Annotated in this window: 208 protein-coding genes and 2 pseudogenes (2 of these 210 only partly in view); 109 read left to right on the top strand and 101 right to left on the bottom strand. The window is 70.6% G+C overall.

Annotated elements, in window-relative coordinates:
• A protein-coding gene (locus ACGFY9_RS22190) for a hypothetical protein (RefSeq protein ID WP_393756712.1) crosses the window boundary here: on the top strand, positions 1-80 show its 3' end. The gene continues 262 nt to the left of window position 1, outside the view; only the last 80 of its 342 coding nucleotides appear in the window; its start codon lies off the left edge, out of view; its stop codon occupies positions 78-80.
• Positions 81-143: 63 nt separating this feature from the next.
• On the opposite strand, the gene ACGFY9_RS22185 is transcribed toward ACGFY9_RS22190, so the two are convergent.
• Positions 144-2,102, bottom strand: coding sequence for a ricin-type beta-trefoil lectin domain protein (locus tag ACGFY9_RS22185; RefSeq protein WP_393756526.1), 1,959 nt, complete (start codon positions 2,100-2,102; stop codon positions 144-146).
• A 169-nt stretch (positions 2,103-2,271) separates the two neighbouring features.
• Here ACGFY9_RS22185 and ACGFY9_RS22180 point away from each other — a divergent pair, with 169 nt between their 5' ends.
• Positions 2,272-3,498, top strand: a complete 1,227-nt coding sequence (locus ACGFY9_RS22180; protein ID WP_393756525.1) for a glycosyltransferase — start codon at positions 2,272-2,274, stop codon at positions 3,496-3,498.
• Here ACGFY9_RS22180 and ACGFY9_RS22175 read toward each other — a convergent pair.
• Positions 3,495-3,893 (bottom strand): VOC family protein, encoded by a 399-nt coding sequence (locus ACGFY9_RS22175; RefSeq protein ID WP_393756524.1) that lies wholly within the window; start codon positions 3,891-3,893, stop codon positions 3,495-3,497. The two genes, ACGFY9_RS22180 and ACGFY9_RS22175, sit on opposite strands and share 4 nt — an antisense overlap.
• A gap of 107 nt (positions 3,894-4,000) precedes the next feature.
• Here ACGFY9_RS22175 and ACGFY9_RS22170 point away from each other — a divergent pair, with 107 nt between their 5' ends.
• Positions 4,001-4,996 (top strand): helix-turn-helix transcriptional regulator, encoded by a 996-nt coding sequence (locus ACGFY9_RS22170; protein ID WP_393756522.1) that lies wholly within the window; start codon positions 4,001-4,003, stop codon positions 4,994-4,996.
• A 218-nt stretch (positions 4,997-5,214) separates the two neighbouring features.
• On the opposite strand, the gene ACGFY9_RS22165 is transcribed toward ACGFY9_RS22170, so the two are convergent.
• A complete protein-coding gene (locus ACGFY9_RS22165) occupies positions 5,215-5,868 on the bottom strand; it encodes a TetR/AcrR family transcriptional regulator (RefSeq protein ID WP_393756710.1) in 654 nt (217 codons plus the stop codon).
• A 165-nt stretch (positions 5,869-6,033) separates the two neighbouring features.
• Here ACGFY9_RS22165 and ACGFY9_RS22160 point away from each other — a divergent pair, with 165 nt between their 5' ends.
• Entirely contained in the window at positions 6,034-7,281 is a 1,248-nt protein-coding gene (locus ACGFY9_RS22160; protein ID WP_393756520.1) for a YncE family protein, read from the top strand.
• Positions 7,282-7,337: 56 nt separating this feature from the next.
• Here ACGFY9_RS22160 and ACGFY9_RS22155 read toward each other — a convergent pair whose 3' ends face one another.
• Together ACGFY9_RS22155 and ACGFY9_RS22150 are read right to left on the bottom strand one after the other, a co-directional pair.
• Positions 7,338-9,194, bottom strand: a complete 1,857-nt coding sequence (locus ACGFY9_RS22155) for a cellulase family glycosylhydrolase (protein ID WP_393756518.1) — start codon at positions 9,192-9,194, stop codon at positions 7,338-7,340.
• An 87-nt stretch (positions 9,195-9,281) separates the two neighbouring features.
• Positions 9,282-11,249: a GTP-binding protein gene (locus ACGFY9_RS22150; RefSeq protein WP_393756516.1), complete on the bottom strand. Its 1,968-nt coding sequence runs from the start codon at positions 11,247-11,249 to the stop codon at positions 9,282-9,284.
• A 236-nt stretch (positions 11,250-11,485) separates the two neighbouring features.
• Here ACGFY9_RS22150 and ACGFY9_RS22145 point away from each other — a divergent pair, with 236 nt between their 5' ends.
• On the top strand, positions 11,486-12,592 hold the full coding sequence (locus ACGFY9_RS22145) for an XdhC family protein (RefSeq protein ID WP_393756514.1): 1,107 nt from the start codon (positions 11,486-11,488) through the stop codon (positions 12,590-12,592).
• 71 nt (positions 12,593-12,663) lie between these two features.
• Here ACGFY9_RS22145 and ACGFY9_RS22140 read toward each other — a convergent pair whose 3' ends face one another.
• Entirely contained in the window at positions 12,664-13,167 is a 504-nt protein-coding gene (locus tag ACGFY9_RS22140) for a metallophosphoesterase family protein (protein ID WP_393756512.1), read from the bottom strand.
• Between the two features lie 121 nt (positions 13,168-13,288).
• Between ACGFY9_RS22140 and ACGFY9_RS22135 the strand changes: the two genes are divergently transcribed.
• From ACGFY9_RS22135 to rfbC, 5 genes are all read left to right on the top strand, one after another.
• The gene (locus ACGFY9_RS22135; protein ID WP_393756510.1) at positions 13,289-13,750 is read left to right on the top strand and encodes a MarR family transcriptional regulator; all 462 of its coding nucleotides are present in this window, start codon (positions 13,289-13,291) and stop codon (positions 13,748-13,750) included.
• Positions 13,747-15,150: an MFS transporter gene (locus ACGFY9_RS22130; RefSeq protein ID WP_393756508.1), complete on the top strand. Its 1,404-nt coding sequence runs from the start codon at positions 13,747-13,749 to the stop codon at positions 15,148-15,150. The genes ACGFY9_RS22135 and ACGFY9_RS22130 overlap by 4 nt, the downstream gene beginning before the upstream one ends.
• Before the next feature lie 29 nt (positions 15,151-15,179).
• Positions 15,180-15,773, top strand: coding sequence for a hydrolase (locus ACGFY9_RS22125; protein ID WP_393756506.1), 594 nt, complete (start codon positions 15,180-15,182; stop codon positions 15,771-15,773).
• Between the two features lie 136 nt (positions 15,774-15,909).
• Entirely contained in the window at positions 15,910-17,877 is a 1,968-nt protein-coding gene (locus ACGFY9_RS22120; protein WP_393756505.1) for a glycosyltransferase family 2 protein, read from the top strand.
• Positions 17,878-17,916: 39 nt separating this feature from the next.
• Positions 17,917-18,525 carry a dTDP-4-dehydrorhamnose 3,5-epimerase gene (gene rfbC / locus ACGFY9_RS22115; RefSeq protein ID WP_393756503.1) on the top strand — a complete coding sequence of 203 codons (609 nt, stop codon included), beginning with the start codon at positions 17,917-17,919 and terminating at the stop codon, positions 18,523-18,525.
• Here the strand turns inward: rfbC and ACGFY9_RS22110 are convergent.
• The 6 genes from ACGFY9_RS22110 to ACGFY9_RS22085 all read right to left on the bottom strand — a co-directional run bounded on the left by ACGFY9_RS22110 (position 18,515) and on the right by ACGFY9_RS22085 (position 25,133).
• Positions 18,515-19,318: a class I SAM-dependent methyltransferase gene (locus ACGFY9_RS22110; protein ID WP_393756502.1), complete on the bottom strand. Its 804-nt coding sequence runs from the start codon at positions 19,316-19,318 to the stop codon at positions 18,515-18,517. The two genes, rfbC and ACGFY9_RS22110, sit on opposite strands and share 11 nt — an antisense overlap.
• Positions 19,315-20,196, bottom strand: coding sequence for a dTDP-4-dehydrorhamnose reductase (gene rfbD, locus ACGFY9_RS22105; RefSeq protein ID WP_393756500.1), 882 nt, complete (start codon positions 20,194-20,196; stop codon positions 19,315-19,317). Before rfbD ends, ACGFY9_RS22110 begins: the two co-directional genes overlap by 4 nt.
• A complete protein-coding gene (gene rfbB / locus ACGFY9_RS22100; protein WP_393756498.1) occupies positions 20,196-21,167 on the bottom strand; it encodes a dTDP-glucose 4,6-dehydratase in 972 nt (323 codons plus the stop codon). Before rfbB ends, rfbD begins: the two co-directional genes overlap by 1 nt.
• Positions 21,164-22,231: a glucose-1-phosphate thymidylyltransferase gene (locus ACGFY9_RS22095; protein ID WP_393756496.1), complete on the bottom strand. Its 1,068-nt coding sequence runs from the start codon at positions 22,229-22,231 to the stop codon at positions 21,164-21,166. Before ACGFY9_RS22095 ends, rfbB begins: the two co-directional genes overlap by 4 nt.
• Positions 22,232-22,322: 91 nt before the next feature.
• Positions 22,323-22,607, bottom strand: coding sequence for a hypothetical protein (locus ACGFY9_RS22090; RefSeq protein ID WP_393756495.1), 285 nt, complete (start codon positions 22,605-22,607; stop codon positions 22,323-22,325).
• A gap of 81 nt (positions 22,608-22,688) precedes the next feature.
• Positions 22,689-25,133, bottom strand: a complete 2,445-nt coding sequence (locus tag ACGFY9_RS22085; protein WP_393756493.1) for a SpoIIE family protein phosphatase — start codon at positions 25,131-25,133, stop codon at positions 22,689-22,691.
• Positions 25,134-25,341: 208 nt separating this feature from the next.
• On the opposite strand from ACGFY9_RS22085, the pseudogene ACGFY9_RS22080 reads away from it, so the two are divergent.
• The 3 genes and pseudogenes from ACGFY9_RS22080 to ACGFY9_RS22070 all read left to right on the top strand — a co-directional run.
• A pseudogene (locus tag ACGFY9_RS22080) lies at positions 25,342-25,639 on the top strand (lantipeptide synthetase); the annotation flags it as partial.
• Positions 25,640-25,664: 25 nt separating this feature from the next.
• Positions 25,665-25,976: a hypothetical protein gene (locus tag ACGFY9_RS22075; protein ID WP_393756491.1), complete on the top strand. Its 312-nt coding sequence runs from the start codon at positions 25,665-25,667 to the stop codon at positions 25,974-25,976.
• A gap of 117 nt (positions 25,977-26,093) precedes the next feature.
• Positions 26,094-28,295, top strand: a complete 2,202-nt coding sequence (locus ACGFY9_RS22070) for a SpoIIE family protein phosphatase (RefSeq protein WP_393756489.1) — start codon at positions 26,094-26,096, stop codon at positions 28,293-28,295.
• Between the two features lie 14 nt (positions 28,296-28,309).
• Here the strand turns inward: ACGFY9_RS22070 and ACGFY9_RS22065 are convergent, their stop codons facing one another.
• Positions 28,310-29,692 (bottom strand): S1 family peptidase, encoded by a 1,383-nt coding sequence (locus ACGFY9_RS22065; RefSeq protein ID WP_393756487.1) that lies wholly within the window; start codon positions 29,690-29,692, stop codon positions 28,310-28,312.
• Positions 29,693-30,473: 781 nt separating this feature from the next.
• On the opposite strand from ACGFY9_RS22065, the gene ACGFY9_RS22060 reads away from it, so the two are divergent.
• The 4 genes from ACGFY9_RS22060 to ACGFY9_RS22045 all read left to right on the top strand — a co-directional run bounded on the left by ACGFY9_RS22060 (position 30,474) and on the right by ACGFY9_RS22045 (position 36,626).
• Entirely contained in the window at positions 30,474-30,689 is a 216-nt protein-coding gene (locus ACGFY9_RS22060) for a type A2 lantipeptide (protein WP_393756485.1), read from the top strand.
• A 93-nt stretch (positions 30,690-30,782) separates the two neighbouring features.
• Positions 30,783-31,589, top strand: a complete 807-nt coding sequence (locus ACGFY9_RS22055; RefSeq protein WP_393756483.1) for an HlyD family efflux transporter periplasmic adaptor subunit — start codon at positions 30,783-30,785, stop codon at positions 31,587-31,589.
• Positions 31,586-33,808 carry an NHLP family bacteriocin export ABC transporter peptidase/permease/ATPase subunit gene (locus tag ACGFY9_RS22050; protein WP_393756481.1) on the top strand — a complete coding sequence of 741 codons (2,223 nt, stop codon included), beginning with the start codon at positions 31,586-31,588 and terminating at the stop codon, positions 33,806-33,808. The genes ACGFY9_RS22055 and ACGFY9_RS22050 overlap by 4 nt, the downstream gene beginning before the upstream one ends.
• 1 nt (position 33,809) lies before the next feature.
• Positions 33,810-36,626: an NHLP bacteriocin export ABC transporter permease/ATPase subunit gene (locus tag ACGFY9_RS22045; protein WP_393756479.1), complete on the top strand. Its 2,817-nt coding sequence runs from the start codon at positions 33,810-33,812 to the stop codon at positions 36,624-36,626.
• A 34-nt stretch (positions 36,627-36,660) separates the two neighbouring features.
• On the opposite strand, the gene ACGFY9_RS22040 is transcribed toward ACGFY9_RS22045, so the two are convergent.
• Positions 36,661-37,188 (bottom strand): SRPBCC family protein, encoded by a 528-nt coding sequence (locus ACGFY9_RS22040; RefSeq protein WP_393756477.1) that lies wholly within the window; start codon positions 37,186-37,188, stop codon positions 36,661-36,663.
• 6 nt (positions 37,189-37,194) lie between these two features.
• Positions 37,195-37,539, bottom strand: a complete 345-nt coding sequence (locus ACGFY9_RS22035; protein WP_393756475.1) for an ArsR/SmtB family transcription factor — start codon at positions 37,537-37,539, stop codon at positions 37,195-37,197.
• Positions 37,540-37,958: 419 nt separating this feature from the next.
• On the opposite strand from ACGFY9_RS22035, the gene ACGFY9_RS22030 reads away from it, so the two are divergent.
• Positions 37,959-39,461, top strand: a complete 1,503-nt coding sequence (locus tag ACGFY9_RS22030; protein WP_393756473.1) for an MFS transporter — start codon at positions 37,959-37,961, stop codon at positions 39,459-39,461.
• A 220-nt stretch (positions 39,462-39,681) separates the two neighbouring features.
• Positions 39,682-40,062, top strand: coding sequence for an STAS domain-containing protein (locus tag ACGFY9_RS22025; protein WP_393756471.1), 381 nt, complete (start codon positions 39,682-39,684; stop codon positions 40,060-40,062).
• 136 nt (positions 40,063-40,198) lie between these two features.
• Here the strand turns inward: ACGFY9_RS22025 and ACGFY9_RS22020 are convergent, their stop codons facing one another.
• On the bottom strand, positions 40,199-40,636 hold the full coding sequence (locus tag ACGFY9_RS22020) for a protease inhibitor (RefSeq protein ID WP_393756470.1): 438 nt from the start codon (positions 40,634-40,636) through the stop codon (positions 40,199-40,201).
• Positions 40,637-40,995: 359 nt separating this feature from the next.
• Here ACGFY9_RS22020 and ACGFY9_RS22015 point away from each other — a divergent pair, with 359 nt between their 5' ends.
• The 5 genes from ACGFY9_RS22015 to ACGFY9_RS21995 all read left to right on the top strand — a co-directional run bounded on the left by ACGFY9_RS22015 (position 40,996) and on the right by ACGFY9_RS21995 (position 45,781).
• Positions 40,996-41,547 carry a hypothetical protein gene (locus tag ACGFY9_RS22015; protein WP_393756468.1) on the top strand — a complete coding sequence of 184 codons (552 nt, stop codon included), beginning with the start codon at positions 40,996-40,998 and terminating at the stop codon, positions 41,545-41,547.
• A gap of 203 nt (positions 41,548-41,750) precedes the next feature.
• Positions 41,751-43,346 carry a purine-cytosine permease family protein gene (locus ACGFY9_RS22010; protein WP_393756466.1) on the top strand — a complete coding sequence of 532 codons (1,596 nt, stop codon included), beginning with the start codon at positions 41,751-41,753 and terminating at the stop codon, positions 43,344-43,346.
• Entirely contained in the window at positions 43,346-44,011 is a 666-nt protein-coding gene (locus ACGFY9_RS22005; protein WP_393756464.1) for a cyclase family protein, read from the top strand. Before ACGFY9_RS22010 ends, ACGFY9_RS22005 begins: the two co-directional genes overlap by 1 nt.
• 46 nt (positions 44,012-44,057) lie before the next feature.
• Positions 44,058-44,753 (top strand): alpha/beta fold hydrolase, encoded by a 696-nt coding sequence (locus ACGFY9_RS22000; protein WP_393756462.1) that lies wholly within the window; start codon positions 44,058-44,060, stop codon positions 44,751-44,753.
• 50 nt (positions 44,754-44,803) lie between these two features.
• Positions 44,804-45,781, top strand: coding sequence for a 2-hydroxyacid dehydrogenase (locus tag ACGFY9_RS21995; protein ID WP_393756460.1), 978 nt, complete (start codon positions 44,804-44,806; stop codon positions 45,779-45,781).
• Here ACGFY9_RS21995 and ACGFY9_RS21990 read toward each other — a convergent pair.
• Complete coding sequence (locus ACGFY9_RS21990; RefSeq protein ID WP_393756458.1) at positions 45,774-47,417, bottom strand: RICIN domain-containing protein; 1,644 nt, start codon at positions 47,415-47,417, stop codon at positions 45,774-45,776. The two genes, ACGFY9_RS21995 and ACGFY9_RS21990, sit on opposite strands and share 8 nt — an antisense overlap.
• Positions 47,418-47,808: 391 nt before the next feature.
• Positions 47,809-48,684, bottom strand: a complete 876-nt coding sequence (locus ACGFY9_RS21985) for an oxidoreductase (protein WP_393756456.1) — start codon at positions 48,682-48,684, stop codon at positions 47,809-47,811.
• A gap of 142 nt (positions 48,685-48,826) precedes the next feature.
• On the opposite strand from ACGFY9_RS21985, the gene ACGFY9_RS21980 reads away from it, so the two are divergent.
• A complete protein-coding gene (locus ACGFY9_RS21980) occupies positions 48,827-49,720 on the top strand; it encodes a helix-turn-helix domain-containing protein (protein ID WP_393756454.1) in 894 nt (297 codons plus the stop codon).
• An 87-nt stretch (positions 49,721-49,807) separates the two neighbouring features.
• Here ACGFY9_RS21980 and ACGFY9_RS21975 read toward each other — a convergent pair whose 3' ends face one another.
• Together ACGFY9_RS21975 and ACGFY9_RS21970 are read right to left on the bottom strand one after the other, a co-directional pair.
• Positions 49,808-50,191, bottom strand: a complete 384-nt coding sequence (locus ACGFY9_RS21975) for a toxin Doc (RefSeq protein ID WP_393756452.1) — start codon at positions 50,189-50,191, stop codon at positions 49,808-49,810.
• A gap of 3 nt (positions 50,192-50,194) precedes the next feature.
• Positions 50,195-50,440: a hypothetical protein gene (locus ACGFY9_RS21970; protein WP_318020629.1), complete on the bottom strand. Its 246-nt coding sequence runs from the start codon at positions 50,438-50,440 to the stop codon at positions 50,195-50,197.
• 137 nt (positions 50,441-50,577) lie between these two features.
• Between ACGFY9_RS21970 and ACGFY9_RS21965 the strand changes: the two genes are divergently transcribed.
• The gene (locus tag ACGFY9_RS21965) at positions 50,578-51,075 is read left to right on the top strand and encodes a methylated-DNA--[protein]-cysteine S-methyltransferase (RefSeq protein WP_393756450.1); all 498 of its coding nucleotides are present in this window, start codon (positions 50,578-50,580) and stop codon (positions 51,073-51,075) included.
• A 15-nt stretch (positions 51,076-51,090) separates the two neighbouring features.
• Entirely contained in the window at positions 51,091-51,807 is a 717-nt protein-coding gene (locus ACGFY9_RS21960) for a 2OG-Fe(II) oxygenase (RefSeq protein WP_393756448.1), read from the top strand.
• Positions 51,808-51,940: 133 nt separating this feature from the next.
• On the opposite strand, the gene ACGFY9_RS21955 is transcribed toward ACGFY9_RS21960, so the two are convergent.
• Together ACGFY9_RS21955 and ACGFY9_RS21950 are read right to left on the bottom strand one after the other, a co-directional pair.
• Complete coding sequence (locus ACGFY9_RS21955) at positions 51,941-52,549, bottom strand: hemerythrin domain-containing protein (RefSeq protein WP_393756446.1); 609 nt, start codon at positions 52,547-52,549, stop codon at positions 51,941-51,943.
• Positions 52,546-54,159 (bottom strand): DHA2 family efflux MFS transporter permease subunit, encoded by a 1,614-nt coding sequence (locus tag ACGFY9_RS21950; protein ID WP_393756444.1) that lies wholly within the window; start codon positions 54,157-54,159, stop codon positions 52,546-52,548. Before ACGFY9_RS21950 ends, ACGFY9_RS21955 begins: the two co-directional genes overlap by 4 nt.
• 191 nt (positions 54,160-54,350) lie before the next feature.
• On the opposite strand from ACGFY9_RS21950, the gene sigJ (ACGFY9_RS21945) reads away from it, so the two are divergent.
• Together sigJ (ACGFY9_RS21945) and ACGFY9_RS21940 are read left to right on the top strand one after the other, a co-directional pair.
• Positions 54,351-55,292, top strand: a complete 942-nt coding sequence (gene sigJ, locus ACGFY9_RS21945; protein WP_393756443.1) for an RNA polymerase sigma factor SigJ — start codon at positions 54,351-54,353, stop codon at positions 55,290-55,292.
• A complete protein-coding gene (locus tag ACGFY9_RS21940; RefSeq protein WP_393756441.1) occupies positions 55,289-56,755 on the top strand; it encodes a cytochrome bc complex cytochrome b subunit in 1,467 nt (488 codons plus the stop codon). Before sigJ (ACGFY9_RS21945) ends, ACGFY9_RS21940 begins: the two co-directional genes overlap by 4 nt.
• 47 nt (positions 56,756-56,802) lie before the next feature.
• Here ACGFY9_RS21940 and ACGFY9_RS21935 read toward each other — a convergent pair whose 3' ends face one another.
• The gene (locus tag ACGFY9_RS21935) at positions 56,803-59,046 is read right to left on the bottom strand and encodes a glycoside hydrolase family 9 protein (protein ID WP_393756439.1); all 2,244 of its coding nucleotides are present in this window, start codon (positions 59,044-59,046) and stop codon (positions 56,803-56,805) included.
• Positions 59,047-59,203: 157 nt separating this feature from the next.
• On the bottom strand, positions 59,204-62,296 hold the full coding sequence (locus ACGFY9_RS21930; protein WP_393756437.1) for a glycoside hydrolase family 2 TIM barrel-domain containing protein: 3,093 nt from the start codon (positions 62,294-62,296) through the stop codon (positions 59,204-59,206).
• A gap of 256 nt (positions 62,297-62,552) precedes the next feature.
• Between ACGFY9_RS21930 and ACGFY9_RS21925 the strand changes: the two genes are divergently transcribed.
• Complete coding sequence (locus ACGFY9_RS21925) at positions 62,553-64,928, top strand: SpoIIE family protein phosphatase (RefSeq protein ID WP_393756435.1); 2,376 nt, start codon at positions 62,553-62,555, stop codon at positions 64,926-64,928.
• Positions 64,929-64,934: 6 nt separating this feature from the next.
• On the opposite strand, the gene ACGFY9_RS21920 is transcribed toward ACGFY9_RS21925, so the two are convergent.
• Positions 64,935-65,486, bottom strand: a complete 552-nt coding sequence (locus ACGFY9_RS21920; protein ID WP_393756433.1) for an RNA polymerase sigma factor — start codon at positions 65,484-65,486, stop codon at positions 64,935-64,937.
• A 46-nt stretch (positions 65,487-65,532) separates the two neighbouring features.
• On the opposite strand from ACGFY9_RS21920, the gene ACGFY9_RS21915 reads away from it, so the two are divergent.
• The 4 genes from ACGFY9_RS21915 to ACGFY9_RS21900 all read left to right on the top strand — a co-directional run bounded on the left by ACGFY9_RS21915 (position 65,533) and on the right by ACGFY9_RS21900 (position 69,590).
• A complete protein-coding gene (locus ACGFY9_RS21915; RefSeq protein WP_393756431.1) occupies positions 65,533-66,915 on the top strand; it encodes a serine/threonine-protein kinase in 1,383 nt (460 codons plus the stop codon).
• A gap of 123 nt (positions 66,916-67,038) precedes the next feature.
• Positions 67,039-67,761, top strand: a complete 723-nt coding sequence (locus ACGFY9_RS21910; RefSeq protein WP_393756429.1) for a DUF4232 domain-containing protein — start codon at positions 67,039-67,041, stop codon at positions 67,759-67,761.
• A gap of 7 nt (positions 67,762-67,768) precedes the next feature.
• Complete coding sequence (locus tag ACGFY9_RS21905) at positions 67,769-69,082, top strand: arsenic transporter (RefSeq protein WP_393756427.1); 1,314 nt, start codon at positions 67,769-67,771, stop codon at positions 69,080-69,082.
• Positions 69,083-69,098: 16 nt separating this feature from the next.
• On the top strand, positions 69,099-69,590 hold the full coding sequence (locus tag ACGFY9_RS21900; RefSeq protein WP_393756425.1) for a universal stress protein: 492 nt from the start codon (positions 69,099-69,101) through the stop codon (positions 69,588-69,590).
• A 3-nt stretch (positions 69,591-69,593) separates the two neighbouring features.
• Here ACGFY9_RS21900 and ACGFY9_RS21895 read toward each other — a convergent pair whose 3' ends face one another.
• Positions 69,594-71,405, bottom strand: coding sequence for a ricin-type beta-trefoil lectin domain protein (locus ACGFY9_RS21895; protein WP_393756423.1), 1,812 nt, complete (start codon positions 71,403-71,405; stop codon positions 69,594-69,596).
• Between the two features lie 576 nt (positions 71,406-71,981).
• On the opposite strand from ACGFY9_RS21895, the gene ACGFY9_RS21890 reads away from it, so the two are divergent.
• Positions 71,982-72,761, top strand: a complete 780-nt coding sequence (locus ACGFY9_RS21890; protein WP_393756421.1) for a phytanoyl-CoA dioxygenase family protein — start codon at positions 71,982-71,984, stop codon at positions 72,759-72,761.
• Between the two features lie 42 nt (positions 72,762-72,803).
• On the opposite strand, the gene ACGFY9_RS21885 is transcribed toward ACGFY9_RS21890, so the two are convergent.
• Entirely contained in the window at positions 72,804-73,775 is a 972-nt protein-coding gene (locus tag ACGFY9_RS21885; protein WP_393756419.1) for an aldo/keto reductase, read from the bottom strand.
• Positions 73,776-74,033: 258 nt separating this feature from the next.
• Here ACGFY9_RS21885 and ACGFY9_RS21880 point away from each other — a divergent pair, with 258 nt between their 5' ends.
• The 6 genes from ACGFY9_RS21880 to ACGFY9_RS21855 all read left to right on the top strand — a co-directional run bounded on the left by ACGFY9_RS21880 (position 74,034) and on the right by ACGFY9_RS21855 (position 80,571).
• On the top strand, positions 74,034-74,996 hold the full coding sequence (locus tag ACGFY9_RS21880; protein WP_393756417.1) for an endo alpha-1,4 polygalactosaminidase: 963 nt from the start codon (positions 74,034-74,036) through the stop codon (positions 74,994-74,996).
• 10 nt (positions 74,997-75,006) lie between these two features.
• Entirely contained in the window at positions 75,007-76,302 is a 1,296-nt protein-coding gene (locus tag ACGFY9_RS21875; RefSeq protein WP_393756415.1) for an ABC transporter substrate-binding protein, read from the top strand.
• 23 nt (positions 76,303-76,325) lie between these two features.
• Positions 76,326-77,288, top strand: coding sequence for a carbohydrate ABC transporter permease (locus ACGFY9_RS21870; RefSeq protein WP_393756413.1), 963 nt, complete (start codon positions 76,326-76,328; stop codon positions 77,286-77,288).
• Positions 77,285-78,103, top strand: a complete 819-nt coding sequence (locus ACGFY9_RS21865) for a carbohydrate ABC transporter permease (RefSeq protein ID WP_393756411.1) — start codon at positions 77,285-77,287, stop codon at positions 78,101-78,103. Before ACGFY9_RS21870 ends, ACGFY9_RS21865 begins: the two co-directional genes overlap by 4 nt.
• Positions 78,104-78,141: 38 nt before the next feature.
• Positions 78,142-79,452, top strand: coding sequence for an alpha-glucosidase/alpha-galactosidase (locus ACGFY9_RS21860; RefSeq protein ID WP_393756409.1), 1,311 nt, complete (start codon positions 78,142-78,144; stop codon positions 79,450-79,452).
• A 264-nt stretch (positions 79,453-79,716) separates the two neighbouring features.
• Positions 79,717-80,571: a hypothetical protein gene (locus ACGFY9_RS21855; protein WP_393756407.1), complete on the top strand. Its 855-nt coding sequence runs from the start codon at positions 79,717-79,719 to the stop codon at positions 80,569-80,571.
• Between the two features lie 5 nt (positions 80,572-80,576).
• Here ACGFY9_RS21855 and ACGFY9_RS21850 read toward each other — a convergent pair whose 3' ends face one another.
• Together ACGFY9_RS21850 and ACGFY9_RS21845 are read right to left on the bottom strand one after the other, a co-directional pair.
• Positions 80,577-81,101, bottom strand: coding sequence for a flavoprotein (locus ACGFY9_RS21850; protein ID WP_393756405.1), 525 nt, complete (start codon positions 81,099-81,101; stop codon positions 80,577-80,579).
• A gap of 30 nt (positions 81,102-81,131) precedes the next feature.
• Positions 81,132-81,590, bottom strand: a complete 459-nt coding sequence (locus tag ACGFY9_RS21845) for a nuclear transport factor 2 family protein (protein WP_393756403.1) — start codon at positions 81,588-81,590, stop codon at positions 81,132-81,134.
• 111 nt (positions 81,591-81,701) lie between these two features.
• Here ACGFY9_RS21845 and ACGFY9_RS21840 point away from each other — a divergent pair, with 111 nt between their 5' ends.
• Positions 81,702-82,253, top strand: a complete 552-nt coding sequence (locus tag ACGFY9_RS21840; protein WP_393756401.1) for a TetR/AcrR family transcriptional regulator — start codon at positions 81,702-81,704, stop codon at positions 82,251-82,253.
• Between the two features lie 2 nt (positions 82,254-82,255).
• Here ACGFY9_RS21840 and ACGFY9_RS21835 read toward each other — a convergent pair whose 3' ends face one another.
• Entirely contained in the window at positions 82,256-82,933 is a 678-nt protein-coding gene (locus ACGFY9_RS21835; protein WP_393756399.1) for an FMN-dependent NADH-azoreductase, read from the bottom strand.
• 68 nt (positions 82,934-83,001) lie between these two features.
• Between ACGFY9_RS21835 and ACGFY9_RS21830 the strand changes: the two genes are divergently transcribed.
• Positions 83,002-83,880, top strand: coding sequence for a sigma-70 family RNA polymerase sigma factor (locus ACGFY9_RS21830; protein WP_393756397.1), 879 nt, complete (start codon positions 83,002-83,004; stop codon positions 83,878-83,880).
• Between the two features lie 154 nt (positions 83,881-84,034).
• On the opposite strand, the gene ACGFY9_RS21825 is transcribed toward ACGFY9_RS21830, so the two are convergent.
• The 3 genes from ACGFY9_RS21825 to ACGFY9_RS21815 form a co-directional block, all read right to left on the bottom strand.
• Positions 84,035-84,241 (bottom strand): ferredoxin, encoded by a 207-nt coding sequence (locus ACGFY9_RS21825; protein WP_393756396.1) that lies wholly within the window; start codon positions 84,239-84,241, stop codon positions 84,035-84,037.
• A gap of 13 nt (positions 84,242-84,254) precedes the next feature.
• A complete protein-coding gene (locus ACGFY9_RS21820; RefSeq protein ID WP_393756394.1) occupies positions 84,255-85,478 on the bottom strand; it encodes a cytochrome P450 in 1,224 nt (407 codons plus the stop codon).
• Between the two features lie 163 nt (positions 85,479-85,641).
• Positions 85,642-86,100, bottom strand: a complete 459-nt coding sequence (locus ACGFY9_RS21815) for a nuclear transport factor 2 family protein (protein ID WP_393756392.1) — start codon at positions 86,098-86,100, stop codon at positions 85,642-85,644.
• A 197-nt stretch (positions 86,101-86,297) separates the two neighbouring features.
• Between ACGFY9_RS21815 and ACGFY9_RS21810 the strand changes: the two genes are divergently transcribed.
• Positions 86,298-86,747, top strand: a complete 450-nt coding sequence (locus ACGFY9_RS21810) for a nitroreductase family deazaflavin-dependent oxidoreductase (protein WP_393756390.1) — start codon at positions 86,298-86,300, stop codon at positions 86,745-86,747.
• 78 nt (positions 86,748-86,825) lie between these two features.
• On the opposite strand, the gene ACGFY9_RS21805 is transcribed toward ACGFY9_RS21810, so the two are convergent.
• Positions 86,826-87,869: a cation diffusion facilitator family transporter gene (locus ACGFY9_RS21805; protein ID WP_393756389.1), complete on the bottom strand. Its 1,044-nt coding sequence runs from the start codon at positions 87,867-87,869 to the stop codon at positions 86,826-86,828.
• Positions 87,870-87,987: 118 nt separating this feature from the next.
• On the opposite strand from ACGFY9_RS21805, the gene ACGFY9_RS21800 reads away from it, so the two are divergent.
• Entirely contained in the window at positions 87,988-88,290 is a 303-nt protein-coding gene (locus tag ACGFY9_RS21800; protein WP_393756387.1) for a DUF4235 domain-containing protein, read from the top strand.
• A gap of 36 nt (positions 88,291-88,326) precedes the next feature.
• Here ACGFY9_RS21800 and ACGFY9_RS21795 read toward each other — a convergent pair whose 3' ends face one another.
• A complete protein-coding gene (locus ACGFY9_RS21795; RefSeq protein WP_393756385.1) occupies positions 88,327-88,719 on the bottom strand; it encodes a VOC family protein in 393 nt (130 codons plus the stop codon).
• A 168-nt stretch (positions 88,720-88,887) separates the two neighbouring features.
• Between ACGFY9_RS21795 and ACGFY9_RS21790 the strand changes: the two genes are divergently transcribed.
• Positions 88,888-90,345, top strand: a complete 1,458-nt coding sequence (locus ACGFY9_RS21790) for an FG-GAP repeat domain-containing protein (RefSeq protein ID WP_393756383.1) — start codon at positions 88,888-88,890, stop codon at positions 90,343-90,345.
• 9 nt (positions 90,346-90,354) lie between these two features.
• On the opposite strand, the gene ACGFY9_RS21785 is transcribed toward ACGFY9_RS21790, so the two are convergent.
• Positions 90,355-90,819 (bottom strand): pyridoxamine 5'-phosphate oxidase family protein, encoded by a 465-nt coding sequence (locus tag ACGFY9_RS21785; protein ID WP_393756381.1) that lies wholly within the window; start codon positions 90,817-90,819, stop codon positions 90,355-90,357.
• A 16-nt stretch (positions 90,820-90,835) separates the two neighbouring features.
• The gene (locus ACGFY9_RS21780; RefSeq protein WP_393756379.1) at positions 90,836-91,555 is read right to left on the bottom strand and encodes a TetR/AcrR family transcriptional regulator; all 720 of its coding nucleotides are present in this window, start codon (positions 91,553-91,555) and stop codon (positions 90,836-90,838) included.
• Between the two features lie 134 nt (positions 91,556-91,689).
• Between ACGFY9_RS21780 and ACGFY9_RS21775 the strand changes: the two genes are divergently transcribed.
• From ACGFY9_RS21775 to ACGFY9_RS21765, 3 genes are all read left to right on the top strand, one after another.
• The gene (locus ACGFY9_RS21775) at positions 91,690-93,180 is read left to right on the top strand and encodes an APC family permease (RefSeq protein ID WP_393756377.1); all 1,491 of its coding nucleotides are present in this window, start codon (positions 91,690-91,692) and stop codon (positions 93,178-93,180) included.
• Between the two features lie 19 nt (positions 93,181-93,199).
• Positions 93,200-94,831, top strand: coding sequence for an amidohydrolase (locus ACGFY9_RS21770; RefSeq protein ID WP_393756375.1), 1,632 nt, complete (start codon positions 93,200-93,202; stop codon positions 94,829-94,831).
• A gap of 178 nt (positions 94,832-95,009) precedes the next feature.
• On the top strand, positions 95,010-96,041 hold the full coding sequence (locus ACGFY9_RS21765) for a 7-epi-alpha-eudesmol synthase (RefSeq protein WP_393756373.1): 1,032 nt from the start codon (positions 95,010-95,012) through the stop codon (positions 96,039-96,041).
• Between the two features lie 100 nt (positions 96,042-96,141).
• Here ACGFY9_RS21765 and ACGFY9_RS21760 read toward each other — a convergent pair whose 3' ends face one another.
• From ACGFY9_RS21760 to ACGFY9_RS21740, 5 genes are read right to left on the bottom strand one after another with little or no spacing between them, the layout of a single operon-like run.
• The gene (locus tag ACGFY9_RS21760; RefSeq protein WP_393756371.1) at positions 96,142-97,395 is read right to left on the bottom strand and encodes a cytochrome P450; all 1,254 of its coding nucleotides are present in this window, start codon (positions 97,393-97,395) and stop codon (positions 96,142-96,144) included.
• Positions 97,392-97,997: an ATP/GTP-binding protein gene (locus ACGFY9_RS21755; protein ID WP_393756369.1), complete on the bottom strand. Its 606-nt coding sequence runs from the start codon at positions 97,995-97,997 to the stop codon at positions 97,392-97,394. Before ACGFY9_RS21755 ends, ACGFY9_RS21760 begins: the two co-directional genes overlap by 4 nt.
• Entirely contained in the window at positions 97,978-98,349 is a 372-nt protein-coding gene (locus ACGFY9_RS21750; protein WP_393756367.1) for a DUF742 domain-containing protein, read from the bottom strand. The genes ACGFY9_RS21755 and ACGFY9_RS21750 overlap by 20 nt, the downstream gene beginning before the upstream one ends.
• On the bottom strand, positions 98,346-98,756 hold the full coding sequence (locus ACGFY9_RS21745) for a roadblock/LC7 domain-containing protein (RefSeq protein ID WP_019057749.1): 411 nt from the start codon (positions 98,754-98,756) through the stop codon (positions 98,346-98,348). The genes ACGFY9_RS21750 and ACGFY9_RS21745 overlap by 4 nt, the downstream gene beginning before the upstream one ends.
• A complete protein-coding gene (locus ACGFY9_RS21740) occupies positions 98,753-100,471 on the bottom strand; it encodes an ATP-binding protein (protein ID WP_393756365.1) in 1,719 nt (572 codons plus the stop codon). The genes ACGFY9_RS21745 and ACGFY9_RS21740 overlap by 4 nt, the downstream gene beginning before the upstream one ends.
• Before the next feature lie 259 nt (positions 100,472-100,730).
• Here ACGFY9_RS21740 and ACGFY9_RS21735 point away from each other — a divergent pair, with 259 nt between their 5' ends.
• Together ACGFY9_RS21735 and ACGFY9_RS21730 are read left to right on the top strand one after the other, a co-directional pair.
• A complete protein-coding gene (locus tag ACGFY9_RS21735; protein ID WP_329263330.1) occupies positions 100,731-101,093 on the top strand; it encodes a DUF1304 domain-containing protein in 363 nt (120 codons plus the stop codon).
• Positions 101,090-101,653, top strand: a complete 564-nt coding sequence (locus ACGFY9_RS21730) for a TetR/AcrR family transcriptional regulator (protein ID WP_393756363.1) — start codon at positions 101,090-101,092, stop codon at positions 101,651-101,653. The genes ACGFY9_RS21735 and ACGFY9_RS21730 overlap by 4 nt, the downstream gene beginning before the upstream one ends.
• Positions 101,654-101,660: 7 nt before the next feature.
• Here ACGFY9_RS21730 and ACGFY9_RS21725 read toward each other — a convergent pair whose 3' ends face one another.
• Entirely contained in the window at positions 101,661-102,488 is an 828-nt protein-coding gene (locus ACGFY9_RS21725; protein WP_393756361.1) for a hypothetical protein, read from the bottom strand.
• A 57-nt stretch (positions 102,489-102,545) separates the two neighbouring features.
• The gene (locus tag ACGFY9_RS21720; RefSeq protein ID WP_393756359.1) at positions 102,546-103,493 is read right to left on the bottom strand and encodes a GlxA family transcriptional regulator; all 948 of its coding nucleotides are present in this window, start codon (positions 103,491-103,493) and stop codon (positions 102,546-102,548) included.
• A 71-nt stretch (positions 103,494-103,564) separates the two neighbouring features.
• On the opposite strand from ACGFY9_RS21720, the gene ACGFY9_RS21715 reads away from it, so the two are divergent.
• On the top strand, positions 103,565-104,515 hold the full coding sequence (locus tag ACGFY9_RS21715) for an NADP-dependent oxidoreductase (protein WP_393756357.1): 951 nt from the start codon (positions 103,565-103,567) through the stop codon (positions 104,513-104,515).
• A 27-nt stretch (positions 104,516-104,542) separates the two neighbouring features.
• Here the strand turns inward: ACGFY9_RS21715 and ACGFY9_RS21710 are convergent, their stop codons facing one another.
• Both ACGFY9_RS21710 and ACGFY9_RS21705 read right to left on the bottom strand, forming a co-directional pair.
• Complete coding sequence (locus ACGFY9_RS21710; RefSeq protein WP_393756355.1) at positions 104,543-105,649, bottom strand: NAD(P)-dependent alcohol dehydrogenase; 1,107 nt, start codon at positions 105,647-105,649, stop codon at positions 104,543-104,545.
• 47 nt (positions 105,650-105,696) lie between these two features.
• On the bottom strand, positions 105,697-107,151 hold the full coding sequence (locus ACGFY9_RS21705; protein WP_393756353.1) for an aldehyde dehydrogenase family protein: 1,455 nt from the start codon (positions 107,149-107,151) through the stop codon (positions 105,697-105,699).
• 127 nt (positions 107,152-107,278) lie between these two features.
• On the opposite strand from ACGFY9_RS21705, the gene ACGFY9_RS21700 reads away from it, so the two are divergent.
• Both ACGFY9_RS21700 and ACGFY9_RS21695 read left to right on the top strand, forming a co-directional pair.
• A complete protein-coding gene (locus ACGFY9_RS21700; RefSeq protein WP_393756708.1) occupies positions 107,279-107,716 on the top strand; it encodes a MarR family winged helix-turn-helix transcriptional regulator in 438 nt (145 codons plus the stop codon).
• 178 nt (positions 107,717-107,894) lie between these two features.
• On the top strand, positions 107,895-108,275 hold the full coding sequence (locus tag ACGFY9_RS21695) for an anti-sigma factor antagonist (protein WP_393756351.1): 381 nt from the start codon (positions 107,895-107,897) through the stop codon (positions 108,273-108,275).
• A gap of 9 nt (positions 108,276-108,284) precedes the next feature.
• On the opposite strand, the gene tuf is transcribed toward ACGFY9_RS21695, so the two are convergent.
• Entirely contained in the window at positions 108,285-109,478 is a 1,194-nt protein-coding gene (gene tuf / locus ACGFY9_RS21690) for an elongation factor Tu (protein WP_393756349.1), read from the bottom strand.
• Positions 109,479-109,533: 55 nt separating this feature from the next.
• On the bottom strand, positions 109,534-110,487 hold the full coding sequence (locus ACGFY9_RS21685) for a ribose-phosphate diphosphokinase (protein ID WP_393756347.1): 954 nt from the start codon (positions 110,485-110,487) through the stop codon (positions 109,534-109,536).
• Positions 110,488-110,682: 195 nt separating this feature from the next.
• On the opposite strand from ACGFY9_RS21685, the gene otr(A) reads away from it, so the two are divergent.
• The 4 genes from otr(A) (at position 110,683) to ACGFY9_RS21665 (ending at position 115,491) form a co-directional block, all read left to right on the top strand.
• Positions 110,683-112,542, top strand: coding sequence for a tetracycline resistance ribosomal protection protein Otr(A) (gene otr(A), locus ACGFY9_RS21680; RefSeq protein WP_393756345.1), 1,860 nt, complete (start codon positions 110,683-110,685; stop codon positions 112,540-112,542).
• Between the two features lie 245 nt (positions 112,543-112,787).
• Complete coding sequence (locus ACGFY9_RS21675) at positions 112,788-113,450, top strand: DUF4230 domain-containing protein (RefSeq protein ID WP_393756343.1); 663 nt, start codon at positions 112,788-112,790, stop codon at positions 113,448-113,450.
• A gap of 40 nt (positions 113,451-113,490) precedes the next feature.
• Positions 113,491-114,096, top strand: a complete 606-nt coding sequence (locus tag ACGFY9_RS21670) for a VanZ family protein (protein ID WP_393756341.1) — start codon at positions 113,491-113,493, stop codon at positions 114,094-114,096.
• Between the two features lie 153 nt (positions 114,097-114,249).
• Positions 114,250-115,491, top strand: a complete 1,242-nt coding sequence (locus tag ACGFY9_RS21665; RefSeq protein ID WP_393756339.1) for a ricin-type beta-trefoil lectin domain protein — start codon at positions 114,250-114,252, stop codon at positions 115,489-115,491.
• Positions 115,492-115,689: 198 nt separating this feature from the next.
• Here the strand turns inward: ACGFY9_RS21665 and ACGFY9_RS21660 are convergent, their stop codons facing one another.
• Positions 115,690-115,926, bottom strand: a complete 237-nt coding sequence (locus ACGFY9_RS21660) for a hypothetical protein (RefSeq protein WP_393756337.1) — start codon at positions 115,924-115,926, stop codon at positions 115,690-115,692.
• Positions 115,927-116,006: 80 nt separating this feature from the next.
• Here ACGFY9_RS21660 and ACGFY9_RS21655 point away from each other — a divergent pair, with 80 nt between their 5' ends.
• Both ACGFY9_RS21655 and ACGFY9_RS21650 read left to right on the top strand, forming a co-directional pair.
• A complete protein-coding gene (locus ACGFY9_RS21655) occupies positions 116,007-117,029 on the top strand; it encodes a PHP domain-containing protein (protein WP_393756335.1) in 1,023 nt (340 codons plus the stop codon).
• Between the two features lie 298 nt (positions 117,030-117,327).
• Positions 117,328-118,293, top strand: coding sequence for an SDR family NAD(P)-dependent oxidoreductase (locus ACGFY9_RS21650; RefSeq protein ID WP_393756333.1), 966 nt, complete (start codon positions 117,328-117,330; stop codon positions 118,291-118,293).
• Positions 118,294-118,307: 14 nt separating this feature from the next.
• Here the strand turns inward: ACGFY9_RS21650 and ACGFY9_RS21645 are convergent, their stop codons facing one another.
• The 4 genes from ACGFY9_RS21645 to ACGFY9_RS21630 form a co-directional block, all read right to left on the bottom strand.
• On the bottom strand, positions 118,308-118,958 hold the full coding sequence (locus ACGFY9_RS21645) for a M15 family metallopeptidase (RefSeq protein ID WP_393756331.1): 651 nt from the start codon (positions 118,956-118,958) through the stop codon (positions 118,308-118,310).
• Between the two features lie 30 nt (positions 118,959-118,988).
• Positions 118,989-120,278 (bottom strand): ROK family protein, encoded by a 1,290-nt coding sequence (locus ACGFY9_RS21640; RefSeq protein WP_393756329.1) that lies wholly within the window; start codon positions 120,276-120,278, stop codon positions 118,989-118,991.
• A 66-nt stretch (positions 120,279-120,344) separates the two neighbouring features.
• Positions 120,345-121,310, bottom strand: a complete 966-nt coding sequence (locus ACGFY9_RS21635; protein ID WP_393756328.1) for a phosphotransferase family protein — start codon at positions 121,308-121,310, stop codon at positions 120,345-120,347.
• A gap of 24 nt (positions 121,311-121,334) precedes the next feature.
• Positions 121,335-124,511, bottom strand: coding sequence for a cytochrome P450 (locus ACGFY9_RS21630; protein ID WP_393756326.1), 3,177 nt, complete (start codon positions 124,509-124,511; stop codon positions 121,335-121,337).
• A gap of 194 nt (positions 124,512-124,705) precedes the next feature.
• On the opposite strand from ACGFY9_RS21630, the gene ACGFY9_RS21625 reads away from it, so the two are divergent.
• Together ACGFY9_RS21625 and ACGFY9_RS21620 are read left to right on the top strand one after the other, a co-directional pair.
• On the top strand, positions 124,706-125,137 hold the full coding sequence (locus tag ACGFY9_RS21625; protein WP_393756324.1) for a DUF6234 family protein: 432 nt from the start codon (positions 124,706-124,708) through the stop codon (positions 125,135-125,137).
• Positions 125,138-125,229: 92 nt separating this feature from the next.
• The gene (locus tag ACGFY9_RS21620) at positions 125,230-125,841 is read left to right on the top strand and encodes a PAS domain S-box protein (protein WP_393756706.1); all 612 of its coding nucleotides are present in this window, start codon (positions 125,230-125,232) and stop codon (positions 125,839-125,841) included.
• On the opposite strand, the gene ACGFY9_RS21615 is transcribed toward ACGFY9_RS21620, so the two are convergent.
• Positions 125,772-126,704 carry a DUF3626 domain-containing protein gene (locus tag ACGFY9_RS21615; RefSeq protein ID WP_393756704.1) on the bottom strand — a complete coding sequence of 311 codons (933 nt, stop codon included), beginning with the start codon at positions 126,702-126,704 and terminating at the stop codon, positions 125,772-125,774. The two genes, ACGFY9_RS21620 and ACGFY9_RS21615, sit on opposite strands and share 70 nt — an antisense overlap.
• Before the next feature lie 119 nt (positions 126,705-126,823).
• Here ACGFY9_RS21615 and ACGFY9_RS21610 point away from each other — a divergent pair, with 119 nt between their 5' ends.
• Positions 126,824-127,318 carry an FBP domain-containing protein gene (locus ACGFY9_RS21610; RefSeq protein ID WP_393756322.1) on the top strand — a complete coding sequence of 165 codons (495 nt, stop codon included), beginning with the start codon at positions 126,824-126,826 and terminating at the stop codon, positions 127,316-127,318.
• Positions 127,319-127,343: 25 nt separating this feature from the next.
• Here ACGFY9_RS21610 and ACGFY9_RS21605 read toward each other — a convergent pair whose 3' ends face one another.
• Positions 127,344-128,345, bottom strand: a complete 1,002-nt coding sequence (locus ACGFY9_RS21605; protein ID WP_393756320.1) for a zinc-binding alcohol dehydrogenase family protein — start codon at positions 128,343-128,345, stop codon at positions 127,344-127,346.
• 183 nt (positions 128,346-128,528) lie between these two features.
• Between ACGFY9_RS21605 and ACGFY9_RS21600 the strand changes: the two genes are divergently transcribed.
• Complete coding sequence (locus ACGFY9_RS21600) at positions 128,529-129,095, top strand: CGNR zinc finger domain-containing protein (RefSeq protein ID WP_393756318.1); 567 nt, start codon at positions 128,529-128,531, stop codon at positions 129,093-129,095.
• Between the two features lie 43 nt (positions 129,096-129,138).
• Here the strand turns inward: ACGFY9_RS21600 and ACGFY9_RS21595 are convergent, their stop codons facing one another.
• Complete coding sequence (locus tag ACGFY9_RS21595) at positions 129,139-129,732, bottom strand: TIGR03086 family metal-binding protein (protein ID WP_393756316.1); 594 nt, start codon at positions 129,730-129,732, stop codon at positions 129,139-129,141.
• Between the two features lie 115 nt (positions 129,733-129,847).
• Between ACGFY9_RS21595 and ACGFY9_RS21590 the strand changes: the two genes are divergently transcribed.
• The 3 genes from ACGFY9_RS21590 (at position 129,848) to ACGFY9_RS21580 (ending at position 133,557) form a co-directional block, all read left to right on the top strand.
• Complete coding sequence (locus ACGFY9_RS21590) at positions 129,848-131,101, top strand: aromatic acid exporter family protein (protein WP_393756314.1); 1,254 nt, start codon at positions 129,848-129,850, stop codon at positions 131,099-131,101.
• 43 nt (positions 131,102-131,144) lie between these two features.
• Positions 131,145-132,185 carry a hypothetical protein gene (locus ACGFY9_RS21585; protein ID WP_393756312.1) on the top strand — a complete coding sequence of 347 codons (1,041 nt, stop codon included), beginning with the start codon at positions 131,145-131,147 and terminating at the stop codon, positions 132,183-132,185.
• A gap of 148 nt (positions 132,186-132,333) precedes the next feature.
• Positions 132,334-133,557 (top strand): lactonase family protein, encoded by a 1,224-nt coding sequence (locus ACGFY9_RS21580; RefSeq protein ID WP_393756310.1) that lies wholly within the window; start codon positions 132,334-132,336, stop codon positions 133,555-133,557.
• Here ACGFY9_RS21580 and ACGFY9_RS21575 read toward each other — a convergent pair.
• Positions 133,525-134,250 (bottom strand): DUF2470 domain-containing protein, encoded by a 726-nt coding sequence (locus tag ACGFY9_RS21575; protein ID WP_393756309.1) that lies wholly within the window; start codon positions 134,248-134,250, stop codon positions 133,525-133,527. The genes ACGFY9_RS21580 and ACGFY9_RS21575 overlap by 33 nt on opposite strands.
• 121 nt (positions 134,251-134,371) lie before the next feature.
• Positions 134,372-134,980 carry a TetR/AcrR family transcriptional regulator gene (locus ACGFY9_RS21570; RefSeq protein WP_393756307.1) on the bottom strand — a complete coding sequence of 203 codons (609 nt, stop codon included), beginning with the start codon at positions 134,978-134,980 and terminating at the stop codon, positions 134,372-134,374.
• 108 nt (positions 134,981-135,088) lie between these two features.
• Between ACGFY9_RS21570 and ACGFY9_RS21565 the strand changes: the two genes are divergently transcribed.
• On the top strand, positions 135,089-136,621 hold the full coding sequence (locus tag ACGFY9_RS21565) for a cytochrome P450 (protein ID WP_393756305.1): 1,533 nt from the start codon (positions 135,089-135,091) through the stop codon (positions 136,619-136,621).
• Here the strand turns inward: ACGFY9_RS21565 and ACGFY9_RS21560 are convergent.
• Positions 136,583-137,413: a pentapeptide repeat-containing protein gene (locus ACGFY9_RS21560; protein ID WP_393756303.1), complete on the bottom strand. Its 831-nt coding sequence runs from the start codon at positions 137,411-137,413 to the stop codon at positions 136,583-136,585. The two genes, ACGFY9_RS21565 and ACGFY9_RS21560, sit on opposite strands and share 39 nt — an antisense overlap.
• Before the next feature lie 5 nt (positions 137,414-137,418).
• Positions 137,419-138,324 carry an RNA polymerase sigma factor SigJ gene (gene sigJ / locus ACGFY9_RS21555; RefSeq protein WP_393756301.1) on the bottom strand — a complete coding sequence of 302 codons (906 nt, stop codon included), beginning with the start codon at positions 138,322-138,324 and terminating at the stop codon, positions 137,419-137,421.
• Positions 138,325-138,576: 252 nt separating this feature from the next.
• On the opposite strand from sigJ (ACGFY9_RS21555), the gene ACGFY9_RS21550 reads away from it, so the two are divergent.
• Positions 138,577-139,590, top strand: coding sequence for a carbon-nitrogen hydrolase family protein (locus ACGFY9_RS21550; protein ID WP_393756299.1), 1,014 nt, complete (start codon positions 138,577-138,579; stop codon positions 139,588-139,590).
• A 49-nt stretch (positions 139,591-139,639) separates the two neighbouring features.
• Here the strand turns inward: ACGFY9_RS21550 and ACGFY9_RS21545 are convergent, their stop codons facing one another.
• The 10 genes from ACGFY9_RS21545 to ACGFY9_RS21500 form a co-directional block, all read right to left on the bottom strand.
• Positions 139,640-140,266 (bottom strand): FxLYD domain-containing protein, encoded by a 627-nt coding sequence (locus ACGFY9_RS21545; protein WP_393756297.1) that lies wholly within the window; start codon positions 140,264-140,266, stop codon positions 139,640-139,642.
• Between the two features lie 87 nt (positions 140,267-140,353).
• Positions 140,354-140,779: a hypothetical protein gene (locus ACGFY9_RS21540; protein WP_393756295.1), complete on the bottom strand. Its 426-nt coding sequence runs from the start codon at positions 140,777-140,779 to the stop codon at positions 140,354-140,356.
• Positions 140,780-140,808: 29 nt separating this feature from the next.
• Positions 140,809-142,113 (bottom strand): alpha/beta fold hydrolase, encoded by a 1,305-nt coding sequence (locus ACGFY9_RS21535; RefSeq protein ID WP_393756293.1) that lies wholly within the window; start codon positions 142,111-142,113, stop codon positions 140,809-140,811.
• A 110-nt stretch (positions 142,114-142,223) separates the two neighbouring features.
• Positions 142,224-143,249 (bottom strand): LacI family DNA-binding transcriptional regulator, encoded by a 1,026-nt coding sequence (locus tag ACGFY9_RS21530; RefSeq protein ID WP_393756291.1) that lies wholly within the window; start codon positions 143,247-143,249, stop codon positions 142,224-142,226.
• A gap of 88 nt (positions 143,250-143,337) precedes the next feature.
• Positions 143,338-144,750 (bottom strand): BNR repeat-containing protein, encoded by a 1,413-nt coding sequence (locus tag ACGFY9_RS21525; RefSeq protein ID WP_393756290.1) that lies wholly within the window; start codon positions 144,748-144,750, stop codon positions 143,338-143,340.
• 19 nt (positions 144,751-144,769) lie between these two features.
• Positions 144,770-145,090 carry an L-rhamnose mutarotase gene (locus tag ACGFY9_RS21520; protein ID WP_033278944.1) on the bottom strand — a complete coding sequence of 107 codons (321 nt, stop codon included), beginning with the start codon at positions 145,088-145,090 and terminating at the stop codon, positions 144,770-144,772.
• Between the two features lie 17 nt (positions 145,091-145,107).
• Positions 145,108-146,190, bottom strand: a complete 1,083-nt coding sequence (gene rhaS, locus ACGFY9_RS21515; protein WP_393756288.1) for a rhamnose ABC transporter substrate-binding protein — start codon at positions 146,188-146,190, stop codon at positions 145,108-145,110.
• Between the two features lie 102 nt (positions 146,191-146,292).
• A complete protein-coding gene (locus ACGFY9_RS21510) occupies positions 146,293-147,276 on the bottom strand; it encodes an ABC transporter permease (protein WP_393756286.1) in 984 nt (327 codons plus the stop codon).
• Complete coding sequence (locus ACGFY9_RS21505; RefSeq protein WP_393756284.1) at positions 147,269-148,309, bottom strand: ABC transporter permease; 1,041 nt, start codon at positions 148,307-148,309, stop codon at positions 147,269-147,271. The genes ACGFY9_RS21510 and ACGFY9_RS21505 overlap by 8 nt, the downstream gene beginning before the upstream one ends.
• A complete protein-coding gene (locus ACGFY9_RS21500) occupies positions 148,306-149,823 on the bottom strand; it encodes a sugar ABC transporter ATP-binding protein (protein ID WP_393756282.1) in 1,518 nt (505 codons plus the stop codon). Before ACGFY9_RS21500 ends, ACGFY9_RS21505 begins: the two co-directional genes overlap by 4 nt.
• A gap of 262 nt (positions 149,824-150,085) precedes the next feature.
• On the opposite strand from ACGFY9_RS21500, the gene rhaI reads away from it, so the two are divergent.
• From rhaI to ACGFY9_RS21470, 6 genes are all read left to right on the top strand, one after another.
• Positions 150,086-151,246 (top strand): L-rhamnose isomerase, encoded by a 1,161-nt coding sequence (gene rhaI / locus ACGFY9_RS21495; RefSeq protein ID WP_393756280.1) that lies wholly within the window; start codon positions 150,086-150,088, stop codon positions 151,244-151,246.
• Positions 151,247-151,358: 112 nt separating this feature from the next.
• Positions 151,359-153,398: a bifunctional aldolase/short-chain dehydrogenase gene (locus ACGFY9_RS21490; RefSeq protein ID WP_393756278.1), complete on the top strand. Its 2,040-nt coding sequence runs from the start codon at positions 151,359-151,361 to the stop codon at positions 153,396-153,398.
• Positions 153,399-153,406: 8 nt separating this feature from the next.
• Positions 153,407-154,858: a rhamnulokinase family protein gene (locus ACGFY9_RS21485; protein WP_393756702.1), complete on the top strand. Its 1,452-nt coding sequence runs from the start codon at positions 153,407-153,409 to the stop codon at positions 154,856-154,858.
• Between the two features lie 73 nt (positions 154,859-154,931).
• Positions 154,932-155,723, top strand: coding sequence for a (Fe-S)-binding protein (locus ACGFY9_RS21480; RefSeq protein ID WP_393756277.1), 792 nt, complete (start codon positions 154,932-154,934; stop codon positions 155,721-155,723).
• Positions 155,720-157,207, top strand: a complete 1,488-nt coding sequence (locus ACGFY9_RS21475) for a LutB/LldF family L-lactate oxidation iron-sulfur protein (RefSeq protein WP_393756275.1) — start codon at positions 155,720-155,722, stop codon at positions 157,205-157,207. Before ACGFY9_RS21480 ends, ACGFY9_RS21475 begins: the two co-directional genes overlap by 4 nt.
• Complete coding sequence (locus ACGFY9_RS21470) at positions 157,204-157,872, top strand: lactate utilization protein C (RefSeq protein ID WP_393756273.1); 669 nt, start codon at positions 157,204-157,206, stop codon at positions 157,870-157,872. The genes ACGFY9_RS21475 and ACGFY9_RS21470 overlap by 4 nt, the downstream gene beginning before the upstream one ends.
• On the opposite strand, the gene ACGFY9_RS21465 is transcribed toward ACGFY9_RS21470, so the two are convergent.
• Positions 157,845-160,922, bottom strand: a complete 3,078-nt coding sequence (locus tag ACGFY9_RS21465) for a family 78 glycoside hydrolase catalytic domain (RefSeq protein ID WP_393756271.1) — start codon at positions 160,920-160,922, stop codon at positions 157,845-157,847. The genes ACGFY9_RS21470 and ACGFY9_RS21465 overlap by 28 nt on opposite strands.
• A 129-nt stretch (positions 160,923-161,051) precedes the next feature.
• Here ACGFY9_RS21465 and ACGFY9_RS21460 point away from each other — a divergent pair, with 129 nt between their 5' ends.
• Positions 161,052-162,206, top strand: a complete 1,155-nt coding sequence (locus ACGFY9_RS21460; protein ID WP_393756269.1) for a betaine/proline/choline family ABC transporter ATP-binding protein — start codon at positions 161,052-161,054, stop codon at positions 162,204-162,206.
• Between the two features lie 17 nt (positions 162,207-162,223).
• On the opposite strand, the gene ACGFY9_RS21455 is transcribed toward ACGFY9_RS21460, so the two are convergent.
• The 6 genes from ACGFY9_RS21455 to ACGFY9_RS21430 all read right to left on the bottom strand — a co-directional run bounded on the left by ACGFY9_RS21455 (position 162,224) and on the right by ACGFY9_RS21430 (position 166,147).
• Entirely contained in the window at positions 162,224-162,808 is a 585-nt protein-coding gene (locus tag ACGFY9_RS21455) for a hypothetical protein (protein WP_393756267.1), read from the bottom strand.
• Between the two features lie 57 nt (positions 162,809-162,865).
• Positions 162,866-163,816: an ABC transporter substrate-binding protein gene (locus ACGFY9_RS21450; protein WP_393756265.1), complete on the bottom strand. Its 951-nt coding sequence runs from the start codon at positions 163,814-163,816 to the stop codon at positions 162,866-162,868.
• Positions 163,813-164,484, bottom strand: coding sequence for an ABC transporter permease (locus ACGFY9_RS21445; RefSeq protein WP_393756263.1), 672 nt, complete (start codon positions 164,482-164,484; stop codon positions 163,813-163,815). The genes ACGFY9_RS21450 and ACGFY9_RS21445 overlap by 4 nt, the downstream gene beginning before the upstream one ends.
• On the bottom strand, positions 164,481-165,161 hold the full coding sequence (locus tag ACGFY9_RS21440) for an ABC transporter permease (protein ID WP_393756261.1): 681 nt from the start codon (positions 165,159-165,161) through the stop codon (positions 164,481-164,483). Before ACGFY9_RS21440 ends, ACGFY9_RS21445 begins: the two co-directional genes overlap by 4 nt.
• A 63-nt stretch (positions 165,162-165,224) precedes the next feature.
• A complete protein-coding gene (locus ACGFY9_RS21435) occupies positions 165,225-165,593 on the bottom strand; it encodes a hypothetical protein (RefSeq protein ID WP_393756259.1) in 369 nt (122 codons plus the stop codon).
• Positions 165,590-166,147 carry a DUF4232 domain-containing protein gene (locus tag ACGFY9_RS21430; protein WP_393756257.1) on the bottom strand — a complete coding sequence of 186 codons (558 nt, stop codon included), beginning with the start codon at positions 166,145-166,147 and terminating at the stop codon, positions 165,590-165,592. Before ACGFY9_RS21430 ends, ACGFY9_RS21435 begins: the two co-directional genes overlap by 4 nt.
• A gap of 235 nt (positions 166,148-166,382) precedes the next feature.
• Between ACGFY9_RS21430 and ACGFY9_RS21425 the strand changes: the two genes are divergently transcribed.
• The 4 genes from ACGFY9_RS21425 (at position 166,383) to ACGFY9_RS21410 (ending at position 171,134) form a co-directional block, all read left to right on the top strand.
• Entirely contained in the window at positions 166,383-167,165 is a 783-nt protein-coding gene (locus ACGFY9_RS21425; RefSeq protein ID WP_393756255.1) for an ABC transporter ATP-binding protein, read from the top strand.
• Positions 167,166-167,168: 3 nt separating this feature from the next.
• A complete protein-coding gene (locus ACGFY9_RS21420) occupies positions 167,169-168,479 on the top strand; it encodes an FtsX-like permease family protein (protein ID WP_393756253.1) in 1,311 nt (436 codons plus the stop codon).
• 445 nt (positions 168,480-168,924) lie between these two features.
• On the top strand, positions 168,925-169,782 hold the full coding sequence (locus ACGFY9_RS21415) for an AAA family ATPase (protein ID WP_393756251.1): 858 nt from the start codon (positions 168,925-168,927) through the stop codon (positions 169,780-169,782).
• Positions 169,779-171,134: a VWA domain-containing protein gene (locus ACGFY9_RS21410; RefSeq protein WP_393756249.1), complete on the top strand. Its 1,356-nt coding sequence runs from the start codon at positions 169,779-169,781 to the stop codon at positions 171,132-171,134. Before ACGFY9_RS21415 ends, ACGFY9_RS21410 begins: the two co-directional genes overlap by 4 nt.
• Positions 171,135-171,185: 51 nt before the next feature.
• On the opposite strand, the pseudogene ACGFY9_RS21405 reads toward ACGFY9_RS21410, so the two are convergent.
• A pseudogene (locus ACGFY9_RS21405) lies at positions 171,186-171,367 on the bottom strand (SDR family NAD(P)-dependent oxidoreductase); the annotation flags it as partial.
• A 97-nt stretch (positions 171,368-171,464) separates the two neighbouring features.
• On the opposite strand from ACGFY9_RS21405, the gene ACGFY9_RS21400 reads away from it, so the two are divergent.
• On the top strand, positions 171,465-172,448 hold the full coding sequence (locus ACGFY9_RS21400) for a pyridoxal-phosphate dependent enzyme (RefSeq protein WP_393756247.1): 984 nt from the start codon (positions 171,465-171,467) through the stop codon (positions 172,446-172,448).
• A 46-nt stretch (positions 172,449-172,494) separates the two neighbouring features.
• On the opposite strand, the gene ACGFY9_RS21395 is transcribed toward ACGFY9_RS21400, so the two are convergent.
• The 4 genes from ACGFY9_RS21395 to ACGFY9_RS21380 form a co-directional block, all read right to left on the bottom strand.
• Positions 172,495-172,854: a cupin domain-containing protein gene (locus tag ACGFY9_RS21395; RefSeq protein WP_393756245.1), complete on the bottom strand. Its 360-nt coding sequence runs from the start codon at positions 172,852-172,854 to the stop codon at positions 172,495-172,497.
• Between the two features lie 168 nt (positions 172,855-173,022).
• On the bottom strand, positions 173,023-174,000 hold the full coding sequence (locus tag ACGFY9_RS21390) for a pyridoxal-phosphate dependent enzyme (RefSeq protein ID WP_393756243.1): 978 nt from the start codon (positions 173,998-174,000) through the stop codon (positions 173,023-173,025).
• Entirely contained in the window at positions 173,997-174,704 is a 708-nt protein-coding gene (locus tag ACGFY9_RS21385) for a transcriptional regulator (RefSeq protein ID WP_393756241.1), read from the bottom strand. The genes ACGFY9_RS21390 and ACGFY9_RS21385 overlap by 4 nt, the downstream gene beginning before the upstream one ends.
• Positions 174,705-174,933: 229 nt before the next feature.
• Positions 174,934-175,584: a type III effector protein gene (locus tag ACGFY9_RS21380; RefSeq protein ID WP_393756700.1), complete on the bottom strand. Its 651-nt coding sequence runs from the start codon at positions 175,582-175,584 to the stop codon at positions 174,934-174,936.
• Between the two features lie 125 nt (positions 175,585-175,709).
• Here ACGFY9_RS21380 and ACGFY9_RS21375 point away from each other — a divergent pair, with 125 nt between their 5' ends.
• The 3 genes from ACGFY9_RS21375 to ACGFY9_RS21365 all read left to right on the top strand — a co-directional run bounded on the left by ACGFY9_RS21375 (position 175,710) and on the right by ACGFY9_RS21365 (position 177,195).
• Complete coding sequence (locus ACGFY9_RS21375; RefSeq protein WP_393756239.1) at positions 175,710-176,144, top strand: Hsp20/alpha crystallin family protein; 435 nt, start codon at positions 175,710-175,712, stop codon at positions 176,142-176,144.
• Between the two features lie 114 nt (positions 176,145-176,258).
• Positions 176,259-176,648, top strand: a complete 390-nt coding sequence (locus tag ACGFY9_RS21370) for a DUF2267 domain-containing protein (protein ID WP_393756237.1) — start codon at positions 176,259-176,261, stop codon at positions 176,646-176,648.
• A 112-nt stretch (positions 176,649-176,760) separates the two neighbouring features.
• On the top strand, positions 176,761-177,195 hold the full coding sequence (locus ACGFY9_RS21365) for a DUF2267 domain-containing protein (RefSeq protein ID WP_393756235.1): 435 nt from the start codon (positions 176,761-176,763) through the stop codon (positions 177,193-177,195).
• Positions 177,196-177,316: 121 nt separating this feature from the next.
• On the opposite strand, the gene ACGFY9_RS21360 is transcribed toward ACGFY9_RS21365, so the two are convergent.
• Together ACGFY9_RS21360 and ACGFY9_RS21355 are read right to left on the bottom strand one after the other, a co-directional pair.
• Positions 177,317-177,652: a MerR family transcriptional regulator gene (locus ACGFY9_RS21360; RefSeq protein ID WP_393756233.1), complete on the bottom strand. Its 336-nt coding sequence runs from the start codon at positions 177,650-177,652 to the stop codon at positions 177,317-177,319.
• 829 nt (positions 177,653-178,481) lie between these two features.
• Positions 178,482-179,447: a pirin family protein gene (locus tag ACGFY9_RS21355; protein ID WP_393756231.1), complete on the bottom strand. Its 966-nt coding sequence runs from the start codon at positions 179,445-179,447 to the stop codon at positions 178,482-178,484.
• 159 nt (positions 179,448-179,606) lie between these two features.
• Here ACGFY9_RS21355 and ACGFY9_RS21350 point away from each other — a divergent pair, with 159 nt between their 5' ends.
• Genes ACGFY9_RS21350 through ACGFY9_RS21340 form a run of 3 tightly spaced genes read left to right on the top strand, consistent with a single transcriptional unit; the run spans position 179,607 to position 180,932 of the window.
• Entirely contained in the window at positions 179,607-180,095 is a 489-nt protein-coding gene (locus tag ACGFY9_RS21350; RefSeq protein ID WP_393756229.1) for a MarR family winged helix-turn-helix transcriptional regulator, read from the top strand.
• On the top strand, positions 180,092-180,535 hold the full coding sequence (locus ACGFY9_RS21345; RefSeq protein ID WP_393756227.1) for a MarR family winged helix-turn-helix transcriptional regulator: 444 nt from the start codon (positions 180,092-180,094) through the stop codon (positions 180,533-180,535). The genes ACGFY9_RS21350 and ACGFY9_RS21345 overlap by 4 nt, the downstream gene beginning before the upstream one ends.
• A gap of 49 nt (positions 180,536-180,584) precedes the next feature.
• Positions 180,585-180,932, top strand: a complete 348-nt coding sequence (locus tag ACGFY9_RS21340) for a tetratricopeptide repeat protein (RefSeq protein ID WP_365606923.1) — start codon at positions 180,585-180,587, stop codon at positions 180,930-180,932.
• A gap of 64 nt (positions 180,933-180,996) precedes the next feature.
• Here ACGFY9_RS21340 and ACGFY9_RS21335 read toward each other — a convergent pair whose 3' ends face one another.
• A complete protein-coding gene (locus ACGFY9_RS21335; RefSeq protein ID WP_393756225.1) occupies positions 180,997-182,388 on the bottom strand; it encodes a PepSY-associated TM helix domain-containing protein in 1,392 nt (463 codons plus the stop codon).
• A gap of 170 nt (positions 182,389-182,558) precedes the next feature.
• Between ACGFY9_RS21335 and ACGFY9_RS21330 the strand changes: the two genes are divergently transcribed.
• Positions 182,559-183,203 carry a peptide deformylase gene (locus ACGFY9_RS21330; protein ID WP_393756223.1) on the top strand — a complete coding sequence of 215 codons (645 nt, stop codon included), beginning with the start codon at positions 182,559-182,561 and terminating at the stop codon, positions 183,201-183,203.
• 38 nt (positions 183,204-183,241) lie between these two features.
• Here ACGFY9_RS21330 and ACGFY9_RS21325 read toward each other — a convergent pair whose 3' ends face one another.
• Positions 183,242-184,672 carry a dihydrolipoyl dehydrogenase family protein gene (locus tag ACGFY9_RS21325; RefSeq protein ID WP_393756221.1) on the bottom strand — a complete coding sequence of 477 codons (1,431 nt, stop codon included), beginning with the start codon at positions 184,670-184,672 and terminating at the stop codon, positions 183,242-183,244.
• A gap of 122 nt (positions 184,673-184,794) precedes the next feature.
• Here ACGFY9_RS21325 and trxA point away from each other — a divergent pair, with 122 nt between their 5' ends.
• A complete protein-coding gene (trxA, locus tag ACGFY9_RS21320; protein WP_033278987.1) occupies positions 184,795-185,181 on the top strand; it encodes a thioredoxin in 387 nt (128 codons plus the stop codon).
• A 21-nt stretch (positions 185,182-185,202) separates the two neighbouring features.
• Here the strand turns inward: trxA and ACGFY9_RS21315 are convergent, their stop codons facing one another.
• Both ACGFY9_RS21315 and ACGFY9_RS21310 read right to left on the bottom strand, forming a co-directional pair.
• A complete protein-coding gene (locus tag ACGFY9_RS21315) occupies positions 185,203-186,639 on the bottom strand; it encodes a benzaldehyde dehydrogenase (protein WP_393756219.1) in 1,437 nt (478 codons plus the stop codon).
• Between the two features lie 502 nt (positions 186,640-187,141).
• Positions 187,142-188,176, bottom strand: coding sequence for a LacI family DNA-binding transcriptional regulator (locus ACGFY9_RS21310; protein ID WP_393756698.1), 1,035 nt, complete (start codon positions 188,174-188,176; stop codon positions 187,142-187,144).
• Between the two features lie 155 nt (positions 188,177-188,331).
• Here ACGFY9_RS21310 and ACGFY9_RS21305 point away from each other — a divergent pair, with 155 nt between their 5' ends.
• Both ACGFY9_RS21305 and ACGFY9_RS21300 read left to right on the top strand, forming a co-directional pair.
• Positions 188,332-189,006 (top strand): TetR/AcrR family transcriptional regulator, encoded by a 675-nt coding sequence (locus ACGFY9_RS21305; RefSeq protein ID WP_393756217.1) that lies wholly within the window; start codon positions 188,332-188,334, stop codon positions 189,004-189,006.
• 39 nt (positions 189,007-189,045) lie between these two features.
• Positions 189,046-190,185 carry an FAD-dependent oxidoreductase gene (locus ACGFY9_RS21300; RefSeq protein WP_393756215.1) on the top strand — a complete coding sequence of 380 codons (1,140 nt, stop codon included), beginning with the start codon at positions 189,046-189,048 and terminating at the stop codon, positions 190,183-190,185.
• 21 nt (positions 190,186-190,206) lie between these two features.
• On the opposite strand, the gene ACGFY9_RS21295 is transcribed toward ACGFY9_RS21300, so the two are convergent.
• On the bottom strand, positions 190,207-190,887 hold the full coding sequence (locus ACGFY9_RS21295; protein ID WP_393756213.1) for a TetR/AcrR family transcriptional regulator: 681 nt from the start codon (positions 190,885-190,887) through the stop codon (positions 190,207-190,209).
• Between the two features lie 104 nt (positions 190,888-190,991).
• Here ACGFY9_RS21295 and ACGFY9_RS21290 point away from each other — a divergent pair, with 104 nt between their 5' ends.
• Positions 190,992-191,555 (top strand): NADPH-dependent FMN reductase, encoded by a 564-nt coding sequence (locus ACGFY9_RS21290; protein WP_393756211.1) that lies wholly within the window; start codon positions 190,992-190,994, stop codon positions 191,553-191,555.
• A gap of 80 nt (positions 191,556-191,635) precedes the next feature.
• Here ACGFY9_RS21290 and ACGFY9_RS21285 read toward each other — a convergent pair whose 3' ends face one another.
• Both ACGFY9_RS21285 and ACGFY9_RS21280 read right to left on the bottom strand, forming a co-directional pair.
• Positions 191,636-192,517, bottom strand: a complete 882-nt coding sequence (locus ACGFY9_RS21285; RefSeq protein ID WP_393756209.1) for an LLM class F420-dependent oxidoreductase — start codon at positions 192,515-192,517, stop codon at positions 191,636-191,638.
• 86 nt (positions 192,518-192,603) lie between these two features.
• The gene (locus tag ACGFY9_RS21280; RefSeq protein WP_393756207.1) at positions 192,604-193,551 is read right to left on the bottom strand and encodes a TerC family protein; all 948 of its coding nucleotides are present in this window, start codon (positions 193,549-193,551) and stop codon (positions 192,604-192,606) included.
• A gap of 242 nt (positions 193,552-193,793) precedes the next feature.
• On the opposite strand from ACGFY9_RS21280, the gene ACGFY9_RS21275 reads away from it, so the two are divergent.
• The 3 genes from ACGFY9_RS21275 to ACGFY9_RS21265 all read left to right on the top strand — a co-directional run bounded on the left by ACGFY9_RS21275 (position 193,794) and on the right by ACGFY9_RS21265 (position 198,232).
• The gene (locus tag ACGFY9_RS21275; RefSeq protein ID WP_393756205.1) at positions 193,794-194,777 is read left to right on the top strand and encodes an alpha/beta hydrolase; all 984 of its coding nucleotides are present in this window, start codon (positions 193,794-193,796) and stop codon (positions 194,775-194,777) included.
• Positions 194,778-195,354: 577 nt separating this feature from the next.
• Positions 195,355-196,446 (top strand): helix-turn-helix domain-containing protein, encoded by a 1,092-nt coding sequence (locus ACGFY9_RS21270; RefSeq protein ID WP_393756201.1) that lies wholly within the window; start codon positions 195,355-195,357, stop codon positions 196,444-196,446.
• 445 nt (positions 196,447-196,891) lie between these two features.
• Complete coding sequence (locus tag ACGFY9_RS21265; RefSeq protein ID WP_393756199.1) at positions 196,892-198,232, top strand: jacalin-like lectin; 1,341 nt, start codon at positions 196,892-196,894, stop codon at positions 198,230-198,232.
• A gap of 111 nt (positions 198,233-198,343) precedes the next feature.
• Here the strand turns inward: ACGFY9_RS21265 and ACGFY9_RS21260 are convergent, their stop codons facing one another.
• Positions 198,344-199,339: an Lrp/AsnC family transcriptional regulator gene (locus ACGFY9_RS21260; RefSeq protein ID WP_393756197.1), complete on the bottom strand. Its 996-nt coding sequence runs from the start codon at positions 199,337-199,339 to the stop codon at positions 198,344-198,346.
• Positions 199,340-199,486: 147 nt separating this feature from the next.
• On the opposite strand from ACGFY9_RS21260, the gene ACGFY9_RS21255 reads away from it, so the two are divergent.
• Complete coding sequence (locus tag ACGFY9_RS21255; protein ID WP_393756195.1) at positions 199,487-201,118, top strand: MFS transporter; 1,632 nt, start codon at positions 199,487-199,489, stop codon at positions 201,116-201,118.
• A 62-nt stretch (positions 201,119-201,180) separates the two neighbouring features.
• Here ACGFY9_RS21255 and ACGFY9_RS21250 read toward each other — a convergent pair whose 3' ends face one another.
• The 3 genes from ACGFY9_RS21250 to ACGFY9_RS21240 all read right to left on the bottom strand — a co-directional run bounded on the left by ACGFY9_RS21250 (position 201,181) and on the right by ACGFY9_RS21240 (position 205,382).
• Positions 201,181-202,137 (bottom strand): SMP-30/gluconolactonase/LRE family protein, encoded by a 957-nt coding sequence (locus ACGFY9_RS21250; RefSeq protein ID WP_393756194.1) that lies wholly within the window; start codon positions 202,135-202,137, stop codon positions 201,181-201,183.
• A gap of 104 nt (positions 202,138-202,241) precedes the next feature.
• Positions 202,242-204,482, bottom strand: a complete 2,241-nt coding sequence (locus tag ACGFY9_RS21245; RefSeq protein WP_393756192.1) for an MMPL family transporter — start codon at positions 204,480-204,482, stop codon at positions 202,242-202,244.
• Positions 204,483-204,758: 276 nt separating this feature from the next.
• Positions 204,759-205,382 (bottom strand): TetR/AcrR family transcriptional regulator, encoded by a 624-nt coding sequence (locus ACGFY9_RS21240; RefSeq protein WP_393756190.1) that lies wholly within the window; start codon positions 205,380-205,382, stop codon positions 204,759-204,761.
• Positions 205,383-205,604: 222 nt separating this feature from the next.
• Between ACGFY9_RS21240 and ACGFY9_RS21235 the strand changes: the two genes are divergently transcribed.
• From ACGFY9_RS21235 to ACGFY9_RS21225, 3 genes are read left to right on the top strand one after another with little or no spacing between them, the layout of a single operon-like run.
• Positions 205,605-206,927 (top strand): flavin-containing monooxygenase, encoded by a 1,323-nt coding sequence (locus ACGFY9_RS21235; RefSeq protein WP_393756696.1) that lies wholly within the window; start codon positions 205,605-205,607, stop codon positions 206,925-206,927.
• Positions 206,924-207,805: an SDR family NAD(P)-dependent oxidoreductase gene (locus ACGFY9_RS21230; protein WP_393756188.1), complete on the top strand. Its 882-nt coding sequence runs from the start codon at positions 206,924-206,926 to the stop codon at positions 207,803-207,805. The genes ACGFY9_RS21235 and ACGFY9_RS21230 overlap by 4 nt, the downstream gene beginning before the upstream one ends.
• Entirely contained in the window at positions 207,802-209,214 is a 1,413-nt protein-coding gene (locus tag ACGFY9_RS21225; RefSeq protein ID WP_393756186.1) for an aldehyde dehydrogenase family protein, read from the top strand. Before ACGFY9_RS21230 ends, ACGFY9_RS21225 begins: the two co-directional genes overlap by 4 nt.
• Before the next feature lie 57 nt (positions 209,215-209,271).
• On the opposite strand, the gene ACGFY9_RS21220 is transcribed toward ACGFY9_RS21225, so the two are convergent.
• Entirely contained in the window at positions 209,272-210,351 is a 1,080-nt protein-coding gene (locus ACGFY9_RS21220; protein ID WP_393756184.1) for an AraC family transcriptional regulator, read from the bottom strand.
• 132 nt (positions 210,352-210,483) lie between these two features.
• Between ACGFY9_RS21220 and ACGFY9_RS21215 the strand changes: the two genes are divergently transcribed.
• The gene (locus tag ACGFY9_RS21215) at positions 210,484-211,674 is read left to right on the top strand and encodes an MFS transporter (protein ID WP_393756182.1); all 1,191 of its coding nucleotides are present in this window, start codon (positions 210,484-210,486) and stop codon (positions 211,672-211,674) included.
• Between the two features lie 41 nt (positions 211,675-211,715).
• Here ACGFY9_RS21215 and ACGFY9_RS21210 read toward each other — a convergent pair whose 3' ends face one another.
• Together ACGFY9_RS21210 and ACGFY9_RS21205 are read right to left on the bottom strand one after the other, a co-directional pair.
• Entirely contained in the window at positions 211,716-212,012 is a 297-nt protein-coding gene (locus ACGFY9_RS21210; protein WP_393756180.1) for a hypothetical protein, read from the bottom strand.
• Positions 212,009-212,251: a hypothetical protein gene (locus tag ACGFY9_RS21205; RefSeq protein WP_393756179.1), complete on the bottom strand. Its 243-nt coding sequence runs from the start codon at positions 212,249-212,251 to the stop codon at positions 212,009-212,011. Before ACGFY9_RS21205 ends, ACGFY9_RS21210 begins: the two co-directional genes overlap by 4 nt.
• Between ACGFY9_RS21205 and ACGFY9_RS21200 the strand changes: the two genes are divergently transcribed.
• The 4 genes from ACGFY9_RS21200 to ACGFY9_RS21185 all read left to right on the top strand — a co-directional run bounded on the left by ACGFY9_RS21200 (position 212,214) and on the right by ACGFY9_RS21185 (position 216,485).
• Positions 212,214-212,735, top strand: coding sequence for a carbohydrate ABC transporter permease (locus ACGFY9_RS21200; RefSeq protein ID WP_393756177.1), 522 nt, complete (start codon positions 212,214-212,216; stop codon positions 212,733-212,735). The two genes, ACGFY9_RS21205 and ACGFY9_RS21200, sit on opposite strands and share 38 nt — an antisense overlap.
• Positions 212,736-212,805: 70 nt before the next feature.
• Positions 212,806-213,453 carry a carbohydrate ABC transporter permease gene (locus ACGFY9_RS21195; RefSeq protein ID WP_393756175.1) on the top strand — a complete coding sequence of 216 codons (648 nt, stop codon included), beginning with the start codon at positions 212,806-212,808 and terminating at the stop codon, positions 213,451-213,453.
• A gap of 280 nt (positions 213,454-213,733) precedes the next feature.
• Positions 213,734-215,047 carry an MFS transporter gene (locus ACGFY9_RS21190; protein ID WP_393756173.1) on the top strand — a complete coding sequence of 438 codons (1,314 nt, stop codon included), beginning with the start codon at positions 213,734-213,736 and terminating at the stop codon, positions 215,045-215,047.
• Positions 215,048-215,108: 61 nt separating this feature from the next.
• Positions 215,109-216,485: a Fic family protein gene (locus ACGFY9_RS21185; protein ID WP_393756171.1), complete on the top strand. Its 1,377-nt coding sequence runs from the start codon at positions 215,109-215,111 to the stop codon at positions 216,483-216,485.
• Here ACGFY9_RS21185 and ACGFY9_RS21180 read toward each other — a convergent pair.
• Positions 216,471-217,664 carry a glucarate dehydratase family protein gene (locus tag ACGFY9_RS21180; protein ID WP_393756169.1) on the bottom strand — a complete coding sequence of 398 codons (1,194 nt, stop codon included), beginning with the start codon at positions 217,662-217,664 and terminating at the stop codon, positions 216,471-216,473. The genes ACGFY9_RS21185 and ACGFY9_RS21180 overlap by 15 nt on opposite strands.
• Before the next feature lie 78 nt (positions 217,665-217,742).
• Positions 217,743-219,131, bottom strand: coding sequence for a glycoside hydrolase family 43 protein (locus ACGFY9_RS21175; protein WP_393756167.1), 1,389 nt, complete (start codon positions 219,129-219,131; stop codon positions 217,743-217,745).
• A 237-nt stretch (positions 219,132-219,368) separates the two neighbouring features.
• Here ACGFY9_RS21175 and ACGFY9_RS21170 point away from each other — a divergent pair, with 237 nt between their 5' ends.
• The 4 genes from ACGFY9_RS21170 to ACGFY9_RS21155 all read left to right on the top strand — a co-directional run bounded on the left by ACGFY9_RS21170 (position 219,369) and on the right by ACGFY9_RS21155 (position 223,169).
• Positions 219,369-220,790 carry an amidase gene (locus ACGFY9_RS21170; protein WP_393756165.1) on the top strand — a complete coding sequence of 474 codons (1,422 nt, stop codon included), beginning with the start codon at positions 219,369-219,371 and terminating at the stop codon, positions 220,788-220,790.
• 26 nt (positions 220,791-220,816) lie between these two features.
• Complete coding sequence (locus tag ACGFY9_RS21165) at positions 220,817-221,035, top strand: hypothetical protein (RefSeq protein WP_393756163.1); 219 nt, start codon at positions 220,817-220,819, stop codon at positions 221,033-221,035.
• A 143-nt stretch (positions 221,036-221,178) separates the two neighbouring features.
• The gene (locus tag ACGFY9_RS21160) at positions 221,179-222,660 is read left to right on the top strand and encodes a flotillin family protein (protein WP_393756161.1); all 1,482 of its coding nucleotides are present in this window, start codon (positions 221,179-221,181) and stop codon (positions 222,658-222,660) included.
• 62 nt (positions 222,661-222,722) lie between these two features.
• Entirely contained in the window at positions 222,723-223,169 is a 447-nt protein-coding gene (locus ACGFY9_RS21155) for a type II toxin-antitoxin system PemK/MazF family toxin (RefSeq protein ID WP_362977667.1), read from the top strand.
• A gap of 27 nt (positions 223,170-223,196) precedes the next feature.
• Here ACGFY9_RS21155 and ACGFY9_RS21150 read toward each other — a convergent pair whose 3' ends face one another.
• Positions 223,197-224,021, bottom strand: coding sequence for a TIGR02452 family protein (locus ACGFY9_RS21150; protein WP_393756159.1), 825 nt, complete (start codon positions 224,019-224,021; stop codon positions 223,197-223,199).
• 281 nt (positions 224,022-224,302) lie between these two features.
• On the opposite strand from ACGFY9_RS21150, the gene egtA reads away from it, so the two are divergent.
• Positions 224,303-225,359, top strand: partial view of an ergothioneine biosynthesis glutamate--cysteine ligase EgtA gene (gene egtA / locus ACGFY9_RS21145; protein WP_393756157.1) — the 5' portion only. 254 nt of this gene lie beyond the right edge of the window; 1,057 of the gene's 1,311 nt are visible here — the first part of the coding sequence; its start codon is at positions 224,303-224,305; the stop codon falls past the right edge of the window.

The raw sequence follows: 225,359 nt of genomic DNA, 5'->3' as shown, positions 1-225,359 counted from the left end.
GGCAACGCGCCCTCGCCTGCTGCCTGTTGGCGTGCGCCCTGCTCGCGGCGACGGGTCTGGTCACCGTCGCGCTCGCCTAGGGACGCGGGTCCCGCCGGTCCTGACGACCGGCGGGACGATGTGCCGCGCAGAGGCCGGTACGGCTAGGTCAGCGTCCACTTCTGGTTGGTCGCCGTGCCGCAGGTGTACAGGATCAGCAGGGTGCCGTTGGCCGTGGCGGCGCCGGACGCGTCCAGGCACAGGCCCGCGTTGACGTTGGTCAGGGTGCCGTCGGAGTTGGCGGTCCACTTCTGGTTGTTCTGGCCGTTGCAGTCCCAGATGACGACCTTCGTGCCGTTGGTGGTGCCGTTGTTGTAGGCGTCCAGGCACTTGTTGCCGTAGACCACGAGTTCCTTGCGGGAGGTGTACGTCCAGGCCTGGTTCTGGCCGCCGTTGCAGTCCCAGATCTCGGCCTGGGTGCCGTTGGTGATGGTGTTGTTGTAGACGTCGGCGCAGCGGCCGGACTGGGTGCCGACGACCAGGTTGCCGTTGGTGCCCGGGATGGGCTGGACGTTGATCGCTCCCAGGGTCGGCAGAGAACTGCCAGTGAGGGTGAGGGAGTTGGCGGAGCCCTTCGACAGATCGACCTGGACCGAGACCGTGCCCTGGCTGGATCCGGTCGGCGGGAAGGAGACCGTCGTCGCGGTCTGGCTGTTGACCTGGAGGGTGCCGGTGACGGCGGTGGAGCCGGTGTTGGTGTAGGGGATGTCGACGACGTCCAGGCCGGTGCTCGCCGCGCTGACTGAGGTGTACTTGCCGGTGGAGGTGGCGGCGTAGTTCGTGCTCGCCGCCTCGGTGCCGCCGCTCACCTTCAGCATCACCGAGCCGCCCGCCGAGACGCTGGTGGTGTAACTCGTGCCGTACGAGCCGAGGTTCGACTGGGCCCAGAGGTCGCGGACCGTGGCGGAGGCGCTGGTCAGGCCGAGGTCGGACCAGCGGACGGTGATGTTCTGGGCGGAGGATGTGCGGTTGAGCAGCACGACAGCGCGGTTGCCAGTGCCGGAGAGGACCTTGCCGTAGACCTGGAGGCCGGTGGTGTTCTCGGCGACCTTGACGCCCTGGAGTCCGCGTCCGTCCTGGTCGACGGCGACGACGTCCGAGTTCTTGAGGATCGCGGCGGTCTCACTCGTCATCGTGGTGAGGTCGTTGCCGGCGAGCAGCGGGGCGCCGGAGATCGCCCACAGGGCCATGTGGGTGCGGTTCTGGGCCGCTGTGAGGCCTGACATGCCGACGGTGAGCATGTCGGGGTCGTTGTAGTAGCCGGTGTGCTGGGCGGCCGGGTGCAGGGTCTGGTCGAAGTTGGAGAGTACGCTCGCCTGGGACGCCGTGCCGCCGTAGTAGTAGATGTCCGTGCTGGTCCGCCACATGGGAGCGAGGCCCGTGGCCCAGTTCCAGGTGTTCTGGTAGCCCCAGTTGCAGATCGAGAGGGTCAGCGCGCGGCCCGTACTGGCGGTGGCCTTGGTGACCGAGGCGCTGATCGCCTTGTACGCCGTCGCCGCGTCGAGGCCCTCGGCGTCGCCGCCGCACCAGTCGACCTTCACGAAGTCGAAGCCCCACTGCGAGAACTGCAGCATGTCCTGGTCGTAGTGGCCCTCGCTGCCGGTGTTCGCGGCGGCGGGGCGGCCCGTCGGGTAGTAGTAGCCGCAACCGTTCGCGCCGGCGTCGGTGTAGATGCCAGCCTTGAGGCCCTTGCTGTGGATGTAGGCGGCGATGGCGCTCATCCCGCCGGGCCACTCGCTGGTGTCGACGGTGATGTTGCCCGCGCTGTCGCGGGTGCCCTGCCACCAGCCCTCGTCGATGTTGATGTAGTTGTAGCCGGCCGCCGGGAGGCCCGCGGCGACGAACGCGTCGACCTGCGCCTTGATGACGCTGTAGTCGATCTTCGCGGCGAAGCTGTTCCAGGAGGCCCAGCCCATCGGGGCGGTGGGCACGGCGATCTGACGGGTCGTCGAGGCGACCGGGGCCGCTTGAAGGGGGTCCGCGGGGGCGGGTCTGGTGACGAGAAGCAGGGTGAGCACTGCTGCGGCCATCGCGAGGGCGCGCAGGACGGGGGTGCGGAACATGCGGCTCCTTTGCCGATATTTCGAACCGGGATCGGGTCGCCGAACGAAACGGCGCGCTGAAAGTAGAACCGCCCGGGGCCGAAGTCAACGGCTGTGACACGAGGGGCAGTTGACATCCCCCACCCGTCGGCCACCGGACGCGATACTGACTGTCGTGCGCGTAGCGATCATGACAGCGGGATCCCGGGGCGACGTAGCCCCCTACACCGGACTCGGGCACGCCCTGGTCCGTGCGGGCCACGAGGTCACCCTCGTCACCCACGAGAGCTTCGCGCCCCTGGTGGCGGGTTCGGGCGTCGGCTTCCACCCTCTTCCGCTGGACCCCCGGGCCGAGTTGGAGTCCTCGCGGGGGCGCGGGCTGCACCGCAGCGCCTCGGGCGGGGGCAAGTTGCTGCGGGTCGTCACGATGGCACGGGCACTGGTCGGTCGGATGACCGACGACCTCCTGACGGCCGCCCGCGCGAGTGAAGTCCTGTTGCTGTCCAGCTCGTTGGGGCCACTGGGGCATGCCGTCGCCGAGGGGCTGTCGTTGCCGAGCATGGGCGTGTACCTCCAACCCCTCGCGCCGACAAGGGAGTTCGCGCCGCCGGTGCTCGGGGGCGGCTCCTGGGGCGCGGTCGGCAACCGGATCGCCGGGCGCGGGGTGAACCGGGCGGTGGAGCACGTCTTCACCACCGCCGTACCGGAGGTCCGCTCCCGACTGGGCCTGCCCCGCACCCACCCCGGCGCCGCGCTCCGGTCCCGGGAACGCCACGACTGGCCCGTCCACCACGGCTTCAGCCCGCTGATCGTGCCCCGCCCGGCCGACTGGCGCCCCGGACTGACGGTGGCGGGCTACTGGTGGCCGTACGACGGCGACGCCCAACTCCCGCCGGAACTACGGGACTTCCTCGACTCCGGTCCGGCTCCGGTCTTCGTGGGGCTGGGCAGTGCCACCGTGCCCGATCCGCAGCGGCTGAGCGCCGAGATCGTGCGGGCGCTGCGCCGGGCGGGGTTGCGCGGAGTGATCCAGCGCGGCTGGGGCGGCCTCGAAGCGGCCGGTGACGACGTCCTGACCGTCGGGGAGGTCCCGCACTCGGCGCTGTTCCCGCGCATGGCGGCCGTGGTCCACCACTGTGGTGCGGGGACGACCGCGGCCAGGCTGCGCGCCGGGGTGCCTGCCGTGCCGGTGCCGATCCAGTTCGACGAGGGCTTCTGGGCCGCGCGCCTGGTCACCCTGGGCGTGGCTCCCGCTGCCGTACCGCTGCGCGGCCTGACCGCCGACTCCCTGTCCGCCGCGCTCGTACGGGCCACCCGTGAACCTGCCTTCGCCGAGCGCGCGCGAACTCTCGGCGCCCGGGTGCGCGCCGAGGACGGCATCACGCCCGTGCTGGCCGCACTGGGCGCCCTGCGCTAGCGCTCCTGCCGCGCCACGGCCTCGGGGGTGACCGGCGTGAAGAAGTTGATCAGGTTGCCGTCGGGGTCCCGGAAGAGGAGCGAGCGGTTGCCCCAGGGCATCGTCGTCGGCTTCTGGACGATCTCGCAGTCGAGGGGCGCCAGGCGCTCGCACTCGGCGTCTACGTCCGCCACGCGGAACTCGGTGATCACCGAGCGGTTGGCGGCGGGTTGCGCGGAACCGGTGCCGAACAGGGCCACGGTGCGGGTGCTCGCGATCGCCAACGTGCAGGCGGGCATGACCAGTTCGGCGAAGTCGGGGGTCGACCACATGGCCGGGACGCCGGTGACCTGTTCGTAGAACCCGGCGAGACGGGCGACGTCGTCGGTGATGACGCGGATCGAGACGAAGTTCATGGCAGCTTCCTGTCAGAGGTCGTGAGCGGTGCCGGATGAAGAGCCGTCTCCCACGCTAGGACCGGTACCGGACAGCTTCCGCCCGGTATCCGAGGCAGACTTTCGGGGTGACCACATCGACCGCCCGCGTGCTCGCCCTGCTGGAGATCCTCCAGGGCGGCGGCCTCCGCACCGTCCCCGACCTGGCCACCCGCCTCGGCGTCGACGAACGCACGGTCCGCCGCTACGTCGGCCATCTGCTGGAACTGGGTGTGCCGGTCGACTCGGTGCGCGGCCGCTACGGGGGCTACCGACTCGCCCCCGGCTATCGCATGCCCCCGCTGATGCTCACGGACGAGGAGGCCCTGGCCGTGGTGCTCGGTCTGCTGGCCGGCCGTAAGGCGGGGCTCGTCACGACGTCCGCCGCCGCGAGCGAGAGTGCCACGGCGAAACTGCTGCGGGTCCTGCCCGCCGCCCTGCGCCGACGGCTCGACGCCCTGCTGGACACGGCCGACTTCACCACGCGGCCCCGTACCGCCACCGCCCCGGAGACGGGGGTGCTGCTCGAACTCGCCGAGGCCGCGCTCCATCGGCGGCCGGTGGCGATCGGCTACACCGACCGCGCGGGCCGCGGCAGCGACCGTACCGTCCTGCCGTACGGTCTCGTGGCGCATGCCGGGCGGTGGTATCTGACCGGCGCCGATCCTGCCGACGGCGAGGTCCGCACCTTCCGCCTGGACCGGATCACCGCCATGAGCGTGCGGCCGGGCTCGTTCACCGTCCCGGACGAGTTCGACCCTGCGGCCACGGTGCTGGACAGTCTCGCGCGCACGCCGTGGACCCACGATGTGTCGCTGCGCGTCCGGGGCAGCGTGCGACACATTCGCACACAGCTCCCGGCCGAGATCGCGACTCTGTCCACGGTCCCGACCGACGATGCAGAGACCGGCGAAGGCGACGGCTGGGTTCACGTCCGGATCCGGGCCGAGCGGCTGGAGTGGATCCCGCCGGTCCTCGCCGCCCTCGACCGCCCGTTCGTCATCGAACGTCCCGCCACCCTGCGTGATCTCGTACGCGCGCTCGCTCGCCGCCTGGACGAGCACGCCACGGACGAATCGGTCTAGGGCCTGTCCGGCGGATCATGCCGCAGACGCGGGGCCTGGTGCGCACATCTGCCGCGTTGTCGTCGGTTGCCAACTCCCCCACGCTCGAACGACCTCGCGCGGGGGACCCCCATCGCGTTGCCGCCCTCCTCCGCCTTGCAGCTGCACGCACCAGGCCCCGCTCACCGGCGCCGATCAGATACCGTCGGTCTCCTGCGACCTGATCCGCCGGACAGGCCCTAGGGCTTCCAGCCGGGCGGCTGCATGATCCCGAGGAGTTGTCGGACCAGTTCCTCGACGACCTCGTCCAGCGTGGCGTCCACCCAGCCCGCGCTCCAGTCGTGGAGCAGGCCGTTGACGCTGCCGATGAAGGCCGCGGCCGCGATCCGGTAGTCGCGCCGCGCCGCCTCCCCGCGTTGGGCGGCGGCCCGAGCCTCGGCGCAGATGAGGTTGATCCAGCGGGCGCGGCGGGCCAGCCGCTGTTCCTCCAGGCGGGCGCTGACGCCGATGATCTCGACGAAGGTGATGCGGATACGACGTGGGTCGCCGGTGACGTTCGCGGCGTAGGCGTGGAAGATCGCGGTGGAGCGCTCGGCGAGCGGCAGGCCCTCCGCGGATCTCAGCGCGGCCAGGACGGCTTCCTCGGCCCAGTCGTTGACCTGGAGGTGGAGGGCGGCCAGGACGTCCTCAAGGCTGCGGAACTCCTCGTAGAACTGCCGGGTGGACAGTCCTGCGGCCTCGCTGAGGGCGGCGACGGTCGTGGCGCGGTAGCCGGGGGTGTCGCCGAACAGCTGGAGTGCGGCATCCAGGAAGCGTCCGCGCCGCTCGGCCTGCCGTTCCTCGGCGGACTTCCCGCCGTAACGACCGGTCGGCGCCTTGAGCCTGCCCACCACTGTCACACCCCTGTCCTGTCGACCATCGGCCAATCTTGTCGTGTCCACAGTCTTGCGGAGAAGAGGGCCCTTCCTTACTTTTCAGTAAGTTCACTCTGAATTCGCGCGTGTTCAGATTCCTTCACCCCACCCCGGCACCCGCTCACCTCACAGAAGAGAGCAGTCATGCCTGCCTTCAGACCCAGGCACCTTTGCTCCATGGCCGCCGCCCTCGTCCTGACCGCAGCCGCTCCCGCGACGGCCGCCACAGCCGACTCCTCCGCCGCTCTGCGCGAGGTGCTGTTCGTCGGCAACAACTGGGACGGCACCGCGGACGTCATCAAGTCCACCGGCGACTTCTCGAAGATCGGGGAGATCAACATCGTCCCCGACAAGGCGGCGCGACTGGCGGAGATCAACGCCGATCCGATCAAGTGGATCTACTACACGTCCATCCACAACGAGGTCGGACAGGGACACGACCAGTACGTGGACGACATGTACTCCACGCCGGACGGCAAGTCCCTCGTCGTCTCCCGGCCCAGCTTCGCCGACGTCGTGTCGATCAACCTCGCCACCGACACCATCAACTGGCGTTTCCCGGTGGCCGGTTACCGCGCCGACCACATGGCGGTCTCCCCCGACGGCACCCGCGTCGCGGTGTCGGCCTCGACCGCCAACAAGGTGCAGGTGCTGGACATCAACACCGGTGTCGAACAGGGCGAGTTCGACACCGGCGACAAGCCGCACGAGAACTTCTTCACCAACGGCGGCAAGTACATCTGGAACATGGCGATCGGCGAGGTCACCACCTCCCTCGACGATCCGGCCTGGGACTGGACCAAGGGCGACCGGCACATCACCGTCGTCGACGCCACCACGTTCAAGCAGGTCAAGATCATCGACATGCGGGACCGGCTGGACGCGATCGGTCTCACGAACTTCTCCGACGCCGTCCGCCCGGCCGCCTTCACGCCGGACTGGTCCAAGCTGTACTTCCAGGTGTCGTTCTTCAACGGCTTCCTGGAGTACGACGTCGCCACCGACAAGATCACCCGTGTGAAGACGCTTCCGGCCAACCCCGCGACCAGCACCGACCGCACCACCTGGCTGCTCGACTCGCGTCACCACGGCATCTCGATGAACCCCGACGGCACCAAGCTGTGCGTCGCCGGGACGATGGACAACTACGCGACGGTCGTGGACCGGGCCACCCTCCAGGAGGGTCCACTCGTCACGGCGTCCACTCCGTACTGGGCGACCGTGAGCGGCGACGGCAAGGACTGCGTCATCTCGGAGGCCGGCGCCGACCAGGTGACGGCCATCGACTTCGCCACCGGGCAGAAGGTGCTCTCCGTTCCGGTGGGCGACCATCCGCAGCGCGTACGGCTGGGTCAGGTGCAGGCCGACTGGACGAGCCCGTCCGCGAGTTGAGCGACCGTCAACGGCACCGGTCCCCGGGGGGATCGGTGCCGTTGACGTTGCCTTTGTCAGCTGTGCGATGCCGCCCACGTGGCCAGTTCGGACTTGGCCGCGCTCAGCAGCGTCGAGGAGGGGCTCGACGCGCCGTTGGTGATCAGGGCGTAGTGCAGGGTTCCCGAGCCGGTGGCCGAGAGCAGGAGGCAGTGACTGCCGGTGCCGCCCGGTTCGTTGGCGTAGCCGATCGGGGTGGACGACGTGTACGCCGGCACCCCGGAGATCGCGCCCAGGTCGGAGACCACGGTGGTGGACGCGGCCGGGAAGGACGCCGGGAGGTGGAGTTCGGTCGGCGCGGTGGAGCTGTTGGAGCGCCACATCAGCAGGCCGTACTGGCCGGAGCCGACCAGCGAGGACACGTTCGGGAGGGAGCTGGGGACCGGGTTCCAGGTCAGGGTCGTCGAGCCGTCGCGGGAGCGGTCCTCGTAGGTGAAGGCGACCGTGGTGCCAGCGGTCGCGCTCGGGTAGATCCGGTCGAGCAGCCGGGCGTCCTGACGGAGCGTCACCGTTCCGGAGTCGGTCATGTTGACGGCGGAGAGGTCCTCGTCGTTCCAGGCGTCGCCGGAGGTGAGCACCTTGTCGGGGTTGTCGTTCATCAGCTCGCTGTGACGGCCGTTGTAGATGTCCCACTGCCACTGCGTGCCGGACAGGACCGGCCCTGAGCCAGCCGGGTTGGACCACCAACTCGCCCCCGGCAGGCGGGAGTCGAGGGCCTGGTACATCGCCTTGAGCACGGTGGGCGCCTTGCCGGAGACCGTCCCGGACAGGGGATGCCCGAACTCGCTGACGATGGCCGCGGTGCCGGCCGCGGTGGCCCGGTCCCGGACGGTGCCGAAGTCGGTCGCGTACTGACCGTCGGCCGCGTTGCCCCACATCAGGATGCCGGAGATCGCCTTCTGGTCGTAGAAGTGGGTGTTGAAGACGTACCGCGAACCGAGCGTGCCCGCGTCGAGGAGTCCGCCCTCCTGCACCTGACTTGAGATGTTGGAGTTCCAGAAGAGGTTCGGCTCGACGAGGGCGGGCTTGGCGCTCCAGCCGGCCGCGTCCATCCGCGCCCGGAACTTCACATAGAACGGCCAGAGCAGGTTCTGCTCCCAAGTGCGGCTGGTCTGGCCGGAGTCGTAGGTCCCCGCGAAGGGCTCGTTGTACGGGTCGAAGCCGACGACACCCGCGAACTCCTCGGTGCTGAGGTGCTGCTGGAGGTACGTCATGGTCGACTGGGCGGTGGCGAGGAAGGAGTCCTGGAGGCCGTAGTTGTTGTGCCAGAAGTCGTACTGCGCCTTGGTCACAGCCGCGTTCTGGGTGATGTTCTGACCCCAGAAAAGGCAGATGCCGCAGGACTCCTGAGGGTAACTCCCCAGCGTGACGGCCCACTTGGGGGCGCCGTCGCCGGTGTACCAGCTGCCGCTGTTGAACAGGTACTTGGAGTAGAGGTCCTGATGGAAGTCGGGGTAGACGCGGATGCCGGCGTCGAGGAACGCCTGCATCTGGGCGGTGGCGGCGGCCAGGTACGTGGTGTCGACCTGGCCGCGTACGGGTTCGGCGTAGGCCCAGGAGAGCAGGAAGCGGACCGAGTTGCCGCCGCCGAGGGCGCGCAGCGCGGTCGCGGACTTCTTCGCGTCGGCGACCGAGGCGAAGGGGAGACCGTCGTTCTCCGCCAGTTTGGTCTCACCGGAGACGTTGTAGCCGCGCAGCACGACCTGGCGGCCGTAACTGTCCACGAAGCCGCCGTTCTGCACGGTCAGCGCCGAGCCGTCGAACCAGAGGGAGTCGGTTGGGGTGGCGGCGGTTGCCGGTCCAGCGCCCAGCACCGACAGGAATCCGCAGAGGACAACCAGGACAACGATCAAACGCGCCCGGATATTCGTCATGTCCACTACAGTCCGGTGATTTCCGGACACTGTCAACACTTCTGACTCGCGAGTAAGTCTGCGCGCCGCAAGCCCTGTTGACACTTTTCAGGCCACTCGACGTGTCACGTTCAACAGATACTCCTTCCTGTTCAACGGGTTGTGGTCGGTGCGTGCCCGTTCCGGAACGATCCCGTGCGCGACGGGCGCGTAGTGGTCGAAGGCGCTCTCCCACTCGCCCTCCCCACGCGTCAGCCCCGGCAACTGCCGCTCCAGCCCGTGCACTTGAGCCGCCGGCACCTCCCCCTCCAGCACGCAGAGCGACCCCTGCGTCTCGGTGGTCTGCGGTACGGCGCGCAGCGCGGCCAGCACCGGCAGCAGGGCGGCGAGGGTGTCGGCCGGGGCCTCGACGCGGAACCGGTGCATCGGCTCGTGCACCTGGCTGCCCGCCCGCCGCAGCGCCTCGACGAGGACGAGCGGGGTCAGCCCGCGGAAGTCGGCGCCGGTGCTCGACATGCTCTTGTCGAAGCCCTGGTGGGCGTGGCTCTGCCGGGGCGAGTAGCCGGAGTGCGTCATGGTGACCACGCAGTCGGTGACCCGCCAGCCGTGCAGACCCTGCCCGAGGGTCTCGCGCACGGTGTCCTCGACGGCCTTGAAGAAGGCGTACGGCATCGCGCCCAGCTCGACCTCCAGGCCGAACCGGACGCCCGAGCCGACCGGGCCCGGGGCGACGCGTAAACCGACCGTGGCGAGGAAGGGGTTCGGGTCCTTCTTGTTGAACTCGACCGCCGAGCCGGTGCCGATGGGCCTCTCGATGCACAGCGGTGTCGTCTCGCGGAACGTGACGTGCACCCCGAACTCGTCGGCGAGCGTGGCCTGGACGACCTCCTTCTGGACCTCGCCGTAGAGGGAGAGGGCGGTCTCCTGGCGCACTTCGTCGTGGCGCAGGCCGATCAGCGGGTCCTGTTCGGCGAGTTGGGTGAGTGCGAGGTGCAGGGTGCGGCGGTCGGCGTCCGGACCCGGGACGACGACGGTTTCGAGGGTCGGCGGCGCGAAGAAGTGCTCAACCGCCTTCCTGGGTACGCCGATCGAGTCCCCGATCCTGATCTCGCCGAGGCCCCGCAGCCTGCCGATCCGGCCCGCCGGGACGGAGTCGCGCGAGACGTCCGTACCGTGGTCGAAGACGCTGATCGCGGTGACCTTGCCCTCCTCCCCCGCCTCGCCGAAGGTGATCCGGTCGCGGGTGCGGAGGGTGCCGGAGAACAGCCGCGCGTAGGCGACCTTCTCGCCCGCCGGGCCGCGCTCGACCTTGAAGACCGTGCCGGAGAGCGGGCCTTGGGGATCGCCTTCGGCCGGGGGCAGCAGTTCCTTGATGCCGGTGATCAGCGCGTCGATGCCGGCGCCGGTGATGGCGGAGCCGAAGTAGACGGGGTGCACGAGGACTTGGCGGGTCTGGGTGGCGAGGGCCGTGCGCAGAAGGTCGTAGGGCACGGTGTTCTCGACGTACGCGGTGAGGAGTTCGTCGTCGTGCTCGGCGAGGACGGCGGGTGCGCGCGGGTCGAGGCCTGGCACGAAATCCGCTTCCCGGGTCCCGAGTCCCTCGACCGAACCCATGGGCACGACGGCCGACTTGAGCCGTTCGGAGATCGCCGCGAGGAGGTCGTCGTAACGTGCCCCGCGTCGGTCGATCTTGTTGACGAAGAGGAGCGTGGGGATGCGCAGCCGCTGGAGTGTGCGCATCAGGATGCGGGTCTGCGGCTGGACGCCCTCGACGGCGGAGACGACGAGGACCGCCCCGTCGAGCACGCCGAGCACCCGCTCCACCTCGGCGATGAAGTCCGGGTGACCAGGGGTGTCGATCAGGTTGACGGTCACGTCGTCGACCGGGAACGAGACGACGGCCGACTTGATGGTGATGCCGCGCCGGCGCTCCAGCGCGAGGGTGTCGGTACGGGTGTTCCCGGCGTCGACGCTGCCGATCTCGTCGATCACTCCGGCCGAGTGCAGGAGGCGCTCGGTCAGGCTGGTCTTACCTGCGTCTACGTGCGCGAGGATCCCGAGGTTGAGCAGGTGCACCTGGTGTCATGTCCTTTGATGAGGGGGGCCTTCCTTCCTGGGTGGACATGAACGGTGCGCGCATCTCAGTGCTCCTCGGTCGTCGCTGACTGGTCTCCGGTAGTTCAGCAGGGGCGGGGGTACGGTGGCAACGGATTAACGTCGGCCGGGGGCGCGTGGCGCTCCGGCGCAGGCCAGGGCCCGGATGCGACGCTTGCGCCGTCCGGCGGCGGCAGTGGCGGTGACAGGAGCCGAGCATGCGTGACCTTCTCCCGGTGCTGAGCGGCTGGTACGCCGCACACTCCCCCTTCGGTCTGGCCACGGTGGTCGCGGTCAGCCGCAGCGCGCCGCGTGATCCCGGCGCGGCGATGGCGGTGGGGCCGGGTGACGAGGTCGTGGGGAGTGTGTCGGGCGGCTGCGTGGAGGGGGCGGTCTTCGAGCTGGCGCGAGAGGTCGTGGCGAGCGGCGAGGCCCGCCTGGAGACCTTCGGCTACAGCGACGAGGACGCCTTCGCGGTCGGGCTGACCTGCGGCGGCGAGATCACCGTGCTGGTACGGCCGGTCACTCCTGAGATCGATCCCGCGTTCGGGGCGGTGGCTCGGTCGGTCGCCGCGGGTGAGCCGGTGACGGTGGCGACGGTGATCGACGGGCCGGCGCCACGGGGGGCCACGCTCGCCGTATGGCCCGACAGGGTGGACGGCACCCTCGGCTCGACCGGACTCGACGTGGCGGTCACCGCCGACGCCCGCGGTGAACTCGCCCTCGGGGCAACGGGGTTGCGGCACTACGGCCCGCGCGGTGAACGACGCGAGGACTCCGTCACCGTGTTTCTGCACTCGTTCGCGCCGCCGCCCCGGATGCTGGTCTTCGGTGCGATCGACTACGCGGCGGCGGTGGCCCGGATCGGTGACTTCCTCGGCTACCGGGTGACCGTGTGCGACGCCCGCCCGGTGTTCGCCACGCCGAAGCGGTTCCCGGCGGGCGTGGAGGTGGTCGTGGACTGGCCGCACCGCTATCTGCACGGCACGGACACCGACGAACGCACGGTGATCTGCGTCCTCACCCACGACCCGAAGTTCGACGTACCGCTGCTGGAGGAGGCGTTGCGCCGGCCGGCCGCGTACATCGGGGCGATGGGCAGCCGCCGTACGCATGACGACCGCATGCGACGACTGCTCGAATCCAGCCTGAACGAGGGCGAGTTGGCCCGCCTGCGCTCACCCGTCGGCCTCGACCTCGGCGCGCGTACGCCGGAGGAGGTGGCCCTGTCCGTGGCCGCGGAGATCGTCGCGCTGCGGTGGGGTGGGACGGGGTCTCCGTTGACGGGGGCGGCGGGAGCGATTCATCGCGGACCGGCGGGGTGACCTGGCCACCTTGCCCCACCATGTACCGGCCACGCCGTCCTGCGAACCCCACAGGCCACCGGTGATCCCGCTCAACTTCTCGGCGGCAACCGGTGCAGTGCGAGATCCGTCAGCGTGCCGCCATTCACCGTCACCGTCATGTACGTGCAGTACGGCTGGCGGCGGTGGTCCGTAGGCGACCCCGGGTTCAGCAGGCGCAGCCCACCCGCAGCCGTCGTGTCCCAGGGAATGTGGCTGTGCCCGAAGACCAGCACGTCCAGGTCGGGGAATCGGGCCGCGCAGCGCGCCTCGCGGCCCTGGGCGGGGCCCGTCTCGTGGATGGCGCCGAAGCGCAGGCCGTCCAGCACGGCGTAGGCCGTCTCCGGGAGCCGGGAGCGCAGTTCGGGGCCGTCGTTGTTGCCGTGGACGCCGATGAGCCGGCGGCTGCGGCTCTCCAGCAGGTCGAGGGTAGCTGTGTCGACCCAGTCGCCGGCGTGGAACACGACGTCGGCGCGCGGGAGTTCGGCGAGGAGTTGCGCGGGGAGTTCCTTGGCGCGCTTGGGAAGGTGGGTGTCGGACATCAGGAGCAGGCGCACGGTCTCAGCCTAGGGGTGTGGCGCTGTTGCGGCTTCCCGTCACCGCCTCCGAGAGGATCTACAGGCAAGGCTGTTCAGTTGTGACTGGACAGTTTGCTCTGCCGGTTTTACGGTGGGGTTCATGGATCACCGGCTCACCGAGACTCCCGCGGGCATCTCCGACTCCGCGGCCCGCTCCGCGCGCGATCTGCGTGTGGTGCTCAGTCGGCTGCGCCGCAGAATCCGCGAGGTCGCGACGGACGAGGACCTCACCCCGTCGCAGGAGTCGGCGCTCACCCTGGTCGGCAAGCACGGCGCGGCCACCGCCAGCGCCCTCGCGTCGGCCGAGGGGGTCAGGCCGCAGTCGATGGCCGCCACCCTCGCCGCCCTCGACCAGCACGGGCTCATCCGGCGCAGCCCCGACCCCGAGGACGGCCGTAGACAGCTCGTCACCCTCACCGAGGCCGGACGCGAGCGGATCGAGGGGAATCGACAGGTCCGCGGGGAGTGGCTCGCACGCGCCTTCGAGGACCGGTACACCGAGCAGGAGCGAGGGACGATTCTCGACGCGCTGGCGTTGATGGAACGGCTGTCGGAGCAGTGATACCGAAGGTCACCCAGACAGCACTTACCACACGTCCCGCACCGGCCGGCTTCGACCGGCGCCTCGTCGCGCCGATGGTCCTCGGCTCCGTACTGAACCCGATCAACTCCTCGATGATCGCCGTGGCCCTCGTGCCCATCGGCATCGCCTTCGGGGCGCCGCCCTCGGAGACCGTCTGGCTGGTCTCGGCGCTCTATCTCGCCACGGCCGTGGGGCAGCCGGTCATCGGGCGGCTCGTCGACATGTACGGGCCGCGCCGTCTCTACCCCATCGGTACGGCCCTGGTCGGCATCGCCGGGCTCATGGGCGCCCTCGCCCCGTCGCTCGGCGTCCTGATCGCCGCCCGTGTCCTGCTCGGGTTCGGCACCTCGGCCGCGTATCCGGCCGCGATGCAGCTGACCCGCAGCGAGGCCGAACGCACCGGCAAGGACAGCCCCGCCGGTGTCCTCACCGCGCTCGCCGTCTCCGCCCAGACGGTGTCGGTGATCGGACCCGCGCTCGGCGGCTTCCTCATCGGCGTCGGCGGCTGGCGCGCCATCTTCACCGTCAACGTGCCGCTGTCCATCGCCTGTCTCGTCCTCGGCGCGCTGCGACTCCCGAAGACGAGCAAGGACAAGGACACGGCCGGCACCCGGCGCGATGTCGACCCGCCCGGCATGCTCCTGTTCGCGGTCATGCTGGTCTCGCTGATGATGTTCCTGACCGCCCCCAAGCTCTCCGAGTGGTACCTCCCGGTCCTCAGCGCCGCCGCGGCCGCCGCCTTCGCGCAACGCGAACTCCGCGTCCCGGAACCCTTCGTCGACCTGCGCGTCCTCGGCGGAAACCTTCCCCTGGTGACGACGTACGTCCGCCAGTTCCTCGGCTACACCACCTCGTACGCCTTCCTCTACGGCTACACGCAGTGGCTGGAGGAGGGGCGCGGCCTGCGCGCCTCCGCCGCCGGGCTCATCCTGCTGCCCCTGTCGGCCACCGCTCTCGGTGTCTCCACCCTCACCGGGCGCCGTGAGGCGATCCGCGTCAAGCTGCTCGTCGGCAGCGCCATCCAGATCGTCGGCTGCGCCGCGCTGTTCCTGGTCGGCTCCGACAGTCCGGTCTGGGCGCTGCTCGCCGTCGGCGCCGTGCTCGGCATACCGCAGGGACTGCTCGGTCTGGCCGGGCAGAACGCCCTGTACCGGCAGGCCGAGCCCGCGCGCATCGCGTCCGCCGCCGGGCTGCTGCGCACCTTCATGTACCTCGGCGCACTGGCCGCCTCCGCGGCCACCGCGGCCTTCTTCCCGCACCGCGCCGACACCCCGGGACTGCACGACCTGGCCCTGTTCATGGCGATCGGGTCGGCGCTGCTCCTGGCGATCACCCTGCCCGACCGTTCCCTGCGCACCCTCACCCCCAAGACCGTCTGAGCCCCCGTACCTCCTGAAAGGCCTCCCCCATGGCACTCAGCACCCTCGACCCGCGCACCGCCCTCGTCGTGATCGACCTCCAGGGCGGCATCGTCGGCGCCCCGACCCAGCCGTTCAGCGGGCCCGAGGTCGTCGCCCGTACCGTCGAACTCGCCGACGCCTTCCGGGCCGCCGGCCTTCCCGTGGTCCTGGTCCGGGTCACCTTCGCCGCCGACGGCGCGGACGCGGTCCCCGGCCGCAACGAGCAGCAGCGGTCCGGCGGCGGGACCCGGCCGGAGGGCTGGGACGTCATCGTCGACGAGCTGGCCGGGCACCCCGGCGACATCCACGTCGTCAAGCGGAACTGGGGCGCCTTCCACGGCACCGACCTCGACGTACAGCTGCGCCGCCGCGGGATCACGCAGATCGTGCTGACCGGCATCGCCACCAGCATCGGTGTGGAGTCCACCGCCCGCGCCGCCCACGAGCACGGCTATCACGTGACCCTGGCCACGGACGCGATGAGCGACCTGGACGCCGTCTCGCACGCCCACAGCATCGAGCGGATCTTCCCGCGTCTGGGCGAAACGGGCACGTCCGCCGAAATCCTGGAACTTCTGGCCAAGACCCACGACGTGAGGTGACTTCCGTCCACGTCGGGTTAACCGTTGCCCAACACCAGCCCAATGGGCGGCATCGAGACAGACCGGGTTAGCATCACCCCACCGCGCCGTTCCACAACAGGGGACGGGCGGCGCCAACAAGGGGGCTAGAAGCCGGATGTCGGTCAAGGTCAGTGTCGTCGTCCCTGTGTACAACCCGGGGCCTTATATCGAGGATTGCATCTCCTCTCTCCTCAGGCAGTCGCTGCCCAACGATGAGTACGAGGCGATCTTCGTCGACGACGGCTCGACAGACGGCACGCCCGCGCGGCTCGACGAGATCGCCGCCGAGCACCCCCACATGCACGTGATCCACCAGGAGGCGTCGGGCTGGTCGGGCAAGCCCCGCAACGTCGGGATCGCCGCCTCCAAGGGCGAGTTCGTCATGTTCGTCGACAACGACGACTACCTCGGCGACGAGGCCCTGGAGCGGATGTACGAGTACGGCGTGGCCAACGGCGCCGACGTGATCGTCGGCAAGATGGCCGGCAAGGGCCGCGCCGTCCCCGTGGAGCTGTTCCGCAAGAACTACCCGCACGCGTCGGTCGCGACCGCGCCGCTGATGGACAGCCTCACCCCGCACAAGATGCTCCGCCGCGCGTTCCTCGACCGCATCAACCTGCGGTTCCCCGAGGGGCGCCGCCGCCTGGAGGACCACGTCTTCGTGACGGAGGCCTACCTCGCCGCGGACAACGTCGCCGTGCTCAGCGACTACGTCTGCTACTACCACATCAAGCGCGAGGACGCCTCGAACGCCGGCTTCCAGCGCTTCGACCCGGTCGGCTACTTCAAGAACCTGCGCGAGGCCCTCGACGTCGTCGAGAAGTACACCGAGCCCGGTGCGGCCCGCGACAAGATCTTCCGCCGCTGGCTGCGCGTGGAGATGATGGAGCGCCTCGGCGGCGGCCGGCTGCTGAAGGCCCCCGACGAGTACCGCCGTGAACTCCTCAAGGAGATCCGCGGGGTCATGACCGAGCGCTTCGGCCCCGGTGTCGCGGCCGGTCTCGGCCCGCGGCTGCGCGTCGTCGCGGCCCTCGCCGCCGCCGACCGCTACGACGACCTCGTCGAGCTCGCCGAGTGGGAGGCCTCCCTCAAACCGCAGGCGGTCCCGGGCGAGATCGAGTGGCGGGACGGCAAGCTGCTGGTCCACTACCAGGCCGAGTTCGTCATCGACGGCAAGCCGGCGGTCTTCGAGGCCAAGGGCGCGGCCGCTCCCAAGCACCCGGAGCCGAAGACCCTCGCCGAGGCGACGGCCATGCTGACGGCCGACGCCACCGCCAACTTCAAGAAGGCGACGGCCGACCTCGTCGTCCGCGAACGCACCAGCGCCGCCTCGCACTTCCAGCCCGTGCAGATCTCGCACGAGACGGTCGCCGACGGCGACGGAGTACGGCTGGTCCTGCACGCCACGGCCACCGTCGACCCCGCGACCGCAGGCGGCGGCTCCCCGCTCGGCGGCGGCCTCTGGGACACCTACGTCCGCGTCGTCATCGGCTCCTGGAACAAGGAGTGCCGCCTCGGCCCGGTCCCGCAGCACGGCGAGAACGCCGGGCACGCCGGTGTCGTCGCCGGTCAGGTGGTGCTGCCGTACTACACGGAGCCGCACGGCAACTTCTCCCTGGACGTCGACAAGGCGAGCAAGCGCCTCGGCCTCGCCGACCTCAAGCCCGGCGACTTCACGGTCACCGGCGCCCGCGTCGGCGTCCTGCTCCCCTTCTACGTCCCCGCCACCACCGACGTACTGCTGCGGCTGACCCACAAGTCGTCCGGTACGACGCTGGACGTGCCCGGTGTGGTCTCCCCCGAGTCCTCCGGCGCACGGCTGGCCGCCGAGGTGCCGGCCGCGGATCTGAAGGACGCGGCGTGGAACGCGTCGGTGTGCCTGACCCCGGCCGCGACCGGGCAGCGTTTCCTGGCGCTGCCGGTGCGGCTGGCCGGTGACGCCGGGGGTATCCGGGTGGAGGCGGCGCCGAAGGCCGCGAAGCCCGCCGAGCCCAAGCCGGCGCCGAAGCCGGTGCCCGCCAAGCCCAAGCCGGGGCTGGCCTACCGGGTGGCGCGCAAGCTGAAGCGCGCCCTGAACAAGTAGCACCGCACCTCACGAGCAAGCCATGGAGGACGGAAGAACGTGCGATCACTGGGGATTGAAGGCGCCTGGGTCCTGGAACCCAAGGTCTTCCCTGACGACCGGGGCAGTTTCCACGAGTGGTACCGCGGTGAGGAGTTCCGCGAGGCCACCGGGTACGACCTGGCTCTGTCCCAGGCCAACTGCTCGGTCTCGCGGCGCGGTGTGGTGCGCGGAGTGCACTTCTCCGACGTGCCGCCGAGCCAGGCCAAGTACGTCAAGTGCGTGCGCGGCGCCGTCCTCGACGTGATCGTGGACATCCGTGTCGGCTCTCCCACGTTCGGTCAGTGGGAGGCCGTCCGGCTGGACGACGAGACCAAGCACGCCGTGTTCCTCGCGGAGGGTCTCGGGCACGCGTTCATGGCCCTGACCGACGACGCGACGGTCGTGTACCTGTGCTCGACGGGTTACTCGCCCGGCCGGGAGCACGGGATCAACCCGCTCGACCCGGCGCTCGGCATCGCCTGGCCCGAGGGCTTCGAGCCGGTGCTGTCCGACAAGGACGCCGAGGCGCCGACACTGGCAGAGGCGGAGCAGTCAGGACTTCTTCCGTCCTACGCGGACTGCTCCGCCTACTACGAGCGACTGCGGAGTGGCCGGCTCAGCGACTGACGCTGAGCTGCTCCACCGAGCGGCGCAGGGGCTCCCAGCCGCGGGACCGCTTGGTCCCGCGGTCCCGCGCTTTGGCGAGGGGGCCCCAGAAACCGGCGTCGAGCAGCGCCTCGGGCTTCACCGCGGTGGTGCGCTCCAGGATCGCCTCGGGCACCTTCTGCGGGTCGGGGACCTCGAACTCGGCGACGATCTCGTCGTACTTGTCCTTGAGGACCGTGCTGGTGGGGTCCGCGCCGAAGACGACAAGCTGCCCGGTGGGCTGGGTGTCGACCAGGACCGTCACCAGGTCGGGACGGTAGCGGGCGAGGATCTCGACCAGCTTGTAGACGTCACCGGTCCAGGCGTCGGTGTGCCGGTCCCGGGCGGCCTCGTCGATGCTGCGCGGCAGCATGTCGTCGAAGACGATGACGCTGGCCCAGTCCGAGTGCTTCTCCACGTTGATGAAGTCGCGCAGCGCGTACTCGAACAGGTGCATGCCGTCGATGAACGACAGGTCCAGCGTGGTGGTCTTCCACCAGCCCAACGGGCTGCGGTTGCGGGCCAGTTGACGCAGCGGGTGGCGACCGCCCCGCAGGTGCACCAGCGGGTTGTCCCGGGCGAAGAAGTCGTCGCTGGTCGCCTTGGCCAGGTGGACGTCACAGCGGATCTCCGTGACCACCTTGAACGCGGGATCGATCGCGACGCTGGGCACCCGGGAGAGCGTCAGGCTGCGGCCGTCGTTGACGCCGATCTCCAGGTAGTTGCGGTTCGCGGTTGACTTGTGGAGCCCCCGCAGGAACTCATGACGTTTCACGAAGAAATCTCCTTGCGGATGTGAGGAAGTGCTTCGTGCAGGGCGGACCGCCAGTCCCTGGGCGGTTCCAGGCCGACCTCCCGCCACCGCTCGTGCCCGAGGGCGCTGTAGGCGGGGCGGGGCGCGGGACGGACGAAGGCCGCGCTCGTGGTGGGGTGGACGCGCTCCGGGTCGGCGTCGATGAGCCGGAACACCTCCTGTGCGAGGCCGTGCCAGCTGGTCTCGCCGGAGCTGGTCGCGTGGAACACCCCGTGCGCGCCTTCGACCTGGCCGATACGGGCGCCGAGATCGGCGATGCGTACGGCGACGTCGGCGGTCCAGGTCGGCTGTCCGTGCTGGTCGTCGACGACGTCGAGAGTGTCGCGACGTGCTTCCAGCTCGATCATCGTGCGGACGAAGTTACCCCCACAGGCTCCGTACAACCAAGCCGTGCGCACGACCGCGCTCGCACCGGGCAGTTCCTCCAACACGGCCTGCTCGCCCGCGAGTTTGGTACGGCCGTAGGCGGTGCGCGGGGCGGTGGCGTGATTCTCCGGGTACGGCGTGCTGCGGGCCTCGCCGTTGAAGACGTAGTCGGTGGAGACGTGCACCAGTCGCGCGCCCGAGGCGGCACAGGCGCGGGCGAGGAGCCGGGGCCCCTCGCCGTTGATGCGAAGGGCCCGCTCCTCGTCGGTCTCGGCGTCGTCGACGGCGGTGTACGCCGCGCAGTTCACCACCACGTCGGGGTGGTGTTCCGCGAACGCCCGGTCCACCGACGCGGGGTCGGTGATGTCCAGGGCGACGCGGTCGAGACCGACGAACTGTTCACCGCGCCGGGCGAGTTCGTCGAGCACGTCGTGGCCGAGCATCCCGCCGGCACCGGTGACCAGCCACTTCATCAGCCGCGCTCCACCCGTGCCTTGAGGGGCTCCCACCAAGCGCGGTTGTCGCGGTACCAGGCGACGGTGTCGGCCAGGCCGCTCGCGAAGTCGTGCTTCGGGGTGTAGCCGAGCTCGTCGTGGATCTTGGACCAGTCGACGGAGTAGCGCAGGTCGTGGCCCTTGCGGTCCTCGACGCGCTCGACCCGGTCCCAGTCCGCGCCACAGGCTTCGAGCAGCAGACCGGTGAGCTCCTTGTTGCTGAGCTCGGTGCCGCCGCCGATGTTGTAGACCTCGCCGGCCCGGCCCTTGGTGCGGACGAGCTCGATGCCCTGGCAGTGGTCCTCGACGTGCAGCCAGTCGCGGACGTTGAGGCCCTCGCCGTAGAGCGGGACCTTCTTGCCGTCGAGGAGGTTGCTGACGAACAGCGGGATGACCTTCTCGGGGAACTGGTGCGGCCCGTAGTTGTTCGAGCAGCGGGTGACGCGCACGTCAAGGCCGTGGGTGCGGTGGTAGGCCAGGGCGAGCAGGTCCGAGGAGGCCTTCGACGCGGAGTACGGCGAGTTCGGCGCGAGCGGGTGGGTCTCGGGCCAGGAGCCGGTCTCGATGGAGCCGTAGACCTCGTCGGTGGAGATGTGCACGAACGGGGTGCGGTAGCGCAGGGCCGCGTCGAGCAGGACCTGGGTGCCCACCACGTTGGTGCGGACGAAGTCGGCGGCTCCGTTGATCGAGCGGTCCACGTGGGACTCGGCGGCGAAGTGGACGACCTGGTCCGCCTCGGCCATCAGCTTGTCGACCAGTTCGGCGTCGCAGATGTCGCCCTGGACGAACTCCAGGCGCGGGTGGCCTATGTCCAGGTTGTCGAGCGTGCCGGCGTACGTGAGCTTGTCCAGCACCGTGATGCGGGGCGCGTCAGGCGCGTCCGAGGCGAGGAGCGTGCGGACGTACGTGGAACCGATGAAGCCGGCGGCGCCGGTGACGAGGAGATTCATGAACGGATCTGCACCTTGCTGTGGTCTCCGAGAACGAGGCGGTGGGCGCTGGGTACCCCCGGAGCGGGGGTCACTTCGACGTGCTTGCCGATGAGCGAGGACTCGATCCGGCCCACCCCGGCGATGGACGAGTCCTGCAGCACTATGGAGAACTCCAGCTCACTGTCGGTGATCCGGCAGTTCTCCGCGACCGAGGTGAACGGTCCGACGTAGGAGTCGCTCACCACGGTTCCGGAACCGATGACGACGGGTCCGACGATGCGCGAACGCTCGATGCGCGCGCCTTCCTCGATCACCACGCGGCCGATGGTCTCGGAGGCGTCGTCGACCTCGCCGTCGATGCGGCGGTCCATGCTCTCCAGGACGGTCCGGTTGACCTCAAGCATGTCGACGACGTTGCCCGTGTCCTTCCAGTAGCCGTGGATGACGGAGGAGCGCACGTCGGCGCCGTCGTCGATCAGCTGCTGGATGGCGTGGGTGATCTCCAGCTCGCCGCGCCAGGACGGCTTGATGGCGCGCACGGCGTCGTGGATGGCGGGCGTGAACAGGTAGACACCGACCAGAGCGAGGTCGCTCTTGGGGTGCTCCGGCTTCTCCTCCAGGCCGATGACCTGGCCGGATTCGCTGAGTTCGGCGACGCCGAAGGAGCGGGGGTCGGGCACGTGGGTGAGCAGGATCTGCGCGTCGGGCTTGTTGGCCTGGAAGCCCTCGACGAGACCGGTGATGCCGCCGACGATGAAGTTGTCACCGAGGTACATCACGAAGTCGTCGTCGCCGAGGTACTCGCGCGCGATCAGGACGGCGTGGGCCAGTCCGAGGGGACGGTCCTGCGGGATGTAGGTGATCTGCAGGCCGAACTTCGACCCGTCGCCCACCGCCTCCTCGATCTCCGCCGCGGTGTCACCGACGATGATGCCGACCTCGGTGATTCCCGCGTCGGCGAGTGATTCGAGCCCGTAGAAAAGGACGGCCTTGTTGGCCACCGGGACGAGCTGTTTTGCCGATGTGTGTGTGATCGGCCTCAGGCGGGATCCAGTGCCGCCGGAGAGAACGAGAGCCTTCATCGCTTCACCTTAGCGTCATCTTTGGACGTGCATCGTTCCTCCCTATGTTCGTTTATTACGACCGGCCAACGATGAGGAGGCCGTGAGGTGTCTAACCGGCCGACGGACCGGACAAATCACCCGCGGCCCGTGCCACGTCCGCCTCGACCTCGGCCCGGTCGAGGCCCTCGTCCCTCGCATACTCGTCCGCCGCTGCCTGCATGTCACGGGCGAGATCTCGCCAGGCCCGCCAGGCGGTCTCGTAGATGTCGGTCTCCGCCTCGGTCCAGGATGCGTGCGCGGGGGCTCCCAGGGAGTCCCGCATCTCCTGGACCCGGGCGCGTGCCGCCTGGGCCACGCGGTGCTTCTCGACCAGTTCTTCGAAGGTGTGTGCCACAAGCACGCACCCCATCACGGCACGGGCGCGCGACCATCCCGACCTGCCGCTGGGCGCCCGTACAGGCACCCGTGCGGCCGTCTACTGGTCGAGTGCGATCTCGGCCCACACCTGCTTGCCGCCGCTCACCGGCACCGTGCCCCAGGCCGCCGACACGGCCTCGACGAGGAGGATGCCGCGCCCTCCGGTGGCCTCCCAACCGATGCTGGTCGGTTTCACCGGGGTGCGCGGCGAGGAGTCCGCTACGGCGACACGGAACCGCCGGTTGACGAGGGTGAGGTCGAGGCGGACCGGGCCGTCGGTGTGCACCAGGGCGTTGGTGACCAGCTCGGAGACGACGAGCAGGATGGTGTCGGTCTCCTCGCTGACGCCCCAGGTGCGCAGGGTGCGCTTGGTGAAGCGGCGGGCGTGCCGGGCCGCCTCGGGGACGCGCCACACCGTCCAGTTCTCGCGCCGGGGGCGGGTGGCCAGGCCGTCGTAGCGCATGAGGAGGAGGGCCACGTCGTCCTCGCGGCGGGCGTTGCCGAGCAGGGCGTCGGCGACGAGGCCGAGGTGGGCGGGGTCGGAGACGGCGAGGCCGTGGGCGAGCCGGTCGAGGCCCTCGTCGATGTCGGCCTCCTTGGACTCCACGAGGCCGTCGGTGGTGAGGGCGACGACGGTGCCGGGCTGGAGCCGCAGCGGGCTCATGGGGAAGTCGGCCTGGGTCACCACGCCGAGCGGCGGTCCGCCGTCCGCGTAGGGGATCTCGGTGCCGCCGTCCGGGTGGCGCAGGACGGGCGGGAGATGGCCGGCCCGCACGTACCAGGCGGAACCTTCCTCCAGGTTCACGTCGACGTAGCAGCAGGTCGCGAAGAGGTCGTTCTCCAGGTCGATGAGCAGGCGGTTGGCGTGCGAGACGACGACGTCGGGCGGGTGTCCCTCGACGGCGTAGGCGCGCAGCGCGGTGCGCATCTGGCCCATGAGGGTGGCGGCGCCCGCGTTGTGGCCCTGGACGTCGCCGATGACGAGGGCGACGTGGTTGTCGGGCAGCGGGATCACGTCGTACCAGTCGCCGCCGACCTCAAGACCGGCCGTGGTCGGCAGATAGCGGGCTACGGCGACCGCGCCGGGCAGGGTGGGCAGGCGGCGCGGCAGCAGCTGGCGCTGGAGCATGCCGACGAGTTCGTGCTCGGCGTCGAAGGCGTGGGCGCGCATCAGGGCCTGACCCGCGAGGCCGGCGGAGGCGGTGAGCAGGGCGCGTTCGTCGGGGCCGAAGACGTGCGGGGCGTCCCAGCCGATCAGGCAGGCACCGGACACCCGGCCGCCCGCGGAGAGCGGCAGGACGGCGAGGCCGCCCGGGCCGACCTCGGCGAGGGCGGGTTCCAGGTCGGTGCCCGCGGGCCAGATCGCGGCGCGGCCCTCACGCAGGGCGGCGGCGAGGGTGGGCATCGTGCGCACGGGCGCGTCGGGCCATTCGCTGCGCCACTCCAGGCGCCACACCTCGGGCCAGGACTCAGGTTCGGGCGGGTCCAGGACGGTGACGACGAGCCGGTCGCCCTCCAGTTCGGCGAGCGCGATCCGGTCGGCGCGCAGCGGCTTGCGCAGGGCGGCGACCACGGCCTGGCTGACGTCACGGACCGTGCCGGCCATGGCGAGGGCGGCGGCGAGGCGCTGGACACGGGCCACGTCGTTGACGCCGGAGCGCAGCTGGGAGGCGGCGCCGACGGTGCCGACGAGGCGGGCCGGGCGGCCGTCGCCGCCGGGCAGGAGCCGGCCGCGCAGCCGGAGCCACTTCGGCGTCCCCGAGGGCTGCAGCACCCGGAACTCCAGCTCGCGGTCGCCGATGGCCATGTGGTCGGCCTCGACGACGGACATCAGCGAGGGCAGGTCCTCCGGCACGGTCAGCCCGAGCAGGGTCTCGACCCTGCCGTCGAAGTCGTCCGGGCCGAGCCCGAACAGTTCCAGGACGTCGCCGCCGACCTCGACCCGCCCGGTGTCCATGGCCAGATCGAACGCGCCCGCGGCCACGTCCTCACCCGCCACCGACTCGGCCGGTACCGGGATCGCGACGGCCTCGGCGATCAGCGCGAGGCACTCGCGGTCCTCGGTGCCGAAGCCGTCCGGGCGCTCGCCGACCGCGAGCAGACAGCCGCCGCCCCGGTCGCCGCGCACGGGCAGCGCCGCCAGATGGAACTCCCCCGACGGCAGCCGTCGCGCGTCACCGCCCGCGGCCAGCTCCTCGGGGCCGAGCCACACGGCGTGTCCGCCCCGCCGCACCTCGGCGACCGGTGATCCCCCGGCCGCCGGATAGCCGTCCCGCAGCCCGTACAGGGTCCGCGGCACCCCGACCGACTCGACGAGGCAGAGCAGATCGGCGTCGTCACCGGGTGTGTACACCCCGGCGAAGGTCGCACCGCCGAAGACGAGGGCCTGTTCGAGGACGCGGCGCAGCCGTTCGCGGGAGCCGAGATCGGTCGTGAGCGTTTTGACGGCAAGTTCGGCACGCAGCGTTCGCGTTCCGCGTCCCTCAGCGCCCTCACTGACCACGTCCGCAATTACAGCGCTTATGCGCCAGCTGCGCAGCCCCTGTGACCGTTCCGTGGAGATGAGGGGCCGGATGGACCTGCTTCCGGCTCGAAAGGCGCCGAACAAATCTTTACGCGTGCGTTCCGCACAGGGTTCTCGTGACAGGCGTGACTGTCGGCGTCCGTGGCCCGGCTGGGAGATTCGAGCCGGGCCACGGAGGGGGACGACCATGGGCAAGCGCTACGAGGTGTACGCGCTCGCCGACAGACACTTCTACGAGACACCGGACAGCCTGTCCGCGCCCGGCACGGACACCGCCACGCCCCTGTTCGACTTTTCGACACAGCGCGCCGGGCCCGCTCCCCGGACCGGCCCAGGGCTGGAAGATCCGCGCCTCGGCCACCCGGGCGAACGCGGACCGCATCGCCACCATCGTGTGGGACTACCGCATCCCGCGCCGCATCCCGTTCAAGTTCGTGCCCGGCCCCCACTTACTCCACTTGCGCAACACGAAGTACGCGGGCCGGTGCTGCTGATCGGAGTGCTGGACGCGTGCGGGACGGTGCCCGGCTGGTGGGGAACGCCGCGCAGGCCGGAACGGCGCCGGGTGCGGTGTCCGCGCTGCTCGCGGCACTGGCGGGGCCGGTCGGAGGCGTGGTCGCGCCGGCGCTGATCGACCCGTGGCTGGCCACCGTGTTCCTCGGCGCACGCGAGGCGCCCGTACGCCGCCGCGCGCTTCGATTCGGGGGTATACGACCAGGGCCTTCGGGGTACGGGCACACGCTTCTCCTCCGGGAAACGAGCTCGCTCACCGTGCGCGCCGGGCCCCCAGGGTGGAGCCTGATCCCTGAGACCGCGCTGTGACACTGATGGCCTCCGGGGCGCCGAAGCCTGTGTCGAGAGCCCGACCGTGCTCAGCCCTTCGGGCCTCCGCGCGGTCGGGCTCTCGACACAGACGCGCCCCTTTGGCCGTACGAGGAGGTGGTCGGCGTGTCGGACGGGCAGGTTCCGGTGGTCGCCGGGGCGCCGGTCGGGCGGCCGATGCTGTCTCTCGCGCTGGCCGCGATGATGGACGGGGTCCACGCGCACTCGGGCGCGGTGTATCTGCTGACGCCCGACGAGCCGGTGCTGGAGATGGCGGTGATGGCCGGGCTGCCCCGCGCCTTCGCGGCGCCCTGGGAGCGGGTCGGGCTGAGCGCGCCGATCCCGGTCGCCGAGGCGGTGCGCGAGCGGCGGCTGATCTGGGTCGGCGGCGAGGAGGACATGGCCCGCCGCTATCCGCGCATCGCGGTCGTGCTGCCGTACCCCTTCGCCCTGGCCGCCGTGCCGATCGCCACGGAGTCGAGGGTTTACGGCTCGGTCTTCGTGACCTGGCCCGGTTCGCATCCGCCGGTGCTCTCCGACCGGGACCGCGACCAGCTCACCTCCGCCTGCGACCGGCTCGCGGTGCGGCTGGAGCGTGCCGTCGAGGAGCGCCACCCGGTGCGGGCGGAGCCCGATCTCCTCGCGACCGGGCCCGCAGCGAGCGTGGCCGGGACGCTGGGCACGGTCGAGGCGGCGCGGATGGTGGCCCGGCTGCCGTACGGGCTGTGTTCGCTGGATCTGCACGGGCGGGTCGGCTTCGCGAACGCGGCGGCCGGGGAGCTGCTCGGCATGTCGGTGAGCAGTCTGCTCGGCACCCAGTTGTGGGCGGCGGTGCCCTGGCTCAACGACCCGGTGTACGAGGACCGTTACCGGGCCGCGCTGCTCAGCCAACAGGCCACGTCGTTCGTGGCGCTGCGGCCGCCGGGCGAGTGGCTGTCGTTCCGGCTGTATCCGAGCACGACCGGGCTGAGCGTAAGGATCAGCCGGGCGCGGGCGGTGACGGAGCTGAGCCGCGCGGCGCCGCAGCCGGGCGAGGGGCCGTCGCGCCTTGTGACCATCTCGCAGGTGCTGAGCCTGGCCGGGGCGCTCACCGAGGCGGTCGGGGTGGAGGACGTGGTGCAGCTGATCGCGGACGAGGTCGCGCCGGCCGTGGGCAGCCAGGCGCTGGTCGTCCTCGGTTCGCAGGGCGGCCGGCTGCATGTGCTGGGGCACCGCGGCTATCCGGACCCGCAGATCGTGGAGCGCTTCGACGGGATGGCGCTGAACGGGTCGACACCGGGGACGGCCGCCCTGAACAGCGGTGTGCCCGCGTTCTTCGACTCCCGGCAGGCACTGGAAAGGCTGTATCCGAGCCGGCACGCCACACCGGACGGGTTCGAGGCCTGGGCGTATCTCCCGCTGATCGCGTCCGGACGCCCGGTCGGCACCTGTGTGCTGGCCTACGGCGAGCCGCATGTCTTCCCCGCGGACGAACGGGCCGTGCTGACGAGTCTGGGCGGGCTGATCGCGCAGGCGCTGGAGCGTGCGCTGCTCTACGACGCGAAGAACCAGCTGGCTCACGGGCTGCAGGCGGCGCTGCTGCCGCACTCGTTGCCGCCGCTGCCGGGCATCGAGGCCGCCGCCCGCTATCTGCCGGCCACTCAGGGCATGGAGATCGGCGGCGACTTCTACGACCTGGTGACCTCCGAGGGCCTCGCTGCCGTGATCGGTGACGTACAGGGGCACAACGTGACCGCGGCCGGCCTGATGGGGCAGATCCGGACCGCCGTCCGCGCGTACACGACCGTCGGCCAGGCCCCGGAGGAGGTCATGCGCAGCACCAACCGGCTGCTGATCGACCTCGGGTCGGAACTCTTCGCGAGCTGTCTGTATCTACGGCTCGATCCCGCGCGCGGTAGGGCCGTGATGGCGAGGGCCGGGCATCCGCCGCCGTTGTTGCGCCGGCCGGACGGGCGGGTGCGGGTGCTGGACCTGGCGGGCGGTCCGCTGCTGGGCATCGACGCCGACGCCGTCTATCCGACGACGGAGGTCGATCTCGCGCCCGGTTCCGTCCTCGCCCTCTACACCGACGGGCTCATCGAGTCACCCGGCGTCGACATCGAGGACGCCCTGGCCGAACTGGGCCGACGCCTCGCAGCGGCAGGGGACTTGCCGCTGGAGGAGATCGCCGACGAACTGGTGCGGCACAGTGCGGCCGCGCAGGAGCGGATCGACGACGTGGCGCTGCTTCTGCTGCGGGCCCGGGAGCCGGGACCGACGTACACGCAGGGCGGTCCGGCCCTCCCGCCGGAGGGCCGGACCGATCCACCGCCGACCTGATGGAAGGGGTCGGATCAGTGGTTCGAGGTGAGCGACGAACCGTCGTCGGCCCCGTTGCCGGTGTCCTGGCCGGTGCCGGTGGCGTCGGTCGCGGACGGGTCGACCGCTCCGGACTGGTCGCCCGTGCCGTCGGTCGCGGACGGGTCCACGGCTCCGGACTGGTCGCCCGTGCCGTCGGTGGCCGACGGGTCGGCGGCGGTCGCCGACGGGTCCGCCGTGGCGGTGTCGTCGCCCGCGCCGGCACCCGCGCCCGCGTCGCCGAGGGTGGCCCCGGTCGCCGTCAGCGCGGCGGTGACCGGCTGGAAGAAGGTCTCGCCTCCGCTGGTGCAGTCGCCGCTGCCGCCGGAGGTGAGGCCGACCGCGCCGCCGTCCTGGGTGAAGAGCGAGCCGCCGCTGTCACCCGCCTCGGCGCAGACGTCCGTCTGGATGAGGCCGTTGACGGTGTCGACACCGTTGGGGTCGGTCTCGCTCTGGAAGTTGACCGTCGCGTCGAGCCCGGTGACCGTGCCGTCGTGCAGACCGGTGGTGGAGCCCATCCGGAAGACCTGGGTGCCGACCGTGGCGTCCTCGGCCTGGGTGATCTGGACGGTCTGGCCGTTGCCGACGTTGACGTCGCTCGTGGTCTGCGTCGCCGGGTCGTCGTACTTCACGAGGGAGAAGTCGCTGACGGGGAACGTGGCCTGGTCGACCGTGGCGATCGGCTGGCCGTCCTGGGTGTCGGACCACTGCTTGGCCGCGACGCCGCAGTGTCCGGCGGTCAGGAAGGCGGGGGTGCCGTCGCTCGCGGTGACGTTGAAGCCGAGGGAGCAGCGCACGCCGCCCTGGTCGGTCTGGGCGAAGATGGCGTCGCCGCCCGAGACCAGCGTCTTGAAGGAGCCGGCGGTCTTCTTGACGGTGGCCATGTCGGTGCCGAGGCTCTTGACCGTCGAGAGCACGGTGTCCCAGTCGGAGCCGGTGACGGTGCTGTCGGCGAGGACCTGGATCTTGTTGGTCTTCGGGTCGACCGACCAGGCGGTACCGGGGACGGTCGCCTTGGTCTTCAACACCTGGGCGGCGGCGGTGAGTTCGGCGGTGCTGTTCTGCACCTCGCGCACCTTGGCGCCGGCCTTCTCGGCCTGCACGACCACGTTGTTGTTGTCGCCCGAGATCACGTTGACGACGAGCTGCTGCGTGGCGCTGTCGTAGTAGGACCCGGCGAAGGCGTCACCCAGCAGTCCGGCGATCTGCGAGGAGAGGTCGGAGGCGCCCGTCGCCTTGAGGGTCTTGGGGGTGGCGGCGCCTGCCGAGTTGTCCTGGGACGCGTTGGCGTTCGGCAGCAGGATCGCCGCGGCTCCGAGAGCGGCGACACCTCCGACGGCTATAACGGCCTTGCGCTTCGGAATTCGCTTGTGACTCAAACTGCTCGACCTCCTGGGGACCGGGGTCTGTGCCGCCGGGGCGGCGGCTTATTGGGGGGCGCCTGGATGCCCGTTGATACGCACGTGTCACGTGGCGCGTTCAATTCCGTTTCCCAACTTCCTTTACAAAACCGGGAATCGGCCATGTCCAGGCCCTGACCTGGCAGGGGTACGAAGGGGCTGCGGGCCGGTGTCTGCGGCGCAGCGGCCCCTGTCCGTCAGGTGCGCGGCGAGCGGCCGGATGTCTTGATCGAATCGGTGCCGCCCAAACCTGCCCGCGCGGGTGGGCGGTTCACACGCTTCCGGTCCACTCCCGATCCACACCCGGACAGACACGGACCGCGACCGGTCGGCAACGGTCCGTCGAGGACAGTCGCCGGAATCCTCACTTCAGGGAATCTGCACAGCGCGTACCCAACGAAGTCACCGGTCTCCACGGATCTGCACATGCACACGCCCCCAGCAACGCCTTTGGTGGGGAGTGCCCGATTCCGCTTCGGTGCCGCAAGCCCTTCCGCGGAACGATGCCGTGCAGCGTGTGAAGAAGTCGCCGACACCTCGTGCCCACGCCTGCACGGTTCGGAACTCCTGGGGCTCAAGTGCCCTGGTGGGACGGGAGTTTGATTGGCTGCGTCCACCCGCACCGTGCTTTGATCCATCGCACCGCAGGAGCCACGAGGGCTCCGGAAACGGCGCCCGGCGCCTGCGGTCGCGGCCGTCGTCTGTCCCCAGAGGGGGCCGCTCCCCCCTTGTGAATATCCATATGAAGGGAAGTTCCCCCATGAACTCCACCCCCCAGGTCGAGACCGTCGAGATCTCCGACGCCGAGCTCGACAACGTCTCCGGCGGTCTGTCCGTGAACGCGCTCGGCACCGTCACCGGCCTGGTCGACGGCGTTGTCCCGGTCTCCGGCCTGGTCGACTCGGTCATCGGCACGGTCGAGGGCACCACCGGCCTGAACGTGGCCCCGGTCACGGGCCTGGTCGCCGGTCTCTGACCGCACCTTGTCACACCGAGTCCCGGAGCCGTTTCCCGGCTCCGGGACTCTCGGTTGCCGTAAAAGATCTCTCCCCTAGGTGAGGGAAGTCCCGTGCAGTTCCGCCAACAGGCCCTCGCCAAGCTCCAGTCGCCCGAAGAGCTCGATCTTCCGGTGCGCTTCGCGCGTCCGCAGGGCTGGCTAGTGCTCTCCGTGACGGTGGTCGTGGTGGCCGCCGCGTCCGTGTGGGCGGTGACCGGATCGGTCGCGTCGACCGTCAACGCGTCCGCCATCCTCACGCACGGGGAGGGCAGTTACATCCTGCAGAGCCCGGTGGCGGGGCAGGTGACCGCCGTACTGGCCCAGGAGGGTGAGCGGCTGCCCGCCGACTCCCCTGTCCTGAAGGTCCGTACGAGCGACGGCGACTCCGTCGTGCGCACGGTCGCCGCGGGCCGGATCACCGCGCTCGCCGCCACCATCGGCCAGATCATCCAGACCGGCGCGAACGTCGCCGCCGTGGAGAAGGTCGCGCACGCCACCGACCCGCTGTACGCGACGGTGTACGTGCCCGCCGAGAACGCGGCCTCCATCCCCGCGAACGCCTCCGTCGACCTGACCGTCTCGTCGGCTCCGACGCAGACGTACGGCGTGCTGCGCGGCCAGGTGAAGGCGGTGGACCGGTCCGCCCAGTCGGCGCAGCAGATCTCCGCGTTCCTCGGGGACAGCCAACTCGGCGAGCAGTTCACCAAGAAGGGCCGGCCGGTGGCCGTGCTGGTGAAGCTCGACAAGTCGGCGCGGACGAAGAGCGGTTACAAGTGGTCGTCCGAGGACGGACCCCCCTTCGCCCTCACCTCCATGACCATGGCCTCGGCCTCGATCCGGCTGGCCGATCAGCGCCCCCTCGATTGGCTGCTGCCATGAGCCCCGCACAGGACACCCGCTCGCGGCGCCGGTCCGCCCCGCCGAAACGTCCGGTCCCCAAGGGCCGTGCGAAGACGGTCCGTTCACCCACGGTCCTCCAGATGGAGGCCGTCGAGTGCGGCGCCGCCTCCCTCGCGATGGTCCTCGGCTACTACGGCCGCCACATCCCGCTGGAGGAACTGCGCATCGCCTGCGGTGTCTCCCGCGACGGCTCCCGCGCCAGCAACTTGCTGAAGGCGGCGCGCAGTTACGGCCTCACAGCCAAGGGCATGCAGATGGACACGGCCGCCCTCGCCGAAGTGCGGTCCCCCGCCGTCCTGTTCTGGGAGTTCAACCACTACGTCGTCTACGACGGCATGGGGCGCCGCTTCGGCCGGCGCGGGGTGTACATCAACGACCCCGGAAAGGGCCGCCGGTTCGTGCCCATGGAGGACTTCGACGCCGGCTTCACCGGTGTCGTCCTCGTCATGGAGCCGGGCGACGGTTTCGAGAAGGGCGGCCGCAAGCCGGGCGTGCTCGGCGCGATGCCGGCCCGGCTGCGCGGCACCGCGGGCACGATGCCCGCCGCCGTTCTCGCGAGTCTGCTGCTCGTGCTGGTCGGTGCGGCGATGCCCGCGCTCAGCCGGACCTACATCGACATGTTCCTGATAGGCGGTCAGACGTCCCTGCTGGGCGTCCTGTTCGCGTCGATGGGCACCTGCGTGCTGCTCACGCTGGCGCTGACCTGGCTGCAACAGGCGAACCTGCTGCACGGCCGCATCATCTCCTCCACGCTCTCCAGCGCCCGCTTCCTGCGCCATCTGCTGCGGCTGCCGGTGACGTTCTTCTCCCAGCGCAGCCCGGCCGACCTGGTGCAGCGCCTCCAGTCGAACGACGCCGTCGCCGAGACCCTGGCCCGCGACCTCTCGGCGGCGGGCGTGGACGCGGTGGTCGTGGTGCTCTACGCGTTCCTCCTCTATACCTACGACCCCCAACTCACGTACGTGGGCATCGGTGTTGCCCTGCTGAACGTGGTGGCGATGCGGGTCGTCATCCGGCTGCGCGCGACCCGCACCGCGAAGCTGCGCGCCGACAGCGCCCGGCTCACCAACACGGCATACACCGGGCTCCAGTTGATCGAGACGATGAAGGCGACCGGCGGCGAGGACGGCTACTTCCGCAAGTGGGCCGGACAGCACGCCACCACACTGGAGGAACAGCAGCGGCTCGGCTTGCCGAGCGCCTGGCTGGGCGTGGTCGCGCCGACGCTCGCCTCGCTCAACAGCGCGCTGATCCTGTGGATCGGCGGCATGCGGGCCGTGGAGGGCGGCATCTCGGTCGGTCTCCTGGTCGCCTTCCAGGCGCTGGTCACCCGCTTCACCGCGCCGATCACCCGGCTCAACGGTGTCGCGGGCCGCATCCAGGACTTCGCGGCCGACGTGGCCCGCCTCAAGGACGTCGAGAACTTCCAGGCCGACCCCCTCTACTCCCGTGCGGGCGGCGGCGATTCGACCCGCCGGCTGCAGGGACACGTCGAGCTGGAGAACATCACCTTCGGCTACAGCCCGCTCGACAAACCGCTGCTCACCGGTTTCCACCTGACGGTCGGCCCCGGTCAGCAGGTGGCACTGGTCGGCGGCTCCGGCAGCGGCAAGTCCACGGTCTCCAGGCTGATTTCGGGCCTCTACACGCCCTGGGAGGGCGTGATCCGCATCGACAACCACCGGCTGGAGGACATCCCGCGCGGCGCGCTCGCCGCCTCCGTGTCCTTCGTCGACCAGGACGTGTTCCTCTTCGAGGGCTCGGTCCGCGACAACGTGGCGCTGTGGGACCCGTCGATCCCGGACGAGGCCGTCGAGGACGCGCTGCGCGACGCGGCCCTGTACGACGTGGTGATGCGGCGCCCCGGCGGCATCCACAGCCGGGTCGAGCAGGACGGGCGCAACTTCTCCGGGGGCCAGCGTCAACGCCTGGAGATCGCACGGGCGTTGGTGCGCAGGCCCAGCATCCTCGTCCTCGACGAGGTGACCAGCGCCCTGGACGCGGAGACCGAGCTGGTCGTGATGGACAACCTGCGCAAGCGCGGCTGCGCCTGCGTGGTGATCGCCCACCGGCTCAGCACAGTGCGCGACAGCGACGAGATCGTCGTCCTCGAACACGGGACGATCGTGGAACGCGGGCGGCACGACGCCCTGGTGGCGGCCGGCGGCGCGTACGCCACGCTGGTCAAGGAGCGCTGAGATGACGTCCGTTCACGAGGGCGACCTGGTCCTCGGCGCGCTGGGAAACCTGGGCACACCGATCGACTGCGCCGGGTTCAACCGCCTCGACCTCGAAGGCCCGCAGGTGCTGTGGCTGGTCGCGTCAGGCGCCATCGACCTGTTCGCGGTGGACGCCGTACAGCAGGGGCACTGGCACCACCTCGGCCGGCTGGAGGCGGGCTCGCTGCTGCTCGGTCCGGTCACCGGGCCCCAACACACCCTGGTGGCCCGCCCGTTGCGGGACTGCGTGGTGCGCCGCATCAACCTGCGCGAGCTGTATCAGCCCGCGAACACCCAGACCTGGTCGTACGACGAGTACGGCAACCCCCAGTACGTGCCCCCGACTTCGAGCCCGCTCGAATACGCCCTCGCCCTCGGCGTCGGCCGCGGGCTCTCCATCCTCTTCCAGGCCCCGATGGCCACCGAGCGGGCCGCCGCGCCCACCGACGACGACGTCTTCTGGATGCAGGTCCCGCCGGGCAGCGTGCAGTACGGGTCGATGTACGGCGCGGACGCGGCGGCCGATCTGCTGATGGATCCGGCCGTCTGGCAGGACATGGTCAACCAGCAGTACCGGCTGCTGTCCACGCTGGACAAGTGGATCGAGCAGCTGGAGCGCACCCACGAGACGCGAACCGCCGCCGGGATCAAGGCTGGTGAGGCGGTGCGCGCACAGGCCGACCGGACTCTGCTGGCGTCGATCGGCAAGTCCTCGGCCCGGCGCGCGACGGCCGCCGATGCCGACGCGTCGTACGCGGCCTGCAAGTTGGTCGCCGAGGCGGCCGGCCTCACCCTCGCCGAGCCCGCGCAGAGCGGCAGCGAGAGCGACCGCCTCGACCCGGTCGAGCGCATCGCCCTCGCCTCCCGGGTCCGGGTGCGGGCCGTACGGCTCGACGGGCGCTGGTGGCGTGACAACGTCGGCCCGCTGGTGGGTCATCGGGCGTTGTCGGGGGCGCCGGTCGCGCTGCTGTGGCGGCGCGGTGGCTATGTCGCCGTCCATCCGGCGACCGGGCGCGAGACGCCGATCGAGAAGGCGAACGCGGAGGAGTTCGAGCCGCGCGCGGTGATGTTCTACCGTCCGCTGCCGGAGCGGCGGCTCAGCCCGTTCGGGTTGCTGCGCTTCTCCATGCAGGGTACCGGCAGCGACCTGACGAACCTGCTGATCAGCGGGCTGGTGACGGTCGCCATCGGCGCGCTGGTGCCGATCGCGACGGGCAAGGTGCTCGGCGAGTTCGTGCCGAAGGCGCAGACGAACCTGATCGTCCAGGTCTGTCTGGCCGTGATGATCACGAGTGTGGTGGCGGCGGCCTTCATGCTGCTGGAGAACCTCACGATCCTCCGCCTGGAGGGCCGTATCGAGGCGACGCTCCAACCGGCGGTCTGGGACCGCCTGTTGAGGTTGCCGACGAAGTTCTTCACCGAACGCTCGACGGGCGAGCTGGCCAGCGCGGCGATGGGCATCAGCTCGATCCGCCGTCTGCTGGCGGGAGTTGGACCGGTGGTCGCCCAGTCGGTGACGGTCGGCGTGATGAACCTCGGGCTGCTGTTCTGGTACAACCCCGCGATGGCGCTCGCCGCGATCGGCATGCTCGTCGTGATCGCGGCCATTTTTCTGAGCCTCGGACTGTGGCAGGTGCGCTGGCAGCGCAAGCTGGTCGTCCTCAGCAACAAGCTGAACAACCAGGCGTTCCAGACCCTGCGCGGCCTGCCGAAACTCCGCGTCGCGGCGGCCGAGAACTACGCCTACGCCGCCTGGGCCTCGGAGTTCGCCCGCAGCCGCGAACTCCAGCAGAAGGTCGGCCGGATCAAGAACCTCACCACGGTGATGGGCGCGGTGTATCTGCCGGTCTGCACCCTGCTGATGTTCATGATCCTCGCGGGTCCGGCACGCGGCTCGATGTCGGCGGCCTCCTTCCTCAGCTTCAACACCTCGGTGACGATGCTGCTGACCTCCGTCACCAGCCTCACCGGCGCCTTCGTCTCGGCGGTGTCCGCCCTCCCCCTCTTCGAGGAGATCAGGCCGGTCCTGGACGCGGCCCCGGAGGTCCGCACCGCGAGCACCCGCCCCGGTCGGCTGTCCGGCGCGATCGAGGCCCGCCGGGTCTCCTTCCGCTACGCCGACGACGGCCCCCTGGTCCTCGACGACGTGTCCTTCACTGTCCGCGCGGGTGAGTTCGTGGCGATCGTCGGTCCCAGCGGCTGCGGCAAGTCCACCCTGCTGCGCCTCCTCATCGGCTTCGACAAACCGGTCTCCGGCAGCGTGCTCTACGACGGCCAGGACCTGGGCGCCCTCGACCAGTCGGCGGTGCGTCGGCAGTGCGGGGTGGTGCTCCAGCACGCGCAGCCGTTCACCGGTTCCATCCTGGACGTCATCTGCGGCACCGAGCCGTTCACGCCGGAGGAGGCGATGGCGGCGGCGGAGATGGCGGGGCTCGCCGAGGACATCAAGCGCATGCCGATGGGCCTGCACACCATCGTCTCCGGCAGCGGCGCGGTGTCGGGCGGTCAGCGTCAACGCCTCATGATCGCCCAGGCTTTGATCCGCCGACCGCGCATCCTCTTCTTCGACGAGGCGACCAGCGCGCTGGACAACGAGACCCAGCGCACGGTGATCGAGAGCACGAAGGCCCTCAACGCGACCCGGATCGTCATCGCGCACCGCCTGTCGACCGTGCTCGACGCCGACCGCGTGATCGTCATGGAGGACGGTAAGGTCGCCCAACAGGGGCCGCCCGCACAGCTGTTGGCGGACACGGGCGGGCGACTGCACGAGCTGGTGCGGCGGCAGATGGCGTGACGGGTCAATCCAGGCGCTCCAGGCCCGGCACGGATCAGTCCAGGCCCGGCACGACCGCGCCGGAGGGCACCCCGGCCGCCAAGTAGCCCTCGTAGAACGCCTTCCACGGCGCACCGGCACCGGTGTGCGGCCCCTCGACGCGCTCGCCGCGGGCCTTCGCGTCCAGTGCGGCCAGGCAGACCTCCCAGCCGGCGCCGTTCCGGGACGCGGTGTCCGCCGCGCTCAGAACGTTGGTGAGCGTGAAGCGGGTGCGCTTCTCCTCGGTCTCTTCCAGGTCGAAGTGCAGCTCGTCGCCGCTCCATTCGAAGGACAGGTGCCGGGGCGCGTCGACGGCGATGACCCGGCCGGTCGACTCGGGCATGTTGGGGTCGCCGCTGAAGGTGACCGTCCCGCCGGGGCGCAGGTCGAACTCGGCGCGTGAGGGGAACCACTGGGCGAGTTCGTCGGGGTCGGTCACGAACTGCCAGACCCGGTCGAGGGGTTGGTCGTAGGTGCGGCTGAAACGGACGGCGGGGCGGCCGTCGTCCAGGGTCAGATACGTGCCGGTGAGGTCGACGGACATGGCGGATCAGTCCTTGGGGGTGGGTTGTGAGGTGTCGTCGTCCGAGGTCTCGTCGAGGCGTTGGCCCAACCTGTCCAGGCTGCGGTTCCACAGCTCGCGGTAGGGGGCGAGCCACGCGTCGAGTTCGGCGATCGGAGCCGGATCGAGGGCGTAGACACGGCGTTGCGCGTCCTGCCGTACCCGGACCAGGCCCGCGTCCCGCAGCACCCGCAGGTGCTTCGACGTGCTGGGCTGGCTCAGACCGCATGCCTCCACGATCTCGCCGACGGGCCGGGGCCGCTCCAGGAGCAGGCCGACGATGGCTCGCCGGTGGGGATCGGCGAGGGCGGTCCAGAGCGAGGCGTCGGACATGACCCCAATATGCCTCGCCAGTTATATTCCAGTCAAGGAATACAGCACCAGGAACCCGGAACGCGTCGACCGCCCGCACGGCGAGTTCCATCGGCGCCCGCGACCTGCCGGTACTCCGCGAGTTGCCGCGTCGGTCGTACGAGATCACCATGAATGCGTCGGAAAGGATCTCGGCGATGCCGTCGTAGTAGCCGGGTCTCCCCCCGGCCCCGCCGATCATCGACAGCGCCGGGCCGGTGCCGCGTACCTCGCAGTACAGGCCGGCTCCATCGACCTCGAACACGCCACTGCGTGTGACCGCTCCCCACCCTCTGCGAAACGTTGCCGTTTCGCAGAAAGTGGTCTAGTCTCCGATGTGTACGAAACCGTTTCGTTTACGTTTTGGTAAACCCCGAACGACTTCCCTGGAGTGGTTCCCGATGTCCCAGAAGACATTGACCGAAGACACCCGGTCGGGTGCCGGGGAGGCGCAGTCCGCGCCCTCCTCCAAGCGGTGGTGGATCCTCGCGATCGTCGCCGTCGCGCAGTTGATGGTGGTCCTCGACGCCACCATCGTGAACATCGCCCTGCCGTCGGCCCAGAAGGACCTCGGCTTCTCCGACGGCAACCGGCAGTGGATCGTCACCGCGTACGCCCTGGCGTTCGCCTCCCTGCTGCTGCTCGGCGGCCGCATCGCCGACCTGTTCGGCCGCAAGACCGCCTTCCTCGCCGGTGTCGTCGGATTCGCCGCCGCCTCCGCGCTCGGCGGCGCCGCCACCAGCTTCGAGATGCTGGTCACCGCACGCGCCCTCCAGGGCGTCGCGGGCGCGCTGCTCGCACCGGCCGCGCTCTCCCTGCTCAACACGACGTTCACGGACGCCCGTGAACGCGCCCGGGCCTTCAGCGTCTACGGCGCCATCGCCGGCGCCGGCGGTGCGGTGGGCCTGCTGCTCGGCGGTGTGCTGACCGACGCCTTCGACTGGCGCTGGACGCTCTACGTGAACGTCGCCATCGCCTTCGTCGCCTTCGCGGGGGGCTGGGTCCTGCTCAGCAACCACCGTGACGCCGCGGGCTCCAAGCTGGACGTGCCGGGCACGGTGCTGGTCGCCGGTGGCCTGTTCTCCGTCGTCTACGGCTTCTCCAACGCCGAGACTCACGACTGGAGTTCGCCGCAGACCTGGGGCTTCCTGATCGCGGGCGGTCTGCTGCTCGCCGCCTTCGCCTGGTGGCAGACCCGTGCCGCGCACCCGCTGCTGCCGCTGCGCATCCTGCTCGACCGCAACCGGGGCGCCTCGTTCCTCGCCGTGCTGATCACCGGGGCGGGCATGTTCGGCGTGTTCCTCTTCCTCACCTACTACCTGCAGCTGAACCTCGGCTTCAGCCCGACCAAGACCGGTGTCGCGTTCCTGCCGATGATCGGCGCCCTGATGGTCATGGCGCAGATCGGCACCACGATGCTCGTGCCGCGGCTCGGCCCGAAGGTCATCATTCCGCTGGGCTTCGCCATCGCCATGGTCGGCATGGCCTGGCTGACCGACATCGGGACCAGCTCCTCCTACGTGACCCATGTCCTGCCGCAGCTGATCGTGATCGGCGCTGGTCTCGGCATGGTGATGCCGCCGGCGATGCAGCTCGCCACCGGCGGTGTGGCCGCCGAGGACGCCGGTGTCGCCTCGGCGACGGTCAACGCCATGCAGCAGGTGGGCGGTTCGATCGGTACGGCGCTGCTGAACACGCTGGCCGCGAGCGCCGCGACCGACTACCTGGCCGGGAAGGACGCGCGCAGCAAGCTGGTCCAGGCGCAGGCGACGATCGAGAGCTACACCACCGCGTTCTGGTGGTCGGCGGGCTTCTTCGCCGCGGGCACGCTGATCGCGTTGGCGCTCTACCGTCGCGGGGTTCCACAGCAGGAGGCGGACGCCGCACCGGTCGTCCACATGTGACCGGCTCCGCCCGAGCCTGAGCCGCACAGACCGAGGGGCCGCCGTCCGCAGGGAGACGGCGGCCCCTCTTCACTCCCCTGTTGACAGAAAGTCAACCTTTCCGACCGAAGTTCACCATGTCGAGTGAACCAGATCTTGCGGACGGCGTGTCGGGGATGCCCGGGGCTCCTCCGGGGTAACTACCGAGACCCAATGCGTCCCGTGCCGAGGTGGAGCGGCCATGACAGCGCAAGCGGACGAACGCGACAGTCCCGCGGCCAACTCCTGTGCCCGTACGCGGTCCAGGGGTCCCTTCACGGTGGTCGAGGTCTCGGGCGAGATCGACATGGCGACAGCCGGCTTCGTCGTGGAACATCTGGACGCCGCGACCTCGGTCGACGAGCCCGACGTACTGGTGGATCTCCGGCCGGTCGAGTTCTTCGACTGCTCGGGGCTGCGGGCGCTGTGCCGGGCCGAGCGGCGGGCCAGGGAACGCGGCGGGCGGCTGCGCGTGGTGTCCGACGGGCCGCGCATCGACCGGCTGTTGCGCGCCTCGGGACTGCTCGGCCGCTTTCCGCCGCTACGCGTGCTGCCCGCGCAGGCCGAGCGCCGGGAACGATGACAGGGGCCGGCACGGGCGACCCCACACCGCCCGGCCGGCCCCTGGTTGCGGGACCGCAGTGCTCCGCGACAGGGGCACGCACTCCCCAGCTACGGACCCTCCCTGGTGCTCACGGAGACCGTGCGGTCCCGGTCTCTCAGAACGTGAAGACGCCTCCGTATCCGTAGGAGTCCTTCACGCACTCGTTGGAGAAGACGCGCTCGTAGGAGACGCGTCTGCCCTGCCAGACTCCGTCGACCGTGACGACGACGGGACGGTAGAGCTTGTTGCAGAGCACGTCGTCCCGGGCCGTGAGGGCGTCGAAGTCGCCCCCGATGCCGCGCAGTTCGGCGCAGGCCTCGGCGGCGGCCGGGTGGGTGCCGGAGGCGGTGGGCGCGCAGGTGAGGGTCACCGCGCGTTCCGGTGTGGCGAGGGCGGAGCCATTGCCGTGGCCCATGGTGAGCACCAGGGCCGAGGGGGCGTAGAGCGCGGCCGGGCCGGCTCCGTGGGCGGCGAGGGCGGACCCGGTCAGGGGTCCGCAGACGGCGGTGGCCGTCAGACCCAGGGTCGCTGCCCAGCGCGCGGTGTTCCGCATGGTGTGCATCCTTCCGCTCGATACGAACCGTTCGGGAAGCGATCGGTTCGAGGAGGTGCCGGTCCCGCTCGGTCGGTGCCGGACCGGCGGGCGCCACTCTGCCGAGTCCGTCGCGGAAACTCACATCCCACCCACAGGTTTCAGTAACCTTGCGTGTTGAATCAGTGGCGTGAAGTCACAGAATTCGAACGCGCGAACCCCGTAACCATGGGCTTCTTGATCGTCGGATCAGGTCGGATGGCCGGTTTACCCGTGCTCGCCAATCGTCCTGAAACAGTCCCGAAACATTCCGCTTCAGCTCTCGGCGCACTCCGCCGCAGTCCCTTGCGTTCTCTCCGCTCGCGAGTAATGGTCATTACATGATTACGACAGAACAGCAGGAGAAGCTTCGCGGCTGGTTCACCGGCCGTCTGCCCGACGACCTGTTCGAGGAGCTGGTCGAGGTCACGGTCGATCGCGAGGAGGTCACCGTGATCGGCCGCATCCCCGCGCCCAAGCTCGCCGAGGGCGTCTCGGACGCCGAGAAGGAGGCGGCCGTGCAGGGCCGGGTGCAGGAGTTCCGCGAGCGCACCCGGGAGACCCGGATCGCCCTCGCCCGCGAGGCCGAGCACCGGTTCCGCAGGAAGGTCTCGTGGGGTGTGGAGTGCGACGGGGAACGCTCCCTGTTCACGCACATCGCCGCGCCCGTCATGACCCGGCTTCGCCAGCCCGAGCGCCAGGTCCTCGACACCCTCATCGCCGCCGGCGTGGCCCGCAGCCGCAGCGACGCGCTGGCCTGGTGCGTCCGCCTCGTCCAGCGCCACACCGACGACTGGCTCAGCGAACTGCGCGACTCCCTCGAACACGTCCAGCGGGTCCGCGCCCAGGGCCCAGACGCCGAACCGGAGGACGCCCCGGGCGACAGCGCATAGGAACAGCGGTGGATGATTCCTCCACCCACGGCACGGAAGATGGATGAACCGTCCTCTGGTGCGGGTGTCACGGCCGGCCATAACGTCGGCAGACCCCCTGAGGACGGCATCCGTTCACCCCGCCCACCCCGCGCGCGTGAACGGCCGTCCACTCCGCCACCGCGCCACAACGCGCTCCACCGCCGTCCCCCGCTGGAGCCCCCTTGTCCCCCTCGTCTTCGCAGCCCGACCCCTCCCCCGCCACGCCGAGCCAGTCACTGACCGAGGTCGAGACCTACGGCGTCGAGCGCATCCCCGACGCGGACCGCACCGCCACCCCGCTCGACCTGTTCCGGGTCGCGTTCGGCGGTGCCAACACCTTCTCCACCTGCGTGCTGGGTGCCTTCCCGATCCTGTTCGGCCTCTCCTTCTGGCAGGGCCTCGCGGCCACGCTCCTGGGAGTCGTCGTCGGCGCGCTGATCCTGTGCCCGATGGCGGTGTTCGGCCCGGTCAACGGCACCAACAACGCGGTCGCCTCCTCCGCGCACCTGGGCGTGCACGGCCGGGTCGTCGGCTCGTTCCTGTCCCTGCTCACGGCCGTCGCGTTCTTCTCCATCTCGGTGTGGAGCTCCGGCGACGCTCTGGTCGGCGGCGCGCACCGGCTGTTCGGCCTGGAGCAGAGCACGCTCTCCTACGTCGTCGCGTACGCGCTGTTCGCGGTCCTGGTCCTCGCGGTCTGCGTCTACGGCTTCCGGTTCATGCTGTTCATCAACAAGATCGCCGTACTGTCCGCGACGGTCCTGTTCCTGCTCGGCGCGATCGCCTTCGCCGGTGACTTCGACCCGTCGTACGCCGGTGTCTTCACGTCCTCGGCGGACGCGGCGACCCAGTCGCTGTTCTGGCCGTCGTTCATCGGCGCGGCCCTGATCGTGCTGTCCAACCCGGTGTCCTTCGGCGCGTTCCTCGGCGACTGGTCGCGCTACATCCCGGCGGACACCCCGCGCCGCAAGGTGGTCGGTGCCGCGTTCCTGTCCCAGATCGCGACCCTGCTGCCGTTCGTCTTCGGTCTGGCGACCGCGAGCATCATCGCCACGAAGGCACCCAAGTACGTCGACCCGGCCGCCCCCGACTTCGTGGGCGGACTCCTCGCGATCTCGCCGAGCTGGTTCTTCCTGCCGGTCTGTCTGCTGGCCCTGATCGGCGGCATGTCGACGGGCACGACCTCGCTCTACGGCACCGGGCTCGACTTCTCGTCGGTGTTCCCGCGTCTGTCGCGGGTGCAGGCGACGTTTCTGGTCGGTGTCCTGTCGATCGCGTTCATCTTCATCGGGCGCTTCGGCCTCGACCTGGTGCAGTCGATCTCCACCTTCGCCACGATGATCATCACCTGTACGACACCGTGGATGGTCGTGATGATGCTCGGCTTCTACACCCGGCGCGGCTGGTACGACCCGGACGCGCTCCAGGTCTTCAACCGCCGTCAGCGCGGCGGGCGTTACTGGTTCGCGCACGGCTGGAACTGGCGCGGCATGACCGCCTGGTGGGTGGCCGCCGTCGTCGGTGTGCTGTTCACCGACATCCCGGGGCAGTTCGTCGGACCGCTCGGCGACCTGGCGAACGGCGTCGACATCAGCCTCCCGCTGTCGCTGGCGGTGGCCGCCGTACTGTTCCTGGGCCTGCTCCGGCTGTTCCCCGAACCCCGTGCCGCGTACGGGCCGGAGGGCGCGCGGCTGGCCCGTACCGTCGAGGTGCCGGTGCCGCCGATCACCGGCCCCGGTGCGGAGTCCAAGGCGCCCGCGCTGGCTGCCGAGGCCGGCTGATGTCGGCCTGGATCGACCTGTCGGTGCCCGTGGTCACCGGGATGCCCGTGTATCCCGGTGACCCGGCCGTCGAGGTCTCCCCCGCCCTGTGCGCACCCCGGGACGGCGTCAACGTCCTTCAGCTGCACATGGGTTCGCAGTCGGGCACGCATGTCGACGCCCCGTACCACGTGGACGACGCGTGGCCCCGCCTCGACGAACTGCCGTTGGACCGCTTCGCCGGGCACGCGGTGCCGGCCGACGTACGGGGGCTGCCGGACCGTGCGCCGATCACGCCCGACCTGCTGGCTCCCGCGCTGGGGCAGTTGAGGCCCGGGTCCCTCCTTCTGCTGGCCACGGGCTGGTCGGCGTACTGGGGCACCGACCGCTACCTCGCCCACCCGTGGCTCACCCCGGAGGCGGCCGAGGCCCTCGTCGCGGCAGGGGTCCGTACGGTCGCCGTCGACGCGCTGAGTGTCGATCCGACGCCCGAACCCGGCGATGTGACGGCCGGCTTCAGCCTGCCCGCGCACCGTGTGCTGTGCGGCGCGGGCGGGGTGATCGCCGAGAACCTCACAGGCCTGGACCCGCTGGTGGGCATCCCGGACGTGGAACTCTTCCTGTTCCCGCTGCGGCTGCCGGGGGCGGACGGTGCGCCGGTACGGGCGGTGGCGCGGGCGGTCTGATCGTTCCGGGAAGGTCGTTGTCAGACCCGGCGGTTACGTTGGGACCATGACTCGATTCGTGGTGGTGGCAGGCGCGTGGCTCGGTGCGTGGGCGTGGGACGAGGTGGTGCCCGAGCTGCGCGGGGCCGGGCACGAGGTGCATGCGCTGACCTTGTCCGGGCTCGCGGAGAAGCGGGGGATTCCAGCCGGGCAGCAGACCCATGTTCAGGACATCGTCGACGAGGTCGAGCGCCTCGATCTCCGGGACGTCGTCCTGGTCGGGCACAGTTACGCCGGCGTTCCGGTGGGCCAGGCAGCCGAGCGGATCGGCGACAGACTGGCCCGGGTGGTGTTCGTCGACGCGAACGTGCCGGTCGACGGCGAGTCGTTCCTGGACAGCTTCCCGAGCGACTTCATCAGGAAGTCGCTCGACGAGAACGGCGGCTACTGGCCGCCCCTGGACCCGGCGGACTACGCGGGCCAGGGCCTCACGGACGAGCAGATCACCCGCATAGTCACCGAGGGGACCCCGCACCCGGGTGCCGCGCTCACCGAACCGGCGGTCCTCACCCGCCCGTTGGCCGATCTCACGGCCACCTACATCAAGTGCCTGCTCGACGGCGACGAGTTGCCGGCCCCGGCGGACGAACTGGTCGCGAGCGGGCGCTGGGAGCTGGTCCGGATGGACACGGGCCACTGGCCGATGTTCTCCCAGCCCCGCGAACTGGCCCGGATACTCGTCGAGTCGGCCACCCGGTCCTGACGCACGCACGGACGCCCGCCTCTCTCCCCCCACGCCGACGAGGATTTCGCATGCCCTCCACGAAGAACGTCCTGGCGGTCGTCCCACCCCACATGGGCGGCCGCACCGCGGGAGCCGGACTCGCGACACTGCTGCCCGAGGGGGTGGACGTCATCGTCGTCGAGACGCTCGACGAGGACCCGCAGGCTCTGCGCGCGGCGCACGTCGTCATCACCGCGCTCTCCCCGGTGACCGCCGAACACCTCGCCGCCGCACCGGAGTTGGAGCTGGTGCAGTGCGCGAGTCACGGCTTCGACTACGTCGACCTGGACGCCGCGCGCACCCAAGGGGTCGTCGTCTGCACCATCGGTTCCAGCGGTGCCGAGGCGCAGAACGTGGCCGAGCAGACCTTCGCCCTGATGCTGGCGCTGGCCAAACAACTCGTCCCCGCGCACACCGCACTCGTCGAGGGCGACTGGGCGCTGCCCCGGTTGCAGCGATCCCTGACCGAGCTGTCCGGCAAGACGCTCGGCATCGTGGGACTGGGCGCCATCGGGCAGCAAGTCGCCCGCCGCGCGGCCGCGTTCGACATGACCGTCGTCTACGCCGGCCGACGCCCCGTCCCCGAGGAGACGGCAGCCCGGCTCGGCGGCGCCCGGCACGTCCCGCTCGACGAACTGCTGTGCCTCTCCGACTACGTCAGCCTGCACGCGCCGCTCACCGACGGGACCCGGCACCTCCTCAACGCGGAGCGACTCGCGCTGCTCAAGCCGAGCGCGTTCGTGATCAACACCGCGCGGGGCGCCCTGATCGACCAGGACGCCCTGGCGGACGCCCTCGAAGCCGGGGCCCTCGCGGGTGCCGGTCTGGACGTCTTCGACCCCGAACCCCCCACCCCGGCCCTGCGGTTGCTCAAGGCCCCGAACGTGGTGCTCTCACCGCACGTCGGAGGTGTGACCCGGGAGACGGTGCTTCGGATCGCGCTGGCCGCCGTGCAGAACGCCGCCGGTTACCTGACCGGCAAGTCGCCCTCCGATGTGGTCAGTTGAGCCGGTCCGCGATCTTCGCGGGGCGCGGTGCCGGGGCTCCCGTGCCGGCGATCGACAGGGAACCGGGGCTGGCCGTCACCGAGTCGGTCAGCCAGCGCTGCGCGGTGGAGCCGTCGCGGACCTTGAGGACGATGTCGGCGCCGGGGTCCTCGGTGGTGGAGGTGAGCGCGAGTTCCGCGTTCCAGCGGGGCAGCAACTCGCCCTGCACGGTGAGGTCGTAGCGGACATCGTTGCCGCGCTTCGACTTCGCGTCGGCGCAGGTGCCGAGGACGACGACACCGGCGTCCGCGTGCGAGTCCAGGCACAGCCCGGGGCTCGCCACACTGCGCAGCAGCCCGTCGGTGTCGTACGACCACTCCTGGGTCTCGGCCGACGAACAGACCGCCAGGACGACGCCGGCGCCGGCCTTCGCGGTGCCCCGGATGTCGAGGCACAGGTCGGCGGCGGCGTTGTGCAGTCTCGTCCGCTGGGGTGTGCCGGGGAGCCGGGCGGTGCCGGGTGCCGAGGTCGACACGTGTCCGGAGCCGGTGTTCGTGGTGCTGGAGGCGACGGGACCGGCGGTGCCGCCGTTGTTGTCCGGCCACAGGACGACGGCGAACACCGTCGCGAGGACCCCGGCACTGATCAGGCCGGCGCCGACGAACAGCGTTCGGGGCGACCGTTCCGACCGGGCCGACCTGGCCGCGTCCACGAGACGGCGGCCTGGTGCGGGGATCCGGGACAGCAGCCGGTGCCGTCCCGTGCTGCCGCCGGCGTGTCCGCCGTGCCGGGAGGCGGTCCTCGTCCCTGTCTCGCGGCCGGCGCGGCCGGGCCGTGATGCGAGGTAGGGGCGGGCGCCCCAGCCGAGCACGGCCTCGGCGAGGAGGACACCCAACCCGCCTTCGAAATAGCTGAGTTGTTCGGCGGCGAAACGGCAGTGGCGGCACTGGGCGAGATGCTGCTGGACATCCGGAAGCAGTCCGCCGCCGCGCCGAATCGGGACGTCGAGGAGGCGGTTGTAGAAGCGGCAATCCTGGGTCGGCGCGAGTTCCCGGTGGGCGCGTACACAGCCTTCGCGGAATTTTTCGTGCGCCTGCTGGAGAGCGGCCGACGCGTTGTCGGTATCCATGCCGAGCAGGGCCGCCGGCACGGTTATCGACTCGGCCTCGACCTCGGTGTGCCACAGCAGACACTGGGCGAACGGCGGAAGCGTCTGGAAAGACCGCTCGGCGAGCTTGCGATTTTCCGCCGTCATCGACTTCGCGGCACGCAGGGCGCGGCCCCCGGAGGGATTCCCCAGGTCGGGAACAACACTGGATATTCGTTCTTCCGTCGACCACTCCCGGATCGTGTCGCGCACGGTCAGCAGCAGCCGGGGCCGCAGCGCGACGCCGTGTTCGCCGAACGTCAGCCGGTCGAACACCCGGTGGAAAGCGGCCGCGGCGGCCATGGCGGGCACGGACCCCTCGGCGGCGAGACAGATGCCCGCGTAATCCTCGACCGGCCGCCAGTGCCGTGCCATGAGCAGCGCGACGGAATGAGCGGCCTCGCCCTCCGGACGGCCCCGCAGCCGGGCGGCCAGGGTCTCGTCGGATTCCTCGGGGGCCCCGCCGTCCGGCGGCGGGTAAGGAGGACGAGGGGGATGCGGGATGGACACGGAGTGGATTCCTCGGATTCGGTTCATCAACAGGTCAATGAGCCCCGGGCATTACCCCCGCGCGGGTGTTTCACCCTTGCACAACCCACCCTGCCCAACAAGGCACTTGGGTAACTTCCATACCATTGAAAGAAAGTCAGATGCGGCGACAACTCGGTTCACCAGCACGGGCTTTCGACTTTCCATGCGCCCCGTGTGAACCATGCGCACACGCCGGTGCGCCACGCACGCTCCCGGCACACGGCTCACCGCGGTCCACTGGGTTCGGCCCTTCTCGGAGGCCACGCGCTGGACGGCGGCTCTCCCGCGCCAAACGGCCGCCGACCCTGCTCCTCCCGCCCTCGGTCGGCGGCCCCGAGGGCGGGGGCGGCCCACCCCCGCCCTCCCACCATCAGGCCCCGGTCCCACCGATGGTGTCGAGCTCCGCGATCGCGTCGGCGGGCAGCACCAGGTCCGCGGCGGCGATGTTGTCCCGCAGATGGGCACGGGACGAGGTGCCGGGGATCAGGACGGTGGTGGCCGACCGCTGCAACAGCCAGGCCAGGGCGACCTGTTGGGCCGAGACGTCCAGCCGCGCGGCCACCTCGGACAGGGTCCGCGACTGCAGCGGGGTGAAGCCGCCGAGCGGGAAGTAGGCCGCGAACGCGATGTTCTCGGCGGCACACCGCTCGACGAGGGCGTCGTCCTCCCGGTTGGCCAGGTTGTACAGGTTCTGCACGGTGACGACCGGCGCGATGGCCTGGGCCTCGGACAGCTGGGCGGCGGAGACCGTGCTCACCCCGAGATGCCGGATCAGCCCGGCCTTCCGCAGCTCGGCCAGGGCGCCGAACTCCTCCCCGATCGACTCCTCGTAGACGCCGTGACCGGTGCCGACCCGCAGGTTCACCACGTCGAGCGCGTCGAGCCCGAGGTTGCGGAGGTTGTCGTACACCTGCGCCTTGAGGTCCTCGGGGTGCCGGGACATGATCCAGCCGCCGTCGGGGCCGCGCCGGGCGCCGACCTTGGTCACGATGCGCAGGTCGTCCGGGTAGGGGTGGAGGGCCTCCCGGATGATCTCGTTGACGACGACGGGGCCGTAGAAATCGCTCGTGTCGATGTGAGTGATGCCCCGCTCGACGGCCTCGCGGAGGACGGCCACCGCCTCGGTGCGGTCCTTCGGCGGGCCGAAGACGTGGGGGCCGGCGAGCTGCATGGCGCCGTATCCCATGCGGGTGAGGGTGAGGCCCTCGGCGAGGGTGAGGGTGCCGCCGGAGACGGTGTCGGCCATGTTGGCGCGCCTTTCGGTAGGTGATACGTGCTGCTTCCTGTCACCGACTCTGCGCCCGTCCCGGCTGAGCAGGCAGTACCCGGATGTTCCTGGTAGTGACAGGGACACGCACCTCCGAAGATTCGGACCTACGGTGGTGGGTGTGGACAGCATGAACGCGCTCGGGGAGTTTCTGCGGGCCCGCCGGGAGCGGGTCCGGCCCGAGGACGTGGGTCTGAGCGGTGGCGGGCTGCGCCGGGTGCCGGGGTTGCGCCGGGAGGAGGTCGCCCTGCTGGCCGGCATCAGCTCCGACTACTACCTGCGGCTGGAGCAGGGCCGCGACCGCAACCCGTCCGCGCAGGTGCTGGAGGCGCTGGCCCGGGTGCTGCGCCTGGACGCCTCCGCGACCGCCCATCTGCTGAGCCTCGCGCAGCCGGAGCGGCCGGCCGTGTCCCGCAGACGGGTCAGACGGCCCGAGGCGGTACCGACGAGCGTCCGCGAACTGCTCGACACCTGGTCCGGGCAACCGGCGTATGTGCAGAACCGGTTCACGGACTGCCTCGCGGCCAACGCGCTGTGCCGGGCGCTGTCCCCGAACTACACGCCGGGTGTGAACCTGCTGCGGGCGGTGTTCCTCGACCCCACCGAGCGTGAACTGCGCCGCGACTGGGAGGAGTTGACCGCCGAGGGCGTGGCGACCCTGCGCGGCCACATCGGCCCCGACGTCGACGAACCCCGGCTGGTGGAGCTGGTGGGCGAACTGTCCGTGCGCAGCGACCGCTTCCGGCTGCTGTGGAGCCGCCACGAGGTACGGCCCATGCTCGGCCGGACCAGCCTCCTCACCCACCCGCTCGTCGGCGACTTCGAACTCCGGTCGAACAAGTTCGAGATCCCGGGCACGAACGCGCTGAGCATGGTCGTCTTCCACGCCGAGCCGGGGAGCCGGAGCGCGGAACTGCTGGGGTTGCTGGGCAGCCTCGCCGCGTCCGACGGCGTCGCGCGCGAGGAGAGCCCGCGGTCGCACGAGGAAAACGCACGCCTCGACGAGGACCGCTGACACAGGACCGCTGACTGGCACTTCCGAGCTGCGGCTCAGGCCCGCTGCTCAGAACCGCGGCTCGGACCCGCTGCTCGGTACCGTCGCTCAGATCTGCCAGGAACGCAGCCGGTCCGCCGCGCCGTAGACATCCGTCTTCCCGGAGATCAGATCGCGGGCGAGGTCGACGAGGGCGCCGTAGGGCGGATCGATGCCTACGCCACTGACGAACATGTAGGCGACGGCCGTGGCGCAGGCGAAGCGGGCGTTGGCCGAGGGCAGCGGCTTGAGCAGGGCGAGGGTGTGCAGCAGGGCGGTGGCCCGCCAGGCCGGGTCGGAGTCGATGCCGAGGCGGGGCGGGTCGACGCGGTGTCGGGCGACGGCGGCCACTAACGCCGAGAAGTCGTTGATGGTGGGCTGATCCGGCAGGACTTCCTCATGGCGCTGGAGCAGCCAGGGCACGTCGATATGGATGACGGGGATGACCGGCATGCGTCAGGCGACCCGCCCCTCGCCCTTGGCCGCCGGTTCGTCGTCGGGGAACGCGGCGGCGAACTCGTCGGCGTGCGTGGCGAAGAACCGGCGGAAGGCCTCGGCGCCCTCCTGCAGCGCCCGGTGCCGGGCTATGTCGGCCGCGGCCGCCTCACGCACCAGAGCCTTCATCGACGTACCGCGCTCCTTGGCGATCTGCCGCAGGTCCTCTAGCTCGCGGTCGCTGAACTCCACGTTGAGAGCTGGCATGCCAACACGGTACCGCTCAGGTACTTAACCGTAAATACCCCCAGGTCAAGAGCTACGCCCGACGGTACCGAGCGGGCCTCAACTCCATGTCCGAATCCCGCCGGTCCCGACCCCGATTCCGGAGCAGACTCATTCCCATGACCACGATCTACACACTCACCGACAGCCCCCTGGGCGAGCTGCTCCTGACCGGCGAGAGGTCGGCCGACGGCACCCTCCTCACCTCCCTGACCATGCCGGACCACCCGACCATCGATGCCGAGTGGGAGCGCGACGACCAGGCCTTCACCGAGGCCAACCGCCAACTGTCCGCGTACTTCGCCGGACACCTCACCCACTTCGAACTCCCCCTCGCCGCCGAGGGAACGGAGTTCCAGCAGCGGGTCTGGCAGGCCCTCGACGAGATCCCGTACGGCACCACGACGACATACGGCGCACTCGCCGAACGCCTGGGCGTACCGCGCGCCGAAGTCCGGGCGCTGGGCGCGGCCCTCGGCGCCAACCCGCTGCTGCTGGTGCGCCCGTGCCACCGCGTGATCGGCGCGGACGGCTCGATGCGGGGTTATGCCGCCGGCGTCGAACGCAAGGTCCAACTGCTCACCCACGAGGGCGCGTTGCAGCCGATGCTCGGCTGACGAACGGAGAACGTCATGCGTATCACCGAGGCGCGGCAGCGCACGCAGAACACCAACTGGTCCGCTCTGGCAGAGGAGTTGGACCTGTACGGCAGCGCGCCGACCGCACAGTTGCTGACGCCGGCCGAGTGCCACGACCTGGCAGCCCTCTACGAGAAGCCGGAACGGTTCCGCACCACGGTCGACATGGCCCGACACCGCTTCGGCTCCGGCGAGTACCGCTACTTCACCCACGACCTCCCCGCACCGGTAGCCGCCCTGCGCGCCGCGCTCTACCCGCGCTTGCTCCCGATCGCCCGCGACTGGGCGGCCCGACTCGACCGCCCGTCCCCCTGGCCCGACGATCTCGACGAGTGGCTCGCCCGCTGCCACGACGCGGGCCAGGACCGTTCGGCCCAGATCCTGCTCCGCTACGGCGAGGGCGACTGGAACGCCCTCCACCGCGACGTCTTCGGCGAGTTGGTCTTCCCGCTCCAGGTGGTGATCGGCCTGGACGAGTACGGCACCGACTACACGGGCGGCGAGTTCCTGATGGTCGAGCAGCGGGCCCGAGCCCAGTCCCGGGGTACCGCGACCCCGCTCCAACAGGGCCACGGCCTGGTGTTCACGACCCGCGACCGCCCGGTGCAATCGAAACGCGGCTGGTCGGCGGGGGCCATGCGACACGGGGTGAGCACCGTACGCTCCGGCCAACGGCACGCGCTGGGGCTGGTGTTCCACGACGCGACTTGAGGGAACTGATGAACTCCGTCGCAGCCCAACGCCCCTGAAAGACCGGCGAAGCCAGGTCTCTCAGGCGCGCGGGGCTGTATCAACATGCGGCTCCGCCGCGCGGGCGCGCCCAGCCCCCGCTCACCCGCACCCACTAGCCGCCCCAGAGCCCCCGCCGCCGATAACTCCCCTCCCAGAACAGCCGGTTGAGCACCCGCACCGGCGCAGGAAAAGCCCCCAGGAACCGCTCACGGTCCACCGCCGACACCCCGTCCACAAGCCACGGCACGAACACCGCAGCCCCACGCAACCCCTGCGTCTCCCGCATCCGCCCGGTAAAAGCCCCCCAGTCCGCCCCGGTCAGCACCTCCCCCATCAACGGCAACGCCCCGTCCTCCTCATGCTTGAGGTGATCGTCAAGCGTGGCCCGCAACGCCCTTACAAGATCAGGGAGTTCGAACGCCCGCTCAGCCAGCGCAGCGTCCACCGCGTCCAACAGCGGGTCGATACGCCCATGCTCCGCCTCCATGTCATCGAGCAGCGCAAGGTCCCGCACCCGCCCCGCGACCCGTTCCCGAACCCGCGGCCACAGATCACTGTCCTCCGCGGTGTGATGGACATGCAGTTGGTGCTTGAAGTTCTCCCACCCGGCGAGAACAGGACCGGTATGCGCCCGCCCTCCCGCGACCGCCGCGGCGAGCCGCTCCAGATCGCGCCGGAACGCGTCGTGGGAGGCGTACATGGGCGTGAAGTCGATAGTCATCGTGCGGCTTCCTCCAGCTCGGGCTCGGACATGGGCAGGGCGTGCGGATTGGCGGACGGCCCGTGGTGTCGTCGTACGGCGAGACACGCGAGCGCGCCGGTCAGCAGGACGGCGACGGCGACATAGACGGCGGGGCCCATCGCATCGACGAAGCCGTGCCCGAACACCTGGCTCCCGAGGGCACGCATCCGCTCGGCGATGTCATGCGGAACCCCGGCAGGCGCACCCCCTTGCTGCCCGGCACCGACGTCGGACTCCGCCTTGGAGATCGCGGCGACGAACGACTCCCGGTAGGCGACGGGGAGTTGACCGGCCCGCGCCCGTGCCTGCTCGGTCAGGGAAGAGGCGAGCTGCGCCTGGAGCACCGCCCCGATCACAGCACCGGCAAGCACCGAACCGACCTGCCGCAGCGCGTTGGTGACACCGGACGCGGCGCCCGCGAGCCGGGGCGGGACGTTGCGCATGACCTCCGTGGCCATGGGCGCGAAGGTGCACCCGACACCCAACCCCGTGAGGAACAACGGGAACGCGATGGTCAGCCAGCCCGTGCCGACGTCCGCGACACCCACGACCCACACCAGTCCACCCGCCCAGGCGAGCAGCCCGCCCATCAGGATGAACTTGCCGCCGACCTTGTCCGCGAGCGCCCCGGCGGGCCCGGCCATGACGAACGAGCCGAGCGCCACCGGCAACAGCACGAGCCCGGCCTTCTGCGCGCTGAAGCCGAGCACGGACTGGAGGTAGATCGTCAGGGTCAGGAACATCCCGACCACGCCGAACGACACGGTGACGCCGACGAAGTTGATGAGGCTGAAGTCGCGGTCCTTGAACAGCGAGAAGGGGACCAGGGGTTCGCCGTTCTGCTGTCCGCGCTCGTGCAGCAGGAAGCCGGCGAAGAGGACGACGGCCGCGCCGAACAGGCTCCAGATCCAGGCGTTCCAGTCGTACCGCTGCCCTTCCGTCAGCCCGAACGCCAGGCAGAACAGGGCAGTTGAGGCAAGGGTGACGCCGAGGGTGTCGAAGCGGCGCCGTACCGTCCGCCGGGCGCCCGGGATGATCGCCATGGTGAGGACGAGCACCAGCGCGCCGATCGGCAGGTTGACGAAGAAGATCCAGCGCCAGGACAGATGGGTGATCAGCACCCCGCCCAGGATCGGACCCAGCGCGCCGGAGACGCCCGCCACCGCGCCCCAGATGCCCATTGCGACACCGCGCCGGTCGGCCGGGAACACCTCGGCGATGATCGACAGGGTCTGCGGCATGAGCAGCGCCGCGCCCGCGCCCTGCACCGCGCGGAACCCGATGAGTTGGGCGGGGTCCTGCGCGAGGCCGCAGGCGAGGCTGGCCAGGGTGAAGACGGTGACTCCGGCGGCGAACAGGTTCCGTTTGCCGCGCAGGTCGCCGAGGCGTCCGCCGGTGATCAACAGGACGGCCAGCGCCAGGGTGTAGGCGTTGACGATCCACAGGATCTCGTCCAGGGACGCGTCGAGGTCCTCTCCGAGCTGGGGGATCGCGATGTTCACGATCGTCAGGTCGAGGAGGGTCATGAAGAACCCGAGCGAGAGCGTGATGAGGATCGCCCAGGGGTTGCCGTGCCACTTCTTGAACACGATGTCGACTCCTTACGTCCGACTGCGCGTCCGACCGCACGTCGGACTCGCGTTCAAGAGGGCCGACCGGCCGACTGGTGTGACACGGCGCGAATTTCCCGAGACGTACGTCACATTCAGGCCGTCGGCTGTCACATTCCGACCCCCGCCGCCCCTCGCAGTTGTGAGCACGCCACTGGGGAGGCGCATACATGTCCGAGATTTCCGGGATCGCTGTCACCGATGAGGCAACCGCTGTCTTCATGGACCATCGGGAGCTGCTGTTCGGCCTCGTCTACAACATGCTGGGCAGCGTCGCCGACACCGACGACGTCCTCCAGGAGAGCTGGCTCTCCTGGACGTCGCGCGCCCGGCGCTCCCCGCTCGACACCATCACCAACCAGCGCGCCTATCTCGTCCGCATCGCCGTCAACCACGCGCTGCAGCGCCGCGCCACGATCACCCGCCGCCGCGAGACGTACGTAGGCCCGTGGCTCCCGGAGCCGTTGGTCGACCAGCCCGCCGACGACGATCCCGTGGACCCCGCCCTGCGCGCCGAGTCCGTGTCGATGGCCATGCTGGTCGTCCTGGAGTCGCTGACCCCGCTGGAGCGCGCGGTCTTCGTCCTCAACGAGGTGTTCGGTTACGCCCACACCGAGATCGCGGACATCATCGAGCGCACCCCGGCCGCCGTGCGGCAGCTCGCGCACCGGGCGCGGGCCCATGTGCACGCGCGGCGGCCGCTGTACGAGGCGCATCCCCGGGTGCGACGGGAGGCGACCGAGCGGTTCGTGCGGGCCGCGATCGGCGGGGACATCGCCTCGCTGATGGAGATCCTCGCGCCGGACGTCACGGTGTGGACCGACAGCGGGGGCAACCGGAAGCCGGCGGGACTGCGCCCGGTGCACGGGCGGGACAAGGCCGTCCGCCTCATCAACTCGTTCGCGGCCCGGCGCCGCGGCCCCCAGAACCTGGAGCTGCGCTACCGCCGCGTCAACGGCGACGACGCGGCCGTGCTGTTCGAGGGCGACTCGCCGTACGCGGTGATGGTCATGGACCTCACGCCCGAGGGCGACCAGGTGTCCGGCGTCTACATCGTGACCAACCCCGAGAAACTCACGCACGTGCACAAGAACGAGGAGGAGGACCAGTGACCGGCACTTCCACCCCCTCGCGGGGCGAACGCGTCGCCAACTGGTTCGACGGCCGCCTCGGCATCCACACCCTCGGCAAGCAGTATCTGCGGAAGGTGTTCCCGGACCACTGGTCGTTCCTGCTCGGCGAGATCTGCCTGTACAGCTTCGTGGTGCTGATCCTGACGGGCGTGTACCTCACCCTGTTCTTCCACCCGTCGATGAACGAGGTGACGTACCACGGGAGTTACGTCCCTCTCAACGGCATCCGCATGTCCGACGCCTACGCCTCGACCCTGCACCTCAGCTTCGACGTGCGGGGCGGGCTGCTGGTCCGGCAGTTGCACCACTGGGCGGCGCTGGTGTTCATCGCCGCGATGCTCACGCACATGATGCGGCACTTCTTCACGGGCTCGTTCCGCAAGCCGCGCGAGCTCAACTGGCTGTTCGGTTGGACCCTGTTGTTCCTCGGCCTGTTCGAGGGCCTCTTCGGCTACTCGCTCCCGGACGATCTGCTGTCGGGCACGGGCATGCGCTTCGTGGACGGCGCGCTGCTGTCGGTGCCGATCGTGGGGACGTACCTCTCGATGTTCCTGTTCGGCGGCGAGTACCCCGGCCACGACATCGTGTCCCGCTTCTACTCGCTCCACGTCCTGCTGATCCCCGGCGTCATGGCGGCACTTGTGGTCGTCCACATCCTCCTGGTCGTCTACCACAAGCACACCCAGTTCGCGGGCCCCGGCCGCACCGAACGCAACGTGGTGGGGGCCCCGTTCATGCCGGTCTACCTCGCGAAGGCGGGCGGCTTCTTCTTCCTGGTCTTCGGCGCCCTCACCCTCCTCGCGGCGGTGGTCTCGATCAACCCGGTCTGGTCGTACGGCCCTTACCGCGCCGACCAGGTCTCGACGGGCGCCCAGCCCGACTGGTACCTGGGGTTCGCGGAGGGTCTGGTGCGGGTGATGCCCGGGTGGGAGGTCACGGTGTGGGGGCACACGCTGGTCCTCGGGGTGCTGATCCCCATCATCGTCTTCCCGCTCCTCCTGGTCCTCATCGGCGTGTACCCGTTCCTGGAGTCCTGGCGGACCGGCGACAAACGCGAACACCACCTCCTGGACCGCCCCCGCAACCGCCCCACCCGCACCGGCATCGGCGTGGCCTGGATCAGCCTCTACCTGATCCTCCTGGCCGGCGGCGGCAACGACATCGTGGCGACCCGCCTCCACCTGTCGATCAACACGGTGACGTGGGCGGTGCGGGTCGCGGTGTTCGTCGTACCGACGGTCGCCTTCGTCGTGACCCGCCGCATCTGCCTGGGGCTCCAACTCCGGGACGCGGAACTGGTGTTGCACGGCCGTGAGACGGGCGTGATCAAGCGTCTGCCGCACGGCGAGTACGTGGAACTGCACCGGCCGCTCGACCAGGCGGAACTGCACACGTTGACCGCGCACAAGCGCCCGAGGGAACTCGTGGAACGCGAGCCCTGACGCCGCCACCAGGCCGGCCGCGGATCCCTCGCGAGCAGTCCCGCTGATCATCCCTGATCCGCCGCGAACGACGCCATCCACGCCAACGCCGCGTTCCAGTTCACCGCCGTCTCGTTGGTCGACCAGGACTGGATGTCGTCGATGTAGCAGAACTGGCCGACGCAGCCGAGGAGTTTGCTCTGTGCGTAGGGGTCCTGGATGGAGGAGTTCGCGCCCCCCGCCAGCGTGCCCCGCGGCGGGTTCGGGAGGTTCGGGTCGAGTTCGTGGGCGTACCAACGGCTGTGCTCGTTGTGGGAGTTGGCCTCGCCGTAGCCGGTGACGTACGACATGTTGAGGGCGTTGCGGCCGAAGATGTAGTCCATGCTCTGGAGCGCGCCGTCACGGTATTTCGCGGCGCCGGTGAGGTCGTACGCGGTGGCGATGACGTGCGCGTTGTTGAGGATCTGGCTGTTGGAACCCCAGTCGTAGAGGTTGCCGGGCGGCGCGTACGGCATGCCGTACGGCTGGGTTCGCAGCGTGGTCAAGTAGGTGTTCGCGCCCTCGATCACCGAGCGGCGCACCGTGTCCCGGCCGGGCAGACGGCTGGGGACCGTCGCGAGGTCGAGTCGGCCCAGTGCCGCCGTGCGCGCCCAGTCGAAGCCGAGGCTGCCGAAGATGTCGGCCGTGTTGAGAGGGGAGTTGACGATGTAGTCCGCGAACTGCCGTTCCCCCGTGGTGAGATACAGCTCGGCGGCCGCCCAGTAGAACTCGTCGGTCGCGTTGTCGTCGGGGTAGGCGCCACCGCCGATGCCGTCGTTCGGGTCCGGGTACACCGAGGGGTGCGCGACCGCCGCCGCCCACGCCTTCCTCGCCGCGGCCAGGGACTTCGCCGCGAACTCCCGGTCGTAGGGCCGGTACAGGCGTGCCGCCTGTGCCGCGGCCGCCGCGAGGTTGAGCGTCGCCTGGGTGGTCGGCGCGTGCAGTTCACGTTTCTGGGGGTCCTGGCTCGGGAGCAGCGGGAGCCCCGTCCACTGTTCGTCGTGGACCTTGTCGTGGGCCATACCGGCCAGCGGCTGCCCGTCCGGTACCTGCATCTTCAGTAGGAACTCCAGTTCCCAGCGGGCCTCGTCGAGCACGTCCGGCACCTTGTTGCCGCTCTCCGGGATGGCGAGCGTCCCGTCGCGCAGTTTGGCCGGCTGACCGGTGCGGGCCAGGTGTGAGCGCTCGTAGGTGCTGAGCAACTCCCAGGTGGAGATACCGCCGTTGACGACGTACTTGCCGTGGTCCCCCGCGTCGTACCAACCGCCGGTGACGTCAAGTGTGTAGTCGCACAGGCCGGGTTGGCAGGGCACATCGGCATCGCCCTGGTTGGGGGCGACGTTCAGGTGACCGGCCGGTCGGGCGTAGGCGGGGCGCAGGTCGTCGCGTATCCCGATGCCGCTGCGCTGGGTGTAGTAGTACTTCAGCGAGTCGAGGCGCAACTGTTCATACGCGGCCGTCCCGATGTCGAACGGGCGGCTCGTCTCCCCGTCGGCCGCCAGCGTGAAGCCCTCGCCGCGCCCCCGATACGAGCCGAAGTCGATCGACTGGACGTTCTGTCCGGAGGCCACGTCGGTGCCGCGCGGCACGGTCCGCCCGTGTGCGACGACGGCGCCCGTCGCGTTCTTCAACTCCCAGGGCAGCACGGACGTCGACGCGGTCACCAGGGTCGCGTTCTTCGGCCCACCGGGCAGATAGGCGAGCTGGTTCACCCGCACACGCGGCCCGGTGTCCGGCTCGTACACCTCCGGCGGCACCCCGCCCAACAGCGACACGTCGTCCATGCAGAAGTGCCAGGCGTCCGTGCCGCCGCCGAGCTGGAAGGCGACCTGCCCCTGCGTGGTGTCGACGGGCGAAGTGAACGTGTACGCATAGGAGTTGCCCGACCCGCTCAGCTCGGGACTGACCTCGTAGTAGGTGTCGTACGGCGCCACCGACAGCCCGACGATCGCCCGCGCCACCTGCCCCTCTGGCGAACCGGACGCCGTGAAGGCGAACTTGTACGACTCGCCCTTTACCAGCGTGATGTCGTTCTGGCCGACGGCGGCGTCCCAGCGGTTCGTCGTGCAGCCCGGCACATCCGCGCAGAGCTGTCCGTCGGACAGACCGGCGGTGACGTTGCTCGTCGTCCACCAGGGTTCGGTGGTGGTGTCGAAGGTGCCGTTCCTGACCTGCTCGACCTCGTCGGCCCCGGCCGGGCCGGCCGGCAGGGCGGTGAGCGCCGCCGCGAGGAGTGCCGTGGCGGCGAGCAGGGTCGTTCTGCGTCGTTTCACGTCTGAGCCCCTTACGGACGCGGGAGCGCTCCCACCGACTGCGGACGCAGGCCATGCTGTTCGAGACATGACACCCCGTCAACGGTCCGGACAGGCCAGATTCCCGCCCGGACCGCTGACACGTTCCCGTCCGGATCGTCGACGGGTTACGGGTCCCCTATCCGGCCGGTGCCTCCAACTTGCTGATCCGGAACGCCCCTTGAGCCGTCCCGGGGTGAGCGCTCCTCAGCGTCAGCCGCACCCGCGTTCCACGCACGGCGCCGAAGGTGACGACGGTCGGGGCATCCGAAACGGTGGCCCAGGCGACGGCGGTCCCCTCGACCGGCACCCACCTGTGCCCGTCCCACACCGCGACCGCGACGGCCGCGGGCAGACTGTGCGTCGCATCCACGGTGAACGACACCTCCACCCGGTCGAAGGACCGCCCCCTCCCCCAGTCCACCGACACCCAGTCCTCCTCGCGCGCACCACTGAACGCCGGCAGCAGAGCCGTGGCCGACTTCGAGAAGGCGTTGGACCAGCCGGTGGCCGTGTCACCGTCGAGCATGGCGGCGGGGAGCGTGTCGGGCCGACCCGAGTAACTCGCGTCGGCGTAGGGATAGTTGGGCGGCGCAGGATAGTCGGCCTCGAATCGCGGCGCCGACGTCGTGGCCGCATCCCGACCCGGTGCCGTCCGCACCGTCACCGCGCCGCCCCGCAGCCCTTCCGCCCGCGCCGTCACCTTCAGCGAGCCCGCCCGCGTGCCGGACCGCACGATCGCAAGTGCCTTGCCGTGGAAGGCGGTTCGGGTGCTCGCCTGATAGCGCTCGACGCTCTCCTCCCGGCCGTTGTCGAGCCCGGCAAGTGACCCGCCCTTCACCTCGAAGGCGATCAGATCCTCCGCGTCGGGCAGGACGACACCGTGGGCGTCGACGACCTCCGCGGTCACGAAGACCAGTGAACGGCCGTCGGCGGCGAGGGACTTGCGGTCGGCCGTGACGCGCACGGCGTGTGCGGCACCGGCCGTACGCAGCACATCGGAAGCGACCACCTTCCCGTCGCGGCTCGCCACGGCCTTCAACTCGCCCGGCTCGTACGGGACTTTCCAGGTCAGGTGGAGTTTGCCCGCGCTGCCGTTCGGACTGGTGTAACTGCCCGGGTAGGGGCCGCTGGTGAAGGTCTTGTCGTCGCCGGTGGCCTCGGTGGTCTCCAGGTAGGTGCGTCCGTCGGTGGTCTTCTTGGTATCGAACTCCCTTGTCCCCAGGGACTTTCCGTTGAGGAACAGCTCGACGGTGTCGACGTTGGCGTACGCCCACACCTCGACCGTGTCCCCGGGCTCGTGGTTCCAGGTCATCGGCACCAGATGGACCATGGGCTCATCGACCCACTGGCTGCGGAAGAGGTGGTACATGTCCTTCGGGAAGCCGGCCGTGTCGACCGCGCCGAAGAAGGACGCCTTGACCGGGAAGACGTCGTACGGCGTCGGCTCCCCGATGTAGTCGATGCCCGACCACAGGAACTGGCCCGCGAACCACTTCCGGTCACGGTCCTTCTTGTGCCCGTACTCGCCGCTCATCGTCCAGGAGGCGAGGTTGTTGTCGTACGACGAGGTGTCGCGTCGGCCCGGGGTGTGGTTCTCGCCGGTGTTCAGGTGCTCCGGCTCCTGGTAGGCGCCGCGGGTCGAGGTCTCCGAGGAGGACTCCGACTCGAAGAGGAACAGGTCCGGATAGGCCGCGTGCAGGCCGTCGACCGACTTGGCGGTGTTGTAGTTGAGGCCGAGTCCGTCGAGCTTGGCGAGCATGAGGTCGGCCGCGGAACCCTTGGCGGGCACCCCGTGGTACTTGTTCGAGCCGATGACCACGGGCCGGGTGTCGTCCGCCGCCTTGATCGCGCCGATGATGCGGTCGGCCATCGCGAGGCCCGCTGTGGAGGTCGAGTCGGGGATCTCGTTGCCGATGGACCACAGCACCACGGCGGGCGAGTTGCGGGCGGCGAGGACCATCTCGGTGGCGTCCCGCTCGCACCAGTCGTCGAAGAACCGGTGGTAGTCGTAGGTCGTCTTGCCGGTGTGCCAGCAGTCGAAGGCCTCGACCATCATCACGATGCCCAACTCCTCGCAGGCCTCGATGATTTGCGGCGAAGGCGGGTTGTGCGAGGTGCGGAAGGCGTTGACGCCCATCGACTTCATGATGCTCAACTGCCTGCGTACGGCGTCGATGCTGATCGCGGAGCCGAGGGCGCCCTGGTCGTGGTGGAGGTCGACGCCCTTGATCTTGGTGTGGGTGCCGTTGAGGGAGAAACCCTCGTCCGGGTCGAAGCGGTAGGTGCGGATGCCGAAGGGGGTGCTGTACGTGTCGACCGTCCTGCCGGCCACCCGCAGTTCGGTCTCCAGGGTGTAGCGGTGGTCCGGGGTCCCGATGTCCCACAACTCGGGCTTGGGGACGGCGAGTTCATGAGGTTCGGTTGCGCGGTCGGTGACAGCGACCGTGGAGGAGGCGCGGGCCACGGTCCGGCCGCCGGGGTCCACGACTCTCGATCCGACCTCGACCTCGCTCGCGGTGCCCGACTCGTTCACCACGGTCGTCCGCACCCGTACGACGGCTCGCTCGGTGGTGACGTCCGGGGTCGTGACGTACGTGCCCCAGCGTTCGACGTGCACCGGTTCGGTGATGACGAGGCGGGCCTCGCGGTAGATGCCGCTGCCCGAGTACCAGCGGCTGCTGGGGAGTTGGTTCCGCACCTGCACCGCGACGACGTTCTCCGTGGTGCCGTCGGTGTGCAGCAGGTCGGTGAGGTCGAGGGCGAACCCCGTGTATCCGTAGGGGTGTTGGCCGACCTGCGTGCCGTTGCAGTGGACGTACGAGTCCATGTAGACGCCGTCGAACTCGACCGAGATCCGCTTGCCCGCGAAGGCCGGCGGCAGGGTGAAGGCGATCCGGTACCAGCCGAGGCCGCCGGGGAAGAACCCGGTGCCGCTGGTCGTGCCGTATGCCGTGGTGGGGGTCTGTTCGATGCTCCAGTCGTGGGGGACCGCGACCTGGCGCCAGGCCGAGTCGTCGTAGTCGGGTGCGGCGGCCTCGGCGTAGGCGCCGGTCGAGTCGGTGATCCCGCCCGGGTTGACCAGCGCGAAGCGCCAGCCGTCCCGGAGGGGGACCGTGTGGCGGCCGGACACCCCCGCCACGGCGGCGCGTGCGTCCGGGGCGGACAGGAGTGACGCGGCCGTCGGCGCGGCCGTGGAAGCGATCAAAACCGATCTGCGAGTGACCGTCATGGCGGCTCTCCCTCATCAGGGCCCAGAAGTACTCACAACTGATCGTGACCGAACAGATTCTGACGGGGTGCCACGCGGGGCCGTCAAGGGTGCGGAGGCGGACAGCTGTCCTGTGGGCCACTTCGACCGGTTTTCCCCCTTGACCTTCGCGACCGTCGGCCCTGGGGGTTCTCGTCCGCGCGAGACTGTGACGCACTAGGCTGGAACACAAGTGACGCGCCTGTTCACTGTGAGTGTGCGCAATGGAGTGGCGACGATGAGACCGGTCTACCCGTTCGACGATGCCGCGACGGCGCGGGTTGTCATCGACGACGCGGGCACTCTGGTGGAGTGGAACGACGGGGCCAGGCGGCTCCTCGGCCACACCGCGGACGAGGTCGTGGGCCGCCCGGCCGTGCGGTTGCTGGCCGGCGGTGCCGAGGCGCTGCCCGGGATCACGGGTGCCCGCTGGGACGGCACGGTCTCGTTGCGCCACCGCGACGGGCGCGCCGTGCCCGTGTGGCTGCTGGCCCACCACCGGCGACCCCGGGACGGCGGGCCTGGCGACTGGCTCGTCGTGACCCCGTTGGAGGGAGGCGGTCCGCCCGCCTCCGAGGACCCCCTCGCGACCGCCGCGCTGACCCAGTCGCCGTGTGCCATCGCGGTCTACGACGAGCGGCTGCGGCTGAGCCGGGTCAACGACGCGATGGCCGACGTGATCGGGCTGCCCGAGGAGCGCATCCAGGGGCTGCGGATCACCGAGATCGGCGGGAAGACGCAGAGCGCGGAGCTGGAGCAGTACATGCTGCGCGTGCTCACCTCCGGCACCGCCGAGGACTTCCAGATCTACATGCGCACCGGCGGCGAGGACACCGCGCACGCGTGGCTGGCCCGGATGGCGCCCATCACCGACGCCGAGGGACGGGTGCGGGGCGTGTGTCTGGCCGCGCACGACTTCACCGAGAACTACCTGTCGCGCGAGCGGCTGCAACTCGTCAACGAGGCGAGCGTCCGCATCGGCACCACCCTCGACGTCACCCGTACGGCCCAAGAGCTCGCGGACGTCTGCGTGCCGGCGCTCGCCGACTTCGTCAGCATCGACCTGCTGGACCCGCAGGAGCACGGCGGCGAGCTCCCGACGGCGATCACCGCGCCGATCCGGCTGCGCCGGACCGCCCACCAGTCGGTGCAGCAGGGCAGCCCCGAGGCCGTCGCCAAACCGGGCCAGCTGAACCTGTACCCGGAGCAGTCCCCGCAGGCCGACGCGCTGGTCGCGGGCCGCACGCTCGTCGCCTCGGGCCAGGCCCTCGAACTCTGGCTCGCCTGGGACCGCACCCGCACCAGGCGCGTCGAGGAGTACGGCATCCACTCCTCGATGGCCGTACCGATCCAGGCCCGCGGCGTGACCCTCGGCGTGGCGGTCCTCACCCGGTACCGGCGCATCGACCCGTTCGCCGACGACGACGTCCTGCTGGCCGAGGAGGTCACGGCCCGCGCCGCCGTCTGCATCGACAACGCCCGCCGCTTCTCCCGCGAACGCGAGACCGCACTCGCTCTCCAACGCAGCCTGCTCCCCCGCAAACTCCCGCGCACGGCCGCCCTGGAAGCCGCCTCGCGCTATCTGCCGGCGGCGCGCGCCGGGGTCGGGGGCGACTGGTTCGACGTGATCCCGCTGTCCGGGATGCGGGTCGCCATGGTCGTCGGGGACGTCGTCGGCCACGGCATCCAGGCCTCCGCCACGATGGGCCGGCTGCGCACGGCCGTCCGCACCCTCGCCGACATCGACCTGGCCCCCGACGAGCTGCTGACCCACCTCGACGACCTCGTCGTACGGCTGTCCGCGGAGGCCGGCGGCGAGGGCAGCCCGGGTGAGGTCGGCGCGACCTGCCTGTACGCCGTGTACGACCCGGTGTCCCGCCGCTGCACGCTGGCCCGCGCCGGACATCCGCCGCCGGTCATGATCCGGCCGGGCGGTCCGCCCGAGCCCGTCGACCTGCCCGCGGGGCCCCCGCTCGGCCTGGGCGGGCTGCCCTTCGAGTCGGCCGAGTTCGAGCTGCCCGAGGGCACCGTGCTCGCCCTGTACACCGACGGGCTGATCGAGAACCGCGAGCGGGACCTCGACGACAGTCAACGGCTGCTGTTCGACGCCCTGTACGCCCCCTCGGACTCCCTGGACGAGACCTGCGACCGGATCCTGCACGCCGTGCTCCCGCCGGGCGGGGCGGCCGACGACGTGGCGCTGCTGCTGGCCCGCACGCAGGGACTGCCCGCCGAGCAGGTCTCGACCTGGGACATCCCGGCCGACCCGTCACTCGTCGCCCCGATCCGCAAGCAGGTCGTGGAACAGCTCGACGCCTGGAACCTGAGCGAGGCCGGGTTCACGGCCGAGCTGGTGGTGAGCGAGCTGGTCACCAACGCGATCCGCTACGGCGCGCACCCCATCCGGCTCCGGCTGATCCATGACGCGACCACGCTGATCTGCGAGGTCTCCGACACCAACCACACGGCCCCGCACCTGCGCCGCGCCAAGACCTGGGACGAGGGCGGCCGCGGGCTGCTGCTGGTCGCGCAGCTCACCCAGCGCTGGGGCAGCCGGCACACGACGGACGGCAAGACGATCTGGGCGGAGCTTTCCCTCTTCGACGAGATCTGAGCCGTGTCAGGAGAGGTCGGTCAGCCAGGGCCTGACCTGGCGGCGGGCCTCGTGCAGCCGGGACTTGAGGGTGCCGAGCGGGATGCCGAGGCGCTCGGCGATGTCGGCGTACTCCAGGTTGCAGATGTCCCGGTAGACCAGCGGCGCGACCAGATGCGGCTGCTCCCGCTCCAGGCGCTCCAGCGCCTCCAGGAGGTCGATCTTCGAGCCGGCGATCACGCTCGTGGTGCGCGGGTCGACGTGCTGTGTCACGTCGATCACAGCCGGCTGCTCGGCGGCCCGCCGCTTCAGCTCGCGGTACTTCTGCCGCGAGCCGTTGGCGACCACCGTGTAGAGCCAGGTACTGAAGAGGCTCCGGCCCTCGAACGTGCCGATCTTCCGGGCGACTTGCATCAGTACGTCCTGCGCCGCTTCCTCGGCGTCCTCGCGGCACGGCAGGAAGCGCCCGCACCGCCTCAGGACCTCGGGGCCGATCGACCGCAGCAGCTCGTCCAGGGCACCCGTGTCACCGGCCGCGGCCCGCCGCGCCAGCTCCTCGGTCCGTCCCGCGTCCCGCACTGGATCCACTCCTCCGCCTCGGTCTACGAGCAGGCATGATAGTCGCATGCACTTCGTCGAACAGATCGGCCGCTACAGACTCGAACGCCGCCTGGGCACCGGCGCGTTCGGCACGGTCTGGCTCGCGCACGACGACGTGCTCGAAGCGCCGGTGGCCGTGAAGGTCCTCGCCGACAACTGGGCGCACCGCCTCGACATCGTCGACCGTTTCCTGTCCGAGGCCCGGCTGCTGCGCCGGGCCGACTCGAACCGGGTGGTGCAGGTCTACGACATCGGTGAGCTGCCCGACGGACGGCCGTACTTCGTCATGGAGTACGCCGACGCCGGCACCCTCGCCGATCTGCTCACCGCTGGTCCGCTGCCCGTCTCCGAGGCGCTGCGGCTGACCGCGCTGGCCGCCCGGGGCGCCGCCGCGCTGCACAAGGCGGGGATCGTCCACCGCGACATCAAGCCGACCAACGTGCTGCTGCGCACCGCCCCGGACGGCAGCTACCGCGTCCTGCTCGCCGACCTGGGTCTGGCCAAGAGCCTGGCGCAGGGGTCGGGCCTCACCCTGGCCGCCGGTTCAGCGGGCTACCAGCCGCCGGAGCAGGCACAGCCCGGGTACGGCATCGACGAGCGCGCCGACGTGTACAGCCTGGGCGCGGTCGGCTACGAGCTGGTCACCGGCACGGTCCCCGGAGCGCCCGGACAGGTCGTACGGCCGGACCGGCTGCGGCCGGACGTGTCCCCCGACGTCCAGCGGGCCCTGCTCCGCGCGCTGGACCCGGACCGGGAGAAGCGTTGGCCGACGGCGCGGGAGTTCGCGGAGGAGCTGGAGCGGCTGGCCGCCGAGGCTGCCCCGACGCGCAAGCAGCGCAGGCCGCACAGCCGGCACCGGAGTGTCGCGCTGATGACGGGGCTGTTCGTCGTGGTGGCCGCCGGAGCGGCCACCGCGGTCCTGAACCTGCCCTCGTCGTCCGGGAGTTCCCAGCTGCGGGTCAAGGACAGCACCGGCCGGATCGTGGCCGAGGTGCCCAACGCGTGGGGCCGTCAGCTGCGTGACTCGGGCTGGAATCCGCAGGCGCTCGGTCTGCAGTCCGGGAACGAGCCGGGACTGGCCGTCGCCGACGACCTGTCGAAGTGGCCGGACCTGTCGGCGGACGTGAACGGCGTGTTCATCGGCCTGAGCGAACACGGCAGCGTGACGACCGAGGTGGACGGCATCGCCCACTCCGGCTGTCACTACGACGGCAGCCACGCCTATTCCAGCGCCACCTGGCGCGGCACGATCCGCACCTGGAGCGACTGCTCGGGCAGCACGGGCACCCTCTCGGAGACCGCGCTCCGCATGGTCGGCGGCGCCGCGCAGCCCCAGGTGTACGTCCAGATCCGGCAGCACAGCGGTGACGCGACCGCGCGCATACTCCGGTCGCTGCGGGTCACCTGATCACTGTCGACATCACTGTCGGAAAAAATCCGGTGATCCCGCGAACCTTTCGACGCGCACCCGCATCGGACCCTTGTGACAGCGCGCGAGGCGCTGTGCGGTGAACCTCCAGGAGTGTTGAAGATGGCGAACACGTCTCAGTCCCGGCGCCGGGCGGCCCTGCTCGTGAGCGCCGTGGCCGTACTGGGCCTGACGACGGCCTGTGGCGACGGCAGCGGCACGGTGAGCAGCCCGCAGACCCAGTCGGGTACGGCCGCTCCCGCGGGCGGCGACCCCACGACCAACGGGTCCGGCACGCCGGCCTCCACGTCGAGCGGCACCAGCACCGCCACCGGCTCGGACTCGACCTCGTCGGGTTCCTCCACGTCGACCTCCACGTCCTCGGGCTCCGGCGGCACGAGCACCGGCACCGGCACCGCGAGCAGCAGCCGGTGCCACACCTCCGAGCTGAAGGCGAAGGTCGGCGGCAACGACCCGGGCGCCGGGCAGGAGAACTTCCCGATCGTCCTCACCAACACGTCGGGCCGTACGTGTACGGTCCGCGGCTATCCCGGCGCCGCGTTCGCGAACGCGTCCGGCACCCAGCTGGGCCCGGACCCCCAGCGCGAGACGGGCACCACGGCCGCCACGGTCACGCTGAAGCCGGGGCAGAGCGCCTGGGCCGGCCTGACCTTCTCCAACCCGGAGATCAGCGGCGCGAAGACGGCGACCCCCGCCACCCTGGTGGTCACCCCGCCGGACGAGAAGGACCCGCTGAAGGTGACGTGGACGAACGGCGCGGTGCCCGTGTCGGGCAACTCGTCCTCGGTGCGTCTGACGGTGTTCAGCGCGGGTACGGGTTCCTGATCACGGGTTGCCCGCAGCGGCCTGGTTACATGGGGCGGGCACCACGTCCCGCGTCCCGGAGGACCGTCCCCTGAACACCCCGCTCGCCGAAACCCTCTCCGTCGTCCTGCTCGTCGCCGTCCTCGTGTGGGCCGTCGTCCGTCCCCTCGGGTGGCCGGAGGCGGTGATGGCGGTCCCGGCCGCCGGGATCGCCGTGGCCACCGGGGCGATCTCGCTCGACCACGCGCGGGCGGAGGCCGAGCAGCTCGGGCCGGTGGTCGGGTTCCTCGCCGCAGTCCTCGTGCTGGCCCACTTCTGCGATGTCGAGGGCCTGTTCCGGGCCTGCGGGGCCTGGATGGCGGAGTGGGCGAAGGGCAGCCCGAGCCGGCTGCTGACGGCGGTGTTCGCGCTGGCCTCGCTGATCACGGCCGTCCTGAGTCTGGACGCCACCATCGTGCTGCTGACGCCGGTCGTGTTCGCGACGGCGTCCCGGATGGGGGTCCGTCCCAAGCCGCACGTCTACGCCTGCACGCACCTCTCGAACACCGCCTCGCTGCTGCTGCCGGTCTCCAACCTGACGAACCTCCTCGCCTTCGCGGCGAGCGGCCTGAGCTTCACCCGCTTCGCCGGGCTGATGGTGCTGCCCTGGCTGGTCTCGATCGGCGCCGAGTACCTGGTGTTCCGGCGCTTCTTCGGCCGCGACCTCGCGGCGGCCGCGCCCTCCCCGGCCTCCGGCGACAAGCCCGAGCTGCCGGTGTTCGCGCTGGCGACCGTCGCCTGCACCCTCGCCGGGTTCGTGCTGACCTCCGCGATCGGCGTCGATCCGGCGTGGGCCGCGCTGGCGGGCGCCCTCGTCCTCGCCGGCCGGGCGCTGCTACGGCGCCAGGCGACCCCGCTCACGGTCGTGCGGGCCACCGCGCCGTCCTTCCTCGCGTTCGTGCTGGCGCTCGGGATCGTGGTGCGGGCCGTGGTCGACAACGGGCTCTCCGACGCGCTCGGGCACCTCCTGCCCGGCGGGACCGGCATCGCGGCCCTGCTCGGGATCGCCGCGCTGGCCGCCGTACTGGCGAATCTCATCAACAACCTGCCGGCGGTGCTGGTCCTGCTGCCGCTCACCGCGCAGTCCGGGCCCGGGGCCGTGCTCGCCGTGCTGCTCGGGGTGAACATCGGGCCGAACCTGACCTACGCCGGGTCGCTCGCGACGCTGCTGTGGCGGCGGATCGTCCATCAGCACGAACACGGCGTGGATCTCAGGGAGTTCACGAAGCTGGGGCTGCTCGCCGTGCCGTCCGCGCTCGTCCCGGCGGTGCTGGCACTGTGGGTGTCGCTCCAGGTTCTCTGACACCGAGGGAGGCCGAATGCGTGTGATCGCCTGGCTGGTCGAGGGCACATGGCCCGCCTGTGTGGACGCCGTACGGACGCACGCGCCGGAGGCGGACGAGGTGGTGCTGCTGCATGTGAGCGGGCCGGATGTGCCCGGTGTCGCGCACGGGGCGTTCGCCGGGCTGCTCGGCCGGGGTGCTCCCCAGCGTGATCCCGGGACCCGGCTGGAGGATCTCGGCAGTACGTCGGCGGCGGAGCTGCTGGACGCGGCGGCCGAGCGGCTCGGGCGGCCGTGCACCCGGATGGAACGGTCCGGGCGCGTGGAGCGCGAGGTGGTGGCCGCCGCCGGGGACGCCGATCTGCTGGTGCTGGCCCGCGACGGCGACCGGGCCCGGCTCGGCCCGCACAGTCTCGGGCCCGCCGTCCGGTTCGCCGTCGATCACGCGCCCTGTCCGGTGCTGCTGGTGTGGCCGGAGGCGGCGCCGGGCATCGCGACCCTGCCGCCTCCGCCACCGCCGCACCACTGAGGTTCAGCGACCGCCGTGGTACCCGCCGCCGTACCCGCCACCGCCGTAACCGCCGCCTCCGGACCAGCCGCCGCCCTGACCGTTGCCCTGGCAGTACGACGGGTAGTAGTCGCAGTAGTCCATGGTCGGGGCCGAGGTCGTCGGCGTGGACTGCGGGGTCGACGCGCTCGGCGTCGGGGTGGGCGTGGCTTTCGGCGTCTTCGAGGGCGTCGGGGCGGCCTTCTTCGTCGTGGGGGTCGGCGAGCCGGTGCTGTCGGTGTCCCAGTTGACGACCTGCATCTGCGGGTCGGCCTTCGACGTGTCGAAGACCCAGCGCTGGGCCGAGCCGTCCGCCCGGTTCTTCAGGACGAGGGCGCCGCCGCCGTCGGTGGAGGCGGGGGTGAGGGCCAGGTCCTGGTTCCAGCGCGGTACGAGGATGCCCTGGAGGGTGAAGTCGTAGCGGATGTTCTTCGCGGTCGCCGAGGACGTGCCGGTGCAGGGGGCGAGCTGTACCTCGAAGGCGAGGTGCGAGTCGAGGCAGAGGCCGGGGTCGGCGGTGCTGCGCAGCCGGCCGTCCGTCTCGTACGACCACTGCTGGCCGGCCGCCGAGGAACAGGTCTGCAGTTCGGCCTCGTTGCCCTTGAGGGGCTTGTTGCCGGCGACGCCGATGCACAGGCCGGACTCGACGTTGTGCAGCCGGCCGCTGAGCGTGCCCTGGGTGGTGTCGTTCTTGCTGGCCCAGGAGGGGTCGGCGGATTCCTTGCCCGTGCCGGCGGCGCCGGCGGCCTGGTTCTCCGTGGTGGTCTTGTCGCCGCCGGAGCCGCCGACGGACCACAGGACGAGCGGGAGGACGACCAGTCCGCTCACGGTCAGCACGGCCACGGCGAGGTTGCGGCGGCGGACGCGCCGGGCCGCCTTGTGAGCCGATCTGAGTTCGCCGCGCCGCGGGCCCGGCTGCACCGCGAGTTCGGTCGAGGCGGACGACACCTCGGCGGGCAGCGCGCGGCTGCCGGCCCTGACCTCCAGATAGGCCCGCGCGCCCCAGCCGAGCACCGCTTCGGCGAGTGCGATGCCGAGCCCCGCGTTGAACTGGTTCAACTGGTCGGCGGTGTACCGGCAGTGCTTGCAGACGCTGAGGTGCATGGCGAGGTCCGGGTCGACCTCCGCGCCGCCGCGCCGGAAGGTGACGTCCAGCAGCCGGATGTAGCGCATGCACTCGTCGTCCTGGGCGAGTTCGCGGTGGACCTGGAGGCACTCCTCGCGCAACCGGCCCCGGGCGCGCCCGAGTTCGATGTCGGCGCCCTCTTCGTCGAGGCCCAGCAGTCCGGCGGGTATCGAGAAGGGTTCGGACTCGACCTCGATGTGCCACAGCAGCGTGCGGGCCGACTGGGGCAGTCGCTGGAACGCCCGGGAGAGCAGGCGCCGTTCGGGCACGGGCAGCATCCGGGCCGCGCCGCGATCGCCGTCGCCGCTCGCCCAGCGCAGATCGGGGTGGAGCATGTCCTGCCGGTGGTCGGCGACCCATTCCGCGGCGATACGGCGGACGGTGACGAGCACCTGGGGACGCCAGGCCGCGGTCGGTCCCGACTGCCGCAGGGATTCCCCGAAGAGCCGGGTGAAAGCGGCCGTGGTGAGCATTCCGGCGTGGTGCGGTCCGTCGGTGCACAGCCGCGCATAGGCGAAGGCCGCTTCCCAGTGCCGGTCCAGCAGTTCGCCGACGGGTTGCAGCGCGGGCGTCGTCCCCGTCCACTTCTTCAGCTCGGCGCTGAGCTGCTCGTCGGTCACTTCGAAGTGGTGAGCGGAAGTCGGGGAATTCGAGGGACCTGCGTCCTTCACGGCTGCATTCCTCCAGGTGAAACGTGGAATTCGGCCCATACCGGCGGGTATGCGACCGCGTCGACAGGTCGACAAAGTCCACCCGTCCGATTGATGGCATCCCGAACGTCCGCCTGGGGCAGCTCTTTTGAAGCAAAGGGGGTGACGTACAGGAGCGGCCTCGAACGCGCGGAGGGGAATCATCTATGTGCCCGCGCGCCGACAGGCACACCTTTGCACAGGTCAGCGAGGCGGAACAAGGTCTTCCTGTGTTTTGTGCATTGCGGTCCGGTCCCCACATTTTGACGATTCGTCAATCGGGACCGTTATGGGATTGCCACCGTATCCACACGGGAAATCCCGAAACCATTGACCGGAGGCCGCCCGGCGCACCCCGCGCGCCGGACACGGGGACGGCCCTTCTTCCGGTTTTCCCAGGTCATCTTCCGGCTGCCCGGCCCCTTGCCGGACGAGCCACTGGAGTCACGGGAGTTGCCGACTTCCACGGCCTCACCGATGACGGAGTTCACGACCAACCAATAGGCACACGCCCGGCCTCCTGACACTGTGGTGTGACATGACACCGAGGAGGTCTGTATGACGGCCACGGACATCGGCGCGTTCGAGGAGGACGGGTTCACGGTCGCGCGCGGATTGTTCAGGTACGACGAAATCGACCGGCTCTGTGCGGAGTTCACGACGCTGCACGCCGGCGGTCCGGTGCCCGGACACTTCGAACCGCGCGTCTCCGACGATCCCCTCCGGACCCACCCGAGGGTGATGCACCCCCACGAGATCAGCCGACTCGCCCTGCGTTTCCTCCTGGAGCCCCGCCTGCGGAGCGTCCTGGAGACGCTGTTCGGCGAGGAAGTGCTGGCCGCGCAGAGCATGTTCTACTTCAAGCCGCCGGGAGCGCGCGGCCAGGCGCTGCACCAGGACAACTTCTATCTGCGGGCCGAGCCGGGCACGTGTGTGGCCGCGTGGATCGCCTGCGACGAGATCGACCGGGACAACGGCGGCCTGGAGGTCGTGCCCGGCACCCACCGCATGGACGTGTTCTGTCCGGAGGAGGCGGACGCCGGGGTGTCCTTCGCGCGCGAGTACGTGCCACCGCCGCCGGGGCTCACGCCCGTGCCGGTCGACATGGCGCCCGGGGACGTCCTGTTCTTCAACGGCAGCCTGGTGCACGGCTCCCAGCCCAATCGGAGCGCGGACCGCTTCCGCCGTTCGTTCATCGGGCACTACGTGGGCCGCTCGGCCGACCGTATCGGGAGTTTCTACCGCACGATCTCGATGAGCGGTGAGCGGGTGCCGCTGGCGGAGAGCGCCGGAGCGGGGCCGTGCGGCACGGAGTTCGCACCGCACGGCCCGCACTGACGGTTCATCAAGATGGCCTGGAGCAAGGCCTGTTGAGATATGTCAGGAGTGGCCGCTGATCGCGTGCGGAGTGTAGGGCTGCTCCAGCTCCTCCAACTCCTTGTCGCTCAGCTCCAGTTCGACGGCCGCCACGGCGTCCTCGATGTGCTGCGGCTTGGCCGCGCCGACGATCGGCGCGGCCACCGTGCTCTGGTGCAGCAGCCAGGCGAGGGCGACCTGGGCGCGCGGGACGCCACGGTCGCCGGCGATGCGGGTGACCGCCTCGACGATGGCGCGGTCGCCGTCCTGGTAGAGGCGGTTGCCGAAGTTGTCGGTGCTGCTGCGCTCGGTGACGGTGCCCCAGTCCCGGGTGAGACGGCCGCGCGCCAGCGGGCTCCAGGGCAGTACACCCACGCCCTGGTCCGCGCAGAGCGGCAGCATCTCGCGCTCCTCCTCGCGGTAGAGGAGGTTGTAGTGGTTCTGCATGGAGACGAACTTGGTCCAGCCGTGCCGCTCGGCGATGTGCTGGTGCTTGGCGAACTGCCACGCGTACATCGAACTCGCCCCGATGTAGCGGACCTTGCCCGCCTTCACCAGGTCGTGCAGCGCCTCCATCGTCTCCTCGATGGGGGTGTGCGGGTCGGCGCGGTGGATCTGGTAGAGGTCGACGTAGTCGGTGCCGAGCCGTTCGAGACTGTGGTCGATCTCCGTCATGATCGCCTTGCGGGAGAGTCCGGCGCCGTTGGGTCCGGGGCGCGTCCTGCCGTGCACCTTCGTGGCGAGGACGACCTCGTCGCGGCGGGCGAAATCGCGCAGCGCCCTGCCGGTGATCTCCTCGCTGGTGCCGTCGGAGTAGACGTTCGCCGTGTCGAGGAAGTTGATCCCGGCCTCCAGCGCCTGCCGGATCAGCGGGCGCGAGGCCTCCTCGTCGAGGGTCCACTCGTGGGTGCCGCGGTCCGGGAGGCCGTAGGTCATGCAGCCCAGAGAGATCCGCGAGACGTCCAGGCCGGTCGAACCGAGCTTCACGTACTGCATCGTTGCTGCTCCTGCCTTCGAGTTCGGTACCGCTTCGGAGCGTACGACTTCGTGAGTACTCGAAGTCGCGGATATGCGCGCGCCCTTGACGGCCGGCCCGGCCGGGCGCTTTGATCCTGGACGTGCCCGCGCGTGCGGCGCGGTACGCAGAGGTGCGCCCAGCCGGTAGCGGACACGTTCCAAGCCCGGCCACAGTCGCCAGGACCGCGGCTCCATCCGGTCCGAGGCGGGGTCGTACCCGCGATTGATGGAGCGGACATGCCCGTCAAGGGTGTCTCCCGCGTCGGAGGTCTCGGGACGGCCGCGGTCCTGAGCGGCGCCGTCGCGGCCGCGGCGGTCCTGACCTCGTGCGGAACCTCGAACAGCTCGGCGCCGGAACAGCCGTCGCGCGCGGCGCCGTCGGAGAGTCCGTCCCGCGCGGCACCGTCGAGAAGCTCCACCCCGTCGACGAGCCCTACGCCGTCGAAACGCCCCGCCCCGTCGGCGAGCGCTTCGCTTCCGGCGCCCGGCACGGTCCAACTCCCGCCGCCGCACGCCGACTTCGACTACCAGATCGGCGGCGCCTATCCCCCGCCGGCCGGTGTCCGGATCGTCAGCCGCGACCGTACGGCCTCGCCCGCGCCCGGCCTCTACAACATCTGCTACGTCAACGCCTTCCAGGCCCAGCCGGACGAGCGCGCCTCCTGGCCCGCCGACCTGCTGCTGCGGGACGCGGACGGCGAGGTGGTCGTGGACGAGGACTGGGGCGAGGCGCTGCTCGACATCGGTACGGCGGCGAAGCGGGCACGGGTGGCCGCACGGGTGAACCGGTGGATCGACGGCTGCGCGGCCAAGGGGTTCGACGCGGTCGAGCCGGACAACTACGACAGCTACACCCGCTCCCACGGCCTCCTGACGGCGAACGACGCGACCGCCTTCATCACCCTGCTCTCCCGGCACGCGCACGCCCGGTACCTGGCCATCGCCCAGAAGAACACCGTGGAGTTGGCGGGGTTCAGGAAGAAGCTCGGTCTCGACTTCGCGATCGCGGAGGAGTGCGCCGAGTACGACGAGTGCGGGGAGTACGCGAAGGCCTTCGACGACCGGGTCATCGTCATCGAGTACTCCGACTCCGGTCTGCGCACAGCCCGTTCGGGCTTCGCCGGGCGACTCAGCATCGTGCGCCGGGACGTGGACGTGTCGACGCCCGGCAGCGCCGACTACGTCCGCAAGGTGCGGTGAGGAGGCCGTCATGACGAAGGGAATGTCACGCCGTGGGCTGCTGCTCGGGACGGCCGCGATCGGGGCCGCGAGTGGTTGTGCGGGCGGTTCCTCGGACGGGGTCGGTGCGGACGGGCGGGTGACCGTGGAACTGTGGCACGGGCAGGTCGACACGGGCCGCAAGGCGGTGAAGGCGCTGGTCGCCGAGTTCAACCGGACCCACCCCACGATCCGCGTGGACCCGGGCGGCGGTGGGGTGTTGGCCGACGCGATGCTCCAGAAGGTGACCGCCGCGCTGGCCGCCGGCTCGTACCCGGACATCGCCTACATCTTCGGCTCGGACCTGGCGAGCGTGGCGCGCAGCCCCCGGGTCGTCGACCTGACGTCCGCGATGCGCAACGGGCCGACGCCGTGGGACACGTTCTGGAAGCCGGTACGGGACGCGGTCACCGTCAACGGCCGGGTGCGGGCCGCGCCCGCGGTGCTGGACTCGCTGGCCGTCGTCTACAACAAGAAACTGTTCCGGCAGGCCGGGCTCGACTACCCGGAGCCGGGTTGGAGTTGGGAGCAATTCACCGACACGGCACGGCAGTTGACCGACCACGACCGGGGCGTCTTCGGCACCGGCTGGCCGGCTGTCGGCGACGAGGACACGGTGTGGCGGCTGTGGCCGATGCTGTGGGATCTCGGCGGCGAGGTCGTGGCCCCGGACGGCAAGCACATCGGCTTCGCCGACCAGGGCGTACGAGCACTCCGGACGCTCGCCCAACTCGGCCACGACAAAAGCGCGTACCTCGACACCAAGCCCGGCAGCGAACAGCTCTACCAGGTGTTCCTGAACAGCCGGATGGCCATGGTCGCCACCGGTCCCTGGCAGTTGCCCGACATCATCACCGCGAAGATCGACTACGGGGTCGTGCCGCTGCCGACGTACAGCGGTCACGCGGTCACCATCTCCGGGCCCGACACGTGGACGGTCTTCGACAACGGTTCGGCCCGTTCCCGGGCGGCCGTGGAGTTCGTGCAGTGGATGAACTCGCCCGTCCACGACGTCCGTTGGGACATCTCGGCGGGCGGGCTGCCGCTGAGCACGGGCACCGCGGCACGGCCGGAGTGGCGGGAGCACAGCGCCCGTACGGTCGGCCTCGACGTCTTCACCGACACCCTGCGCTCGGCCCGCGTGCGGCCCGTGCACGCCGCGTATCCGCAGATCTCGCAGGCGTTGGGCGAGGCGATCGTCTCCGTGCTGCTCGGCCGGGACTCCCCCGAGAAGGCACTCCGTTCCTGTGCCGACAAGGCCGACGCGGCCCTGCTGATCCCCAGGTGACTTCCCCCTTCCGGGAGACCCCGATGTCCACACTGCCCCGCGCCCTCACCCTTCCCGCACAGCCAGCGTCCACCAGCGAGGCCGCGCGCCGCGCCGCTCGCCGTCGCGCCCGTCAAGAGCGGTCCACCGCCTGGGCGTTCATCGGTCCGTCGGTCGTGGTGATCCTCGGGCTGAGTGTCGTACCCGTCGTCTGGTCGCTGCTCCTGTCGTTCCGCGCCGACGACCTGGTCACGCCCGGCCGCTGGGTCGGCCTCGACAACTACCGCGCTCTCGCCCAGGACCCCGACTTCCGTACTGCGGTGGGCAATACGCTGCTGTACGCGGCCCTGTACGTGCCGCTCAGCCTGGTCGGCGGACTCGCGCTGGCGTTGGCCCTCAACCGCCGGATCCGGCTCATCGGCCTGTACCGCACGCTGGTGTTCATCCCGTTCGTGGTGTCGGCGACCGCGCAGGGCGTGCTGTTCTCGTTCATCCTGGACCCGGAGTTCGGCGTCGCCAACGCGCTGCTGCACCACCTCGGCATCTCCGCCCAGGGGTTCCTCGCCGACCCGGACCAGGCGCTGTACCTGCTGGTGCTGATCTCGCTGTGGAGCGGGGTGGGCTTCTGTGTGGTGGTGTACCTGGCCGCGCTCCAGGACGTGCCGCCCGAACTCGTCGAGGCGGCCCGCATCGACGGCGCCGACCGTGCGCAGGTGCTGCGCCATGTGACGCTGCCCGCGCTCACACCGGTCACGGTGTTCCTGCTGCTGTGGCAGTTCATCACCTCGCTCCAGGTCTTCGACCTGATCTACGTGACGACGAAGGGCGGCCCGCTCGGTTCGACCACGGTGATCGTGTACTTCGTCTGGCAGCAGGCCTTCCAGATGTTCACCGCGGGCTACGGCGCCGCGTCGGCGTACGTCCTCGCGGTGGCACTGCTGGTGGCGGGCGGCGCGCTGCGGGTCGTACGGCGGCGGCAGGGCCGTACGGACGGGGGTGTGCGATGAGTGCGCGGCGGGTGAGTGCGTGGCATCTGGTGCTGGCGCCGCTGGCGTTGTGCTTCGCGCTGCCGTTCGTATGGCTGCTGCTCAGCTCGGTGATGACGAACGCGGAGATCAACCGCTTCCCACCCGCCTTGTGGCCCAAGGGAGTTGACCTCGGCGGCTACCGCTATGTGCTGGGCAACGCGTTGTTCCCGCGCTGGTTCGCCAACTCGCTCATCGTGGCGTCGGTGGCGGTGGTGTCGAATCTGCTGCTGGGGTCGCTCGGCGGGTACGCGTTCGCGCGGATGCGGTTCGCCGGGTCGCGGGTGCTGCTGGGGCTGATGCTGGCGACGATGGTCGTGCCGTTCCAGCTGACGATGATCCCGACGTTCCTGGTGATGAAGTGGTTCGGGCTGATCGACACGTTGGGCGCGCTGATCCTGCCGTCGCTGGTGACGCCGTTCGCGGTGTTCCTGTTCCGGCAGTTCTTCCTCGCGTTGCCGAGGGAGATGGAGGAGGCCGCCTGGATCGACGGGTGTTCGCGGCTGCGGGTGCTGTTCTCGATCGTCATGCCGCTGGCCCGGCCGGCGCTCGCCACGGTCGCCGTCCTCACCTTCCTGTCCACCTGGAACGACCTGTCGTGGCCGCTGATCGCGATCAACCACGACACCCAGTACACGCTCCAGTTGGGCCTGACGACCTTTCAGGGACAGCACCACACCAAGTGGTCGGCGGTGATGGCGGGCAACGTCATCACGGTGGTGCCGGTGCTGGTGGCGTTCCTGCTGGCGCAGAAGACGTTCATCCAGTCGCTGACGTCGAGCGGCCTCAAGAGATGAGCCACGCAAGGTACTTGACCCATCCTCAGAGGAGCCAGATGACCGACGTCAGGATCGCCTTCGTGGGCGCCGGCAGTGTGGTGTTCACGCAGGGCCTGCTCGCCGACCTGTTCGCGTTCCCCGAACTCGCCCGCGCCCGGATCGCGTTGCATGACATCGACCCGGAACGGCTCGCGACGGCGGAGGGCGCGGCCCGCCACATCGCCCGGGTACGCGGCGCCACACCGGAGATCACCGCGCACCTCGACCGCCGACCGGCCCTCGCGGACGCCGACTTCGTCGTCAACATCGTCCAGGTCGGCATGAACGAGGCCACCCGAACCGACTTCGCGGTCCCGGCCCGCTACGGCCTGCGCCAGACGATCGCCGACACCCTCGGCATCGGCGGCATCTTCCGCGCGCTGCGCACCTTCCCGGTGCTCAAGTCACTCGCCGAGGACATGGCCGAACTCTGCCCGGACGCCCACCTGTTGAACTACACCAACCCGATGGCGATGAACCTCCTCTACCTGAGCCGCATCGCCCCCGCCCTCAGGGCTACCGGCCTGTGCCACTCGGTGTACTGGACGATGCACGACCTGTCCCAGCTGATCGGCGTCCCCTTCGAGGAGATCTCCTACCTGGCCGCCGGGGTCAACCACCAGGCCTGGGTCCTGCGTTTCGAGCAGGCCGGGCAGAGCCTCTACCCGCTCCTCGACGAGACGATCGCGAAGGACCCCGAACTCCTGCGCCGGGTCCGCGTCGACATGTACCGCCGCCTCGGCCACTACCCCACCGAGACCAGCGAGCACTCCGCCGAGTACGTGCCCTGGTATCTGCACCACCCCGAGGAGATCGAGCGGCTACGGCTGCCGGTCGGCGCGTACCTGGAGATCGTCGAGGAGAACACCCTGAGCTACGAACGCACCCGCGACGCCCTCGCCTCCGGCATCCCGCTCCCCGTCGAGGGCACGCTGGAGTACGCCCCGCAGATCATCCACAGCATCGTCACCGGCACGCCCCGCACGGTCTACGGCAACGTCCCCAACCGCGGCCTCATCGACAACCTCCCCGCGGACTCGGTCGTCGAAGTCCCGTGCCTGGTCGACGCGTCGGGCGTCCAGCCGACCCGGGTCGGCGCCCTGCCCCCGCAGTGCGCGGCCCTCAACAGCGCCTACGTCTCCGTCACCGACCTGGTGGTCCGGGCGGCCACGGACGGCGACCCGCGCCACATCCGGCACGCGGCGATGGCCGACCCGGCGACGGCGGCGGCCCTGCCGGTCGAGCGGATCTGGGACCTGTGCGACGACCTCGTCGAGGCGCACGGAGAGCTGCTGCAGCCGGAGCTGCGCGCGCCGCTGGGGCACTGACGGGCGACCGGGCGAGGCGTGACCGCCCTTGGCCGCCGGCCGTGGTACCGGAGCCAGACACAACGCGGCGTCGCGCGGCCGTCCCCGGCCGACCGACGAGGGCCCCGCAGCTGCGAGCGACGCTGCGCCGCTCGCGGACGTCCGGCGTTGGTGTGACCCGCCCTCGCCCGCCCGGCGTGGGGCGACCGGGCGGCGGCCGGGGTCCCGCATCCTCGGCGCAGGCGACCGGCACCCGGCCGGTCGTGGCCGTACGGGAGGAACGCGGTGCCGAGACGTTCGACCAGACTGAGGACTCTGCTGGGGGCGGCCGTGCTGCCGCTGGCCCTGGTGTCGCCCGCGTGGGGCGGCACGGACCCGGCGCCGTCCCCGCCCGAGCCGCCGTCGACCCTGTGCGCGCCCGCGGGCACCCTGCACGGCGCGCACGGCCAGCACGCCGTCGTCAGCCTCTGCGCGGGCAGCGGCACCCCGACCATGGCGGTCTCGGCTCCCGCGACCTGCGGACAGCTCAGGTCGGCCGTCCGGTACACGTGCCGCACCTCGGGCACCTGGACCGCCGAGCGTGACGGCGGGACGGCCGCGTCCGGCACGCTGCCGGGGTCGGGCCAGTATCCGGGCCCGGGGACGTACGACTTCACGGCCGGCGTGCGCGTCCGCTCCGCGCCCGAGGGCGTGGACCTGCAGGGCACCGTCCACGCCACGCTGACCCTGACCGCGCCGAGGCCGAAGGTCACGCACGGCATCGAGGTCGACCGGAGCACACTGCGGCCCGACTCGGTGACCACGCTGACGTACACGGTCCACCGGTACAGCGACGAGGGCGACGGCAGCGCGCGCTTCGGGCTCATCGCGGAAGAGGGCACGGGCACGGAGCTGACCACGTCCGACCCTCGCTGCGTCAACCCGCTGGTCGGCCGCCACCCGTCGAAGGACCGGCTCCCGCACGCCCTGGACTGCGCGCTCACCGATCTCCAGCCGGGCCACCCGGACACGGTGGTGGTCCGGGTCGCCCTCAAGTCCCGTTGTTCCACGGTGGTTTCGAAGCTGGGCTACTGGATGCCGCAGGGCCAGGCCCTGTACACCGGGGGCATGCTCGCGGGACCGACCGTGACCTGCGGCTAGAGCAGCTAGAGCAGGTCCAGCGCCCGCTCCCAGCCGAACTCCGGCCGCCCGCCGTCCAGTTGGACCTCGCCGGAGTACGGGTCCCCCAACCGGACGCCCATCCCGCGCAGCCGTACCAGGCTCTCCTGGTAGGCGGGGTGGGCCGCCAACGCGTCGGCCACACAAGGGAGTACGACGGTCGGGACACCCAGCCCGTACGCCTCGCACAGGGTGCCGAGGGCGAGGGTGTCCGCCGTGCCGGCCGCCCATTTGTTGATGGTGTTGAAGGTGGCGGGCGCGACGACCACGGCGACCGGGGCCGGGAAGGGGCGCGGGTCGCCCGGCACCCGCCAGGCCGACCGGACGGGGCGGCCGGTCTGTGCCTCGACGGCAGCGATGTCGAAGAAGCCGGACGCGGCGACCGGGGTCGCGATCACCCCGACCTCCCAGTCCAACTGCTGTGCGGCGGCGATCAGTTGGCCGACGTCGGCAGCGATCCCGGCGGCGCAGACGACGACGTAGAGGAAGGGTTTCCCGTCGGGTTCGGTCATCCGGGAACCCTACTGTCCGGCCTCGCGGGCCTACTGGAGCGGGAACGAGTCGCCGCGCTCGGTCTCCGGTCGGGTGCCGAAGACGCGGCGGTCCTTCTCCTTGATGAGCAGGTCGTTGATGCTGGCCTCGCGCCGGGTCATGAGGCCGTGCTCGTCGAACTCCCACAGCTCGTTGCCGTACGACCGCCACCACTGCCCGTCGGCGTCCCTGCACTCGTACTGGAAGCGGACGGCGATGCGGTTGCTGTCGAAGGCCCACAGGTCCTTGCGCAGCGCGTACTCGTGCTCGCGGGCCCACTTGGCGGTGAGGAACTCGACGATCTCGGCGCGGCCGGTGACGAAGGTGTCGCGGTTGCGCCAGACGGAGTCCTCGGAGTAGGCGAGCGCCACCCGCTGCGGGTCGCGGGTGTTCCAGGCGCCCTCGGCGGCCTGCACCTTCTGGGCCGCGGTCTCCCGGGTGAAGGGCGGGAGGGGAGGGCGGTCGGCCATGGTCGTCTCCAGAGCGGAAGAGGGCGGAGAACGCACGTTCTCCAGGGCGACTGCTAACGTAGAGAACGCTCGTTCTCACGTCAAGGAGCAGTCGAGGAGTGGGGTCGTTCCATGGACAGCGCAGTCGCCCGGGAGCAGGCGCTCGACGCCGCCGAGAAGCTGTTCTACGGGCGGGGAGTTCAGGCTGTCGGCATGGACGCCGTCCGGTCCGCATCCGGGCTCTCCCTCAAGCGGCTCTATCAACTCTTCCCCGCCAAGGAGGAGTTGGTGGAGGCGTACCTCGAACGGCGTGACCTGCGCTGGCGCGGACGCCTCGCCGAGCACGTCGCGCGGCACGATGATCCGCGGGAGCGGATTCCGGCCGTCTTCGACTGGCTGGAGGAGTGGTTCGGCGAGGCCGATTTCCGCGGGTGCGCGTGGATCAACTCGTACGGCGAACTGGGCGCGACCTCGGAGCGCGTGGTGGCCCAAGTGCGGGCGCACAAGCGGGCGTTCCGCGAGTATCTCGCCGGTCTCGTGGCGGACGCGGGACTGCCCGACGCGCTCGCCGGACAGGTGTTCCTGCTGGCCGAGGGGGCCATGGTCACGGCGGGCATCACCGGGAGCGCAGAGCCTGCGGCAGAGGCGCGCGAGGCGGCCCTGGCGTTGTCGAGCGCCAACTGAGGTCAGGCGGCGGCGAGTTCCTTGAGCGCGGAACGGGCCCGGGCGAGGGAAGCCGCCGCCAGGTCCTCCAGGCCTGCCAGTTGGGGCAGGACGTCGACCCGGGTCAGTTCGGCGGCGACGAGGTGGAGGTTCTCCGGCGGTACGCCCAGGTTGCCGAAGTAGGCCTTCAGGTACGGCATTTGGAAGTCGAGGTGTTCGCGCGGGGTGCCGGGGCCGTATCCGCCGCCGCGTGCCATGACCGCGACCACGCGGGTGTGCCGCAGGAGGCTCTCGCCGGTGTCCGGGTCGGTGAGCGCGCCGGGGAAGGTGACGCGGTCGATCCATGCCTTGAGGGTCGCGGGCACCGAGTAGTTGTACATCGGGACACCGAGCAACAGCGTGTCGGCGCCCAGCAGTTCGGTGATCAGCGGCAGGGTCAGCTCCCACTCGTGCCGCTCGGCGGCGCTCTCGATCAGTGCGGGGACCTTGGCGGGCGGGACGAATCCCTCGCGTTCCACGCGGCGGCCGAGGGTGGTGTAGGCGGAGGTGATCGGCGGCACCGGGGCGGCGGACAGGTCGCGGTGACGGCGGTCCGCCGTGCTGCCGTGCTCGGTGTGCCAGGTCCGCGCGAAGGTATCGGTGAGTTGCCTGGTCACGGAGTCGGCGGTCGTGTCGGCGCTGGAGTCGATGTGCAGCAGCATGGTGTGGTCACCTCGGTCGGTTCGGGTTCGTCGGACAGGTGACGGAGCACGGCGAGGAAAGGTGACCCATGCGGGGGCACGAGGAGTTGGCGGAGCGGTTCGAGGAGCGGCGCGGGCAGCTGCGGGCGGTCGCGTACCGGATGCTGGGTTCGCTCGGCGAGGCGGACGACGCGGTGCAGGAGGCCTGGCTACGGCTCAGCCGTACGGGCGACGACGGCATCGACAACCTCACCGCCTGGCTGACGACGGTCGCCTCCCGCGTCTGCCTGGACATGCTCCGCTCGCGCGCGTCCCGACGGGAGGATCCCTACGGCGACGACCTGCCGGAGCCGAGCGCCGACGAGCTGCCCGAGGACGAGGCCGTGCTCGCCGACTCGGTGGGGCTCGCGCTGCTGGTGGTGCTGGACACGCTGGGTCCGGCGGAGCGGGTCGCGTTCGTGCTGCACGATCTGTTCGCGGTGCCGTTCGACAGCGTCGCCGCGGTCCTGGACCGCTCCCTGCCCGCCGCGAAGAAGCTCGCCAGCCGGGCCCGGCACAAGGTGCGGGGCACGCCGGTGGTGCCGGGCGCCGGACTCGACCGGCACCGGGAGGTCGTCGAGGCGTTCCTGTCCGCCGCGCGGGGTGGTGATCTCGGCGCGCTCCTCGACGTACTCGCCCCCGATGTCGTCCGGTACGCCGACCCTGCTGTGTTGCCGCCCGGCGTGGCCGCCGAGCTGCGCGGCGCGCGGGCGGTCGCGGAGGGGACGGTACTGCTGCGGCACCGGACCCGGTTCGCGACCGTCGCCCTCGTCGACGGGGACGTGGGGATCGTGGTCGCACCGGGGGGACGGTTGCTGCTGGCTCTCCGGGTGAGGGTCGAGGGCGGGCGGGTTGCCGCGTACGAGGTGGTCTCGGGGCGGGAGGGGTTGCGGGGCGTCGAGGTGGGGGTGCTTGGGGTGGTGGGTTGAGGTGGGCGGGCTGGAGGGGTGACGGCTTCGCGGCAGGAGGGGGTGGCTCGGCGGGCCGGCCGCCTTCTGCTCAGGAACCGCTCAGCCCAGGCCGCCCGCCGCCGCACTCAGGAACCGGTCACCCAGCAGCCCCGCCCCCTGCGGAGCAGCCCGCTCAGCCCACAGCCCTGTCCGAGACCGTGATCGCGCTCACCGGGCAGGCCCGTGCCGCCTCCCTGAGCATCGGGTCGTCGGTGTCCTCCTTGCCCGGCAGCACCGTGCTGTAGCCGTCGTCGTCCTGGGTGAAGACGCCCGGGGCGGCGAGGGCGCACTGGCCCGCCCCGATGCAGATGTCCTTGTCGATGTGGATTTCGGTGTGCATGGAGCGCAGCCTCTTACCAGGTCACGGGGAGTTCCAGCATCCCCTGGATCGTGTCGCCGGGTTTGAAGGGGATCTCCTCCGCCGGCACGGCCAGGCTCAGCGTGGGCAGCCGCTCGAAGAGGCTGCGCAGGGCGATCTCCAGTTCGGCGCGGGCGAGGTTCTGGCCGAGGCACTGGTGGATGCCGAAGCCGAACGAGACGTGATGGCGGGTGGGCCGGTGCCAGTCCAGGGTGTCGGGGGCGGTGTAGACCTCCTCGTCGCGGTTGATGACCGCGGCCGAGAAGATCACACCCTCGCCGGCCCGGATCGTCGTGCCGTCCACCTCGATGTCCTCAAGGGCCTGCCGCATCAGCCCGTCCACGATGGACAGCGACCGCATCAGCTCCTCGACCGCGTCGGGCAACAGCCCTGGATCGTCCCGGAGTTCGGCGAGCCGCTCGGGGTGGAGCAGCAGCGTGTAGGTGCCCAGGGAGATCATGTTGGCGGTCGTCTCGTGGCCCGCGACGAGGAGGATGATCGCCAGGGAGATCAACTCCGCGCGGTCCAGCGCCCCTTCGCTCAGCTGGTCCCGGACGAGTTCGTCCAGCAGCCCCTCGCCCGGACTCCGCTGCTTGCGGTCGATCAACTCGCCCAGATACGCCTCCAGTTGATCGCGGGCGTCCTGGCTGTCCTCCGGCTTCGGACCGCGCAGCAGGCGCCGGGACTGGGCCTCGAAGAACTCGTGGTCGGAGTACGGGACGCCGAGCAGCGCACAGATCACCATCGAGGGAACGGGCAGCGCGAACGCGGGCACCAGGTCGGCGGTCGGGCCCTGGGCGATCATCGCGTCGAGCCGTTCGTCGACGATCCGCTGGATGTCGGGCCGCATCGCCGTGGCGCGTTTGACGGTGAAGGAGGGGATCATCATCCGCCGCTGGGTGCGGTGCTTGGGGTCGTTCTCACCGAGCAGGGCGACCTTGCGGTTCCGGACCGCCGCGAACCGTTCGTTGGTCGCGGGGAAGTCGGGCCGGCTGCGGTCGGTGGACAGCCGCTGGTCGGCCAGCAGTGCGCGGGCGGCGGTGTGCCCGGTGACGAGCCATGCCGTGCGGCCGTCGTACAGCGTGATGCGGGTCAGGGGGCGGGCGCTGCGGAGGGAGTCGTAGCCGGCGGGCGGGTGGTAGGGGCAGGTGCGGTCCTGCGGGAAGGAGACGGGTTCGGGCTGGTCGGTCAGATCCGTCAGTTCCGTCAGATCCGTCATGGAAGACCTCGCAGACGAAGAGTGCGTCTTGCCGATCTTCATTAGATGCCCGAGGCACCTATGAGGCCACCTGAAGTTCGGCCAGATCGGTGGTCCCTACAATCTGGCCGAACCCGATGGCCCCGGCCCGCCCGACGATCAGGGTCGCGAGGCCGGACGAACGTCACCCGCCCACGACCGGAGTCCCGCCGTCCGCCGGGGCGAAGGCCAGAGACACGGCGAGGCTGTCCTCGTACACATGGTGGCGGACGATCAGTCCGTCCCGGACGGTGAGATGAAGGGCGAACCTGGCGTGATACGACCGTCCGGTGGGCCTGGCGGTCAGCCGGATCTCGCCGAGAACCACCGCGTCCTCGCCGTCGACCAGGACGCGCTCGATCTCCGTGCCCACCTGTCCCGGCACATGGTGGGCGGCGAGATCCCGGAAGTGGTCGGCGGCGTCGGCCCGGGAGGCGCGGTGCCGGATCCACGGGGTGGCGGGACGGCCGTGCTGGTCCTCGGGCCAGTCAAGCCTCCAGTCGACGTGCTCGGCGTACAACTCGGCGATGTGCTCGGGCTCGGCGTGGCCGATGCGGTGCAGGAGGTCTTCCACGAGGGTGCGCGTGGTCGGGGGCGTGGACATCGGGCGCTCTCCTTCGGCCGGTGATCGTGTGGGGTGCCGACTGTGCCGGAGAGCCCGTTCCGGTGCGATTACCTCCGAGGTCGTCACCCGGTGGAGGGGGCGTGGCCGAAGAGAGTCGCGGTATGGATGAATCACGCACCGGCTGGTGTTGAATCTCGGTGCGAGACAGCCGTAGAACGCGAGATGGGACGATTGCCATGCCTCTTGAGGGCGAGTACGAACCCAGCCCGGCGCAGTGGGTACGCGACCAGGTCGAGCTGTACGAGAGCTCCGGCGGTACCAAGGGGACGACGTTGATGGACACGGGTCTGCCCGTGATCCTGCTGACGACGGTGGGTGCCAAGAGCGGAAAGCTCCGTAAGACCCCGCTGATGCGTGTCGAGCACGACGGGACCTATGCCGTCGTCGCCTCGCAGGGCGGCGCTCCCAAGCACCCGGTCTGGTACTTCAATGTGCGGGCCGATCCGCGTGTCGAGCTTCAGGACGGACCGCAGAAGTGGGACCTGACGGCCCGCGAGGTCACCGGCGACGAGAAGGCCGTGTGGTGGGAGCGGGCGGTCGCCGCGTACCCCCCGTACGCCGAGTACCAGACGAAGACGGACCGGCAGATCCCCGTGTTCGTTCTCGAACCGGCCGCCGGAAGCTGAGACCCGGGGACTGACCGGCCCGGAGAAATTTTCTTGTTTCCGGGGCGCATGAACCGGTGCCCGTCGGGCATCCGACGTTCAGGCCTCGCCGCGCTCCCCCGTCGCGGCGGGGCTTTCCCTTGCCTCCTCCACCGGCCGGTCGGTGATGTCCAGGAAGATCTCGCCGGCCTCCGACACCGCCTCGCCGAGCGACCGCTTGATGCGCACCGAGACCTCCTCGACCCGCTCGCTGTCCATCCCGGGGACCAGGTCGATCCGGGCGGCGACCATCGTCGAGTCGAGTCCCATCCGCATCGTGAACAGCGCCTCGACGCTGTCGATCTCGGGCTCGGCCGCCAGCAACTCGCGGATCCTGTCGCTCAGTTCGGGGTCGACGGCCTCGCCGATGAGCTGGTCGCGGGCGTCGCGGCCCAGGCGGTAGGCGACGTAACCGAGCAGCAGTCCGATCGCGATCGACGCAGACGCCTCCCACACCACCTGTCCGGTGATCATGTGCAGGGCCATGCCGACGATGGCGAGGGTCACGCCGAGCACGGCCGTGCCGTCCTCCGCCACGACGGTCCGCAGCGCGGGGTCGCGCAGCGCGTCCATGCCGCCGCCCTGGGCGCGCACCTGGTGCAGGGCCCGCAGCAGGGAGATCCCCTCCACGACCAGCGCGACGGCGAGCACGATCAGGCCCACCACATAGCCGGTGGACGACTCCTCGGCTCCGTTGCGCAGCGCCTCGATCCCCTGGAACACGGAGAAACAGGCGCCCATCACGAAGATCCCGACGGCCGCGAGCAGCGACCAGAAGAACCGCTCCTTGCCGTACCCGAAGGGGTGCCGGCGGTCGGCGGGGCGGCGGCTGCGGCGCAGGGCCGCGAGGAGGAAGACCTCGTTGAGGCTGTCGGCCACGGAGTGCGCGGCCTCCGAGAGCATCGCGGGCGACCCCGCGACCAGACCCCCGACGGCCTTGGCGGCCGCGATCACCAGGTTCGCGGCGAGGGCCACGAGGACGGTGACGCGGGTCTTCCGGTCCGGCGCGCCATCGGATTCCTGATCCGGCGCACGGTCGGGTTCGGGGTCCGTCGTACGGTCGGGCGGGTGATCCTTCGTCGGGTCGGCCGCTGTATCGCTCATCTACCCCGACTGCCCCTGAGGGTGCTGCTCACACCCTCTACCGGAGGACCGGTTTCGATGACACCGTCGGGACGGCGGCCGTGCCGACCCGCCCGTTCGTCCGCAGAAGGAGATCAGCGTGGCCAAGATCAAGAAGAAGAAGCTCCCTCTCGTCTACCAGCCCGTCGGCCTCGTCCTGGGCCTGATGAGCGGTGCCCTCGCCGGCCGTGCCTTCCGCGCCACGTGGAAGGCGATACGGCACGAGGACAACGCGCCCGACCCGCTGGACCGGGACCGCGGCTGGGCCGAGATCCTGCTCGCCGCCGCGCTCCAGGGCGCCCTCTTCGCCGTGGCGCGCAGCGCGGCGGACCGCACCGGCGCGAAGGCCATCGAACGCTCGACCGGGATCTGGCCGGCGAAGGACAAGGGTGGCCGGGAGTAGGGCGGTTGGGAGCGGAGCGGCCGGAAGCGAGGTCGCTCAGAACTGGTCGGTGGCCGTCGGCGGTACCGGGCGGAGGGTGAAGGAGTGGCCGGCCGGGTCCGCGTACACGCGCTCCTCGTACGGGCCCGGCATGTCCTTGGTCTCCAGCGGGCGGCCGCCGAGTCCGACGATCCGGCGCTCCGCCTCGTCCAGGTCCTCCACCAGGAAGTCGAGGTGGACCTGTTGGTTATTCTCGGCGCGGGGCCAGCTCGGCGGGGTGGCGCTGAGGTCCCGGCGGAACGCCAGCCGGGTCCCGTCGGCGCCCCTGATCTCCACCTGGTCGAGGGTGATGTCCGTCTGCTCGCCGTCCAGCAACTCCGTGTAGAACACGGCAAGTTTCTCCGGCTCGACCGCGTCGAGCACCACGAAGCCAGCGTTGACCAATGCCATGGGTCCTCCGAAGATTCAGGCGGGCAAGGGTCGAGTCCGGTTGCCTCGCCCCCAACGGATATCCCCGTTCGGCCAGTTGATGCCGAGAACCGGAGTCGATCAACGAACGTGCAACAACCGCGCGACTCCCCTGGTTCGGGTGGGACGCGGGATGCAAGGGTGAGACGGGTGAAACCTCGTATCGCCGTAGTGACCCTCGCCGTCTGCACCGCGCTCGCTCCGCTCAGCGGATGCGGGAGCGGCACCGGCGCCCATGGATCGACCCCGTCCTCAGGAGAACCGACGACGGCCGCCACGAGCCGGACTCCCGCTCCGGGCAAGGGTTCCAAGGACCCCGACGACATCAACGGCGACGGTCACCGCGACCTCGTGGTGCCGATCGTCGTCGGCGGCGGCGAGGGCGCCACCGACGAACGGGTCGGTGTGGTCTACGGATCGGCCAAGGGCCTCGACCCGTCGACGCGCACGGTCTACGGCCGCACCGACCTGGGCCTGCCCGAACCCGGCAGGCAACTCCTCGCCCCGAAGGGCTCGTTGTCCGCCGCCGACCTCACCACCGCCGACCTGGACGGCGACGGCTTCCCGGACTTCGTCACCACCGTCCGGGGCGCTATGACCTCGGACAGCAACGTCACCGCCCCGCGCACCCTCCCGTACATAACGTGGGGCGGCCCGGGCGGACCGAAGGCGAAGACCCCCGCCACGCCGGTCCAACTCCCGCAGAGCGCGACGAAGTTGGGCGTCCAGTCCGTGGTGCGCGGTGACTTCGACGGGGACGGGCACCACGACCTCGCCGGGTTCGCGTACAACCACTCGTCCATGGTGGTGATGTACGGCCCGTTCACGCGCTCGGGCGCACCCGCCCGTACCGACACGAGCCTCCCCTGGGCGGACGGCGATCTCACCGCCGACGCCATCGCCCCGTCCGGCACGCCCCGCGCGACCTCGCTCCTGATGCACGCGGTGAGCGACGGCGAGCAGTCCGGCAACACCCTCTACACCGCCCACCGAGGTTCCCAACTGTCAGCTGCCGGACGAGAGTTGAGGAGCGGCAACGCCCACGCGTTCGGCGACTTCGACGGCGACGGGCAGCGCGATGTGGCGGTCGGCGACGACGGCAGCCGTAACGACGAACCCGGCTACGAGACCGAGCCGGCCGACGTCGACGGTTCGCTCGCCGTGTATCCCGGCACCGGCGGCGCACCGGTGACGTACCGGCTCCCCGAGGCGCCGAAGTCCGCGCGCACCCAGTACGGGCCCGGTGGTTATGTGTCCGCCGACCCGGACGGCGACGGCCGTGACGGCATCCTCGTCGCCACGTACGAGGGCGCGACGCTCATCGACGCTACCCGGCGGACCACGGTCCTGCGCGACGGGCCCGCCGTGGAGGACGGCAGGAAGATCCCGGCGAAGTGGCGGCACGCCCGGCCCGCGGGGGCCGCCGACTTCGATGGTGACGGCAAGGATGAACTGGTCCTGAACTGGGGCGCGGACGCGAAATTCGGCACCTACGGCGAGGACCCCACGCGCTGGTGGATCACCGACGGTACGACGACCGCGAACAAGGCGACGTTCACCACGACGGCCTTCGCCCCGCGCTCCTCGCAAGCCCCGACCACCTCGTAGGGAAGGGGCTCAGTCGGCCACGAGCCACTCCCCGTCGCGCATCAGGTCCCGCCCCTTCAGCTCGTTGGCCTCTCGCCAGGCCTGGACCCGCTGCGGCCGGATCCTGAAGTACAGGTAGGGCGTGGCGAGTTGGCGCGGGTCGAAGCCGGTCTTCGAGGCGAAGATCTCGGCGTCCTCCTCGGGCAGGTCGGCCGGCGTCAGCATCGCCACCGTGCCCTCGATCATCACGACGTCCCGGGTCGGGCCGATGCCGAGCCGGGCGACGCCGGTCGCCGCGAGGTTGCGGCCGGTGGGGCTCGCGGCCGGGGTGGCGAACAGCAGGGTGGTGCCGTCCCACACGAACGACAGCGGAACGAGATGGGGCGCTCCCCCGTCCTCGCCGGCCGTGGCGACCCAGGCGTCCTCGTCGTCCTCAAGCCGACGGAGCGTGTCCTGCTTGCGCTGCTTCGCGGTGCGTGCGGGCTCGTGAGTCATGGCCCCAGTCTGCCGCTCAGCCCTCCGCCGCCGCACGGATCTCGGCGAGGCGTGCCGCCGCCGCGCTCAGCAGCAGATCCAGGGCGGCCGGGTAGGAACTGTGCCGCATCGTGGCCACAAGATGCCGGGCCGTCGCCGCGATGTGCGGGTACGTGTCGGCGGGCAGCCGCGCGTACGTCGCCTGCCATACGGCCGCCTCCGCCTCGCGGGCCGCCTTCGGCAACGCCGTGTTCGCGGAGTCGAGGGCACCGAAGGCGAGGGCCTGGTCGACGTAGGCGTGGTAGATCCGCACCGCCTCGGCGTCGGGGAACCCGGCCCCGCGCAGCACCCCGAGGATCGCCTCCACGGCCTGGATCTCGTACACCCGCCCGGTCACCCGGTACGAGCTGAGCACCGCCGCCCGCGGATGCGCGAGCGCCCCGGCGTGCACACGCAGCCCCAGTTCCCGCAGGTCGGCCCGCCAGTCGCCGCTGGGCCGCCAGGTGCGCAGCGTCCGGCCGATCAGCTCGTCCGCGACGGCGAGCATCAGGTCGTCGGCGTGCCGGAAGTACCGGTACAGGGAGCTGGGATCGGCGCCGAGGGCACGGCCCAGCCGGCGCACGGACAAGGCCTCGGCGCCATGCTCCTCGATCAGCCTCAGCGCGGTCTGGACGATCAGTTCCTCGGACAGGACGACGCCCTGCTTGGTGGGGCGCCTGCGCTGCCGGGCGGCAGCCGGGACGACACGCTCGCTCATACGGCACCTCCTCCATGGTCTCGTCCGGGTTCCCGCACCTTACGACAACACCGTTGACCTGTTGAGTGCGCGGGCAGTTTCATGTGCGTTCACCGGGGCCGTTCGGGCCCCCCGGTGCGAGCGGAGAGCACGCCATGAACGACACGCCACCCCCGTCGGGGCCCGCACTGCGCAAGTCCCTCGGTCTGCTGGACGGCGTCGCCATCGCCGCGTCCAGCACGGCCGCGACCACCAGCATCGGCATCGGTCTGGGCGTGACCGCCGGGGTGGTCGGGCTGCATCTGCCGGCCATCATGCTGCTCGCGTTCCTGCCGATCCTGGGCATCGCGGGCGCCTACTCCCGGCTCAACAAGGTCGAGCCGAACGCGGGCAACGGCTATGTGTGGGTGGGCCGTTCACTCACTCCGTGGCTGGGCTTCCTGGTCGGCTGGGTGAACATCGTCGCCACGATCGCGTTCCTCGCGTACACCACGGCGGTCACGGGCTCGGCCATGATCCAGCTGGCCGGTGAGGCAGGAATGCACGAGGTGGGCGGCCTCACCCTCGACCCCGGCTCGACGGCCCAGACAACCGCCGTAGGCATCCTGATCCTCGTCGCCGTCACCCTCACCGCCGTGACCGGCGTCCGCACGGCGGCCCGCCTCCAGACGGGACTGCTGATCTTCGAGTACGTCGTTCTCCTCGGCTTCTGCGGCTACGGCATCGTCACCGGCCCGCACGCCTTCAGCCTGAGCTGGTTCGACCCGTTCGCGATCCCCTCGGCGTCGGCGCTCGCACAGGGCCTGTTGCTGTCGGTGTTCTGCTACTGGGGCTTCGAGGCCGCGTTCACCGTGAACGAGGAGGTGCGTGACCCGCGCGACGCGTCCCGGGCCGGGCTGATCACCCTGGTGACGATGCTGGGCCTGTTCCTGCTCGGCTCGATCGCCTTCCAACGGGTGCTGTCCGAGGACGAGTTGGCGGGCCACGGCGCGCAGGGCCTGGCGTACTTCGGCGACCGCCTCGCCTCCCAGCCCCTGGCCGCACTCCCCCTGGTCGCCCTGATGTTCTCGGCGGTCGCATCCCTCCAGGCCGGCGTGATCCCCACCGCCCGAGGGATGTTCGCGATGAGCCGCGACCGCACCCTCGGCCCGGTCTGGGGAAAGGTCAGCGCCCGCTACGGCACTCCGGCCCTCGGCACCTTGCTGATCGGCGCGCTGGCAACGGCAGTCGCGGCACTGTCACTCGTGATTCCCCGCCTGGCCGACATGATCATGGCCACGGTGAACGCCGTAGGGATCGTCGTCGCCCTCTCCTACGCACTCACCGCCCTGGCCGCCGCCGTACGCTTCCGCTCCCTCCTCCGGGAGGACTGGCGGCAGGGCGTGCGCGCGGTCGTACTGCCCACGCTGAGCGCCATGTCCCTTCTGGCACTGGGCGGTTACCTCGGCTGGTCCTTCTACACCTCCACCGATCACCTCGAAGTCAGCGCGGACAACGGATGGTTCCTGCTGCTGACTCCGCTGGCGATGATCGTGTCGGGCTTCCTGGCCGCCGCATGGGCGAAGTGGGTGCGCAGATCGCCGTACTTCCACTCGGGCCGAGGCACCGACGCCGACGCGCCACGGCTCCTCGCCACCACCCGATAACCCCGCAAGGATACGAACCATGCACGCAGACCTCCTCTTCACCAACGGCCCTGTCCTCACCCCCGAGGGCCGCACCGCGACCGCCGTGGCCGTCACCGGCGACCGGATCACCGCCGTAGGCCATGGCGAGGTGCACGACCTCGCCGGGCCGCGCACTCAAGTCGTCGATCTGGCGGGGCGGTTGCTGTTGCCCGGGTTCCAGGACGCGCATGTGCATCCGGTGCCGGCGGGGCTTGAGCTGACCCAGTGCGATCTGACGCGGGCCAAGACGGCGGACGACACGATCGCCGCTGTACGGGCCTACGCCGACGCGCATCCCGAGCGGGAGTGGATCACCGGGGGCGGCTGGTCGATGGAGGCGTTCGCGGGGGGCACGCCGACGAAGGAGCTGCTGGACTCGGTCGTACCGGACCGGCCGGTGTATCTGCCCAACCGGGACCATCACGGCGCCTGGGTCAACAGCCGGGCCCTCCAACTCGCGGGCATCACACGGGAGATGCCCGACCCGGTGGACGGCCGGATCGAGCGGAACGCGTCGGGCGAACCGGCCGGGACGCTCCAGGAGGGCGCGATGCAGCTGGTCGGCCGCCTCACACCACCCGCGACACAGGCCGACCGGCTCGCCGCACTCCTGCACGCCCAGCGGCATCTGCACGCGCTCGGCATCACGGCCTGGCAGGACGCGCTGGTCGGCGAGTTCCTGGGGATGGACGACCCGTCGGACGCGTATCTCGCCGCCGCCCGGGACGGCTCGCTCACCGCGCGGGTCGTAGGCGCGCTGTGGTGGGACCGGGAGCGCGGGGCCGAACAGATCCCCGAACTCGTCGAGCGCCGGGCCGTGTTGAGCCACGGCCGATTCCGCGCGAGCAGCGTGAAACTGATGCTGGACGGGGTCGCCGAGACCGGCACGGCCGCCCTGCTCGACCCCTACCTCGACAAGTGCGGCTGCGCCACGGCCAATCGGGGCACCAGCTTCATCGACCCGGACCAACTGCCCAAGTACGTAACCGAGTTGGACGCGCTCGGCTTCCAGTGCCACTTCCACGCGCTGGGCGACAGGGCCGTAAGGGACGCGCTGGACGCCGTAGAGGCGGCGCGGGCCGCGAACGGGCCGAGTGGCACCCGGCCACACCTCGCGCACCTTCAGGTGGTGCACCCGGACGACGTGGCGCGCTTCGCTCACCTCGGCGCGGTGGCGAACATCCAGCCGCTGTGGGCCGCGCACGAACCGCAGATGGACGAGCTGACGATTCCGTTCCTCGGGCCCCAACGGGCCTTGTGGCAGTACCCGTTCGGGTCGCTGCTGCGTTCCGGAACCACCCTGGCCGCGGGCAGCGACTGGCCGGTGAGCAGTCCCGACCCGCTCCAGGGCATCCATGTCGCCGTCAACCGCGTCGAACCCGGGGGCGCGGGACCGGTGTTCCTGCCGGGCGAGCGCCTCGACCTCGCTGCGGCCATCACGGCGTACACGGCGGGTTCGGCGTACGCGAACCACCTGGACGACACAGGCCGCATCGCGGCGGGGGCGTTGGCGGATCTGGTGGTCCTGGACCGCGACCCGTTCGCCGCTCCGCCGGAGGAGATCGCGGAGACGCAGGTAGCGCTTACTTACGTGGGAGGGACGGGAGTGTACGCAGCTCAGGAGGCGTGAGCAGTAACAGGGATCACGATCGGGGCGCGGTGTAGATCATCTAGGCTCTGGGCAGCCTCGTAACCGCTTGTGGGACCAACTTTCGTACCACGAAGCGCAGTTCGAGGGTGCGGGCGGTCGAACGGACCGTCCGCTCGCAGTGGGGGGACTCAGTGTTCCGTCTCCCGAAAGGAAGCGCATGCCTCAGGACGTCACCTTCGACCTCCCCTTCGACACCCCCGTCAGCGACCATCTGGAGTACGCCCGAGCCCGCCATCTGCGCTGGATCTGGGACATGGGCCTGGTGCGCAGCCAGGCCGGGTTCGAGGAGTACCGGTCGTGGGATCTCCCGCAAGCCGCGGCCCGCACCTATCCGCACGCGTCGGCCGCGGACATGGTCGTCCTGATGAACTGGTTCTCGCTGGCGTTCCTCTTCGACGACCAGTTCGACGCGAGCCGGCCCGACCGCGCCGACCGAATACTGGAAGTGGCACGGGAGTTGATCGTCACGCCGCTGCGTCCGGCGGGCAGCAGGCCCCGGGTGGTCTGCCCGATCACCGTGGCCTGGGCGCAGGTCTGGGACCACCTTTCGGATGGCATGTCCCTGACCTGGCGGACCCGGTTCGCCGCGTCCTGGGGCCGGTTCCTGGTGGCGCACTGCGAGGAGGTCGACCTGGCGGCCCGGGGCATCGCGGGCACGCTGGACCTCGCCGAGTACACGGAGTTCCGGCGCCGCACGGTCGGCATCCACCACAGCATCGACGCCGGCGAACGCAGCCGGGGCTTCGAGGTCCCGGCCCAGGTGCAGGCCCACCCGCTGATGGAACGCATGCGTGACCTCGCCGCCGACACCATCGGCTTCATGAACGACATCCACTCCTTCGAACGCGAACGCCGCCGAGGCGACGGCCACAACCTGATAGCCGTCCTCCACCGGGACCGCGGCCTGTCCTGGGAAGCGGCAGCCGAAGAGGCCTACCGCATGACAAATGCCCGCCTCACCGAGTACCTCGAACTGGAGGCCCAAGTCCCCCAGATGTGCGACGAGTTGACCCTGACCGACGACGAACGCCAACGGGTCCACCAGGGCGTGGAAGCCATCCAGCACTGGATCAACGGCAATTACGAGTGGGCGCTTGTGTCCGGCCGCTACACGGCGGCGAAGGAAGGCCCGGCGGCAAAAGCGGAGTTGGCAGGCAAAGGCTCGGTGGACGATCTATTGGCGGTGTGACGCCTGGGCAAGCTGCCCGGCCAAGGGCCGGGCAGCTTGTTTAGGGGCGCGGGGAACTGCGCGACCAGCCCCCACGCACCCGCAGACGAAGTACTACCGACTACACCGCGAACTCAACCGGCAGACGATCCAATCGAGACTCCCACGTAGACGCCGTAGAAGTCAGCTCCTCCGCAGCCACGCCCAACCGCAACCCCGGCAACCGATGCAGCAGCACATCCACGCCCACCTCAAGAATCGCCTGCCCGATACTCTGCCCCGGACACTCATGCGGCCCCGAACTGAACGCCAGATGCGACTGGTTCCCCTGCACGGAAACCCCCGCATCAGGCCGAACCTCAGGATCGACATTGCCCGCGGTCAGCCCGAGGACGAGCAGATCCCCCTCCTCGATCCGATGCCCCCCGAGCTCAAGATCCGCCGTAGCGAACCGCCCCGGCAGAACGGCCAACGGCGGTGTGTCCCACATGACTTCCTCGACAACGGCCGAGACGGTCAACTGCCCACTGACCAGCCCGGACAGCCGAGACGCATCCGTGAGAATCCGCTGCAACACCCGAGCCAACAGGTTGCTGGTAGTGGTGTGCGCGGCGATCAGCACAAGCCGCAGATGCATGACGACCTCTTCCGCGTCGAGCCCGGCCGGATGCTCGATCAACGCGGTGGTGAAGTCGGAACCAGGCTCGGCCCGCTTACGCTCGGCGAGTTCACCGAGAATCTCGATGATGCGGTCGTTGTGCAGCAGGGCGTCTTCCCCACCCTTGAGCACCTGCGCGCTGGACTCGACCAGCCGATTCCCGTCCCCCGCAGGAAGCCCCAGGATCCGGGTCAGCACAAGCATCGGCAGATATTCGGCGTAATCCGCCACCAGATCAGCCCGCCCGGCCTCCGCGAACGCGTCAATCTGCTTGTTGGCGAAGTAAGTTGCGTGCCGCCGGACCCCCCGCCCGGCCGCCGCCAACAGCCCGTCGGTCACCGCACCCCGCAGCCGGCGGTGAGGCTCGCCGTCCTGAGAGACACAGTCCGGCCGCCACCCGACCATCGGCATGATCGGCGAGGTCTCCGCGACCCGTCCCTCCCGCCAGTCCCGCCAGATCCGCGCGTCCCGGGAGAACTGCCGGGGACTGTCCAGCACCCGCCGGTTGTCGCGGTACCCGAGCACCAGCCAGGCGGGCACGTCCCCTTCGAGCAACACCGGTGCCACAGACCCGTGTTGTTCCCGCAGCCGCTCGTAGATGCCGAGCGGATCGGTCGCCGCGTCCGGCCCGTACAGCCGGGTGACGTCGTCACCCGGGCCGTGGGCGACGGGGCAACCCCTGGGAGCTTCGGGGCCGTTTAAGGTCTGGTCGGTCATCGGGGCTCCAGTGCGACGGCCGAGCGTTCCTTCAAGTGCCGTATCAACGCGACCAGTACGTCACGGCTGGAGGAGCGGTCGCGGGCGTCGCAGGCCACGACGGGGATGTCCGGGGAGATGTCGAGGGCGTCCCGTATCTCGTCGACCGGGTGCTCCGGGGAGTCGGGGAAGACGTTCAACGCGATGACGAACGGGACGTCCTGCCGCTCCATCTCCTCAATCGCCCGGAAACTGGAGGCGAGGCGGCGCGTGTCGACGAGGACCACCGCGCCGAGCGCGCCCTTGAACAGGCCGTTCCACAGGAACCAGAACCGCTCCTGGCCCGGGGTCCCGAACAGGTAGAGGACCAGTTCGTCATTGATGCCGATCTTGCCGAAGTCGAGGCTGACGGTGGTCTCTGTCTTGTCGGTCACCCCGATGAGGTGGTCGACGCCGGCGCTCGCCTGGGTGAGGGTCTCCTCGGTGGTGAGCGGCTTGATGTCACTGACCGAGCGGACCATCGTGGTCTTCCCGGTGCCGAATCCGCCGGCGATCATCACCTTCACCGAGCGGGTACCGTCACCGGCCGGGGAGCCGGGATGGTCAAAGCCTTTGAAGTCCACTGAGTACCTCCTCAAGGAGCGCGAGGTCGGGCCCGCGACCGGCGTCGTGCGCCGGGATGGGGTCACGGGCTTCGACGCGGTCTGCCTCCAGCAGATCCGCCAGCAGCACCGCGAGAATGTTGAAGGGCAGTCCGAGGTGGGCGCCTAGTTCGGCCACCGACAGCGGCTCGCGGCAGCGCCGGAGGATCTCTTCGTGCTCGTGCTGCATGCCCGGTACGGGCGCGGCGCGGGAGACGACGAGGGTCGCCACGTCGAGGCTCGACGCCGAACCGCCCGGTCCGCTGCGCCCTCCGGTGAGGACGTAGTAACGCTCCAGACCGGAGGGGTCGATGGGCCGGCGGGGAGCACTCATCCAGAGTGCTCCTCCAGGCGCGCGGTGGTGCCGAGGAGTTCACCCATCCTGCGGGCCAGGTCCCGCATCTGGTGTCCGAGCAGGCCCTGGTCGAGGCCCTCCCGGGCCAGCACGCCGAGATACGTCTCCACACCCGCGCGGACGACGAAGAGATGGCCGCCGTCGACCTCGATCATCGCCAGCCGCAACTGCCCCGCGTACTTGGGGAATTGCTCGGCGACCGGCTGGGCCAGCGCCTGCAGGCCGGCCACCACGGCCGCGAAGCGGTCCACGTCGTCGGGGTCCTCCGCGCCGAAGGAGGTGATCGCCTTGCCGTCGCTGGAGGCCACGAGGGCGAAGCGGATCTCCGGGATGCTCTCCACCAGATCGCGGAGCGCCCAGCTCACGTCGGTTCCCTGTTGCGTCATGTGGACTTGTCGCTCTCTTCAGTGCTGTGCTCGGTGAACTCGCGGCCCGCGGACGCCGGTTCCTCCCCCGGGGTCTCCCGTCCGGCCGTGGCGAAGGCCGCCAGGCCGGTGAAGGAGGCGTCGGGCGGAACAGTGGAGACGGCCATCTCCCCGGTCCGCCCGGCCGGTTGGGGCCGAGCCGTCTCGCCACGCTTGCTACGGCGCCTGGGCAGCCCGCCGGGTGTGGTGTCCTCCGCCTCGACGGTCTCCGCCGGGGTCCCGGCGACGGCGGTACCGCGGCTCGCCGCCGCGGTCGCGGCCGTCGCGGCGGCCTGGAACGAGGGGGTGCCGGTGACAGCGGACGCGGGCAGCCGGCTGAAGTACTTGTGCGGGACCACGACGACCACCGAGGTGCCGAGCCAGGGCGAGTCCGCGAAGGTGACGCGGATGCCGTAGCGGCGGGCGAGGGCGCCGACGACGCGCAGGCCGATGCTGGCGTCCTCGGAGACACCGCCGAGTCCGGGGCCCGCGCCGGTGCCGGCGAGGGCGTGCTCGGCCTCGCGCTTGGACTCCTCGCTCAGGCCCTTGCCGGAGTCCTGGATCTCGATGCCGACGCCGTTCGGCACCTCCTTGCCGGAGACGACGACCGGTTCGGTGGGCGGCGAGTAGCGGGCCGCGTTGTCCAGGAGGTGGGCGAAGATCAGCGTGAGGTGGTCCACCAGACCGCCGTCGACGCCGAGTTCGGGCAGCTGGCGTACGTCGACGCGGTGGAAGTCCTTGATGCGGCCGATGCCGCCGCGCACCACGCTGAGCAGGCGCTGGGGTTCCTGCCACTGCCGACCGGGCCGGTCCGAGCCGCCGAGCACACCGACGCTCGCGGCGAGACAGTCGGCGGGGCCGATCTCCTGGTCCAGCTCCATCAGACCGCGGGCGACGGCGGGCAACCGCCCGTGCTCGCCCTGCAGTTCGTGCAGTCGGCCGCGGAGCTTGCTGGTCAGTACGTGGATGCGGTTGCCGATGCTGATGACGGCCTGCTCGGCGGCGGTGGAGCGGTTGAACTCCTCCTCGACGCCGATGAGCGAGAGCCGCAGCACCTTGCGCAGTTCGGCCTGGAGCTCGGCACTGACCTTGGCGCACTGGCTCGTGACCGGCAGCAGGTCGTCGATGGCGTCACCCGTGCGCAACTGCTTGAGCGCCTCGGGGAGTTGCTCGTCGGCGAGGCGGGCCACGGCGGCGAGCTGGTGGGCCAGCTGTTCCTGCCAGACCTCGGCCTGGTCGGCGAGCTGCGCCTCGTAGGACGCGGCCTGGTCGGTCAGCCGCTCCTCGAACGCCCTCGCCTGCTCGGCGAGTTGGGCCTCGTAGGCACCGGAGCTGTCCGCGAGCCGGGTCTCGTAGGCACCGGCGTGCTCGGTCAGCTGCGCCTCCAGCGTGGCACGCTCGGCGCCGAACTTCCGCTCCAGGCCCGCCACATGCTGCTGCCACTGCTGGGAGTGCTCGGCCTGCGCAGCGCGGAAACCGCTTTCGGAACGGCGCAGTTGAGCCTGGGTACGGACGAGCAGTCGCACGCACACGGCACTGGCCACTGTGGCCGCCGCTCCGGCCGCCGTCGCGGCTATTCGCTCCGAGCTCATGAACGTGGCGGCGACGGTCCCACCTCCTAAGGCCAGCGGCATCAGCCACCAGCTGTACCAGGCGACAGGTGCCCGCGCCGCCGGTGGCGGAGTGGCGAGTTCCATCTGCATCCTTCGAAGCGACACGAACGTACAGGGGGGTGTGCGAGGACAGACCGCACTCGGGAGGACGCACCACGAGCCGACCGGTGACGATCACGTCAACTCGCTGCGCCGCAGGGGAGCTTATCGGGTTTGAACGGTAAAAGATCAACCTCAAGGCGGTGCGGAAGTGAGGGTTCCGTCACTCTCCGAGAAGTCTGAACATGGACATGTGTCCAGCTACAGTGGACACCTGTCCAAGTTGACGAGGAGTCGATCGATCATGGAAACGCTCGCGAACGTGCTGGTCGGACTGGTGGCCGCGCTGCACCTGTACATCCTGGTGCTGGAAATGTTCCTGTGGGAGAAGAAGCCCGGGCGCGGTCTGCACGGTTTCGACCCCGAGATGGCGAGAGCCACCGCACCGCTGGCGGCCAACCAGGGGCTGTACAACGGATTCCTCGCCGCAGGCCTGATCTGGGGCCTGATCGCCGCCGACCCGACCGGCTTCCGCGCCCAGGTCTTCTTCCTCAGCTGCGTCGTGATCGCGGGCGTCTACGGCACCGTGACGGCGAACCGGCGCATCCTCTTCGCCCAGGCGCTGCCCGGCGCGCTGGCCCTGGCCGCCGTCCTGATCGCCCGGTGAGCCGCGCCGAGCCCGAGGACCGGCGGGCCGCCCGCACCCGGGCACGGCTGCGCCAGGCCCTCCTCGACGAGTGCGCCGAACACCCCCTGGAGGAGGTCGGCGTCGCCGCCCTGGCGCGCCGCGCGGGGGTCGGCCGGGCCACCTTCTACGTCCACTACGACGGCCTGGAAGCGCTTGCCGTCGACGCCTGCGCGGACGTCGTACGGGAGGCCGTGGAGGCACTGCACGCGTGGCGCGGCCGGCCCGACCCGGTGCACGCGCCGCCAGCGCTGCCGGAGTTCTTCGCCGGCCTGCTTCCCCACGCGGCCCTGTACCGCGCCCTGTTGAGCCCGGGCGGCGGCGGCCCGCTCGGCCGGGTCCTGCACCGGGACCTGCGCGCGTACAGCCTCCGCGAGCGTGAACTCGCGGGCGCGGCGGACGCCCCGCTGGTCGCCTCGGCCGTCGCCGGGACCTTCGGCGGGGTCCTCGCCGACTGGCTGCACGGACTGTTGGACGGCACGGCGGAGGAAATCGCCGACCAGGTCTGGCAGTTGCTGGTCGCCCTGCACATGAGCCGGTGACGACGGCTCACTGACAGGCCTGGCCGTCCTTCACCGACGGCCACGCCTCCACGCCGTCGGGGGTGCGGACGTACGCCTTCGACGCGTCGGCCGTAAGCCACAACTGCCAGTCCTGGTACCGGTATCCGGTGTCGCGGGCGCCCGTGGGCATCCGGACATCACCGTCGTAGGGAGCGGTGAGCATCCCGGACGGGAGCACCTTGTCCGGATCGCGGGCGTACAGCCTGCTCTTCTCGCCTTCGCCGGTCCGCAGGAAGTGCGCCTTCTGCCAGTCGCAGTGGGCGGCGCCGACCGAGCTGCTCACCACCGTGGTCGGCACCCGCTTCCCGTCCTTGTCGGTCCAGATCTCGTAGCCGTGCGCCTTCGCGAAGCTCGCCGGGAGTTCGGCCGGGTCGCAGGAGGCGCTGGTCTCCGGGCCCCAACCCGGCCTGTTCTTACGGTCCTTGGCGACGACGACGGCGACTTTCGTACGACCGCCGACGTCGTAGGAGAACAGGACGCGGCCGTCCGCCTCGCGCTCGACGCGGTAGCCCGTGCGCGGCACGTCCGGCTGCTGCATGTCGAAGTACGCCCGCAGTCCGCCCTCGGGGGTCTTGCCGCCGTCGCCCTTGCTCCATGCCTCGGGGCCGCCGCCCTCGTACATCGCGCCGTCGCACTCCAGCGCCCGGCCCGCGGCACCCGACTTGTCGGATCCGGTGGCCGGTACGTACAGGGGTCCGGCGTAGGGCGTGGCCGGCGGCGTGCCCGCGACCACGACGCCTTTCCCGTCCTCCGTGCCGCATCCCACCGCCGTCACGGCCACCAGTACGGCGACCCCCGCGAGCCCTCTGCGCATGCCCTGCCCCCTCATGTCGTGTTCCTACGACGCACGGGCGGGCCGAAACGTTGGGGTTCAGCGGGTTTCCTGGAACGTGCGCCGGTACGCCTGCGGGGAGACCCCGATCGCCGCGTGCAGATGCTGCCGCAGGGACGCGCCCGTGGCGAAGCCGACGCGGCCGGCGATCTGGTCGACCGACAGGTCGCTGGCCTCCAGGAGGTCGCGGGCGCGGGCGACCCGCTGCTGGATCAGCCAGCGGCCGGGGCTGAGGCCCACCTCGTCGTTGAAGCGGCGGGCGAAGGTGCGCAGGCTCATGCCCGCGTGCCGGGCGAGGTCGGTCAGGGCGAGGGGCTCGTCGAGGCGGGTGAGGGCCCATTCGCGGGTGGCGGCCGTGCCGGTGACCCCGTAGTCCGGCACCGGCTGCTGGATGTACTGGGCCTGGCCGCCGTCGCGGAACGGCGGGACGACGCAGTTGCGCGCGACCTTGTTGGCGAGTTCGCTGCCGTGGTCCGTGCGCACGATGTGCAGGCAGATGTCGACTCCGGAGGCCGCGCCGGCGGAGGTGAGGATCCTGCCGTCCTGGACGAAGAGCACGTCCGGGTCCAGGTCGACCTGCGGATACAGGGCCCGGAAGTGGTCGACGACCTGCCAGTGGGTGGTGGCGCGGCGGCCGTCGAGGAGACCGGCGGCGGCGAGCACGAAGGCGGCCGTGCAGATCGAGACGATCCGTGCGTCCGGCCGGATCCGGGCGAGGGCGTCGGCGATCTCGGTGGGCAGCCCGGTGGGGATGCGCGGGGTCGCCATGGAGGCGACCACGACCGTGTCCGCCGTTTCGAGGATCTCGGGGCCGTGCTCCACCGCGACCGAGAAGTCGGCGTTCGTGCGCACCGGGCGGCCGTCGACCGTGCAGGTCAGCACCTCGTAGTGGCCGTCGGCGGCGCCGAAGATGCGGCTGGGGATGCCCAGCTCGAAGGGGTAGACGCCGTCGAGCGCCAGGACCACGACCCGTTCCACATGCTGCATGGCACGATTCTATCGAAGGTTGGCCATCGTGCCATTTCCTTGTCGTGCGGGACCCGGCAGGCTGACTGACCATGAGCACTGTGAACACCATGCGCGTCATCACCCAGCACGCCCTCGGCGGTCCCGAGGTCCTCGAAGTCGCCGAGGTGGAACGCCCCGCGCCGCGCGCCAACGAGATCCTGATCCGGGTCCGCGCCGCCGGGCTCAACCCCACCGACTGGAAGCACCGGGCCACCGGCGGCTTCCTCGGCGAACCGCCGTTCACTCTCGGCTGGGACGTCTCCGGCGTCGTCGAGGCCGTCGGCGTCGGTGTCGCCCGTTTCGCACCCGGCGACGAGGTCTTCGGGATGCTGTCCTACCCGTGGGGCCATGGCTCGCACGCCGAGTACGTCGCCGCCCCGGCCCGCGCCTTCGTCCACAAGCCGGCCGGGATCGACCACGTCCAGGCGGGCGCACTGCCCCTGGTCTCGCTGACCGCGTGGCAGGCGCTGGTGGAGAACGCCGAAGTCCATCCCGGACAGCGGGTGTTGATCCACGCCGCGGCCGGCGGGGTCGGGCACGTGGCCGTCCAGATCGCGAAGGCGCGCGGCGCCTACGTGATCGGCACGGCGAGCGCGGCCAAGCACGACTTCCTGCGTGAACTCGGCGTCGACGAGGCGATCGACTACCGGGAGACCGACTTCGCCGAGGCCGTGAAGGACGTCGACGTCGTCCTGGACATGCTCGGCGGCGAGACCGCGCTCAAGTCGCTGCGGGTGCTGCGTCCGGGCGGGATCGTGGTCTCCATCGTGCCGATGGGCAAGCCGGACTTCTACGAGGAGGCCGAACGTCTCGGTGTGCGGGCGGTCCGGATGCTCGTCGACGCCGACCGCGCCGACATGCAGTCGATCGCGGAGCTCGTCGAGGCGGGGAAGCTGCGCGCGACGATCGCCGGGACGTTCCCGCTGGCCGATGCCGCCGAGGCACACGCGCTCGGCGCCACCGGCCGCACCGCGGGCAAGCTGGTGCTGACGGTCGACTGAGTCGGACGGTGAGCGGGGGCCGCCGCGTCAGAAGGTGAGCACCGGCTTGATGGCCTTGCCCGCACTCATGTCCCGCACCGCCTGGTCGATGTCCGCGAACGGATATGTGGTGATCAGGCGGTGCAGCGGCAGCCGCCCCTCCTTGACCAGTCGCACCAGCGCCGGGATGAAACTCTGTGTCTCGCTGTCGCCGAGGGTGAGACCCACGATCCGCTTCCCGGGGAGCAGCCCGTTGACGTCCAGGGCGACTTCACTGCCGAACGGTGGTGCCCCTACGACGACCAGGGTGCCCCGGGCGGCGAGCGCGTCGGCGCCCTGGCGGAGGACTCCGACGTTGCCGGTCGTCTCGACAATGCCGTCGGCTCCCCTGTTTCCCGAGAGGTGGTGAATCACCTCCGGAAGGCTCTCCTCGGTCGGGTTGACCGTGTGGGTGGCGCCCAACTCCTCGGCCAGTGCGAGTCGTTCGGCAACCCGGTCGACGGCGATGATCCGGGTGGCCGGGGTGAGCGCGGCGGCCATCACCGCGGACAGGCCCACAGCTCCGGCGCCGAGCACCACGATCGTGTCTCCCAGCCGGGGCCTGAGTACGTTCCAGACGGCACCGACTCCCGTCTGAACTCCGCACCCCAGCGGGGCTATCGACTCCAGCGGCACGTCCGGGTCGACCTTCACCAGGCTGCGCTCGTCGACCAACGCCCGTTCGGCGAACGAGGACTGACCGAAGAAGTGCCCGCCGAGGGGCTCGCCGTCGCGGCTGATGGTGCTGCTGCCGTCGGCGCGGCGACCGCCGATGAGGTTCAGCGGCAGCCAGGTCGCGCAGTAGGCGGGGTGTCCGCCCTGGCAGTTGCGGCAGTCGCCGCAGGACGTGAAGGACAGCACGACATGGTCGCCGGGTACGACACCGGTGACGGCCGAGCCGACCTCCTCGACGACACCGGCGCCCTCGTGACCGAGAACTCCCGGGAGCGGAAAGGGCAGTCCGCCGCTCGTCGCGCCAAGGTCCGTGTGACACAGGCCCGTTGCGACGACCCGGACGAGCGCCTCGTGCGGGCCCGGCTCGGCCAGCTCGACGGCGGTGAGGGTGAAGGGTGCGCCGCCCGACTCGACGACGGCCGCGCGCGTGGTGGTGGACATCGTACGAACTCCTTGGTGGACGTGGTCAGTTGAGTTGACGGGCGGGATCAGTCGAGGGAGACGACGACGGACTTGGTCCGGGTGTAGGCGGCGAGGCCCTCGGGGCCGTACTCGCGGCCGAAGCCGGAGTCCTTGACGCCGCCGAAGGGGACGTTGGGGTCGAGCATCGCCCAGTCGTTGATCCAGACGATGCCCGCCTGGAGCCGGTCGGCGATGCGGTGGGCGCGGCCGAGGTTGCCGGTCTGGATGCCCGAAGCCAGGCCGTAGGGCGTGGAGTTGGCGAGTTCGACGGCCTCGTCCTCGGTGTCGAAGGGCTGCACGGTGAGGACCGGGCCGAAGATCTCCTCCTGGATCACCCGGGAGTCGTTGGCGAGGTCGGCGATGACGGTGGGCTTGTAGTAGTAGCCGCCGTCCAGGTCGAGGCGTTCGCCGCCGCAGACGATGCGGGCGCCCTCCTTGCGGGCGAGGTCGACGTACTCCTCGACCTTCCGCAGGTGCCTCTCCCCCGCCATCGGTCCTACGACGGTCTCGGGCAGCCGGGGGTCGCCGAGCGGCACTCCGGGGACGGCGTCGGCGAGGATGTTGAGGAGGGTGCTGTAGACGGGGCGCGCGACCAGCAGACGGGGGCCGCCCATGCAGAACTGGCCGGTGTTGAAGACGAACGCCTTGATGACCGCGCCGACGGCCTTCTCCAGGTCGGCGTCCTCGAAGACGAGGTGGGCCGCGTTGCCGCCGAGTTCCATGGTCACGGGCTTGAGGTTCTCGCCGGCGACGCTCGCGGCGTGCCGGCCTACGGCGGTGGAGCCGGTGAAGGCGATCTTGTCGACGCTGGTGTGCCGCAGCAGGGCCTCGCCGGCGACCGGGCCCGTGCCGGTGACGACGTTGACGACGCCGTCCGGGACGCCGGCCCGCTGGAGCAGCCCGGCCATGTAGAGGGCGCTGAGCGGGGTCTCGTCGGCAGGCTTGTGGACCACGGTGTTGCCGGCCGCGAGGGCCGGGGCGAGTTTCGAACCGGCCAGAATCAGCGGGAAGTTGAAGGGGGTGATCGCGGCGACCACGCCGAGCGGCTCGCGCTTGGTGTAGGCGAGGGCGTTGAGCGGGGTGTCGCGGGTCGAGCCGTCCAGGGAGAAGGCGAGGGCGGCGTAGTGCTCGTAGTCGTTGGCCGCGTTGGTCACGTCGACGGCGTGGCACAGGGTGATGGGTTTGCCTACGTCCAGGCTCTCCAACTGGGCGAGTTCGTCGGCGTTCTCGCGGATCAGCTCGGCGACGCGGTGCAGGATCCGGCCGCGTTCGCGGCCGCTGAGCCCGGACCAGTGGCCGCTGTCGAATGCCTCGCGGGCGGCGCGGACGGCGGCGTCCACGTCGGCGGGGCCCGCCTCCGCGACCGTGGTGACGACCCGGCCCCGGGACGGGTCGACCACCTCGGTGCGCGCTCCGTCTGCGGCCTCGCGCCACCGGCCCCCGACGAACAGGCGGCCGGGTTCGATCTCGAAGGCGGTCATCGCCACTCCTCAGCATCGTTGCCAAGATTTCAACCAACAGGATTCCTGTTGGTCTCTCGTCTGGTCCGCAGTCTCGTTACAGACAGGTTTCCTGTCAATGCTCTAGGGTGAATCCATGGCTGAATCCATGGTCGGCACCCCAGCGACAAAGGCACCCCCGTCCCTGCTGTACATGGTCAAGCAGGTGGAGCTGGTCGTCCGCTCACGCCTGGACGAGCTGGTCAGGCCGTACGGGATCACCGCACTCCAGTACACCGCGCTCACGGTCCTGGAGCGACACGACGGCCTGTCCGCGGCGCAGCTCGCCCGGGACTCCTTCGTCACCGCGCAGTCCATCGCCGACCTCGTGCGCTCCCTGGAGGGGCGCGGGCTGATCCGCCGGGAGCGCAATCCGCGGAATCGCCGCGAGCTGCTGATCCTGCTGACCGAGGAGGGGCGTGAGCTGCTGACGGGGTGCGCCGGGCCGGTGCGGGAGCTTGAGGAGCGGATGGTCGCCCAGCTCACGGCACATCAGGGCGAGCAGTTCCGGCAGGCGCTGTCCAAGGCCTGGCACGCACTGTCGTGAGCCCGGGCGTGCGCCGGTCCGTATCTGCCGCGCACATCACAGAAAGCTCTGGCTGGATTCGAAGACATATGTCAATCGAACATGCTCAAATTCACTCCATCGAGGGTAACTTTCAGGGCGGGGAACGGTTTTGTGCTCAACCCCGCTTCACCGAGGGCCGGTTGGAGGGGATGTGGTCGTGCAGCAGGAACCCGCGCCGCTCACCCGGCATCTGCGTATCCACCAGGACCGTGGGTTCACGGTCCTGGAGTTCCGCGGGGAGATCGACATCGTCGGCGCGATGGAGATCCTCCCGTCCCTGGACCAGGTGACGGGACGGCCCGGCGCGCGGATCGTGATCGACCTCAGGCGGGTCGAGTTCTTCGACTGCTCGGGGCTGCGCCTGCTGTTCCGGGCCCGGCAGCGGGTGCTGGAGCGCGACGGGCGGCTGCATCTCGTCTGCACCCACCCACTGACCCTGCGCATCCTGCGGGTCACCGGGCTCAACCGGCTGCTGCCGCCGCAGCCGACGCTGGACGCGGCCCTGGAGCAGCCCGAGACCACGTCCGGCACGTTGTGATCACAGTGGTCATGTGAGGATCTTGGTGACCTGACCGGCCCCCACGGTCCGCCCGCCCTCACGGATCGCGAACTTCAACCCCTCCTCCATCGCGATGGGTTGGATCAGTTCGACGTGCATGGTCGTGTTGTCGCCCGGCATGACCATCTCGGTGCCCTTCGGCAGAGTCACCACACCGGTCACGTCCGTCGTGCGGAAGTAGAACTGCGGGCGGTAGTTGTGGAAGAAGGGCGTGTGCCGGCCGCCCTCGTCCTTGGACAGGATGTAGGCACGGGCCTCGAACTCCGTGTGCGGCGTGACGGATCCGGGCTTGATGACGACCTGGCCGCGCTCCACGTCCTCGCGCTTGACCCCGCGCAGCAGCAGTCCGACGTTCTCGCCGGCCCGGCCCTCGTCGAGGAGTTTGCGGAACATCTCGATGCCGGTGACGGTCGTCCGGGTCTTCTGCGGGTGGATGCCGATTATCTCCACCTCGTTGTTGACCTTCAGCACCCCGCGCTCGATCCGGCCGGTGACGACCGTGCCGCGCCCGGTGATGGTGAAGACGTCCTCGATCGGCAGCAGGAAGGGCCGGTCCACGTCCCGTACCGGCTGGGGCACGAATTCGTCGACGGCGGCGAGGAGTTCGAGCACGGACGCGGTCCACTCGGGGTCGCCTTCGAGGGCCCTGAGCGCGGACACCTTGACCACCGGGAGGTCGTCGCCGGGGAACTCGTACTCGGTGAGCAGCTCCCGCACCTCCAGCTCGACCAGTTCCAGGATCTCCTCGTCGTCGACCATGTCCGTCTTGTTGAGGGCGACGACGATGTACGGCACCCCGACCTGCCGGGCCAGCAGGACGTGTTCCTTGGTCTGCGGCATGGGTCCGTCGGTGGCCGCGACGACCAGGATCGCGCCGTCCATCTGGGCGGCACCGGTGATCATGTTCTTGATGTAGTCGGCGTGCCCGGGGCAGTCGACGTGCGCGTAGTGCCGGTGTTCGGTCTGGTACTCGACATGGGCGATCGAGATGGTGATGCCGCGCTGCCGTTCCTCGGGCGCCTTGTCGATCTGGTCGAACGGCGTGAAGGGGTTGAGGTCGGGGAACCGGTCGTGCAGCACCTTCGTGATGGCCGCCGTCAGAGTGGTCTTGCCGTGGTCGATGTGACCGATGGTGCCGACGTTCACATGGGGTTTCGTCCGCTCGAACTTCGCCTTCGCCACGGCGAGTCCTCCTGATCACCTCGGTGCTGCCGAGCGTTGCTCCGTCCCCTCATGTCTATTCGTTCGGCGGCGCGTCGAACAGAGCGCTGACGGACTCACCGTTGTGAATGCGGCGTACGGCCTCGGCGAGCGCCGGGGCGATGGAGAGGATGCGCAGCTTCTCGGTGCGCTCCTCCTCGGGCACCGGCACCGTGTTGGTGCAGACGATCTCCAGTACGTCGGGCTGCTCCCCGATCCGCTTCAGCGCGCCCGACGCGAACAGGCCGTGCGTACAGGCGACCCGGATCGAGCGCGGCCCCAACTCCCGCAGCCGGTCCAGGAGTTCGAGCACGGTACTGCCCTTGGCGATCTCGTCGTCCAGGACGATGACGTCCCGGTCGGCGATGTCACCGATGACGGAGCTGATGACGACCCGGTCGTCCGCGTACCGCTGTTTGGCGCCGGCGGCGACCTGGGCGCCGATCAGCCGGGCGAACGCGGCGGCCTCCTTGGCGTTGCCGAGGTCCGGGGAGACGACGGTGGTGCGGGAGAGGTCGTACTGCCGGAAATGCGCGGCCAGTTCACGCAGGGCGTGCAGATGGTCGACCGGCACCGAGAAGAAGCCGTGCACCTGCGGCGAGTGCAGGGTCATGGCCAGGACGCGGCTCGCGCCCGCCGCCACCATCAGGTCGGCGACCAGCCGGCCGCCGAGCGAGATGCGCGGGGCGTCCTTCTTGTCGGAGCGGGCGTAGGAGTAGTGCGGCATGACGACGGTGATCCGCCCGGCGGAGGCGCCGCGCGCCGCGTCGCACATCAGCAGCAGCTCGACCAGGTTCTCCTGGACCGGCTTGACCAGCGGCTGGATCAGGAAGACGTCCCGTTCCCGGCAGTTGGCCTGGAGCTGTACCTCCAGGCAGTCGTTGGCGAACCGGCTGACACGGGTGGGGCTGAGCGGAACACCGAGATGTGCGCAGACCTCCTTCGCCAACTCGGGGTGGGCACTCCCGCTGAACACGGCGATGTCTCGCACGATCTGCTCCTCGCATGATCATTCCCGGCCGTGCCTCATGCTACTGACCAGGAAAACCTGTTGCGGACCGCCCAGCGCGGCACGCCATGATGGCCGCGTCCGTGCCCTCTCACGTCAGGAACCCTCGCATGCGCCGACTCCTCGGAATCCACCGCCCTTCCCACTGGACGACGGTTCTTGAGGACTCGACCACGCATGCGCACCCTGAACATCGGAATTCTGGCCCACGTCGACGCCGGTAAGACCAGCCTCACCGAGCGGCTGCTGTTCGACCACGGCGCGATCGACCGGCTCGGCAGCGTCGACGCGGGTGACACCCGTACGGACGACGGCGCGATCGAGCGGCAGCGCGGGATCACCATCCGCTCGGCCGTCGCCGCGTTCACGGCCGGCGACACCCAGATCAACCTGATCGACACCCCGGGCCACTCGGACTTCATCGCGGAGGTCGAGCGCGCCCTGGAGGTGCTCGACGGCGCGGTCCTGCTGCTCTCCGCCGTGGAGGGCGTCCAGGCGCAGACCCGCGTCCTGATGCGGACCCTGCGCCGGCTACGGCTGCCCACGCTCGTCTTCGTCAACAAGATCGACCGGGCGGGCGCCCGCGCCGAGGACCTCCTCACGGACATCCGCCGCCGGCTGACCCCGCATGTCGTACCACTGACGGACGTGACGGCCCTCGGCACACCCGCGGCACGCGTACACCTCCGCCCACCCGCCGACCCGGACCTGGCCGAGTCTCTCGCCGAGGTCGACCCGGACATCCTCGCGGCCGTCGTCGACGGCCCCCGCCCCACCCCGGACGACCTGCGCAAGTCCCTGGCCACCCGCACCGCCGACGGCTCGATCCACCCCCTCCTCCACGGCTCGGCCCTCGGCGGCCAGGGAATCACCGAACTCGTCGACCACCTCGTCCGGTTGATGCCGCCCCCGGCCACCGGCTCAGGCACCCCTAGGGGCACGGTGTTCGCCGTACGCCCCGGCCCGAGCCGCGAACGGACGGCGTATCTGCGGCTCTACGACGGTGAGGTGGCCCCGCAGCAGCGGCTCACGTTCCGCCGTCACGGGGCGGACGGCCGGACCGTCGAGGTCTCCGGACGCGTCACGCGGCTTCGGGTCATCGGCCGCTCCGGCCCGCTCACCGCCGGGAACATCGGGGCGCTGACCGGCCCGAAGGACATCCGGGTGGGCGACCGGCTCGGCGAACTCACCGAGCGGGCACCGCAGTTCGCGCCGCCGACGCTGGAGACGGTCGTACGGGCACGGCGGCCCGAGCAGGCGGCGGCGCTGCGCTCGGCGCTGCTCGCGCTGGCCGACCAGGACCCGCTGCTGCACGCGCGGCCGGCCGCGTCCGGGGCGACCGTGCTGCTCCTGTACGGGGAGGTCCAGAAGGAGGTCGTCGCGGCAACTCTGCTTCAGGACTTCGGAATTGAGGCCGACTTCGAGCCGAGCCGGGTGCGGTTCCTGGAACGCCCGGCCGGGACCGGCGAGGCCTGCGACGAGTTCCCGTGGCACGACCACACCCACTACTGGGCGACGATCGGGCTGCGTGTCGAACCGGCGGAGCGCGGTTCCGGCGGGGTCTTCGGCTACGAGACCGAACTCGGCGCACTCCCCCGCGCGTTCCACCAGGCCATCGAGGACACGGTCCACGCGACCCTGCTCCGCGGGCTGCAGGGTGCGCCCGTGACGGACTACCGGGTCACCCTGACCCGTTCCGGTTACGCGGCCCCGCTCAGCACGGCGGCCGACTTCCGCGGCCTCACCCCGATCGTGCTGCGCCGGGCGCTGCGGCTCGCGCGGACGCGGCTGTACGAGCCGTACGTCACCTTTGAGACGGAGGTCCCGCTGGACGCGCTCGCGCCGGTGACCGCCCATCTCGCTTCCTGCCGTGCCGAGTTCGCGGGGACGACGGGCGGCGTCGGCTCCTGGCTGATCACCGGCGAGCTGCCGGCCCGCCGGGTGCGGGACGTGGAACTGGCCCTGCCCGGGCTCACGCACGGGGAGGGAATGTGGTGGTCACGGCCGTCGGGGGACCGTGAACTACGGCCGCGCTGAAGGGTGTTACCGGCCAGTGTCACAACACGGAACGGACCGTGCTCCGGAAAGGTCACGGGACGCATGGGGTGACGCGGCCGGGAAATGCTGTCTGCGGCCGGCCGGGACTCCTGGCGGGCCGGAACCGTGACTTTTCACCCCTGTGCGCCCTCCGTGCCCCCGTCAGACGGGCCATTCGACCAACAGGTCGGTCTGACAAGGCATTTGGGGGGCATGCGGATACCGAGGAAGGGAGGGCCGTCCCCATGACGACTTCCATCAGCCGTATACCCCGGCGTATGCCGGGCTGGGCGAAGGTGCTCACCGCCGTCGTCGTTGTGATCGCCGTGCTGTTCGCCGGCCTCCGGCTCGCCATGCTGCCGGGCCTGCGGGACATCTTCGGCACCGAGACCACCGACCGCTCGGGCCCTGCGCTGCTCAAGTCCATTCAGGACATGAGCCGTTACGACGCGGCCTCCGGCAACTTCCAGGTCGTCGTGGACCTGGAGAAGAACGCCAAGTACCTGCCCGACGCGATCCGCGGCACCCGCACGCTGTACGTCGGCGCGGGCACCGTGGAGGGTTATGTCGACCTCGGCAAGCTCGGGAAGCAGGACGTGACGGTCAACGCCGACCGCACGTCGGCCACCATCAAGCTGCCGAAGGCGACCCTGGGCAAGCCGGCGCTGGACCCGGACCACTCCTACACGGTCTCCAAGCAGCGGGGCCTGCTGGACCGCCTGGGCGACGTCTTCTCCGACAACCCCAACAGCGAGCAGGCCGTGCAGAAACTTGCCTCCAAGCACATCGCCGAGGCGGCGAAGACCAGCGGGCTGACCACGCGTGCCGAGACGAACACCACCAGCATGCTCAAGGGTCTCCTCGGCTCGCTCGGCTTCACCACCGTGAACATCTCGTACAGCGCCTGACCGGGCGCTGCTGAACCATGGAAAGCTGGAGGCCCACCGCATGGCCCGTACCGTCCCGCGCCTGCGCACCACCAAGAAGACGGAGACCGAGCCGAAGCCGGCCCGACCCGACCGCGGACGCCACCAACTGCCCCTCCCCGTGCGTCTGCTGGCGATGCTGATCGGGTTCGCCCTCATGGTGGCGTTCGCCGTCGTACTGGCCAAGCTCACGCTGGAGCCGTCCCCCGCGTCCAAGGCCCTCGTGCACACCAATCTGCACCCGGGCCGCTCCCTGAAGGCCTATCTCGACCAGCCGGCCATGCGGGACGCCATCAGGCAGATCGGCGGGAACGTGGTCCTCGGCATCCCCTTCGGCGTGCTGGTGCCCGTGTTCGCGCCACGGGCACGCGGCATCCTGAAGGTGCTGCTGCTGACGGCGGCCGTCATGCTCCTGGTGGAGTTCGCGCAGGGCGCGCTGATCACCGGGCGGGCCTTCGACATCGACGACGTCATCCTCAACACCTCGGGCGCGCTGATCGGTTGGGTCCTGCTCGGGCGCCGGCTGGGCCGGGCGGTGCACGCACGGAAGCCCGTCGTGAAGGCGGCAAGGACACCAAAGGCATCTAAGGCGTCGAAGGCGTCCAAAGCGCCGAAGGCCACTTCCTGACGCTTGACTACCGGTCCGTAACATTCAACTACTGGTCCGTACCAAGGTATTGACGCTGTCCTTATCTCACTCCTTAAATCAAGAGGCGACGCTTTCACCCCCCACCTCAGTCGGCGTGTCGGTCCCCACGTCCGCCGTACAGAAGGGAATGCCGTGGCCTCCCCACGCATGCTCCGCAGATGTCTTTTCGCCGCCCTGTCCGCCGCACTGGTCGCGTCCGCCGCGATCGGTCCGGCAAGGGCGGCTTCCACGTCGGCCGACCAGGCCGACGCCGTCACGTTCTCCGACACCTTCGACGGGGCCGCAGGTTCGGCGGTCAACTCCTCGAAGTGGACGCAGGAGACCGGCGACAACGTCAACAACCACGAGCGCGAGTACTACACGTCCGGCACCAACAACGCGGCCCTGGACGGCCAGGGCCATCTGGTGATCACGGCCAAGAAGGAGAACCCGGCCAACTACCAGTGCTGGTACGGCACTTGCCAGTACACCTCGGCCCGGATGAACACCTCCGGGAAGTTCAGCGCGCAGTACGGGCATGTCGAGGCCCGGATGAAGATCCCGCGCGGGCAGGGCATGTGGCCCGCGTTCTGGATGCTCGGCACCGACATCGGGTCGGTCGGCTGGCCCAACTCCGGTGAGATCGACGTCATGGAGAACGTCGGCTTCGAGCCCTCCACGATCCACGGCACCATCCACGGCCCCGGCTACTCCGGCTCGGCCGGCATCGGCGCCGCGTACTCGCTCTCCAACGGCCAGGCCTTCGCGGACGCGTTCCACACCTTCGCCGTCGACTGGGCGCCCAACTCCGTCAAGTGGTCGGTCGACGGTGTCGTCTACCAGACCCGCACCCCCGCCGACGTGGGCGGCAACACCTGGGCGTTCAACAAGCCGTTCTTCCTGATCCTCAACCTCGCGGTCGGCGGCTACTGGCCCGGCGACCCCGACAGCTCCACCGCCTTCCCGGCCCAGCTGGTCGTGGACTCGGTCTCGGTGACCACGAGTGACACGGCCACCGGGGTGGCCATCAAGGGCCTGGCCGGCAAGTGCGTCGACGTCAACGGAGCCAGCTCCGCCAACGGGACCGCCGTACAGCTCTACGACTGCAACGGCAGCGCAGCCCAGCAGTGGACCGTCGGCTCGGACGGCACGATCCGCGCGCTCGGCAAGTGCCTGGACGTGGCCAGTGGCGGCACCGCCGACGGCACCAAGGTCCAGCTCTACGACTGCAACGGCTCCGCCGCCCAGCAGTGGGCCGTCAGCTCGGCGAACGACATCGTCAACCCGCAGGCCAACAAGTGCCTGGACGTCACCGGCAACAACTCCGCCAACAGCACCCCGCTCCAGATCTGGACCTGCTCGGGCGGCGCCAACCAGAAGTGGACCGTCGGCTGAATCCGTAAGGCCTAGGGTCTGTCCGGCGGATCAGGTCGCAGGAAATCGGCGGGGCCTGATCAGCACCGGTGAGCGGGGCGTGGTGCGTGCAGCTGCAAGGCGGAGGAGGGAGTCGACGCGGAGCGTCGGCGACCGACGACAACGCCGCAGATGGGCGTGCCACGCCCCGCGTCTGCGGCATGATCCGCCGGACAGGCCCTAGTGCGGCAACCAGGTGAACTTGTCCCCACCGACCCAGCGGACCACGTCCGGGTCGTCCAGGTCGCGGACCGTGATGCCGCACACGGCCGCGACCTGCAGGACGTCCGTGATCCCGGTGGCCTCGGCGACCATCTCCCCGTCGATCTCCACGATGCGGAACGGCGGGGTGCCGGGCTGCACCTTGAGCACCATGATCCGCGGGCTGGAGATGTGCGGGCTGGCGATTTCGGTCATGCAATAGAGCCTAGAACGCATCTGGCGGACGCGAGTGGTCCACGGTCCCCGGCCGGGGACCGCTCGCGGGAGGAGGCTCGATGGATCCCGTGCAGGCACTGGACCGGATCGCCTTCCTGCTGGAACGCTCCCTGGCCCCGACCTACCGCGTCCGCGCCTTCCGTACGGCGGCCAGGGTCCTGACGGCGCTGCCCGAGGGTGAGGTCGCCGAACGCGCGGCGGCCGGGACGCTGGAGTCCCTCAAGGGCATCGGCCCCAAGACCGCGCAGGTGGCCCGCGAGGCCCTGGACGGGCGGGTCCCCGCCTATCTGGAGCAACTGGAAGCCGAGGCCCCCGCCCCGTCCGGCCCCGGCGGCGAGAAACTGCGGGCGCTGCTGCGCGGCGACTGCCACCTCCACTCCGACTGGTCGGACGGCGGCAGCCCGATCGAGGAGATGGGCCGTACGGCGGCCCGGCTCGGCCACGAGTGGGCGGTGCTGACCGACCACTCCCCCCGCCTGACCGTGGCGCGCGGACTCTCCCCGGAGCGGCTGCGCGAGCAGCTGGACGTGGTGGCGGCGCTGAACAAGACCTGGGCGCCGTTCCGGCTGCTGACCGGCATCGAGTGCGACATCCTCGACGACGGCTCGCTGGACCAGGAACCCGAGCTGCTGGAACGGCTCGATGTCGTCGTGGTCTCCGTGCACTCCAAGCTGCGCATGGACTCCCGCGCCATGACCCGCCGCATGGTGGCCGCCGTACGGAATCCGCACGCGGACATCCTCGGGCACTGCACCGGGCGGCTGCTGATCGGGCGGAAGGGGGGTGCCGCGCGGCCCGAGTCCGTCTTCGACGCGGACGAGGTGTTCACCGCCTGTGCCGAGTCGGGCACGGCCGTGGAGATCAACAGCCGTCCGGAGCGCCTTGACCCGCCGAGGCGGCTGCTGCGGAAGGCCGTCGACGCCGGGGTGCTGTTCTCGGTCGACACCGACGCGCACGCGCCCGGGCAGCTCGACTGGCAGATCAACGGCTGCGCGCGGGCGGAGGAGTGCGTGGTGCCCGCCGAACGGGTGGTGACGACCTGGTCTGCGGACGCGCTACTGGACTGGACCAATGGCACGTGATGCACATCACCGGTCGTGGCGGCGTACGCAGGAACACTCGCAGGTGGTTCCCCGTTGAACAGACTGTGGGTGCGGAGGGAACAGTGTCCCCGGGCCTCAACCTCCGCCCACAGGGAAGATCGTTCGGCTGAAGCCCTGTGGAGCCTTTCGCCGCGAGGCGACCGCCTTCCGTGCCCACCACTTTGGCCGCCCCGGCCGTGATTCCCCCGTCGCGGTCGGGGCTTCCCCCTGTCCGGGCTCGGACGCCCACTTCCCTTCGTTTGACTTCGAGCGCACTTCAATTCGTAGCGTTCCTCTCATGACCACTGCACAGCACAAGATCGGTTCGGGATTCGACGCGAAGAGCACCGCCGACGACGTCCTGGCGGGCCTCGACCTCGGCGGCAGGCTCGCGATCGTCACCGGCGGCTACTCCGGCCTCGGCCTGGAGGCCACCCGTGCGCTCACCAAGGCGGGCGCCCAGGTGGTCGTCCCCGCCCGCCGGCCCGACGTCGCCCGGGAGGCCGTGGCCGGCCTGTCCGGCGTCGAGGTGGACGAGCTGGACCTCGGCGACCTGGAGAGCGTGCGCGGCTTCGCCGAGCGGTTCCTCGCCTCCGGCCGCACCGTCGACTTCATGATCGACAACGCCGGGATCATGGCCTGCCCGGAGACCCGTGTCGGGCCCGGCTGGGAGGCGCAGTTCGCCACCAACCACCTCGGCCACTTCGTCCTCGTCAACCGGCTCTGGCCCGCGATCGAGCCGGGCGGCGCCCGTGTGGTCTCGGTGTCGTCGAGCGCCCACCACTTCTCCGGGATGCGCTGGGACGACGTCCAGTGGAGCCGGGGCTACGACAAGTGGGAGGCGTACGGCCAGGCCAAGACCGCGAACGTCCTGTTCGCCGTCCACCTCGACAAGCTCGCCGCCGACCGGGGCGTCCGCGCCTTCGCGCTCCACCCGGGCGGCATCCTGACGCCGCTGCAACGCCACATCCCCCGGGCGGAGATGGTCGAGCGCGGCTGGATGGACGAGCAGGGCAACGTGCTCAACCCCGAGGGCTTCAAGACCCCGGAGCAGGGCGCGGCCACCGAGGTGTGGGCGGCGACCTCGCCCCAGCTGGACGACATGGGCGGTGTCTACCTGGTGGACTGCGACATCGCCGAGCCCGCCGCCGACGACGACGAGGACCGCACCCGCGTCAAGTCCTGGGCGACCGACCCCGAGCAGGCGGCCCGTCTGTGGAAGCTGTCCGCCGATCTAACCGGTGTGGACGCGTTCGCCGGATAGATCCGAGTACAGCTTCACGAGATGTCGAGGTCCTTCGGCCCGTAGAGGGCGGCGGGCGCACCGGTCATCAGCGCCCAGTAGCGGTCTCCGTACGACCAATGCCACCACTCCGTCGGGTAGTTGACCAGGCCGACCGCACCGAGCGCCCTGCCCAGCACGGCGCGGTTGGCCCTGGCCTCGGCGGCGATGTTGCCTGCGCCGGTGTAGCAAGCCCCCTCGCTCTGCTCGGGGTTGGCGTTCATCGGCGTACCCAGGTCGAGTTCGCGGCCGTCGGCGTCGGCGAGAGTCAGGTCGACGGCCGCGCCGGCGGAGTGCGGGGCGATCTCCGGCGGCGACACATAGCGGCTGGCGGCGGACCGGATCCGGTCGGCGGACCAGTCCGGGTTGGCGGCGCGCAGCTCGTCGCCGTAGCCCTCAAAGTAGCGGCGCTGGAGCGCCGGCGGACGGTAGCCCTCGACGAACAGCAGGCGCAGGCCGTCGGGGAGCCGGGCTTCCGCTTCCAGGAGCCGGTCCAACACGCCCTGGCGCAGGTGGAGTTCCGCGCCGCTGTCGTTCTTGCGGTCGTCGACCAGCAGTGCGTCGCTCACGTCGACGAGGGGCTCCCCGCACTCCTCGACGGGGATGGCGGCGACCCGGGCGTCGGACATCAGGATGATCTCGCTCATGGAGTGATCATCCCCCAACCGCCCGCCCGCTCAGTGCGGAGCGCGTTCCTCCAGCGCCGTGCGCCAGGCGGGCGGCGGGCCTTCGGCTTCGGGTTCGGCCCGGCGGCCGCCGCGGGCGAAGAAGTCGGCGAGGGGGAGGATCGCGGCGCCGACGGTGACCGCGTCGGGGCCGAGGCGGCCCAGCTCGATGGTGACGCGTCCGGCGGGGTGGCGCAGCGCGTAGGCGGTGGCGTGGTGGCGTACGGCGGGCAGGAAGCGGGAGCCGAGCTGGAGTCCGGCCCAGCCGCCGATGAGGATGCGCTCGGGCTGGAAGAGGTTGATCAGGTCGGACAGGCCGGCGCCGAGGTACTCGGCGGTCTCCTCCAGGACGGCGAGGGCGACGGGGTCGGCCTCGGTGCCCTCGGGCGGGTAGGCGGCGACCAGCAGGGCGGTCATCGCGGTCTCCTCGTCGGTGCCCTCGGGCGGGCGTCCGCCCTGCTCGCGCCAGCGGTCGAGCAGCGACTCGGCGCCCGCGTACGCCTCCAGACAGCCGAGGGCGCCGCAGCGGCAACGGCGGCCGCGGACCCGTACGGTCAGGTGCCCCCACTCGACGGCCCGCCCGTGCTCCACCTCGGGAGTGACGAGGCAGGCGCCGACGCCGGAGCCGAAGAGGACGACGATCGCGTTGCGCGCGCCGCGCCCGCCGCCGAACCACATCTCCGCCTGACCGAGGGTCTTGGCGCCGTTGTCGATCAAGTACGGGACGGCGTTGGGGAGTTGGGAGGTGGAGCGGAGCAGTTCTTCGAGGGGGACCGCGTCCCAGCCGATCGTCTGACCGTGCACGACGGCGCCGTGGTCCGGGGTGTGCTCGACTATGCCGGGGACGCCGATGCCGACGCCGAGGAGCTGTTCCGGTGCGATGTCGGCGGCGGCGAGGACCTCGGCTATGCCGTCGCGGATGTGGCCGACGATGACCTCGACCTCGTAGCGCTGCTGCTCCAACGGGCGTTCGGCGCGGGCGAGTTCGGTGAGGGTGAGGTCGAACAGCTCGACGCGGACGCGGGTCTCGCCGACGTCGACGCCGATCATGTGGCCGCTGTGCGGGGCGACTTGGAGCAGGGTGCGGGGGCGGCCGCCGTCGGAGTCGACGCTGCCGGCCTCCTCGACCAGGCCGTCGGTGACGAGGTCCGCGACGACATTGCTCACCGAGCCGGAGCTGAGCCCGGTCGCCGGGCCCAGTTCGAAGCGGCTGAGGGGTCCGTCGAAGTACAGCCGTTGCAGTACGGCCGTGCGGTTGGCCCGCCTGAGGTCGCGTACCGTGCGCCCGTTCCGCCCCGCCATGTGGCTCCCTCCGAACCCTGCACCCTCTTAATTCACGCCCTGAACTAAGGGGCGGTGGAATGCACACTACGTGGTGGAAGCCGTCTCGTCGATCTCTCCCAGGGCGGCGAGGAGCTCGGGGCCGACCTTCTCCCGCCGCCAGCGGTTCTCTTCGTCGCCGAACTCCCGGGGGACCGTCTCGGCGAGCATGATCAGGTAGAGGTAGCTGCGGTAGAGGGCGTATCGGAGGCCGGCCGACCGGTCGAACTCGGCCCGTCCGCCTGCCTCCCGGTAGCCCGCGAGGAACGCCTCGTCCTTCCTGATGTCCCCGAGCAGCGCCAGGGAGACGAAGTCGGCGAGGGGGTCGCCCCAGAACATGCGCTCGCCGTCGATGAGGCCGCCGATACGGGGCGTTCCGGTCGTGCGGTCGACCAGGATGTTGCCCTGCCACAGGTCGAAGTGGACGGCGCAGGGGACGGTGACCTCGTCCAGGGCGTCGTACGCCGATCGGGCCGTGCGGGCGATGTCGTCGGCGGGGAGCGGCAGCCAGGCCCCGTAGCGGCGGGTGTCGTCGAGGACGGCGTCGTAGAGCGTGGTGAACGCGGTCCGCCAGTCGGGGGCGAGGGGGCCGAGGGCGCCGGAGGGGTAGCCGAAGCCGGGGCCGGTGATCTCGTGCAGGCGGGCGAGCCGGCGGCCCAACTCCGTGCGCAGGTCGGTGACTTCGGGGTCCGTGAGGGTGTCGTCCCAGGGTTCGCCGGGGCAGAGCGTCATCAGGAGGGTGTCGCCGTCGAGGACCACGACGCGCGGGGCCGCCACCCCGGCCTTGGCGGCGGCGCCGTAGAAGTCGGCCTCGGAGATGAGCAGTTGGCGCTCGTGCGCCAGGCCGGGGGCGGTGGGCGCGGTCTTGAGGACGTAGCGGGTGCCGTCGGTGAGGGTGAGTTCCTCGACGGTGTTGTAGGTGCCGCCGCCGAGGGGGTGGAGGTGGGCGAGGTCGCCGGGCGGGATGCCCGCCGCGCGGAGTACCTGCCGGGCTCGCTCCGAGGAGTCCGTCACCGTGCGCCCACCTCTCCCTCTCGGTCAGCCGGCGGCGTACACGTCCTCGACGTAACGCCCGTCCGCCATCAGTGTGTTGAGCCACCGCTCGGCGGCCTCGTCGTCGGCGCCGGGCGTGCGGTCCCGGTACAGGGTACGGAACGCCTCCCGCACGCCCGGTGCCATGCGCGAGCCGTCCCCGCAGACGAACACCCGGGCGCCCGCGTCGAGCAGGGCCCACACCTCGTCGGCCTCGGCGGCGACGCGGTGCTGGACGAAGGTCACCTCGCCCTCCGGGGCGGCGCTGAAGGCCGGGCGGAGCGAGACGGCTCCGGCGCGCTCGGCGGCGCGGAGTTCGTCGGCGTGGAGGTAGTCGGCGTCGGGTGCGTCACAGCCGAAGTAGCAGAGGGCCGGGGCGAGTTCGGCGCCGGCGGCGAGGGCGGCCGTACGGTCGGCGACGGTTCCGCGGAAGGGGGCGAGTCCGGTGCCCGCGGCGATCATCACGACCGGGGTGGAGCCGTCGATCCGGAAGGCCTCGCGGCACGGCTGGACGCGGGCGTAGATCGTGTCGCCCGGTGCGACGGTGGTGAGGTGACCGGAGCCCGTGCCCCGGTAGACGCCCTTGCCCGAGCGGGCGGGTGCCTCCAGCAGGGAGACCATGAGGTCCGCGTGGCCGGGGTCGACGGCGGGCGAGGACGAGATCGAGTAGTGCCGGGGGCGCAGCGGGGTGAGGAGTTCGAGGAGCGTGGGCCAGTCCAGGGCGCCGCGCAACGCCGGGTGGTCCTCGACGAGTTCGACGAAGGTGCGCGGGTCGTCGGTGAGGGCGGCCAGGGCGGTGCGCTCGGGCGGGCAGGGGCTGGCGGCGGCCAGCGCGACCACCTGGTCGGCGGTCGGACGTTCCTGCAACTCGACGTAGTGGGTGAGCAGTTGACGTGCCGTCACGGGTCGGTCGACCGCGAGGCCGTCGCGGCGCGGGCGGGCCTGGCGGATGTCGAGGACGGTGTCGAGGTCGACGCCGAGGGCGGTGGCGGCGCGTTCGACGAGAGCGGGGGCGTTCGCGGGCAGGACGGTGAGGTGGTCGGCGGTGCGGTAGGCGGTCCCGTCCGGCAGGGCGACGCGGACGAAGCGCTTGCGGCGCGGGTGGCCGGGGGAGGTGAGGTCGTGGGCCTCGGTGACGGTCATGGGGACGAGGTCGTGCCGCTCGGCGAGGGCGTCCAGGTGGCCGCCGGTGAGGGTGCGGACCTCGTAGGCAGAGGTCTGCTCCACGGGTTCGATGTCCGTGGCGTCGGGATCGCCGTACGTCTCCAGGAGTGCCGTGCGCAGCCGGGACGTGAACTCCCGTACGGCGCCGGTGAGATCGCCGGAGGCGTCGGCGGCGGCGCGGTCGGTCAGGCGGGTGGCGCCGAGTTCGGCGAGACGGGCGTCGATACGGGTCGGCATGTGCTGGTAGGTCGCGGCCCAGTTGCGGTCGCCGACGCCGAGGACGGCGTAGGTCACGCCGTCGAGGTCGTGGGTCTCCTCCAGCCAGGCGGCGAAGGCGAGGGCGTCGTCGGTGGGGCGGCCGTTGTAGGAGGCGGAGGTGATGACGACGGGTCGGTCGGTGGGCAGTCCGTCGGCGTACGCGTCCAGCGGAGCCACTTCCACCGAGCACCCCAACACGGCTGCCTCGTCGGCCAGTTGGGCGGCGAACTCACGGCAGGTGCCGTAGTTGCTGCCGTGCAGGAAGAGGGCTGCGGTGCCGGGGCGGACGCGGGCGGGCCGGGTGGTGGTGTCGGCCGTAGGAGTCGCGGGGGCCTCGACGGCGCCCGGCAGCGGAGTGTGCACACTGTCGGCGGGGGTGCGCGGGGTGAGGGCGAGCGTGAAGCCGTCGGGCTTGAGGGTGAGGGTCTCCTTCACCGTGAGTTCGTAGTCCGCGTGGTCGTGGAGCCGGTAGCGGTGGACGAGCATCGCGAGCAGCATGGTCGCCTCGTGCAGCGCGAACTGCCTTCCCATGCAGGCGCGTTCACCGGTGCCGAACGGCTTGAAGGCGTGCACGGAACGGGTCGCCTCCGCCTCGGGCGTGAAGCGCGAGGGGTCGAACAGCTCGGGGTTGTCGCCCCAGCCGGGCTGCCGGTGCAGCATCGGCGCGATCACGGTGACGGCCTGCCCGGCACGGAGCGGGATGCGTCCGCCGAGCACGGTGTCCTCCAGCGCGTGCCGGCTGAAGGCGGCGGCGGTGGGCCACAACCGCAGTGCCTCGTTGAGGACCTGGCGCGTGTAGGTGAGCCGGCCGACCTCGTCGTACGTCGGTTCCGGGTCGGCCGTGTCGCCCCACAGCGCGTCCACCTCGCGCTGCACGAGCTGGAGCACGGCCGGGTGCTTGGCCAGGTAGTACAGCGCGAACGACATCGCGCCGGACGTCGTCTCATGGCCCGCGATCAGGAAAGTGATCACCTGGTTGCGGATGTTGGCGGTGTCGAGCGTCGTGCCGTCGGCCGGGTGCTCGGCGCTGAGCATGAGCCCGAGGAGGTCGTCGGCGTCGCCCTGGTCGGTGCCGGTGCGGGCGGCGATGACGTCGTCGACGACCTGGGCGAGGTAGTCGGCGTCGGCCCGGAAGGCCGCGTCGGCCGCCGAGTGGTCCTCGCCCGGGACGCGCGCCAGCCTGGTCATGCTCCACTCCAGGCAGCGCACCATGGACTCGACGAAGGGGTGCGGTTCGTCCCGCTCGAACGACCAGAAGTCGTAGTCGAATCCGGCGAGTCCGATGGTGTCGAGGGTCATCCGGGTCATGTCGTCGGGCACGTCGACGGGCTGCCCGGTACGGGCGCCGCGGTCCCAGGCCTCGACGAGCCTGCGGGCCCCCTTCAGCATCACCGGGTGGTAGGTGCGCATCGAACCGAGCGCGAACGCGGGCATCAGGATGTCGTGCGCCTTGGCCCAGTTGGGCTCGTCGTCGTACGCCGTGAAGAGTCCGTCGGCGGCGAAGGCCCGGACGTTCTCCAGGGCGGGCCCGATGTGCTTGGCGAACCGCCGCTCGTCGGCGAGGTCCGTCACCAGGTCCAGATCGCTGACGAACAGCGTGTCCCGCCCGTGCAACCGCCGTACGAACACGGGTCCGTGACGGCTCATCAGCTCCATGATCTGCTGCATCGGGGTACGACCGGGACCGGTCGCGGTGATGTCGACGACTGGCACGCCGGGAAGCGTGTCGACGGGCTGGGGGTGCGGCGCGGTGGGGGGCATGGCGCGACAACTGCCTTTCGCGGTACGGAAGTACTGCGTTCCAGCGTGCTCGCCCCGCCTCGGCGGACCGCGCCGCGCGACTACATGATCGTGTAGCGAAAAGCACGGATGGCGTCTTGCGCGGACGGCACAGTCCGGCTAACTGAGTGCGCGTACTCATGCGCGCCCCGCGACCGCCCCGCCAGGGTGGGCTCATGACTCAGGCACTGCCCGAACATCCACTTCTGCGCAGCAGACGGCCGTGGTCCAGCAGGACATCCACCGCTTCGGACGTCGTCGCCGCCATTTTCCTGTTCATCAGCGAAGCCGTCGTCCTGGCATGGATCATTTTCAGCTACGGCATGGAGAGCTGGGCCGCGCAGGGCGACCCGGACGAGATCGACACCGCGGCGCTCGCGGAAATCGCCCGGATGGAGATATTCCTCTACGTCGTGCTCGCTCTGACAGTTCTCGCAGCGCTGTCGCGCGCACCGTGGACGCTGGTGTCGCACCTCCTCTTCGCCCTGCTCCTGGGCGCACTGCTCACGGGCTCGCAGCAGGACTACGACCGCGCTCATCCGGATCCCACGCCTACCCCGACCGTCCACTACACGCCGTGCCTCAGTGGCAGTGGGAAGTGCCGCTGAGCCGCATGATGATGTAGTGCGCAACGACGTGGCAGGAGGTACGGGTGGACTGGACCCGCAGGGAGGGCGTGGTGTGGCGCAACCGTGCCCTGATGCTCTTCGACCGGGTGGCGGTGCCGGTCGCGGTGTGTGACGTGTACGGCTCGGTGCAGGTCGCCAATCCCGCGATGGCGGCGGAGTGCGGTACGACGCCGGGGCGGCTGCGCGGCCGGGACGTACTCGACCTGTTCCAGCCGCAGGAGTCCGGACAGGTCGAGCGGATCGCGCAGGCGCTGCGGCTGCGGCACCGGTCGCGCTACCAGGTGTCGGTACGCTGGCGGGCCCCCAACGGCACCGAGCGCCATGGGGAGTTGACGGCCGACCCGGTCAGCGACACGGTCGAGGAGACACCCGCGCTGCTGGTCATGCTCCGCGTGCGGGGCGAGGGCGAACCCGGCGACGGCAGCCCCGCCGAGGACTCCCCCGCGCGGGTCACCCCGACCGAGGCCCGCATCCTGGCGCTGCTCGCCGGCGGCGCCACCACCGCCCGCGCGGCCCGCGAGACCGGCCTCACGACGGACGGCGTGACCTATCACCTACGGCGCCTGTCGGCCCGGTGGGACGCGGCGAACCGCACCGAACTGGTCGCCCGCGCCTACGCACTTGGGGTGCTGACGCCGGGGGTGTGGCCGCCGGCGCCTGTCACGGACGCCGACGAACGGTAGGCCGTCCCCGCCCCCTCCGGCGCCCCGAAGCGGGCGAGCGTGTGCCACACCATCTTCAGGTCCTGGAGTTCATGGCGACCGGTGCGGGCCGCGTCGCCGATGACCCTCGGGTCGATGACACCGCGCTCGGCGATGAGGGCACCGAGCTCGGCGTACTCCTGCCCCCGGTAGTCCGAGTGCCGGTGCAACTCCCGCACGGTGAGCCGGTATCCGGGGTGCCATTCGACGGGGCACGGCAGGCGGCGGGCCGCGGTCTCGACGGGGGTGCCGCGATAACTCGCGTCCAGGACCAGGGCCTCCATGTCCCGGGCGAGGACGACACCGCCGTGCACCTGTGTCTCGATGTAGTCGTTCAGGGCGTCCTGTTGGTCTTCGTCGGCCTCGGCGAGCGCGATCAGGTTCATGCCGGAGGCGACGCCGAAGTCGGTCGGTTCGGCCGCGCTGTCCGGGTAGCAGAAGGTCGCGCGGGCGAGGGTCGAACCGCTCAGCCGGAAGTGCGAGGAGCCGAACCGCGGGGCAGCGCCGACCACTTGGCGCCGGAAGTTCAGCGCGCCGTACACCGGTCGCTCGGGCGCGGGCGCCTCGTCGTAGGCACCGGCGAAGATCCGGCTCTCCCAGCGCCAACGGTCCCCGCCGGGACGGGCGGTGAGGCCGCCGTTGCTGGTGCCGGTGACGAACTGCGAGTGATACGTGCCGTCTTGGGCCAGCGCGTCGAGGATGGGGCGGCCGGTCGCCGGCGCCGTACGGTCGGGGTGGAAGTTGAGCGTGATGCGGAGGCGCGGGTCGACGGGCGGACCCTCGGAGCCCTCGGCCACGTGCCGCAGTGCCCGTGCCTGCCGTGCACCAACACCCACGAAATCCACTGGCTCCTCCACCGCTCGCCTCACTACCCTGGACCGAAACCTAGACCCCCTAGGTTTCGGAAACAGGCACCACCCCGACAGACATCGCCCCCACGGGCACCGCCCCAGGAGACTCCCCCATGAGATCACTCACCGAGCAGGACATCCGCACCTCGTTCGTCAACTGCTCGAAGGGCGAGGCCAAGCGGCTCGCGATCCCCCGCGATCTCGACACCCGCCCCTGGGCCGACCTGGACTTCCTCGGCTGGCGAGATCCCGGGGCACCCGACCGCAGCTACCTCGTCGCCGAGCGCGCGGACGACCTGATCGGCGTCACGCTCCGCTTCCCGTCCGCGCAGCGCGGCTTTCTGCACCGGAGCATGTGTTCGCTGTGCGTGACGACCCACCCGGGTGGCGGCGTCTCCCTGATGACCGCGCGCAAGGCAGGACCGGCGGGCCGCGAGGGCAACTCGGTCGGCCTGTACATGTGCACCGACCTCGCCTGCTCCCTCTACGTGCGCGGCAGGAAGATCCCCGAGTCGGGCATCCGCATCGAGGAGAGCCTGACCGCGGAGCAGCAGATCGACCGTACGGTGGGCAATCTGACCGCGTTCCTGGACAAGCTGTACATCTGACGCCGGCCCCGCCGCCCGCCCGAGATCACTCCTGCCCTACGGCGATCACGATCTTCCCCCGGTTGTCCCGCCGCTCCAGCCGCTCGTGGGCGGCGCGCGCCTCGGCGAGCGGTACGACGGTCTCGATCGGCACCCGGTACGTCCCCGCGGCCACCCGCTCGGCGAGTTCCCGCAGGTCCGCGCGAGGGTCGTAGCCGCCGTGGATCTGGAGGTTGGTGAGCTGGAAGCCGAGGATCGACGCGTTCTTCGGGTAGAAGTCGCGGGTGTCGACGGTGCTCGGTTCCAGGGCGACATTGGCGAGGGCGACGACCCGGCCGCCGTGCCCGATCTCGCGCAGGCTGCGCCCGAAGGCCGGGCCGCCGACGGTGTCGAGGATGACGTCCGCGCCCCGACCGCCGGTGAGCCGCAGCACCTCGTCGACCTCCGCGTCGTCGGGGCAGGAGGACGTGTCGAGCGTGGCGTGGGCGCCGAACTCCCCTGCCCACGCTGCCTTTTCGGGTGATCCGGCGAGGGCGACGACCCGGGCGCCGGTCTCGGCCGCGATCTGTACGGCCGCGCTGCCGACCCCGCTCGCGGCGGCCTTCACGACCACCGTGTCCTCCTTGGTGACGCGGGCGAGGTGCCGCAGGCAGTACCAGGCCGACAGCCAGGCGACGGGCAGGGCGGCCGCGTGCGCGAGGTCGATCCCGTCGGGCAGGGCGGCGACCTGGGTGGCCGGGACGGCCACCAACTCGGCATAGAAACCCGGTGAGTTGACGCCGTCGAGAGCCACGACCCGTTGCCCGACCGTGAATCCGGTGACGCCCTCCCCCAGTGCGGCGACCGTCCCGGCCCCCTCCACTCCGGGGATCAGCGGCGGCTTCCCGGCCCGGTGGTAGTTCCCGGACCTGATCAGGGCGTCCGCGCGGTTCACGCCCGCCGCGGCGACCCGCACCAGGACCTGCCCGGGACCCGCGACCGGGTCGGACACCTCGACCGGTACCAGCACCTCGGGCCCGCCGAACTCGTCGATCCGTACCGCACGCATACCGCACCTGCTCCCTGTCACGGCCACCGAACTCGGGCCGATCCGACGGACACCAGTTGAACTGGTGTCACCATGCGACACCGGACGAACCGGTGTCAAGGCTCGTCCGGTGCCGTAGGCGCGCCGCCGGCCACCCTTTGCGTACACCGCATGAACCGGTGTACGCGAGGTAAGCTCGCCGGCATGACCCTCCCGCTCGCCTTTCCGTTCATCGGCGGACGCCCGTGCCTGAACTTCGTGGCGACCCTCGGCAAGCGGCACGGCACGCCCGTGGAGCGGCTTCCCGACCCGGCGGCCCTGGCCGGCTGGATCACGGAGGCGGAGCTGTCCGTGGGTGCGGAGCCGGTGCGGGTCACGGCCCGGGAGCTGACGGACGCGCGCACTCTGCGCGAGGCGCTCTACCGTGTCGTACGGGACGCGATGGCCGGTCGGGAACCGGCGGCGGCCGATGTCGAGCGGGTCAACGAGGCCGCCGCGCGGCCGGATCTGGCGCCCCAACTGGGCGACCAGCGCTGGAAGTCGGCGCATCCGGCGCGCGCGGCGCTGGCGACGGTGGCCCGGGACGGCGTGCTGCTGGTGGGCGGTCCGCTGCTGGAGCGGGTCAAGGAGTGCGAGAACCCGGAGTGTTCACTGCTGTTCCTCGACGACTCCCAGGCCCGCCGCCGCCGTTGGTGCTCGATGGACCGCTGCGGCAACCTCGCGAAGATCGCGGGCTACCGATCGCGCAGTCGGGCCGCTGTGACCGAGTGAGTCGCACCATGCAGTGGTCCTCCGTATCGGGGTGGGGATTCCCTCAGGAGCCGGCGGGTGTCCAGTGCGGGTCGCGGCCGAGGAAGGCCAGGAGCGCCTCGGCCCGGTCGTACTCGCCCGTCACCGCCAGCGCGGGCCCGAACACCCGGTAGGAGTCCCGGAGTTGGTCGACGAGCCGGTCCGCGGCCGGCCAGATGCCCTCGGCCAGGTCCACCCCCAGCGGCCGGTTCTGGCCGGTGGCCGCCGCGATGTCCCAGGCGTGCACGGCCGCGTCCATGGCGGCCGTGGCCGCGGCGATCGGGAGGGGCAGCGGGCCCAACGGCGTCGGCACCTCGTCGGCGTCGGCGGGCAGGTGCGCGTAGCCGTCCGCCACCGCGCGGAGCACCTTGTCGAGTTCGGTGACCGGGTCCCCGTCCAGGGTGTCCGCGGGGTGGAAGGGGTCGGAGTCGGGCCGGTCGCCGGTGAGGACGAGGCCGTAGGCCTGCTGGTCGATGCGCGCGTGGTTGAGGACCTGCCGCACCGTCCACTCGCTGCACGGCGTCGGCGCCGGCCAAGCCGCCTCGGGCACGGCGGCGACCACCTCGCGCAGATAGTCGTGCGAGCGGGTCAGTACCTCGATGCCCTGGATGTTCGTCATGAACGTTCCCCTCCCCTTTGCTCTGTTCGGTACCGACAATCTAGGACGGCTTGCGGACAGCTACTGTCCTCAAGAGAAACGTTCGGCGCATCTGGTGAGAGGGAATAGGCCAAGGATGCGAGATGTCCGGGAGTGGACGGCGCCACTGGTGCGGTTCCTGGGGCGGCACCGGGACCCGGTGGTCGTCCAGACGCTGCGGTCGGCGGCCGCGGCGACGGTCGCGTACGTCGTCGCGCTGCGTCTGAGCCCCGAGCCCGCGCCGCTGACCGCTCCCCTGACCGCGCTCCTCGTCGTCCAGGTCACGCTCTACGCCACCCTCACCAACGGCATCCGCCGCGTGAACGCCGTGGTCGCGGGCGTCCTCGTCGCCATCGCCTTCAGCCTGCTGGTCGGTCTGACCTGGTGGAGCCTGGCCCTGCTGATCGTGGCCGCGCTGGTGGTGGGGCGGCTGGTGCGAGTCGACGAGTACGTGCCCGAGGTGGCGATCAGCGCGATGCTGGTCCTCGGGGTCACCACGGTCGGGAACACGGCCTGGGCGCGGGTGGTGGAGACACTGATCGGCGCGGTCGTCGGACTCGGCTGCAATCTGCTGCTGGCTCCCCCGGTGTGGGTGGACGAGGCCGGCGAGTCGATCGAGGGGCTGGCCCGTCGGCTGCGGCGGCTGATGCGGCGCATGGGCGAGGAGGCGGCAGGCCGCACACCCGTCGACCACGCCACCGCGCGGCTGCACGAGGCGCGCCGGCTCGACCACGACATCATCGAGGTGGACGCCGCCCTGCGGCAGGCCGAGGACAGCCTGCGGCTCAATCCGCGCGTCCGGGAGGGGCTGCTGCACCGGGTCGTGCTGCGGACCGGCCTGGACACCCTGGAGATCTGCACGGTCGTGCTCCGCGTCCTCGCGCGCACCTTCACCGACCTGGCGAAACAGCGCGACCCCGAGCCGCTGTTCGCACCGCCGACGGGCGCCGCCGTAGAACAGCTGCTGTCCGAGATCGGGGACGCCGTGGTCAGTTTCGCGGTGCTGGTGACCACCGATGTGAGTGTGAGCGCCGAGTCGGCGGAGTCTCGGCTCACCGCCGAGCTGCACACGGCCGCCGCGACCCGGGACAAGCTGGCCCAGCTGCTCCTGGAGGAGGTGCAGCGCGACGCGGCCCAGTGGCAGCTGCTGGGTGCCATGCTGACCGAGGTCAACCGCATGCTGGACGAGCTGGACACCGAGCACCGCTCGCGCCGGCTCCTTGAGGAACTCGACCGATGCGCCGCTGAACAGCGGGAACGCCTGCCGTGGCTGACCTGGCTGCGCGAGCGGGCGGGCGTGCCGGACCGGCTGCGCAGGAACCGGGGAGAGGGCGCCGATCGTTCTAGGTGACGAAGTCACCGGAGACCTCGGCGACCGAACAGGGGGCGGGCGCATGACCGACAGCACCGTACGGATCGACGGGAACACCTTGCAGCTGCCCGGTGGTGTGGCGGTGCGGTTCATCCGCACGCTACGGCTGCCGGAGACGGGCACGCATCCGTTGCCGCCGGGGCTCGGTGAGTTCCCGGTCCGGCGGGTCGCGGACTTCCCGGACACCGTGCCCGAGGAGTGGCGGGCGCGGGGCGGGGTGATGCTGCCGGTGTATCTGCGCGAGGCGATGTGGCTGAGCTTCGCGGGTACGCGGGAGCCGGCCGCGCTGCAGGTCGGGGTGGGCAAGGTGTGCGCGGTCTCGGGCGAGCCGTGGAGCGACCGGCTGTCCCGGAACCCGCAGAACTACGTGGTGCTGCCCCGCCAGCCGTGGCTCGACGGCATCAACTCCGGCAAGGGCACGGTCCGCCAGTTCGTCGCGGTCCCGCTCGGCCTCGGCGCGACCGTCGAGGGGCAGGTCACGGGCGAGGAGGTGTGGGGCGGCGTACAACTGCGGTCCTTCCCGCTCGACGAACGGGAGTTGGCCACGTGGCGCGAGGCGGAGCGACGCCGGTCGCAGCAGTTCCGCGCGCGTACGACGGCCCTGCCGACCGGGGGGTACGGCATGCCCGCCATGCCGATGATGTCCGCGCCCGGCGCTCCCCCGGCACCGAGCCCCCGGGCCACCGCCATGGGACTCGGAGTCGGCGGTTCGATGCGCCAGGAGGTCTACGAGGACGACCGCCCGCTGACGTCCTGGGCCGAGGAGCCCGCCGGGCGGGTCTTCGTGCACCTGGTGACGCCCCCGGAGTGGCGCCGCATCACCGGCGAGGCCCCGCCGCCGTCGCCGGTGGACCGTGCCGCGTACACCCGGGCGGGGCTCCCCTGGTTCGACTACTACGACCAGGACGCCGAGGATCTCGCCCCCACCGACACCCTGGGGGCGGTACAGCCCGTCGGCGACTGGCTGGGCGACGACCACGAACCCTGGCAGGAGCCCGCGGCCGACCAGGTGCAGCCCCTCAAGGACGCACAGGGCAAGCCGGTGGAGGACGGCGACTGGTAGGTCGTCAACGGGCAGCCGGCTGGGCAGGTCGCCCGCCCGACGCCCGTTGCACTGAATGCAACGCCCGTTGCCGGTCTTGCGCTTACCGGGCCCCGCACGCCAAGGTTGCTGTGACGACCGAGGCGAGCGACGACCTGAGGGTGTGGGCATGACGAGTGGTGCGGAGGCGTCACGCGAGGGCTGGAGCAGGCGCCGTTTCATCGGCGCCCTGGGCGGAACGGCGGCGGTCGTCGCGGTCCCCGCACCGGCCGCGGCACCGGCGGACCCCGATTCGTCCCGTACGACCACGCCGGAACCGTCGGCCGCGAAGCCACCGGCACACCGCAAGGGCAAGGATTCCGGCCCTCACCCCCTCTACATCGGCACGTACACCTCGGTCGACGGCGGCGGCAAAGGCATCGGCTTCGCCACCTACGACACGTCGACCGGGCAGATCACCGGCGGGGGCACCCTCACCGGGGTCGCCGATCCGTCGTACCTCACCGTGCATCCCGACGGCCGCACGCTGTACGCGGTCGACGAGCAGACGGCCGGCGCGGTGACCGCCGTACGCCTGGCGGACCGTACGGTCCTCGGCGCGCGGAGCACCGGTGGCGCGGGCCCCTGCCATCTGTCCGTGCACCCCACCGGGCGCTGGCTGCTCAGCGCCAACTACACGTCCGGCAGCGTTGCCGTGCACCCGATCGACGCCCTGGGCGCGCTCGGCGAGCGCACGGCGCTGGCCAAGCACTCCAGTCCGCAGCCGGGCCCCGGCCAGGACGGCCCGCACGCGCACCAGTTCGTGACGGGTCCCGACGGCGGCCATGTCCTCGCCGTCGACCTGGGCACCGACACCGTCTACACCTATCGCCTGGACACCGCGAAGGGCACGCTCACCGAGGTCTCGCAGGCGCACACCCGCGCGGGCGCGGGCCCACGCAGCCTCACGTTCCACCCCGGCGGCCGGTACGCCTACCTGGCCAACGAGGTCGACGACACCGTCGCGGTCTGCGCCTACGACCCCGCCACGGGCGCCCTCTCGATCGGCGCCCCGCAGTCCAGCGGCAGCACGGGCAACACCACCAACTACCCGGCGCAGATCCTGGTGACCCCGAACGGCGCGTACGCCTTTCTCGCCAACCGCGGGGACAACACCCTGGCCCGGTACGCCGTCGAGGCGGACGGCGCCCGGCTCAGGCTGCTCGGCACGGTGGCGGTGTCCGGTGACTTCCCGCGGCAGATCGCGCTCTCGCCGGACGGGACGCTGCTGTTCACCGCGAACCAGAAGTCGAGCACGGTCAGCGTGTTCCACGTGGACGACAGCACGGGTCGACTGCGGCTCGCGGGCGAGCCGTTCGCGTCACCGGTCGCCGTCTGTGCGCTGCCGCTGTAGGGGGCGCGGGCAGGACGCGGCACTGGCCTGGGTGAGCAGCACGTGCATGCGCTCGGTGAGGTGGGAGACCGTGTCGGCGGGCGCGTGGAACGGCAGCCGCACGTCACCGTGGGCGCGGGCGCGCTCGATGCGCAGGGTCAGTCCGTGCCGGTCGACGGCGAGGGGCTGGACGCGGACCGCGCCGTGCAGGCTGTCGGGTTCGACGAGCCGGGTGAGCCGCTCGACCGCGTCGGAGTGGCAGTCGGCGAGGTGGGTCAGCAGCTGGGCCTCGGCCAGGGCCAGCGGGTCGGGTTGGGCGGCGGCGAACTCGTCGAGGTCGATGACGACCGCGCCGGTCGGCGGGCGCAGCACCACGCGCGTTGCCCGGAAGGCGAGTTGACCCTCCTCGGGCACGAACCATCCGGCCAGCCAGAGCCGGGCCCGGATACGGTTGCGCACGGGGACGGGCGCGACGTCCGCGAACTCAAGGACGGCGGACGGCTCGCCGCGGGGCGCGCAGATCGCGGCCGCCAACAGGGCGCTGTCCTCGGGCACTTGCAGGAGCACCCTGCCGTCGCCGTCCACGCTGTGCGCACCGACGAACTCCTCGCGACCGCCCTCCGCGGTCACCGCGCAGGACCATGCGGCGGCGAGCACCGAGCGGGCCCGCTCGGCCGCGGCAGGCACGGCCGTCCACGTCTGGCTGTCACCCATCCCTGAACCTCCTTAGGTAAGCCTTGCCTAACTTACCGAAGATCGGGGCGCACGCCAACCACGCCACGCAATCTCTCCACCAAGTCGTCCAGGACGAGTTCCGGGCGACTCCAGGACGAGTTCAGGGCGCGATGACGCCCAACAGCGCCCGCGCGCACAGATCGCGCACCTGCTCCCGGCTCAACTCCGGTCCGCGCAGCCACTCCAGACAGACGGCGGTGGTGAAGGCCAGCCACCCGCGCACCGCGAGCTTCGCGTCGGGCCGCTCCGCCACGGCAGGACCGAACTCGGGACCCGCGGCGAGCGCGGCCAGGACCTGCCGCTCCTGCGCCGCCAACGCCCGCTGATAGACCCGCCGTACGGTCTGGTCCCCCGCCGCGTCGGCTCGATGGAAGGCGCGGTAGCCGTGCGCGTGGGTGTGCACGTACTCCAGATACGTGTCGAGGGCGGCGTCGAGTTGCTCACGGGCGGGTATGCCCGGCACGGCCGCCGTCATCCGCAGCATCCGCTCGCTCTCACGCTCGACGACGGCCGCGAAGAAGTCCCGCTTGGTCGGGAAGTAGTGGTAGAGCAGCCCGCGGGAGACCCCGGCGATCTCGGCGACCTGCTCGATCCACACGTCGTCGTAGGGATCCTCCGAGAACAACCGCGCGCCCACCGTGAGGAGTTGCTCCCGGCGCTCCTCGGTGCTGAGCCGGCGGCGCGTGCGCTCACCCTGATTGGCGGCCATTCCCGCACTTTACTTGACGTCGGTTCAACAACGGGATCAGACTGAAACCCGTTATTGAACCCACGTACAACAGGCTCAACCTGCCGCAGGATCAAGGGAGATCGCGTCATGGCGGAGACGACGACGGCGACGCCGACCGGGCTGCCGAAGGGATTCCGGGGCGCCGAACAGGGCTGGCCCGACCTCGACCGCATCCCGCATCCCCCGCGCCGGGTCCCGCTGCTCGGTGACGTCCTCGGCGCCGACCGCCGCACTCCCCTCCAGGACACGCTCCGCTACGCCCGCCAACTGGGCCCGATCTTCCGGCGGAAGGCCTTCGGCAAGGAGTTCGTGTTCGTGTGGGGCGCCGGTCTGGTCGCCGACATGGCGGACGAGTCACGGTTCGCCAAGCATGTCGGCCTGGGGGTCGCGAACCTGCGGCCGGTTGCCGGGGACGGCCTGTTCACGGCCTACAACCACGAGCCCAACTGGCAGTTGGCGCACGATGTGCTGGCCCCCGGCTTCAGCCGCGAGGCGATGGCCGGCTACCACCCGATGATGCTGTCCGTGGCCGAGCGGCTCACCGACCACTGGGACCGCGAACTCACCGCCGGACGCTCGGTGGACGTACCCGGCGACATGACCAAGCTGACCCTGGAGACGATCTCGCGCACCGGCTTCGGCCACGACTTCGGTTCCTTCGAACGCGACCGCCCGCACCCCTTCGTGACGTCGATGGTGGGCACGCTCAGCTACGCGCAACGCCTCAACTCCGTACCGTCCCCCCTGGCCCCGCTCCTGCTGCGCAGCGCGACTCGCCGCAACGAGGCGGACATCGCCTACCTCAACCGCACGGTGGACGAGATGGTGCAGGCCCGCCGCAAGGCGAGCGGGACCGGAGACGGCGACCTCCTCGACCGGATGCTCGACACGGCCCACCCGGAGACCGGCGAGCGTCTCTCCCCCGAGAACGTCCGCCGTCAGGTCATCACGTTCCTCGTCGCCGGCCACGAGACGACCTCGGGCTCCCTGTCCTTCGCCCTGCACTACCTCGCCCGCCACCCGGAGATCGCGGCCCGCGCCCGCGCCGAGGTGGACCAGATCTGGGGCGACACCGAGACCCCCGGCTACGACCAGGTCGCCAAGCTGCGCTACGTCCGCCGGGTCCTCGACGAGTCGCTGCGGCTCTGGCCGACAGCCCCCGCGTACGCCCGCGAGGCCACCCGGGACACCGAACTGACCGGGGTCCACCCGATGCGCCGAGGCGCCTGGGCGCTGATCCTCACGCCGATGCTGCACCGCGACCCCGAGGTGTGGGGCGCGGACGCCGAGGAGTTCGACCCGGACCGCTTCGACGCCAAGGCCGTACGCTCCCGCGCCCCGCACACCTTCAAGCCGTTCGGGACGGGGGCGCGGGCGTGCATCGGCCGCCAGTTCGCCCTGCACGAGGCGACGTTGGTCCTCGGCCTGCTGCTGCGCCGCTACGAACTGCGCCCCGACCCCGCGTACCGGCTGCGCGTGACCGAGCGCCTGACTCTGATGCCGGAGGGCCTGCGCCTGCATCTGGACCGGCGCACCGGGGCAGCGGCCCCCGCACCGGTCACGGTCCCCGACGAGGTGCGGTCAGAGCCCCGCTGTCCAGTGCACGGGACGGACGACTGACTCCGGCAACCTGGTCCCGGCGCTCCCCCGGGCCGCGTTGACCTGAGGCTGGGTGAGGAAGAAGGCGCCGGTCAGATCCGCGTCCGTGAGATCGGCGTCCCGCAGATCGGCCCCGATCAGATCCGCGCCGCGCAGGTCGGCCCCGGTGAGATCGGCGGCGATGAGACAGGCACCGCGCAGAGTGGCCCGGCTCAGATCGGCGCCCTTGAGCCGGGCGCCCATGAGGTCGGCACCCCGCCGCTCCTTCTTCTTGCCCCGCGCACCGGCCCGCACGAGCTCACTGGTCCTCAGCAGCAGCACGTTGACCTCCTGCCGGTGCGCGCCCACGTCCAGCGCGGCGAGCTCTTCGGGGGTCCCGCGCGTGAGTTCCTCGGTACGGCCGAGGGCCCGGCGCAGGTCGGGGTGGACCGGCTCGGCGGCGGGCAGGGTGAGCGCCTCGGTCAGGTACCGGAGCAGTTCATGAAGCTGCCGTACGACGGGAAACACGTCGAACATCCGCCGGGCCTGCTCCCGGGGAGCCGTGCGCCAGTCCTGTCCGCCGAAGGTGACCTGGGAGACCTGCTGCCCGGCGCCGAAACAGTCGTAGACCGTGCAGCCGGTGAAGCCGCTGGTCCGGAGCTTCGCGTGGATACCGCAGCGGTGATCGCCCTGAAGATTCGGGCACGGCGTCCCGGCGGCCTTGTCGAGCGCGAAGTCGGCCGAGACGGCGAAGGGCAGTGCCACACAGCACAGCCCGACGCAGCGCTCGCAGTCGCCTCGGAGGTCGGAGAGGGCCGCTATGTGATCTTCCATGCCGTTCAGCGTACTGACCCGGTCACATCGAGGCGCGCCAGCCTGTCCGGATCGGACAGGATGAACATCTCGGTGATCCGGCCGTCGGCGACGGTGACGCCCATGACCGAGAGGACCTGTCCCTCGGGGGCGTTGACTACGCCCACCGAGCCGTTGACCAGGGCGAGTCGGGCGTGGCGGGCGAACGGGGCGAACATGAGCGCCTGTTCGGCGACAGCGCGTGCGCCACGCATCGCCTTGGACGCGGCCGCGCCCCGCACGAGGGCTCCGGAGTCGGCGCGCAGGGCCACGTCCGGGTGGAGGAGGGCGACGAGCGCGTCGAAGTCGCCCTCGCGGGCGGCGGTGAGGAAGGCCTCGACGATCTCGCGCCGGCGGGCGAGGTCGGGGTCCGTCGACGGGCTCGCGCCCTGGACCCGGCGGCGGGCCCTGCTGGCCAGTTGGCGGGTCGCGGCCGAGCCGCGTTCCACGATCGGGGCGATGTCGTCGAAGGGCACCGCGAACATGTCGTGCAGGACGAACGCGAGCCGTTCGGCGGGTTCCAGGGTCTCCAGGACGACGAGGAGGGCGAGGCCCACGGAGTCGGCGTGGAGTACTTCCTCCTCCGGATCGAGTTCCGTGAGGGGTCTGAGCAAGGGGTCGGGGACGAAGGTCTCGGTGAAGGCCTCGTCCATGGGGTCCTCGCGGCGTGACGAACGGGACCGCAGCAGGTCGAGGCAGACCCGGCCGACGACCGTGGTCAGCCAGCCGCCGAGGTTCCTGATGTCGTCCGCGTCGGTCCGGCTGAGCTTCAACCACGTCTCCTGGACGGCGTCCTCCGCCTCCGGCAGGGAGCCCAGCATGCGGTAGGCGACCGCGCGCAGCCGGCCCCGGTGTTCCTCGAAGCGGTCCGCCAGAAGGTCCTCGTCGTTCATACCGTCCCCGTGGTCGATTCTCGCCGGCGGCCGGTCGTTCGGCGGCGCGCTGGACGTACTGAAGGATATTGACGGAGCCCGCGCGCGACGGCATGATGACCGACTGCGTGGCCTACGCCGAACCTCCCACGACCGTCCCCGGCACGGTCTCCCAGCGGAGGCAAAGGGACCAGTGTCTCAGGTCGTTGTCGCAGCCCGATCGCCTCGGGCGAGGTTGCCGGGGAGCCGTCGCTCAAGGCGTGGAAGGCCGCGATGACAGCCCGTAGGAACTTCAAGCGCCAGGTGCGCGCCCGCGCCGCCAAGACCGGCGAGTCCTACACGACCGCCCTCCGGCACTTCCGTCCGACTCCATCAGGAGACGTCATGCCGGAAGCAAGGAACCCCGAGCGCGTGCGGCTCGCCGTGGCGCAGACCCCCGTACGCGAAGACCCCCGAGACGTCGAGGCACTCCGCGAGAGCGGGCGTGAGGTCCGTGCGCTGATGTGCGAGGCCGGTGCTCAGGGAGCGCGGATCGTGCACTTCCCGGAAGGCGCGATCTGCTTTCCCAACAAGTACGTCATGTCCGTCGACGGCCCGGACGCGGTCGGCCCGGCGGACTGGGACCGGTGCCAATGGCCGGTGCTCCAGGCCGAGTTGGCCGCGATCGCCGAGCTGGCCCGCGAGCTGCGGCTGTGGACGGTGGTCGCGGCGGCGCACCGCCTGACGGGCCCGAACCGTCCGCACAACAGCCTCTACGTCATCTCCGATCGCGGCGAAGTCGTCACACGCTACGACGAGCGCCTGCTGTCGAGGACGAAGGTCTCGTACATGTACTCGCCGGGCGTCTCACCGGTGACCTTCGACGTCGACGGGGTGCGCTTCGGCTGCCTGCTCGGCATGGAGATCCACTACCCGGAGCTGTTCGCGGAGTACGAGAAGCTGGACGTCGACTGCGTCCTGTTCTCCACCAGTGGCACCCCGGGCAACACCGCCGCACAGGCGCAGGGCCACGCCGCGGTCAACAGCTACTGGGTCAGCCTGTCCGTGCCCGCGCAGCACAGCGGCACCGCGCCGTCCGGGATCGTCGCCCCCAACGGCGACTGGCTCGCGCGGTGCCCTTCGGACGACTCACCGTCGGTGGCCGTCGTGAACCTCGACGACAGTTCGGAGGCCGCCGCCGACGCGGTGACCTACGGACGTCCCTGGCGTCGTGAGGCACGGGCGGGCCTCTACACCGAGCACCAGGTGACCGACCCGCGCAGCGAGGACCGGACAGCGGCCTTCTAACTCCCGGTGTTGAGCGGCCTGTTGGGCAACCTCTTGCCCGACAGGCCGCTCAATAGCGTTGCGCCTTCGCCAACTTGGGGGTCAGCACCGGCTCCGGCGGCTTGGCGCTGATGGCGACCGGCTGGGCCTTCGCGCCGGGGGCGAGGTTCTCGGCGCCGACGTAGCGGGTCTCCACCACCTTCCCCGAGGAGTCGAGGAAGTCGACCTGGACGGCGTAGGACGCCTTCTTGTCGGTCTTGTTGGTGATGGTGACGAGGACGGCGAGCAGGCCGCTGGTCTGGGCGCGCGGTTTGCCGGTCATGGCCACGTCCGACATCGCGTTGCCCTGACCCTCGACGCCCTTGAGTTCGTTCTGGGCGTCCTTGCTCGCGCGGGCCACCTCCGACGACACGGAGGCCTCGAAGGAGGACGCGGCCGCCGACGCGGAGGACGCCACGGCCGAGGCGGCCGCACGGGCCGACGCGACCGCCGACGACGCGGCCGATTTCAGGGGCGACGGTGTCATCCCCGAGAAGGAGGCCGTGTCCGGGGTCGACACCTGCGCGCTGCTGCCGGAGCTGTCGTTGTCGTCGCCGCACGACACCAGCGCGACCGTGCTCGCCGCGACGACGGCGAGGACCAGGGCGGCTGGGCGGGCCCGGCGGAGCGACTTGGTATTCAGTGGCTTGGTATTCATCGAAATGAACCTTATGTCGGAACTTTCGATGCGGCACATCACCGACGGCCACCGGGTGACGGGCCCGCCCCGGCTGCCTGGCGGGCGCTACCTAGCGAACAGCCCGAACGACACCGCCGGCTTCCCGCCGAACCTCTCCCCGGTGATCGTCGCCCACTTGGTCAGGAGCTCACGGGCGTACGTCTCCGGGTCCTCGTCCGTCAACGCCTCGATGTACGTGCGGTGTTCGAGTAGGGAGCGCACCCCGCGTTCCAGGCCCGGAGTGGCGTCCTCGGCGTGCGTGGGCCCGGCGAAACCGGCGACGGCCACCCGGCGGACACCGCCCCAGGTGTCCCGGTGGTTCATGGTGATGACCAGTTCGGGGCGGTGGCCGACGGAACGGCCGCCGTCGGTGCACGCGGCGATCGCCGCCGAGCAGCCGTATTCGAGGTCGTCCGGGTGGGCCACCACGGCGAGGGCTCGCCGCCAGTCGTCGGGCATGGGCTGGAGCGGGGTGTTCTGCGGCTCGGTCATGGGCGCAGATCAACCACGTCTCCCGGGCTCTACGCCTCGTCCCGCGTGAGGGCGAGCAGCCGGTCCAGGACGCGCGGGCCGCCCGCCCGCACCCCGTCGTGCTCGAACTCGTCGGTGACCCAGGTGCGCAGGCCGCGGATCGCGCGGGCGGTCTGCAGGGAGTGGGTCGCGTCGACGTACATGTCGTCGTGGTAGACGGCCGCGGCGACCGGGACCTCGTTGACGGCGAGGCGCGCGGGGTCGTAGAGGGGCTGCCAGCCGGTGTGGGCGGCGAGGAGTTCGGCGGTCTCGCGGAGCGGGCGCAGGGCGGGGTCGCAGTCGAACATCCAGGGGTGGATGGACTCGCCGGTGAAGAGGAGGGGGCTGTCGCCCGCGAGGGTCTTGGCCGCGTCGAACTGTGGGAACTCGGCGCGGACGCGCTCCGCCGACCAGGCGGTGGGCCGGTTGTCCTGGCCGTAGACCGACTCGTGGACGAGGGCGTACAGGGGGTGCCCGGCGTAGGAGAGGGAGTTCTGGACCTCTTCCTGGAAGGCGTCGGAGAGTTCGTGGCCGCTCGGGGTGCGGACGAAGGCGTTCTCCAGGAGGAAGTGGAGGCGGTGGCTGCCTTCACTGCCGCCGAGCATGATGCCGAGGGACTGGAAGGCCTCGGCGGTGAGCCGGTAGCCGTTGGGGAGGACCGGCTCGTGCCGCATCAGGTGCTCGGCGATGCGGCGGGCGCGTTCCACGTCCTGCGGGTAGCGGTCGTAGTGGGCGGCGACCTTGCGTTCGATGCGCGGGTAGGCGGCGCGGTAGACGTCGTCCGCGTGGGCGTCGAGGGACGGGAGACCGCCGGTGAGGACGGCGGCGCGCAGGCCCTCGGGCGCTGTGGACAGGTAGTTCACCGTACAGAAGCCGCCGAAGCTCTGGCCCAGGACGGTCCAGGGGGCGCCTCCGGTGAGGGCGGGGCGGATCGCCTCGCAGTCCCGGACGATCGAGTCGGCGCGGAAGTGCGTGAGGTGCTCGGCCTGCTCGGCCGGGCCGCCGCGTAGCGGGAGCGTCTGCCGGGTGAGCGGGGTGGAGTGGCCGGTGCCGCGCTGGTCGAGGAGGAGCACGCGGTAGTCGTCGAGCGCGCGGTCGAGCCAGGCCTGCCTACCGACGAAACGATTCGCCCCGAAACCGGGTCCGCCCTGGAGGTAGAGCAGCCACGGCAGGTCCTCACGGTGCGCCTTGTCGCTCGCGACGACCTCACGGGCGTAGAGCTCGATGGTCTCGCCCGTGGGGTCCTCGTGGTCGAGGGGCACGGTGAAGTGGCGGTCGGTGAGGACGACGCCGGGCTGGCGGTAGCTGACAGACAACGGGGCTCCTGGTACGGACGAATGACGGGCCGCGTCACATCTCAGCACATGCGCGTCCGATATCCGACCCCTGGATCATGAAATCCTGTCGATCACTACTGACCGGCCGATCAGCGGGCGGAGAGGCTGGAGCGGCGCACCACCAGTTCCGGCTGGAGCACGACCCTCCGGTGCTCGTGCGGACGCGCCGCGGTCTCCGCCTCCGTCTCCTCAAGGAGCAGCTCGGCGGCCAACGCGCCCATGGTGACGGCCGGTTGGCGGACCGAGGTGAGCGGTACGGCTGCCGCCGCCGCGAACTCGATGTCGTCGTAGCCGACGATCGCGAGGTCGTCGGGGACACCGACCCCGGCCGCGTACATGGCCTGGAGCACGCCGAGGGCGAGGAGGTCGTTGGCGCAGAAGACGGCTGTCGGCCGGTCGGCGAGGCCGAGCAGCCGTGCTCCGGCGTCCCGTCCGGCGGCCACGTCGAGCCGGTCGGTGGGCAGCTCGCGCAGCGCGTCGGGGTCGAGACCGGCCTCCGCGAGCGCGTTCTGCGCGCCGGTACGGCGGTCCCGAACCTGGTTGAAGCCGGGCGGCCCGCTGACGTAGGCGATGGAGCGGTGCCCCGCGTCGACGAGGTGCCGCACGGCGAGCGCGCCGCCGGCGACGTCGTCGACGGAGACCGAGCACTCGGTGGTGCCCTCGGCGACGCGGTCGACGAGCACGAAGGGGATGCCGTGCCGGCGGAACGACTCGATGTTGCGTCCGGTCGCGTCCGCCGGGGTCAACAGCACGCCCCGCACCCGCTGTTCGGCGAAGAGCGAGAGGTAGTCGGCCTCCTCGACGGGGCTCTGCGCACTGTTGCAGACCATCACGCCGAGCCCCGATTCGCGCGCGGCCCGCTCGGCGCCGCGGGCCACGTCCACGAAGAACGGGTTGCCCATGTCGAGGACGAGCAACCCCATGATCCGGCTGCGCCCGGCGCGCAACTGGCGCGCGGACTCGCTGCGGACGTAGCCGAGGCGGTCGATCGCGGACAGCACCCGGGCCCGGGTCTCCGTGGCGACGGTGTCCGGGCGGTTGATGACGTTCGAGACCGTGCCGACGGAGACTCCGGCGGCGCGGGCGACGTCCTTGATACCCACCGGCTGGGCCATCAGGCGGAGACCTCCAGGGTGACGTGGGACGGCGGGCAGGTCTTCACATTACCGCCATGACCTGTGCCGACTCCTGCGGCCGTGCCGCTCACGCGGGCAGGGCGAAGTCGACGACGTGGAGTGCCGAGGGGGTCGTACCGCTCGACTTCTCCTGGTACATGAACGACAGCACGTTGTCCGCCCTCACCCGCAACTCGTCGACGACGACCTCACCGAACGCGTTCAGACCGCTCCCGTCGTACAGCAGCGCCCAGTCGGTGTAACCCGAGGACTTCGAGGCGCCCGCGATACGGCCGTAGGGCAGCACCGCGTAGGCGTTGTCGTACTTGTCCAGGACCAGCTTGGTGCGCTGGCTGGAGTTCAGGGCGATGGGGATCTCGGTCTTCTGCCAGGTGCCCGACGCGTTCTTGCGGACGTGGAAGGCGCGGCCGTTGGCGATGCGGTCGGTCACGTAGTTGGTGGTGCACTGGCCGAAGCGGCCGGGGACGTAGCTGATGATCGCGTGCGGGAGGCCGGTGGAGTCGGTGGACTGGCTCTCCTGGTTCATCAGGGAGTGGTCAGGGTCGAGCGGATCGACGACCAGACCGGCGTCCGTGACGGCCACGGTGTCCGAACTGCCCGTTGTTCCTACGGCAGTTCCCGCGTCGTTGCGCCAAGTGCGGCCCCGGTCGGTCGAGTAGACGTATCCGGTGTCGTGGTTGGTGATGCCGCCGCTGTTGCACATCACGGCGGCGGACTGCTCGCGCCAGGTGAAGAAGGAGTGCAGCCGGCCGTTGACGTCGTAGTCGATGCCGTGCAGGTACATGTTGCGGGCGGCGCTGGAGCCGTGCGTGCTGGTGTAGGTGCCGGTCGAGCTGCTCCACTCCCCCAGCGCGGTCCACTGCGAACCGTCGTACTCGGCAAGGGCGTTGCGGCCGTTGCCGGAGATCCCGACGCGGTAGCTGAGCTGCAGCCTGCCTTCGGGGGTGGCGATGAACTGGGGGTACGTGAACTGGGTGGTGAGTGCCACGCCGTCCAGCGATGTCTGTACGGCGCCGAGGACGGCCGAACTCCAGGCGGTGGACGCCGGGTTGTCGAGGAGACCGGCGACCGACTTGACGTAGAAGAAGCCGTCGCTGTGGGAGTCCAGGTTGAGGTGGAGGCGGCCGTCGACACGGGAGACACCCATGGAGATGACGTTGTGGGAGTCGTCGCTCTTGAGGGTGTGGGAGAGGGTGATCGTGGACCAGGTGGTCGCGCCGAGGACACGGCGGGCGACGACGGCTTGCTTGGTGGCGGTGTACCAGGCCGCGTACTGATAGCCCTTGTAGGTCAGCAGGCCGTTCTTCTGGAACGAGTTGTTGTTGACCAGGCCGTCGTACGAGACGAAGTAGACGGCCTGGGCGTCGAGTTGGGTGGTGCTCTTCTTGGTGACGGACGGGCCGGGGACGGCCGCCCGTGCGATGCCCGGCGTTGCCACGGCCGCAAGTATGGCGGTCGTGAGCACGGTGCGTCTTCTCATGAGCGGCTCCTGTGGGGGATCACGCGAGGTGGAAGACCTCGGTGAGGGGCTTCATCGCTTCGTCGGGACGGGCGCCGTCCAGGGACTCGAAGAACGGCGCCATCTCCGCCTGCCAGCGGGAGTTGATGTCGGTGGCTTCCATGCCGGCCTGGGCGGCGGCGAAGTCCTCGGTCTCCAAGTAGCCGACCAGCAGGCCGTCTTCGCGCAGGAAGAGCGAGTAGTTGTGCCAGCCGGTGGCCGAGAGCGCGTCGAGCATCTCGGGCCACACGGCGGCGTGCCGCTCGCGGTACTCGTCGAGGCGGTCCGCCCGGACCTTCAGCAGGAAGCACACGCGCTGCATCAACACCCCTGGATCTACTAGAAGTTGAACTGGTCGATGTTCTTCGCGTCGAACACGGTCGGCTTGCCGAGGCTGATCACGCCGTCCTTGCCGATGGTGTACGACGTCCCGCCGGCCTTGAAGGTCTCGCCCTCCTTGCCGGTGATCTGCCCCGACACCAGCGCCACCGCCGTCTGCGCGGCGAGGGCGCCGAGCTTCGCCGGGTCCCACAGCTCGAAGCCCTCGACGGTGCCGTTCTTGACGTACTTGCGCATGTCGTTGGGGGTGCCGAGGCCGGTCAGCTTGACCTTGCCCTTGTACTTGGAGCCGGAGAGGTACTGGGCGGCGGCCTTGATGCCGACGGTGGTCGGGGAGATGATCCCCTTCAGGTTCGGGTGCTCCTGGAGGAGACCCTGGGTCTGCTGGAAGGACTGCTGGGCGTCGTCGTTGCCGTAGGCGACCTTGACCAGCTTGATGTTCTTGTACTTCGGGTCCTTCAGCTCCTCCCTCATGAAGCCGATCCAGGTGTTCTGGTTCGTCGCGGTCTGCGCGGCCGACAGGATCGCGATCTCGCCCTTGTAGCCGATCTGCTGGGCGAGCAGCTGCACCTCGGTACGGCCGAGGTCCTCGGCGCTGGCCTGCGAGACGAAGGCGTTGCGGCACTCCGGGTTGGTGTCGGAGTCGTAGGTGACGACCTTGATCTTGTTGCTCATCGCCTGCTTGAGCGCGGTGCACAGGGCACCCGGGTCCTGCGCGGACACGGCGATCGCGTTCACCTGCTGCTGGGTGAGCGTGTTGACGTAGGAGACCTGCCCGGAGGTGTCGGTGGCGCTGGTCGTGCCGACTTCCTTGTACTTCTCGCCCAGTTCGGTGAGCGCCTTCTCGCCGCCCTTGTCGGACGTGGTGAAGTACGGGTTGTTGACCGCCTTCGGCAGGAAGGCGACGGTGAGCCCCTTCTTGAGCGCGGCATTCGGATCGGCCTTGCCACCGGTGACGGCCGACCCGGTGTTCTCGTCCTTCACGTCCTTCTTGGTGGTACCACCGCAAGCGGTGGCGACGAGCGTGAGCGAAGTGACGGCGACGAGGGCCGCAAGGGCACGACGAAGGGATGTTTTACGCATGACAGGGGTTCCTTAGATACGAGGTTGAGTGAAGCGCGCCCCAAAGGGGCGCGGGGAACGGCGCGACCAGCCACAACGGACCCGCAGCCGCCAACCGACCGACTAGGTGGATCGTGCCGCGGCCCGAGAGACAGCGACTTGCCGAGCAACCCGAGGCCCAAGTACGGAGACCACGAGCAGAACACCGGTGACAACGATCTGAGACTGCGCGGAAACGTTCACCAGACTCATCACGTTCTGCAACGCCCCGAGCAGAAAGACACCGGCAACCGCACCTCCCAACGTCCCCTTCCCACCGTCGAAGTCGATCCCGCCGAGCAACACCGCTGCCACGACGGACAGTTCGAGTCCGGTCGCGTTGTCATACCGAGCACTGGCGTAGTGCAGCGCCCAGAACACGCCGGTGAGAGAAGCCATCAACCCCGTCACCGTGAACAGGATCAACTTCTGCCGCCGCACCCGGATACCGGCGAACCGCGCAGCCTCCACATTCGCCCCGATCGCGAACAACGACCGCCCGAACGGCGTCGCGTGCAACACGACCACGGCGATCGCGAGCAACACGAGGAAGGGCAGGAAAGCCCGCGGCAGGAACGTCCCCCCAAGCCGCCCGGACGCGAAGTCCAGGTACTGCGTGGGGAAATCGGTCACGGCGTCGGAGCCGAGCACGATCTGCGCGATCCCCCGGTACGCGGCGAGCGTGCCGATCGTGACGGCGAGGGACGGCAGCCCGAGCCGGGTGACGAGAAGCCCGTTGACCAGCCCGCAGACCACGCCCAGCAGCAGACAGATCGGGATGATCGTCTCGATGGTCATGCCGTCGTTCCACAGCTTGCCCATCACCGCGCCCGACAGCCCGGCCGTGGAGGCGACCGACAGATCGATCTCACCCGAGACGACCAACAACGTCATCGGCAGGGCGATCAGCGCGATGGGGAGCGTGTTGCCGATCAGGAACGACAGGTTCAGCGCGTTGCCGAAGCCGTCCACGAAGGAGAAGGAGAACAGCAGCAGGACGATGAGCAGGGCGCCGACGACCGTGTCCCAGCGGATCGCGCGGTTCGCAAAGGACGCTGGCTCAGGCATGGCGGGCGTTCCTCTTCTTCAGTGCGGTGGCCACACGCAGGGCGACGATCCGGTCGACGGCGATGGCGAGGATGAGCAGGATGCCGTTGATGGCCAGCACCCAGACGGAGCTGACGCCGAGGGCGGGCAGCACACTGTTGATCGAGGTCAGCAGGAGTGCGCCGAGGGCCGCGCCGTAGACGCTGCCGGAGCCGCCGGTGAAGACCACCCCGCCGACAACCACCGCGCTGACCACGGTGAGTTCGTACCCGGTGCCGGTGCCGGAGTCGACGTTGCCGAAGCGGGCGAGGTACATCGCGCCGGCGAGTCCGGCGAGCCCGCCGCAGAAGGTGTACGCGGCGAGGGTCCGCTTGCGGACGGGGATTCCGGCGAGCCGGGCGGCCTCGGGGTTGGAGCCGAGGGCGTACAACTCCCGTCCGCTGCCGAAGTGTTTGAGGTAGTAGGCGGTGGCGACCAGTACGGCGAGCGCGATCATCGCGAGCCAGGGCACCGCGGACAGTCCGCCGGAGCCGAAGTCCACGAATCCGCCCGGGAGATCGGCGGCGGTGATCTGCCGTGAGCCGACCCAGATGGAGTCGACGCCCCGGATGATGTAGAGCGTGCCGAGCGTGACGACCAGCGCGGGCACCTGCCCCAGGCTGACCAACAGCCCGTTGACCAGGCCGAGTCCGACGCCGAGCAGGACCGCCAGCAGGATCGCGATGACAGCGTTGCCACCGCCCTGGAGGTAGTCACCGGTGGCGAACGCGGTGATGCCGAGCGTGGAGCCGACGGACAGGTCGACGTTGCGGGTGATGACGACCAGCGACTGCCCGGTGGCGACCAGCACCAGGATGGTCGCGTTGAGGAGCAGGTCCTTGATGCCCTGCTGGGACAGGAACTGGCTGTTGCCCGCCTGGGTGATGCCGATCATCACCAGGAAGACGACCAGGATGGCGAGTTCGCGCATCTTGAAGACCCGGTCGACGAGCCGGGTGCTGCTCGACTCGGGCACTTCGGCGGCGGGCGCGGGGTTCGGCGCGGTGACCGTCATGCGGCGGCCCTCCCGGTGGCTGCGGCCATCACGGTTTCCTCGGTGGCTTCGGAGCGGGGGATCTCGGCGGTGAGGCGACCCTCGTGCATCACCAGCACGCGGTCGGCCATGCCGAGGATCTCGGGCAGATCGGAGGAGATCATCAGGACGGCGACCCCGTCGGCGGCCAACTCGCTGAGCAGCCTGTGCACTTCGGCCTTGGTCCCGACATCGATACCTCGGGTCGGCTCGTCGACGATCAGCACCTTGGGGCCGGTGGCCAGCCACTTGGCCAGGACGACCTTCTGCTGGTTGCCGCCGGACAGGGTGTTGACGGTGTCGGCGATCCGCGCGTACTTGACGTGCAGCTTCACCGCCCAGTCGAGGGAACGGCTGCGCTCGGCTCCCCGGTCGACGAGGCCCGCCCTGACGGTCGTCCGCAGGCCGGTCAGGCCGATGTTCCGCTCGATGGACATGTCCATCACCAGGCCCTGGGCGCGTCGGTCCTCGGGGACCAGGGCGAGGCCCGCGGCCATCGCGGTCGAAGGGGCCCCGTTCGTCAGCGACCTGCCGTCGACCTCGACCCCACCGGCATCCCAGCGGTCGATGCCGAAGACGGCCCGCGCGACTTCGGTGCGGCCGGCTCCGACGAGCCCGGCGAGACCGACGATCTCTCCGCGCCGTACGTCGAAGGAGACATCGGTGAAGACACCCTCGCGGGTCAACCGCTTGACGCTCAGGGCGACTTCGCCTGGTTCGACGTCCTGCTTGGGGTACAGGTCGTCGAGATCACGGCCGACCATGCGTCGTACGAGATCGTCCTCGGTCATGCCGTCGATCGGCTCGCTGGAGATCAGCGCGCCGTCGCGCAAGGTGGTGACGCGTTGGCAGATCTGGAAGATCTCCTCCAGGCGGTGCGAGATGAACAGGACGGCGGCGCCCTGTTCGCGCAGGGCGCGGACGACGCCGAAGAGGCGCGCCACCTCACTGCCGGTGAGGGCAGCCGTCGGCTCGTCCATGATCAGGACTCGGGCGTCGAAGGAGAGCGCCTTGGCGATCTCCACGATCTGCTGGTCGGCGATGGACAGTCCGCGCGCCGGGCGGTCGGGGTCGAGTTCGACACCGAGTCGCTTCATCAGGGCGGCGGTCGCCGCGTACGTGGCCTTGTGGTCGATACGGCCCAGCGCGCGGCGGGGCTGGCGGCCCATGAAGATGTTCTCGGCGATCGACAGGTCGGGGAAGAGGGTCGGTTCCTGGTAGATCACGGCGATACCCGCGTCGCGGGCGTCACCGGGGCCGTGGAAGAGCACGGGCGCGCCGTCGAGCAGCACCTGGCCGGCGTCGGGCCGGTGCACACCGGCGAGGGTCTTGATGAGAGTGGACTTGCCCGCGCCGTTCTCACCGGCGAGTGCGTGCACCTCACCGGGGAACAGTTCGAGGGACACGTCCCGCAGGGCGCGCACCGCGCCGAAGGACTTGGAGATGCCCTTGAGCGCGAGCACCGGGGCCGGACCCGCTTCTGACGGGTGGGTCATGAGGGGCTCCTCGACGACGCCGGCGGGTAGGCCCTCACAGCGTCGTGAAAGGTTTCAACTTGGTTGCCGGGACGTTAGGCGCGCCAGCCTTGTCACGTCAATGGGTCCGCGTCGAAAAACTTTCGATAGCCAAAGGTCACGTTGGAGTCACGGGCCACAGGGTTCGCCGTAGGGCTTGACACCCCTTCGGGAGGCTCATAACTTCGCTCTCTGAATCGTTTCATACATACGCCGTTCCATCGCATGTCACAGGAGCCGTCAAGTGACCGATCTCGCCGCGGTGAAGGCCGCTCTCCAGACCCAGGCAGTCGAGACGCCGTCGTGGGCGTACGGGAATTCGGGGACCCGGTTCAAGGTCTTCGCCCAGGAGGGCGTTCCCCGGACTCCGCAGGAGAAGCTGGAGGATGCGGCGAAGGTCCACGAGTTCACCGGCGTGGCGCCAACCGTGGCCCTGCACATCCCGTGGGACCGGGTCGACGACTTCGGGGCGCTGGGGAAGTTCGCGGAGGACCACGGGCTGAAGCTCGGGGCGATCAACTCGAACACCTTCCAGGACGACGACTACCGGCTCGGGAGTGTGTGTCATCCCGATGCGGTGGTGCGGCGCAAGGCGCTGGATCATCTGCTGGAGTGTGTCGACATCATGGATGCGACGGGCTCCGCCGATCTGAAGCTGTGGTTTGCCGACGGCACGAATTATCCGGGGCAGGATGACCTTTCCGCGCGTCAGGATCGGTTGGGTGAGGCGCTCGCGGCGGTGTACGAGCGGCTGGGGGACGGGCAGCGGATGTTGCTTGAGTACAAGTTCTTCGAGCCGGCGTTCTACTCGACGGATGTGCCGGACTGGGGCACTGCGTACGCGCATTGTCTGAAGCTCGGGCCGAAGGCGCAGGTCGTGGTCGACACCGGGCATCACGCTCCCGGCACCAATATCGAGTTCATCGTGGCGACACTGCTCCGGGAGGGGAAGCTCGGGGCGTTCGACTTCAACTCGCGGTTCTACGCGGACGACGATCTGATGGTGGGGGCGGCGGATCCGTTCCAGTTGTTCCGGATCATGTACGAGGTGATTCGGGGTGGGGGGTTCACCGCTGATGTGGCCTTCATGCTCGATCAGTGCCACAACATCGAAGCGAAGATTCCGGCGATCATTCGGTCGGTGATGAATGTGCAGGAAGCGACGGCGAAGGCGTTGCTGGTGGATTCCGTCGCGTTGGCTGCTGCGCAGCGGGCCGGCGATGTGCTGGAGGCCAATGCCGTGGTGATGGACGCATACAACACGGATGTGCGGCCGTTGCTCAGGGAACTGCGCGAGGAGCAGGGGCTTGCCCCTGACCCCATTGCGGCGTACCGCACCAGTGGGTGGCAGGAGCGGATTGTCGCTGAGCGAGTTGGGGGGCAGCAGGCCGGGTGGGGCGCCTAAGCGTCTGCCGGGAATTCGTTGTATGCGGGTGCGGAGCCGTTGTGGCTGGTCGCGCAGTTCCCCGCGCCCCTAGGGAAGAAACTCACCCTCTCTCGCAAAGGACTGGAAGTTCATGGCACCGCACCCCGAGGCCGCTGCTCTGCTTGCTCGTTCTCATCGACTTGGCGCTGATGCCCGCAACACCAACTACGCCGGCGGCAATACGTCGGCCAAGGGAACCGACACCGATCCCGTGACCGGGGGTGATGTCGAATTGATGTGGGTGAAGGGGTCCGGAGGGGATCTCGGGACACTCACCGAGGGCGGGCTGGCCGTGTTGCGGTTGGACCGGATGCGGGCGTTGGTCGACGTGTATCCGGGGGTGGATCGCGAGGACGAGATGGTGGGCGCGTTCGACTACTGCCTGCATGGGAAGGGGGGTGCGGCGCCCTCGATCGACACCGCTATGCATGGGCTCGTGGACGCCGCGCATGTCGACCATCTGCACCCCGATTCCGGGATCGCGCTCGCCTGTGCCGCCGACGGGGAGAAGCTGACCGCCGAGTGTTTCGGGGACAGCGTGGTGTGGGTGCCCTGGCGGCGGCCCGGGTTTCAGCTGGGGCTGGACATCGCCGCCGTCAAAGCCGCCCATCCGCAGGCCATCGGGTGTGTGCTCGGGGGGCATGGGATCACCGCGTGGGGTGAGACGTCCGAGGAGTGCGAGCGGAACTCCCTGCACATCATCCGTACAGCCGAGGCGTTTCTCGTCGAGCGGGGGAAGCCGGAACCCTTCGGGCACGTCGTCGAGGGGTACGGTGCGCTGCCCGAGGGTGAGCGGCGGGAGCGGGGGGCCGCGCTCGCGCCGTACGTCCGGGCTGTCGCGTCTCAAGACCGGGCGCAGGTCGGGCACTTCACCGATTCCGATGTCGTGCTTGATTTTCTCGCGCGGGCCGAGCATCCCCGGCTCGCCGCGCTCGGGACCTCCTGCCCCGATCACTTTCTGCGGACCAAGGTCAGGCCGCTCGTTCTCGATCTGCCGCCCACCGCTCCGCTGGACGAGGCGATCGCGCGGCTGAAGGAGCTGCACGCCGCCTATCGCGAGGAGTACGCCGCCTACTACCAGCGGCACGCCCTGCCCGACTCCCCCGCGATGCGCGGTGCCGATCCGGCGGTCGTGTTGATCCCGGGCGTCGGCATGTTCTCCTTCGGCAAGGACAAGCAGACGGCGCGGGTGGCCGGCGAGTTCTACGTCAACGCCATCAACGTAATGCGCGGGGCCGAGGCCGTGTCCACGTACGCGCCGATCGAGGAGTCGGAGAAGTTCCGTATCGAGTACTGGGCGTTGGAGGAGGCCAAGCTTCAGCGGATGCCCGAGCCCAAGCCGCTCGCTACTCGGGTCGCGCTCGTCACCGGTGCGGGTAGCGGGATCGGGAAGGCCATTGCCCGGCGGTTGGTCGAAGAAGGGGCTTGCGTTGTTGTCGCGGATCTCAACTCCGCTGGCGCGCAGGCCGTTTCGGAGCAACTGGGTGGGCCCGACAAGGCCGTTGCCGTCACTGTCGATGTGACGGACGAAGGGCAGATCGCCCATGCCTTCAAGGCTGCCCTGCTTGCCTTCGGCGGGGTCGATCTTGTCGTCAACAACGCCGGGATCTCCATCTCCAAGCCCCTGTTGGAGACTTCGGCCAGGGACTGGGATCTGCAGCACGACATCATGGCCCGTGGTTCCTTCCTCGTCTCTCGTGAGGCTGCCCGGGCGATGATCGCGCAAGGGCTCGGGGGCGACATCCTCTACATCGCTTCCAAGAACGCCGTGTTCGCCGGGCCCAACAACATCGCGTATTCGGCCACCAAAGCCGACCAGGCCCATCAAGTACGGCTGCTCGCCGCCGAGTTGGGTGAGCACGGTATCCGGGTCAACGGGATCAACCCGGACGGTGTCGTGCGCGGTTCGGGCATCTTCGCGGGGGGTTGGGGTGCGCAGCGTGCGGCGACCTACGGGATCGAGGAGGAGAAGCTCGGCGAGTTCTACGCCCAGCGGACCATCCTCAAGCGTGAGGTACTGCCGGAGCATGTCGCCAACGCCGTCTTCGCCCTCACCGGTGGGGACTTGACGCACACCACCGGGCTGCACGTCCCGGTCGACGCCGGCGTTGCGGCCGCCTTCCTTCGGTGAGCGCTGACGTGAACGTGTACGCCGCGGTCGACCTCGGCGCGTCCAGTGGGCGCGTCATGGTCGGCCGCGTCGGGCCCGACTCCCTGGAGTTGACGGAGGCCCATCGCTTCCCCAACCGACCCGTTCGCACCCCTGAGGGGCTGCGTTGGGACATCCTCGCGTTGTACGCGGGTGTCCTGGACGGGCTCCGGGCTGCGGGCGCGGTCACCGGCGGGCGGCTCGACTCGGTCGGTATCGACAGTTGGGCCGTGGACTACGGGCTGTTGGACGCGGACGGGGCGCTGCTGGGGAACCCCGTGCACTATCGGGACGCCCGCACGGACGGGGTCGCCGAGAAGGTGTGGGCGACCGTGCCGGTGGATGAGTTGTACTCGTCCACCGGGTTGCAGTACGCGCCCTTCAATACGCTGTACCAGCTGACCGCCGCTCGCGACTCCGCCCAACTCGCCCACGCCGAGCGGCTGTTGCTCATCCCCGACCTGGTGTCGTACTGGCTCACCGGTGAGCAGGGCACCGAGCTGACCAACGCCTCCACCACCCAACTCATCGATCCCCGGACGCGTGACTGGGCGTACGACATCGCCTCCCGCCTCGGCATCGACCTCGGGCTGTTCGCCTCGTTGCGGCAACCAGGCGATCCTGCGGGGGTGTTGCGGGCCGAGGTGGTGGAGGAGACGGGGCTTCAGGGGCCTGTGGCGGTGACTGCGGTCGGGTCGCATGACACAGCGTCAGCTGTCGTCGCGGTTCCGGCGGTTGAGGAGCGGTTCGCCTATATCTGTACGGGCACCTGGTCCCTCGCCGGGCTGGAGCTCGACGCGCCCGTGCTCAGTGAGGCCAGTCGTGCCGCCAACTTCACCAATGAGTTGGGGCTCGACGGCACGGTCCGGTATCTGCGCAACATCATGGGGCTGTGGCTGCTTCAGGAGTGTGTACGGGCCTGGGGTGAGCCGGAGTTGGGAGAGTTGCTGCGCGGGGCGGCCCGGGTACCGGCGCTGCGGTCGGTCGTGGACGCGGGGAACGCGGCGTTTCTGGCACCGGGGCGGATGCCCGAGCGCATCGCCGATGCGTGTCGTGGTTCCGGGCAGCCGGTGCCGGAGTCCCGGGCGGAGATCACGCGGTGCATCCTCGACTCTCTCGCGCTCGCCCATCGCCGGGCGGTCGGCGACGCCCAGGAACTCGCCGGCCATCCGGTCGACGTCGTGCACATCGTCGGGGGCGGTACCCGCAACGCGCTGCTGTGCCAACTGACCGCCGATGCCTGCGGGTTGCCGGTGGTCGCCGGGCCTACGGAGGCCGCGGCTCTCGGCAACGTGCTCGTCCAGGCGCGGGCCCATGGGCTCGTGGGTGACCTGGCCGGGATGCGGGGGCTGCTCGCCCGCACCCAGCCGTCGACCCGTTACGAACCTCAGGGCGACACCGCCCGGTGGCGAGCGGCGGAGGCCCGGCTCGCCGCGCGGTGAACCAGGGGCTCCCCGAGACGGTGGCCTCCGACTACGCTGCATCCATCCGATGACCGACCACTAAGGAGCCGCGATGCGTGTCGCCCTGTTCCTGACTTGCGTCAACGACACGCTCTATCCGGACACCGGGCGCGCCGTGGTGAAACTGCTGACCAGACTGGGCGTCGAGGTCGACTTCCCGATGGCACAGACATGCTGCGGGCAGGCGCACTACAACACCGGTTACCGCCATGAGGCCGAGCCGCTCGCCCGGCATTTCTCCGATGTCTTCGGGGAGTACGAGGCGATCGTCACGCCGTCCGGGTCGTGCGGGGCGATGGTGCGGGAGCTGTATCCGCGCATGGGTGAGCGGGCCCGGGCCGAGGGGCGCGGGGACACCCTCGCGGCCACGTTGGCGCCGGTGGTGCCGAAGACGTACGAGCTGACCGAGTTCCTCGTGGACGTGCTCGGGGTGACGGACGTCGGGGCCTACTACCCGCACAAGGTGACCTATCACCCGACCTGCCACGGGTTGCGCAGCCTCGGGCTCGGCGACCGGCCTCGCAAGCTCCTCCAGGCCGTCAAGGGGCTGGAGTTGGTCGAGCTGCCCGGTGCGGACGAGTGCTGCGGGTTCGGTGGGACGTTCGCCGTGAAGAACTCCGATGTCTCGGCGGCGATGGGTGCCGACAAGGTGCGCAACGCCGAATCGACGGGTGCCGAGGTGCTGTGCGCGGCGGACAACTCCTGTCTCATGCACATCGGCGGCACGATGGCCCGGCTCCACACCGAGATGCGGCCCGTGCACATCGCCGAGATTCTGGCCGCGACCGAAGGCACCACGGAAGTCGGCACCGGAGCCGTCGCGGAAGAGGAGGCGGGCGCATGAGCGAGACGTTCGTCGGAATGCCCGCGTTCCCGGCCTTCCCTGTAGCCGCCCATGAGGCCGTCAACAACCAGACCCTGCGCGGAAATCTGCGCCACGCCACCCACACGATCCGCGCCAAACGGGCCAAGGCCGTGGCGGAGCTGTCCGACTGGGACGCGCTGCGCGAGGCCGGCAAGCAGATCAAGGACCACACCCTCCGTCATCTCGACCGGTATCTGGTCCAGTTGGAGGAGTCGGTGACGGCGGCCGGCGGCATCGTCCACTGGGCCGCCGACGCGGACGAGGCCAACCGGATCGTGACCCGACTCGTCGAGGAGACGGGCGAGTCGGAGGTCGTCAAGGTCAAGTCGATGGCCACGCAGGAGATCGGGCTCAACGAAGCCCTGGAGGCGGCGGGCATCCGCGCCTACGAGACCGATCTCGCCGAGCTGATCGTGCAGTTGGGCAAGGACCGCCCCTCGCACATCCTGGTCCCCGCGATCCACCGCAACCGCGGTGAGATCCGTGAGATCTTCGCCCGTGAGATGAGCGAGTGGGGCCGCCCGGCCCCGGACGGGCTGACCGACACACCCGCCGAACTCGCCGAGGCCGCCCGCCTCCACCTCCGCGAGAAGTTCCTGCGGGCCAAAGTCGGCGTCTCCGGCGCCAACTTCATGGTCGCGGACACCGGCACGCTCGTCGTCGTCGAGTCCGAGGGCAACGGCCGGATGTGCCTCACCCTCCCCGAGACACTGATCTCTGTCGTCGGCATCGAGAAGATCGTGCCCACCTGGCAGGACCTGGAGGTGTTCCTGCAGACCCTCCCCCGCTCCTCGACCGCCGAGCGCATGAACCCGTACACCAGCACCTGGACGGGTACGACCGACGGGGACGGCCCGCGCGCCTTCCACCTGGTCCTGCTCGACAACGGCCGCACCGACACCCTCGCCGACGACGTCGGCCGCCAGGCCCTGCGCTGCATCCGCTGCTCGGCCTGCCTGAACGTCTGCCCGGTGTACGAGCGGGCCGGCGGGCACGCCTACGGCTCGGTCTACCCGGGCCCGATCGGCGCGATCCTCAGCCCCCAACTCCGGGGCACGGCAAGCGAGATCGACGCCTCGCTGCCGTACGCCTCGTCGCTCTGCGGCGCTTGCTACGAGGTGTGCCCGGTCGCCATCGACATCCCCGAGGTGCTGGTGCATCTGCGGGAGCGGATCGTGGAGGGCGGGCCGGTGACCCGCGAGGGCAACAAGGTCGTCCTGCAACCCGCCAAGGGCCATGGCGCCGAGCGCGCGGCGATGCGGGCGGCCCGCTGGACGTTCACCCACCCGGGCGCCCTGCGCACCGGCCAGCGGCTCGCGTCCCGCACCCGGCGCTTCCATCCACGGACGCTGCCCGGCCCCGGCAAGGCATGGACCGGCACCCGGGACCTGCCCGCCGTACCGGCGGAGCCGTTCCGCGACTGGTGGCAGCGCACGCACGGTGGAAAGGACGAGGCCAAGTGAGCAGCAGGGAACGGATCCTGGGCCGCGTGGAGCGCGCGCTCGCGGATGTGCCGAAGGACGACACGCCCTACGACCAGGCCTTCGACCGCGGTTACCTGCGCGAGCACGGGGACCGGAGTGTCGGGCAGACGGTGGAGCTGCTCGCCGAGAATCTCGCCGACTACCGCGCGCTTGTGCACCGGTGCACGGAGGCCGAACTGGCCGCTGTGATCGCCGGGTTGCTCGCCGGACGGGGCTCGAAGACGGTCGTCGTACCGCCGGGCCTTGAGCCTTCCTGGCTCGCGGCGGCCGACGTCGAACAGGTCGCGGACCGGGCCGAGAGCACTCCGGCCGAGCTGGACCGGGTCGACAGTGTGGTCACGGCGTGTGCCGTGGCCGTCGCCGAGACCGGGACCATCGTCCTGGACGGTGGCCCGGACCAGGGCCGCCGCCGGATCACGCTCGTCCCCGACCACCACATCTGTGTCGTACGGGTGCCGGACCAGGTGGTGTCCTCGGTCCCGCAGGCGCTCCAACGCCTCGACCCGACACGCCCGTTGACCTGGATCTCCGGTCCCTCCGCGACCAGCGACATCGAGCTGGACCGGGTCGAGGGGGTGCACGGTCCGCGCACTCTGGAGGTGGTGCTGGTGGGCGGTCAGGTGAGCCTGGAGGTCAACTCGTAGGTGCCGGACGGCAGTTGGTACGAGGCCGTGCCGTCCGTGTAGCCGAGGAACTCCACGCCCAGCGCCTCGGCCAGGGGCCGTTTGCCCTCGTGGACGGTCGACGGGTCGGCGGTGGGGATGCGCAGGGTCGCCGTGCTGTTGGCGGGGACGACAGCCCGGTACGTCAACTTGCCTTCCCGCGTGGTCCATTCGCTGACGATCTCGCCGTAGGGAGAGATGTGTGAGCCGCGCACCTTCGTGATCCTGCCGGTCGGGTCGATGTGGGGCCGGAGGAAGAAGTGCCTGAAGCCCGGGTGGTCGGGGTCCTTGGCGATGCCGGCCATGCTCTCGTACATCCACTCCATGATCGCGCCGTAGGCGTAGTGGTTGAACGAGTTCATGTCGACCGGGCCGAAGCCGTCCTGCTTCGAGTACGAGTTCCAGCGCTCCCAGACCGTGGTGGCTCCGTTGGCCACCGAGTACAGCCAGGACGGCATCGCGTTCTGGTGGAGGAGGCTGTACGCGAGGTCGGCGCGGCCCTCGTCGGTGAGGACGGGGGCGATGACGTTCACGCCGAGGAAGCCCACGGCGAGGGTGTTCTCCGGGTACTCCACGCGGGTGCTGTCGGGGTGGGCCGCCTTGTAGGCCGGGCTGTTGCCGATGTTGTCGGTGAGCAGGGTGACCAGTTGGCGGTGCTGCGACTCGGTGTCGTAGAAGCCGAGTTTGAGGATCCAGAGCAGGGCGGTCTGGGTGTCGTCCTCGGTCTTGCCGGCGCTGTTGCCGGGGGTGTGGGGCGGTGGGTCGCCGAGGCTGGAGCGGACCGTCAGCTGTCCGGTGAGGGCGTCGGTGGCGAAGTACTTGGTGATGAAGGCCCGTTTGATGTGGGTGAACAGCCGCTCGTAGGTGGCTGCTTCGGCGGTACGGCCGGTCGCGCGGGCCATGTCCGCCATGAGGCGGGCGCTGTAGCCGTAGGAGACGTCGCTGATGAGCTGGGTGCTGGTGATCTGGAAGGCGAGCCAGTCGCCGAAGACCGCGCCCTGGCCGGCGTAGGTGTCGCCGGTGCGCTGCTGGATCCAGTCCAGGTACCTGGTCATCGACGCCCAGCTGCGGTCGATGATCGTGGTGTCGCCTGACATCTGCCACACCGTCCACGGCACGACCACTCCGCAGTCCGCCCAGCCGCTGGCCGGGAGCGGCTGGCTGAAGCGGTGGCCGGGGGCGACCCACGGGAACTGGGCTTTCCCCGCACCGTAGTTGTGCTGTGAGTCGACCAGCGTGTCCTGGAAGTGGCTGAGGAAGGGGACCGCGTCGGTGGTGTACAGGCCGGTGCTGGAGAAGAGCTGGGTGTCGCCGGTCCAGCCGAGGCGTTCGTCGCGCTGTGGGCAGTCGGTGGGGAGCCAGAGGTAGTTGCCGCGCTGGCCCCAACGGACGTTGCCGATCAGCTGGTTGACGTCCGTGTCGTCGGTGGTGATGGTGCCGATGTCGTGGAGGGCGGAGGTGGCGACCCTGCCCGTGAGGTCGACGAGGGTGACGGTCTCGGTCGTGGTGACGGAGACGTACCGGAAGCCGTAGAACGTCAGCGAGTCCTGGTGGGTCTCGCCCGCCGGGTCGCCCTTGAGGATGTAGGTGCTGGTGGCCCCGGCGGTGCGCAGGTTCGCGCGGTAGACCGAGCCCGCGGGTCCGTCGGCGCCGGGGCTGTCGTCGTTGAGCATCTCCCCCGGCTTGAAGGCGACTTGGGCGCCCGACGGGCCGCGCAGGGTGTAGCGGGGCACGCCGACCAGGTTCTGGCCGAGGTCGATGACCGCGGTGTCGCCGGGGTGCAGGGTGACGGAGACGGTGGATGCCCGCACGGGGTCGGTGACCGTGCGGGCGGGGTCGACGACGATCCGGCCCTTGCCGTTCGCGCTGCCCTCCTGCCCCTCGGCTCCAGAGACGCCGGTGACTCCCGTGTAGACGGTGACGGAGTGCGGCTTGCGGTCCCACTCGGGCATCAGGCGGGCGCTCTCGCCGGGATAGGCGACCAACTGGGCGTCGGGGAAAGGGTCCTGTGCCTCGACGGCCGACCAGGCCGAGGTGTCGAAGCCGTTCGCCGTCCAGCCTGGGAGTTCCTTGCGGGCGTCGTAGAACTGGCCGTCGTAGATGTCGTCGGTGCGGTAGGGGCCGGTGTCGGTGGCTCGCCAGTCGGCGCCGGGTGCGGTGACGATCGTCTGAGCGGAGCCGTCGGCGTACCGGACGAGGAGTTTCGCCTTGAGGGCCAGGGGGTTGCCGTCGGCCGAGTAGTAGGTGCTGTTCTCGGCGATGCGGCCGTTGTACCAGCCGTTGCCGAGCACGGCGGCGAGGGTGACCTGCGCCGCGTCCGCGAGCAGGTCCGTCACGTCGTAGGTGAAGTAGTTGACGGTGGTGTCGTAGTTGGTCCAGCCCGGGGGCATGAACTCGTACGTGGAGCCGTCGCCCTGGGGCACGGAGACGCGGCGGCCGTTGACGTAGGCGTCGTACACGCCGAGCGCGGAGAGGTACAGCCGCGCCTCGGTCACCTGCCCGCCCGTCAGTGGCGTCTGGCTGCGCAGGAGTGGTGCGCCGTCGGTGTTCGGGGGCTTGCCCGCCATGGCGATCCACTGCGCGCCGTCCCAGCCGGTGACGCCGTCGGTGCTGAGCAGGCCGGTCTCGAAGTGGGCGGTGGGTGCGGCGGTGACGGCGCGGCCGTGTTCGTCCCACACCGTCACCGTCCAGTGGTAGCGGGTGGAAGCGCGCAGTTCGGGGCCGGAGTAGCGGACGGCGACCGAGTCCGCCGAGTCGACGCGGCCGCTGTCCCAGACGTCGGCGCCGCCGTGGGTCAGGTGCCGGGGCGAGGTGGCGACCTTGATCCGGTACGCCGTCTGGTGCCGGCCCCTCGCGGCCGACGCCATGCGCCAGCCGAATCTCGGGTGTGTCGCGTCGACACCGAGCGGATCGGTGCGGTGTTCCACCGTCAGGCCCGACACGGTGGTGTCGGCCGCCGTGGTGAGCGACGTGCTGCGGCGCGGCCTTCCGTCGCCGGCCGTCGCGTCGGCCCCGTCGACTCCGTCGTTCATGCCGCTGTCCCTTCGGCCCGCCGGGAGATGGAGGTGTCTCGGATCATTCCAGGGTCCGCATGCCCGCGTCACCAGCCGGTGGGACGCTGTTGAAGGGCGGCGGCGGACCGGCGCCGTTAGCGTGAGGACATGATCCGGTTCGAGCAGGTCAGCAAGCGGTACCCGGACGGTACGACGGCCGTGGACGGGCTGTCCTTCGAGGTGAACGAGGGCGAACTCGTCACGCTGGTGGGCCCGTCCGGCTGCGGCAAGACGACGACCATGATGATGGTCAACCGGCTCATCGAGCCCACCTCCGGCCGGATCTTCGTGAACGGCGAGGACATCGCCGGCGTCGACCCGGTGCAACTGCGCCGCCGTATCGGATACGTCATCCAGCAGGTGGGCCTCTTCCCGCACCGCACCATCCTCGACAACACGGCGACCGTGCCGTCCCTGGTCGGCTGGAAGCGGGCGAAGGCCCGGGCCCGGGCCGCCGAACTGCTCGACCTGGTGGGCCTGGACCCGAAGACGTACGGCCCGCGCTATCCGGAGCAACTCTCGGGCGGGCAACGGCAGCGCGTCGGTGTGGCACGGGCGCTCGCCGCCGATCCCCCGGTGCTGCTGATGGACGAACCGTTCGGCGCGGTCGACCCGGTGGTGCGGGAGCAGTTGCAGGACGAGTTCCTGCGGATGCAGGCCGCCGTGCGCAAGACGGTGCTGCTGGTCACGCACGACATCGAGGAGGCCGTACGGCTCGGCGACCGTATCGCCGTGTACGGGCAGGGGCGGATCGAGCAGTACGACACCCCCGGCGCGGTGCTCGGCACCCCGGCGACGCCGTATGTCGCCGAGTTCGTGGGCGCCGACCGGGGGCTGAAGCGGCTGTCGGTGACGGAGATCGAGCCCGACGACCTGGAACAGCCGCCGGTCGCCCGCGTGGACGAGCAGGCACAACGGGCCGCCGACCGGCTGCGGGTGGAGGGCGCCAGGTGGGCGGTGGTCCTCGACGAGCAGGGCGAACTGCAGGGCTGGGTCAAGGCCGACGAACTCACCGCGGGCGGCACGGTCGGCGAACTCGCCCACCGGATGAACGCGTGGGTACCGGTGGGCGCCCCCTTGAAGCAGGCGTTCGGCGTGATGCTCCAGCACGACGCCGGGTGGGTCGCCGTGCTGGACGGGGCACGCTTCCTGGGAGTCCTGACTCCGGCGAAACTGCACGAGGCGCTACGGCGGTCCGTGGACGCGGACGCGCTCGGGGTGCCCCGGGGGCAGGTGGACTTCGACTCGGTGGCGGACGCCTGAGGATCTGGCTCGGTGGCTCAGGAGTAGGTCATGGGGCACCCCTGCCGCAGTGAGTGCTGGGCCGCGCGCAGATACAGGGACACGTAGAAGGCCGTGTCCAGATCCTCACTCCAGCGGCCGGGCCGCGCGGCGGCGAACTGCTCCGCCTCGCCTTCCAGGAACCAGAAGGTGAGGGCGAGGTTCCCGGACGCCTCCGGTATCTCGACGGGCAGTTCGAGTGCCGCGGCCAGCCGCTCGGCGAGGGCGAGCACCTGGGGTGCGCCGACGATCACCGTCTCGTCCGTGTACGCGGAGCCGATGGGCAGCCGTATCTCCTCGTTAAGCGAGACCGGCACCAGCACCGACCAGCCGCCGATCAACTCATGCTCCGCAGGCGTAAGTTGAGTACGGCACAGCGCGTCGAACCCCTGCATGGACGGGCTCAGCTTCTCCTCGAACGCCGACCCGAAGTCCCGCTCGGGCACGGACCCGTACGCGTACGGCGGCAGCCCGCGCCGGGCCAACTCCGCGTCGAGCCCCTTGGCGATCGCCCCCTTGCCCCCTTCCCCCGTGTCCTCACTGAACCACTCCTGCGCGTCGACATCGACGAGATAGACACCCATGCCCGAAAGGTACAAGCCACCACTGACAATGGCCCTGCCTCCGCCTTTGCCTCCGCCTCACTTCAGCAGGCCCTTGTCCTTCAGATACGTCCGCGCGACGTCCTGCGCCAACCGCCGCCAGCTGTCGACCTGTTGGTTCATGGAGGCGAGGTCGGCCGTAGTGAGCACGTCATTGAGTTTCCCCAGCGCCTTGGTCACGCCCTCGCTCCCCGCCCGTGAGCGGTTGACGACCGGGACGACGTAGTCGGCGTTCTGGAGGTGCTTGTCGTCGGTGAGGAGGACCAGGCCGAACTGGTCGAGGGTGGCGTCGGTCGTCGTGGTCAGCACCATCTGGTCCCGGCCGTTCCGCACCGCGCTCTTCGCCTGCGTCGTGCCGACTCCCTTCGGGTCGACGGCGGTGATGTCGATGCCGTAGGTCTTCTTCAACCCCGGTTCGCAGTACGGCCGTTGCACGCACTCGTCGCCCGCCGCGAGCCGCACCTTCAGTCCCGAGGCGCCGAGGTCGCTGAGGCTCTTGAGGTGGTGTTGCCTGGCGTACGAGCGGGTCACCGCGAAGGCGTTCTGGTCGACGGCCTTGCCGGGGTCGAGGACCGTGAGGCCTCGGGGCGTGGCCAGTTGGCGCAGTGCCTTCATCGTGGTGGTGAGGTCGGGTGAGCCGACGGCCGGGGCGTCGGGGCCGTTGGTCTTGGCGTTGAGCCAGTCGGCGAAGGTGGCCGCGTACTCGGGTACGACGTCGATCTGCCCTGATTCCAGGGCGGGTTCGTAGAGCTCGCGGTTGGCGACGGTGAGCAGGGACGTCTTGTAGCCGGCCTGATTCAGCAGGAGCGCGTACATCTGGGCGAGCAGGTCGCTCTCGGTGAACCCGGCCGAGCCGATGGTGAGGTGGCGGCTGTCGCCGGGTGGTGCGGTGACGGCGCCCTTGTTCTCCAGGGACGGCCCGGTCGAGCAACCGGTGACCAGGAGGAGGAGACCGGGAACGGCCGTACGTCGCATGCGCAGTCGCTTCATCGCGCTCTCCCCGCCGACCGGGGTACCAGTCGCTCGGCGACCTCGAAGACACCCTCGACGAGCAGTGCGAACACGGCGACGAGCACGGCTCCGGCCACCACCTGTGCGGTGTTGGCGAGGTTGAATCCGGCGGTGATGATGCGGCCCAGTCCGCCGCCGCCCGCGAGTGCGGCGATCGTGGCGGTGGCGACCAGTTGGACGGCAGCGATCCGTACGCCGTTCATCAACAGCGGGAGGGAGAGCGGCAGTTCGACCCGGAACAGCATCTGACGGCCCGTCATCCCCATGCCGCGCGCGGCCCGCACCACATCGCGGTCGACCTCGCGCATGCCGACGTACGCGTTGGTGAGCAGCGGCGGTACGGCGAACAGGACCAGGGCGACGACCGTGGGCCCCTCGCCCCACTTGCCGATCGGGGTCAGGAGCAGCAGGACCAGGACGGCGAAGGTGGGGACCGCGCGGCCGATGTTGGAGATGTTGACGGCGAGCGCGCCGCCCTTGCCGAGGTGGCCGAGGACGAGGGCGATCGGCAGCGCGATCAGGCAGCTGATGACCAGGCAGACGACCGTGAGGACGAGGTGCTGCGCCAGCCGGTGCCAGATGCCGTCGTCGCCCGACCAGTGCGCGGAGTCGGTGAGCCAGTGCCACGCGTCGGTCAGGGTGTTCATCCGCGCACCGCCCTCGTCCAGGGGGTGATCAGCCGTTGTACGAGCAGGAGGAGCAGGTCGGCGACGATCGCGATCACCACGCAGAGCACGGACGCGGTGAGCACCTGTGCCTTGAAGTAGGTGTTCATGCCCGCGTAGATGAGGTTGCCGAGCCCCCCGAACCCGACGATCGCACCGACCGTGACCAGCGAGACCGCCGAGACGGTGGCGATCCGGAGGCCCGCCATCGCGGCGGGCAGCGCGAGGGGCAGTTCCACGGTGAGAAGGAGGCGGATCGGGCCGTAGCCCATGCCGCGTGCGGAGCGTCGGGTCTCTTCGGGTACGGCGCGCAGGCCCGCGAGGATGTTGCGGACGAGCAGGGTGAGCGAGTAGAGGACGAGTCCGGCGACGACGAGGGTGGCCGAGAGGCCGTAGACGGGCAGGAGCAGCGAGAACATCGCCAGGGACGGGATCGTGTAGAGGATCGTCGTCACCCCGAGCACCGGTCCCGCGGCCCAGACCCAGCGGCGGGCCACCACCGCGAGCGGAAGCGCGATCGCCAGGCCGATCAGCACCGAGATCGAGGTGAGCTGGAGGTGCTGGACGACCGCGTCGACGAGGATGTGGCGGCGGGTGCTCAGGTATTCACCGCAGATCCACTCGTTGCGGGCGAGGCAGTCGTCCGGGGGCGCGGTCACAGGTCCATTGCATCGGGCGGGGCCGGGGGTGGCGCGTTCTGGTGACCCGTACGGGGCGGTCGGTCAGGGGTTCCAGTAGGTGGGGAGGGAGGCGACGAAGGCCGCGGCGGACGTGAGCACCACGAGTTGGGTGGCGGCCGTGGTCCAGAGGCGGCAGGCGATCGCCAGGGCGACGGTGACGGCCTCGACCCGGCAGAGGAAGACGACGCAGTGGTACTGGTAGGAGGCGGCCGTGGAGTCCATCATCCCGGCATAGCCCATCCAGTCCGCCGTGAAGACGCCGTCGCTGCCGAGCAGGAGGATCAGCGCGACGAGGAGGACGTCCAGGCCGGCGAGCAGCCCGCACGCGATGGCGTCGGCCCGTCGGTGTGCGCGCGAGCGGCGCAGGACGCGCTGCGGGAAGCGGGCGACGGGGGTGCTCCGGTCCGTCATCGGGTGCCTCCGGCACTACGCCACGGTCCGACGCCGAGCCTGCCCGTGGTGCCGAGGTCGAGGCCGCCGTCCGGTCTCAGGAGGAGCGGCAGGGAACCGGACCGCGCCGCGACCGTCAGATAGTGCACGTAAGCCGCGCCGTCGAAGCCGGTGGTGGTGTTGCGCCACAGCAGGCCGGCGGAGGCCCGCTCCCCGGGGGCCAGCGTCACCGCGTCCGGCGGGTCGTCGAATCCGGTCACCGTGGCGATACCGCCGCTGCCGTGGATCACCGACACACCGGTCACGTGCTGCTGATCGCGGTCGAGCAACCGGACCTCGGGGTAGCCCTCGACGCGGAAGGCGCGGGTGCCGCAGTTCTCCAGGGTGAGGTCCATGGCGCGCAGGCCCATCGCGGGGTTCACCGGTCCGGCCGTGACGCGGATGCCCTCGTGCGGACAGACCGGGCCCGGCTTCGGCAGTCCGGCGGCGGGATCGTCGTACGCCACGTCCGCGACCGTCCAGATGACGGCCCCGGCGAGGAGCCCCACCACCGCGACCAGCACGGTGTCGTACACGCCTCTCGGCATCCTTCTCGGCATCCGCAGAGTCGATCAAGACGGGGACGGAACCGCTGTGGCGGAAGCCATACCTCCGGTCACAGCCCTGTCACAGCGTCCCCTGAGAACCCGGCCCCGGGGGGTGTCGCTGAGTACACCCCGCGATACGGGTTCTGCGCCCAATGTGCGCAACCGGCTCTCTCCGTAGCGTCGTTGGTGAGGCACAGGGCGTGCCGCACGGAGGATGATGGCGATGTTTCGCACCGCACGACGGACGCACGACAAGGGACCCGCCGCCGAGGCGCTGCGGCTGGTCAAGGTGAGCAGGACGTACGGCCGTGACGACAGTGCCGTGACCGCTCTGGACGGGGTCACGCTGAGCCTGGAGCGCGGCACGTTCACCGCGGTGATGGGTCCTTCGGGGTCCGGGAAGTCGACGCTGTTGCAGTGTGCGGCGGGGCTCGACCGGCCGGACAGCGGGATCGTGATGGTCGACGGCGCGGAGATGACGGGCGGGAGGGAGGCGGAGCTGACGCGGTTCCGGCGCAGTCGGATCGGGTTCGTGTTCCAGCAGTACAACCTCCTCGACACGCTCACCGTCGCGCAGAACACCGTGCTGCCGCTGAAGCTCGCGGGGCGGCGCGTCGACCGGCGGCGGGCTCAGGAGGTGCTGACCTCGGTAGGTCTCGGCGACCGGCTCGGTCACCGGCCCGACCAGTTGTCCGGCGGTCAGCGGCAGCGGGTCGCCATCGCCCGCGCGCTGGTCACCGAACCCCGGGTGATCTTCGCGGACGAGCCGACCGGCGCCCTGGACACGCGCAGCGCGCGGGGTGTGCTGCTGCTGTTGCAGGAGGCGGTGCGGGTGCACGGCCGGACCGTGGTGATGGTGACGCACGACCCGGTCGCGGCCTCGTACGCCGATTCGGTGGTGTTCCTCGCGGACGGCCGGCTCGCCGGCCGGATGCACGCGCCGACCGTCGACGCGGTCGCCGAGCGGCTCGCGCACCTGGGCGACGACGTGACGGCGGGGGTGTGAGCGATGTTCATCCTGGCGATGCGTTCGATCCGGCAGCGGCCGGGCCGGTTCCTGGCGACCCTGCTGGCCGCGTTCCTGGGCGCGGCGATCATCATGACGTTCAACTCGCTGCAGGACACGGCGGCGCAGCAGGGCATCGACTCGGTCAGCGCCGACACGCTGTCCACGTCGGCGAGTGTCGTCGGGGGCTACGGCACCCTGCTGGTGTTCTTCGCCGTCGCGTCGACGATGACGGTCAACGTCCGTCAAAGGTCAAGGGAGTTGGAGATCCTGCGCTGCTCGGGGGCGACCCCGGCGCAGCTGAAGCGGATGGTCGTGGGTGAGGCGGTGGCCGTCGCCCTGCTGGGTGCGATCCTCGCGGTCGGTCCCGCGATGCTCGGGGGACGGGCCCTGCTCGGAGCATTCAAGGACAGCGGTCAGGTAGCTCGCTCCGTCGACTACTCCTTCGGCCCCTTCGCCCTCCAATCGGGCCTGGGCATCACGCTGTTGGCCGCCGCGGGTGCCGCGTTCCTGGCCGTACGGCGGGCGACGCGCGGGCAGCGGCGGCAGGGCCGGGCGCGGACGTTCCTCGCCTACGCCGCGCTGGTCGCGGGTGTGGTGTCGGTGACGTCCACCTTCGCCTTCTCCGCCACGGACGCGGCGTTGATGGCGGCCCCGGCGTACGGCGCGATCCTGCTCTCGGTCGGCCTCGCCCTGCTGGCACCCCGACTGCTGAGGGGCCTGCTCGACCGGCTCCAACTGGCGGGCGCGAGCGGCTGGTTGGCGGTCCGCAATCTGCGCGAGCGGGCCAACCAGCTGGCCGGGATCCTGATGTCGCTGATCCTGTTCACGGCGGTGTCCACGGCGACGCTGTACATGCAGGCGGTGGAGAGCGACGCGGTGAAGGCCTCCGGCCTGACGAAGTCGGTGGACGCGAAGAACCTGGAGACCCTCAACTTCACGGTCGTCGGCATCATCGTGGTCTTCGTCTGCGTGATGCTGGTCAACTCCCTCTACGCGGCGACGACTTACCGCGCCCGCGAGTTCGGGGGCCAGCGCCTGGCGGGCGCGACTCCGGGTCAGGTGCTGCGCACGGTCGGCACGGAGACGGCGATCCTCACGATCACCGGAATCCTGTCCGGCACGGCGGCCGCACTGGCGGGCATCATCCCGTTCACCATGGTCCGCACGGACGCGGTGCTCCCGCACCAGGGTCTTGGGATCTGGCTGACGGTCGTGGCGGTGGCGGCGACGGTAACGCTGGGCACAAGCCTGCTGACGGCACGCCGGGTGCTGCGCACACCGGCGGTGGAGGCGGTGGCACTGGCCGCGTGAGTGCGAGGGACGTTCCGGTTGGGCTGGGGTTCGGCTGGTTCGGTTGGGGCAGTCGCTACGGCGGCTGCCCCTGCCTCGCGTCCACGCAGACCGCACCAAATCCGCCGGGTTCGGCCGCGCCCTGAGGGGCGCGGGGCTGTATCCGTATGCGGCTCCGCCGCGTGGGCGCGACCAGCCACGACGGAGCCGCAGACGAGACACGACACTTCCCGACGTTCAGGCAACCCCGGCCGCATCGGTCTCGGGGTGACGCCTTGTCCGTCGTGGCCAGACTCGGAGGCTACCGCGCCGGAAGCCAAGAGGAAACCGATCGGTATACGAGCTTGCGCAGGCACCCGATCCCGGGTGACAGTGAAGGTGAACAAGCGCTTAGATATGTTGCCGCACACCGACGCACCACCCCACGCACCACCCGACGCACCACCCGCGATCCGCCGGAGGCCCCGTGTTCCATTCCGTCGACGAAGTCGCCGCACGCCTCGCCGAGACCGGCTATCTGGCCTCGCCCGCGGTCGCCACGACCGTCTTCCTCGCCGACCGCCTCGGCAAGCCGCTCCTCGTCGAGGGCCCGGCCGGTGTCGGCAAGACGGAACTGGCCAAGGCCGTCGCCGAGGTCGCCGGCGCCCGGCTGGTCCGGCTCCAGTGCTACGAGGGCGTCGACGAGTCCCGGGCGCTGTACGAGTGGAACCACGCCAAGCAGCTGCTGCGCATCAGCGCGGGCCGCGACGAGAGCTGGGACGAGACCCGCACCGACATCTTCAGCGAGGAGTTCCTGCTCCCCCGCCCGCTGCTCACGGCGATCCGCGGCGACGACCCGAAGGTCCTGCTGATCGACGAGACCGACAAGGCCGACGTCGAGGTGGAGGGTCTGCTGCTGGAGGTGCTCAGCGACTTCCAGGTCACCGTCCCGGAGTTGGGCACGATCACCGCGACCCGCCGCCCCTTCGTGGTCCTCACCTCGAACGCGAGCCGCGAACTCTCCGAGGCCCTGCGCCGACGCTGCCTGTTCCTCCATATCGGCTTCCCCGACGAGGAGTTGGAGCGCCGGATCGTACGGCTGAAGGTGCCGGGCCTCGGTGCGGCGCTGGCCGAGTCCGTGGTCCGGGTCGTCGGGGCGCTCCGCGAGATGGAACTGCGGAAGGTGCCGTCCGTGGCCGAGACCATCGACTGGGCCCGCACCCTCCTGGCGCTCGGCGCCGACACCCTCGACGAGACGGTCGTACGGGACACCCTCGGCGTACTCCTCAAGCACCAGGACGACATCCTGAGGGCGGCGGCGAAGCTCGACCTGGACGCGGTGTGACCGCCGCCGGTGTCACCGAGCGGCTGACGGGCCTCGTCGGGGCGTTGCGCTCGCACGGTCTGCGTATCGGCACCGGTGAGACCGTGGACGCGGCGCAGGCCATGGAGGCGCTCGGGTTCGCGGACCGTGAGCTGTTGCGAGAGGGGCTGGCCGCGACGCTGCTGCACGGCACGGCCCAACGCCCGGTGTTCGACCCGGTCTTCGACCTGTACTTCCCGCGCGGCGTCGGGGCACCGCAGGGCGAGCCCACCAACCGCGAGGACCTCCGGGACCGACTGGCGGCGGCACTCGCCGCCAACGACCGGGCGTTGATGGGGCAGTTGGCGGCGGAGGCCGTCGACGGTTTCGGCGGCTACGGCAACTCCCCCTCGTCGGACGGCTGGTCGTCGCACCAGACCCTGGAGTGGCTGCGTCCGCAGACGCTGCTCGCACGGGTGCGGACGAGCATCCGAGCGGAGGGCGGCCAGTCCGGGTTCACCGACCGGCTGCTCGACGACGAGATCCGGCAGCGCATCGACGGCTTCCGACGACAGGTCGCCGTAGAGGCACGGCGCCGGGTCGCCGAGCGGCGCGGCCGGGACGAGATCGCCCGGCGCGCGATCGCGCCGACGGCGGACCGCGTCGACTTCCTGTTCGCTGGACGGGCCCAACTGGCCGAACTGCGCAGGGCGGTTCAGCCGCTGGCCCGGAAGCTGGCCACCCGTCTCGCCGCGCGCCGCCGTCGCGCCTGCCGGGGCACGATCGACCTCCGCCGCACCCTGCGCGGCTCACTGTCCACGGGTGGGGTGCCGATGCGGCCGGTGCTGCGCCGACGCCGGCCGGTCCGGCCCGAACTGGTGCTGCTGTGCGATGTGTCGGGCTCGGTGTCGGGCTTCTCCGACTTCACGATGCTGCTGGTGCAGGCGCTGCACGACCAGTTCAGCAAGGTGCGCGTGTTCGCCTTCGTCAACCGCCTCGACGAGGTGACGCCGCTGCTCGTGCACGGCACGGCCGACCCCGAGGGCCTCGGCACCCGCATCCGCGACGAGGCCACCCTCACCGGCTGGCACGGAAGCAGCGACTACGGCGTCGCCCTGGGCGAGTTCGCGGAGCGGTACGGCGACGCGGTCGGCCCGCGTACGACCGTGTTCGTGCTCGGTGACGCCCGCACCAACATGAGCGACCCGAACCTCCCGGCCGTCCGGCAGATCACCCAACGGGCCCGCCGTGTCTACTGGTTGAATCCCGAGCAGCGCGCGCAGTGGGGCACCGGCGACTCGGCCGCCCCCGACTACGCGGAGCTTGTCGAGATGCACGAGTGCCGGAACGCGCAGCAACTCAGCGCGCTGGTCGGCCGGTTGCTGCCGATCTGACGGTCAATCCGAAGGCCGCCGGTCCGGCTGGGCCGCCAACTGCGGGTACAGGGCGCCGGCGTTGTTGATCACGATCGTGACGTCCTGCGCCCCGCGTGCGTGACCGTCTTCGGGTCGCGGGCGGTGGCGTAGACCGTCTTCGCGCCGCGCTCGTACATTGCCTCGACCAGCGCCCGGCCGATGCCACGGCTGCTGCCGGTGACGAGGACGACGGAACCTTCGATGTTCGTCATGGGGATCTCCTGAACTGAGACAAAGAGACGGGGAAACCGGGGAAACCGATCGGCTTCAGGAGCAAGCCCACGAGCGGAGCGGCCGCCGAAACGCGCGATGATGTACGCCATGAGCGACCCGCACAGCGCCCCGCACGTGGAACTGGCCACCTTCCCCACCCCCGTCGAACCGGCCCCGGGACTCGCCACCGCGATCGGGCTCGGCCCGGACGACCTGTGGATCAAGCGCGACGACCTGACCGGCCTCGGAGGCGGTGGCAACAAGATCCGCAAGCTGGAGTGGACGGTTGGCGCGGCGCTCGCCGAGGGCGCGGACACCCTGGTCACGACCGGCGCCTCGCAGAGCAACCATGCCCGTCTGACCGCGGCCGCCGGAGCGCGGCTGGGCCTGGACGTGGTGCTGATGCTGCGCGGATCGCCGGGTGTGTCGCGCTCGGGGAACCTCGCCCTCGACGGACTGTTCGGCGCGCGGATCGCCTGGGCTGGCGATGTGGACCAGGCGGGACTGGACCAGGCGGCGGAGGAGGTCTGCGAGAAACTGCGTACGACAGGCGCCAGGCCCGCGCTGATCCCGTTCGGCGGGTCCAGCGCGCTCGGCGCGCGCGGCTATGTGCGCTGCGGCGAGGAGTTGCGCCGACAGCTCCCCGATCTCCGTACCGCCGTCGTAGCGCTCGGCTCGGGCGGCACGATGGCGGGGCTGGTGGTCTCGCTCGGGGCGGAGGCGGTGCTCGGGGTCGACGTGGGCGCACTGCCCGAACCGGCCCCCGTCGTAAGCGAGTTCGCGGGACTGCCCTCACCCGAGGGACTACGGGTACGACGGGACCAGATCGGCGGCGGCTACGCCACGCTCACCGCACCCACCGCCGCGGCCCTCACCCTCGCCGCCCGCACCGCCGGGCTCGTCCTCGACCCGACGTACACGGGACGCGCGATGGCCGGCCTGATCGCGGCCGTCCGGGACGGCGACATCAGGCGGGGCGAGCGGACCGTGTTCGTGCACACGGGCGGGCTGCCGGGTCTGTTCGGGCATACGGAGGCCGTCGCGTACGCCGAGGGGCAGGTCGTCCGGTACGAGGCATGACGTACGCGCCCGGCGGGTGCGGTGCCGCCGGGCGCGTACGGATCGGTCACTTGGCCTTCGCGTAGTCCGTGGCCATGGCACCGGCGAAGTCGTACACGATCACCTGTTCATCGCCGACGACCCACGCGTCGTGTCCGGGCGGGCAGACGAAGACGTCGCCGGGGCCGACTTCGCCCTCGCCTCCGTCGTCCATACGGAGATGCATGCGCCCTTGGACCACGTAACCGTTGTGGTGGATCTGGCAACTCTCGGTGCCCGCGATCGGAGCCACCGACTCGGACCAGCGCCAGCCCGGTTCGAAGGTACCCACGGCGAAGTCGAGTCCGCTGAGGTGGACGGCTTCGAGGTGGCCGCTGGGGAAGTCACGCCGCTCGTCCGGCTTGTCGACCGTCTTCACTTCCAGCATGACGGCTGCCTCCATTCCGGCCGCGCACAGCACGGCCGGGGCCGGTCTCCGTCTCCCGGCATCCTTGAACGGCACCGGCGCTCCGGCGGGGTCCGTGCCCCACGACTCCATCCTCTTCCTGTCCACCCGAGAGCGCCATTCGGGGGAACCCTCGGACGCGGGACGGAGTCATGAAGAGCCGCTCGCGCACAACAGGGCAAACCGCTGGCTGTCGATGTTGCCGCCCGAGACGATCATCCCCACCCGGCTCGGGAGTTGGCCCGCGCGCCCGGCGAGGAGCGCGGCCAGCGGGGTGGCGCCGCTGGGTTCGACGACGATCTTCAGCCGCTCGAAGGCGAAGCGCATCGCGTCCTTGATCTCCTCATCGCTGACCAACGCGATCTCGTCGACCAGCCGCTGGTTCACAGAGAACGTCAACTCGCCCGGCGTATCGGCTGCTTGGCCGTCGGCGATGGTGCGCGGCACCGGGATGGAGACGCGGCGGCCCGCCTCCAGGGACCGCTTGGTGTCGTCCCCGGCCTCCGGTTCGACGCCGATCACGCGGGTGCGCGGGTGCAGCCCCTTGACGGCGGTGGCCGTCCCGGCGATCAGCCCGCCGCCGCCCACGGGCACCAGTACAGCGTCCAACTCCCCCACTTCCTCGACGAGTTCGAGTGCCGCCGTGCCCTGCCCCGCCATGACGTGCGGATGCTCGTAGGGCGGGATGAGGGAGAGTCCACGCTCGGCTGCCAGGGCCTCGCCGATGGCGACCCGGTCGCCGCTGTAACGGTCGTACGTGACCACCTCGGCGCCGTATCCCTCGGTGGCGGCCCGCTTCGAGGCCGGCACGTCCTCGGGCATGAGGATCACCGCGGTGGTGCCGAGTTCGCGGGCGGCGAGGGCGACGGCCTGGGCGTGGTTGCCGGAGGAGTAGGCGGCGATACCGCGCGCGAGTTGCTCGGGCGTCAGCCGGGAGGCCGCGTTGTAGGCGCCGCGGAACTTGAAGGCGCCGATCCGCTGGAAGTTCTCGCACTTCAAGTGCACCTCGGCGCCGACGAGTTGGTCGAGGGTGCGCGAGCGCAGCACCGGTGTGCGGTGCGCGACGCCCTTGATCTGGGCGGCGGCGCCGAGGACGTCGTCGAGGGTGATGGGCGGGGTGGTGGTCACGCGGGTCCTCCATCGGAAGCGGGATCGGAAGTGACAGGGGTGCCGGTCGCTGCACGCGCCTGGGCGAGGTAGCTGTAGGCGGAGGCCCGGGAGATGCCGAGCCGGGCGGCGACCTGCTCGATGGCCCGGCGCACGGCGAACACCCCGTGCTCGTCGAGACTGCCGAACAGCTCCAGCCGCTGCGCGCGGTCGAGTTGGACCCAGGTCCGACCCCGCCGCAGCTGATGGGCGTCGACGATGGCCTCCACGACGGAGTCAATGTCGTTGCCGAAGGTGGTGGTGGCCGGCGCCTGGGCCGCAGCACCCCCGCCGATCCCGGCAAGCAGTGCCTGCGCCTGCTGTACGGCGGTCACGTCGACGTTGACGCAGAGCGCGCCGAACACCGCGCCCGTGGAGTCCCGCAGCACCATCGTTGACGACTTCAGCTGTTGCCCGCCCTTGGTCCGGGTGAGGTAGTTCAGCTCGTCGACGGCCTCGTCCCCGCGCGCCAGCATCCGCAGCCCGATCTCACTCATCGCCCCGCCCACCGACCGCCCGGTCAGCGCTCCGGCGACGGCGACCACCGACTTCTCCGGCTGCCGGTAGTCGTGCAGCACCACCTCACACACCGGACCGAACGTCGCCGCGATCCCGTCGGCCACGGGCACCAACGCGGCGATGATCGCGTCGCGTTCGGCGTCCGGGGCCGGCTTGCCGTCCGTCATGCCCGCCCCTCGCTTCAGACTGTATGTCCAATCACTATACCCACAGTCCAAATCCGCGGATCGCTCCTCCCCAGCCGGGCGCGCGTGCGAAACCGTGTCAGCGTCGGCACTCGACTGCGGATCGGGGCAACAGGGCGCGGATGGACGGGCTGCAAGAGCGTCAGCCGAGAGGTCCGGCCGGTGAAGTGCGGCTGCCTCACGGGTGGGCCCCGGGACGTCAGGGGGTGGTTCAGCGGTGATCGCTGCCGGCGTCGCGGAGTCGGTCGGCGTGATGGGCGATGGTGGCGGTGCGGGCCGCGAGGTCGGGATGGCCGGCCTTGAGGTAGGTCTGGGTGGCGGCGAGTGGGTCGATGAGGTTGGCGGCGTCGTTGTCGGCGAGGGCTTCGGCGAGGCGGGCCAGGGGTGCGTGAGCCTGGGCGGGGAGATCGGTGAGGGCGGTGATCTGGCCGGCGAGCTGGCGCAGGTCGGCGGCGTTGGTGCGGGCCCAGGTGGTCATGGTGCGGTCGGCGGCGCGGCGGTTGCGGGTGGCTTGGACGCGCTGTTCGCCGGTGGTGCCGGGTGTTCCGGGGCGTACGCGCAGGTAGCGGCGTTCTGCTGCCTGACGGCTGGCGACGCCCAGCGGGTGGGCGAGATCCGCCCAGCTGGAGCCCGCCGCCCGGGCTGCCTCGATCAGTCCGGATTCCCACCCTGCGAGTTGGTCGCGCACTTCACGCAGCAGCAGAAGCGCGGCCAGTGCCTGGTCCGCACCGACGTGTCCGTCGTGCACGTGCCCTCTGGTCTGCGGGGTCTGGGCGGTACGGACAGCTTCGTTGATGGTGTTCAGCGCTGCCGCGGCGGCGAAGAACGAGGTGGGGTCACGAGGCTCGGGGGAGTCGTTCATGAAGACCCTCTCGGTCGTCATCGCTTGGATGACACTCGACTTGTCATCGTTTGGATGACATGTTACAACGGTGTCAGACGAAGCGCATTGGCAGTTCCTGCCAGACCTTTGGAGGTGTTTTCGCGATGTTGATGCGCACCGACCCGTTCCGCGAACTCGACCGGCTCGCCCAGCAGCTGACGGGTGTGACCGGTACCTGGTCCAGGCCCTCGGCGATGCCGATGGACGCCTACCGGGAGGGCGAGGAGTACGTGATCGCCCTCGACCTGCCCGGTGTGGCGAAGGACGCGATCGACATCGACGTCGAGCGGAACATGCTCACCGTCAAGGCCGAGCGCCGCCCGGTGGCCAAGGCCGACGACGTGCAGATGGAACTCTCCGAGCGGCCCCTGGGCGTCTTCTCCCGTCAGCTGGTGCTGGCCGACACCCTGGACACCGAACGCATCACGGCCGACTACGAAGCAGGGGTGCTGACCCTGCGGATCCCGATCGCCGAACGCGCCAAGCCCCGCAAGATCGCCATCGGCGGCCAGGCCGAGCCCCGGCAGATCAGCGGCTGAGGAGCCAGTCCCCTCGACCGCACCGACGGCGGAGGACGGGCACCGATCTCCCCCTCAACTCCCGTCCTCCGCGCTACCTCCCTCGCACAGCGACACAGAAGAGGCAGGGCGGCCATGCGCTGGGAAGCATTCCTCGACCACGTCCGGGAACGCGGCGAATACACCACACCCCAGGAAGCCGAGCGGGCCGCGCGCACCGTTCTGGCACTGCTGGGCGCGCATCTGGTGGGCGAGGTCCGGGCCGAGCTGGCCGCCCGGCTCCCGGAGACCTTCGCCCTGGTTCTCCTCAACCCGCTGCGGGCCACCGAGCCGCTCCCGCCAGAGCGGTTCCTGCGGGCGACCGCGGCGTGGATCGAGGGAGCCACCGAACAGACCGCGGCCTGGGACGTCGGTGCCGTACTGAGCGTGACCGCCGATGCGGCGGGCGAGGAACTCACCCGCCGCATCCTGCTCCAGCTCCCCCCGGGTTACGACCTCCTCTTTGGCCGACCCGGGCACACCTGAACCCCGAAGCGACCCACCCACAGAGTCAGCGAGGCCGGCCGGCGTCGTGCCGATCGGTCCTTCCCGCCGGCCGGCGACAACCCCTTCACACGAGAAAGGCGACCACTTCCCGATGCTTCCGCTGCGTGAACCGACCCCTGCCCGGTCCGGCACGACGTTTCACCAGATGCTGGAAAGGATCCGGTACGAGGGTGCGTACCCGACCCGGGAGCGGGCCGAGAACGTGACGCGTGTGGTGCTGGAGGCTCTGGGCCGCCAGCTCACCGGCGACGAACGCGTCGAACTCGCCGCCCGCCTGCCCGTAGAGGCCGCACTCGACCTCACCGGCCAGATCCCCGGGCCCCGACCGCTCACCGGCTGGGGCTTCGTCAAGGACCTGGCCGCCCGCACGGGCGCCACCCCCGCGACCACCCGCTGGGACACCGGAGCCGTCCTCGCCGTCGTCGGTCGTCTGGCCGGACCCAGCCTCCTGGACCGCATCCTGGCCCAGCTCCCGTCCGGATACGCGCTGCTGTTCGGCCGGGCCGAACTCACCCAGCCCGCCTGACCGTTCCAGGCCGCCACAGGCTCCGGCCGCCGCAGTGGCCAGGGAACAGGGGAACGCGGAAGGGCTCCGACGATGTCATCGTCGGAGCCCGGCGCTTCGGGCTTTCGGGCCGGACAAGCGGTCAGGCGTCCGCCGCACGATGCGGGCCGGCGGCGCTGGCGTGTTCCTCGTTGATGCGCCGGGCTTCTTCGAGCTGGTCCTCAAGGATGATGATGCGGCAGGCGGCTTCGACCGGCATGCCCTGGTCGACGAGTTCGCGGGCGCGAGCGGCGATCTTCAGCTGGTAGCGGGAGTAGCGGCGGTGGCCGCCCTCCGAGCGCAGGGGCGTGATCAGGCGGGCTTCACCGATCGCCCGCAGGAAGGCAGGCGTGGCGCCGAGGAGTTCGGCGGCCCGTCCCATGGTGTAGGCGGGATAGTCGTCGTCGTCGATACGGCTAAGAGAGTCTTCTGCTGTCATTCGCACCTCTTTCACGGAAACGCATCGGGGGGCCTTGGTGCCGTACGGCACCAAGGCCCCGAGGGATTTTCAACACCATCTGCCGGCTTACTGCGATGCCGGCCTTGTCTTTCCGCTCGCTCTCCCCGGAGAGGGAGATGCGTGCGGGGATCGCGTCTGCGTGACCGTGGGACCACCTTCCGTTCTGGGGCCTGCGGTACCCGGGCCGGTTGTCGCTGCCCGGGCGATCCTGATGGCGTCTACCTCCTTCGTTTCCTTCTGATCCATCTACTTGCGCCTGCGGTCGTGCGTCCTGCGGCGGCTCCGATGAACCGCCCGGCCCGGCAGTCAGCGAGAGGGCCCCGAAACCTTCCGGCCCCGCCACTCCACTGCCGTGCCACTACCTACGTCCTGCATGCACGGCAGTTCGTGTCTGCCCATGCACGGCAGTTCGTGTCTGCCGCGCCTTCCTGACTTCCTGGCTACGAGCAAGACAATAACCCCCGGCGATCCCCAATGTCTACATCGACCGCTAGAGATTTCCTGCATGCCGTGATGGCTATGTCCTGTCATTCAGCCGTACCGGAAACTGCGTCGGAAGGTGCGGAGGCAGCAAGAGGGTGAATTGCCCGACCCTGCGGAGCCCCACAGTCGACCGTTCTCGCGTCTTGTCGGTACCCGCCCATCGCGAGATGCCCAGGCGCCATCCCCCATCGGACCAACCATCAGCGCCCCCAAAAGACCCTCAATGCGCCGACCCCGAGATGGCAACCGCCAACACCGGGCGCCACCGAAGACCGAAGTCCACGCACCCCCGCTCCAGGCAACCCCATTGGCGCATCTCAGCAGGTCAGCGCACCCTCCCGCGCGGCTTCAACGCCACCGGAGGCAGTTCGGGAGCGGGCAGTGGCGCCCCGTCGTACCCCTTCACCTCGCCGAATCGCGACCCTGTCATCCAGTCCTCACGAGCCTGTGCGATCTCCTCCTGCGAGCGTCCGATCCAGTTCCAGAACATGATCAGTTCTTCGTCGAACGGCTCGCCTCCCAGCAGCATCAGCCCCGCGTCCGACGCGGCGCGCAGCGGGAGTTCGGTGCGGCCGCAGCCGAGGTAGAGCATCGAGCCAGGGAGGACCGGGACGCCATCGACGTGGGCCTCGCCGGACATGGCCAGGACGGCGTACTCGAAGTCCGGTTCCAGAGGCAGGCGTACGTCCGCGCCGGTCGCGAGGGCCAGGTCCGCGCCGACGATCGGGGTGTACGTCGTGCCGGGCGAGGCCGCGCCGTCGACGTCGCCGAGGACGACCGTGGCGCGCAGGCCCGGTGCCGTGACGACCGGCAGTTCGGCGTGGTGCTCGAAGTGCGGCTCGACATGACGGTCGCTGTCGGGCAGGGCGACCCAGAGCTGCGCGCCGTGCAGGAAGCGGGCGTGCGTCTTGGGGCTCTGCTCAGCGTGGCTGATCGCGCGGCCGGAGGTCATGAGGCCCAGTTCGCGCGGGCGGATCGTCGCGACGCTGCCGGTCGAGTCGCGGTGCAGCACCTCGCCCTCGTGCAGCCAGCTCACCGTCTGCAGGCCCATGTGGGGGTGCGGGGGCACCTGCATCCCGGGCTCGTCGGCGATGTCGTCAGGACCGTAGTGATCCACGAAGCACCACGCGCCGACCATACGGCGGCCCAGGTTGGGCAGCAGTCGGCGGACCTCGGTGGACTCGCCGAGCTGCACCCGGCGCGGGCTGAGGAGTTCACGGACGGGCTCCGCCACCACGAAACCGCGGCCGCCGCACAGGGCCGGAACCGCTTCGCGATCAAGATTGCTCATGGCGACAACCTAGTCCCGCCGAGCCCTTTGCGTCAGTCCGCTGATTCCTCACTGGTTGAGTCCGTCGGCCCCTCAACGGCGCCCACCCCGGCCCGGCCCGCCGTCCTTCCTTCCGGAAAATAGTAGCCATGGACATAGTAGCCATGTACCGTATCGGCCATGAGTACGGCATCCGAGGGCGCGACGCCCGGTTTCCTGGTCTGGCGACTGTCGATGAAGTGGCGCGTGGCGGTCGACCGCGCGGTGGCACCCCTGGGACTTACCCATGCGCAGTACTCCCTGGTGGCGTCGCTGTACGGCATGCAGCGCTCCGGGCTGCGCCCCAGCCAGCGTCACCTCGCCGACCACACCGGACTCGAAGCCCTCTACGTCTCGAAGCTGGCCCGCGCCCTGGAGTCCGCCGGCCTCGTCGAGCGCACCCGGGACCCCCGGGACCCCCGCGCGGTCCAACTGGCCCTCACCGAACAGGGCCGCGAGGTGACCCGGCGGGCGATCAAGGTCGTCCACGGACTTCTGGAGCAGTTGCTGGAGCCGCTCGGCGGCCTCGACAGCGCACGGGCCCGGGAGTTCGGCCGGGATCTGGCGACCCTGCTCGACACACCCCTTGCACCTGTCCCCGCGAGTGAGCACGAGAAGGAGCAGTCATGACCACCACCACAACCCCCGCGGACGCCCGCACGCTCGGCCTGGCCCACTACGCCGCCCGCGCCGTCCTGGAGAGCGTCCTCACCCGCCACGGCCTCGGCTTCCAGCAGCAGATCGTCCTGCGGCCGGTCGCTCTCGCCACCGGGCCCGTCGACCGCGGACAGCTCGCCGCGGACACCGTCGCGGCACTGAAGGCCGACGAGGACTCCGTGCAAGGCACCATCGACGAACTGATCGCGGCCGGGCTCCTTGCGACGGACGCGTCCGCCGTGCGGATCACGGACGCGGGCCGGGCCCTGTACGAACGGATCACGAAGGAGACGAGCGCGGCGAGCGCCAGGATCTGGGGCGACATCCCCGAGGAGGACCTGCTGGCCACCGGCCGCGTGCTGACGCTGGTCACCGAGCGGGCGAACGCGGAGCTGGCCACCGTCGGAAGGTAGTGGAATATTCAACCAACATCGGCCGTTGTGGCAGATCGAAGGAGGTCAAGTGGACATGACGTACTACGACCACGGGACACCGGCGGAGCGCTGGGAGCGCGCGCAGATGTTCTTCGACGCCAAGGACTACGCCGCGGCGGCGCGGGTGTTGGGCGGGCTGGTCGAGGAGGTGCCCGAGCAGACCGGGCCGCGCCTGCTGCTGGCGCGCTCCTACTACCACTCGGCCCAACTGCGGCGCGCCGAGGCCGAGTTGCGCGTCCTCGTGGAGCGTGACCCGGTGGAGCACTACGCGCGGCTGATGCTGGGCCGCACGCTGGAGCGCCAGGGGCGGCACGAGGAGGCCGGCTCGCATCTGCGGATCGCCTCGGCGCTCGCGGGTGACTTCGAGCGGGTCTGAGAAACCAAGAGCGTAGAGCAGGGGCCCGGTTCCGGCGCGGAACCGGGCCCCTTCGCGTGCGTCGCTACTTCGCGTACGTCCGCTGCCCGCGCCGGTGCGCGATCTCGCCCAGCACCACGTCCACGGCGATGAACGCGGCCAGCGGGATGCCCAACAGCGGTACGAAGTAACCGAGTACGGCGATCACCGCCAGGCACGGGACGAGGAGCAACGGGGACAACTGAGCCCACGCGCCGCGCGGGATCGGGCGGCCGAAGGACGAACCCCGGCCGCGCTGCCACCACATGCGGTAGCCCCACACGATCAGCAGGATCAGTGAGCCGGCGAGCAGCATCAGAGCTATCTGGTTGACGAGGCCGAAGAGGACCCCGGTGTGCAGGTCGATACCCCAGCGGGTCAGTTTGGCGAGCAACGGGTAGTCCGCGAACCGGAGTTCGTCGGTGACCTTGCCGGTGGCGGGGTCGACGGCGACGGCGTCCTGTTTCTCGGGCCAGCTGCGTTGGACCTGCCGGACGACGTACGCCGACTTGGCGTCGGCGGGCGGGACGATCTCGACCGGGTTGCCGAGCCCTTCGGCGCGTGCGGCGGCGAGGATCTTGTCGAGTCCTACGCCGTGTTGGGCGTCGCCGGTCGCGGCGGAGCCGCCGTGGCCCGCGTGCTCGCCGCTCGCCGCGGCCGACACCGAGGGGGTCGACTGGCCCAGGGAGGTGCGGAGTTGGTCGATGTTGGCGCCGGCGTACGTCGACCAGGTCAGTCCGGTCGCCGACAGGAAGATGAAGCCCGCGGCGGTCCAGACTCCCACCGTGCCGTGCAGGCCGAGGGTGCGGCGCCGGCCGCTGGTGCCGCGTACCTTGCGCAGGGCGCGGCGGCGGGAGAACCACAGCACCAGGCCGCCGCCCGCGATGACCCACAGCCAGCTCGCGGCGAACTCGCTGTACAGGCGGCCGGTTTCGCCCAGGTGGAGATCGCGGTGGAGTTCGTCGATCCAGGTGCGCAGCGGGAGCGCGCCGGTGGAGCCGTACTGTTCGAGCGCGCCGCGGACCTTTCCGGTGTACGGGTCGACGAACACCGCGAGGGTGTGGTCGGCGGCTATGCCCTTGACGCCGGAGAGCATGACGCGGGTGGTGGCGCCTGCCTCCGGAGAGGGTCGTACTGCCGAGACCGTGCCCTCGGGGTGCGCCGTGCGGGCGGCGGTCACCTGCTGCGAGATCGGCAGTTCGCGGTCGCCGACGGGGACGGTCAACTCGTGGGCGTACACGATCCGTTCGGCCTGGAAGGCACCGGCGTACAGGAAGCCGGTGGTGGCGGCGACGAGCAGGAACGGGGCGACGAGCACTCCGGCGTAGAAGTGCAGACGCAGGACCAGGGGGCGCAGCGGGGCCCAGCGGCTGGGGGACGGTGCCGGGGAGGGCTCTTGCGGGGCCTCGGCCGTGGTGGCCGAGGGAGCGGTGGACATGGGCAGGTTTCTCCGGGGGCGAGGAGGGGGACGGGGGCGAGGAGTCGAGCGGGTGGTGTGTCGTGGCCGTAGTGGTCCAGTTAGTCGGGGCGTGAAGGCCGCGAGTTCCCGTGGATGCCTATGGCGTGGGTCACATCCGGCGGGGCCGGGGGCCGTGGCATCCTGGCGCGATGGCACATCCCAGTGATCGCGTACCCCTGGCCGAACGGGTCGAGGAACTCCTCGCCGCCGGCGGCCCGTTGCCCATCGTCTCGGCCGGTGACCCGGTGCTCAGGCGCGGAATCGAGCCGTTCGACGGGCAGTTGGAGCCCGCGCTGCTGGCCCGGTTCGTCGAGGCGTTGCGCGTGACCATGCACGCGGCTCCGGGCGTGGGCGTCGCGGCCCCGCAGGTCGGGGTGGGGCTGCGGATCGCGGTGATCGAGGATCCGGCGCCGGTGCCGGACGAGGTGCGGGTGGCGCGCGGGCGGGTGCCGCAGCCGTTCCGGGTGCTGGTCAATCCGTCGTACGAGCCCGTCGGTGACGACCGGGCCGCGTTCTTCGAGGGGTGTCTGAGCGTGCCGGGCTGGCAGGCCGTGGTCGCGCGGCACGCCTCGGTGCGGCTGACCGGGCAGGACGAGCACGGTCGGGCGGTGGACGAGGTCTTCACCGGGTGGCCCGCGCGGATCGTCCAGCACGAGACCGACCACCTGGACGGCCTGCTCTACCTGGACCGGGCGGAGTTGCGCTCGCTGTCCTCGAACGAGGCGATGGCGGAGCGCTGGGCGCAGCCGACACCGGATGCGGCGTCGGCTGCGCTCGGCTTCGAGCTGTCGTAGCGAAACGGCTTTCAACTGCCGTAGGACGTCAGGGGTGTTCAGCCGCGGTAGGCCTCCAGCAGGCGCAGCCACACCTCGCTGATCGTGGGGTACGACGGGACCGCGTGCCACAGGCGGCTGATCGGGACCTGGCCGGCTACCGCGATGGTTGCCGAGTGGATCAGTTCGCCGACGCCGGGGCCCACGAAGGTGACGCCGCGCAGGGTCTCGTCGTCGAGGTCGACGATCATGCGGGCGCGGCCCCGGTAGCCGTCGGCGTAGAGGCCGGCGCCGGCGACCGAGGAGAACTCCACGTCGACCGCGCGGACGCGGTGGCCGGCCTGTTCCGCCTCGGCGAGGGAGAGGCCGACGGCCGCCGCCTCCGGGTCGGTGAAGACGACCTGGGGTACGGCGTCGTGGTCGGCGGTGGCCGCGTGGGCGCCCCACGGGTCGGTCTCCAGCAGCGGGACACCCTCGGCGCGGGCGGCGATCGCGGCACCCGCGATGCGGGCCTGGTACTTGCCCTGGTGGGTGAGGAGGGCACGGTGGTTGACGTCGCCGACCGCGTACAGCCACTCGCTGCCCGGGACGCGCAGGGTGTCGTCCACCGGCAGCCAGGAGCCCGGTGCCAGGCCGATCGTGTCGAGGCCGATGTCGTCGGTCTGCGGGGCGCGTCCGGTGGCGAAGAGGATCTCGTCGGCCTCGATGCGGTCGCCGCCTTCGAGGAGGGCCGCGACGGTGCCGTTCTCGCGGGTGACCGCCGCGACGGACGTACCGGTGCGCAGGTCGACTCCGGCCTCGGTGAGCGCGTCGGCGACCAGTTCGCCGGCGAAGGGCTCCATGCGGGGCAGCAGTCCCTTGCCGCGGACGAGAAGGGTGACGCGGGAGCCGAGGGCCTGCCAGGCGGTCGCCATCTCGACGGCGACGACCCCGCCGCCGACCACGATGAGCCGGCCGGGCGCGGCCTTGGCGCTGGTGGCCTCGCGGCTGGTCCACGGCTCGATCTCGTCGAGTCCGGGCATGTCCGGCAGCAGGGCGCGGGTGCCGGTGCAGACCGCCACGGCATGCCGGGCCGTGAGGACGTGCCGGACGCCGTCGGGGCCCGTGACCGTCACCTTGCGGGGGCCGTCGAGGCGGCCGTGGCCTCGGTAGAGGTCGGCGGCGATGCCGTCGAGCCATTGGACCTGGCCGTCGTCCTTCCAGCCGGAGGCCTCGTAGTCGCGGTGGGCGAGCACCGCGGCGGTGTCGAGGGGCCCTTGGACGAGGTGGCCGAGGCCGGGCACGCGGCGGGCGTCGGCACGGGCGATGACCGGGCGCAGCAGGGCCTTGCTGGGCATGCACGCCCAGTACGAGCACTCGCCGCCGACCAGTTCGTTCTCCACGATCGCGGTGGAGAGACCGGCCGCACGGGTGCGGTCGGCGACGTTCTCCCCCACGGGCCCGGCCCCGAGCACCACGACGTCGTACGCGATGGATTCCGTTTCCGTCATGGGGTCAGTCTGCTGGGTGGTGTGCGCTGTGGCCACACGGGTAGGGGCGCGGAATACGGGACCGGACGACCGTGTTGTCCGGGACGGCTTCGCCCCCACATCGAGGAAGAGGGAATCACGTCATGAGCAGCACCGTGGAGCTCACCAAGGAGAACTTCGACCAGACGGTCACGGACAACGACTTCGTCCTGATCGACTTCTGGGCGTCCTGGTGCGGGCCGTGCCGTCAGTTCGCCCCGGTCTACGAGAAGGCGGCCGACGAGAACCCGGACCTCGTCTTCGGCAAGATCGACACCGAGGCCCAGCCCGAGCTGGCCCAGGCCTTCGGCATCCAGTCGATCCCCACGCTGATGATCGTCCGCGACCGCGTCGCCGTGTTCGCCCAGCCCGGCGCCCTGCCGGAGGCCGCTCTGACGGACGTCATCGGCCAGGCCCGCAAGCTCGACATGGACGAGGTCCGCAAGTCGGTCGCCGAGCAGCAGGAGCAGGCCGAGCAGAACGGCCAGTGAGCACCGCCGTTCAATGAATACCTAGAACGGATACGACGCCACGTCCCCGCGTACCGTCGTCCAGCGCACGTCGGTGAAGGCCTCCAGATTGGCCTCGCCGCCGAAGCGGGCGCCGGTGCCGGACGCGGCGACCCCGCCGAAGGGGGCCACGGCCTCGTCGTTCACGGTCTGGTCGTTGATGTGGACGATCCCGGTGGGGATGCGTTCCGCCAGGTCCAGACCGCGGGCGCTGTCGCGCGTGACGATGCCGAGCGACAGTCCGTACGGTCCCGTCGCGGCCAGCGCCGCCGCCTCGTCGGCGGTGGCGAAGGACCGTACCGGCGCGACCGGGCCGAAGACCTCCTCCGCGTAGGCGGGGGTGGCGTCGTCCACGTCGGCGAGGACGGTCGGCCGGTAGAAGAGGTCCTCGTGGGTGCCACCGGCCGCCAACCTGGCGCCAGTTGCCGTGCTGGCCTCGACCAGGCCGTGAATCTTGGCCAGTTGGGCGCCGTCGATGATCGGGCCGAGGTGGACCTGCGCGCGGTGCGGGTCGCCCACGGCGAGCAAGTCGGCCTTGGCGGCGAGGCGTTCGACGTACTCCTCGTAGAGCGACTCGTGGACGAGATGGCGGCCGGTGGTCATGCAGATCTGGCCCTGGTGGAAGAACGAGCCCCAGGCCGCCGTCGAGATCACCGCGTCCAGGTCGGCGTCCGCCAGGACGATCAGGGCCGAGTTCCCGCCCAACTCCAGGTGTGCGCGCTTGAGATGACGGCCAGCAGCCTCACCGACCGCGCGTCCGGCGGCAGTTGAGCCGGTGAAGGAGATCACGGGCACCTGCGGGTCGGCGACCAGTTCCGCCCCCACCTCCGCACCGCCGGGCAGCACCTGCAACAACTCCTCGGGCAGGCCCGCCTCCGCGAAGACCGCGGCGAGCGACAGTCCCCCGCAGACCGCCGTGCGCGGGTCCGGCTTGAGGACGACCCCGTTGCCGAGTGCGAGCGCCGGGGCGACCGAGCGGATGGAGAGGATCAGCGGGGCGTTGAACGGCGCGATCACGCCGACGACCCCGACCGGGATACGCCGGGTGTACGACAGCCGGGGCGCCTCCGTGGGCAGGACCTGCCCGGCGGGGCGGGAGGCGAGGGCGGCGGCCTCGTAGCACTCCTGGGCGGCGACGTGCAGTTCGAAGTCCGCCTTGCCGGGGATCGAGCCTGACTCCCGCACGAGCCACTCGCGCAACTCCTCGGCGTGCGCGGCGAACAGGTCACCGGCCTTGCGCAGCACACCGGCGCGGACGAAGTGCGGGACGCGCGCCCACTCGGCCTGCGCGGTCCGGGCCGCCTGGACGGCCGGCCGTATGTCCCCGGGGGCGGCGAGCGTGACGGTGCCGAGCGTGTCGCCGGTGGCGGGCTCGGTGACCGGGTACTCGGGGCCCGAGAGGGGGCGGGGCTGCCAGGTCTTGGGGTCGAGCAGAGTCATGGCGGTTCTCCGATCCGTCACCGGCGGGACCCACACCGGCAGCGCAAGTCCCTTGCGTTCACGGCCGGTTGGGCGGCCGCGCGACGGGATGCGGTGATCCGGCACAGACGTGCGAGCCGCGTCCGGTGTCCGCACGCATCCCTGGCTGGTTGAGCGTGCAACATCCTAGTCGCGTACGGCCGGATCGATCCCGGGCGCGGTCGCTGAGCCGGGGTGGACGCGGTCACCGGGCCGAGGTTTACGCGGGCCCCAGACCCGGGCAGGGCGGCATGTCAGGCCCGAGGCCGGCGCGGTCGCGACTCGCCTACGCTCAGCTTCGCCCGAGCGGGAGGACCCCCATCGCATCGACTTCCTCCCCGCCTCGCAGCCGCACGCACCACGCCCCGGTCACCAACGCCGATCAGGCACCGCCGCTTCCCTCCGGCCCACTCCGCCGGACAGCCCCTGGTCGCGCACGGCCGGATCACCCCGGGTGCGCTCACCGGGCGCGGGGTGGGCCCCGTCAGCTGGAGTCGCGGTGTACCACCGACGCGCCGAGCAGTTCGTGTGTGCCCGGTACCCCGCCCGGTTCGCGGACCGCGGTGTCGACCAGTTCGGCCAGCTCGTGGCCGGAGGGCAGCTGGATGTGGACGGTGCTCAGGCGCGGGCGCAGCAGGCGGCCGATCATGAGGTCGTCGGCGCCGATCACGGCCGTGTCCTCGGGGATGCGGATGCCCTCGTCCTGGAGGGCGCGCATCAGCAGCATCGCGTACTCGTCGTTGTACGTGAACACCGCGTCGAGGCCGAGGGCGCGCCAGCGGGCGGCGATCCGGGCGGCGCTCTCCTCGCTGTAGGCGAGCGGGAGTTCGGTCACCGTGGCGTCCGTGCCGAGCAGGGCGCGGCGCACACCCTCGACGCGGGGCCGGGAGAAGACCCCCATGCCTGGTTCCTCGGGCACGACCACGCCGATCCGGCGCCGGCCGCGGCCGTACAGATGCGCACCGGCGCAGTGGCCGACACCTTCGTGGTCCAGGAGCAGGGCGTGAGCGCCCTCGACCTTCTCGGGGCCGAGCGTGAGGACGGCCCGCGCACCAGAGCGTTTGAGGACCTCGACACCCTGCGGGCCGAGCCCCGCGCCGGGCACCAGGACGGCGACCGGGCGCAGTTCGGCCCAGGCGCGGGCGGCCTCGTCACCGCGCAGACCGACGGACCCGTGCTGCACGACCGTGTAGTCGAGGCGGCTGAGCGCCCACTGGAGGTCGTTGATGAACTGGCTGTAGAGGAGCCCCACCGGCATGGTCGGCGCCGGCATCAGCACCATGCGGCTGTGCCCGGCACGCAGACTGCGGGCCGCCGCGTGCGGGACGTACCCGAGTTCCTTGGCGGCCTCGTGGACGCGGCGGCGGGTGGGTTCGCTGATCCGTACGGCGCTGGTGTTGTTGAGGACGTAGGAGACGGTCGCGCGTGAGACGCCGGCCAGGCGGGCCACATCGGCGCTCGTGGGCACGGAGCGCGGTGCGGGCGACGGGGCTGCGGACGTTTTCGGTATCTGCACCATGACGTACGGCATCTTGGCAGAAGCCGGGGCCGGGGAGTGCGGCGGGGGAACGGTCGTCACGATGACAACATGGTCCGGTTTTTTACGAACGCGTTCGTAACGAACTTGTTCGGAGCGAACATGTTCGGAGCGAACATGTTCGTTACGGTGGAGACATGACAGCTCGCCCCGACACCCCGCGCAGCCGCCGTGACCGACCGGCGAAACCCGCCCTGAGCAGGGAGGGCATCGTCGCCGCCGCGGTGACGGTCCTTCGCGCGGAGGGTCTGAGGAAGGTCACCATGCGGCGCCTGGCCCAGGAGCTCGACACCGGTCCGGCCTCGTTGTACGTCTACGTCCGCAACACCGCCGAGCTGCACGCGGCGGTGCTGGACGAGCTGCTCGGCACGATCGGGCCCGCACCCGCCGAGGGTTCCTGGCGCGAGCGGATCGAGCAGGTGCTCACCGCGTACACCGCGATGCTCTTCGAGCACCCGAGTCTCGCCCGTTCGGCGCTGACGGCCTGGCCCAGCGGCCCGCACTACCTGAATCTGATCGAGACTCTGCTGGCCCTGCTCGACGAGGGCGGCGTCCCGTCGGCACAGGCCGCGTGGGGCGTGGACCTGCTGCTCCAGCAGGCCACCGCGACGGCGGCCGAGCACTCGGGCGACGACACGACCCGGGACGACTGGGACGCCCTGACCGACGCCGTGCGCAATGCGTCCGACCGGACCCACCCGCACATCGCGGCACGCTCCGGCGACCTGCTCGCAGGGGCGCCTCCGGCCCGCCTGTCCTGGCGGTTCCAGGCACTGCTCAACGGGATCGAGCGGACCACCGTTCCCAACTGACCCTGTTTACCGCCCACTTCAAGCTCCAAGGAGGCCATCATGACCACCCCTCATCACCCCATCGCGATCGTCGGCGGCGGACTCGGCGGGCTCACGCTCGCCCGGGTCCTGCACGTCAACGGCGTCGACGCCGCCGTCTTCGACCTGGACGCCTCCCCCGCCGCGCGCACCCAGGGCGGCATGCTCGACATCCACGAGGACTCGGGCCAGCCGGCGCTGCGCGCGGCGGGCCTGTACGAGGAGTTCCGCGCGCTGGTCCACCCGGGCGGCGAGAGCACGCGCGTCCTCGACAAGGCCGGCACGGTCCTCCTGGACGACCCCGACGACGGCACCGGAGGGCGCCCCGAGGTCGACCGCGGCCAGCTGCGCGATCTGCTGCTCGGCTCACTGCCCGAGGGCACCGTCCGCTGGGGCGCGAAGGTCACCGGCGCCCGCCCGCTCGGCGGCGGCCGGCACGAGGCGACCCTCGCGGACGGCACCTCCTTCACCACCGATCTCCTGATCGGCGCGGACGGTGCCTGGTCCAGGGTGCGGCCCCTGCTCTCGGACGCGCAGCCCGCGTACGTCGGCATCTCGTTCGTCGAGGTGGACCTGCCGGACGCCGACGTACGGCATCCCGTGAGCGCCGAGGTCGTAGGCGGCGGCATGATGATGGCGCTCGGCGCGGGCAAGGGCTTCCTGGCCCACCGCGAGACCGACGGCAGCCTGCACATCTACGTGGCGCTCGCCGTCCCCGAGGACGCGTTCGACGGCGTCGACTTCACGGACACCGAGGCGGGGAAGGCGTACACCCTGGAGCACTTCGCGGACTGGGACAAGAGCCTGCGGGCGCTGCTCGCCGACGCGGACGGGCCGCTCACCCCGCGCCAGATCCACGCCCTGCCGATCGGGCACCGCTGGGAGCGGGTCCCCGGGGTCACACTGCTCGGCGACGCGGCCCATCTGATGTCGCCGTTCGCGGGCGTGGGCGCCAACCTGGCCATGCTCGACGGGGCCGAACTGGGCGAGGCGCTGGCCGCGCACCCGGGCGACACCGAGGCCGCGCTGGCCGCGTACGAGGAGAAGCTGTTCCCGCGCGGCGAGGAGTCGGCGGCGGAGTCCGCGGCGAGCGGGGTCCTGATGTTCGGCGAGGACGCACCGCAGGGCATGCTCGACTTCTTCGCGAGCCACGGCGGCTGAGGCCGGACACAGCAAGGGAGTTCAGCAGGGCGGCTCGGTGCGGGTCACGCGCGCCACGAGGTCGACCCATCCCGCCTCCAGCCGCTCCATGGGCATCCCGCACTGCCTGGTCAGATGGTGGATCAGGGCGGGGTCGAGATACGCCATCAGCGTCTGGGAGAGCAACTCGCAGTCGGCGTCCGGGAGGATCTGCCGCAGCAGCACCGTGACGTGGGTGTGCAACGCCCGGAGCGCGGAGTGGGCGAACCGGCGGGTGGGCTCAGGCTGAGCGGCCAGTTGCAGGTCCAGCTGCTCGGCATGGCGGTACAGCACCGCGGCACCGAACGCCCGCAGCCGCTCGACCGGCGGGGCTCCGGGGCCCAGCGGGGGCGGGCCGCCGAGGAAGTCGGCCTGGAGCGTCTGCGCGGAGTGGTCGAGGAGCGCCATCAGCAGGCCGGTGCGGTCGCCGAAGCGGCGGAAGACGGTCCCCTTGCCGACCTGGGCCGCGGCGGCCACGGCCTCCATGGTGACGCCGGCCACCCCGTGCTCGGCGATCAGCCGGGCGGCGGCCTCCAGCAGCTTGGCGCGGTTGCGGGCCGCGTCGGCACGCAGGCAGGGCTCGTCGGCGTAGGAGCGGACCTCCAGCAGCTGGGGCTCGCTTATCGACTCCTCGGGCTTCGGAAAGGGCGGCAGGGCGCTGGACATGAAGACAGCGTAAAGCACTGGGAACAAAACTGGACCGCGGTCCGCTTAGCCTGGTACAACTTTTAAACGGACCTCGGTCCGGATCGTAACGGCAGTGTTTCAGCCCCCCTCTTGGAGTCCCCATGTCTGTTCGTATCCTCGCGCTTGTCGGCAGCCTGCGTGCCGGCTCGCACAACCGCCAGCTCGCCGAGGCCGCCGTGAAGTTCGCGCCCGAGGGCTCCGACATCGAGATCTTCGAGGGTCTCGCCGACATCCCGTTCTACAACGAGGACATCGACGTCGAGGGCGACGTCCCGGCCGCCGCCGCCAAGCTGCGTGCCGCCGCCGGTGCCGCGGACGGGTTCCTCTTCTTCTCCCCCGAGTACAACGGCACCATCCCGGCCGTCCTGAAGAACGCCATCGACTGGCTGTCCCGTCCCTACGGCGCCAGCGGCTTCGGCGGCAAGCCGGTCGTCGTGGTCGGCACCGCTTATGGCCAGTTCGGCGGCGTGTGGGCGCAGGACGAGGCCCGCAAGGCCGTGGGCATCGCCGGCGGCAAGGTGATCGAGGAGCTCAAGCTCTCGATCCCCGGTTCCGTGACCCGTTTCGCCGAGACCCACCCGTCCGAGGACGCCGAGGTCGTCGCCCAGCTGACCGAGGTCCTCTCCCAGCTGAAGGGCCACGCGGGCGAGGCCGTCGCCGCCTGATCCAGGCACCCCGCTTCACCATCGAAGGGGCCGGAGTCCACCCGGACTCCGGCCCCTTCGTGTCCCAACTGCCGCTCCGATCAGTCCAGTTCGGCCAGGCGCGGCACCGCCGGTGCCACGAACCGCTCGATCCACTCGACCGGTTCGCCCGTGCGCGGGCCCAGAACGACCGTGTCGACGCCGAGCTTCGTGAAGCCGTTGATCTCCCCGAGGAACGCCTCGACATCGCCCGCGGTGACCGACTCGCCGCCGTAGACGATCGTCTTGCGGATACGGTCGTAGTCGCGCCCCAGGTTGTCGCAGTGACCGCGCAGCACGTCGAGCTTGTGGCGCAGTTCGTCCGGCGTCGACACGATCAGGTTGCAGGCGTCGGCGTACTGGGCGACCAGCCGGAGGGTCTTCTTCTCCCCGCCGCCGCCGATCATGATCTCGGGGTGCGGGCTGCTGATCGGCGCGGGCACGCACAGGGTCTCGGCGAGCTGGTAGTGCTTGCCCTCGAAGGGGCCGTTCGTCTCCGGGTCCCACATCTGGAGACAGATCCGCAGGGTCTCCTCCAGCCGCTCGAACCGCTCCGCGACCGGCGGGTAGTGCACGCCGAGACCGTGGTGCTCACGGTCGTACCAGGCCGCCCCGATGCCGAGCGTGGCCCGGCCGCCGGACAGGACGTCGAGCGTGGTGGCGATCTTCGCGAGGAGACCAGGCTGACGGTACGTCACTCCCGTGACCAGCGCGCCCAGTTGGACCGTGGACGTGCGGCCCGCGAGATAGCCCAGGGTCGTGTAGGCCTCCAGCATGGCGTCCTCGGCGCCGCCGTTGAACTCCATCTGGAAGTAGTGGTCCATCACCGAGAGCCAGCTGACGCCCGCCGCCTCGGCCGCGGCACCCGCCGCGGCCAGCTCGGGCCCGACCGCCGTCGGCCCTCCGGGATGGTTGAACCGGTTGATGTGTACGCCGACCCGCATGCCCGACTCCCTCTCGCAGTCCACTTCGCAGTCCACCCGGACCTTCACCGTCCTTCGTGACGGTAGGTCTTCGAGCGCTCTCGAAGTCAAGCGCTCCGCGTCCTCGTGGCGCGCAGGCTGGTGAATGTCGTCACCGCGAGCACCAGCACGATGAAGCCGAGGGAGAAGGGGATGGAGATCTCCGGGACGTGCACCCCGGACTCGTGCAGGGCGTGCAGCACCAGTTTGACGCCGATGAAGCCGAGGATGATCGACAGGCCGTAGCTGAGGTGGACGAGTTTCTTCAGCAGGCCGCCGATGAGGAAGTACAGCTGGCGCAGCCCCATCAGGGCGAAGGCGTTGGCGGTGAAGACGATGTACGGGTCCTGGGTGAGGCCGTAGATCGCGGGGATGGAGTCGAGGGCGAAGAGCACGTCGGTGGAGCCGATGGCGAGCATCACGACCAGCATCGGGGTCATGACGCGCTTGCCGCTCTCCGTGATGAACAGCTTGGTGCCGTGGTAGCGGTCGGCCACACCGAAGCGGCGTTCGGCGATCTTGAGGAGCTTGTTCTCCTCGTACTCCTCGTTCTCGTGGCCCTTGCGGGCGTCCTGGACGAGCTTCCAGGCGGTCCAGATCAGGAACGCGCCGAAGAGGTAGAACACCAAGGAGAACGTGGAGATGATCGCGGCACCGGCCGCGATGAAGCCGGCGCGCAGCACCAGGGCGACCAGGACGCCGACCATGAGCACCCGTTGCTGGTACTGGGACGGCACCGCGAACTTGCCCATGATCAGCACGAAGACGAAGAGGTTGTCGACGCTCAGCGACTTCTCGGTGATGTACCCGGCGAAGAACTCCCCGGTGGGCCCACTCCCGCCGTAGACGAGCAGCCCGAGCCCGAACAGGCAGGCCAGCACCACCCAGACCACGGTCCACACGCCGGCTTCCTTGACGGACACGTCGTGGGGTTTGCGGCCGATGAGGAAGTCGACTCCGACGAGGGCGCACAGGGCGGCGATCGTCAGCAGCCAGACGGTCGGGGAGATGTTCACGGGTGATGCTCCTGGTACATGAATCAGCAGATGCGGTGATACAGGGGGTCCACAGGGGTTTCGACATCGTTGTCCGCGCGAGGGATCCCTTCCACGTCCCGCAGGTGAACAACAGATCACGTCCTGACAGGGCACACCCGCCGTCCGGCGGAAAGGTTCCGCCGGACGGCGGAGCACGGAACGGGGGTACAGGCGCGGAGTATGGCCGTACGAGCCGCCGCGCCCAGCGTCAGGAGAAGCACATGACGTCCACCCCGCCCCCGCCCCCGTTCGACCCCGAACTCGCCGCGGCGCTGGAGTTGATCAAGGAGTTCATCTCGCCCGGGATGACGATGGAGGACATCGACGAGATCCGCCGGGGTCCGGCGATCATGCAGTCGATGGAGATGGACCTCACGCTCGGCGGAGCCTTCGCCATCGAGGACAGGGAGGTGGCGGGCCCGGTCGGCGAGCCCGACATCACACTGCTGATCGGCCGTCCGACCGCACCGGCGACGGCGGGCGCACTGCCCGTCATCTATCACGTGCACGGTGGCGGGATGGTGCTCGGCGACCGGCGGGTCGGGGTGACCGGGGCGCTGGAGTACGCGCGGGAGCTGGACGCGGTGGTGGTGTCCGTGGAGTACCGGCTGGCGCCCGAACACCCTCACCCCGCGCCGATCGAGGACGTGTACGCCGGTCTGCTGTGGACGGCGGAGCACGCGAAGGAGATCGGCGGCGATCCGGAACGGATCGTCATCATGGGCGCGAGCGCCGGCGGCGGGCTGTCCGCCGCGCTGGCCCTCCTCACCCGCGACCGGGGCGGCCCGCGTCCCATCGGCCAGCTCCTGCTGTGCCCGATGCTCGACGACCGCAACGACACCCCGTCCGCCCAGCAGATGGCCGGCGTCGGCGTCTGGGACCGCACGGCCAACGAAACCGGCTGGACCGCCCTCCTCGGCGACCGCCGCGGCACCCCCGACGTCTCGCCGTACGCGGCCCCGGCCCGAGCGGAGGACCTCACCGGCCTCCCCCCGGCCTTCCTGGACGTCGGCTCCGCGGAAACCTTCCGCGACGAAGTGGTCGCCTACGCCTCCCGCCTCTGGCAGTCCGGCGGCATCGCCGAACTCCACGTCTGGCCGGGCGGCTTCCACGGCTTCGACGGGTTCGCGCCACAGGCCGCGGTGTCGCAGGCGGCTCGGGCGGCGCATGTGAGTTGGCTGCGGAGGTTGTTGGGGGCGGGTTGAGGGGGGTGGGGCCGCGGTGACGGGAGTGTGCCGCGACGGCTCCGGGTCGGCTGGGTGGCTTCGTCGGCTTCGCGCTGTGGGCGCCGATTTCGCAGCAGGTACGGGCGGCGCATGTGACCCGGCTGCGGAAGCTGCTCACGGCCGGTCGAGGGGCACGGGAGTGCGGCCACGGTGACAGGGGCGTGCCGCGACGGCTCCGTGTTGGCTGGGCGGCTTCGTCGGCTTCGCGCAGCGCGAGGAACGGGCGACGCAGGTGAGTCAGCTGCGGAGGCTGCTCGCAGTAGGGGGAGGGGCGCGGGAGTGCGGCCACGGTGGCAGGGACGTGGGAGCGCGGCCGCGGTGACGTCGGTGTGTTGCGTCGCCGCCGCTCGACCGGGCGAACTTCCGCCGGAGGCATGGCACACCAGGTGCAGCGGCCGCCGGCGGCTTGCATCTACGACCGCGGCGGCACCGGCGCGCTGTGCGCGAGCGGTACACCAGGGACGCTCCTCGGTTTCCGCCCTCCGGGGACGGGCCTTGCGGGATACCCGCGGGCCCATCCCTCCTCTCCGCCGGTGGCATGCCGCACCATGGGCTTATGAAAGAGCTGGCCGGGCGCCTGACCGCGCTGGATCCGGACGCCGGTGCCGCCGTGCGGGTCATCGGGTACTTCGATCGGCTTGCCGAGTCGCGGGCCGGGCTTGAGGCGCTGGTGCGCGGGGCGGCGGTGCTGGCCGGGTGTGCCGCGCGGCTGGTCGACGCCGAGCGACGGGTCCGGGTGCGGGTGGAGGCGGACGGTACGCGCAGGGACAGCGCGACGCCGCCGGATCCCGCCTGGCCGTCCGCCGCGCTGACGCCGCGCGGGGCTTCCGCGCTCTGGCTGGAGCGTACGGCGGAGGTCGCGCCCAGTGTCGTCGACGCGGTGATCCTGGAGCGGGCGGCCGGTGCCGTACGGCTGGTGCTCGATCGCACCCGGGGCCGGGTGCCCGCCGACGACCCGGAGCTGATCGAGACCCTGCTCGACGCGACGGCTCCCGAGGCGGCCCGGCTGCACGCGGCCCGGCGTCTCGGCCTCGACCCGGCCGACCCCGCGACCCGGGCCCGGGTTCTCGCCCCGCTCGACGGACGGCCCCGGGTCGTCGCCGCGCCCCGGGAGACGACGGGTACGTCCGGCCCACGCCCGGTGTCGGACGGTGATCCGCAGGCGGCCACGGACAGCTCCGGCGCTCAACCACCGCACACCGACGCCGAGTTGCCCGCCGGCCGCCTGGGCATCGGCCCCGCCGTCCCCGTACTGGACCTGCCCCGATCCTGGGCCGCCGCCCGCACCGCCCTCCGTTTCACCGCCGACGGCACCGCGCAGGACCCCGGCCACCGCGTCGTGCACGCCGACGAGCTCGGCGGCATCGCCCTCCTCGCCGAACTGGTCGCACCGGGTGCCGAACCACCTCCCGATGTCCGTGATGTGGAAGCCGCGGCAGTCAACGCGCCCTGGTTGCTGGCCACTTTGAACGCCGTCGCCACCACGACCAGCCTGCGCGCGGCGGCCACCGAGATCAACGTCCACCACTCAACGCTCCAGGACCGGTTGACCCACGCGGAGTCCCTCCTGGGCTGGCCCGTACGCACTCCGCAGGGGCGACTACGACTCCAACTGGCGCTGACGATGCGGCACTTGGCACGGCCGTAGCGGTCAGGTACGGAGGTCGGAAGAGACCGCGCTCCCCCATCTCGCGCATCTTGGCGATGATCCCGCGCTCGCTCCAGTGCGACGCCGTCCCGAGCCTGCACTCGCCGGGGTGCGTGTTCAGCGGCATGGGCCACCGTGCGGGGCCGGTCCGGTTCAACGGTGCCGGGATCATGGACAGTTCGGCGCCGGCCGCCTCAACTGCTGCCCATACTCCGGCTCCGGCAGTTGTCTCCGGCGATGTGGATGCCCTGTCCCGTACCTGTGGACGGTATCCCCCCGCACTGGCAACAAACGGGCAGGCACCGGAAGTTGGCCATCTCCGCGCCACGCGGAATTCCTGATTCGGTGCGGCTGGAGGGGGGTCATAGCAAGCGCTTGTCGCTACATTTTGACATGAGCGCCGCAACACCCTCCCCCTCTGTCACTCCGCAGGAGGCACTTCCCCATGCGCAGACTTCTCGCCTGTCTGGCGGCCGCAGCCGCGGCCCTGGGCGGGATCACGGTGGCCGCCGCGACACCGGCCGCCGCCGCAACGTCGGGCAGCTTCAGCGTGCTCACCTACAACGTCGCCGGACTCCCGGAGTCGTTGTCCAGCGCTTCGACGCCGCGGGACACGAGCACCACCGCGATTGGCACGCGCATCGCCCCGTACGACATCGTGAACGTGCAGGAGGACTTCAACTACCACGCCTACCTGTACTCCACCGACACCCACCCGTACCGCACCGCGACCAGCGGCGGCGCCGGTATCGGCAGCGGGCTCAACACCGTCTCCAACTACGCCTGGGACGGCGACGACTTCGAGCGGGTCGGCTGGAACTCCTGCCAGATCGACTCGGGCGACTGCCTGACGCCGAAGGGCTTCACCTTCATGCGGGAGCGGCTGTCCGAGGGGGTGTACGTCGACTTCTACAACCTGCACACCAACGCGGGTACGAACGACGGCGACGAGGCCTCCCGCGCGGACAACCTCAGCCAGTTGACCTCGTTCATCAGCACCCACTCGGCGGGCAACGCCGTCGTGGTGATGGGTGACACCAACACCCGTTACACCCGCACCGCCGACACCATCGCCGAGTTCGGCGCGGCCAACGGGCTCACCGACGCCTGGGTCAAGGTGATCCGCGGCGGCGTGGCGCCGGCCAAGGGCAGCGACACGCTGCTGTGCGACCAGACCGGGGCCACCGTGCCCAACACCTGCGAGGTCGTGGACAAGGTCCTCTACCGCAGCAGCAAGCTGGTCACGCTCAACGCGACGTCGTACAACAATGAGCACGCCAAGTTCCTCACCTCGGACGGGCTGATGCTCTCCGACCACGACCCGATCACGGTCGGCTTCACCTGGTCGCAGAACGCGGACTACCAGCTCAGCGACCAGTTCGGCGGCCCCCACGGCGACTACTACCAGGACATCAACAGTGTCCCGGCGGCCGCCCGCGCCACCACGATCTCGCTGCGCGCCGGCTCCCGCGTCGACCAGGTCGGCATCACCCTCGCCAACGGCACCACCCTCACCCACGGCGGCACGGGCGGCACCGCGTCCTCGCTGACGCTGGGCAGCGGCGAGTACGTGACCTCGGCGTACCTGTGCGAGAGCAAGTACAACAACACCACGCGGATCTTCTACGCCAAGTTCACCACCAACCTGGGCAACACCCTGGCCGGTGGCACCACCACCTCGGACTGCGTGACCCGCACCGCCCCGTCCGGCTGGCAGATCGCCGGTTTCCACGGACGTTCCGGCGACGAGCTGGACAAGGTCGGCTTCATCTACACGAAGCGCTGACCCGAAGCACCGACCCGCCGCCGTAGCGACGAAGTACCAAGCGCCGTACCGCAGTTGTGAGCCGGACCGCCCGCCGCCGCGGGTGGTCCGGCTCGGTGCGTTCCGGGCGCGCTACGCGAACGCCGGAGGCACCAGTCGCCCGCGCGAGATGAGCGACGTGGCCTGCTTGAGGCGGTGGACGTGGATGCTCACGCCGTAGCCGTCGATGCCCGCGACGGAGGCGACCTTGGTGGTCAGGTACCGGTACAGGTGCTCCGTGTCGCGGCAGATGACGACGACCATGACATTGGAGTCGCCGCTGATGGCGGCGGCGAAGGCGACCTCGTCGTGGTCCGCGAGTTCCTCTCCGACGCGTTCGAGGCGGGCCGGGGCGACGCGCAGCCACAGGGTGGCGTTGAGCGCGAACCCGAGGCGCGCGGAGAGCAGTTCGACGTCGTAGTCGAGCGCCCCCGAGTGCTCCAGGGCGTCCAGTCGGCGGGCCACGCGAGCCGTGGACCAGCCGGTGACGTCGGCGAGTTGGGTGTGGGTGGCGCGGCCGTCCTCCGCGAGGGCGTCGAGCAGCGGGGTGTCCTCGTCGGTGAGACGTACGGGTGGCCCGATGGGGAAGTCCGGCCGGTCGCCTACGAGTTGACGGATCTGCTCGGATGTGAGGTGACCGCCGTAGCCCGTCCAGTCGCTCGGTCCGGACGTGCCGAAGGGGTGGATGAGCAGGTCGATGCTCACGTCGAGGACCGATGCGGACTGGGGCAGTTGACGCAGCAGGACGTCGTCGCGCGTCACGTGCACCGGCGCGCTGATGACGCAGATGATCTCCGAACCGCCGGACGCGAGGCCCGCGTAGGCGATGTCGGGCCGTCGGGCCAGCGCGTCGGCGAGCGGGCCGACCCGGTCGGGGCGGCAGCGGATCCGGGCGACCCAGCGCGCGTCGCCGTGGACGGCGGGGTCGACCAGGCCGACCACCCGCATCACTCCGGAGCGGCGCAGCGCGTGGAAGCGACGGGCGGCGGTCTGCTCCGAGACCCCGGCCACCTCACCGATCAGCCGGAACGAGGCGCGTGGCGCGCACTGCAGCGCGCGGAGGATTTTCCCGTCGACTTCGTCAATCATGAGGGAAGTATCGCACCCATGAGGCCCGTGATAGAGGTTTCTCGTCGCTTCTCGGTCGTGCGTTGGTGATTGTCCATGCCGGAGCTGATCCTTGGGCGCGTGCCTGTTCGAGTTCGAGGGCACCGCATTCGAGAAGGAGAGTTCCCCGTGAACGTCACGACCCCGGCGAGCGGGCGGCCCGACCGGCGGGCGGCCACCCTCGTCATGGCCTGCCTCGGCGTCTTCGTCGCCTACTTGCCGGTGACCACGGTCGCCGTGAGCCTGCCCGCCATCCAGACGGCGCTGAACGCGTCGACCGCCCAACTGTCCTGGGTCCAGGACGCGTTCGTCCTGCCCATGGCCGCGTTCATCCTCACCGCCGGCGTCTTCGGCGATGTGCACGGACGCAAGAAGGTGTTCCAGGCGGGCCTGTTGTTCGCCGCCGCCGGTGCGGCCGTGGCCCTGTGCGCGCAGTCGGTCCACGTCCTGTGGATCGGCCAGGCGTTGGCCGGTCTCGGCGCGGCAACCCTGCTGCCGACGACCCTGGCGCTGATCAGCCACGCGGTGCCCGACCACCGGGAGCGCGGCAAGTTCATCGGCCTGTGGGCGACCGCGCTGATGGCGGCGCTGGCCGTAGGCCCGCTGATCGCCGGAGTCATCCTCGACCACGCCGCCTGGCGCTGGATCTACCTGATCTCCGTCCCCGTCCCGCTGATCGCGCTGGGCGTCGCCGCACGCCTGCTGCCCGACTCCCGGGCCCCGCACGGACGCAAGCTGGACTGGCCCGGCCAGCTCACCGCGGCCCTCGCCATCACCGCGCTGGTGTACGGCGTGATCGAGGGCGGCGCCGGTTCCTTCACGGACGTCAAGGTCATGGTGGCGCTGTTCACCGCGGTGGTCGGCGGAGTCGCGTTCGTACTCGCCGAGCGGCGCGGTGGCAGCCCGATGCTCGACCTGACGCTGTTCCGCAGCCCGGCGTTCACCGCCACCACGCTGGTCGCGATGATCACCTTCCTGGCGCTGATCGGCTTCTTCTTCCTGCTCAGCCTGTACTTCGGTCTGGTGCAGCAACTCGACACGCTCCAGGCGGCGTTGCGGCTGCTCATGGTCACCGCGGCGGCGATCGTGGTCGGCCAGCCGGTCGGTCGGCTGATGCACCGGGTCACGCCGCGTGTCCTGATCACCGGTGGTCTGCTGCTCATCTCCGGTGCTCTGTTCTCACTGACCGGCGTCGAGGCCGGCACCTCGTTCGCGTCCATCGCCTGGCGGCTGGCACTGCTCGGCCTGGGCATCGGGACCGTCATGACACCGATGACCGCGACCGCTGTGGCCTCCGTGCCGTATCACCAGGCGGGGATGGCAGCGGCCGGCAACAACGCGTTCCGGCAGGTCGGCGGCGCGCTCGGCCCTGCCGTCCTGGGCGCCCTGCTCACCACCAAGGCCCTCGACACCCTGCCCGGCCACCTCACCGACGCCGGGGTGACGGGCGCGGCGCAGCAGAGCATCGTGTCGACCGCCGACGCGGGCGGCCTGGGCGCCGTCGCCCACATGAACCTCGGCCCGAACACCGGCCGGGCCCTGGGCGCACTGAGCGACTCCTTCCTGGACGGCATGCGGCTGTGTCTGGTGGTGGCCGGCTCGCTGACTCTCCTCGCGGCCCTGGTGTGCGTGCTGTTGCTGCGCCACCCGCGACAGGCCTCTTCGTCCACGGCGGCTCCGGTGGCCGGTGCGAGCACCGCCACAACTGGGGCGCCAACGGCGGCCGTCGTAGCGGCAGTTGACCCGGCACCGAACCGCTGAGGCACGAACTACCCATGGGCGGGGCCCCGTTGCGCGCCTTCGGGACCCCGCCCGCCTTCGCCTCAGATCGACACGGCGACAGTGGTGAACGTCGTGTCCGGCGTCTGCGGGCTGGTGAAGCGGGCGTTGACGAGATAGAGCCGGTTGCCGAAGCGGGCGGCGGTCGTCGGGACGTCGAAGCGCGGGTCGGTGATCGTACAGCGCAGGGTCGCGGTGCCGGCCTTGGCGTCGAGGTCGAACACGCTGATCCGGTTCAGCCGGTTCTGGACGACGTACAGCGTCCGGCCGATCCGGAACAGCCCGTCGCCGTTGGCCACATCGGTCGCGCCGCTCAGCGCGATCTCGGTGGCGTGGCCGGTCTTGAGGGACACGTTGTAGAGCTTGCCGGGGCTGCTGCTGACCACGATGAGTCCGTGCCCGTCCGGGGTGCCGACGACGCCGTTCGCGTTGTTCACCCCGGGCGTCTGCACCCAGTCACCGGTGAGCGGCAGGGCGGTGACCTCGCCCGTGCGGCCGCGGGGCACGCCGTAGAGCACGGCGTCGAGCGAGTCGGTGAACCAGGCGCGGTCGCCGAGGAGCGTGACGTCGTTGATGAAGTGGCCGGTCGAGGCGGTGAGTTGATAGGTCGTCAGCACGTCACCGGTGCGTGAGTCGACGACTCTCGCGATCCCGGTGCTGCCGGCGACGTACAACAGGCCGTCGTGGTCCAGCTTCAGGCCGACCGACACCAGGCCGGTGGCCCCCTCGGACAGGGTCTCGCCCTCGCCGGTGCGCAGGTCGGTGCGGTGGATGGCGCCGTTCGCACGGGAGCCCATGTAGGCGTACGGCCTGCTGCCGATGGCTATGCCCTCGGGGAGGAAGCCGTTGGGCAGCGAGAACTCCGTGGGCCAACTGGCCGGGGCGGTCGAGGAGTTGGCGTGTGCCGTGCCGGCACCGGTCGTCACGGCGAGGGCGGTCAGGGCGGCGCCGCCGAGGAGGGCGCGCCGGGTGGGGTGCGCGTGGGGGTGGATCCGGGTCATCGTTCGGGCCTCCGGATGCGCGGCTGAGGGAGGCTCCGGACCCAGGGCTCGGGTGAAATCCTCTTCAACTCCGCCCCAAGGACCGGTATTTGCGTAACGGCCCATCACTCCCCGGAGTTCCCACGCGCCCCGCCGGCACCTACGGGTTCGGGTTCCTTACTGCCGTCCGACGGTACGGCCTTCTGGAGGCTGCTCCCCTCGACGTCGAGGTCGGGCAGGAGCCGGTCCAGCCAGGCCGGCAGCCACCAGGCGCCCCGCCCCGCGAGGGCGAGCACCGCCGGTACGAGCGTCATGCGGACGGCGAAGGCGTCGATGGCCACACCGACCGCCAGGGCGAACGCGATGGGTTTGATGAGGGAGTCGTCGAGCGGGAAGAACCCGGCGAAGACGGTGAACATGATCAGAGCGGCGGCGGTGACGACCCGCACGCTGTGCCGCGCGCCGTCGACGACCGACTGGCGGGCCCGGCCGGTGTGGGCCCACTCCTCGCGCATCCCGGAGACGAGGAACACCTCGTAGTCCATGGCCAGTCCGAACAGTACGCCGATCAGGATGATCGGCAGGAAGCTGACGACAGGACCGCTGTGCGGCACGCCGAGGACGCCGGCCAGCCAGCCCCACTGGAAGACCGCCACGACCAGACCGAGCGAGGCACCCACCGAGAGCAGGAAGCCGACGGCGGCCTTGACGGGGATGACCAGCGACCGGAAGACCATCATCAGCAGGAGCAGGCTCAGGCCCACGACGATGGCGACGAAGGGCAGCAGGGAGTCGCTGAGGCGGTTGGAGACGTCGATGTTGACGGCGGTGGTGCCGGTGACCGCGATCGAGGCACCGGTGGTGGCACGGAGGTCGGACGCGACCGCGCGGATGTCGCGGACGAGTCGGTCGGTACGGACGCTGTCGGGGCCGGAGTCGGGCAGCACGGTGACGACGCTCTGTGCGGGGTCGCCGGTGGACTCGGGCGGCAGGACGGCCTTGACGTTCTTCAAAGTGCGCAGTTTCGCGGCCACTTGGGCTCCGGCCCGTGAACTCGCGGCGGCCGTACGGTCGTTGGTCTCGGCCAGGACGAGCAGCGGGCCGTTGAAACCGGGGCCGAACCTGTCGCTGATCGTGTCGTAGGCGGTGCGCTGGGTCGAGGCGTGCGGGGCGGAGCCGTTGTCGGGGAGTGCCAGGCGCAGGTCGGCGGCGGGCAGCATGAGGGTGACCAGGATGCCCGTGACGGCGAGCACGGTCAGCAGTGGTTTGGCGACGACCCACTTCGTCCAACGGGTGCCCAAGGTGGTGCGGCCGGTGGCCCCTTCGGCGTCGGCGGCCCGCCGTGCGGCACGGCTCCCGGGCTTGGGGGCGAGTCGTGTACCGGCGAAACCGGCTGTCGCGGGGACGAGAGTGATCGCGGCCAGCACCGCGATGAGGACGGCTCCAGCCGCCCCGAGGCCCATCGTGGTCAGGAACGGGATGCCGATGACGCTCAGCGCGGCGAGCGCGATGATCACGGTGGCGCCGGCGAAGACCACGGCACTGCCGGCCGTTCCGACGGCCAGCGCGACGGATTCCTTCGGGTCGGTTCCGCGGGCGAGTTGCTGTCGGTGGCGCGAGAGGATGAACAGGACGTAGTCGATGCCGACGGCCAGGCCCAGCATCAGGGCGAGCGTGACGGCCGTGGAGGAGATGCTGACGGCGGGCGCGAGGGCGAGCAGTCCGGTGAGTCCGGCCGCCACCCCGATCAGGGCGGGCAGCAGCGCCATGCCGGCGGCGAGCAGCGAACCGAACGTGACGACGAGCACGAGCAGCGCCACGGCCACGCCAATGATCTCCGACGGTCCGATGTGAACTCCCTTGCTGTTGAAGACGGAACCGCCCACCGAGGTCCGCAGCCCGTCCCGTTCCGCCGCGTGGGCGGCGCTCTTGATCGCGTCCACGGACGAGGTCCGGACCTCCGCGGCCTGCGCGCGGTACTGGACCTGGACGATCGCCGCCGTCCGGTCGGCCGAGACGGCACCGGCGGTGCGGGGGTCGACCACGTCGCTGACCTGGGGTGCCCGCTCGGCCTCCGCCACGGTCCGGGCGATGGTCGTCGCGTACGGGGCTTCGGTGATCCGGTGCCCCTCGGGCGCCGTGAAGACGATCTGGGCGCTCGCGCCCGAGGCTTCCGGAAGGGTCTTGCTCAGGCTGTCCAACGCCCGCTGCGACTCGGTGCCCGGCACCGAGAAGCGGTCGTCGAGCTTGCCGCCGAAGACGCCGACGCACGTGATGAGCGCGGCCAGCACGAAGAGCCATATGCCCAGGACGAGTTTGCGGTGCCGGTAGGCGCCGAGGCCCAGCCGGTGAAGCAGGACAGCCATGACTAACTCCCTGGAAGGGGGCGGGGGTTGGGGAGGGAACACCGTTCGGACGGCAGCCGGACGCCGACCGCGTGACGGGCTTGCGCCGAGGGGCGTCCCGGTCGATGAGCCGACTTTATCACTCGCTCAAGTCACTCGACCAAGTCATTGAACCGTGACATGCATCCCCCATTTCCATAAGGCCAGCTCAGAGGCTATGTACAGGCGACAAAAACGAACGACCTTGTCACATGACAAGGTCGCTCGATAGTTGTATGGCCCCCCTAGGTCGTCGCGTCAGCCCACCGGTACCGCCAGCAGCTCCAGCCGTCCCCCGGCCATCGCCACCACGGCGGACACGAAGGCCTGGAGGCAGATGCGCTCGGCCTCCTCGTCGGGGAGCGCGAGGTGTTGCAGCATCAGCCCGTCGAAGCCGGCGAGGAAGAACCGCGCGATCGCGTCCACGGGCTGGGCGAGGGGCCGGCCGGTGCGTTCGGCCGCCTCGGTGATCAGCTTCGCGGTCACCTCCGTCACGCCCCGGTAGTGGGCATTGAGGGCCTCGCCGAGAGCGGGCGAGCGGAGCGCGAACATGGTTAGTTCCGTGAGGAGTTGATGGCTTTCGGGCTGCTCACGCACCGTCCGCCACAGCGCGGCCACCAACGCGCCCGCCGTCTCCTCGAACCCTCCGTCCGCCGGTGCGGCCCGCTCGACCTGGGCCACCAGATCCTCCGTGAGCTGCTCCATGACCGCGAGGTACAACCCTTCCTTCGTACCGAAGGTGTAGTGCACCGTGGCCTGGGCGACCCCCAGCTCGGCGGCGATGGCACGCGTGCTGCCGGCCGCGACCCCCTCCCTCGTCATGAAGTCGATGGCCGCTTTGATGAGCTGGGGGCGGCGCTCGGCCGCGGAAACGTGAGCCATGCGCCCATCATATCGACTGAGTCCCACGAACAAGTCGTCCGAACAAGTCGGGATTCGCGCAGCCTGACGCCCGTGACCGCGCCCCGGCCGCTGAGGTCCGGTCCCTGGCCGCGCGGGTCAGTTCCCGCAGCTGAGCGGGTGCATACGTTTCCTCCACCACCCGTCGAACGGGACGAACGAGGAGGCAGGCTCGTGAAGGAAGACAGCCAGTTGGACACGTGTGTGATCGGGGCGGGGCCTGCCGGGCTGGCCGTCGCCCGGGCCCTGACCGAGCGGAAGCTGCCGTACACGCATCTGGAGCGGCACACCGGGCTCGGCGGTATCTGGGACATCGAGAACCCGGGCGGCCCGATGTACGAGTCGGCCCACTTCATCTCCAGCAGGACCCTCTCGGGCTTCGGCGGTTTCCCGATGCCCGACGATTTCGCGGACTATCCGCCGCATCGGCAGATCCTGTCGTATCTGCGGTCCTTCGCCGACGCCTACGGGCTCACGGACCGGATCGAGTTCGGCGTCGGGGTGGAGAGCGTCGAGAAGAACGCCGACGGCACCTGGACGGTCGTCCGGGCCGACGGGCAGGAGAGCCTGCACGGTCAGGTCGTGGTGTGCACGGGCTCGCAGTGGCACCCCAACATCCCTGAGATTCCCGGGCGGTTCAGCGGCGAGGTCCGGCACACCGGCGGTTATCGCAGTGCGGAGGAGCTGCGGGGCAAGCGGGTGCTGGTCGTGGGTGCGGGGAACTCCGGCTGCGACATCGCCTGCGACGCGGCCCGGACGGCTGACCACGCGGTGATCAGCATGCGGCGCGGGTACTGGTTCATCCCGAAGCACCTGTTCGGGCGCCCGGTGGACACCATCGCCAACAGCGGTCCGCATCTGCCGATGTGGCTGGCGCAGCGCGTCTTCGGCGGACTCCTGCGGCTCGTCAACGGCGATCCGACCCGCCTGGGCCTGCAGAAGCCGGACCACAAACTCTTCGAGACGCACCCGGCCATCAACTCGATGCTGATCCACCACCTCCAGCACGGCGACATCACGGCCAGGCCGGGGATCGCCCGCGCCGAGGGCAGCACCGTGCACTTCACGGACGGCACACGCGACGACTTCGATCTCGTCCTGTTGGCGACGGGCTACGTCCACAAAGTCCCGGTCGCCCAGAGGTACTTCGGGGACGAGCAGCATCCCGACCTGTATCTGTCGTCGTTCTCGCGCGAGCACCAGGGCCTGTTCGGGATCGGGTTCGTGGAGACCAACTCCGGCGCTTACCAACTCTTCGACAGCCAGGCGCAGTTGATCGCCGGGTATCTGAACGACACGCGTCACGGTCTGCCCAACTCCGAGCGGTTCGCCCAGATGATCCGCGCCGACCGACCCGACCTGTCCGGCGGGCTGAAGTTCGTCGCCTCGCCACGTCACACCGGTTACGTCGACAGCGGGGCGTTCGTGAAGTACCTCGGCAAGGTCGCCCGCCAGATGGGCTGGCGCACCGAGGGCCAGGCTCCGCCGGTGCGGTCCGCGGCCCGGCGCGTGGAGGCGACGGCATGAGCGGGAAGTTCGACTTCACCGACAAGGTCATGCTGGTCACCGGCGGCGCGGGCGGCATCGGCAGTGCGCTGTGCCACCGCTTCGCCGCGGCCGGCGCCCGCTGTGTCGTCGTCGACATCGACGGGGTCCGTGCGGAGAGGCTGGCCGCGGAACTGCCTGGCGCCGGACACACCGGCATCGGCTGCGATCTGCTCCGACGCGCCGACCTGGAGCGGCTGTTCGAGCAGGTCGCCGATGTCCACGGCCGCATCGACGTGCTGGTGAACAACGTGGGCATGACCAGCTCGGAGCGCTTCGACGTCCGCAGCGTCGAGAGCATCGAGCGGGAGATCACCCTCAACCTGACCTCCCCGCTGGTCGCCACCCGGATCGCGATCCCCCTGCTGAAGGCCTCGCGCGATGCCCGCGTGGTGACCACGGTCTCCCTCGGCGGGATCTTCCCGCTGGGCGAGACCCCGATCTACACGGCGTCCAAGTTCGGGCTGCGCGGCGCGATGCTCGCCATCGGCCTCGACCTGCGGAGCAAGGGCATCCTGGCCGGGTCGGTGCTGCCCTCGGCGACCGACACCCGGATGCTGCGACAGGAGGCCGTGGACGGCGGCAACTCCATGCAGTTCCAGGACCAGCCGCAACAGCCCGCGAACGTCGTCACGGCCGTCGTGAGCCTCCTCGACAGGCCCCGCCTGGAGGCCTACCCCCGCTCCGGCGAGTCCCGTCTGGTGCGGTTCGCGATGCTCGTACCGAACCTGCTGCCCCGGATCTTCCCCCTGTTCCGCAGGCGCGGCGACCGCGGCATGGCCCGTTACCTGGAGGAACTCCACCGCCGCGGACTGGCCCGACAGACCGACGGGCGCTGGGAGTTGGTGGAGGAGGCATGACCAAGAACGAGACCCTGACCGTGGTCAACCCCGCCACCGGCGAACCGATCACCACCCTCCCCGCCGCGAGCGCCGACGACGTCACGAAGGCCGCCGAACAGGCCCGGGACGTCCACGACTCCGGGGTCTGGTCACGGCTTCCGGTCCGGGAACGCAGCGCCGTACTCCTACGCCTGGCCGACCTGATGCGACGCGACGCCGAGACCCTCGCCCGGCTGGACAGCGAGGACGCGGGCAAGCCCATCACGGAGTGCCGTACGGGGGACGTACCGGGCGCGATCGAGTCGATCCGCTGGTTCGCCGAGGCGGCCGACAAGGTCTTCGGCCGGATCGCACCGAGCGGACCCGACGGCCTGGGCCTCATCACCCGCGAACCGGTCGGCGTGGGTGCGGCGATCCTCCCCTGGAACTACCCCCTGGCGATGGCCAGTTGGAAGATCGGCCCCGCCCTCGCGGCGGGCAACTGCCTCCTGCTCAAACCCGCCGAGGCGACCCCGCGTTCGGCCCTCCACCTGCCCGCCCTCGCCACCGAGGCCGGCCTGCCCGACGGCGTACTCACCATCCTCCCCGGCTACGGCGACGAAGCCGGAGCGGCCCTCGCCCGCGACCCCCTCGTCCAGGCCCTGTCCTTCACCGGCTCCACCGCCACCGGCCGGCACATCCTCAAGTCCGCCGCCGACAGCAACTTCAAGCGCGTCTCCCTGGAGATGGGCGGCAAGAGCCCCCAGGTGCTGATGGCCGACGCGCTCTCCTACGGCGACGCGCTCATCGGCGACATGATCGAGGCCGCGTTCCTGACGATGGGCCAGAACTGCACCGCCGGTTCAAGGGTGTTGGTGCACCACAGCATCGCCGAGGAGGTCGTGGAGCGGTTCACCGCCGCGGCGAGGGACCTCGTCATCGGCGATCCGGCCGACCCTCGCACCCAGCAGGGACCGCTCATCAACCGCGCCGCCTTCGACCGTGTCGCCGGTGCCGTGGATGCCGCCCGGGCGGCCGGCGCCCAGATCCACACAGCGGGACTCCCCCACGGGCTGCCTGCGCGCGGCGCCTACTACCCGCCCACCGTGATCACTCGCGCCCCCGCCGAAAGCGCCGTACTCACAAGGGAGTTGTTCGGTCCCGTCGTCACCGTCGAGACCTTCGCCTCGGAGGACGAGGCGGTGCGGATCGCCAACGCCACCGAGTACGGGCTCGCCGCATCCGTCTGGACCCGCGACCTCGACACCGCGCTGCGGCTGGCCCGGGGCATCGAGGCGGGCGTGGTCTCCGTGAACGCGTACAGCGAGGGCGACATCAGCACCCCCTTCGGCGGCTGGAAGCAGTCCGGGTTCGGCGGCGTGGAGAAGTCCACGAACGCCTTCGACCAGTGGACCAGGGAGAAGACGGTCTGGATCCGCACCCGTTGAACCGGTCGGCGGGTGAACCCGTCCTGGATCCAAGCCCGTTGACCACACCTGACGGGGTCACTCGCGATGCGCCGCCGCCCGGAGCAACTGCTCCCGCAACTGCACCGGAGAGCTGCCGTGCCAGCGGCGTACCGCGCGGCGCAGGGCCCGTTCGTCGGAGAATCCCGCTCGGCGGGCGATCTCACGCAGGGTCAACTCCGGTCGCAGCAGCAGCTGTTCGACGCGTTCCCGGCGCACCCCCTCCGCCAGCGCCTCGTACGTCGTGCCGCAGTCGGCGAGTCTGCGGCGCAGTGTCCGCTCGCTCGTCGCGTGCCGTCGTGCCTGCTCCCCGAAGGACGGGATCACCGGGAGGCTCTGCGCGACGGACACCTCCAGGACTTCGAGGAGGTCCTGTTGGTCGGTGCGGGAGGCGAGTTGGGCGTCGAGGGTCTCCAGGGTCGAGGCGTAGGTCACCGGGTCGCGGCCGGGCATCCGGGCGCGGGCCCAGGCCGGGTCGATGACGATGCGGTCGGCCGGGGCGCGGAACCGGACCGGGCAGCCGAACAGGGCGCCGTAGAGGTCGTGTTGGCGGGGTGGCGGCTCGGAGAACTCGACCACGCGCGGGGCGAAGTCCGGGCCGACGGCGAGCCGGGAGAGGGTGACGACGGAGGCGAACCCCTCCTCGATCAGGAAAGACGCCACGCTCGGGTCGACGGCGGGGTCGGGGAGGTCGGCGCGCAGGACGAAGGCGCCGTCCTCGCCGACTCCGGTCGACCACACGGTCATCGCGCCCGAGAGGTTCTGGTACTTCACCCCCGTCTCGATGGCGTGCCGGAGTGTGTCGTCGGCCATCAGCGCGAAGCCGAGCAGGCCCCAGGCGGTGAGGTGCTGTGCCGCTCCGACCCTCAGGCCCAGCCGCTCGTCCCCGGTGAGTTCCACCGCGCGCCGGATCACCGCGCTGCCCTGCCGGTACGACACCCGCAGCGCGGCCGAGCGCATGAGCGTCTCGTCCAGGCCGACCTCGCTCAGCAGGGGCCGTAGATCGACGCCGCGCGAGTCGGCGACGACGACGAGATAGCGCAGGATGTTCGGCTGGATGGTCGCCGACGTGCTGCGGCTGGTCCCGTGCGGGTCCGCAGGGGCCGGGGCTGGGAACATCGCACTCACCTCCTCGTGGGCGACCACCGTAAGCATCCGGACGGCACCGGTCGCGCGAGGTGGCCGCCGAAGTCCCCTCAACGGCCCCCGGTGTCCTGCGTTAGTGCCGCCACGGCTGACTACGGTCCGTGCATGTCAGTCAGCACTCCAGGCCGAGCGCGGGTCGGGCGCCCCGCGGACCGGGCCGGTGCCCGAAGGGCGACGACCCTCGCGTTCGGCGCGCAGGGCATGTCCGTCGCCGCCGTGTACACGACCGTCCCCGCCGTCACCGAACACCTGAAGCTGTCCCCGCTCCTGACCACCGCCACGCTGGTCGGGGTGGCCCTGACCGCGGGGGTCGGCAGCTTCCTGGGGCTGGCCGCGGTCCGCGTCGCGGGGCCCGTCGCCACGATGCGCGGGGCACTGCTCACGGCCGCCGTCGCGCTCACCCTGATCGGCTGGGCTCCCGGCCCGCAGACCGTCATCTGCGCGTACGTCCTGTTCGGCCTCGCGGTCGGCGGCCTCGACGTCGGCATCAACACCCGGGCCGCCGCGATCGAACGCGCCTACGGCCGTAGCGTCTTCGGGTCGTTCTACACGGCGTGGAGCGTGGGTGGCGTGCTCGCGGCGCTGCTCACCGCCGGCGCGGCCCGGCTGGACCGGCCGGTGGGTGAGGGCCTGGCCGTGCAGGCGAGCTTGCTGTTGGTCGTCGCCGTCTGTCTACGCACGCACACCCTTCCCTCCGCCCACGTGCCGTCCGTGCAGCCGCCGTTGGGGCGCCGGCTGTGGCTGCGGCTCCTCCCCTTCGGGCTGGTCCTGCTCGTCGTCTACGTCGTGGACTCGACCGTGTCCGCCTGGTCGGCGGTGTATCTGCGGCAGACCCTCGGCGCGTCCCTCGTGGTGGCGCCGATGGCGTACGCGGCGTATCAGGCGGGCACGGTCGTCGGCCGCGCCACCGTGGACCGGCTGGTGCAGCGGGTCGGTACCGTCGCCGTCGTCCGCACGGCCGCCCTGGTGGTGGCGGGTGGCCTGGTGGGTGTGGCCACGGCTCCGAGCTGGCCGTTCGCCGTGCTCGCGGCGGGAGTTGTGGGGCTGGGGGCGTCGGTGCTGGCGCCGCTGTGTCTGGCCTCCGCCGCCCGGCTGCGGCCCGCCGCCTCGGAGACGGTGCTGGCCCGGCTGAACCTCTTCAACTACGCGGGCGTCGTCACCGGCGGCGCGGTGAGCGGACTCCTCGGCTCCACCGGCGAGTTCCGGCTCGCGTACGCGGCACCGGCGGCGCTGGCGGTGCTCGTACTCACAGGTGCCCGCCACTTCACGCAACCGCCGGGGGCATCCGCGACATAGGAAACGAGCCAGGCAATGGGCGGGATATGGCCAGTCCATGGTCATGCGGCAATCGGTCGTTCAACCGGCGCTGCCAGCGTCGCGCCCATGAACACTCCTCGCATGGGCCTTCCCGACCTGCTCGCGGACAGCCTGAGCATGCCCGGGTTCCCGGCCATCGCGTAGGGGCCGCGAACTCCTTGCAGCGCCTTGGCAGTTACGACGCTGGTGACGACGATTCCGGCGAGCAGGCCCACGACGAGCAGCGACGCCGGTATCGCGGACGGCAGGTCGAGGACGACGCTCAGGGCGGACGACTGGGTGCTGTGGGGGCGGGCGAGCGCGAGCCGCTGCTTCATCCCGAGGGAGAAGCCGCCTGCCCGCCGACAGGCGAAACTCCTCGCCCGACCTCGTAGAGGACGGCGTCCACGCGGGCGGCGCCGATGCCGTTCGAGAGGGCGATGGCCCGCAGGTGGCTGCGTGCGGAGCGGCCGGGGTGGAAGGCCGAGGCGTCGAGCAGTGCGCCGACCGTGCGCAGGGGGCGGGTCAGCGAGGCGTTCATGTCGACGGTGCCGATGCTGTTCCTGGCCCTGGTCATCGCGCTCCTGCTGAACGCACAGGTGCGGCACGCCACCGCCTACCGGGTCGCGTACTTCATCCCGAATGTGACCTCGATGGTCGCCATGGTCGTCGTCTGTGGCTCGGTGTTCGCTCAAGCGGGCCCGGGTAACTCGCTGTTGAAGGTGATCGGGGTGGACGGCGTCGACTGGCTGACGCCGTCCCTCGGCATCGAGTCGGCGATCTCCCTCATGATCATCTGGCGCCGGGCCGGCTACAACGCGCTGATCTTCCTGGACCCCGGTACCACCGGCCACCCGGGCCAGGAAGGTCTGACCATCGCGCTCCATCTCTGGCAGAAGGCCTTCAACGACCACCAGTTCGGCTACGGCGCGGCGATCGACTGGTCCCTGTTCGCTCTCACCGCGCTGTTCGCGATCATCAACTGGCGGCTGGTGGCCGGCTCCGGGCGCGACGACCGTCCCCGCATCTCCTGGCGCAAGGGAGCCCGCAACGGCCGCTGACCGGACGACCGCCGTCGGCGCGGGACTCGCCATCGGCTCCGGCAGCCGGCGCTCCCGTGTCGCTGGGCGGGTGCTGCCGCCCGGTGTGCCGGTCTCGCTGTTCCCCTTCTACTGGCTCGTGGTGATGGCCTCGATCACCACGCAGGAGATCCTCCGGTTCCCGCCCCGGCTGGTGCCGGGGACCCATCTCCTGGAGAACATGCGCCAGGTGATCCACCGGATCGATTTCTTCGGTTCGCTGTTCAACACCGTCGTCGTCTCGGTGGCGGGCACGGTACTGGTGCTGTTCTTCGACTCCCTTGCCGCGTTCGCCTTCGCCAAGTACGAGTTCCCGGCGCGGAAGCCGCTGTTCGGCATCCTGTCGGCGACGTACATGATTCCCGGGCGACTCTCCCTCGTGGCCCGGTTCGTCACCATGGCCGACTTCGGCTGGGCCGGTTCGCTCAAGGCCCTCGTGATACCCGGGGCGGCCAACGCGTTCGGAATATTCTGGATGCGGCAGTATGCCCAGAACTCACTGCCCGACGAACTCCTGGACGCCGACGGATCGACGGGGCCAGTTTCTTCCGCCTGTACCCGCAGGTGGCCCTTCCGCTGTTCCGGCCGGAGCTCGCCTTCCTCGGCATCTTCACGTTCATCCAGCTCTGGAACGACCTACGCCGTGGTGAAGGCAGGCGCCTTGATGAGCGTGATCCCAGGGCGCGGCCCGAAGATGTGATCGGAAATGCCGTGAATGCCTCGCCTTCCCGTGCCCTTTGTGCGACAAAGTGGCCTTCTTTCTGCCTTCTGCCTTCCGGGTACGGGGAGGTGCGGCGTACACCCTGAGGAGATGTCCGCACCGGATATGCCAGATCCCATTTGACTGCGCTATATTTCACGCCTCAACTCCCTTCGCTCATAGGCGTTTTCCCCTCTCCCGCCCCGCGAATTCTTTTCGCCCTGGTCGGTACCCATCGTTTCCCCCTCCGTGATACGCCTCACTGAAAGCTTTCCATTCCGTGGCCATCACCCTGCACGAGGACCGGCCGCCCGCCGGTCGCCATGCAGCCGTTCCGTCCGGCAGCCTGTTCCGACGGATCTACGCACCGCGCACCAGCGACGCCCTGGCGTTCTCGATGTCGACGTACGCCATGCCGCTGCTGGTCCTGGCGATCACCCGGTCCTCGTCGCTGACGGGCCTGGCGTTCGCCCTGGAGTGGACACCGCGGATCGCCGCGTTCGTGCTGGCGGGCAATGTGGTGGACCGGCGTGGCGCGGCGATCGTGTGTTTCCTCGCCTCGCTGCTGCGGGCCCTGGTCCTTGCCGGGGCGGCGGTGGCGCTGGTGATGCTGCCGCGCGGCACCGCGGAGACGGTGACCGTGCTGGTGCTGGCCGCGGTGACCGGCACCCTCACCCAGTTCAGCTTCGTCGCCAACGAGGCCGTGGGCGCGATCGTCACCCGGCGGGCGGAGAACCGGCCCCACGGAGTGCAGTCGGTCCTCATCGGTATCGACCAGACCGCGATGCTCGTCGGCCCTCTGCTCGCGGGCTTCCTGCTGCTGGTCGGCCCAGGCTGGATGCTCGGCTGTCTGACCGGGCTGTCCCTGCTGGCGGCCGTGCTCGGACTCCAGACGCCGCCCACCCCGCTGCGTGCCGGACGGCCGGTCGGCGAACGCACCCCCGGCAGTCTGCGGACGGGGCTGCGCATGCTCCGCAAACTGCCCGCACTGCGCTGGCTGGTGGCGGGCCTGGCCTGCTCCAACCTCGCCCTGGGCCTGCTCCAGTCCGCGAGCCCGATCATCGTGGTCGAGAACTTCGGCCGCTCCTCCGCCGACGTCGGCACCCTGTGGTCCGCCGCGGCGGCGGCGACCCTGCTCGCGATCACCCTGTGCCGGCTCGCCCTGAGCCGCGTCGACCTGTGGGGCGTGGGAGTCGTCTGCGCGACGTTCGCCTCCGCGGCCTGCCTCGCCCTGCCCCAAGCCCCGTCGTACGCCGCCTACATGGTCCTCATCGCGCTGTTCATGGCGGGCGACGGCGGCCTCACCGTCGTCCTGCGCACGCTGCGCTCGCTGGTCATCCCGGCCACGGCCTTCGGCACCACGCTTTCCCTGACCATGCTGCTCCTGCTGCTGCCCTTCCCGGTGGCCGGCATCCTCGTCGCCGTCACCCCGCCGACCCGTCTCGACACGGTCGTCCTGTGCTGCGCCCTCGTCCAGGCGGCCGCCCTGGCCATCACCTTCGTACGGCTGCGCAACGAGCCGTCGCTACGCGCGTCCGCCGACCGGCCACCCCGCGCCATGCTCCCCACCGAGCCGTCGACGAAGCCGCGTTGACGGTCGGTGGCCTGCGGTAATTCGGTTGAACGCACACCGGGTGGGTGTGCAGGCTTGCGCGGTGCAGAAGGAACTGAACCCGGGTTGTCTGGACTGGGACGAGGTCGACCCCGCGCGTCATCCCTTCGACCACGGGTCGGCGGCGGAGGTGGTGCGCTCCCTCGGACCGGCCTGCCGGATGCCGACCCGCCCTGACCTCCCCTACAACAATTCCGCGCTGCACCGCTGGAGTTGGGACGTGGGGACGCCTTGGGCCGACGCCATGTCGTACGCCCTCGCCGAGCGCTACGGCGACTGGGCCGTGGGCTGGCGGTGGGCGCACGACGAGGGCGACTTCGACGGCGGCCCGGTCGGCAGCTGGTGCTGTGTGACGCACTCGTACACCACACCGGAGGAGACCCTCGACCGCGTGGCGTCGGGGCTGTGCGAATGGCGCGGCTGGCTGGAGCAGCTCGCCGGTCGGTTCGAGGCGTACCGGCTGGACCTGGCCGACGTGGCGGACCAGCGGATTCTCTGGGAATGCGCCGCACGCAACCTGATCTTCCAGGCGTACGACCGCACCGGCTCCGGCAGCGGCTGGTACGGGCACTGCCGTCAGGTGCTCACCTGGTTCCTCAGCCACTGGCGCGTAGACCCCGATGTGGCACAGGAGTTGGTCGACGAGGCGATCGACGGCCGGTTCAAGAGCTGGACCGGTCCCGACCGGGTCCTGGTCGACGACATCGCGGAGCGGCTCGCCGTCTCGCTACGGCCCGACGACGCCGTACGACCGCCGGCCCCCGGCCCCTTGCCGGACCATCTGCGGAGCTGGCTCGCGTCGCGCGAGACCGTGCCATGGGAGGACGCCCCGGACGGCGGCGGGGACGAGCCGGTCATTCCGTCGCGCGACGGCGCGGCGGAGTACATGCGCGCCTTCGACCGCACCGTGTCGGCCGCTCGCGGCGAGGGCCTGCTCACCGCCCTGGACCTGGTGCGGGCCGACGCGGCGCGCGGCGCCCGGCTCGACTTCGAGCTGCTGCGCGGCTGGCAGCAGCACGTCCTCGGCACACCCGGACCACCGTCGTTCCGCACCCTGCCGGCCTTCGCCAAGAAGGGCAGGGAGCGTTATGGCATCGGCCCGGACACCCGTGAACGCCTCGACGCCTGCCTGGCCGAGAGCGCGCGGGACGCCGACCGGCCCCTCCCGCTGACCGCGCGGGCCGCCCGCGTCTGCCTCGACGTGTGCTTCTTCCATCCCTTCGACGACGGCAACGCCCGCTCCGCCTTCCTCGCCCTGGTCTTCGTCCTGGCCCGCGAGGGCGTCGCCCTGGACTCGGTCACCCTGCTCCGCCGTATCAGCCACGCGGCCGACAACCCGCAGAGCGGGGTGATCATGTGCCGGTCCGTCGACCTCCACCTCAGGGAGACCCGGCGTCACGTCGCCTCAATCACCGTCTGAGTCGAGGTAGAGCCGGTGCAGCCGGTCCAGGGCGTCATGGTCGAGTTCCACGCCCAGGCCCGGTCCAGTGGGGACCTCGACCACGCCGTCACGCAGCTCCAGCACCCCGGGGACGATGACGTCGTCGGCCGAGTTCCACGGGTAGTGCGTGTCGCAGGAGTGGTCGAGGTTGGGGATGGCCGCCGCGACATGGGTCATGGCGGCGAGGCTGATGCCGAGGTGCGAGTTGGAGTGCAGCGACAGCCCGAGCCCGAACACCTCGCAGACGACGGCCAGTTCGCGGGTCCGGCGCAGTCCGCCCCAGTAGTGGTGGTCGGTGAGGAGGACCTGGATCGCGCGCTGCTCGATCGCGGGCCGCAGATGCTCCCAGGCGATCACACACATGTTGGTGGCCAGCGGAAGCGGTGACTCCTTGGCGACCTGGGCCATGCTGGGGATGGTGGCGGTCGGGTCCTCCAAGTACTCCAGGACCCCGTCCAGTTGGCGGGCCACGTACGTCGACGTCTCCGGCGTCCAGGCCGTGTTGGGGTCCAGCCGCAGCGGCTGCCCCGGGAAGGCCTCGGCCAGTGCCCTGATCGCGGCGATCTCTTCGTCGGGCGGGAAGACACCGCCCTTGAGCTTGAACGACCGGAAGCCGTACCGCTGTTGCATCAGCCGGGCCTGCTCGACGATCCCGGCCGGGTCCAGCGCCTCGCCCCAGTCGTCGCGCACCGCGGGCCTGCCGTCGAGGGCGGGGTGTTCGGCCCACTTGTAGAAGAGGTACGCGGCGAAGGGCACGGCGTCGCGGACCTTGCCGCCGAGCAGGTCGCTGACCGGGCGTCCGAGCAGCTTGCCCTGCGCGTCGAGACAGGCCACCTCCACCGCCGAGCTGGTCCAGCCGCGTTCGTGGGAGCTGGGGACGGTCGGCAGCAGGGCGGCGTCGATCGCGGCGACGAGGGCCGTCGTGTCGAAGACGTCCATGCCTGCGACGACCTTCGCCGCCGCCTCAAGTCGCTCCAGCCGGACCGAGCCGCCCGCGGACTCGCCGAGGCCCACGGTGCCGTCCTCCAGGAAGAGTTGGAGGACGCATCGGAGGGCCAGCGGCTCGTGGACACCGTTCGAGTTGAGGAGGGGCGGGTCGCGGAAGGCGATCGGAGTGACGATCAGCTCGCGTATCCGTGTCGCTGCCGTACTGCTCATGCGCCCAGCGCCTCCAGGCCATGGCTGATCAATGTCGTTCGCATCCTGCCCTGGTCCGGCGGATCACAGTCGCGTGTCTCAGGCCCAGGCCGTCACGGGCACGAACGAACTGTCCGTCCGGAAGAGGTCTGTGCCGTCCGTCGGGTCCACCCGCAGTTGGTAGTTGTAGTGGCGGAGGTAGTAACCGGGGTAGTTGTACGACTCGAAGCGCAGCGCACCGGTGGTGGCGCCCGTCCGGGCGTAGAACGTGGCGTCCCCGGCGAAGGTCGCCGTGCCGTCGTTGGCGTCGAACCGGCCCCGGAAGTCGTAGTGGCGCAGGTAGTTTCCGGCCGAGTCCCGGAAGGAGAAGCCGGTGGCGTCGGCGAGGCCGGCGACGACGGTGAACGTGGACGCCTGCTTCAGGGCCGTGGTGCTGGAGCCGGTCACCACCGGCAGGTTGAGCAGCGAGGACACCTCCTGCCAGTAGCGGGTCGTGTAGTTGGCGGACTGGAAGGAGCGGGTGACGCCGGTCGCGAGGCTCGGGCCGCCGGACACCGTCTCCTTGATGACCGTGAAGTGCCGTGCCGTACCGGAGAGCGTGGTCAGCGCGGCCGGCGCGGACCAGGTGGCGAAGGTGTCGTAGCTGTCGCTGTAGTAGTAACTGCCGTCGCCGTAGCCGTCGAAGAAGATCCGCCAGCCGCCGTTGTCGAGCTGCACCACCGAGGGGCCCTCGCGGTAGCTGCCCCAGTCGGCCCAGTCGCCGGTCTTCGAGATCGTGTAGGGGCCGGTGAGGCTGGTGGCGGTGCCGTACTCGATGTACTTCGCCGTCTCGTTCTTGGTGAAGGCGTGGTAGGTCGAGCCGATCCGCACGATGTACGTGTCGATGTGGTTCGAGCCGATGCCGGAGAGCGCGACCGGTGAACTCCACGCTGTCAGCGCGGAGTTGGACGCCTTCAGCCGGTACGGCGTGAAGATCCACTCGTCGTCGGTGGTGGAGCAGGACACGACGACGTTGACACTGCCGTCGGCGTCGACGAACCACTCGGGCGCCCACGCGCGCGACAGATTCGTGATCGGGACCGTGTAGTCGTACAGGAACGTCCAGTTGACCCGGTCGGCACTGCGGGCGAAGCCGATGGTGGTGCTGACGTCCTCCCAGGTGTGGGTGGTGTACGTCAGGTAGTAGTAGCCGTCGGTGTGCTTGAACACGCTCGCGTCGCGGATGCGGTTGCTCGGCGGGGTGTAGGCGGAGGCCTGGACGAGGCGGAAGTCGGTGGCGTCGTCGGACTGGTAGACGTTGACGGTGCCGTCGTCGCTGTTGAGGAACGGGACGATCGTGTAGCGGGTGGCGTAGCCGCTCGACGGGGCGGCGGCCAGGGCCGTGCCGAGCAGTCCGGGGGCCTCGCCCAGAGCGAGCGCCGAGGCAGGCAGGACGGCGAGCGCGCGCAGCAGGGTACGGCGGGACGGCGTGGGGGGACGTGTGGTCACGGGCGGCTCTCCCGGAGATTCGGATGTTCGTCATATCGAACGCAGTTCGTGAATTCGGTCAGAAGGTAGGGGTGGGTCAGGAACACGTCAATGGTTTGCGCAATGCTGGATGATCTCTGTGGGGCGTCTGTGGTGAAGGCCGAACCACCCGCACCCCGGGGGAAGTTGCCGCATCCGCACCACACCGGCCACCCGGACGTTACCGTTCGGTAGACCACGCGCTTCCGGAGGTGCCGTATGACGACCGACCGCTCCGCAGGCCTGGCCGAGTCCGCCCGCGCGCTGGCCGCCGGGGAGGTGACCGCACGAGCCCTGACCGAGGAGGCCCTGGCACGGATCGAGTCGACTCATGCCTCCCTGAACGCCTTTCGGATCGTACGGCGGGAAGCTGCACTCGCCGAGGCCGAGGCGGCGGACAAGCAACTGGCCGCCGGAGTACGCACACCGCTCCTCGGCGTGCCGGTCGCCGTCAAGGACGACATGGACGTGGCGGGCGAGCCGACCGCGTTCGGCTGCCGGGGCGAGTTCCCTCCGGTCACCGAGGACGGCGAGGCGGTACGGCGGCTGCGGGCGGCCGGTGCCGTGATCGTCGGGAAGACGAACACCTGCGAGTTCGGGCAGTGGCCGTTCACCGAGGGGCCCGCGTTCGGCGCGACCCGTAATCCGTGGAACTCCCGTCATACGCCCGGGGGTTCATCCGGTGGATCGGCGGCGGCGGTCGCCGCGGGGCTGGTCCCGGCCGCCCTCGGCTCGGACGGCGCCGGTTCGGTGCGCATCCCCGCCGCCTGGACGCACCTCATCGGCGTCAAACCGCAGCGCGGCCGCATCTCGACCTGGCCGCGCGGCGAGTCCTTCCACGGCATCACGGTGAACGGCACCCTCACCCGTACGGTCGCGGACGCGGCCCTGCTCATGGACGCGGCGAGCGGCAACCACGCGCGGGACCCGTACCGTCCGGCCGCGATCGGCATGACGGAGGCGGTGGGACGCGACCCCGGCCGACTGCGCATCGCCCTCTCCCTGAAGCCGCCGTTCACCGCCCTGCCCGCCCGGCTGCAACCGGAGGTGCGGGCCAGGGTCCTCGAACTCGCGGAGAAACTCGCCCGGTTGGGCCACACGGTCGTGGAGGACGATCCGCCGTACGGCCAGATCGGGTTGACCCTGATCCCGCGCGCCACCGCCGGAATCGCCCAGCGGGTCCGCGAGGCACCGCACCCCGAACTCCTCGACCGTCGCACCCTGGACGCCGCCCGCCTCGGCCGACTGCTCGCCGGGGCCCCGCTGCGGGCGGCCCGGCGTGCGGAGGCGGTCCTGCACGACCGGATCGGCGCGTTCTTCGGGATGTACGACGTAATCCTCGCGCCGACAACAGCCGCTCCCCCACCCCTCGTCGGCGCGATGCTCGACCTGAACGGCCTGGCCACCGACCGCGCGATGGTCGCCGCCTGCCCCTACGCCTGGCCGTGGAACGTCCTCGGCTGGCCCGGCGTCAACGTCCCCGCGGGTTTCGTGGCGGGCGGACTCCCGGTCGGCGCCCAGCTGTTGGGCCCGTCGAACAGCGAGCCTCTTCTGCTGTCCCTCGCAGCGCAGTTGGAGGCGGACCTGCGCTGGCACGAGAGGTGGCCGGAGCCGGTCACCGCGGATTCCCCGGCGGCATAGGCGGGTTGGGCCCGTACCCTGTGACCATGCAGGATGCGTCGATGGTCGGGCTGATGGGGCGGGTCACCGGGACGGTCGGGCCCGGGCTCGTCGGCGAGGTGATCGTCCGGGTGCGCGGAGGCGCCGAGCACTTCCTCGCGTACGCCGCCACGGGCACGGAGCGGATCGAACGGGGCACCGTGGTGATGGTCGTGGAGTACCTGCCGCCGAGGACGGTCTACGTCACGCAGGCATACGACAGTTGAGCCGCCTCCTTCGCAGGTGAGAGCGTTTCAGGGGCGTATGCGTCAAGATTGCAACAAGGATCCGTCAGCGTCTGTACCCCGGTGTCGCGCAGGCGCACACTCCCTTCGTTCGGTGCCGAAAGGGCACCATCAAAAGGGGGCGTATGCCGATGGTCATCGGCGTCGTAGCGGGGGTGGCGCTTGTCGCCGTTCTCGCACTGATAGGCCTGTTCAAGTCGATGTGGCGGGTCGCGGAACCCAACGAGGCACTCATCATCTCGGGTTCCAAGCACCGCACCGAAGGCCTTGAAGAAGGCATGGGATTCCGCATCGTCACAGGGCGCGGCACGCTGGTGCTGCCCGGTGTGCAGGCGGTGCGCAAGATCTCGCTGGACCTCAACGAGACCGAGCTGCACGTGGATTGTGTGACCACGCAGGGCATTCCGCTCAAGGTGCGGGGCGTGGTCATCTTCAAGGTCGGCGACGACTTCGTGTCGATCGCCAACGCGGGACGTCGTTTCCTGGATCAGCAGAAGATGATGTCGGAGCGGGTGCACAACGTGTTCGCCGGTCATCTCCGGTCCATCGTGGGCGGGTTGACGGTCGAGGACATGATCCGCGACCGGGAGAAGCTGACGGGGCAGACCCGTGCCGCGTGCGGTACGGAGATGGAGAAACTGGGTCTGATCGTGGACTCGCTGCAGATCCACGAGATCGAGGACCCGACCGGCTACATCAAGAACCTCGCGATGCCGCACGCGGCGGCCGTGCAGCGGGACGCGCGCATCGCGCAGGCCGAGGCCAACCGGCTGGCCACCGAGGCCGAACAGAAGGCCGCGGCACGGATGTCGGAGGCCACCCGGGACAGCGAGATCCTCCAGGCCGGCTACCAGGCCGAGCGCGACAAGGCGGCGGCGAAGGCCCGGCAGGCCGGACCCCTCGCGGACGCCGCAGCCCGGCAGGACGTCGTCGTCCAGGAGACCCGGATCGCCGAACTCGACGCCCTGCGCCGGGAACAGCAGCTCCAGGCGGACGTCCGCAAGCCCGCGGACGCCCAGGCGTACGAGACCCGGGCCCGCGCCGAGGCCGAGCGCGACGCGCGGATCTCCGCGGCCCAAGCGAAGGCCAAGGAGACCGAGTTGGCGGCCCTGGCCGAGGCGAGCCGGATCAAGACGGCCGCGAACGCCGAGGCCGAGGCGACCCAGGCACGGGGTGCCGCGGCCGCGACGGCCACCAGGGCCACCGGTGAGGCGGAGGCCGCCGCCGCCCAGGCGAAGGGCCTCGCCGCCGCCGAGGCGACCCGGGCCCAGGGTCTCGCCGAGGCGGAGGCCATCAAGGCGCGGGCCGCTGCCCTCGCCGAGAACCAGGAGGCCGTGGTCGCGCAGCAACTGGCCGAGAACTGGCCGGAGATCGTGCGGGCCGGCGCGTCCGCGTTCGGCAGCGTCGACAACATGGTGGTCCTCAACGGGGCCGACGGCATGGCGGAGATGCTCGCCAAGGCACTCACGATGGGCGGTACGGGCCTCGGTCTGGCCCGCCAGCTGCTCTCCTCGATGAACCAGAACGGGCCGACCCCGAACGGGACTTCGGCCCTGAACGGAGTCACGGCGCCGCCGTCGCAGAAGGTGCCTGTGGAGAAGGAGTAGCGGTGATCGTCTGACGGGCGCCCGGCGTCCGAGGTCACGGAGGCACGTTCTAAGGTGCCTCCGTGACCGCCTTTACCGATGAGAACGTTCCGGGCCGCTTCGGCCCCTCCGCCACCACCGAGGCCGACCCGCGCGAGGTCGGCAGGGTCCGTACCGAGTACTCCCCCGCGCACGACGGCGACCCGGACCCCGGTGAGATCGTCTGGACCTGGGTGCCGTTCGAGGAGAACGACGGCCGGGGCAAGGACCGCCCGGTCCTCGTCGTGGCCCGTGAGCCCGGCGGGACCCTGCTCGCCGTCCAGCTCTCCAGCAAGCGCCACGACGGCGACCGCGAGTGGGTGGCGATCGGCAGCGGCCCCTGGGACAAGTCCGGCCGTGACTCGTGGGTCGACGTGGACCGCGTCCTGCGTCTGCACGAGGACGGCATGCGCCGGGAGGCCTGCGCGATCGACCAGATGCGCTTCAACCTCGTCCGGCACCGGCTGCACGAGCGCTACGGCTGGACCTGAGCGGCCCGTACGGCCTGATCTGAGGGGCTAGCTCAGGAGCTGGCGCTCCGGAAAGGCCCGTACGAACGCGTCCCGGACCGTCGCACGCGGTGTGCGGTCCAGGACGCCGAACACCACGTGCTCGAAGGCCGCGGCGAACCGTCCGCCCGGCCCGAGCAGCGTGTGGAAGGCGCCCGCGACCTGCGCCGGGTCGTTCTGGAAGACCCCGCAGCCCCAGGCGCCCAGGACCAGCCGCCGGTAGCCGTGCAGGACGGCCGTCTCCAGCACCCGCTCCGCCCGTACGGCGATGGCGTGCGGCAGTTCGGCCGCGCGCTCGGCTGCCGTGCGCAGGACGACCCCGGCGTTCGGTGCGGCGGCGGTCAGGAATCCGGCGGTGTACGGCTCGTCCAGGAGGCGGCCCTTGTCGTCGCGGAAGACGGGGACGGCCGGTGAGTGGATGACCCGGTCCGTGTAGAACGGGTCGCGGTGGGCGCGGTGATGGTCGTAGAAACCGCGGGCTTCCAGCAGGCACGTGTACAGCGCGGAGGCGCGGCACAGGGCCTCTTCCTGGGCCTGCGCGCCCTTGAGGAAACCGCCGCCCGGGTTGCGGGCCGAGGCGAAGTTCAGGACGGCGACCGGGCCGGTCAGGCGGCGGGCGGCTTCCAGGCTGCTCTCGCCGGTGACCTCGAAGAGCGTCTCCGCGGGCGAGAACGGCGGTATCCGCACCGGTTCCGGTCCGTACAGGCGCGTGCCCGCGCGGGCCGCCTCGGTCTCGGCGGCGATGGACACCTCGTGCCCGTCCGCCGCGCGGTAGGTCCCGGCCGCGACGATCTGCTCGGTCTGCTGCGCGATGCCGCGCAGGCGCGCGCTCATGGCATAACCCCCGTGTACGCCATGGGCGCGCGCCCCGCGATCTCCCCCGTGTTCTCCCCCGTCGTGCTCATACACGCATCCTGAGCGATGCTGGTCGTGCGGTGCAACGGAGTTTCCGGGGACCGCGAACGGCCGGAGAACCAGAGATTACCGATCCCGAACGTGCCGATACGCACCCTTGTGCGAAGCGACGCGAGGGTCTTGGGTGGGACGAGTGTGCCGGCCCGGACCCTGTCCGACACCTGGCCGGTGGCATGGTGGAATCTCAGGAGGATCCCGACATGTCCGATACGGCAAGTGACTGTAGCGACTGTACGGAGCCCCGTACCGCGGTCACCGAACCCGAGGTGGAGGCCCTGGTCAGGGGCATCTGCTTCAAGACCGGTCCGCCCCGCACGCTCGGGGTCGAAGTGGAATGGCTCGTCCACGAGCTGCGCCTGCCGCAGCTCCCCGTGACACCCGAAAGACTCGAAGCGGCCTACGCCGCGTTGAAGACCGTGCCTCTGAGGTCGGCGCTCACTGTCGAGCCCGGCGGCCAGCTGGAACTCAGCTCGTCGCCCGCCGCCTCTCTGATGGAGTGCATCGGTTCCGTCTCCGAAGACCTGGACGCCGTCCGCGCGGTGCTGCGCCGCGACGGCCTGGGGCTGGTCGGTGTCGGCCATGATCCCTGGCATCCGCCGCGCCGGTTCCTGCACGAGCCGCGCTACGACGCCATGGAGGCGTGCCTCGACCGCACCGGCCCCGCGGGCCGTCGCATGATGTGCACCTCGGCGTCCGTGCAGGTGTGTCTGGACGCCGGCTACGAGGAGCCCGGTCCGCTCGGCCTCGGGCGGCGCTGGTGGCTGGCGCACCAGCTGGGCGCGGTCCTGGTGGCCGCGTTCGCCAACTCCCCGCTGGTCGGCCGCAGCCCCACCGGCTGGCGCTCCACCCGGCAGCTGATCTGGATGGAGATCGGCCCCGGCCGCGCGGGCGGTCCGACCCTGGACGCGGAGCCGCGCGACGCCTGGACCGATCATGTCCTGGACTCGCCGGTGATGTGCATACGGCAGGACAGCGGCCCGTGGGAGGTCCCGGAGGAGCTGACGTTCCGGGAGTGGATCAGGTCGGGGGCGCCCAGGCCGCCGACCCGTGAGGATCTCGACTACCACGTCTCGACGCTGTTCCCGCCGGTCAGACCGCGTGGCCATCTCGAACTGCGCATGATCGACGCGCAGCCCGGGGACGACGGCTGGATCGTGCCGCTGGCCGTGACGACGGCGCTGTTCGACGACCCCGAGGCCGCCGAGACCGCCTACCGGGCCGTGAAGCCGCTGGCCGAACGGACCCAGGGGCTGCCCG

It is taken from the genome of Streptomyces sp. NPDC048504 (assembly GCF_043200035.1).
Lineage (GTDB): Bacteria > Actinomycetota > Actinomycetes > Streptomycetales > Streptomycetaceae > Streptomyces.
Note: the sequence above shows the minus strand (reverse complement) of the source record. Positions and strands in the feature narration are given on the sequence as shown.

Coding starts and splice junctions, on each gene's coding strand:
- sigJ (WP_393756443.1), top strand. CDS start 54,351: ATGTCCGAGATTTCCGGGATCGCTGTCACCGATGAGGCAACCGCTGTC.
- ACGFY9_RS21745 (WP_019057749.1), bottom strand. CDS start 98,756: ATGACGCAACAGGGAACCGACGTGAGCTGGGCGCTCCGCGATCTGGTG.
- ACGFY9_RS21450 (WP_393756265.1), bottom strand. CDS start 163,816: ATGAAGCGACTGCGCATGCGACGTACGGCCGTTCCCGGTCTCCTCCTC.
- ACGFY9_RS21395 (WP_393756245.1), bottom strand. CDS start 172,854: ATGCTGGAAGTGAAGACGGTCGACAAGCCGGACGAGCGGCGTGACTTC.
- ACGFY9_RS21700 (WP_393756708.1), top strand. CDS start 107,279: ATGGTCGGCACCCCAGCGACAAAGGCACCCCCGTCCCTGCTGTACATG.
- ACGFY9_RS21675 (WP_393756343.1), top strand. CDS start 112,788: ATGACGACTTCCATCAGCCGTATACCCCGGCGTATGCCGGGCTGGGCG.
- ACGFY9_RS21805 (WP_393756389.1), bottom strand. CDS start 87,869: ATGAGCGATACAGCGGCCGACCCGACGAAGGATCACCCGCCCGACCGT.
- ACGFY9_RS21705 (WP_393756353.1), bottom strand. CDS start 107,151: ATGACCGCCTTCGAGATCGAACCCGGCCGCCTGTTCGTCGGGGGCCGG.
- ACGFY9_RS21545 (WP_393756297.1), bottom strand. CDS start 140,266: ATGAATACCAAGCCACTGAATACCAAGTCGCTCCGCCGGGCCCGCCCA.
- ACGFY9_RS21490 (WP_393756278.1), top strand. CDS start 151,359: ATGGCACCGCACCCCGAGGCCGCTGCTCTGCTTGCTCGTTCTCATCGA.
- ACGFY9_RS21900 (WP_393756425.1), top strand. CDS start 69,099: ATGCGTGTGATCGCCTGGCTGGTCGAGGGCACATGGCCCGCCTGTGTG.
- ACGFY9_RS21200 (WP_393756177.1), top strand. CDS start 212,214: ATGTCGACGGTGCCGATGCTGTTCCTGGCCCTGGTCATCGCGCTCCTG.
- ACGFY9_RS21420 (WP_393756253.1), top strand. CDS start 167,169: ATGTTCATCCTGGCGATGCGTTCGATCCGGCAGCGGCCGGGCCGGTTC.
- ACGFY9_RS21735 (WP_329263330.1), top strand. CDS start 100,731: ATGGAAACGCTCGCGAACGTGCTGGTCGGACTGGTGGCCGCGCTGCAC.
- ACGFY9_RS21655 (WP_393756335.1), top strand. CDS start 116,007: ATGGATCCCGTGCAGGCACTGGACCGGATCGCCTTCCTGCTGGAACGC.
- ACGFY9_RS21345 (WP_393756227.1), top strand. CDS start 180,092: ATGACCACCACCACAACCCCCGCGGACGCCCGCACGCTCGGCCTGGCC.
- ACGFY9_RS21210 (WP_393756180.1), bottom strand. CDS start 212,012: ATGAAGCAGCGGCTCGCGCTCGCCCGCCCCCACAGCACCCAGTCGTCC.
- ACGFY9_RS21750 (WP_393756367.1), bottom strand. CDS start 98,349: ATGAGTGCTCCCCGCCGGCCCATCGACCCCTCCGGTCTGGAGCGTTAC.
- ACGFY9_RS21565 (WP_393756305.1), top strand. CDS start 135,089: ATGGCGGAGACGACGACGGCGACGCCGACCGGGCTGCCGAAGGGATTC.
- ACGFY9_RS21585 (WP_393756312.1), top strand. CDS start 131,145: ATGACCGACAGCACCGTACGGATCGACGGGAACACCTTGCAGCTGCCC.
- ACGFY9_RS22020 (WP_393756470.1), bottom strand. CDS start 40,636: ATGCGGAACACCGCGCGCTGGGCAGCGACCCTGGGTCTGACGGCCACC.
- ACGFY9_RS21835 (WP_393756399.1), bottom strand. CDS start 82,933: ATGCTGCTGCACATCGACTCCAGCGCCGACACGACCGCCGACTCCGTG.
- ACGFY9_RS21815 (WP_393756392.1), bottom strand. CDS start 86,100: ATGTCCACGCCCCCGACCACGCGCACCCTCGTGGAAGACCTCCTGCAC.
- ACGFY9_RS22060 (WP_393756485.1), top strand. CDS start 30,474: ATGAACTCCACCCCCCAGGTCGAGACCGTCGAGATCTCCGACGCCGAG.
- ACGFY9_RS21260 (WP_393756197.1), bottom strand. CDS start 199,339: ATGATTGACGAAGTCGACGGGAAAATCCTCCGCGCGCTGCAGTGCGCG.
- ACGFY9_RS21975 (WP_393756452.1), bottom strand. CDS start 50,191: ATGCCGGTCATCCCCGTCATCCATATCGACGTGCCCTGGCTGCTCCAG.
- ACGFY9_RS21580 (WP_393756310.1), top strand. CDS start 132,334: ATGACGAGTGGTGCGGAGGCGTCACGCGAGGGCTGGAGCAGGCGCCGT.
- ACGFY9_RS21475 (WP_393756275.1), top strand. CDS start 155,720: ATGAGCGAGACGTTCGTCGGAATGCCCGCGTTCCCGGCCTTCCCTGTA.
- ACGFY9_RS21575 (WP_393756309.1), bottom strand. CDS start 134,250: ATGGGTGACAGCCAGACGTGGACGGCCGTGCCTGCCGCGGCCGAGCGG.
- ACGFY9_RS21300 (WP_393756215.1), top strand. CDS start 189,046: ATGACCACCCCTCATCACCCCATCGCGATCGTCGGCGGCGGACTCGGC.
- ACGFY9_RS21725 (WP_393756361.1), bottom strand. CDS start 102,488: ATGCGCAGAGGGCTCGCGGGGGTCGCCGTACTGGTGGCCGTGACGGCG.
- ACGFY9_RS21955 (WP_393756446.1), bottom strand. CDS start 52,549: ATGACTATCGACTTCACGCCCATGTACGCCTCCCACGACGCGTTCCGG.
- ACGFY9_RS21875 (WP_393756415.1), top strand. CDS start 75,007: ATGACGAAGGGAATGTCACGCCGTGGGCTGCTGCTCGGGACGGCCGCG.
- rfbD (WP_393756500.1), bottom strand. CDS start 20,196: ATGAAGTGGCTGGTCACCGGTGCCGGCGGGATGCTCGGCCACGACGTG.
- ACGFY9_RS21840 (WP_393756401.1), top strand. CDS start 81,702: ATGGACAGCGCAGTCGCCCGGGAGCAGGCGCTCGACGCCGCCGAGAAG.
- ACGFY9_RS21930 (WP_393756437.1), bottom strand. CDS start 62,296: ATGACGGTCACTCGCAGATCGGTTTTGATCGCTTCCACGGCCGCGCCG.
- ACGFY9_RS21160 (WP_393756161.1), top strand. CDS start 221,179: ATGCCGATGGTCATCGGCGTCGTAGCGGGGGTGGCGCTTGTCGCCGTT.
- ACGFY9_RS21335 (WP_393756225.1), bottom strand. CDS start 182,388: ATGTCCACCGCTCCCTCGGCCACCACGGCCGAGGCCCCGCAAGAGCCC.
- ACGFY9_RS21305 (WP_393756217.1), top strand. CDS start 188,332: ATGACAGCTCGCCCCGACACCCCGCGCAGCCGCCGTGACCGACCGGCG.
- ACGFY9_RS21265 (WP_393756199.1), top strand. CDS start 196,892: ATGCGCAGACTTCTCGCCTGTCTGGCGGCCGCAGCCGCGGCCCTGGGC.
- ACGFY9_RS21870 (WP_393756413.1), top strand. CDS start 76,326: ATGTCCACACTGCCCCGCGCCCTCACCCTTCCCGCACAGCCAGCGTCC.
- ACGFY9_RS22135 (WP_393756510.1), top strand. CDS start 13,289: ATGGATCACCGGCTCACCGAGACTCCCGCGGGCATCTCCGACTCCGCG.
- ACGFY9_RS21330 (WP_393756223.1), top strand. CDS start 182,559: ATGGCACATCCCAGTGATCGCGTACCCCTGGCCGAACGGGTCGAGGAA.
- ACGFY9_RS21510 (WP_393756286.1), bottom strand. CDS start 147,276: ATGCCTGAGCCAGCGTCCTTTGCGAACCGCGCGATCCGCTGGGACACG.
- ACGFY9_RS21205 (WP_393756179.1), bottom strand. CDS start 212,251: ATGACCAGGGCCAGGAACAGCATCGGCACCGTCGACATGAACGCCTCG.
- ACGFY9_RS21995 (WP_393756460.1), top strand. CDS start 44,804: ATGCCCTCCACGAAGAACGTCCTGGCGGTCGTCCCACCCCACATGGGC.
- ACGFY9_RS22005 (WP_393756464.1), top strand. CDS start 43,346: ATGTCGGCCTGGATCGACCTGTCGGTGCCCGTGGTCACCGGGATGCCC.
- ACGFY9_RS21465 (WP_393756271.1), bottom strand. CDS start 160,922: ATGAACGACGGAGTCGACGGGGCCGACGCGACGGCCGGCGACGGAAGG.
- rhaS (WP_393756288.1), bottom strand. CDS start 146,190: ATGCGTAAAACATCCCTTCGTCGTGCCCTTGCGGCCCTCGTCGCCGTC.
- ACGFY9_RS21775 (WP_393756377.1), top strand. CDS start 91,690: ATGAACGACACGCCACCCCCGTCGGGGCCCGCACTGCGCAAGTCCCTC.
- ACGFY9_RS22175 (WP_393756524.1), bottom strand. CDS start 3,893: ATGAACTTCGTCTCGATCCGCGTCATCACCGACGACGTCGCCCGTCTC.
- ACGFY9_RS21250 (WP_393756194.1), bottom strand. CDS start 202,137: ATGACCCGGATCCACCCCCACGCGCACCCCACCCGGCGCGCCCTCCTC.
- ACGFY9_RS21720 (WP_393756359.1), bottom strand. CDS start 103,493: ATGCAGCATGTGGAACGGGTCGTGGTCCTGGCGCTCGACGGCGTCTAC.
- ACGFY9_RS22000 (WP_393756462.1), top strand. CDS start 44,058: ATGACTCGATTCGTGGTGGTGGCAGGCGCGTGGCTCGGTGCGTGGGCG.
- ACGFY9_RS21180 (WP_393756169.1), bottom strand. CDS start 217,664: ATGAGCAGTACGGCAGCGACACGGATACGCGAGCTGATCGTCACTCCG.
- ACGFY9_RS22050 (WP_393756481.1), top strand. CDS start 31,586: ATGAGCCCCGCACAGGACACCCGCTCGCGGCGCCGGTCCGCCCCGCCG.
- ACGFY9_RS21845 (WP_393756403.1), bottom strand. CDS start 81,590: ATGGCCGACCGCCCTCCCCTCCCGCCCTTCACCCGGGAGACCGCGGCC.
- ACGFY9_RS21245 (WP_393756192.1), bottom strand. CDS start 204,482: ATGGCTGTCCTGCTTCACCGGCTGGGCCTCGGCGCCTACCGGCACCGC.
- ACGFY9_RS21630 (WP_393756326.1), bottom strand. CDS start 124,511: ATGCCCCCCACCGCGCCGCACCCCCAGCCCGTCGACACGCTTCCCGGC.
- ACGFY9_RS21530 (WP_393756291.1), bottom strand. CDS start 143,249: ATGGCCCAGCCGGTGGGTATCAAGGACGTCGCCCGCGCCGCCGGAGTC.
- ACGFY9_RS21965 (WP_393756450.1), top strand. CDS start 50,578: ATGACCACGATCTACACACTCACCGACAGCCCCCTGGGCGAGCTGCTC.
- ACGFY9_RS22035 (WP_393756475.1), bottom strand. CDS start 37,539: ATGTCCGACGCCTCGCTCTGGACCGCCCTCGCCGATCCCCACCGGCGA.
- ACGFY9_RS21285 (WP_393756209.1), bottom strand. CDS start 192,517: ATGCGGGTCGGCGTACACATCAACCGGTTCAACCATCCCGGAGGGCCG.
- ACGFY9_RS21780 (WP_393756379.1), bottom strand. CDS start 91,555: ATGAGCGAGCGTGTCGTCCCGGCTGCCGCCCGGCAGCGCAGGCGCCCC.
- ACGFY9_RS21500 (WP_393756282.1), bottom strand. CDS start 149,823: ATGACCCACCCGTCAGAAGCGGGTCCGGCCCCGGTGCTCGCGCTCAAG.
- ACGFY9_RS22185 (WP_393756526.1), bottom strand. CDS start 2,102: ATGTTCCGCACCCCCGTCCTGCGCGCCCTCGCGATGGCCGCAGCAGTG.
- ACGFY9_RS22145 (WP_393756514.1), top strand. CDS start 11,486: ATGCGTGACCTTCTCCCGGTGCTGAGCGGCTGGTACGCCGCACACTCC.
- ACGFY9_RS21425 (WP_393756255.1), top strand. CDS start 166,383: ATGTTTCGCACCGCACGACGGACGCACGACAAGGGACCCGCCGCCGAG.
- ACGFY9_RS21400 (WP_393756247.1), top strand. CDS start 171,465: ATGATGTACGCCATGAGCGACCCGCACAGCGCCCCGCACGTGGAACTG.
- ACGFY9_RS21220 (WP_393756184.1), bottom strand. CDS start 210,351: ATGTTCCCAGCCCCGGCCCCTGCGGACCCGCACGGGACCAGCCGCAGC.
- ACGFY9_RS21540 (WP_393756295.1), bottom strand. CDS start 140,779: ATGACCGAGCCGCAGAACACCCCGCTCCAGCCCATGCCCGACGACTGG.
- ACGFY9_RS21915 (WP_393756431.1), top strand. CDS start 65,533: ATGCACTTCGTCGAACAGATCGGCCGCTACAGACTCGAACGCCGCCTG.
- ACGFY9_RS21825 (WP_393756396.1), bottom strand. CDS start 84,241: ATGCACACCGAAATCCACATCGACAAGGACATCTGCATCGGGGCGGGC.
- ACGFY9_RS22095 (WP_393756496.1), bottom strand. CDS start 22,231: ATGAAGGCTCTCGTTCTCTCCGGCGGCACTGGATCCCGCCTGAGGCCG.
- ACGFY9_RS21550 (WP_393756299.1), top strand. CDS start 138,577: ATGACAGCCCGTAGGAACTTCAAGCGCCAGGTGCGCGCCCGCGCCGCC.
- ACGFY9_RS21355 (WP_393756231.1), bottom strand. CDS start 179,447: ATGAGCAATCTTGATCGCGAAGCGGTTCCGGCCCTGTGCGGCGGCCGC.
- ACGFY9_RS21170 (WP_393756165.1), top strand. CDS start 219,369: ATGACGACCGACCGCTCCGCAGGCCTGGCCGAGTCCGCCCGCGCGCTG.
- ACGFY9_RS21275 (WP_393756205.1), top strand. CDS start 193,794: ATGACGTCCACCCCGCCCCCGCCCCCGTTCGACCCCGAACTCGCCGCG.
- ACGFY9_RS21625 (WP_393756324.1), top strand. CDS start 124,706: ATGACTCAGGCACTGCCCGAACATCCACTTCTGCGCAGCAGACGGCCG.
- ACGFY9_RS21715 (WP_393756357.1), top strand. CDS start 103,565: ATGAGCACTGTGAACACCATGCGCGTCATCACCCAGCACGCCCTCGGC.
- ACGFY9_RS21985 (WP_393756456.1), bottom strand. CDS start 48,684: ATGGCCGACACCGTCTCCGGCGGCACCCTCACCCTCGCCGAGGGCCTC.
- ACGFY9_RS21165 (WP_393756163.1), top strand. CDS start 220,817: ATGCAGGATGCGTCGATGGTCGGGCTGATGGGGCGGGTCACCGGGACG.
- ACGFY9_RS22040 (WP_393756477.1), bottom strand. CDS start 37,188: ATGTCCGTCGACCTCACCGGCACGTATCTGACCCTGGACGACGGCCGC.
- ACGFY9_RS21830 (WP_393756397.1), top strand. CDS start 83,002: ATGCGGGGGCACGAGGAGTTGGCGGAGCGGTTCGAGGAGCGGCGCGGG.
- ACGFY9_RS21445 (WP_393756263.1), bottom strand. CDS start 164,484: ATGAACACCCTGACCGACGCGTGGCACTGGCTCACCGACTCCGCGCAC.
- ACGFY9_RS21770 (WP_393756375.1), top strand. CDS start 93,200: ATGCACGCAGACCTCCTCTTCACCAACGGCCCTGTCCTCACCCCCGAG.
- ACGFY9_RS21350 (WP_393756229.1), top strand. CDS start 179,607: ATGAGTACGGCATCCGAGGGCGCGACGCCCGGTTTCCTGGTCTGGCGA.
- ACGFY9_RS21595 (WP_393756316.1), bottom strand. CDS start 129,732: ATGACGAACATCCAGGGCATCGAGGTACTGACCCGCTCGCACGACTAT.
- ACGFY9_RS21810 (WP_393756390.1), top strand. CDS start 86,298: ATGCCTCTTGAGGGCGAGTACGAACCCAGCCCGGCGCAGTGGGTACGC.
- ACGFY9_RS21365 (WP_393756235.1), top strand. CDS start 176,761: ATGCTTCCGCTGCGTGAACCGACCCCTGCCCGGTCCGGCACGACGTTT.
- ACGFY9_RS21620 (WP_393756706.1), top strand. CDS start 125,230: ATGCTCTTCGACCGGGTGGCGGTGCCGGTCGCGGTGTGTGACGTGTAC.
- ACGFY9_RS21850 (WP_393756405.1), bottom strand. CDS start 81,101: ATGACCGAACCCGACGGGAAACCCTTCCTCTACGTCGTCGTCTGCGCC.
- ACGFY9_RS21360 (WP_393756233.1), bottom strand. CDS start 177,652: ATGACAGCAGAAGACTCTCTTAGCCGTATCGACGACGACGACTATCCC.
- ACGFY9_RS21435 (WP_393756259.1), bottom strand. CDS start 165,593: ATGACGGACCGGAGCACCCCCGTCGCCCGCTTCCCGCAGCGCGTCCTG.
- ACGFY9_RS21605 (WP_393756320.1), bottom strand. CDS start 128,345: ATGCGTGCGGTACGGATCGACGAGTTCGGCGGGCCCGAGGTGCTGGTA.
- ACGFY9_RS21600 (WP_393756318.1), top strand. CDS start 128,529: ATGACCCTCCCGCTCGCCTTTCCGTTCATCGGCGGACGCCCGTGCCTG.
- ACGFY9_RS21860 (WP_393756409.1), top strand. CDS start 78,142: ATGACCGACGTCAGGATCGCCTTCGTGGGCGCCGGCAGTGTGGTGTTC.
- ACGFY9_RS21885 (WP_393756419.1), bottom strand. CDS start 73,775: ATGCAGTACGTGAAGCTCGGTTCGACCGGCCTGGACGTCTCGCGGATC.
- ACGFY9_RS21820 (WP_393756394.1), bottom strand. CDS start 85,478: ATGACGGATCTGACGGAACTGACGGATCTGACCGACCAGCCCGAACCC.
- ACGFY9_RS21760 (WP_393756371.1), bottom strand. CDS start 97,395: ATGACCGACCAGACCTTAAACGGCCCCGAAGCTCCCAGGGGTTGCCCC.
- ACGFY9_RS21150 (WP_393756159.1), bottom strand. CDS start 224,021: ATGAGCGCGCGCCTGCGCGGCATCGCGCAGCAGACCGAGCAGATCGTC.
- ACGFY9_RS21520 (WP_033278944.1), bottom strand. CDS start 145,090: ATGCAGCGCGTGTGCTTCCTGCTGAAGGTCCGGGCGGACCGCCTCGAC.
- ACGFY9_RS21785 (WP_393756381.1), bottom strand. CDS start 90,819: ATGACTCACGAGCCCGCACGCACCGCGAAGCAGCGCAAGCAGGACACG.
- ACGFY9_RS21710 (WP_393756355.1), bottom strand. CDS start 105,649: ATGTCCACCACCACGCGCGCGGCCGTCGTCGAGTCGGGCGGCGCACCC.
- ACGFY9_RS21740 (WP_393756365.1), bottom strand. CDS start 100,471: ATGGAACTCGCCACTCCGCCACCGGCGGCGCGGGCACCTGTCGCCTGG.
- ACGFY9_RS21480 (WP_393756277.1), top strand. CDS start 154,932: ATGCGTGTCGCCCTGTTCCTGACTTGCGTCAACGACACGCTCTATCCG.
- ACGFY9_RS21560 (WP_393756303.1), bottom strand. CDS start 137,413: ATGGAAGATCACATAGCGGCCCTCTCCGACCTCCGAGGCGACTGCGAG.
- ACGFY9_RS21525 (WP_393756290.1), bottom strand. CDS start 144,750: ATGAGAAGACGCACCGTGCTCACGACCGCCATACTTGCGGCCGTGGCA.
- ACGFY9_RS21570 (WP_393756307.1), bottom strand. CDS start 134,980: ATGGCCGCCAATCAGGGTGAGCGCACGCGCCGCCGGCTCAGCACCGAG.
- ACGFY9_RS21795 (WP_393756385.1), bottom strand. CDS start 88,719: ATGGCATTGGTCAACGCTGGCTTCGTGGTGCTCGACGCGGTCGAGCCG.
- sigJ (WP_393756301.1), bottom strand. CDS start 138,324: ATGAACGACGAGGACCTTCTGGCGGACCGCTTCGAGGAACACCGGGGC.
- ACGFY9_RS22180 (WP_393756525.1), top strand. CDS start 2,272: ATGACAGCGGGATCCCGGGGCGACGTAGCCCCCTACACCGGACTCGGG.
- ACGFY9_RS21650 (WP_393756333.1), top strand. CDS start 117,328: ATGACCACTGCACAGCACAAGATCGGTTCGGGATTCGACGCGAAGAGC.
- ACGFY9_RS21640 (WP_393756329.1), bottom strand. CDS start 120,278: ATGGCGGGGCGGAACGGGCGCACGGTACGCGACCTCAGGCGGGCCAAC.
- ACGFY9_RS21315 (WP_393756219.1), bottom strand. CDS start 186,639: ATGACTCTGCTCGACCCCAAGACCTGGCAGCCCCGCCCCCTCTCGGGC.
- ACGFY9_RS22125 (WP_393756506.1), top strand. CDS start 15,180: ATGGCACTCAGCACCCTCGACCCGCGCACCGCCCTCGTCGTGATCGAC.
- ACGFY9_RS21310 (WP_393756698.1), bottom strand. CDS start 188,176: ATGGTGCAGATACCGAAAACGTCCGCAGCCCCGTCGCCCGCACCGCGC.
- ACGFY9_RS22025 (WP_393756471.1), top strand. CDS start 39,682: ATGACAGCGCAAGCGGACGAACGCGACAGTCCCGCGGCCAACTCCTGT.
- ACGFY9_RS21215 (WP_393756182.1), top strand. CDS start 210,484: ATGTCAGTCAGCACTCCAGGCCGAGCGCGGGTCGGGCGCCCCGCGGAC.
- ACGFY9_RS22045 (WP_393756479.1), top strand. CDS start 33,810: ATGACGTCCGTTCACGAGGGCGACCTGGTCCTCGGCGCGCTGGGAAAC.
- ACGFY9_RS21865 (WP_393756411.1), top strand. CDS start 77,285: ATGAGTGCGCGGCGGGTGAGTGCGTGGCATCTGGTGCTGGCGCCGCTG.
- trxA (WP_033278987.1), top strand. CDS start 184,795: ATGAGCAGCACCGTGGAGCTCACCAAGGAGAACTTCGACCAGACGGTC.
- ACGFY9_RS22030 (WP_393756473.1), top strand. CDS start 37,959: ATGTCCCAGAAGACATTGACCGAAGACACCCGGTCGGGTGCCGGGGAG.
- ACGFY9_RS21505 (WP_393756284.1), bottom strand. CDS start 148,309: ATGACGGTCACCGCGCCGAACCCCGCGCCCGCCGCCGAAGTGCCCGAG.
- ACGFY9_RS21325 (WP_393756221.1), bottom strand. CDS start 184,672: ATGACGGAAACGGAATCCATCGCGTACGACGTCGTGGTGCTCGGGGCC.
- ACGFY9_RS21970 (WP_318020629.1), bottom strand. CDS start 50,440: ATGCCAGCTCTCAACGTGGAGTTCAGCGACCGCGAGCTAGAGGACCTG.
- ACGFY9_RS21660 (WP_393756337.1), bottom strand. CDS start 115,926: ATGACCGAAATCGCCAGCCCGCACATCTCCAGCCCGCGGATCATGGTG.
- rfbB (WP_393756498.1), bottom strand. CDS start 21,167: ATGAATCTCCTCGTCACCGGCGCCGCCGGCTTCATCGGTTCCACGTAC.
- ACGFY9_RS21460 (WP_393756269.1), top strand. CDS start 161,052: ATGATCCGGTTCGAGCAGGTCAGCAAGCGGTACCCGGACGGTACGACG.
- ACGFY9_RS21890 (WP_393756421.1), top strand. CDS start 71,982: ATGACGGCCACGGACATCGGCGCGTTCGAGGAGGACGGGTTCACGGTC.
- ACGFY9_RS22120 (WP_393756505.1), top strand. CDS start 15,910: ATGTCGGTCAAGGTCAGTGTCGTCGTCCCTGTGTACAACCCGGGGCCT.
- ACGFY9_RS21380 (WP_393756700.1), bottom strand. CDS start 175,584: ATGAACGACTCCCCCGAGCCTCGTGACCCCACCTCGTTCTTCGCCGCC.
- ACGFY9_RS21385 (WP_393756241.1), bottom strand. CDS start 174,704: ATGACGGACGGCAAGCCGGCCCCGGACGCCGAACGCGACGCGATCATC.
- ACGFY9_RS21765 (WP_393756373.1), top strand. CDS start 95,010: ATGCCTCAGGACGTCACCTTCGACCTCCCCTTCGACACCCCCGTCAGC.
- ACGFY9_RS21270 (WP_393756201.1), top strand. CDS start 195,355: ATGAAAGAGCTGGCCGGGCGCCTGACCGCGCTGGATCCGGACGCCGGT.
- ACGFY9_RS21375 (WP_393756239.1), top strand. CDS start 175,710: ATGTTGATGCGCACCGACCCGTTCCGCGAACTCGACCGGCTCGCCCAG.
- ACGFY9_RS21645 (WP_393756331.1), bottom strand. CDS start 118,958: ATGAGCGAGATCATCCTGATGTCCGACGCCCGGGTCGCCGCCATCCCC.
- ACGFY9_RS21370 (WP_393756237.1), top strand. CDS start 176,259: ATGCGCTGGGAAGCATTCCTCGACCACGTCCGGGAACGCGGCGAATAC.
- ACGFY9_RS22160 (WP_393756520.1), top strand. CDS start 6,034: ATGCCTGCCTTCAGACCCAGGCACCTTTGCTCCATGGCCGCCGCCCTC.
- ACGFY9_RS21670 (WP_393756341.1), top strand. CDS start 113,491: ATGGCCCGTACCGTCCCGCGCCTGCGCACCACCAAGAAGACGGAGACC.
- ACGFY9_RS21910 (WP_393756429.1), top strand. CDS start 67,039: ATGGCGAACACGTCTCAGTCCCGGCGCCGGGCGGCCCTGCTCGTGAGC.
- ACGFY9_RS21240 (WP_393756190.1), bottom strand. CDS start 205,382: ATGGCTCACGTTTCCGCGGCCGAGCGCCGCCCCCAGCTCATCAAAGCG.
- ACGFY9_RS21455 (WP_393756267.1), bottom strand. CDS start 162,808: ATGGGTGTCTATCTCGTCGATGTCGACGCGCAGGAGTGGTTCAGTGAG.
- ACGFY9_RS21225 (WP_393756186.1), top strand. CDS start 207,802: ATGACCAAGAACGAGACCCTGACCGTGGTCAACCCCGCCACCGGCGAA.
- ACGFY9_RS21880 (WP_393756417.1), top strand. CDS start 74,034: ATGCCCGTCAAGGGTGTCTCCCGCGTCGGAGGTCTCGGGACGGCCGCG.
- ACGFY9_RS21290 (WP_393756211.1), top strand. CDS start 190,992: ATGTCTGTTCGTATCCTCGCGCTTGTCGGCAGCCTGCGTGCCGGCTCG.
- ACGFY9_RS21590 (WP_393756314.1), top strand. CDS start 129,848: ATGCGAGATGTCCGGGAGTGGACGGCGCCACTGGTGCGGTTCCTGGGG.
- ACGFY9_RS22015 (WP_393756468.1), top strand. CDS start 40,996: ATGATTACGACAGAACAGCAGGAGAAGCTTCGCGGCTGGTTCACCGGC.
- ACGFY9_RS21960 (WP_393756448.1), top strand. CDS start 51,091: ATGCGTATCACCGAGGCGCGGCAGCGCACGCAGAACACCAACTGGTCC.
- ACGFY9_RS22155 (WP_393756518.1), bottom strand. CDS start 9,194: ATGACGAATATCCGGGCGCGTTTGATCGTTGTCCTGGTTGTCCTCTGC.
- ACGFY9_RS21925 (WP_393756435.1), top strand. CDS start 62,553: ATGAGACCGGTCTACCCGTTCGACGATGCCGCGACGGCGCGGGTTGTC.
- ACGFY9_RS21230 (WP_393756188.1), top strand. CDS start 206,924: ATGAGCGGGAAGTTCGACTTCACCGACAAGGTCATGCTGGTCACCGGC.
- ACGFY9_RS21610 (WP_393756322.1), top strand. CDS start 126,824: ATGAGATCACTCACCGAGCAGGACATCCGCACCTCGTTCGTCAACTGC.